The sequence below is a fragment of the Billgrantia aerodenitrificans genome, from assembly GCF_021404405.1.
Classification (GTDB): Bacteria; Pseudomonadota; Gammaproteobacteria; order Pseudomonadales; family Halomonadaceae; genus Halomonas; species Halomonas aerodenitrificans.
The window spans coordinates 1-165,253 of record NZ_JABFTV010000013.1 but is presented as its reverse complement, the minus strand read 5'-3'; the positions used below and the strand labels follow the sequence as shown (position 1 = coordinate 165,253).

Annotated in this window: 156 protein-coding genes and 1 pseudogene; 90 read left to right on the top strand and 67 right to left on the bottom strand. The window is 63.9% G+C overall.

What is annotated here, in order from left to right; genetic code table 11:
• The first annotated feature begins 257 nt into the window (after window positions 1–257).
• Complete coding sequence (locus HOP59_RS23625) at window positions 258–506, top strand: ATP-binding cassette domain-containing protein (RefSeq protein ID WP_338073356.1); 249 nt, start codon at window positions 258–260, stop codon at window positions 504–506.
• A gap of 76 nt (window positions 507–582) precedes the next feature.
• Here HOP59_RS23625 and HOP59_RS21205 read toward each other — a convergent pair whose 3' ends face one another.
• Together HOP59_RS21205 and HOP59_RS21200 are read right to left on the bottom strand one after the other, a co-directional pair.
• Window positions 583–1,461 (bottom strand): ABC transporter substrate-binding protein, encoded by an 879-nt coding sequence (locus HOP59_RS21205; protein ID WP_234255509.1) that lies wholly within the window; start codon window positions 1,459–1,461, stop codon window positions 583–585.
• A gap of 34 nt (window positions 1,462–1,495) precedes the next feature.
• Window positions 1,496–1,621, bottom strand: a pseudogene (locus HOP59_RS21200) (Fe3+-hydroxamate ABC transporter ATP-binding protein FhuC); the annotation flags it as partial.
• A 491-nt stretch (window positions 1,622–2,112) separates the two neighbouring features.
• On the opposite strand from HOP59_RS21200, the gene HOP59_RS21195 reads away from it, so the two are divergent.
• Window positions 2,113–3,753, top strand: a complete 1,641-nt coding sequence (locus tag HOP59_RS21195; protein ID WP_234255508.1) for a cyclic peptide export ABC transporter — start codon at window positions 2,113–2,115, stop codon at window positions 3,751–3,753.
• Window positions 3,754–3,826: 73 nt separating this feature from the next.
• On the opposite strand, the gene HOP59_RS21190 is transcribed toward HOP59_RS21195, so the two are convergent.
• Both HOP59_RS21190 and HOP59_RS21185 read right to left on the bottom strand, forming a co-directional pair.
• Window positions 3,827–4,594 carry an ABC transporter ATP-binding protein gene (locus HOP59_RS21190; protein WP_010627995.1) on the bottom strand — a complete coding sequence of 256 codons (768 nt, stop codon included), beginning with the start codon at window positions 4,592–4,594 and terminating at the stop codon, window positions 3,827–3,829.
• A 55-nt stretch (window positions 4,595–4,649) separates the two neighbouring features.
• A complete protein-coding gene (locus tag HOP59_RS21185) occupies window positions 4,650–5,537 on the bottom strand; it encodes a helix-turn-helix domain-containing protein (protein ID WP_234255507.1) in 888 nt (295 codons plus the stop codon).
• 116 nt (window positions 5,538–5,653) lie between these two features.
• Between HOP59_RS21185 and HOP59_RS21180 the strand changes: the two genes are divergently transcribed.
• The 3 genes from HOP59_RS21180 to HOP59_RS21170 are packed head-to-tail and all read left to right on the top strand — an operon-like array spanning window position 5,654 to window position 9,920.
• Window positions 5,654–7,642, top strand: a complete 1,989-nt coding sequence (locus HOP59_RS21180; RefSeq protein ID WP_234255506.1) for a TonB-dependent receptor — start codon at window positions 5,654–5,656, stop codon at window positions 7,640–7,642.
• 8 nt (window positions 7,643–7,650) lie between these two features.
• Window positions 7,651–8,670, top strand: a complete 1,020-nt coding sequence (locus HOP59_RS21175) for a class I SAM-dependent methyltransferase (RefSeq protein WP_234255505.1) — start codon at window positions 7,651–7,653, stop codon at window positions 8,668–8,670.
• Window positions 8,670–9,920: an MFS transporter gene (locus HOP59_RS21170; protein WP_234255504.1), complete on the top strand. Its 1,251-nt coding sequence runs from the start codon at window positions 8,670–8,672 to the stop codon at window positions 9,918–9,920. Before HOP59_RS21175 ends, HOP59_RS21170 begins: the two co-directional genes overlap by 1 nt.
• Here the strand turns inward: HOP59_RS21170 and HOP59_RS21165 are convergent.
• Both HOP59_RS21165 and HOP59_RS21160 read right to left on the bottom strand, forming a co-directional pair.
• Window positions 9,897–10,175 (bottom strand): hypothetical protein, encoded by a 279-nt coding sequence (locus HOP59_RS21165; protein WP_234255503.1) that lies wholly within the window; start codon window positions 10,173–10,175, stop codon window positions 9,897–9,899. The two genes, HOP59_RS21170 and HOP59_RS21165, sit on opposite strands and share 24 nt — an antisense overlap.
• Before the next feature lie 349 nt (window positions 10,176–10,524).
• A complete protein-coding gene (locus HOP59_RS21160; RefSeq protein ID WP_234255502.1) occupies window positions 10,525–12,621 on the bottom strand; it encodes a TonB-dependent receptor in 2,097 nt (698 codons plus the stop codon).
• 182 nt (window positions 12,622–12,803) lie between these two features.
• Here HOP59_RS21160 and fhuB point away from each other — a divergent pair, with 182 nt between their 5' ends.
• From fhuB to HOP59_RS21140, 4 genes are all read left to right on the top strand, one after another.
• Window positions 12,804–14,789, top strand: coding sequence for a Fe(3+)-hydroxamate ABC transporter permease FhuB (gene fhuB, locus HOP59_RS21155; RefSeq protein WP_234255501.1), 1,986 nt, complete (start codon window positions 12,804–12,806; stop codon window positions 14,787–14,789).
• Window positions 14,790–14,836: 47 nt separating this feature from the next.
• Complete coding sequence (fhuF, locus tag HOP59_RS21150; protein ID WP_234255500.1) at window positions 14,837–15,616, top strand: siderophore-iron reductase FhuF; 780 nt, start codon at window positions 14,837–14,839, stop codon at window positions 15,614–15,616.
• Between the two features lie 79 nt (window positions 15,617–15,695).
• Window positions 15,696–17,366, top strand: a complete 1,671-nt coding sequence (locus tag HOP59_RS21145; protein WP_234255499.1) for a multidrug ABC transporter permease/ATP-binding protein — start codon at window positions 15,696–15,698, stop codon at window positions 17,364–17,366.
• A gap of 81 nt (window positions 17,367–17,447) precedes the next feature.
• On the top strand, window positions 17,448–17,720 hold the full coding sequence (locus HOP59_RS21140; protein ID WP_234255498.1) for a type B 50S ribosomal protein L31: 273 nt from the start codon (window positions 17,448–17,450) through the stop codon (window positions 17,718–17,720).
• A 111-nt stretch (window positions 17,721–17,831) separates the two neighbouring features.
• Here HOP59_RS21140 and HOP59_RS21135 read toward each other — a convergent pair whose 3' ends face one another.
• The gene (locus HOP59_RS21135) at window positions 17,832–19,961 is read right to left on the bottom strand and encodes a TonB-dependent receptor domain-containing protein (protein ID WP_234255497.1); all 2,130 of its coding nucleotides are present in this window, start codon (window positions 19,959–19,961) and stop codon (window positions 17,832–17,834) included.
• A gap of 211 nt (window positions 19,962–20,172) precedes the next feature.
• Window positions 20,173–21,036, bottom strand: coding sequence for an ABC transporter substrate-binding protein (locus tag HOP59_RS21130; RefSeq protein WP_234255496.1), 864 nt, complete (start codon window positions 21,034–21,036; stop codon window positions 20,173–20,175).
• A 292-nt stretch (window positions 21,037–21,328) separates the two neighbouring features.
• Between HOP59_RS21130 and HOP59_RS21125 the strand changes: the two genes are divergently transcribed.
• A complete protein-coding gene (locus HOP59_RS21125) occupies window positions 21,329–23,419 on the top strand; it encodes a TonB-dependent siderophore receptor (protein WP_234255495.1) in 2,091 nt (696 codons plus the stop codon).
• Window positions 23,420–23,492: 73 nt separating this feature from the next.
• On the opposite strand, the gene HOP59_RS21120 is transcribed toward HOP59_RS21125, so the two are convergent.
• Entirely contained in the window at window positions 23,493–25,595 is a 2,103-nt protein-coding gene (locus HOP59_RS21120; RefSeq protein WP_276574329.1) for a TonB-dependent siderophore receptor, read from the bottom strand.
• Window positions 25,596–25,698: 103 nt separating this feature from the next.
• Window positions 25,699–26,634 (bottom strand): helix-turn-helix transcriptional regulator, encoded by a 936-nt coding sequence (locus tag HOP59_RS21115; RefSeq protein WP_234255494.1) that lies wholly within the window; start codon window positions 26,632–26,634, stop codon window positions 25,699–25,701.
• Window positions 26,635–26,939: 305 nt separating this feature from the next.
• Between HOP59_RS21115 and HOP59_RS21110 the strand changes: the two genes are divergently transcribed.
• Genes HOP59_RS21110 through HOP59_RS21085 form a run of 6 tightly spaced genes read left to right on the top strand, consistent with a single transcriptional unit; the run spans window position 26,940 to window position 31,872 of the window.
• A complete protein-coding gene (locus HOP59_RS21110; protein ID WP_234255493.1) occupies window positions 26,940–27,713 on the top strand; it encodes a DUF3450 domain-containing protein in 774 nt (257 codons plus the stop codon).
• Window positions 27,710–29,089, top strand: coding sequence for a MotA/TolQ/ExbB proton channel family protein (locus tag HOP59_RS21105; protein WP_234255492.1), 1,380 nt, complete (start codon window positions 27,710–27,712; stop codon window positions 29,087–29,089). Before HOP59_RS21110 ends, HOP59_RS21105 begins: the two co-directional genes overlap by 4 nt.
• Window positions 29,073–29,621 carry a MotA/TolQ/ExbB proton channel family protein gene (locus tag HOP59_RS21100; RefSeq protein WP_035590926.1) on the top strand — a complete coding sequence of 183 codons (549 nt, stop codon included), beginning with the start codon at window positions 29,073–29,075 and terminating at the stop codon, window positions 29,619–29,621. The genes HOP59_RS21105 and HOP59_RS21100 overlap by 17 nt, the downstream gene beginning before the upstream one ends.
• On the top strand, window positions 29,614–30,021 hold the full coding sequence (locus tag HOP59_RS21095) for an ExbD/TolR family protein (protein WP_010628018.1): 408 nt from the start codon (window positions 29,614–29,616) through the stop codon (window positions 30,019–30,021). Before HOP59_RS21100 ends, HOP59_RS21095 begins: the two co-directional genes overlap by 8 nt.
• Window positions 30,018–30,788 (top strand): energy transducer TonB, encoded by a 771-nt coding sequence (locus tag HOP59_RS21090; RefSeq protein WP_234255491.1) that lies wholly within the window; start codon window positions 30,018–30,020, stop codon window positions 30,786–30,788. Before HOP59_RS21095 ends, HOP59_RS21090 begins: the two co-directional genes overlap by 4 nt.
• Window positions 30,789–30,798: 10 nt before the next feature.
• Window positions 30,799–31,872 carry a tetratricopeptide repeat protein gene (locus tag HOP59_RS21085; protein WP_234255490.1) on the top strand — a complete coding sequence of 358 codons (1,074 nt, stop codon included), beginning with the start codon at window positions 30,799–30,801 and terminating at the stop codon, window positions 31,870–31,872.
• Between the two features lie 30 nt (window positions 31,873–31,902).
• On the opposite strand, the gene xthA is transcribed toward HOP59_RS21085, so the two are convergent.
• Together xthA and HOP59_RS21075 are read right to left on the bottom strand one after the other, a co-directional pair.
• Window positions 31,903–32,736 carry an exodeoxyribonuclease III gene (xthA, locus tag HOP59_RS21080; RefSeq protein WP_234255489.1) on the bottom strand — a complete coding sequence of 278 codons (834 nt, stop codon included), beginning with the start codon at window positions 32,734–32,736 and terminating at the stop codon, window positions 31,903–31,905.
• On the bottom strand, window positions 32,733–32,993 hold the full coding sequence (locus tag HOP59_RS21075) for a hypothetical protein (protein ID WP_234255488.1): 261 nt from the start codon (window positions 32,991–32,993) through the stop codon (window positions 32,733–32,735). The genes xthA and HOP59_RS21075 overlap by 4 nt, the downstream gene beginning before the upstream one ends.
• Window positions 32,994–33,136: 143 nt before the next feature.
• Between HOP59_RS21075 and rhlB the strand changes: the two genes are divergently transcribed.
• Complete coding sequence (gene rhlB / locus HOP59_RS21070) at window positions 33,137–34,411, top strand: ATP-dependent RNA helicase RhlB (protein WP_234255487.1); 1,275 nt, start codon at window positions 33,137–33,139, stop codon at window positions 34,409–34,411.
• 291 nt (window positions 34,412–34,702) lie between these two features.
• A complete protein-coding gene (gene dinG, locus HOP59_RS21065; protein WP_010628024.1) occupies window positions 34,703–36,835 on the top strand; it encodes an ATP-dependent DNA helicase DinG in 2,133 nt (710 codons plus the stop codon).
• Between the two features lie 63 nt (window positions 36,836–36,898).
• Here the strand turns inward: dinG and HOP59_RS21060 are convergent, their stop codons facing one another.
• Complete coding sequence (locus HOP59_RS21060) at window positions 36,899–37,975, bottom strand: 3-deoxy-7-phosphoheptulonate synthase (RefSeq protein ID WP_234255486.1); 1,077 nt, start codon at window positions 37,973–37,975, stop codon at window positions 36,899–36,901.
• A gap of 298 nt (window positions 37,976–38,273) precedes the next feature.
• Between HOP59_RS21060 and rpoE the strand changes: the two genes are divergently transcribed.
• The 10 genes from rpoE to pdxJ all read left to right on the top strand — a co-directional run bounded on the left by rpoE (window position 38,274) and on the right by pdxJ (window position 48,282).
• A complete protein-coding gene (rpoE, locus tag HOP59_RS21055) occupies window positions 38,274–38,879 on the top strand; it encodes an RNA polymerase sigma factor RpoE (RefSeq protein ID WP_010628026.1) in 606 nt (201 codons plus the stop codon).
• Window positions 38,880–39,061: 182 nt separating this feature from the next.
• Window positions 39,062–39,772, top strand: coding sequence for a sigma-E factor negative regulatory protein (locus tag HOP59_RS21050; protein WP_234255485.1), 711 nt, complete (start codon window positions 39,062–39,064; stop codon window positions 39,770–39,772).
• Window positions 39,772–40,779, top strand: coding sequence for a MucB/RseB C-terminal domain-containing protein (locus HOP59_RS21045; RefSeq protein WP_234255484.1), 1,008 nt, complete (start codon window positions 39,772–39,774; stop codon window positions 40,777–40,779). The genes HOP59_RS21050 and HOP59_RS21045 overlap by 1 nt, the downstream gene beginning before the upstream one ends.
• A 43-nt stretch (window positions 40,780–40,822) precedes the next feature.
• Entirely contained in the window at window positions 40,823–42,256 is a 1,434-nt protein-coding gene (locus HOP59_RS21040; protein ID WP_010628029.1) for a DegQ family serine endoprotease, read from the top strand.
• 198 nt (window positions 42,257–42,454) lie between these two features.
• Window positions 42,455–44,272, top strand: a complete 1,818-nt coding sequence (lepA, locus tag HOP59_RS21035; protein ID WP_010628030.1) for a translation elongation factor 4 — start codon at window positions 42,455–42,457, stop codon at window positions 44,270–44,272.
• A gap of 13 nt (window positions 44,273–44,285) precedes the next feature.
• Window positions 44,286–45,089: a signal peptidase I gene (gene lepB, locus HOP59_RS21030; RefSeq protein WP_010628031.1), complete on the top strand. Its 804-nt coding sequence runs from the start codon at window positions 44,286–44,288 to the stop codon at window positions 45,087–45,089.
• 24 nt (window positions 45,090–45,113) lie between these two features.
• The gene (gene rnc, locus HOP59_RS21025) at window positions 45,114–45,806 is read left to right on the top strand and encodes a ribonuclease III (RefSeq protein WP_010628032.1); all 693 of its coding nucleotides are present in this window, start codon (window positions 45,114–45,116) and stop codon (window positions 45,804–45,806) included.
• Entirely contained in the window at window positions 45,803–46,702 is a 900-nt protein-coding gene (gene era / locus HOP59_RS21020) for a GTPase Era (RefSeq protein ID WP_234255483.1), read from the top strand. Before rnc ends, era begins: the two co-directional genes overlap by 4 nt.
• 51 nt (window positions 46,703–46,753) lie before the next feature.
• On the top strand, window positions 46,754–47,455 hold the full coding sequence (recO, locus tag HOP59_RS21015; protein ID WP_010628034.1) for a DNA repair protein RecO: 702 nt from the start codon (window positions 46,754–46,756) through the stop codon (window positions 47,453–47,455).
• Window positions 47,456–47,487: 32 nt separating this feature from the next.
• A complete protein-coding gene (gene pdxJ, locus HOP59_RS21010) occupies window positions 47,488–48,282 on the top strand; it encodes a pyridoxine 5'-phosphate synthase (protein WP_010628035.1) in 795 nt (264 codons plus the stop codon).
• Between the two features lie 55 nt (window positions 48,283–48,337).
• Here the strand turns inward: pdxJ and HOP59_RS21005 are convergent, their stop codons facing one another.
• Complete coding sequence (locus HOP59_RS21005; protein ID WP_026038075.1) at window positions 48,338–51,052, bottom strand: ATP-binding protein; 2,715 nt, start codon at window positions 51,050–51,052, stop codon at window positions 48,338–48,340.
• Window positions 51,053–51,169: 117 nt separating this feature from the next.
• Here HOP59_RS21005 and cysM point away from each other — a divergent pair, with 117 nt between their 5' ends.
• Genes cysM through ppc form a run of 5 tightly spaced genes read left to right on the top strand, consistent with a single transcriptional unit; the run spans window position 51,170 to window position 59,317 of the window.
• Complete coding sequence (cysM, locus tag HOP59_RS21000; RefSeq protein WP_010628037.1) at window positions 51,170–52,066, top strand: cysteine synthase CysM; 897 nt, start codon at window positions 51,170–51,172, stop codon at window positions 52,064–52,066.
• 1 nt (window position 52,067) lies between these two features.
• The gene (locus tag HOP59_RS20995) at window positions 52,068–53,489 is read left to right on the top strand and encodes a TRAM domain-containing protein (RefSeq protein ID WP_234255482.1); all 1,422 of its coding nucleotides are present in this window, start codon (window positions 52,068–52,070) and stop codon (window positions 53,487–53,489) included.
• A 4-nt stretch (window positions 53,490–53,493) separates the two neighbouring features.
• A complete protein-coding gene (relA, locus tag HOP59_RS20990; protein ID WP_010628039.1) occupies window positions 53,494–55,770 on the top strand; it encodes a GTP diphosphokinase in 2,277 nt (758 codons plus the stop codon).
• Window positions 55,767–56,672, top strand: a complete 906-nt coding sequence (mazG, locus tag HOP59_RS20985; protein WP_234255481.1) for a nucleoside triphosphate pyrophosphohydrolase — start codon at window positions 55,767–55,769, stop codon at window positions 56,670–56,672. The genes relA and mazG overlap by 4 nt, the downstream gene beginning before the upstream one ends.
• Window positions 56,669–59,317, top strand: coding sequence for a phosphoenolpyruvate carboxylase (ppc, locus tag HOP59_RS20980; RefSeq protein WP_234255480.1), 2,649 nt, complete (start codon window positions 56,669–56,671; stop codon window positions 59,315–59,317). Before mazG ends, ppc begins: the two co-directional genes overlap by 4 nt.
• 146 nt (window positions 59,318–59,463) lie before the next feature.
• Here the strand turns inward: ppc and HOP59_RS20975 are convergent, their stop codons facing one another.
• From HOP59_RS20975 to HOP59_RS20960, 4 genes are all read right to left on the bottom strand, one after another.
• Entirely contained in the window at window positions 59,464–60,123 is a 660-nt protein-coding gene (locus tag HOP59_RS20975; protein WP_010628042.1) for a peroxiredoxin, read from the bottom strand.
• 173 nt (window positions 60,124–60,296) lie between these two features.
• The gene (locus HOP59_RS20970; RefSeq protein WP_234255479.1) at window positions 60,297–60,953 is read right to left on the bottom strand and encodes a hypothetical protein; all 657 of its coding nucleotides are present in this window, start codon (window positions 60,951–60,953) and stop codon (window positions 60,297–60,299) included.
• Between the two features lie 131 nt (window positions 60,954–61,084).
• Complete coding sequence (locus HOP59_RS20965; protein WP_234255478.1) at window positions 61,085–61,990, bottom strand: ketopantoate reductase family protein; 906 nt, start codon at window positions 61,988–61,990, stop codon at window positions 61,085–61,087.
• A 76-nt stretch (window positions 61,991–62,066) separates the two neighbouring features.
• Window positions 62,067–64,001, bottom strand: coding sequence for a DNA topoisomerase III (locus HOP59_RS20960; RefSeq protein ID WP_234255477.1), 1,935 nt, complete (start codon window positions 63,999–64,001; stop codon window positions 62,067–62,069).
• Between the two features lie 133 nt (window positions 64,002–64,134).
• Here HOP59_RS20960 and HOP59_RS20955 point away from each other — a divergent pair, with 133 nt between their 5' ends.
• Window positions 64,135–65,379 (top strand): ABC1 kinase family protein, encoded by a 1,245-nt coding sequence (locus HOP59_RS20955; protein WP_234255476.1) that lies wholly within the window; start codon window positions 64,135–64,137, stop codon window positions 65,377–65,379.
• 107 nt (window positions 65,380–65,486) lie between these two features.
• Window positions 65,487–67,304 carry an SEC-C domain-containing protein gene (locus HOP59_RS20950; protein ID WP_234255475.1) on the top strand — a complete coding sequence of 606 codons (1,818 nt, stop codon included), beginning with the start codon at window positions 65,487–65,489 and terminating at the stop codon, window positions 67,302–67,304.
• Between the two features lie 8 nt (window positions 67,305–67,312).
• Here the strand turns inward: HOP59_RS20950 and HOP59_RS20945 are convergent, their stop codons facing one another.
• Window positions 67,313–68,680 (bottom strand): AmpG family muropeptide MFS transporter, encoded by a 1,368-nt coding sequence (locus tag HOP59_RS20945; RefSeq protein ID WP_234255474.1) that lies wholly within the window; start codon window positions 68,678–68,680, stop codon window positions 67,313–67,315.
• Window positions 68,681–68,859: 179 nt separating this feature from the next.
• On the opposite strand from HOP59_RS20945, the gene rfaH reads away from it, so the two are divergent.
• The 7 genes from rfaH to HOP59_RS20915 all read left to right on the top strand — a co-directional run bounded on the left by rfaH (window position 68,860) and on the right by HOP59_RS20915 (window position 73,459).
• The gene (gene rfaH, locus HOP59_RS20940; protein WP_010628049.1) at window positions 68,860–69,402 is read left to right on the top strand and encodes a transcription/translation regulatory transformer protein RfaH; all 543 of its coding nucleotides are present in this window, start codon (window positions 68,860–68,862) and stop codon (window positions 69,400–69,402) included.
• 63 nt (window positions 69,403–69,465) lie between these two features.
• Window positions 69,466–69,972 carry an FKBP-type peptidyl-prolyl cis-trans isomerase gene (locus HOP59_RS20935; RefSeq protein ID WP_234255473.1) on the top strand — a complete coding sequence of 169 codons (507 nt, stop codon included), beginning with the start codon at window positions 69,466–69,468 and terminating at the stop codon, window positions 69,970–69,972.
• A 157-nt stretch (window positions 69,973–70,129) separates the two neighbouring features.
• Window positions 70,130–70,246, top strand: a complete 117-nt coding sequence (gene ccoM / locus HOP59_RS23555; protein ID WP_275949231.1) for a cytochrome c oxidase subunit CcoM — start codon at window positions 70,130–70,132, stop codon at window positions 70,244–70,246.
• 153 nt (window positions 70,247–70,399) lie between these two features.
• Window positions 70,400–70,885 carry a molybdopterin-binding protein gene (locus HOP59_RS20930; RefSeq protein ID WP_234255472.1) on the top strand — a complete coding sequence of 162 codons (486 nt, stop codon included), beginning with the start codon at window positions 70,400–70,402 and terminating at the stop codon, window positions 70,883–70,885.
• Window positions 70,879–72,009 carry a GGDEF domain-containing protein gene (locus HOP59_RS20925; RefSeq protein ID WP_234255471.1) on the top strand — a complete coding sequence of 377 codons (1,131 nt, stop codon included), beginning with the start codon at window positions 70,879–70,881 and terminating at the stop codon, window positions 72,007–72,009. Before HOP59_RS20930 ends, HOP59_RS20925 begins: the two co-directional genes overlap by 7 nt.
• Window positions 72,010–72,080: 71 nt before the next feature.
• A complete protein-coding gene (locus HOP59_RS20920) occupies window positions 72,081–73,031 on the top strand; it encodes an alpha/beta fold hydrolase (protein WP_234255470.1) in 951 nt (316 codons plus the stop codon).
• Window positions 73,028–73,459, top strand: a complete 432-nt coding sequence (locus tag HOP59_RS20915; protein ID WP_234255469.1) for a hypothetical protein — start codon at window positions 73,028–73,030, stop codon at window positions 73,457–73,459. Before HOP59_RS20920 ends, HOP59_RS20915 begins: the two co-directional genes overlap by 4 nt.
• 6 nt (window positions 73,460–73,465) lie before the next feature.
• Here the strand turns inward: HOP59_RS20915 and HOP59_RS20910 are convergent, their stop codons facing one another.
• From HOP59_RS20910 to HOP59_RS20900, 3 genes are all read right to left on the bottom strand, one after another.
• On the bottom strand, window positions 73,466–74,116 hold the full coding sequence (locus HOP59_RS20910; RefSeq protein ID WP_422676913.1) for a lytic transglycosylase domain-containing protein: 651 nt from the start codon (window positions 74,114–74,116) through the stop codon (window positions 73,466–73,468).
• A gap of 16 nt (window positions 74,117–74,132) precedes the next feature.
• A complete protein-coding gene (locus HOP59_RS20905) occupies window positions 74,133–75,854 on the bottom strand; it encodes a proline--tRNA ligase (protein WP_234255468.1) in 1,722 nt (573 codons plus the stop codon).
• A gap of 346 nt (window positions 75,855–76,200) precedes the next feature.
• Window positions 76,201–76,794: a GNAT family N-acetyltransferase gene (locus tag HOP59_RS20900; RefSeq protein ID WP_234255467.1), complete on the bottom strand. Its 594-nt coding sequence runs from the start codon at window positions 76,792–76,794 to the stop codon at window positions 76,201–76,203.
• A gap of 134 nt (window positions 76,795–76,928) precedes the next feature.
• On the opposite strand from HOP59_RS20900, the gene HOP59_RS20895 reads away from it, so the two are divergent.
• The gene (locus tag HOP59_RS20895; RefSeq protein ID WP_010628058.1) at window positions 76,929–77,366 is read left to right on the top strand and encodes a hypothetical protein; all 438 of its coding nucleotides are present in this window, start codon (window positions 76,929–76,931) and stop codon (window positions 77,364–77,366) included.
• A 40-nt stretch (window positions 77,367–77,406) separates the two neighbouring features.
• Here HOP59_RS20895 and HOP59_RS20890 read toward each other — a convergent pair whose 3' ends face one another.
• Window positions 77,407–77,904 (bottom strand): Lrp/AsnC family transcriptional regulator, encoded by a 498-nt coding sequence (locus HOP59_RS20890; RefSeq protein WP_234255466.1) that lies wholly within the window; start codon window positions 77,902–77,904, stop codon window positions 77,407–77,409.
• Between the two features lie 192 nt (window positions 77,905–78,096).
• Here HOP59_RS20890 and HOP59_RS20885 point away from each other — a divergent pair, with 192 nt between their 5' ends.
• Window positions 78,097–79,113: a 1-aminocyclopropane-1-carboxylate deaminase gene (locus tag HOP59_RS20885; protein WP_010628061.1), complete on the top strand. Its 1,017-nt coding sequence runs from the start codon at window positions 78,097–78,099 to the stop codon at window positions 79,111–79,113.
• On the opposite strand, the gene HOP59_RS20880 is transcribed toward HOP59_RS20885, so the two are convergent.
• The 7 genes from HOP59_RS20880 to HOP59_RS20850 form a co-directional block, all read right to left on the bottom strand.
• Window positions 79,110–80,048, bottom strand: a complete 939-nt coding sequence (locus HOP59_RS20880) for a peptidoglycan recognition protein family protein (RefSeq protein WP_010628062.1) — start codon at window positions 80,046–80,048, stop codon at window positions 79,110–79,112. The genes HOP59_RS20885 and HOP59_RS20880 overlap by 4 nt on opposite strands.
• 2 nt (window positions 80,049–80,050) lie before the next feature.
• Complete coding sequence (locus HOP59_RS20875) at window positions 80,051–80,809, bottom strand: DUF3307 domain-containing protein (RefSeq protein WP_010628063.1); 759 nt, start codon at window positions 80,807–80,809, stop codon at window positions 80,051–80,053.
• Window positions 80,806–81,447 carry a hypothetical protein gene (locus HOP59_RS20870; protein ID WP_010628064.1) on the bottom strand — a complete coding sequence of 214 codons (642 nt, stop codon included), beginning with the start codon at window positions 81,445–81,447 and terminating at the stop codon, window positions 80,806–80,808. Before HOP59_RS20870 ends, HOP59_RS20875 begins: the two co-directional genes overlap by 4 nt.
• 191 nt (window positions 81,448–81,638) lie before the next feature.
• Window positions 81,639–82,817 carry a vWA domain-containing protein gene (locus HOP59_RS20865; protein WP_010628065.1) on the bottom strand — a complete coding sequence of 393 codons (1,179 nt, stop codon included), beginning with the start codon at window positions 82,815–82,817 and terminating at the stop codon, window positions 81,639–81,641.
• Between the two features lie 3 nt (window positions 82,818–82,820).
• Window positions 82,821–83,675 carry an AAA family ATPase gene (locus HOP59_RS20860; RefSeq protein ID WP_010628066.1) on the bottom strand — a complete coding sequence of 285 codons (855 nt, stop codon included), beginning with the start codon at window positions 83,673–83,675 and terminating at the stop codon, window positions 82,821–82,823.
• Window positions 83,676–83,802: 127 nt separating this feature from the next.
• On the bottom strand, window positions 83,803–85,005 hold the full coding sequence (locus HOP59_RS20855; protein WP_010628067.1) for an MFS transporter: 1,203 nt from the start codon (window positions 85,003–85,005) through the stop codon (window positions 83,803–83,805).
• An 18-nt stretch (window positions 85,006–85,023) separates the two neighbouring features.
• Window positions 85,024–85,899: an NAD(P)-dependent oxidoreductase gene (locus HOP59_RS20850; RefSeq protein WP_010628068.1), complete on the bottom strand. Its 876-nt coding sequence runs from the start codon at window positions 85,897–85,899 to the stop codon at window positions 85,024–85,026.
• A 219-nt stretch (window positions 85,900–86,118) separates the two neighbouring features.
• Here HOP59_RS20850 and HOP59_RS20845 point away from each other — a divergent pair, with 219 nt between their 5' ends.
• A complete protein-coding gene (locus HOP59_RS20845; protein WP_010628069.1) occupies window positions 86,119–86,538 on the top strand; it encodes a VOC family protein in 420 nt (139 codons plus the stop codon).
• A 134-nt stretch (window positions 86,539–86,672) separates the two neighbouring features.
• Here the strand turns inward: HOP59_RS20845 and HOP59_RS20840 are convergent, their stop codons facing one another.
• Window positions 86,673–87,245 carry a hemerythrin domain-containing protein gene (locus tag HOP59_RS20840; protein WP_010628070.1) on the bottom strand — a complete coding sequence of 191 codons (573 nt, stop codon included), beginning with the start codon at window positions 87,243–87,245 and terminating at the stop codon, window positions 86,673–86,675.
• A gap of 164 nt (window positions 87,246–87,409) precedes the next feature.
• On the opposite strand from HOP59_RS20840, the gene HOP59_RS20835 reads away from it, so the two are divergent.
• The 5 genes from HOP59_RS20835 (at window position 87,410) to HOP59_RS20815 (ending at window position 91,380) form a co-directional block, all read left to right on the top strand.
• Window positions 87,410–88,171 (top strand): metallophosphoesterase, encoded by a 762-nt coding sequence (locus HOP59_RS20835; protein ID WP_010628071.1) that lies wholly within the window; start codon window positions 87,410–87,412, stop codon window positions 88,169–88,171.
• A 22-nt stretch (window positions 88,172–88,193) separates the two neighbouring features.
• Entirely contained in the window at window positions 88,194–88,805 is a 612-nt protein-coding gene (locus tag HOP59_RS20830) for a glutathione S-transferase family protein (RefSeq protein ID WP_010628072.1), read from the top strand.
• A gap of 248 nt (window positions 88,806–89,053) precedes the next feature.
• Window positions 89,054–89,476: a heme-copper oxidase family protein gene (locus HOP59_RS20825; RefSeq protein WP_010628073.1), complete on the top strand. Its 423-nt coding sequence runs from the start codon at window positions 89,054–89,056 to the stop codon at window positions 89,474–89,476.
• A gap of 110 nt (window positions 89,477–89,586) precedes the next feature.
• Complete coding sequence (locus HOP59_RS20820) at window positions 89,587–89,868, top strand: DUF503 domain-containing protein (protein ID WP_010628074.1); 282 nt, start codon at window positions 89,587–89,589, stop codon at window positions 89,866–89,868.
• A 525-nt stretch (window positions 89,869–90,393) separates the two neighbouring features.
• Window positions 90,394–91,380, top strand: a complete 987-nt coding sequence (locus HOP59_RS20815; RefSeq protein ID WP_234255465.1) for a patatin-like phospholipase family protein — start codon at window positions 90,394–90,396, stop codon at window positions 91,378–91,380.
• Window positions 91,381–91,509: 129 nt separating this feature from the next.
• On the opposite strand, the gene HOP59_RS23705 is transcribed toward HOP59_RS20815, so the two are convergent.
• Window positions 91,510–91,869, bottom strand: coding sequence for a con-10 family general stress protein (locus tag HOP59_RS23705; RefSeq protein WP_010628076.1), 360 nt, complete (start codon window positions 91,867–91,869; stop codon window positions 91,510–91,512).
• A gap of 546 nt (window positions 91,870–92,415) precedes the next feature.
• Here HOP59_RS23705 and HOP59_RS20800 point away from each other — a divergent pair.
• Window positions 92,416–93,951, top strand: a complete 1,536-nt coding sequence (locus HOP59_RS20800; protein ID WP_234255464.1) for a methyl-accepting chemotaxis protein — start codon at window positions 92,416–92,418, stop codon at window positions 93,949–93,951.
• An 81-nt stretch (window positions 93,952–94,032) separates the two neighbouring features.
• Window positions 94,033–95,001 (top strand): YbgA family protein, encoded by a 969-nt coding sequence (locus HOP59_RS20795; protein ID WP_234255463.1) that lies wholly within the window; start codon window positions 94,033–94,035, stop codon window positions 94,999–95,001.
• Window positions 95,002–95,024: 23 nt separating this feature from the next.
• On the opposite strand, the gene HOP59_RS20790 is transcribed toward HOP59_RS20795, so the two are convergent.
• Together HOP59_RS20790 and HOP59_RS20785 are read right to left on the bottom strand one after the other, a co-directional pair.
• Entirely contained in the window at window positions 95,025–96,800 is a 1,776-nt protein-coding gene (locus tag HOP59_RS20790; protein ID WP_234255462.1) for an ABC transporter transmembrane domain-containing protein, read from the bottom strand.
• Between the two features lie 116 nt (window positions 96,801–96,916).
• Complete coding sequence (locus HOP59_RS20785) at window positions 96,917–99,391, bottom strand: NAD-dependent epimerase/dehydratase family protein (RefSeq protein WP_234255461.1); 2,475 nt, start codon at window positions 99,389–99,391, stop codon at window positions 96,917–96,919.
• 178 nt (window positions 99,392–99,569) lie between these two features.
• Between HOP59_RS20785 and HOP59_RS20780 the strand changes: the two genes are divergently transcribed.
• The gene (locus tag HOP59_RS20780; RefSeq protein WP_234255460.1) at window positions 99,570–100,295 is read left to right on the top strand and encodes a glutamine amidotransferase; all 726 of its coding nucleotides are present in this window, start codon (window positions 99,570–99,572) and stop codon (window positions 100,293–100,295) included.
• Window positions 100,296–100,307: 12 nt separating this feature from the next.
• Here HOP59_RS20780 and yejK read toward each other — a convergent pair whose 3' ends face one another.
• From yejK to HOP59_RS20735, 9 genes are all read right to left on the bottom strand, one after another.
• Window positions 100,308–101,324 (bottom strand): nucleoid-associated protein YejK, encoded by a 1,017-nt coding sequence (gene yejK / locus HOP59_RS20775; protein WP_234255459.1) that lies wholly within the window; start codon window positions 101,322–101,324, stop codon window positions 100,308–100,310.
• Between the two features lie 130 nt (window positions 101,325–101,454).
• Complete coding sequence (locus HOP59_RS20770; RefSeq protein ID WP_234255458.1) at window positions 101,455–102,681, bottom strand: GGDEF domain-containing protein; 1,227 nt, start codon at window positions 102,679–102,681, stop codon at window positions 101,455–101,457.
• Between the two features lie 221 nt (window positions 102,682–102,902).
• Window positions 102,903–103,664, bottom strand: a complete 762-nt coding sequence (locus HOP59_RS20765; RefSeq protein WP_010628084.1) for an ABC transporter permease — start codon at window positions 103,662–103,664, stop codon at window positions 102,903–102,905.
• Entirely contained in the window at window positions 103,661–104,584 is a 924-nt protein-coding gene (locus HOP59_RS20760; protein ID WP_026038082.1) for an ABC transporter ATP-binding protein, read from the bottom strand. The genes HOP59_RS20765 and HOP59_RS20760 overlap by 4 nt, the downstream gene beginning before the upstream one ends.
• Window positions 104,585–104,836: 252 nt before the next feature.
• Window positions 104,837–105,115, bottom strand: a complete 279-nt coding sequence (locus HOP59_RS20755) for a peptidylprolyl isomerase (protein WP_010628086.1) — start codon at window positions 105,113–105,115, stop codon at window positions 104,837–104,839.
• Between the two features lie 74 nt (window positions 105,116–105,189).
• The gene (locus HOP59_RS20750) at window positions 105,190–105,477 is read right to left on the bottom strand and encodes a DUF1330 domain-containing protein (protein ID WP_010628087.1); all 288 of its coding nucleotides are present in this window, start codon (window positions 105,475–105,477) and stop codon (window positions 105,190–105,192) included.
• A 17-nt stretch (window positions 105,478–105,494) separates the two neighbouring features.
• Window positions 105,495–105,815, bottom strand: coding sequence for a hypothetical protein (locus HOP59_RS20745; RefSeq protein WP_234255457.1), 321 nt, complete (start codon window positions 105,813–105,815; stop codon window positions 105,495–105,497).
• Between the two features lie 2 nt (window positions 105,816–105,817).
• Window positions 105,818–106,708, bottom strand: coding sequence for an SDR family oxidoreductase (locus HOP59_RS20740; protein ID WP_234255456.1), 891 nt, complete (start codon window positions 106,706–106,708; stop codon window positions 105,818–105,820).
• The gene (locus tag HOP59_RS20735; RefSeq protein WP_234255455.1) at window positions 106,705–107,337 is read right to left on the bottom strand and encodes a glutathione S-transferase family protein; all 633 of its coding nucleotides are present in this window, start codon (window positions 107,335–107,337) and stop codon (window positions 106,705–106,707) included. Before HOP59_RS20735 ends, HOP59_RS20740 begins: the two co-directional genes overlap by 4 nt.
• 301 nt (window positions 107,338–107,638) lie before the next feature.
• Here HOP59_RS20735 and HOP59_RS20730 point away from each other — a divergent pair, with 301 nt between their 5' ends.
• The 3 genes from HOP59_RS20730 (at window position 107,639) to HOP59_RS20720 (ending at window position 111,110) form a co-directional block, all read left to right on the top strand.
• Window positions 107,639–108,169, top strand: a complete 531-nt coding sequence (locus HOP59_RS20730; protein WP_141638578.1) for a hypothetical protein — start codon at window positions 107,639–107,641, stop codon at window positions 108,167–108,169.
• Window positions 108,141–109,352: a methyltransferase gene (locus HOP59_RS20725; protein ID WP_010628092.1), complete on the top strand. Its 1,212-nt coding sequence runs from the start codon at window positions 108,141–108,143 to the stop codon at window positions 109,350–109,352. The genes HOP59_RS20730 and HOP59_RS20725 overlap by 29 nt, the downstream gene beginning before the upstream one ends.
• Before the next feature lie 126 nt (window positions 109,353–109,478).
• A complete protein-coding gene (locus HOP59_RS20720) occupies window positions 109,479–111,110 on the top strand; it encodes a sensor domain-containing diguanylate cyclase (protein WP_234255454.1) in 1,632 nt (543 codons plus the stop codon).
• Here the strand turns inward: HOP59_RS20720 and HOP59_RS20715 are convergent.
• Window positions 111,079–112,200, bottom strand: coding sequence for a site-2 protease family protein (locus tag HOP59_RS20715; protein WP_234255453.1), 1,122 nt, complete (start codon window positions 112,198–112,200; stop codon window positions 111,079–111,081). The two genes, HOP59_RS20720 and HOP59_RS20715, sit on opposite strands and share 32 nt — an antisense overlap.
• Before the next feature lie 219 nt (window positions 112,201–112,419).
• Here HOP59_RS20715 and HOP59_RS20710 point away from each other — a divergent pair, with 219 nt between their 5' ends.
• The gene (locus tag HOP59_RS20710) at window positions 112,420–113,430 is read left to right on the top strand and encodes a M28 family peptidase (RefSeq protein ID WP_010628095.1); all 1,011 of its coding nucleotides are present in this window, start codon (window positions 112,420–112,422) and stop codon (window positions 113,428–113,430) included.
• Between the two features lie 89 nt (window positions 113,431–113,519).
• Here HOP59_RS20710 and HOP59_RS20705 read toward each other — a convergent pair whose 3' ends face one another.
• Window positions 113,520–113,990, bottom strand: a complete 471-nt coding sequence (locus tag HOP59_RS20705) for an aminoacyl-tRNA deacylase (protein WP_010628096.1) — start codon at window positions 113,988–113,990, stop codon at window positions 113,520–113,522.
• Window positions 113,991–114,129: 139 nt separating this feature from the next.
• On the opposite strand from HOP59_RS20705, the gene HOP59_RS20700 reads away from it, so the two are divergent.
• Window positions 114,130–114,669 carry a PH domain-containing protein gene (locus HOP59_RS20700; protein ID WP_010628097.1) on the top strand — a complete coding sequence of 180 codons (540 nt, stop codon included), beginning with the start codon at window positions 114,130–114,132 and terminating at the stop codon, window positions 114,667–114,669.
• A complete protein-coding gene (locus HOP59_RS20695) occupies window positions 114,666–116,207 on the top strand; it encodes a PH domain-containing protein (protein ID WP_010628098.1) in 1,542 nt (513 codons plus the stop codon). Before HOP59_RS20700 ends, HOP59_RS20695 begins: the two co-directional genes overlap by 4 nt.
• Here HOP59_RS20695 and HOP59_RS20690 read toward each other — a convergent pair.
• The 6 genes from HOP59_RS20690 to glnH all read right to left on the bottom strand — a co-directional run bounded on the left by HOP59_RS20690 (window position 116,195) and on the right by glnH (window position 120,788).
• Window positions 116,195–116,599: a glutaredoxin family protein gene (locus HOP59_RS20690; RefSeq protein WP_234255452.1), complete on the bottom strand. Its 405-nt coding sequence runs from the start codon at window positions 116,597–116,599 to the stop codon at window positions 116,195–116,197. The genes HOP59_RS20695 and HOP59_RS20690 overlap by 13 nt on opposite strands.
• Window positions 116,600–116,682: 83 nt before the next feature.
• Window positions 116,683–117,609: a MurR/RpiR family transcriptional regulator gene (locus HOP59_RS20685; RefSeq protein ID WP_083861832.1), complete on the bottom strand. Its 927-nt coding sequence runs from the start codon at window positions 117,607–117,609 to the stop codon at window positions 116,683–116,685.
• On the bottom strand, window positions 117,578–118,633 hold the full coding sequence (locus HOP59_RS20680) for a C45 family autoproteolytic acyltransferase/hydrolase (RefSeq protein ID WP_010628101.1): 1,056 nt from the start codon (window positions 118,631–118,633) through the stop codon (window positions 117,578–117,580). The genes HOP59_RS20685 and HOP59_RS20680 overlap by 32 nt, the downstream gene beginning before the upstream one ends.
• The gene (gene glnQ, locus HOP59_RS20675) at window positions 118,623–119,351 is read right to left on the bottom strand and encodes a glutamine ABC transporter ATP-binding protein GlnQ (protein WP_010628102.1); all 729 of its coding nucleotides are present in this window, start codon (window positions 119,349–119,351) and stop codon (window positions 118,623–118,625) included. Before glnQ ends, HOP59_RS20680 begins: the two co-directional genes overlap by 11 nt.
• Complete coding sequence (glnP, locus tag HOP59_RS20670; protein WP_010628103.1) at window positions 119,348–120,004, bottom strand: glutamine ABC transporter permease GlnP; 657 nt, start codon at window positions 120,002–120,004, stop codon at window positions 119,348–119,350. The genes glnQ and glnP overlap by 4 nt, the downstream gene beginning before the upstream one ends.
• A gap of 46 nt (window positions 120,005–120,050) precedes the next feature.
• Window positions 120,051–120,788: a glutamine ABC transporter substrate-binding protein GlnH gene (gene glnH, locus HOP59_RS20665; protein ID WP_010628104.1), complete on the bottom strand. Its 738-nt coding sequence runs from the start codon at window positions 120,786–120,788 to the stop codon at window positions 120,051–120,053.
• Window positions 120,789–121,078: 290 nt separating this feature from the next.
• Between glnH and HOP59_RS20660 the strand changes: the two genes are divergently transcribed.
• From HOP59_RS20660 to HOP59_RS20620, 9 genes are all read left to right on the top strand, one after another.
• Window positions 121,079–121,729: a LysM peptidoglycan-binding domain-containing protein gene (locus HOP59_RS20660; RefSeq protein ID WP_234255450.1), complete on the top strand. Its 651-nt coding sequence runs from the start codon at window positions 121,079–121,081 to the stop codon at window positions 121,727–121,729.
• Between the two features lie 109 nt (window positions 121,730–121,838).
• Window positions 121,839–122,192 carry a hypothetical protein gene (locus HOP59_RS20655; protein WP_234255449.1) on the top strand — a complete coding sequence of 118 codons (354 nt, stop codon included), beginning with the start codon at window positions 121,839–121,841 and terminating at the stop codon, window positions 122,190–122,192.
• Window positions 122,193–122,245: 53 nt separating this feature from the next.
• A complete protein-coding gene (locus HOP59_RS20650; RefSeq protein ID WP_234255448.1) occupies window positions 122,246–123,352 on the top strand; it encodes an acyltransferase family protein in 1,107 nt (368 codons plus the stop codon).
• A 37-nt stretch (window positions 123,353–123,389) separates the two neighbouring features.
• On the top strand, window positions 123,390–124,484 hold the full coding sequence (locus tag HOP59_RS20645; RefSeq protein WP_086510337.1) for a serine hydrolase: 1,095 nt from the start codon (window positions 123,390–123,392) through the stop codon (window positions 124,482–124,484).
• Window positions 124,485–124,686: 202 nt separating this feature from the next.
• A complete protein-coding gene (locus HOP59_RS20640; protein ID WP_010628110.1) occupies window positions 124,687–125,757 on the top strand; it encodes a TRAP transporter substrate-binding protein in 1,071 nt (356 codons plus the stop codon).
• Window positions 125,758–125,820: 63 nt separating this feature from the next.
• Window positions 125,821–126,411, top strand: coding sequence for a TRAP transporter small permease (locus HOP59_RS20635; RefSeq protein ID WP_010628111.1), 591 nt, complete (start codon window positions 125,821–125,823; stop codon window positions 126,409–126,411).
• Between the two features lie 3 nt (window positions 126,412–126,414).
• Complete coding sequence (locus tag HOP59_RS20630) at window positions 126,415–127,698, top strand: TRAP transporter large permease (RefSeq protein ID WP_234255447.1); 1,284 nt, start codon at window positions 126,415–126,417, stop codon at window positions 127,696–127,698.
• A 45-nt stretch (window positions 127,699–127,743) separates the two neighbouring features.
• Window positions 127,744–128,232 carry a gluconokinase gene (locus HOP59_RS20625; RefSeq protein WP_234255511.1) on the top strand — a complete coding sequence of 163 codons (489 nt, stop codon included), beginning with the start codon at window positions 127,744–127,746 and terminating at the stop codon, window positions 128,230–128,232.
• Between the two features lie 116 nt (window positions 128,233–128,348).
• Window positions 128,349–129,344 (top strand): substrate-binding domain-containing protein, encoded by a 996-nt coding sequence (locus HOP59_RS20620; protein ID WP_234255510.1) that lies wholly within the window; start codon window positions 128,349–128,351, stop codon window positions 129,342–129,344.
• Between the two features lie 12 nt (window positions 129,345–129,356).
• Here the strand turns inward: HOP59_RS20620 and HOP59_RS20615 are convergent, their stop codons facing one another.
• On the bottom strand, window positions 129,357–129,758 hold the full coding sequence (locus HOP59_RS20615; RefSeq protein ID WP_010628115.1) for a RidA family protein: 402 nt from the start codon (window positions 129,756–129,758) through the stop codon (window positions 129,357–129,359).
• A gap of 151 nt (window positions 129,759–129,909) precedes the next feature.
• Here HOP59_RS20615 and HOP59_RS20610 point away from each other — a divergent pair, with 151 nt between their 5' ends.
• From HOP59_RS20610 to HOP59_RS20590, 5 genes are all read left to right on the top strand, one after another.
• The gene (locus HOP59_RS20610) at window positions 129,910–131,328 is read left to right on the top strand and encodes a bifunctional enoyl-CoA hydratase/phosphate acetyltransferase (protein WP_234255446.1); all 1,419 of its coding nucleotides are present in this window, start codon (window positions 129,910–129,912) and stop codon (window positions 131,326–131,328) included.
• Window positions 131,325–132,545 carry an acetate/propionate family kinase gene (locus tag HOP59_RS20605; RefSeq protein ID WP_234255445.1) on the top strand — a complete coding sequence of 407 codons (1,221 nt, stop codon included), beginning with the start codon at window positions 131,325–131,327 and terminating at the stop codon, window positions 132,543–132,545. Before HOP59_RS20610 ends, HOP59_RS20605 begins: the two co-directional genes overlap by 4 nt.
• Window positions 132,546–132,674: 129 nt before the next feature.
• Window positions 132,675–133,256, top strand: a complete 582-nt coding sequence (locus HOP59_RS20600; RefSeq protein WP_010628118.1) for a TetR/AcrR family transcriptional regulator — start codon at window positions 132,675–132,677, stop codon at window positions 133,254–133,256.
• A gap of 47 nt (window positions 133,257–133,303) precedes the next feature.
• The gene (locus HOP59_RS20595; protein ID WP_234255444.1) at window positions 133,304–133,951 is read left to right on the top strand and encodes a DUF1326 domain-containing protein; all 648 of its coding nucleotides are present in this window, start codon (window positions 133,304–133,306) and stop codon (window positions 133,949–133,951) included.
• Window positions 133,948–134,739: a DUF2182 domain-containing protein gene (locus HOP59_RS20590; RefSeq protein WP_234255443.1), complete on the top strand. Its 792-nt coding sequence runs from the start codon at window positions 133,948–133,950 to the stop codon at window positions 134,737–134,739. The genes HOP59_RS20595 and HOP59_RS20590 overlap by 4 nt, the downstream gene beginning before the upstream one ends.
• A 75-nt stretch (window positions 134,740–134,814) precedes the next feature.
• Here HOP59_RS20590 and HOP59_RS20585 read toward each other — a convergent pair whose 3' ends face one another.
• The gene (locus tag HOP59_RS20585; RefSeq protein ID WP_234255442.1) at window positions 134,815–136,212 is read right to left on the bottom strand and encodes an aminotransferase-like domain-containing protein; all 1,398 of its coding nucleotides are present in this window, start codon (window positions 136,210–136,212) and stop codon (window positions 134,815–134,817) included.
• Between the two features lie 99 nt (window positions 136,213–136,311).
• On the opposite strand from HOP59_RS20585, the gene HOP59_RS20580 reads away from it, so the two are divergent.
• On the top strand, window positions 136,312–136,914 hold the full coding sequence (locus HOP59_RS20580) for a LysE family translocator (RefSeq protein ID WP_010628122.1): 603 nt from the start codon (window positions 136,312–136,314) through the stop codon (window positions 136,912–136,914).
• Between the two features lie 18 nt (window positions 136,915–136,932).
• On the opposite strand, the gene HOP59_RS20575 is transcribed toward HOP59_RS20580, so the two are convergent.
• From HOP59_RS20575 to HOP59_RS20560, 4 genes are all read right to left on the bottom strand, one after another.
• The gene (locus HOP59_RS20575) at window positions 136,933–137,880 is read right to left on the bottom strand and encodes a threonine ammonia-lyase (protein WP_234255441.1); all 948 of its coding nucleotides are present in this window, start codon (window positions 137,878–137,880) and stop codon (window positions 136,933–136,935) included.
• Between the two features lie 9 nt (window positions 137,881–137,889).
• On the bottom strand, window positions 137,890–138,507 hold the full coding sequence (locus HOP59_RS20570) for an exopolysaccharide biosynthesis protein (protein WP_010628124.1): 618 nt from the start codon (window positions 138,505–138,507) through the stop codon (window positions 137,890–137,892).
• 70 nt (window positions 138,508–138,577) lie between these two features.
• The gene (locus HOP59_RS20565; protein WP_234255440.1) at window positions 138,578–139,483 is read right to left on the bottom strand and encodes a cation diffusion facilitator family transporter; all 906 of its coding nucleotides are present in this window, start codon (window positions 139,481–139,483) and stop codon (window positions 138,578–138,580) included.
• 105 nt (window positions 139,484–139,588) lie between these two features.
• Window positions 139,589–140,044, bottom strand: a complete 456-nt coding sequence (locus HOP59_RS20560; protein ID WP_010628126.1) for an Lrp/AsnC family transcriptional regulator — start codon at window positions 140,042–140,044, stop codon at window positions 139,589–139,591.
• 130 nt (window positions 140,045–140,174) lie between these two features.
• On the opposite strand from HOP59_RS20560, the gene HOP59_RS20555 reads away from it, so the two are divergent.
• The 3 genes from HOP59_RS20555 to HOP59_RS20545 all read left to right on the top strand — a co-directional run bounded on the left by HOP59_RS20555 (window position 140,175) and on the right by HOP59_RS20545 (window position 144,698).
• Entirely contained in the window at window positions 140,175–141,392 is a 1,218-nt protein-coding gene (locus tag HOP59_RS20555) for a methionine gamma-lyase (protein ID WP_234255439.1), read from the top strand.
• A 120-nt stretch (window positions 141,393–141,512) separates the two neighbouring features.
• Window positions 141,513–143,219: a methyl-accepting chemotaxis protein gene (locus HOP59_RS20550; RefSeq protein WP_234255438.1), complete on the top strand. Its 1,707-nt coding sequence runs from the start codon at window positions 141,513–141,515 to the stop codon at window positions 143,217–143,219.
• A 126-nt stretch (window positions 143,220–143,345) separates the two neighbouring features.
• The gene (locus HOP59_RS20545; RefSeq protein ID WP_234255437.1) at window positions 143,346–144,698 is read left to right on the top strand and encodes a cytochrome P450; all 1,353 of its coding nucleotides are present in this window, start codon (window positions 143,346–143,348) and stop codon (window positions 144,696–144,698) included.
• A 74-nt stretch (window positions 144,699–144,772) separates the two neighbouring features.
• Here the strand turns inward: HOP59_RS20545 and HOP59_RS20540 are convergent, their stop codons facing one another.
• The gene (locus HOP59_RS20540; protein WP_010628130.1) at window positions 144,773–146,299 is read right to left on the bottom strand and encodes a sensor domain-containing diguanylate cyclase; all 1,527 of its coding nucleotides are present in this window, start codon (window positions 146,297–146,299) and stop codon (window positions 144,773–144,775) included.
• 237 nt (window positions 146,300–146,536) lie between these two features.
• On the opposite strand from HOP59_RS20540, the gene HOP59_RS20535 reads away from it, so the two are divergent.
• Complete coding sequence (locus HOP59_RS20535) at window positions 146,537–147,370, top strand: AraC family transcriptional regulator (RefSeq protein ID WP_010628131.1); 834 nt, start codon at window positions 146,537–146,539, stop codon at window positions 147,368–147,370.
• Between the two features lie 22 nt (window positions 147,371–147,392).
• Here the strand turns inward: HOP59_RS20535 and HOP59_RS20530 are convergent, their stop codons facing one another.
• Together HOP59_RS20530 and HOP59_RS20525 are read right to left on the bottom strand one after the other, a co-directional pair.
• Entirely contained in the window at window positions 147,393–147,986 is a 594-nt protein-coding gene (locus HOP59_RS20530) for a LysE family translocator (RefSeq protein ID WP_234255436.1), read from the bottom strand.
• A 126-nt stretch (window positions 147,987–148,112) separates the two neighbouring features.
• Window positions 148,113–148,799 carry a type 1 glutamine amidotransferase domain-containing protein gene (locus HOP59_RS20525; RefSeq protein ID WP_234255435.1) on the bottom strand — a complete coding sequence of 229 codons (687 nt, stop codon included), beginning with the start codon at window positions 148,797–148,799 and terminating at the stop codon, window positions 148,113–148,115.
• Between the two features lie 107 nt (window positions 148,800–148,906).
• Here HOP59_RS20525 and HOP59_RS20520 point away from each other — a divergent pair, with 107 nt between their 5' ends.
• Window positions 148,907–149,854, top strand: a complete 948-nt coding sequence (locus HOP59_RS20520; protein WP_234255434.1) for a DUF3626 domain-containing protein — start codon at window positions 148,907–148,909, stop codon at window positions 149,852–149,854.
• A gap of 37 nt (window positions 149,855–149,891) precedes the next feature.
• A complete protein-coding gene (locus HOP59_RS20515) occupies window positions 149,892–150,365 on the top strand; it encodes a GFA family protein (protein WP_234255433.1) in 474 nt (157 codons plus the stop codon).
• 19 nt (window positions 150,366–150,384) lie between these two features.
• Here the strand turns inward: HOP59_RS20515 and HOP59_RS20510 are convergent, their stop codons facing one another.
• Both HOP59_RS20510 and HOP59_RS20505 read right to left on the bottom strand, forming a co-directional pair.
• Window positions 150,385–150,810 carry a DCC1-like thiol-disulfide oxidoreductase family protein gene (locus HOP59_RS20510; protein ID WP_010628136.1) on the bottom strand — a complete coding sequence of 142 codons (426 nt, stop codon included), beginning with the start codon at window positions 150,808–150,810 and terminating at the stop codon, window positions 150,385–150,387.
• Window positions 150,811–150,885: 75 nt separating this feature from the next.
• Window positions 150,886–151,896 carry a GlxA family transcriptional regulator gene (locus tag HOP59_RS20505; RefSeq protein WP_234255432.1) on the bottom strand — a complete coding sequence of 337 codons (1,011 nt, stop codon included), beginning with the start codon at window positions 151,894–151,896 and terminating at the stop codon, window positions 150,886–150,888.
• Window positions 151,897–151,981: 85 nt separating this feature from the next.
• Here HOP59_RS20505 and HOP59_RS20500 point away from each other — a divergent pair, with 85 nt between their 5' ends.
• The 9 genes from HOP59_RS20500 to HOP59_RS20460 all read left to right on the top strand — a co-directional run bounded on the left by HOP59_RS20500 (window position 151,982) and on the right by HOP59_RS20460 (window position 159,641).
• Window positions 151,982–153,085, top strand: a complete 1,104-nt coding sequence (locus tag HOP59_RS20500) for a DJ-1/PfpI family protein (protein WP_234255431.1) — start codon at window positions 151,982–151,984, stop codon at window positions 153,083–153,085.
• Window positions 153,086–153,132: 47 nt separating this feature from the next.
• Complete coding sequence (locus HOP59_RS20495; RefSeq protein WP_234255430.1) at window positions 153,133–153,711, top strand: hypothetical protein; 579 nt, start codon at window positions 153,133–153,135, stop codon at window positions 153,709–153,711.
• Window positions 153,712–153,801: 90 nt separating this feature from the next.
• Window positions 153,802–154,170: a glyoxalase superfamily protein gene (locus HOP59_RS20490; protein WP_234255429.1), complete on the top strand. Its 369-nt coding sequence runs from the start codon at window positions 153,802–153,804 to the stop codon at window positions 154,168–154,170.
• Between the two features lie 41 nt (window positions 154,171–154,211).
• On the top strand, window positions 154,212–154,595 hold the full coding sequence (locus HOP59_RS20485; RefSeq protein WP_234255428.1) for a nuclear transport factor 2 family protein: 384 nt from the start codon (window positions 154,212–154,214) through the stop codon (window positions 154,593–154,595).
• Window positions 154,596–154,640: 45 nt separating this feature from the next.
• A complete protein-coding gene (locus HOP59_RS20480; protein WP_234255427.1) occupies window positions 154,641–155,153 on the top strand; it encodes a GNAT family N-acetyltransferase in 513 nt (170 codons plus the stop codon).
• A 2-nt stretch (window positions 155,154–155,155) separates the two neighbouring features.
• Complete coding sequence (locus tag HOP59_RS20475; protein WP_234255426.1) at window positions 155,156–155,722, top strand: dihydrofolate reductase family protein; 567 nt, start codon at window positions 155,156–155,158, stop codon at window positions 155,720–155,722.
• Window positions 155,719–156,465 (top strand): SDR family oxidoreductase, encoded by a 747-nt coding sequence (locus HOP59_RS20470; RefSeq protein ID WP_234255425.1) that lies wholly within the window; start codon window positions 155,719–155,721, stop codon window positions 156,463–156,465. The genes HOP59_RS20475 and HOP59_RS20470 overlap by 4 nt, the downstream gene beginning before the upstream one ends.
• Window positions 156,466–156,515: 50 nt before the next feature.
• Window positions 156,516–157,127 (top strand): ASCH domain-containing protein, encoded by a 612-nt coding sequence (locus tag HOP59_RS20465; protein WP_026038093.1) that lies wholly within the window; start codon window positions 156,516–156,518, stop codon window positions 157,125–157,127.
• A gap of 315 nt (window positions 157,128–157,442) precedes the next feature.
• Window positions 157,443–159,641, top strand: a complete 2,199-nt coding sequence (locus tag HOP59_RS20460; RefSeq protein WP_234255424.1) for an OsmC domain/YcaO domain-containing protein — start codon at window positions 157,443–157,445, stop codon at window positions 159,639–159,641.
• 9 nt (window positions 159,642–159,650) lie between these two features.
• Here the strand turns inward: HOP59_RS20460 and HOP59_RS20455 are convergent, their stop codons facing one another.
• The 5 genes from HOP59_RS20455 to HOP59_RS20435 form a co-directional block, all read right to left on the bottom strand.
• Window positions 159,651–160,352 (bottom strand): aspartate/glutamate racemase family protein, encoded by a 702-nt coding sequence (locus tag HOP59_RS20455; RefSeq protein WP_234255423.1) that lies wholly within the window; start codon window positions 160,350–160,352, stop codon window positions 159,651–159,653.
• Window positions 160,353–160,355: 3 nt separating this feature from the next.
• Window positions 160,356–161,660: a TRAP transporter large permease gene (locus HOP59_RS20450; RefSeq protein WP_234255422.1), complete on the bottom strand. Its 1,305-nt coding sequence runs from the start codon at window positions 161,658–161,660 to the stop codon at window positions 160,356–160,358.
• Window positions 161,657–162,298, bottom strand: coding sequence for a TRAP transporter small permease (locus HOP59_RS20445; protein ID WP_086510376.1), 642 nt, complete (start codon window positions 162,296–162,298; stop codon window positions 161,657–161,659). Before HOP59_RS20445 ends, HOP59_RS20450 begins: the two co-directional genes overlap by 4 nt.
• A 15-nt stretch (window positions 162,299–162,313) precedes the next feature.
• A complete protein-coding gene (locus tag HOP59_RS20440) occupies window positions 162,314–163,351 on the bottom strand; it encodes a TRAP transporter substrate-binding protein (protein ID WP_010628149.1) in 1,038 nt (345 codons plus the stop codon).
• A gap of 267 nt (window positions 163,352–163,618) precedes the next feature.
• Complete coding sequence (locus tag HOP59_RS20435; RefSeq protein ID WP_234255421.1) at window positions 163,619–164,467, bottom strand: MurR/RpiR family transcriptional regulator; 849 nt, start codon at window positions 164,465–164,467, stop codon at window positions 163,619–163,621.
• A 191-nt stretch (window positions 164,468–164,658) separates the two neighbouring features.
• On the opposite strand from HOP59_RS20435, the gene HOP59_RS20430 reads away from it, so the two are divergent.
• Window positions 164,659–165,135 (top strand): LabA-like NYN domain-containing protein, encoded by a 477-nt coding sequence (locus HOP59_RS20430; RefSeq protein ID WP_234255420.1) that lies wholly within the window; start codon window positions 164,659–164,661, stop codon window positions 165,133–165,135.
• The last annotated feature ends 118 nt before the right edge of the window (window positions 165,136–165,253 follow it).

The following is a 165,253-nucleotide window of genomic DNA, read 5'->3' as shown; positions in this document are numbered from 1 at the left end:
GGGGGCGGCAATGCGTAAGCTGATCCATATCGCTTACGGGGTCCTCAAGACGCAAACCGAATATCGGCCACAAACCGCCTGATGGGGCATTTGTGGCCGGTTAGGAGAGATGGTATCTAGCATTCGAGGCATCGGGATCAGAATGAGATGCAAATACTAACGAATAATCATTCGTATTACAATCTGTGGCGTTGCTTGCCACGCATCAGCTTCTTCATCGACTGCTGTAACGGGGAAATGCCAGGCTCATCGGCCTGGTGCCGGCTTCGGCTGAGCTGGAGAGCCTGACACTGAAAGGTGTCAGGCATTGCTACTACCATGAGCAGAGCGACGAGGTCTTCGAGCTGGGGTCCATCGACATGACCTTCGGGCCCGGCGAGATCGTCTTCCTGGTGGGCGGCAACGGCAGTGGCAAGGCCACCCTGGCCAAGCTGCATTTTGCAGCACAAGGTGCAGGTCGAGAACGGCGCCTTCACGACCCAGGCGCTGTCACAAGGGCAACGTAGGCGCCTGGCGCTGGTGGTGGCCTACCTTGAGGATCGTGAAGAAGACTGCTGCTACTTGAGCGGTACCTCAAGGCAGCTATGGTGTTGTCAATGCATCGACGAGAATGTCAGCAAAATGATAGGCAGAGGGTAGGGCGCCGAAGTGGCTGAACGTCGCTGGTAGGTAAATCGCATCGCCACGCCGTATGCTCGGTAAATGCTGCCAGATGCCATTCGCAGTGAATTGCTCGCGAATGGCGCTGGTGGCATAAGGGCTTTCCAGTATCACCAGGCGGGCATCGATGTTCATCAATTCATCGATGGTGACTAAGGTCATGCCCCAATGGTTGTCTGGGCCTTGCCAAGCATTGGTTAGTCCGAGTTCTTCCAAAGCTCCGTGGAATAGGCTGTTTTGACCAAACACTCTGGCATGATGGTGGTCCATAAGGCGAACGACAAGCAATGGGGGAGTCTGTTGCCCGGAAAGCCTAGCTCTCAACGAATAAAGATGTGCTTCGGCTTCTTGGATCAGTTGCTCTGCGCGGGGATCTTCGCCGATGAGGTGTCCCAGGTTTCTTGTGAAGCGCGTCATGCGTTGCCAACTGTTGGCCTCGTCGTCGGGACTGTAGGGGGTCAAACGCTCGACCGTGGCTGCGGGGAATCGGGACGCCGCATGCATGAAACTTGGTGAGGTCAGGATCAGCTCAGGCGATGCTTGATCAAGAAGCTCCAGGTTAGGCTGCATCAGCATTCCGAGATTGATGGCTTGTGTTGCCTGGGAAGGCGCGAAATGCTGAGTCTCTGGCTCCGTGAGCGCTACTGGGGTGACTCCCATCGCAAGAAGAGTCTCGATGATGCGTGAATCGAGAGCGGCAATTGATGGGTGTGTGCGGGCAACGCCGCCCAGGCAGGGTGAAGGTATCGCCAAAGTCACTATCAGTACCGCAACTGCCAAGCATTGAATTTTATTCGTCATACGTAAGTGCAGCCAGAGAGTGGCGTGAAGAACAAGGGTAGCGGCCAAAGGCGATCAGCTCGCTCCCGACGAGATTTTCGGCTTTCGGCAGGTGCTGGGGCCGGTAGGCCACCCGTCGGGCGAATTCGCGTTGGTTCCAGTCACGCACGGGGCGGCCATCCAGCAGATCGATCCATATAGGGTAAACGAGAATCGTTGGCTTTATCTACCATGCTATACGGCTCGGGGTATAGCTGAAGAAATCCGAGAAGGCCGCGCTGACGTTGTTGGGCATATGGACAGTGACACACCACTGGGTCTCTTCGGCGACGTGACGTATTACGAGAGCGCACATAGGGGCTGCGTAGGGATGTGCCGAATGCCTGTTTGACGGCTATCGACGACCTGTTGCTTGCGCACTGGCGAGGACTTGAGGCGCCGATGCGGTACGAACGAACCCGTTGGCTGCCGCGCTTTGCGCCGTGCTCAGGGGCTTTCTTGAACGGTGGTAGACACTGCGGGTCTCCTGTCATGGGCTCGCGTAGGCAAGTGGCCTGCTCACACTGATGACGAATGAGAATGCGCCTTGTTTATATTTTGTTGTCTTGTCGAGTAACTTTTTCGGGGCGTCGCTCGTCAGCTAAATAGGTTTCCCGTTCGAGTGAGGTCGCTGTGCTCTCCTATCTGATTCGTCGTTCCCGTAGGTTGATGCTGGCCGCTACCCTGGCCAGCGTAGCGGCGGGGCTATGCAGCGTGTTGTTGATCACGCAGATCAACGCCGCCTTGACCAGCGATGCGGAAAGCCGCGCCGGTATCGCCTGGATCTTTGCCGCCGTGGCGGTGGCATTGATGCTGAGCCGCATGACGTCTGCAGTGCTGTTCGAACGCCTGGGGCAGCACGCCCTGGCGGAGTTGCGCCGCTTTATCTCCAGACGTGTCGCCGCCGCCGACTATCGTCATCTCGAGCGGGTGGGCAGTGCCCGGGTGCAGTCAGCACTGTCGGAGCACAGCACCAATGTGGCGCAGTTCTTCGTCAGCCTGCCGGTGATCCTGACCAATACGGTGGTGGTGGTAGGTTGCCTGTGTTATCTGGCGCTGCTCTCCTGGCAGATCTTCTTGATGGCCATCGCCGTGATCGGCCTGGGGTCCATCGGCTACCACCTGGCGCACCTGCGGGCGATTCGCTTGCTCGATCAGGCATCGACCGAGCAGGACCGCTTGTTCGGCCACTTCCGCGCTCTCACCGACGGCGCCAAGGAGCTACGCCTCAATCGGCCTAAGCGAGGGGCCTTCATCGGCGAGGTGCTGGAGGCCTCCATCGACGGCGTGCGGCGCCTGCGCACCCGGGGCATGTCGCTGTTCGTGATCTCGACCAGTTGGGGGCAGTTTCTGATCTATGCCTTCATCGGCTTGGTGCTGTTCGTGCTGGTGGGGGGCGGCCCGGAGCAGACCCGGGTGATGACCGGCTTCGCGCTGGTATTCGTGTTCATGGTGACGCCGCTGGAGGCGCTACTGATGAACATTCCCCGCGCCAATCTGGCGCGTGTTTCGGCCACGCGTATCGGCGAACTCACGGCAGATATGCCTGAGGCGGAGGGCACTGCCGAGGGTGCCGCACCGGCCAGGCTGGAGCGCCTGGTGCTGAAGGGTGTCACCCACGGCTATTACCATGAGCAGAGTGACGACGTCTTCGAGCTGGGGCCCATCGACTTGACCTTCGAGCCTGGCGAGATCGTCTTCCTGGTGGGCGGCAACGGCAGCGGCAAGACCACCCTGGCCAAGTTGCTGGTGGGGCTCTATCCCCCGGAAGGCGGTGAGATATGGCTCAATGATGAGCGCATCGAGGCGCATAATCGCGATGCCTACCGGCAGCTGTTCTCGGTGGTGTTCTCCGACTTTCATCTGTTCGAGCGGCTGCTGGAAGCGCCGCGTGCCGATCTCGACCAGGAGGGCAACCGCCTGTTGGCCAAGCTGCATCTGCAGCACAAGGTACGGGTCGAGCACGGCGCCTTCTCCACCCAGGCGCTGTCCCAGGGCCAGCGCAAACGTCTGGCACTGGTGGTGGCCTATCTGGAGGATCGCCCCTTCTTGGTCTTCGACGAGTGGGCGGCGGATCAGGATCCGCTGTTCAAGGAGGTGTTCTACCGCGAGGTGTTGCCCGAATTGAAACGCATGGGCAAGGCCGTGCTGGTGATCTCCCACGACGACCGCTACTTCCCCCTCGCTGACCGTCTGGTGCGGCTGGAGAGTGGCAAGCTCAGATTGACCGAACCCTCTGCGAGTGAAGCACCGGTGTCTCCGGTGGCCTCGTAGACGACGAGCTGATGGGCAGTTGATGACTCGCCTTCAGACGAAGGCGAGTTTGATTCTATGATTGCTTGCGCAATCAGCACGCCACAGCAATACGATGCTCGCCGTTGGGATGCGACATGACCTGCATGGGCAAGCCGTAGATGGCTTCCAGGGTGGCGTCGGTCATCATTTCCGCGGGGGGGCCGTGGGCCAGCACCCGGCCTGTGTGTAGCGCGAGCAGTTCGTCGCAGTAGCGTGAGGCCATGTTGATGTCGTGGAGCACGATGATCACGCACAGCTTGAGTTCGTCGCACAGCTTGCGAATCAGTGCCAGCACTTCCATCTGGTGAGAAATATCTAGCGCGGCCAGCGGTTCGTCGAGCAGCAGGAAGCGGCTCTCCTGGGCCAGCAGCATGGCTAGCCATACGCGCTGGCGCTCGCCGCCGGAGAGGGTATCCACCAGGCGGTCGGCGAAGGCCTCGGTATGGCTGAGCTCGATGGCGCGCTCGACGGCGGCTTTATCCTCGGCGGTATGGCGGCCCAGCAGCCCATGCCAAGGGTAACGCCCGAAGCTGATCAGCTCGCGCCCGATCAGATTCTCGGCGCTTGGCAGGTGCTGGGGCAGATAGGCCACCCGGCGGGCAAATTCACGCTGGCCCCAGTCACGCACGGGGCGGCCATCCAGTAGCACCTCACCCTGGCTGACGGGCTGCTGCTGGGCGAGCAGCTTGACCAAGGTCGATTTACCCGAGCCGTTGTGCCCGATCAAACCGTAGACCTTGCCTTCCGAGAAGTGGTGGGTTACCGGCTGGAGCAGGCGCTTGCCATTTACCTCGAAGGTAGCGTCCTTGACCTCGAACATGGGGGGTCCTTGCACGTAGAATCGATCTGCATAGGGTAAACGAGAATCGTTGGCTTTATCTACCATGCTTTACGGCTTTCGGGGGGTAGCCGAAAAAACCCGAGAAGGCCGCGCTGAAGTTGCTGGGATGGCGATACCCGGTGGCATAGGCGGCCTGAGCCACTTGCTGGCCGCTTTCCAGCAGACGGTGGGCGTGGCGCATACGCTGCTCGTGGAGGAAGCGGCCTGGCGTGATGTCGAACAGGTGCTGAAATCCCGCCTTGAGTTTTTGCTCCCCCAGTCCCACCCGGGCGGCCAGGTAGGCAAGGGTCAGCGGGGTGTCCAGTTCCTCCACGATGATATTCCGGGCCTGGTGGATGCGTTCGGCATCAGCCGTCGTCATGCGCCCCTTGGCAGGCGCAGCCGGCGGCGGCAGCAAGGTCTCGAGTTGCTCCCCCATCAGGCTCAGCGCATGGATGTGTAACTGGATGCGCGAACCGTTCGTCTGGAGCAGGGTTCGCAGTGCCTGGAGGTGCGCGCCACTGCTTGCGGGTGTGGGCCGGAAGGCCAGAGTGCGAATTCCGCTGGAGGTGGGCAGCGTGGCCTGGCTGCTCTTGCCCAGGTACCGGGTCAACCATTCGGCACTGGCGATCAGGCGTAGCTGGAGCACGGATTCGCCGGCCGGCATGCGGCGCTCGCCTCGGCTGTGGTCGAACGCGGTGACCGTGGTATGACCGCGGCAGAAGTCGACCCGAGGCCCGCAGTACTCCCGATACTCGGAGCTGCCCAGCAGGCCGAAGGTAAGAATTATCCCTGCTTCGGCGTGTGGGGTGTGGCTCGTCTCGATCAAGGCCCGGGGCGGGCGACAGCGCGTGAACGCCAGCGCAAGACCGTCGTCGAGCCGATGGAGCCAGGTGCCTTGCTGCAGGAAGTCGCGGCTGTTGCTTGAGGCACCATATTGCATAGGAAGCGGATCGCTTTGCATATGAATGATCATGATAATTGATCGCGTTTGTCGTTAGCCTACTCCTTCGAGAGCTCCCGTACCAGCGGGAGATACCCGGTCGAAGGAGGCGAGCGATGCAACGCAGTGGCTGGTGGGGTGGGGCGGCAATGCTGCTGGTGGGAAGCTGGGCGTACGGCGCAGCCGCTCAGGAGGACGTACTGCCGTCGGTTACGGTTACGGCCAGCAAAGTGGTTCAGAGCGAAGAGGAGGTGCCATCGAGCCTGGCCGTGGTCTGGGGGGCAACCCTGGTGGACGGTGGGGCCAGCCGGGTGGAGGATCTGGCCCGACAAGTGCCAGGGCTGAGTTTCCAGCCCTTCGGCCAATCAGGAACGGCGCTGCCGGTAATGCGTGGGCTGACCTCGGGAGCCACGGCCTTCTCTTCCTCGGTGTTGATGCTGGTCGACAGCGTACCGGTGGTGACCGGGCAGGGGTTCGATCACGACCTGCTGGGCGTGGAGCGGGTCGAGGTGCTGCGTGGTCCGCAGTCGACGCTTTACGGCCGCAATGCCGAGGCCGGCGTGATCAGCCTGCACACCCGGCCGCCCGATGAAGCTCCTTATGCAGAGCTGGGGAGTGTATTCGGCAGCCGTGACCTCCGCGCACTGCGCCTTGATGCCGCTCAGGCGCTGGTGCCCGAGCGGCTTTATCTGGGCGTCAGCGGCGAGGCGCGTCAGCAGGATGGCTATGTAGAGAACCTGGCTCAAGATGGAGCAGCAGACGATCGCCAGCGCTGGAGCGGTCGCTTGGCCCTGCACTGGCTACCTGCACAGGGAACCGAGCTGACGCTGCGCCATGGCCAGCGGCACTATCGCGATGGGGCAGCGCCCTGGGGGCCTGCCGCACGAGACTCTCGTCATGTCGACTCCGTCGATCCCGGCCGCAATCGTTCGTCCGGTCAGGACCTCTCCCTGGACATACGCCATGCTCTGGCCCCGCAGCTGACGCTGCGCGCCATTACCGCTCGGCGGGAGACTCGCGATCGTGTTGCTCAGGATACCGACCTGACACCGGCCCAGCGCTTTGGTGTGGAGCGCGATCAGACTTTCACCACGCTTTCCCAGGAGCTGCGCTTGGAGCGCCAGGGCGATGCAGGGGGCAGTTGGGTGCTGGGCCTGTATGGCGACCGTGACGACCACCGGTTGCAGTTCGCCCAGCGCAGTCCAATGGGCAGCCAGCGCAGTGAGGCAACGCTGAAGGGCGAGAACCTGGCGTTGTTCGGGCAGTGGACCTTACCGCTGGGCGAGCGCTGGCGCTTGACGCCTGGCTTGCGCCTCGAGCAAAACCGAGTGGCGTTGGTGCCAGGCGCAGCCGAGCGGCGCAGCGAGCGCTGGCGCGACGTGACCTCGCAGCTGGCGCTGCAGTACCGCTTGGGGGATGACGACTGGCTCTACGGCCGCTATGCCGAGGGCTTTCGTGCTGGCGGTTTCAATGCCTTTTCGCCCGCCAGCGACTACCCGAGCTATGCACCGGAAGAAGTGGCTTCCTACGAGCTGGGCATCAAGGGTACGGCGCTGTCTCAACGGCTGCGCTATGGGGTGGCCAGCTATTGGATGAGCATCGACGACATGCAGGTGCAGCAGGTCCTCCAGCCCGGAAGTGTGCTGATCACCAATGCCGCCGCGGCACGCTCGCAGGGTGTGGAACTGGATCTCGATTATCTGCTGGGCGGCCACTGGACGCTGCAAGCGGGTCTGGCGCTGAATCGCACGCGCTTTCGTGAGTTCGAAGATTTGAGCGGTGACCATGCCGGCAATCGCAACCCGTTTGCGCCGGACATCAGCGGTCGGCTGGGGCTGCGCTACGATTCGCCCCAGGACTGGTATGCCCAGGCCAACCTCAGCGGCATGGGCAAGACCTACCTGGATGCGTCCAACCGCAACCGTCGCTCCGGGCACGCCCTGCTGGATATGGCCGCGGGCTATCGCCACGGGCCTTGGCGGTTAGGGCTCTATGTGAACAACGCCACTGATCGTCGCTTCGATGCCGTCGGTCTGCTCAATGGCAGCGTGCGGGAGTACAGTCCCCCTCGAGAGATCGGCCTGCGTGTGGGGGTGTCTCTATGAGCCGGCCCGTGGATGCGCCCCCTCATCCCATGCAACCCTGCTGGGACCTGGCACTTGCCGCGGTGCAGGCCGAAGCTCTGCAACTGGCGTTGGCAGAGGACCTCTTCGAGACGCTGATAACGCCTTGCACGCCTGAAACCCTGGCGCGGCGACGGGGATGGCGCCCCGCAACGGCTCATCATTGGCTGACGCTGCTGTGGAGTATGCAACTGCTCGAACGGAACCGGGAAGGAGCGGGTGAGTGGCACTATGCCAGCAGCGCAGCGGCACGGCGCTACCTGGTCGCTTCGTCGGCGCATTACTGCGGCGAGGCGTGGCGCTTTCGGCTCGCATCGATGCGTGACTTCGGCGCCACACTGCCCGCGGGCCTGCATGGCGCGGACCAGCCAGCGCCGTTGGCCAGCGGTGAGCGCTGGGCAGCGGCGGCGCGTGGCCACCTGGCGCGTGAGCAGGTGGCAGTGACGGCGCCCGCCGCCTGCCAACTGGTGGCACGGCGCGTATGCCGTGATACACCCAGGCGGCTGCTGGATCTGGGTGGCGGTCCCGGGCTAGTCGCCATCGCCCTGGTTCAGGCATTTCCGCACATGACCGGGGTGGTCTTCGAGCTGCCCGAGGCCGCCAAGGTCGCCGCGCAGCAGATTGCTGAAGCCGGCCTGACCGCGCGACTCGAAGCGCGTGGCGGCGATCTGGCGACGGATACCCTCGGCACCGGATACGACGTGATCTGGTGTTCCTCGGTGCTGCACTTTGTGCCCGACCTCTCGGCCAGCCTACGCAACCTACATACCGCCCTGAATCCGGGGGGTGAGCTGATCTGTGTGCATGCCGAAATTCCCGCCGCACCCGAGGCGGCACGCCGCATGCTCTCCTACTACCTGCCGCTGTTGTGGCAGGGGCGCCGGGTAACCCATGCCGGCGAGCTGCGCGACGCGCTGCTGGCTCATGGCTTCGAGGTGTGCGAGGAGCAGTCGATCAATCTGCCCATGGCCCCTGCCACTGCCTTGGTGGCACGGCGGAGGGTGGAGTGATGCGTTCACTGACAGTCAGACAGCTGGCGTTCGGTTGGCTCCACTTCGCTCTGGCACTTCCCAGTATCTATTTGCTGTTGGGAATGCCGCTGGTACTGCGCGAGCAGGGCTGGAGCGGTACCCAGATCGGCCTGCTGCAATTGGCGGGCCTGCCGGCGGTGCTCAAGTTGCTCATGGCATTTCCCGTGGAGCGATGCCGGCCGGCGGGCGGCGGTTATCGGGCCTGGGCCGGCCTGCTCGGGGTACTGCTGTGTCTGGCGCTACTGGGGCTGGCGTACGATCTGCCGCTGACACAGCCGCTGCGCTTTGTGGCCTGGGTGTTGCTGATCAGCCTGCTGGCGACCTGGGCCGATGTACCCGTCAATGCGCTGGCGATTCGCTGCCTGCCCGCCGGGGAACGGCTGCGTGCCGGCAGCATTCGCTCGGCGGCGCTGTTCTTGGCCGCGGTGGTCGGCGGTGGCCTGCTGCTGGTGTTGCACCAGCGAGCGGGCGGGACCGCTCCCTTCGTGTTGATGGCTCTACTGCTGGCGGTCGGCGGCATCATACTGTGCGTACTCGAGACCCCCGGGCAGGGGGAAGGTGGACCGACGGGTGGTGCATCGACACACGACTTGCCGCTGGGCAGTACGGGTATCGGCGGATTCTTTCTCCAGCCATCCGCCGCCATCTGGGTGGCGCTACTGATGCTGCTATTCCCCTTCGTCGGGGCTGGCTGGGTTTATCTCAAGCCACTGCTGCTCGATCTCGGCATGCCGGCGGAGCAGGTCGCCTGGTGGGTGGGGGTTGGCGGTGGAACGGCGGGAGCACTGGCGAGCCTGGCGGGACAGCGCTTGGCGCAGGGGCTGGGCATTGGCCGTGCGCTGCCGCTTTATGCTGGCCTGGGGGCGTTAGCCTTGGCCTGCTTGGGTCTGGTGAGCCATATGGCGGCTGGGCAGACGCTATGGCTGGTGGGCGCGGGGCTGCTGGCCTGTGCCATGGGAGCGCTCTCGGGGCTGGTGTTCGGGCTGATGATGCACTTCGCACGGCCAGGGTATCGTGCGCTCGACTACGGTCTGCAGGCGAGCCTGTTCACCCTCTCTCGATTAGCGATGCCGATACTGGCCGGGGTGCTGCTGGATGGGCTGGGCTACGCGGGGATGTTCATGGTGCTGGCGCTGGGCATGGTGGCGGTGGGCGCGCTGACGCTACCCACAGCAGGCAGGCTTGAGTCGGCGCTGTCCCGAGTTCTACCACCCAAGCCAGCTGCGTAGGCGCTGGCCAGGCGACGACGCACGGCTGACAGCCGTGCGGTTGGCATTACCTGAGAGCTGGGCCGTGGCTTCCTTGAGCGGTGCTATGATGGCCTCGAGATGGTGTTGGCAGAGCTGGCGATCAAGGGCGGCAGGGCACTGGGCCATCAGCAGGCCGCAGTGATAGACCGCAGTATCCAGCGACTGCCGGACTTCCTTGAAAGGTGCTGCCTCTCTTCGGCAGCGCTGCAGTTCGCTGAGGAGCATGCGTAGCATCTGGGCATCCAGCCAGCAGGGTGTGTCATCCCGCTTCGGAGAAGTGGCTACCGAGTTATGCACGGCCTGGAAGGAGACGTGCAGGAAGACGCACGTGTAGTACAGCTGGGAGCGTTCCGTGTTCATAGGGCACCATGGAAAATCTCAATGAGATTTATTTGCATTTTGGTTGATGGGAAGTTTCCTGTCAAACTCAGGCTGCAAGTTGATCCTGTTGAGTCGCAGGTGGTGCTCGGCCATTACGTCTGGTGCTTCCTTGACCTCTAGTATCTTCCACGCATGCGAAGCGCGGGTCGGCTGCGGGGGGCGAGAATGGGCTTGAGGGGGCGAGCATCACGATGAAGGCGGGTCAGTAGTCCATCGACCAGGTCAGGCTGTAGGTGCGTCCGCGGCCTTGGTAGTCGTAGAGGTATTCCGGGCCATAGTAGGGTGAATAGAACATCGCCGCGCGTTGGCCCCACACCGTGGAGTAGCTCTCGTCCAGCAGGTTCTGCACGCCGAGGCTGAACTTGCCGAAGTCGGTCTGTCGGCTCAGCGCCAGGTCCAGGGTGGTGTTGCCGTCGATCCTGCGATCGGCGTCATCCTCCAGGTCGAAGGTGTGGTTGGCCTGCAGGCGGGCCGAATGGACGTGGTCTCGCCAGCCGACGAAGGCGGTCGCCGAGGAGAGCGAGGCATAGCGGGCATCGCGCTTTTCCCATCCGCCTTCGTCGTTCTCCTGCTCCGAGCGCACCAGATGCAGAGTGCCGCCGACTTCGAGGCCGTCCGAGAAGTAGCGGGTCAGGGCACCTTCGATACCGTAGTCGCGCTTCCTGTCGTCGATCACGTCGACGCTCAGGTCGCCGCTGTTGATTTCCAGGGCCTTGTCGGACCAGGCGTAGTAGACCGCCGCCTGGGCCACCCAGTCGCCGCCCTGGTAACGCCAGCCGAGTTCAGCCTGGTCGGTCTCGATGGCGGAGAGCGGGTTCGCGCCGACGCTAATGCCCGGACGGCCGTAATACTTGGCCGGATCGGGAAGCTCGAATCCCTGGCTGTAGCGCAGCCAGCTCTGGTGGCCGTTGCCGAAGTCGTGGAGCGCGCTGGCGTTGAGCAGGGTGGCGTCGTAGTCGTTCTCGCCGCCGGGAATGCCGTTGAAGTCGTCGACCTCGACGTCGGAGTGCTGGCGCCGAACACCGGCCGATAGCTTGAGAGCATCGGTCGCCTGCCAGTCGAGCTGGGCGAAGGCGGCGAGAGTGTCGACCCGGTAGCCGGGATAGCGTGGTGCGATGCTGGCCTGTTCCTGTACCAGCCCGCCAGTGGCGTCGGATACGGCCTTGTCGAAGGTCATCTGGCTGGCGTCGAAGCTCTCGCGATCGTAATCCAGGCCATAGATGAGGCCGATACGCTCGTTCAGTCGTGCATCGAACAGCGCCTTTAGGCCGCTGAGCTCGGTGTTCTGCTGGGAGGCACGGAACTCGGAGCCGCCGGCGACCGGGTAGGGGAAGGCCTGGAAGCTGGCTTCCTCCTCGCGATGGAAGGCCTGCAGATAGAAGTTCTGCCCCAGCAGGTCAGCGTGGTGGTACTGCAGGTTGACCATCTTGCGATCGGTGGCTGGGTCGCGGTCGGAACGATAGCCGTCACGGATCTCGGCGTCCTCCAGGCTGGGACTGGCAGCGTCCAGGTGGGGGAAGTAGACCCCACGATCCCCCTCGTAGCCCGAGCGGTAGAGCTGGGCAGCGAGTTCCAGGGTTTGAGCGTCATTCAGCTGAAAGGTGAGGTTGCCCAGCACGTCGATACTGCGATTGTCCTGCAGGTCGGTCTGCGCGAGATCGGGGAAGATCTCGTTACCGCGACCGTCGAACTGGCGGCCATTATCCTGGAAGGCGGTGCCGAGATAGGCCTGCACCCGTTCGCTGCCACCGCTGACCGACTGAGCGATCCGCCTGTCGAGATCGCTGCTGCGATTGAAGCCGGTGGTGACTCCGACCTCGGTGCGCCAATCCGGCCCACCGACACGGCCTTTACGGGTGATGACGTTGACGATGCCGCCGGTGGCGCCGCCGCCATAGAGACTACTGGCCCCGGAGAGCACCTCGACGCGTTCGATGTTGAAGGGGTCGATGGAGTCGAATTGACGGGACAGGCCCCGAGAGCTGTTCATCGACACGCCGTCGATCAATACCTGTACGGTGCGGCCGCGCAAGTTCTGGCCATAGTTGGTGCGCCCCTCGGGGGCCATGTCGAGGCTGGGCACGAGCCTGCCCAGAGCCGTCTTGAGATCGGCGCCGGCTTCGATCTGCTGCTGTAGTTCCTCCTTTTCGATTATCCACACCGCGCCGGGTATCTGGTTGATCTGGGAGGGGGTGCGCGATCCCACTACCACCATGGTGTCCTGGCGTTCTTGGGCGTGAAGGGTCATGGCGGCCGAGCTGGCAACCACGGTGAAACCGAGGGCTATGCGTTTCTTCATGGGATTCCCTTGCCTGGAAGACTCGAGTGGTGTTGCTAGGCGGGAAAGAGTATCATTCACAATTAAGATATCAATGATAATTGTTAGCGTTAGTTGATGAGCTGATGAATCGATGCGAAAGGAGCCGCATGGCTGACGAAAGGGTGCCGCCGGGTGTGGCAAGGGCTGCAGGCGAGGCAAATATGATGGGGCACACGATGCGCGGCGGTATGCCGGCGCTTACCTGCTGGCTGCTGAGTCTGCCGCTGGTGGTGCTGTTCTGGCTGGGCCTGGAGGCCCAGGGCGGTATGGCGTTGGGCTTCAAGGCGCTGTTGTCGCCCTCGTTCGAGGATATCGACCAGTTGCTGCTGCATTACGCCTGGTGGCCACGGCTCTCGGTTGCGCTGCTGGCCGGAGGTGGCCTGGCGCTGGCCGGGGTGCTGATGCAGCAAGTGCTGCGCAACCCGCTGGCGTCACCTACCACCCTGGGGGTGGCTTCGGGGGCCAACCTGGCGTTGATGACGGCGACCCTGCTGGCGCCGGGGCTGCTGTCCTTTGGCCGCGAGTGGGTGGCGCTTGCCGGTGGCGGCTTGGCGGTGGGGTTGGTGTTCATGCTGGCCTGGCGGCGGGGCTTGGCGCCTATCGTGGTGGTGCTGGCCGGGCTAGTGGTGAACCTCTACCTGGGGGCGTTGGCCACGGCGCTGCTGCTGTTCAATCACGAGGCACTTTCGGGCCTGTTGATCTGGGGCGCCGGCTCACTGGCCCAGAATGGCTGGGATGGCGTGGCGATTCTTTGGCCGCGGCTGGCCATCAGCTGCGTGCTGGCCTGGTTCCTGCTGCGCCCCCTGGCGGTGCTGGAGTTGGACGATGCCAGCGCCAAGAGTCTGGGTGTGTCGCTTACCCATCTGCGCTTTGCGGGCATGGGGCTGGCGGTATTCATCACCGGTAGCATCGTCAGCGTGGTGGGCATCATCGGCTTCATCGGCCTGGCTGCGCCCAATATCGTGCGCCTGGCGGGGGCGCGCCGCCTTAGCGAGCGGCTGCTATGGGGCACGCTGCTGGGGGCGGTACTGCTGGCCACTACCGACTTGCTACTGCAGAACTTCACTGGTCTGGTGCCGATGCTGATTCCTACCGGCGCGGTGACAGGTGCCCTTGGCGCGCCGCTGCTGCTGTGGCTGATCCCGCGCCTGAAGCTGCAAGGTAACCGGGCACCACAGCCGTCAGCCGTGCAGGCCAACCGACATCCCGCCCCCGAACGCCTGGCCACGCGCCTGGCCATTGGCCTGCTGATGGCTGCCGCCCTGGGTCTGCTACTGGGGCAGGGGGTGAATGGCTGGTACTGGCTGTCGCCGGATAACTGGAACGTGATGCAGTGGCGTATGCCCCGGGTGCTGGCGGCGGCGGCCAGCGGCTTGATGCTGGCGGTGGCCGGTACCTTGCTGCAGCGCCTCTCTGCTAACCCCATGGCCAGTCCCGAGGTACTGGGTATCAGCGGTGGTTGTGCGATCGCCCTGATCTTGGGGATCTTCCTGCTGCCCGCGCCGACCAGCGGCATGCTGGTCGCGGTCGGCACCCTGGGGGCCTTTGCCACGCTGCTGATCCTGGTGGCACTCAATCGCCGCAGCGGCTTCGTACCGGAGCGCCTGCTGCTCACCGGGGTGGCGGTCACGGCGCTGTTCGATGCGGTGCGCAGCGTGATGCTGGCAGGCGGCGATCCCCGAGGGCAGCAGGTGATCGCCTGGCTGGCGGGCTCCACCTATTACGTAGATCTCACCAGTGCTCTGGTGGTAGGGACGCTGGCCGCGTTACTCACTCTGTGTACCCTGCCGCTGACCCGCTGGCTGGATATTCTACCGCTGGGGGCGCCTACCACCCTGGCGCTGGGCATTGCTCTCAATCGTGCTCGCCTGGTGCTGCTGTTGCTGGTGGCCGTGCTCACGGCCTGCGCCACCCTGGTGGTGGGGCCGCTCTCATTCGTCGGGCTGTTGGCGCCGCACATGGCCAGGTTGCTGGGGCTGTCACGCGCCCGCCATCACCTGCTGGGTGCGGCACTCGTGGGCATGCTGCTGATGGTGCTGGCCGACTGGCTGGGTCGCCAGGTGATCTTCCCCTACGACATGCCTGCAGGGCTGGTCGCATCGTTGATCGGTGGCGCCTACTTCATGTGGGGGCTGCGCAGGCTGTGATGTCGAGTCGACGCCCAGTCGATAAGTGATGGATACAGGAGGTACGCATGACTCACGCAGCGGAGCTCATCACTCGCCAGGCGGATCCGGTCGAGTCGCTGCTCGCGCTCTATCGTCAGCCGCCCCTGGACGACCTGAAAGTTCCCGCCTTCGGTGCCCCTGATGTGGCGACACTGCCTGGCAGTGCGCTGCTCGACCGGGCAATGCTCGATGAGCTGCTGGCACGCTATACGGCCAGTTTCGGTGAGGGGGTCGATCGAATGGCGGCGGCGTCGATCTGGTCGAAGTATCTTTTCAGCCTGGTCTCGATACCGTCCCTGGTAGCCAACCTGCTGTTGGGGCGGGCGCTGCCGGTGCAGCCCGAGGTGCTGGGCGTCGAGCTGGGCGACCGGGACGAGGCGACTCGCCTGTGGCTGCGTGATGGCGGCGCTTCCCTGGCGTCACTCAACTTCGAGACCCGCTTCACCACGCTGTTCGATGATTTTTGTGCGCCCTTGATCGAGGCACTGGCCGAGTGCTCGGGGCTTTCGTCCAAGGTGTTCTGGAGCAACCTCGGCCACTACGTTGAATACGTGGGCCAGACCTGTTCGCGGCATCCACATTTTACCGCTGCCGGGGAGCCGCTGCTGCGCTATCTCGACACCAAGACGCTCGCTGACGGGCGTCGCAATCCGCTCTACCAGCCGGTGCGCTATCTCGAGTTGGGCGGTGATATCCCCACCCGTGTGCGGCGGTTGTGTTGCGTGAAATATCGTCTGCCCGATGAGCCGCTGTGTGGTGGCTGCCCGCTGAAGCCGGAGAACAAGCCGGCCAAGAAACGCCGCTAAGGCTTTGTCTGAAAGGCTTTGTCTGAAAGGCTATGAGACACGCTGCTGCGCGTTCAACTCTTTGAAGGGGCCAAGGTTGATGGAGCTGTTCAGGATCGTATGGCGGGATTACCGCTGGCCATTCGTGGCCGTGGTGGTGCTGAGTCTGGCCAGTGCTGGACTAGGCATTGGGGTCATCGCCTTTATCAATCAGCAACTGCTGGGTATCTTTCCCGACCCCTGGCGAATCCTGCCGGAGTTCCTGGGTCTGATCGCGCTGTTGTTGGTGATCACCCTCGCGTCGCAGCTGGCCTTGACTACCCTGGGCCACCACTTCGTTTTCCGGCTGCGTGGGCAGTTGATCAAGCGCATCATGGACACCGATATCGAGCGCGTCGAGCAGATCGGCAGCGCCCGTTTGCTGGCTAGTCTCTCCACAGACGTACGCTATATCACGGTGGCCTTCGTGCGCTTGCCGGAGCTGGTGCAGGGTGGGGTACTTACCGTGGGCGCCTGCCTCTACCTGGGCTGGCTATCACCCTCGATATTGGCGGTGACGGCACTTTGGACCGTGGTCACGGTGGCGGTCTGCATGCGCCTGGTCACCTGGGTCTACCAGCATATGGCCAAGCTGCGCGAAGTCGAGGATCGGCTCTACGCTGACTATCAGTCGGTGATTGGGGGGCGCAAGGAGCTGGCGCTCAACCGCGACCGGGCCAAGTGGCTCTATCGTGACGTCTATACGCCAAATGCCGATGCCTACCGGCACCATATCGTGCGCGGCGACACCTACCACCTCAGCGCGATCAACTGGTTCAATATCATGATGCTGGGCGCCATCGGCGTGGTGTTCTTTCTGGCCAATGGCCTGGGCTGGGCGTCGGTGCAGGTGGCCACCACCTTTTCGCTCACGCTGCTCTTCCTGCGCGCTCCCTTGATCCAGGCGGTGGGGGCCGTGCCGACGCTGATCAACGCCCGGGTAGCGTTCGAGAAATTGAGCTCGCTGGCTCTGGCGGATTACCGCGATAGCTTCGATAGCGATACGCGGCGTCACGACTGGCAGGAGATCGTCCTCGAGCAGGTGACCTACCGCTATCCCGAAGAGGAGGCGCGGCCAGGCTTCGCGATAGGACCTGTCGACCTGACCCTGCGTCGTGGCGAGGTGGTGTTTCTGATTGGCGGTAACGGCAGTGGCAAGTCGACCCTGGCGCGCTTGCTCACCGGGCTCTATCAGCCTCAGAGCGGAGTCGTGCGAGTCGATGGCCGGGCACTGCAGGAGTCGGACTGGGTGACCTACCGCCAGCACTTTTCGGCGATCTACACCGACTTGCACCTATTCGACCGCCTGATGGGGCCGGGAGGCGAGTCACCCGATGCGACGCTGGTGGAAGAGTGGCTGGCTGCCTTGAACATGCACAGCAAGCTCGACTTCGAAGACGATCGCGTCACCAATATCAATCTCTCTCAGGGGCAGCGCAAGCGCCTGGCGATGCTGTTGGCGGTGGCCGAGCACCGCGACCTGCTGCTGCTCGACGAGTGGGCCGCCGACCAGGATCCGCAGTTCCGGCGAGCCTTCTACCGTGAGCTGTTGCCGCGTCTGCGGGCGCTGGGCAAGACGCTGGTGGTGATCAGCCACGACGACCACTACTTCGATCAGGCGGACCGGCTGCTGGAGATGTGCGATGGCCAGCTGCATGAACTGGTCGGTGAGGAGCGTGTCGCCGCCAGCCGCGATGCGGTGGCGAGGGTAGGGCGACAGACCCCGGTGTAGGAGCAGTATGGGGGCGCCTTACAAGGAAATGAGAATCATATCTAATTGATATGTTATTTCGTTGCATTTTATGGAGGCACCATGAAGAAAGGCATTCATCCCGACTACGGCTACGTAGTGTTTCGCGATACCAGCTGCGGTGCGACCTTTCGTGTCCGCTCCACCTGCAAGTCGGACAAGACCATCGTATGGGAGGACGGGGAAACCTACCCGCTCGTCGATCTCGATGTCTCCAGTGCTTCGCATCCGTTCTATACCGGGGAGCAGCGCCGGGTTTCCGCCGAGGGGCGTGTGGCACGCTTCCAGCAGCGCTTCGGTAAGGTCTCAACTTCGCGCTCGACTGATGCCGGTTAGGGCCGATACGACGCCTAACCCGTTGCCGTCAGCTAAACGCCACGAAAAAAAGAGCCGACATGATGTCGGCTCCATAAAGATCGATACAGCTAACTCGCGAAGGGCAGTGCGTTAGAAATCGACGTTCAGTGAGACCACGAACGAACGGGGCCCATAAAGGTTGTTGTAGACATTGCTGTAGGCAATGCTGCCATTGTCTTCGCGAGTATAGGAACGATAGTCCTTGAAGTCGCGGTCGAGCAGGTTGTTGACCACGCCGTTGACCGAGACGTGCTCGCTGACCCGATAGCGTGCGCCCAGGTTGACCATGGTGGTGCTGTGGAAGTCGCCCAGTGCATCGTAAGCACCCTGCGAGCTGCCACCGTTCTGCGGTTCGTGGAAGTTGCGCGGACGGAAGGCGCTGCTGCGATATTCGGCGCCCAGGAAGGTGTTCAGCTGCGGGGTGGCCTGCCAATCGAGGCGCACGTTCAGCATGTGATCCGGAACGCTGACAAGCGGGTCGCCGATGAAGCTGGCGGCCGTTTCACCCTCTCTCACTTCACTGTCGGTATAGGTGTAGTTGCCCGACAGAGTCACCGTATCCGTCAGTCCATAGGCAGCGGCAAGTTCGATGCCCTGGATGCGCGACTCGCCGATATTGGCATTGGTGCGATCGCTGGCGCCCGTGGCAGGCTCGATCTTGTCTTTAAGGGTGTTATGGAAGGCAGTGACCTGGGCCATGAAGCCCTGGCGGTTGTCGTAGCGGGCCGAGAGTTCATAGTTGGTGCTGCGCTCCGGCTTGAGGTCGGGATCGCCGAAGAGTGGTGTGCTGCCACCGTCACCAAAGCCGACGACGCCGTCGAAGGTCTGCTCCATCATCGGTGCGCGGAAGCCTTGGCCGGCGCCACCCTTGAAGGTCCACTCGTCGGTGGCCTCGAACACTGCATAGGCGCGGGGTGTGAATTCGCCGCTGATTCCTTGGTATTTGTCGTAGCGCAGCCCACCGGTCAGCGCCAGGCGCTCGGTGGCTTGCCACTCGTTCTCTGCAAACAGGCTGTACTGATCGCGGGTCACATCCTCGGGCAGGATGCCGTCCTCGAACTTGGCATCCAAGTATTGACCGCCCAATGTCACCAGATGATCGCCGAAGACGTTGGTCAGCCGGGTATCGAGGATGTCGGTGGTCAGCCTCAGCCGACGCGGAGTACCGGCCTCAGGGTAGGTCGCAGGCGGATTTGCCAGGGCGTTGACGGTGCGACCCTCGGTTTCGACGATGTCCCGGGTCAGCGAGGTGTCGAGCTGGCCGAACAGGAAGTCGCCGCGATGGCTGAGGCGGAACTGGTCGCGTGAGAACTCGAGTTCTCTACCATAGCCGCGGGTAAAGTCCGCCGGCGTCGTGCCGGTGCCTTCCAGACGTCCCACCTGACCCTGGCGATTGTCCAGCGTCTGGCGACTGGTATCGAAGCGCAAGCTGATGTCGTGAGCATCGACCGGTGCCAATACCAGCTCGCCGCCGAAGGTCTCGACATTGGCCTTGCTCGGATTCTGACCCATGGTGCGGTTGTCGGTCAGGCTGGGTTCGGTACCCGGGATGTCGATATTGGACGCGGTGCGTTCCAGCAGGCGGCCATAGAACTGCACGCCGACATGCTGAGAGACCGGCCCACTGACATAGCCTTCGGTGATGGTCGTGCCGCCGAAGTCTGAATCGCGGAAATATTCGGTCTGCACGGAGCCGGAGGCACGCCACTCGTCACCCGGGCGGCGGGTGATGATGTTGATCACGCCGCCGATTGCATCCGAGCCGTATAAGGTCGACATGGGGCCGCGAATCACCTCGATACGCTCGATGGCGGCAATCGGCGGGATGAAAGTCGACTGTGAGTCGTTGAAGGCGTTGGGGGCTACCGTGGCCGAGACGTTTTGACGGACCCCGTCGACCAACACCAGCGTGTACTCGCTGGGCAGCCCGCGCAGACTGACGGTCTGATTGCCCGTTTTGCCGGAGCGAGCGTCCAGCGGACGGCTGTTGACACCCTCAATTCCGCGAACGGCATCGGCCAGATTCGTGACATTGCGCTCCTCGAGCTGTTCACGGGTAATGACTGAGATGCTGGCAGGTGCCAATTCGATGGTCTGTTCGAAGCCGCTGGCGGATATGACCAGCGTATCCAGCTCTTCGGCCTGTGCCGAGAGGGCCATTGCGGTCGAGAGAGCCACCGCCAGTGGCGTACGGCGCAGCAGGTAACGCGTTGCTTGCATGCTAAGTTCCCTTGTCTGTTGAGAAATTAAATCCGATGCTATTGTGATGTATTATTATTTTTATTCTTGAGAAATGTAACACGCCGCTTTACTCGGATGCAATGCAATTGCTTCTCATTACTATTTGTTTGTGCGGGCCGTCATGCCATGGGGGAGCGAAATCTCGAGAAGGTTTTCGACCTGACAGTTGGTCATGAGCGCTTAGGCTTGCTCAATCTTGCGAGGGAGCGAGCGCGCTAGTGAGCAGCTCTGCGAAGCGCTGTGCCGAGGGCAGGGCGCCAAAGCTCCAGACTGGCGGTAGCGTGATCATGCTGCCGTCACGCACGCTGGGCTGGTGCCGCCAGAGGGCGCTGGTGGCGAGTTTCTCTTCGATGCCGACGGGGTAGGGTTCCACCACAACCAAACGTACCTCCAGGTGGAGCAGGGCCTCGAGACCGACCAGCGAAAAGCCCCAGGCGTTGGTCTCGCCCCGCCAGGCGTTTTCCAGTCCCAGGCGGTCCAACACGGCCTGGAACAGGCCGTGCTCACCGAAGACCCGCACATGTCGCTCGTCCATGAACTGTACGACCAGCAAAGGCGGCATTTCCTCCGGGAGGGCCTGGCGTAGCGTCTCGAAGCGGGCTTCGGTGGCGGCAATCAACGCTTCGGCTTCATCCTGGCGACTGTAAGCTGCGCCAAGCTCACGGGTCAGAAGGAGGATCTGGCTCCAGGTATCCACCTGGGGTGTGTAGAGCTTTTTGATATCGACCGCGCCGATCCTCTCGAGTCGAGGCGCCAATCGGCTGAACATCGGGGAGATGAGGATGTTCACAGGGGCTAGGTGGGCCAGCAGTTCGACATTGGGCTGAGAGCGAAGCCCGATGTCTGAGACGTCGCTTGGCAGCCTGGGCTCGCCGACCCAGCTGTGATAGTCCTCTACCTGAGCCACCGCTTCGGGAGGTTCGCTAAGGGCGACCAGAGTTTCGGCCAGCGTCCAGTCGAGAGTGGCAACGCGTGTATTGTCGCCGGCCAGTGCCGGGGCGGCTGCCAACCAAAGGCAACCGAGTATTCCGCTCAGGCGTCGAGATTGGGTCAAGTACCGAAGTCTGGAAAGTCTTACGCACATGGGGTGGCTCAAGCAGAGTTCCTTGGTGTCGGCCACTGCCGCCACGGGGGCTGGCCGGGCATGCGTCGCATGACGACCCACTGCTTGGCCTCATGCCCACCGGAACCGTGGGGTAGGAAGAAGCTAACAGTAATGGTTTGCATTTTGTTTATCAACGCTCAAGTGTGCGTTATGCTTGTCATTACCCTTCGATAATAATTTTCATTCATTGGGTGTCCCGGCTCTGCCGACTCCTACTCGTATAGCCCACAGGTCGATCACCATGTCCCATGCTCGCCCTCCTTCTCAGCCGAACGCACTGGCTCAGGCGGTGTGTTTTTCACTTGGCCTCACGCTAGGGGGTACGCTGTTAGGCGTGGTGCCTCGGGCGTTTGCCGAGCAATCTCTCGAGGCCGAAACCCTGGTGGTGGTGGGTACGGCGCTGAAGACCGATACGCCAGCGTTGGAAACGCCACGGTCCGTTTCATTGGTGACGGAGGAGGAGCTCGAGACCCGCGCCGTCACGAAGTACGACGAAGCCTTGCGCTATCGCAGTGGGGTGCTGGCCGGCCATTACGGGCGTGATACCAAGGCCGAATGGTTCTTTCTGCGCGGTTTCAGCGGCGAGAACTCCACCTATCAGGACGGCCTGCGCCTCTTTCGTGAAGGGGGCTATTTCTGGTGGCAGACCGAGCCCTTCGGTTTGGAGCGAATCGAGGTGCTCAAGGGGCCAGCCTCGATCCTCTATGGTGAGGCGCCCCCTGGCGGGGTGATCAACGCCATCAGCAAGCGACCCACTGAGGAAGCGCGCGGCCTGCTGTCGCTGCAAGGCGGCAACAAGGGCCATCGTCAACTTGGTATCGACAGCTCCGGCCCGGTGGGTGAGCGTGACGACGTGCGCTACCGCATGGTCGGGCTGTTCCGAGAAGGGGACGGCGACATCGACGGAACCGACAACCAGCGGGTCTACCTCGCGCCCAGTCTCGAGGTCGACCTGAGCGACAGGACGTCCATCACGCTTCTCGGCAGCTACATGCGCGACCATGGCACGCCGACCAACGGTTTCTATCTGCCTTACGGAACGCTCGAAAGCACACCGTTCGGTCGCGTTCCGCGTGGCACCAACCTGGGCGAGCCGGGCTACGATCGACGTGAGGTGACCCAGCTGTCATTGGGGTACGAACTCGAGCACGAAGTCAGCGATACCTGGCGTTTCCAGCAGAACCTGCGCTACAGCGAGTTCGACATGCTGCTACGAGGGGCCTACCTGTTCTGGATGCTGGACGACAGACAGGGGGCGCGTGGTCTGACCTATCGCGACGGTAGCTACGATGCCTTTACCGTCGACAACCGGATGGTGGCCAACTGGTACACCGAGAGCACCGAAAATACGCTGCTGGTGGGTCTCGACTACCAGAAATTCGATGTCGAATACGGCAACGGCGACAACTTTGCTTTCGCTCCGATCGACATCTTTGCCCCTCGATACGGCAACTTCACGCCGGCGAACATTCACACTCGGCACGAAGAGGGCAAGGAGCAGCTTGGCTTCTACGTGCAGAATCAGTTGACGCTGCAGGATCGCTGGATCCTTCTGGCCGGACTGCGGCGCGATAGCGTCGACGTGACCAATCGAGCAGAAGGCAGTGCCGATCAGGACTTCAGTGACTCCCAGCTCTCCTTTACGGGTGGTGTCATGTACCTGGGCGATCATGGCCTGTCACCCTACCTTAGCTATAGCGAATCCTTCAGTCCTCTGGTCGGCAGCGACCCGGGTGGCAACGCCTACGTGCCCAGCGAGGGGGAGCAGTGGGAGCTGGGCGTGAAGTATGCGCCGAACTGGCTAGACGGCTACGTCAATGCCGCCGTGTTCGATCTCAAGGAGAGCAACACCCTTTATACCAGCGGGGAGGCCAGTTCCAGGCAGGGTGGCGAGCGCCGTTCCCGCGGCTTCGAACTCGAGGGTGTCGGCTATGTCACCGACCAACTGCAGCTAACCGCGGCGTATACCTATACCGACACCCGCGTCGATATCAGTCCTGAGGCGACGAATCTGCGTGCCGGCCTGATCCCTCGCCACCAAGCTTCGCTGTGGCTCGACTACGGTTTCGATTCGGGAATGCTGGCGGGTCTCAGCCTCGGCGGTGGGGTGCGCTATGTGGGCGACAGCGTTGACCTGCCGCAATACAGCGACACCGAAGTCCCGTCCTACACGCTCTATGATGCCAAGCTGAGCTACGACCTCGACGAGAGCTGGACTGCGCAGCTCAACGTCAACAATCTCACCAACGAAGAGTACGTCAGCGGCTGCGACTACTGGTGCTTCTATGGCGAATCGCGCAGCGTGATCGGCAGCCTCACCTATCGCTGGTGATGCGTCATGGTCTTGAGCAAGACACCCGGTCGCTGGGCCGGGTGTCTGCGTTTGGGTTGGACTGCATCAAGGGTCAGAACGCGTAGCTCAGCGTGCCGAGCACGCCGCGCTCGGCGCCGAAGTAGCAGAACTCGAGCGAGTTGCACGAGGCGACGTACTCTTCATCGGTGAGATTGGTGACGTTGAGGCGTGCGCTCATGCCGTCGAGGCCGAGACCACCGAGGTCGTAGCCTAGGGTCGCGTCGACCAGCGTGTATGCCGGCACCCGGGCAGTGTTGGCGCGATCAGCCTGGATATCGGCGTAATGACGTACCCCGAGTCCGGCATCGAGTCCTGCCAGCGTACCGTTCTGGAAGACGTAATGACCCCATAGGCTGGCCTGGTGACGCGGTGCATAGATGGCGCGATTGCCCTCGTTGCCGTCGTCGCTGCGCTTGTAGGTGATGTCGGTATAGCTGTAGGCCACCTGCAGCCTCAGGCTGTCGGTCAGATGGGTGTACGCCTCGAGCTCGAGCCCCTTGGATTCGATCTCGCCCACGGCGCGATAGGGATCGATGGGCTGCTCCTTGGTGGCTACGTTCTCCTGGTTGATCTGAAACAGCGCTGCGCTGTAGCGATCCCGGGTTCCCGCCGGCTGATACTTCAGGCCGGTCTCGACCTGCCTGCCCTCCATTGGCGGGAGCAGGTCGCCCTCGGCATCGACGAAGCTGGTCGGCGTGAAGGCGGTAGAGTAGCTGAGGTAGGGGGCCATGCCGTTGTCGAACAGGTAGAGCAGGCCGGCACGGCCGCTGAACTGGGTGTCGTCGAGTTCGCTGGTGTCGCTGCTGTCGAGGTTGGTATTGGTGATGTCCACCCAGTCGTAGCGTCCGCCGAGCGTCAGCCGCCAGTTGCCCAGGGCCATTTGATCCTGCAGGTAGATGCCGGTCTGGCGGAGTTCATGGTCCTCACGCATGGGGGCGTACATGGCGATCGGCCCGGCGCCGTATTGGGGGTCGAAGGCATCGACATTGGGGAACATGCCGGAGGGCCACTCAACGCGATTGTCGCGCCGTTGATAGTCGGCGCCGACCAGCACGGTATGGTCGATGAAGCCGGTGGACAGGCTGGCTTCGAGCTGGTTGTCGAGGGTCCAGGCTTCCAGGGATTCATCTGCGCCCGAGTAGTAGCGGATCAGCTCGCTGTCGCTGCCGGGCATCCAGCCGTAGGCATAGACCTGATTCAGCGTCACGTCGGCGTTGAGATAATTCAGCCGCTGACGTCCTGTCCAAGCCTCGTTGAAGCGGTGCTCGAGTTCGTAGCCCAGCAGTCGTTGGGTGCGCTGGTACTTGTCGTACTCGTCTTCTCCCTCGAAGAAATTATTGGATATGCGTCGGCCGCCGCGGTCCACCACGGTACCTTCATAGGGCAGGCCAGCATGATAGCCCCCCTCGGGATCCTGCTGTAGGTAGGCCTTGAGCGTCAGGCTGGTAGCGTCGTTGAGGTCCCAGGTCAGTGAGGGTGAGATGGCATAGCGTTCCTCTTCCACTGGGCCGAACTGGGTGTCGGCGGCCCTGGCCAGGCCGACGAGTCGGTAGGCGACGCGCTGCTGCTCGCCCAGTGGTCCCGTCAGATCGAAGGCGACGCTGCGCTGGGCGTTGTTGCCTGTGGATAGGCGCACTTCGCCACCCTGCTCGAACTGCGGGCGCTTGCTGGTGAGAGCGACGACGCCTCCCGGCGAAGCCTGACCATAGAGTACTGATGCAGGCCCGCGCACGATCTCGATGCTGTCGAGAAACCACGGGTCGATGGTCATCGAGCTATGTGAGTTGGTATCCCCCATCAGCTTGAGTCCATCGAGGAAGGTATTGCTCAGGCTGCCGTCGGAGAAGCCGCGCAGCACCAAGTAGTCGAAGCGGTTGGAGGCGCCGATCTGGTTGGTAAAAACGCCTGGAGTGTAGTCCAGAGCGCGCTGCACGGTTTGGGCGCCGCGGCTTTCCCACTCTTCGCGCTCGATGGTGGAAGTCGACTGTGGCGTTTCGACGAACGGCGTCTCGGTCTTGGTCGCAGCCTGCCCGGTAATGGTCATGGCCTCCAGGGTTTCTGTCTGTGCCTCCTCGGGCCGTTGGGCTTGGGCATGGCTGGCGACGAGGGCAGACACGAGTGCAATGCTCAGTGCCAGTGGGCGAGGTGTCGGCATGGTGGTTCCTCTGCGGAATGTCATCTCGTGGGGTAATGAGAATTATTCCTCGCCCAGGATGTTGTCGTCCTTTGTCGCATGCTCAGTTTTCTCTGCGCGGCGCTCAACCTGCACCGCGCAGAGAACTTGGTGCGTAACCGTAGCGTTGGCGGAAGGCCGTGGTGAAGTTGCTGGCATGTCGATAGCCAGCACACTGAGCGGCGCGCTCGATACCGTGGCCTTGCAGCAATAGTTCGCGGGCGAGTTCGAGACGCCGTTCGCGCAGAAAATCGAAGACGGAGCAGCCGTATACCGCCTGGAACTTGCGACGCAGAGTGGCGGGGCTCATGGCGGCCAGTTCGGCCAGCGCTGACAGGCTGTGCGAGCGTGCCGGGCAGCTTTGCAGCTGTTCGCGGACACGCTCCAGGCGCTGCCACTCCCCGGGAGAAAGCCGGGCGGAGGATGCGTCCAGCTCTGGTGGCAGGCCGTGGGCCAACAGCTGAAGCGCCAGACCTTGCCATTGTAGGCGTGCAGCTGTAGCGGAAAGTGGGGAATCCAGAGCCTGCTCCAGCTGTTGTCTCAGGCCTGGGGGTAATTGCCAGCAGTGCAGGCTCGAGCCTGGCCTAAGCGACTTGCCGCCCAGTGTTGCGGCCAGGCGCGGCGCATCCAGTGCCAGGGTCAGGGCGCGGATGCGCTGGTTGGGAAGCTGCATCGCCTGAAGGCCGTTGCGTTCGTCCAGGCGCACGCTGAGGGCCATGCCGGTGGTGAACGCAAGGCGCTGCTCACCTAGACCGATCTTCGCCCTTCCTTCCAGCATGACGATGATCGACAGCGGGGCAGGGCGGTGCGAGCAGGAGTCGTAGCGCTGCAGCACTTCGATGTCCGAGGCCACCAACTGCATGCCGGTCGCCGGGGCAAGCTCGAGGATGCGTCCGCGAAGTACGGCCTGCCCAGCCGCAGCCGGAGGTTGCGTGGGAAAACGGTAGTCGATCCCGTAGCGCTCCCCATAGGTCCGGAGGTCGCGGGAGGTGTGCTGGCAGACGGCGGTGGCCAACGTCATGCCATCGATCCGCATATGGTGCAGAGATTGGCTGGGTGGTGGTTGCCATGGCAAGCCGAGGCAGCGATAGCGGCATGAGTATGCAATGGCATGGGCGCGACAGTGCCAGTCCTGATGTGGGGGGATGGATGAGGGCAGTATAGCGTTTGTCCCCACAATCTCAATGATAAGTATTATTATTTATCTGCGATGATGAGCACGCGATGCGTCGATTCCATTGATAACGGTTATCATTTATGGCATCGTCTTGGCCTGTTCACAGGGCGGATTGCCTGTTCAACGAGTTTCTTGCCGGGAGTCAAATCGTGAGACCGTTTCGCCATCCATGCCTCTGGGGGGCAATACTCTGGCTGGGTTTGGCCGCCTCGGCGTCCGCCGACCCCGAGCTGTACCAGGAGTCGCGTGAGGCCCAGCGTAGCCAGGCCGAGCTTCAGGCGAGCATCGACGCCGCAGATGACGAAGCCCGTGCCATGCTTGAGGAGCTGCGCGAGCTCGAGCGTGCCGAGCGTCGTCTGACGCGGGAGAACGCCGAACTCGCACCGCGCAACGAGCGCTTGGCCGAGACACTGGATCGCCGTGAGGCGGCACTCGATACCTTGGCGGAAACCCGCGAGGCCTTGCCCGTGCTGCAGGAGCGCTTGATCGAGCGACTCGAGCAGTGGGTCGATGGCGACATGCCGTTCCTGCGTGAAGAGCGGCTGGCGCGGGTTGCTAGCCTGCGCTCCCAGGGCGATGAGCTATCCAGTGCCGAGCGCTGGGAGCGGATTGTCTCTGCGTGGCGTGCCGAGCTGGATTACGGCCGTGAGGTCGATGCCTGGCGCGGTTATCTCGGCGAGGGCGACTCGCGCCGCGAGGTGGATTACCTGCGTCTTGGGCGCGTGGGCTTCTATTACCTGACTCCTGACGGCCGCGCAGGCCGAGTCTGGCGTGCCGACAGCGGCAGTTGGGCACCGCTCGATGAGGCTGAGCGTCGAGAAGTGCGCAATGGTCTGCGCATCGCCCGGGATCGCCGTTCGCCTGAGCTGCTCACGCTGCCGATCACGCAGCCGGTCGAACAGAGTCGGGAGGATGACGCATGAAGGCGCTGCGCTATTCGGTTTCTCTCACGGCGGGGTTGCTTATCGCCATTTTTCTGACAGCCCCGGTCATGGCTCAGTCCGAGCCGCTGACTACCCTGCGCGCCGAGCGTGAAGCCGCCGAAGCCCGGGACCGGGCGCGACTGGCCGAGCTTCTCGAGGACCGCAGCGCCCTGCAGGCCGCCCTTGAGGAGGCGCGTGCTGCCCACGATCAGGCGGAAGCTCGCCACGCCGAGCTGCAGGCCGAGGCCCAGGTGCTGGGCGAGCGACAGGCCGAGCTCGAAGCCCGCCAGCAGGAGCAGGGCAACGATCTCGAAGCCGTGCTGGCCTCGCTTGCCCGCCACAGCGGCGAGCTGCGTGACGATCTGGCCGATAGCTGGTTGACGGTAGGGGGCGCGGCGTTGCCGCCGCGGCTCGACGATGCCGAGGTTCTCGAGCTCGAGCACCTCGAAGTGTTCGCCGACCGTCTGGTGGCGCTGACCGCCGATACCGCTCGAGTGGTCCGCTTCGAGGCGCCGGTGGCGTCGGTCAGCGGTGAGCTTGCGCCAAGAGATGTGGTGCGACTGGGGGATTTTGCTGCCTTCACCGAGGGAGAGTTGTTGCGTCGTGGCGCCGATGGCCAGACGCTGTTGGTGATCGAGCGCACGCCGCGGGAAGTGGTTACCAGCCTGGCAGCTTTTCATGGCGGAGAGTCGCGCTTGCTGGCGCTCGATCCTACCCGTGGGCAGGTCATCTCGGCGTTGGCCCAACGTCCGAGCCTGATCGAGCGTTTCCACCAGGGTGGAGCAGTCGGCTACGTGGTGGTGGGGCTCGGCGCTCTCGGCCTGCTGGTCGCGCTGCTTCAGTACGCCTACCTGTTGCGGGTGACGCTGGCCATGCGTCGCCAGCTGCGTGACCTCACCACGCTGCGCGAGGACAACCCGCTCGGCCGCGTGCTGCAGCGCTTCCGTGCGCTGCACGACGATCCCGTGCCGGAAGCGCTGGAGGCTCGCCTCGACGAAGCGGTGCTAGCCGAGCTGCCGCGCCTGGAGCGTGGCCAGCCGTTGGTCAAATTGCTGGCGGCGGTGGCGCCGCTGCTGGGATTACTTGGCACCGTCACCGGCATGATCGTCACCTTCCAGGCCATCACCGTGTTCGGCACCGGCGACCCGCAACTGATGGCGGGCGGTATCAGCCAGGCACTGGTGACGACAGTGCTGGGGCTGATCACCGCCGTGCCGCTGCTGTTTGCATACACCGCCCTTGCCGGTCGCAGCCGCCATCTGGCGGGTCTGGTCGAGGGGCAGGCCAGTGCGGCCCTGGCCGAGCAGCTCGAACATCGCCCGCAAGGGCCCGATGGCGTCACCGGGAGCGCGCGTCGCGATGCCGCCTTGGCTTGAGATAGGGGGCCTTGAGCCGTTGGAGCGCCTGGTCGAGGCCGGCGGCTCGGTGCTGGTGGTGATTGCCCTGGTAGCGATGGTGCTGTTCAGCCTGGCGTTGGAGCGGGTGTGGTATTTCCGCCTCACCTATCGCCGGGCCAGGCGTGCCCTTATCGCACGCTGGGCGGCGCGTCAGGATCACCTGAGCTGGAGTGCCCTGACCCTGCGCGAGGTCTGGGCGCGCGAGCTGATCGGACGCCTGCGCCGTCCGCTGCCGTGGCTCAAGCTGCTGGTGGCGCTGTGCCCGCTGCTCGGTTTGCTGGGCACCGTGACCGGTATGATCGCCGTGTTCGACAGCCTGGCGATGACCGATACCAGTCAGGCCCGCGCCATGGCCGATGGCGTGGCCCGCGCAACCCTGCCGACTTTGACCGGCATGGCCGTGGCGGTAGTGGGGCTGCTGTTCACCAGCCGCCTCGAGCAGATCATTCGACGCGAGGACCAGCGGCTGCACGACCGCCTGGCCCGCGCCGTGGAGGATACCGATGCGTAGACGCCGAGTTGGCGCCGATGACAGCGAGGCCAGCGAGGTCAACCTGACCCCGATGCTGGACGTTGTCTTCATCATGCTGATCTTCTTCATCGTCACCACCAGCTTCATCAAGGAGAGCGGAGTGGAGATCGAGCGACCCGAATCCAGCGCCGCCACGCCGCGACCCGATGCACAGGTGATGGTAGCCATCACACCCGAAGGGGCGGTATGGGTCGATGGTCGTGCCGTCGACCTGCACCGCGTGGGTAACGAGGTGGCTGGGTTGGTGAGCGAAGACGGCTCGGTGGTGATCCAGGCCGATCGCGACTCCACCACCGGGCTGCTGATCGAAGTGATGGACCGCATTCGCGAGGCCGGCGTGGAGCAGGTGGCCGTCGCCGCCAGCCGGAGTCGGTCGTGACGCGCATCCCTTTTTCTTCGCTGGGCGGCGTGGCGCTGGCGCTGCTGCTGTTCTGGCTGCTGGCGCTGCTGGTGACACCTCCGGAGGAGGAGTTCGACGTGGTCGACGTCAGCATGACCATGAGCATGGTCGAGGCGCCGGAGCCGGTGCAGGAGGAGACGGTCGAGTCCAGTGCCGAGCCGCCGCCCCCGCAGGTAGAGGCCACTCCACCGCCGCAGCCGGAGCCGCTGCCGCCACTGGAGAGCTCGATTGCCATGCCGGAGCCGGAGTTGCCGCCAGAGCCGCAGGAGACGGTGGAACTCGACACCACCCTGCCCGAGCTTGCCGAGGTGCAGCCTGAACCGCCGCCTGAGCCGAGGCCGGAGCCGCGACCCCAGCCCGAACCGGCGCCACAGCCGGCTCCCGAACCAGCACCTGCTCCGAGCCCGCCTGCGGCAGCGCCCAGTGCTGCGCAGGAGGGGCCGACCACCGAGCAGGCGGCGCCTGCCGAGTCGGGCCCGGTGGATGTGGGTGAAATAGCGCCGACCAGCCGCGTGCCGCCGGAATATCCATCCCGCGCCCAGCGTCGAGGGCTGGAAGGGCATGTGGAGCTGCAGTTCCTGATCCGTCCCGACGGTAGCGTCGATCGTTCGTCCATTCGTGTGGTCGAGTCGCAGCCGCGTAACGTCTTCGATTCTGCCGCCGAGCAGGCCGTGGCGCGCTGGCAGTTCGAGCCGGCTAGCGGCGTGCGTCGGGCGCGGCAACGTCTCGAGTTCCAACTGAGGTGAGGCCATGAGGATGTGCGCTGCAATTCGCCTGATCGCCTGTGCCGGCCTGCTGCTGACCGCCGTTGCCCATGCCGATGCGCCGGCACTTCCAGGCGACGTCATCGCTGACTTGGAACAGCTCCAGCGTCAGCTGCAGCAGGGTGAGCATGACAGAGTCGCCGAGCGCGCACGCTCGCAGGCCCAGCGTTTGGAAGGCGGCAATGCCGCCGACCGCTGGGCCGGTGCGCTGTACCGCCAGCTGGCGGCGGGGGCCGAAGCCGGTATGGGGCGCAGCGAATCTGCTGCCGATCAGCTGCGTCAGGCACGCCGGGTGCAGGAGGCGCCGACGCGTCAGCGTGATCGCTGGCTTCGCGAAGAGGCACGCCTGCGTCTGGCGGCAGGGCAGACCGAAGAGGCGGTGGCGCTGTGGCTCGACTGGCATGAACGCCACGACGGCAGTACCGATGACAGCTGGCGCCTGGCCCGTGCTCTGGCAGAGTTGGAGCGTTGGGAAGATGCCGCGGGTTGGGTCGAGCGTGCGCTGGCGGACGACCCCGCTCCCGATGAGCGACGTCAGATGCTGGCTGCCAGCGTGTTCCAGCACGCCGGGCGCGGCGAAGAGGCCCTGGCAAGGCTGGAGACTGCCCTGGGGGCCGAGGCTCCGCCCGAGGCCTGGCGACGGGCGACGGCACTGGCTCAGGGGTTGGGCGATACCCAGCGCGCTGCGGCCATCTGGGAAGCCGGCTGGCGCCTGGGGGTGTTGCGCAACGAGGCGGACCTGCGTCAGCGCATCGAATTGCATCTGATCGCCGGTACACCGGCCCGAGCCGCGGAGCATCTCGAAGCGGCGTTGGACGATGAGGCGCTGCCCGATACCCTGGATAACCGGCGCCTGCTGGCTCGCGCCTGGGAGCAGGCCCGCGATCGAGAACGGGCGCTCGCGGCCTGGCGCGAGGTGGCACAGCGCAGCGAGAAAGGCGATGACTGGCAGCGCCTGGCGCTGCTGGCCAATGGCTGGGGGCGGCTCGAGCTGGCGAAGGAGGCCATGCAGCAAGCCCAGCGCCGTGGGGCGGAAGTCGATCCGCACTGGCTCTCGACTCGCTAGCAAGCCGAGAGCTAGTGGGTCAGGAACGGCTCAGGGTTCGAACTCGGTCCACACCGGGGCGTGGTCGGAAGGGCGCTCCATGCCGCGCAGGTCGTAGTCGATGCCGGCATCGCGCACGCGCTCGGCCAGCGGTGCCGTGACCAGGATATAGTCGATGCGCAGGCCGCGCCTGGGCTCGCGTTCGAAACCGCGGGAGCGATAGTCGAACCAGCTGAAGCGGTCGTCCACCTCTGGATAACGTACCCGATAGCTGTCCCTGAGTCCCCATGCCTTGAGCGTGCCGAGCCACTCGCGCTCGATGGGCTGAAAGCTGGTCTTGCCCTCGCGCAGCCAGCGCTTGCGGTTGTCCTCGCCGATGCCGATGTCGATGTCCTCGGGGGAGATGTTGAAATCCCCCATCACCACCAGCCGCTCGTCGGGGCGATGCCGCTCCCGCAGCAGCGCGATCAGCTGTGCGTAGAACTCGCGCTTGTTGGGAAACTTGGTGGGGTGATCGACGTTCTCGCCCTGAGGGAAGTAGCCGTTCCATACGGTCAGCGCCTCGCCGTCGGCGGTGCGCAGGCGCACACCGATCAGGCGGCGCTGGGACTCCTCGCCGTCGCCGGGCAGGCCGAAGAAGACCTCTTCCGGCCCGTTTGGGCAGAGCGTCTTGTGGCACATGAGCGCAACGCCGTAGTGGCCCTTCTGGCCGTGGTAGTGGACGTGATAGCCCATCGCCTCGACCGCCTCGCGGGGAAACTCGTCGTCATGCACCTTGGTTTCCTGCAGGCCGATCACCAGCGGCTGGTGGGCTTCGATCAGCGCCTCGAGCTGGTGCAGCCGGGCGCGCAGGCCGTTGATGTTGAACGAGACAAGGCGTGTCACTCGTCATGCTCCTCGCGAGTCGTTGCACTCTGTTCTGAGGCGGGGGTGGGGTGGATGGCGATGCTGGCGCCCTGTTTCTGGCGGGCCAGCTTGCGTGCCGCCTGCAGCTTGCGCTGCTGGCGCTTCTTCTGGGTGAAACGGCGCGACGAGGTCACCTGGTCGGGGTTTTCGTGGCGCCACTTCTTGTAGTCCTTGCGCTTGCCGGTGCGGATGGTCACCTTGTCGGCCAGCGAGCGGGTCTTTTTGCGGCGTGTCATTGGCCGGACTCCTAATCTTCAAGAGCTGCATGAGTGGGCATTCTACCAGTCCGATGCAAGAGGCGCGCCCTCCTCGCCATAGGCTGGTACAATATGCGGCTGTACGAAGTTCACCCCATTGCTACGGACAAGACATACAGCCTATGAGCGAGTCGGAACAGACCACAGCCCCGGCCGAGAACCGCAAGCCCAAGCGTCGTCGTCGCAAGCCGCGCCGCAGCCAGTCCAACTGGGACCTGCGCCAGTTTCAGGTGCCTGCCGTGGCGGGCAAGTGGCGCTTTCACGACTTCGATCTACCGCTGCCGCTGATGCGCGCCATCCACGCCCTGGGCTTCGAGTACTGCACGCCGATCCAGGCCGAAGCGCTGGCCCATACCCTGCTGGGTGGCGATGTGGTGGGCAAGGCCCAGACCGGCACCGGCAAGACCGCCGCCTTCCTGATCTCGATCCTGGCCTACTTCCTCGAGGAAGAGGCGCCGAATGGGCAGAAGCCCGGTGCGCCGCGTGCGCTGATCGTGGCGCCGACTCGTGAGCTGGCGCTGCAGATCGAGAAGGACGCCAAAGCCCTGGCGCGTTTCACCGATCTCAACGTGGCCAGCGTAGTCGGCGGCATGGACTACCAGAAACAGCGCGAGCACCTGGGCAAGAAGCTCGACCTCCTGGTCGCCACGCCAGGTCGTCTGCTCGACTTCCACGAGAAGCGCGACGTCGATCTCACCCAGGTCGAGATCCTGGTGCTCGACGAGGCCGATCGCATGCTGTCGATGGGCTTCATTCCCGACGTCAAACGCATCATTCGCCATACGCCGAAGAAGGAAGAGCGTCAGACTTTCCTCTTCTCGGCCACCTTCTCCGAAGATATCCTTAACCTGGCCAGCCAGTGGACCCATCAGCCGACCCACGTCGAGATCGAGGTCACGGTAGACAACAAGGCCAACATCGATCAGCGCGTCTATATGGTCAGCGATGACGACAAGCAGCGCCTGCTGATCAACCTGCTCAAGCAGGAGAGCTTCGACCGGGTGATGGTGTTCGGCAACCGTCGCGACCTGGTGCGCAAGCTCGAGAGTCTGCTCAAGAAGGCCGACATCAACGTGGCCATGCTCTCCGGCGACGTGCCGCAGAATCAGCGCATCAAGACCCTGGAGCGCTTCCGCGAGGGCGAGGTGCAGGTGTTGGTGGCCACCGACGTGGCCGGCCGCGGCATCCACATCGAGGATGTCAGCCACGTGATCAACTACACCCTGCCGGAGGATCCGGAGGATTACGTCCATCGTATCGGCCGTACCGGCCGTGCCGGGGCCACCGGGGTGTCGATCAGCTTCGTCGGCGAGGAGGACGCCTTCTCGCTGCCGGAAATCGAGCGCTACATCCAGGACAAGCTGCCCTGCGAGCACCCGCCCGAGGGGCTGCTGTAACGGCATGCTGCCTTGCTGCACAGGGCCGGGGACAGGTTGAAGAGGAGGTCTTTTGCCATGGGTGAGGAGCACTGCTCCGAACGGGCTGGCCATGGATGGCCAGCACCGGCCCTGCAAGCGGAGCAGGATGCGAGAGCGCCGCAGGGCAAAAGTAGCGCCCAGGGATGGGTTCACAGCGCCTCCTCGTAAACCTGTCGACGGCCCCGGATTCGCCGCCAAGGGCTCCCTGGCAGTCGCTGAGCTCCGGTTTGCTCGAAGCTGTTCCTCCCAAGTTCTCTAGAGAGTGAGGCCATGCTCGACGAGGCCCTCAAGGGTGAGATACAGGCCGCCTACCGTCGCGTGCTGGAGGCCCAGGGGCTGACGCCACGCTACGGCCAGCGGCTGATGATCGCCGAGATCGCCCGCACGCTGGGCGGCATCGAGGCCGACGACGCCGGCCGGCGGCTTTCCGACGAGCACGTCTGCGTGCTCGAAGCGGGCACTGGCACCGGCAAGACCCTGGCCTACCTGCTGGCGGCGCTGCCGGTGGCCAAGGCCAAGGGCAAGCGCCTGGTGGTGGCCACGGCCACCATTGCCCTGCAGGAGCAGGTGCTGCTGCAGGACCTGCCTACTCTCAAGGCCCACAGCGGCCTCGACTTCGACTACGCCCTGGCCAAGGGGCGCGGTCGCTACCTCTGCCTGACGCGCCTGGAACAGGCCCTCGACGGCGTCGAGGACAACCCCACCCTGTCGCTGTTCGAGCAGAGCCTGGCCCAGGGTGCCGGCGATCATTTCCAGGCGCTGGTGCAGGAAATGGCCGATGCCTACGGCAGCGGTCGCTGGGAAGGGGATCGCGAGAGCTGGCCCGTGGCCATCGACGACGGCGACTGGCGGAGGCTGACCATTGACCATCGCCAGTGCACCAATCGCCGCTGCGGCCATTTCGCCGCCTGCGCCTTCTTCCGTGCCCGCCGCGACCTCGAGAGTGCCGACATCATCGTCGCCAACCACGATCTGGTACTGGCCGACCTGTCGCTGGGCGGCGGCGTGGTGTTGCCGCCACCCGGCGACTGCATCTACGTCTTCGACGAAGGCCACCACCTACCGGACAAGGCGTTGAACCACTTTGCCCACCGCGTAGGCATCAATGGCACGCTGCGCTGGCTGGGCAATCTGAAGAAGTCGCTGACCGAGCTCAACCAGGCGCTGGCGATACAACCGACCCTGGCGCGGTTGCTCGCCGGGCTGCCGGAAACCATCGCCGCGCTGGAGCCGCGTCTGGGTGAGGCCTATTCCCTGGGCCATCAGCTGGCCGGGCGGCAGCATGGGCTCGCGGAAGATGAGGAGAATCATCAGTTTCGCTTCGAGATGGGACGCGTTCCCGAGGCCCTGCGCGAGCATGCCGGCAGCCTGCTGGTGGGCTTCGCCGAACTCTCGCGCACGCTGGAAACCATGAGCGACATCCTGCGTGAGAGTCTCGACCCCGACAAGCACACCGGGCTCGAACGCGAGCAGGCCGAGGCGTGGCTGCCGCTGCTGGCGCTGTTGCACGGTCGCGCGCTGGAGGCCCACGGGCTGTGGGAGTCATACGCCGAAACCGACATGGAAGGCGAGGCGCCGAGAGCGCGCTGGCTGACGCTGGAGCGCTTCGGCAGCGAACCCGAGCTGGTGTTCTCGGCGAGTCCCGTGTCGGCGGCACCGACTCTGGCCAAGAGCCTGTGGGGCAGCTGCTTCGGTGCGGTGGTGACCTCGGCCACGCTGACCGCCCTGGGCCGCTTCGAGCGCCTGCAGGAGCGTGCCGGGCTGGCCAACCGCTACCGCTACCAGCGCCTGCCGAGCCCCTTCGATTACTCCCGAGCGGTGCTCAGTGTGCCGCGCCAGGCCGTGGACCCCGGCGACCGCGATGCCCACGAGCGGGCCATCGTCGATTTCGTCAGCGGGCTGGGCGACAAGGAGGCCGTGCTGATGCTGTTCTCGTCGCGAGCGCAGCTGCGCGCGGTGGAAAAGGTGCTACCGGCGAAGTGGCGCGAGCGGGTATTGGCACAGGACCGCTTGCCCAAGCGCGAGCTCATCGAGCGGCATCGGGCGCGGGTGGATGGCGGCGAGGGCAGCGTGATCTTCGGTCTGGCGAGCTTCGCCGAGGGCATCGATCTGCCCGGCGACTATCTGACCCATGTGGTGATCACGCGGCTGCCGTTCGCCGTGCCCGACGACCCGGTGGGTGCGACCTTGGCCGAATGGATCGAGAGCCGGGGTGGCAATCCCTTCATGCGCATCAGCGTGCCCGATGCCTCGATCAAACTGGTGCAGGCCTGTGGCCGTCTGATTCGCAAGGAGGCCGATCAGGGACGCATCACGCTGCTCGACCGGCGCGTGCTCACGCGGCGCTACGGACAGGCATTGCTCGATGCGCTGCCGCCGTTCAGGAGAGAGATCGACGGCTAGGGCCCCAACGAGAAGGGCCCGCAGTGCGAGCCCTTCTCTGTCGTGCTGCTTGTGTCGCGGCTGTCAGCCCTGGCGTCGCTCCGCTAGCACCGTGCTCAGCTTGCTCGCCATGCGCGTCATGGTCTCCTCGGTGGTGGCCCAGTCGATGCAGGCATCGGTGACGGAAACGCCGTACTGCATCTGGCTGTGGTCGTCTAGGATCTTCTGGCTGCCCCAGCCGATATTGGACTCCACCATCAGCCCCATGATCGAGCGGTTGCCCTCGAGGATCTGGTTGGTGACGTTGTCCAGCACCAGCGGCTGCAGCGCCGGGTCCTTGTTGGAGTTGGCGTGGGAGCAGTCGATCATGATGTTGGGCTTGATGCCGGCCTTCTTCAGCTCCTGCTCGGCCAGCGCCACGCTGACGCTGTCGTAGTTGGGCTTGCCGTTACCGCCGCGCAGCACCACGTGGGCGTAGGCATTGCCGCGGGTGCGGATGATCGCCACCTGGCCGCTCTGGTTGATGCCGAGGAAGTTGTGCGGATGCGAGACCGACTGCAGGGCATTGATGGCCACGTCGAGGCTGCCGTCGGTGCCGTTCTTGAAGCCCACCGGGCTGGAGAGGCCCGAGGACATCTCGCGGTGGGTCTGGGATTCGGTGGTGCGCGCGCCGATGGCCGACCAGCTGATGCAGTCCTGCAAGTACTGCGGCGAGATCGGGTCCAGCGCCTCGGTGGCCAGCGGCAGGCCGAGCTCGGAGAGCTCCACCAGCAGCCGGCGGGCGATGTGCAGGCCTTCCTCGATCTCGAAGGAGCCGTTGAGATGCGGGTCGTTGATCAGGCCCTTCCAGCCGACGGTGGTACGCGGCTTCTCGAAATAGACGCGCATCACGATGAACAGGCTGTCCTTCACCTCGTCGGCCAGGCGGCGCAGGCGACGCGCATAGTCCAGGGCAGCGTCGACGTCGTGGATCGAGCAGGGGCCGACCACCACGAGCAGGCGCGGGTCGCTGCCGTCGAGAATGTTCTGAATGGTCCGGCGTCCCTCGATCACCGTTCTCTCGGCGATGTCACCGAGGGGGATCTCGTTCTTGAGGGCTTCGGGAGTGATCAGTACGTCCTGGGAAAGGACGTTGAGGTTGCTGACCTGCTGATCTGACATGTTGCTACCTGTGTCGTGATGCGTTGAAGGCAAGAAGATGAACTACTATACACCCGCCGAGGGAATAATCGGCAATCGGAACGGAACCCGAAGCTGCCCGAGGGGTCTCAGCGCCGGCAGCATGGCGGCCGGCTTGATGCGCGGCCAAGAAACAGGAACACTTGTCGGGACGGACGACGACGTCCAGGGACATTCAGCGGCCAACGGGCTCCAGGTTGAAACCATGCAAGCAGATTATTCAACGACGCTTTACTCCCGCATCCCGCCTCGGGGCGCTGCCCTGTCGGGGGGGGCATGAATGGGCAACCGGGAAACCGATCAGCAGCTCGTGGAGCGTGCGCAAAATGGCGATACGCGTGCCTTCGACCTGCTGGTGAAGAAGTATCAGCACAAGATCATCGGCTTGATCGGTCGCTACGTTCAGGACCACGCCGAAGTGCAGGACGTGGCCCAGGAAGCTTTCATCAAAGCCTATCGTGCTCTTGGCAAGTTTCGCGCCGAGAGCGCGTTCTATACCTGGATGTATCGCATCGCCATCAATACGGCCAAGAACCATCTCGTCTCGAAGGGGCGCCGCCCGCCAGGCAGCGATCTCGATATCGTCGACGCCGAAATTCTCGACCATAGCGGACGGCTTTCCGATATCGAAACCCCGGAGTCGTCGCTGGCCCGGGATCAACTCGAGGCGGCTGTTTTCGAGGCCATCGAAAACCTGCCCGACGATCTGCGCACGGCCATCACCTTGCGCGAGCTCGATGGGCTCTCCTATGAGGACATCGCCAACATCATGCAGTGTCCGGTGGGAACGGTGCGCTCGAGGATCTTTCGTGCTCGTGAGGCGGTGGATCAACATATTCAACCGCTGGTGGAGACGGCTCGGACCCGGGAATCGGTGACCGAGTGAAGTTTTTCAAGAAGTTTTCGTCTCGACGCTGAACTGTCTCGCGTCGATGACGTCTGAAGCATTGACCGCAGTTTGACAGCGGCAAATCATGGGCTGTCGGCATTCCGTTTCGGTGCGTTCGGGAATGCCGGAAAACATTGGTAGCAAGGCAGGGTGCCTTGTCGATGTGGGGGTGTTGAGGAATGAGTCAGAATGCACGGGAATCGCTTTCTGCCCTGATGGACAACGAAGGTGATGATCTCGAGCTTCGCCGGATGCTCAAGTCACTAGAAGAGCAGCCGGACGCGGCGGAAGCCTGGCGGCGCTATCATCTGATGCGCAGCGTCATGCGGCGGGATCATGACATCGATGTCAGTACGGACCTCTCGGCCGGTATCATGGCGAGGCTCGAAGCCGAGCCGGTGCCTGAAATGGAAGCGCCTCGTATTCCACCGCGTCGCATCCAGCCCTTTGCTCGCAGTGCGGGCATTGCGGCGGCGGTCACGCTGATGGTGATCACCGGGGTGCAATTCTACAACGGCACCGATTTCACCCGCTCGGGCGGTGAGACCGAGCTGGCCGACAATCAAGCGCCCGCTGCTGCGGGTCAAACACAGCGCAACCTCGTGGCACAGGCCGGAGGCGGCAGCCAGGCCACCCCCGTTGGCATGCCGTTGTTCTCTCCGGCGGTGTCGGGCGGTCAGGCCGGCGGCGTGATGCCGGTTGGCGCCGGTTTCGACAACCCCCTGTTCCTGACTCCCAATCCGCGGCAATCCCGCAGCACCGACCAGGAGCAGGCGCGCTTGCTGCAGTCATACCTCGACCGTCATTCTCAGGGGGCCACCAATCTGAGCGGCGACGTCTGGATGCCACTCTTGCGGGCTTCGGGTAACGAGACGCTGGGGCAGCGCTGATGGTCAACAGGCGTAACGCCAGGTGCCTGGCTGCGTATAGCGGTGCCTTGCTCCTGGCTTACGGTGCCGTGGCGATTGCAGAAACGGCGGCGGTTGCAGAAACTGCGGATGAGCCAACCGAGACCGAACGCTTCGACTGCCGCCAACTGGCCGAGTGGGAGCGTCCCGAATCGCCATTGGAGTGGTTCGAGCGCAGCCTGTGGGCGGGGCACTGTCATGTCTTTCAGGCGCGGGCGGTACGCATCGGCATCGATGGCGTCCGTACACTGGCGCTTTCCCGCGACATCCAGGACGGCATCGAGCGCGAAGTGGCGCGTTTCCTCGACGGGCCGCCCGTCTTCTTCGAGCGCCGTGGCCATATCGGCCGCATGAGCTGGTCCAACGGCGAGCCGGAAGTGCCCGCATCGCCGGCAGGCATGGCCCGGCATATCGAGCAGTATTATCGGCTTTCCATGGGCAGCGATGAGCGTATCGCCAATCGCAGTGCGGTTCGGCTGGATATCGAGCCGTTGGACGGTTTGCGCTTCGGCCATCGCCTGTGGCTCGACGAACACACCGCATTGCCGCTCAAGCGCGAGTTGATCGACGACCGAGGGCGTGTGGTCGAGACGTTCCAACTGACCGAACTCCAGCCACCGCAACTGTACCAAGGCGGCGTGGTGCTCGATGCGAGCCCCACGCCGCCACGGCAGGCCTGGCGGGCGGCCTGGCTGCCCAATGGATTTCTCGATCAGCCTGTCGATACGCAGACCGACCGACACGATCCGGAGATCGGTCATCGCATCTACAGCGATGGCCTTTCGACCCTGAGTCTGTTCGTCGAGCCGATCGAGGAGGGGCGGGAGCGGTTGATTCCGGGGCTGCATCGTCTGGGAATCTCGCTCGCCGTGGTACGCCATGTGGTGGTGGATGGTCGGCCCATGCAGGTGGTGGCAATGGGTGAGTTGCCGCCGCGGGTGTTGGCCCAGGTGGCGGAAAGTCTCACCTGGCGCGAAGCATCCGAATAGTAAGTTCCGCTAGAGATAACGAAATGCTGATGCAGGAGCTCTCATGAAGCCATTGACGCGACAGGTCTCTCTTTGGGCGCTGCTGGTGGCCATGCTGCTGTCATGGCAGTCTGCCTTTGCCCGCGAACTGCCCGATTTCACCGTGCTGGTCGAGCAGGCGGCCCCCGGAGTGGTCAACATCTCGACGACTCGCATGATCTCGGGGCGCTCCCAGGGGTTCGAAGATTTCGGCGGACAGGACATTCCGGATATCTTCCGCCACTTCTTCGGCGACCGCTTCCCGGCGCCGCCCGGTGGCGGAGGCGGTGGGCCGGGGCGGGGACATGAACGTCAGTCCCTGGGCTCCGGTTTCATCATCAGTCAGGATGGCTACATCCTCACCAATGCCCATGTGGTCGACGGAGCCGACGAAATCCTCGTGCGTCTCAACGACCGCCGGGAGCTCGAAGCCGAGCTGATCGGTGCCGATACCCAGACCGACGTGGCGCTGCTCAAGGTCGATGCTTCCGACCTGCCGACGCTGCGCATGGGAGATTCCGACCGGCTGCGCGTAGGCGAATGGGTGGCGGCCATCGGTTCGCCGTTCGGTTTCGATCACTCGGTGACCGCGGGCATCATCAGCGCCATCAACCGCACGCTGCCGCGCGATGCCTACGTGCCTTTCATCCAGACCGACGTTGCCATCAACCCGGGCAACTCCGGTGGGCCGCTGTTCAACCTCGATGGCGAGGTGGTGGGCATCAATGCCCAGATATTCACCCGCAGCGGTGGTTTCATGGGTGTGTCGTTCGCGATTCCCATCAACGTGGCCATGGACGTTGCCAATCAGCTGCGTGACGACGGCCGCGTGCGTCGTGGCTGGCTCGGCGTGATGATCCAGCCGGTGTCGCGCGACCTGGCCGAATCGTTCGGCATGGACAGCGCCAGCGGTGCTCTCATCGCCGACCTCGACCCCGAAGGTCCGGCAGCACGTGCCGGCCTGCAGGCGGGTGACATCGTGCTCGAGGTCGACGGCGAGGAGGTCGAGCGTTCGCGCAACCTGCCGCGCCTGATCGGGCGGGTCACGCCGGGCAACGATGCCGAATTGACCATCATGCGTGACGGTGAACGCCGAGACATTGCCGTCACCATCGGCGACTGGCCGGATAGCGAGCGCTCGGAGCAGGCACGGCCCGGTGGCGATTCGGACGCTCAGGCGCGCCTGGGCATTGCCGTGGCCGAACTCGAGGATGCCGAGCGTCAGCGGCTCGGAATCGACAGCGGAGTGGTGGTGCGTGACGTCGACCCCCGTGGGGCGGCCGCCGATGCCGGCATTCGACCCGGTGACGTGATCGTCAGCCTCGACCATCATGCCGTGGAAGAGCCGGCCCAGCTGCGCGAGCTGGTCGAGAGGTTGCCTACCGATCGCGCCGTGCCGGTGCGCCTCTACCGTGAGGGTCGCTCGCTGTTCGTGGCACTGCGCCTGGGCAACGGCTGAGCGGCACAGACTGCCGACCATCGCGACGACACCTCCCGCACGTGCGGGAGGTGTCGTCGTTTTTGCCGCTGCATACGGCTGTGCTGTCCAACCCTTGGCCATGCCGGTACAATACCGGCCATTGAATTCATATGACGTGAACGGGCGCCGACCAAGATTGCCGCTGCCGCGCTCGTGTCGAATACCGGACTGGGTTAGATGAGCAACGAAGCAAGCAACGGAAAACTGAAGCACATTCGTAACTTCTCGATCATTGCCCATATCGATCACGGCAAGTCGACCCTGGCAGATCGCCTGATCCAGAGCTGCGGCGGGTTGACCGAACGCGAACTTAAGGAGCAGGTGCTCGACTCGATGGACCTCGAGCGCGAGCGCGGCATCACCATCAAGGCCCAGTCGGTCACGCTGGATTATCATGCCCAGGATGGCAACACCTACCAGCTCAACTTCATCGACACCCCGGGGCACGTCGATTTCTCCTACGAGGTATCGCGCTCGCTGTATGCCTGCGAGGGGGCACTGCTGGTGGTGGACGCCGCTCAGGGCGTCGAGGCGCAGTCGGTGGCCAACTGCTACACCGCCATCGAGCAGGGGCTCGAGGTGCTGCCTGTACTCAACAAGATGGACCTGCCCCAGGCGGACCCGGACAAGGTCTCCCACGAGATCGAGGAGATCATCGGGCTGGACGCCACCGATGCCTGCCAGGTGTCGGCCAAGAGCGGTTTGGGCATCGATGGGCTGCTCGAGCGCCTGGTGCGCGACATTCCGCCGCCCAAGGGCGATCCCGATGCGCCGCTGCAGGCGCTGATCATCGACTCCTGGTTCGACAACTACCTCGGTGTGGTGTCGCTGGTGCGCATCTTCGACGGCACCCTGAAAAAGGGTGAGAAGATCCGCATCAAGTCCACCGGTCGCGACTGGCAGGCCAACGAGGTGGGTATCTTTACCCCGATACGCAAGGAAACCAACATCCTGCGTGCCGGTGAAGTGGGCTTCGTGGTGGCCGGTATCAAGGACATCCACGGCGCCCCGGTGGGGGACACCATCACCCACGCCAAGACACCGGACGTCGAGCGCCTGCCCGGCTTCCAGAAGGTCAAGCCGCAGGTCTACGCCGGCATGTTCCCGGTCAGCGCCGACGACTACGAAGACTTCCGCGATGCGCTGGAGAAGCTGGCGCTGAACGACGCCTCGCTGGAGTACGAGCCGGAAAACTCCGATGCGCTGGGCTTCGGCTTCCGCGTCGGTTTCCTCGGCACGCTGCACATGGAGATCATCCAGGAGCGGCTCGAGCGCGAGTACGATCTCGATCTGCTCACTACCGCGCCTACGGTGGTCTACGAGCTGGCGATGAAGAACGGTGACGTCAAGTATGTCTCCAACCCTTCCAAGCTGCCCGACATGGCCGACGTGGACGAGATGCGCGAACCGATCGTGCGCGCCAGCATCCTGGTGCCGCAGGAGTTCGTCGGCAACGTGATCATGGAGTGCGAGAACCGTCGCGGTAACCAGCTCGACATGCAGTTCCTCGGCAGCCAGATCCAGCTCACCTATGAGTTGCCCATGTCCGAGGTGGTAATGGACTTCTTCGATCGGCTGAAGTCTATTTCCAAGGGCTATGCTTCGCTGGACTACAACTTCGAGCGCTTCGAGGCGGCCAGGCTGGTGCGGCTGGACGTGCTGATCAACGGCGACCGGGTCGATGCGCTGGCCGTCATCATTCACCGCGACCATGCCCACACGCGGGGGCGGGTGCTGGTGGAAAAGATGAAGGAGCTGATCCCGCGCCAGATGTTCGACGTGGCGATCCAGGCTGCCATCGGCGGTCAGGTGGTGGCTCGCTCCACGGTCAAGGCGCTGCGCAAGAACGTGACGGCCAAGTGCTACGGTGGGGACGTCACGCGCAAGAAGAAGCTGCTCGAGAAACAGAAGGCGGGCAAGAAGCGCATGAAACAGGTCGGTCGGGTGGAGATTCCCCAGGACGCTTTCCTGGCCGTACTCAAGGTGAACGACTAGGACCGGCGATAACATGGATTTCTCTTTGCTACTGGTGGTGGCAGTCGCCATCACTGGACTGATCTGGCTGCTCGATCTGGTTTGGTGGCGCCCGGCGCGTCGCCGCAAACTGGCCGCCGTAGAGGCGGGCACCACGGAAGGGCTCGACGAGGCTGCCCGCGAGCGGGCCATGAAGGAGCCCTGGCCGGTCGACTATGCGCGCTCGTTCTTTCCGGTATTGCTGGTCGTCCTGCTGCTGCGCAGCTTCCTGGTGGAGCCGTTCCAGATCCCCTCGGGCTCGATGCGTCCGACCCTGGAAGTGGGTGATTTCATCCTGGTGAACAAGTACGCCTATGGTTTGCGTCTGCCGGTGACCCACACGCGTATCGTCGAGTTGGGTGAGCCCGAGCGTGGCGACGTCATGGTGTTCCGTTTCCCCAGTGAGCCCTCGGTGAACTTCATCAAGCGAGTGGTGGGCCTGCCGGGCGATACCGTGCGCTACGAAGACAAGCAGCTGTACGTCAACGGCGAGCCCGTACCCAAGCGCGTGCTGGACGAAGCGCCGCCCACCGCGCCGGGCGAGTGGCTGCTGGAGGAGCGCCTGGGCGAGGTCAGCCATCGTATCTACAATAATCCACGTGACCCGGGCCCGCGTGTGCGCGAGATCGTGGTACCCGATGGCCACTATTTCACCATGGGCGACAACCGCGACCACTCCAACGACAGCCGCTACTGGGGCTTCGTGCCCGAGGAGAACGTCGTCGGCCGAGCCTTTGCCGTATGGATGCACTGGGACGGTGGTCTGCCCAGTTTCACCCAGGTTCGCCGCATCCATTGATGGATCAGCAATAACAGGAATTTCGTGAGCAAATCCCTTTCCGCCTTCAGCCGACGCATCGGCCACGATTTCAGCGACATCACTCTGCTGGAGCTGGCCATGACGCACCGCAGCTTTGGGGGCCAAAACAACGAGCGGCTCGAGTTTCTCGGCGACTCCATCGTCAACTTCGTGATTGCCGAGGCGCTATACGAGCGTTTTCCCCAGGCTCGCGAGGGCCAGCTGTCGCGCCTGCGGGCACGGCTGGTTCGCGGCCAGACCCTGGCCGAGCTGGCCAGGGAGATGTCGTTCGGCGAGTGCCTGCGGCTAGGCTCGGGCGAGATGAAGAGCGGCGGTCACCGGCGCGACTCGATCCTGGCCGACGCAGTGGAAGCCGTGCTTGGCGCCATCTATCTCGATGCCGGCATGGATGTGGCGCGTACCCGCGTGCTGGCGTGGTACGCCGAGCGCCTGGAGTCGATCGATCTGCAGGATACCCAGAAGGATCCCAAGACCCGGCTGCAGGAGTTCCTGCAGTCGCGTCAGTCGCCGCTGCCGCGCTACGATGTGGTGTCCGTCGAGGGCGAGGCGCACGACCAGACCTTCACGGTCGAGTGTCACGTCGAACTGCTGGCGACGCATACCCTGGGTACCGGCTCCAGCCGCCGTCATGCCGAGCAGCAGGCCGCCGAGCTTGCTCTGCTCCAGCTCGAAAACCAGAAAGGGGCGAAATCATGAGCGAGACCTGTGGCTTCGTGGCCATCGTCGGTCGTCCCAACGTCGGCAAGTCGACGCTGATGAACCGCATCCTCGGCCAGAAGATATCGATCACCTCGCGTCGCCCGCAGACCACCCGACATCAGGTCATGGGGATCAAGACCGAGGGCGAGGCGCAGTTCATCTACGTCGACACGCCGGGCATCCATATCCTGGGGCGCGATCGCAACAAGGCGATCAACCGCTTCATGAACCAGGCCGCCACTCAGGCCCTGCACGACGTCGATTGCGTGGTGTTCATCATCGACCGCACGCGCTGGACCGATGAGGATCAGGTGGTGCTGTCGCGTCTGGAGCACGTTCAGGCGCCGGTGATCCTCGCCGTCAACAAGGTCGACCGGCTCGAGGACAAGAGTACGCTGCTGCCTTGGCTGGCCGAGGTCGGCGCGCGCCGCGACTTTGCCGCCATCATTCCTGTTTCCGCCAAGCACGGTACCAACGTACCGGAGCTGGAGGCGGAGGTGGCCAAGCATCTGCCCGAGGGCATCCACCACTTCCCCGACGATCAGGTCACCGACAGAAGCCAGCGCTTCCTGGCGGCGGAGCTGGTGCGCGAGAAGATCATGCGCCAGCTCGGCGACGAGCTGCCCTATCAGGTGACGGTCGAGATCGAGGAGTTCCGTGACGAGGGCAGGGTGGTGCACATCAGCGCCCTGATCCTGGTGGAGCGCGCCGGGCAGAAGAAAATCCTCATCGGCGACAAGGGTGAGCGAATCAAGAACATCGGACGCGAGGCGCGGCTCGACATGGAGCGTGCGCTCGACGCCAAGGTCATGCTCAATCTCTGGGTCAAGGTGAAGCGCGGCTGGTCGGATGATGAGCGAGCGCTGAAGAGCCTCGGCTACGACCTGGACTGATACTGCCCAAACCTGTCTGCGCTTGCCCCTTTTTCGTTCAGGCGATTCACCATGCAGCCGCAGCCGGCCTTTCTTCTCCACAAACGTCCCTATCGCGAGACCAGCGCTCTGGTCGAGCTGCTGACCCTCGAGCACGGCCGCGTGCGGGCGGTGGCTCAGGGCGTGCAGCGACCGGGCTCGCGCTCGCGGGGCCGTCTGCAGCCCTTTGCGCCGCTGCACGTCACTTGGGTGGGAGAAGGGGAGCTCAAACGCCTGCGCCTGATGGAGAGTCGTGGCGCGGCGGCGCTGCTGGCCGGGGAAGGGCTGCTGTGCGGACTCTATGCCAATGAACTGCTGACGCGAACGCTGCCGGTGGAGCTGCCCGTGCCGGACGTGTTCGCCTTCTACACTGCTCTGCTCGGGGCGCTGCCGCGACCCGATGGGCGTGCCATGGCGCTGCGGCGCCTGGAGTTCACGCTGCTCGATGCGCTGGACGCCTTGCCGCGCTACACCACGCCTGAGGGCGAGGAGCTGGACCCCCAGGCACGCTACCGTTTCGATACCGCCTCGCGTGCCTTCGTACCCGGCTCGCCCGGAATCGATGGCCGTACCCTGCGTTTGCTGGCCGGCGGCGACTGGGCAGCCCCCGGGCTGGCCGGGCCGGCCAAGGCGGTGGCGCGGGCGGCGCTGGTGCCCTTGCTCGGCACACGTCCGCTGCGTTCCCGTGAGCTGATGCGTCAGCTTGCCGAACGGCGCCGTCCCCCCTCACACTGATTCGCTCATTCAACCAGCCGCTGGAGGCCACCATGCATCCCCCGCGCATTCTGCTTGGCGTCAACATCGACCACATTGCCACGCTGCGTCAGGCGCGCGGCACACGCTACCCCGATCCGGTTCAGGCGGCGCTACTGGCAGAGGAAGCCGGCGCCGACGGTATCACCGTGCACCCGCGGGAAGATCGTCGTCACATCCAGACACGCGACGTGCGCCTGCTGGCCGAAGTGCTCAATACGCGCATGAACCTGGAGATGGCCGTCACCGAAGAGATGCTGGCGCTGGCCGAGGAGGTGCGCCCGGCGCACGTATGCCTGGTCCCCGAGAAGCGCGAGGAGCTGACCACCGAAGGCGGGCTGGACGTGGTGGGCAATTTCGCTGCCGTGGCCGATGCCTGCCGACGTCTGGCGGCAGCGGGCTGTGAGGTCTCCCTGTTCATCGATCCCGAGCCGAGTCAGATCGAAGCGGCCAAGCGCGCCGGGGCACCGGTCGTCGAGCTGCACACCGGGGCCTATGCCGAGCGCTCCGGGCAGGCGGCGCGCGAGGAGCATGCGCGGCTGACGGCAGCGACAGAAATGGCACTCGAACTGGGGCTGACGGTAAATGCCGGGCATGGGTTGAACTACCACAACGTCGAGGCGATCGCTGCCATTCCGGGCCTGCACGAGCTCAACATCGGCCATGCCATCATTGCCCGGGCGCTGTTCGTCGGGCTCAAGGAGGCCGTGGCCGAGATGAAGCGGTTGATCATCGCCGGGCAGGAGGCGGGCTTCGTCGCTTCGCTCGAAGAGCATGACCATCACCATGAGCACGACGATGAGGATTGACCTCAGCGCCGCTGCCGATAACGCCGTCAGGTGGGGCTAGGCGACGCAGCCAGGCTCACTTGGCGGTACTGGGAGGCGCTTCCTGGCTCTGGGCATGCCACTCGTTGAGCCTGTCGATGGCTTTGAACAGGTCTTCGAGCAGCGATGAGACCTCCGACATTCCTCGCGAACGCAGCCGTGTTTCCAGGGTTTCGGCGACCAGGGCCAGCTCGGGCGCGCCGCAGTAGCGGCAGGCGCCGTTGAGGGCATGCACGGCATCCAGCAGTGCCTCGGAATCGCTGCTGGCCAGTGCCTTGTGTAGCTGTTCGAGGGTGTCGGGCAGTGAAGCCACGAGCTCGCCGATCAGTTCGTAGGCCAGACTCTCGTTGCCATTCGCCAGTCGTGTGCCCAGTTCCAGATCGACGACCGCCAGATCCGCGGCGATGTCATTTTCACGCACCGCCGGCAGGGCGGGGGTAGGAGCAGAAGCGTTAGCGGGGAGGGGTGGCACGAAGCCGAGGTGGCGCTGCAGAATGGTTTCGAGGCGATTGGAGTCCACCGGCTTGATCAGGATTTCCTGCATGCCGGCCGCCTGGAGGCGCGTTCGCTCGCTGTCGTGAGCATGAGCGGTCACCGCGATGATGGGGCAGCGCGCCCAGTGCCCACCCATGCGGCGCAATGCCTGGGTCGCTTCGATACCGTCCATTCCCGGCATGCGGATGTCCATCAGCACCAGATGAAAGGTCTCGCCTTCGGCCAGGGCCAGGGCTTCTTCGCCGCTGCCGGCCTCGGCCAGCTCCAGGCCGGGTCTTTGCAGCAGTTCGCGCAGCAGTCGCCGGTTGATCGTATTGTCATCCACCACCAGGATTCGTGCCTTGTGCTGCCGTTGCGCTTCGATGGCGGGGCGACGCTGTGCCGAGCTGCAACGGCGCAGCGCATCGGCAAGGGCCTGGCGCGAAACCGGTTTGCAGAGGATCTCGCAGCCGCGTGGCAGGTGCAGGTCGGGTAGCTCCAGCGGCGCCATGTTGACCAGCAGCAGCACCGGGCAGGGGCAGGCCTGGAGGCGTGCGCGCCACTCCTCGACCACATCGTCATTCAGCTCGGTGGGGAGCGTGGCGACGAGCAGCGCGGGGGCGGGCGGCAGCAGATCCGGTTGGTGAGTTTCTTCCACCTGCCCACCCCACAGGGTGAGCAGGTGGTTCAGTGCGTGGCGGGTCGGGGCATGGGGCTCGAAGAGGGCGACCCGGCTGCCGTCCAGGATGTCGTCACTTGTCTCGATGCCGTTGCCCACGACGTCCAGCGGCAGTGTGAAGGAGAAGGTCGAGCCGCGCGAGGGCTCGCTCTCCACGGTGATCTGCCCGCCCATCTGTTCGACCAGCTGCCGGCTGATGGCCAGACCCAGGCCGGAACCTCCGTATTGCCGGGGATGGCTGGCGGCGGCCTGGCGGAAAGCCTGGAAGAGATTGTGCTGCTCCTGGGAGGTGAGTCCGATTCCGGTATCGCTGATGCTGACACGCAGGAGGACATGCTCGACGTCGGGCTGCTCCTCGACCATGACCCGGACGATGACCTCGCCCTGCTCGGTGAACTTGAGCGCATTGTGGGTCAGGTTGGTCAGTACCTGGCGAATGCGAAGCGGGTCACCGCGCAGCGGCGAAGGCACGTCGTCGTAGACCAGGCCCAGCAGATGAAGACCCTTCTGATGGGCCAACGGAGCCTGAAGCGCGAGCGCTTCGTCAACCAGCGAGACCATGTCCAGCTCGGCGCGATCCAGCTCCAGGCGACCGGCTTCCATGCGTGAGAAGTCCAGCACGTCATTGACCAGGGCCAGCAGGTTGTCGCAGGCGACCTGCACCTGATCGAGCCACTCGCGCTGACGCGGTTCCAGGCGCGAGCGCCCCAGTAGCCGGCAGAAGCCGACGATGCCGTTGAGCGGGGTGCGGATCTCGTGACTCATGCTGGCCAGGAACTCGGACTTGATGCGGTTGGCTTCCAGCGCTCTGCGGTGTGCCAGGTCGAGCTCGATGTTCTTGATCTCGATGGTTTCCATCGACTCTTCCAGCTCGGAGGTGGTCTGCTCGATCTGGCGTTGCGTGTTTTCGCGGGATTGCTGCATCTCGTCGCCCAGGGCATTCACGTGACGAGCCAGGCGGCGTAGCTCCGGGGCGCCCTCTTCCGGCAGGCGGATGTCCAGGTCGCCGCTGCGCAGGCGCCTCAATGCTTCGGCGGCGTTGTCCAGGCTGGAGTCGAGCCGGCGGCCCAGGGCGGAAGCAATCACGAACAGCAGCAGCCCCAGGATCAATAGCCCCAGGCCAGCGGTGGCCAGGCGCCGATAGTAATCCAGCGTGAGCGCGCGGGTATCGATATCCAGTTCCAGCCATGCCTGGGGCATGGCAGTGCCCTCGTTATTGGCCACTGCCAGGGGCATCATCAGCCGCCACAGGTCGCCGCTGGTGTCGAGTTGCGTGGTGTGCGGTGGCGAGGTGGCCACCTGGGCGCGATTGCGCCCCATCTCCAGCTCGATCAGGCCTTCGTCGGTGTAGATACCGACGCCGCGTGTCTCGTCGATCTCCAGCAGGCGCCGGGCCATGCCATCGAGCCGGGACTGGGCGCCATCGAACAGAGCCTGCGCCATTTCCGGGCTCTGCTGCTCGACGGCGGTGACGATACGGTCGCGCAGGGCCGCCTTACGCCACTCGGTATCCTGCTTCAGCAGGGAGACGCTTACGAGCAACAGCACAAGTAGAGGGAGACACAGTATCCATAGTGTCAGTCGATTTCCGAGCGACATCGGTGTTCCTTGGTCACGGGCCAGCCTCCTCAGTATGCCACATTGACGGGGCATGCCTGTCCAGTCGATGACGGCGCGGATATACTACGGAAAAGACGTTAGCCTAAGGACGCTTACATGCAGTTCCCCACCATCGAGGATGTCGTAGGCCACACGCCGCTGGTGCGACTCAAGCGAATCACCGCAGGACGCAACAACACGCTGCTCGCCAAGCTCGAAGGCAACAATCCCGCAGGCTCGGTCAAGGACCGCCCGGCGCTGTCGATGCTCGAACAAGCAGAGGCGCGCGGCGACATCACGCCGGGCGATACGCTGGTCGAAGCCACTTCGGGCAACACCGGCATCGCCCTGGCCATGGCGGCTGCCATCAAGGGTTATCGCATGGTGCTGATCATGCCCGACAGCGCATCCAGCGAGCGCAAGCAGGCCATGGCCGCCTATGGTGCCAGGTTGGTCACCGTGAGCAAGGAGGGCGGCATGGAGGAAGCTCGCGACCTGGCCGAAGCCATGGTGTCGCGGGGCGAAGGCAAGCCGCTCAATCAGTTCGCCAACCCCGACAACCCGCTGGCCCACTATCGCGGTACTGGCCCCGAACTATGGGAACAGACCGACGGCACCATCACGCACTTCGTCAGCTCAATGGGTACCACCGGAACCATCATGGGCGTTTCGCGCTATCTCAAGGAACGCAATCCGGAGGTGCAGATCGTCGGTCTGCAGCCGGAGGATGGCGCCAGTATCGCCGGTATCCGCCGCTGGCCGAAGGAGTACCTGCCGAGCATCTTCGATGCCACCCGTGTCGACCGGGTGCTCGACATCGGCCAGCACGAGGCCGAAGAGCACATGCGCCGCCTGGCGCGCGAGGAAGGGATTCTGGCCGGAGTCTCCTCAGGCGGCGCCCTGGCCGGTGCGCTGCGTGTTGCCGAAGAAGTCGAGAACGCCGTGATCGTGTTCATCGTTTGTGATCGTGGCGATCGTTATCTCTCGACTGGGCTGTTCGCCCCGGAGGTTTGAGTTGGCATTGCTTGGCAAGCGGCGACCGGCACGTCAGCGTTCCGGTGTCTCAGGTCTGCACAAGCGGCACGCCGAAGCCCAGCGTCCGGCAGAGCTCGAAGCCGACGGCGAGGCAGTGAGCATCGAGCGTCTGGCCCACGATGGCCGGGGCGTAGCTCGCACCGCTGCCGGCAAGACGCTGTTCGTCGAGGGGGCGCTGCCGGGCGAGCGTGTCGAGGTGGCGGTGCATCGCACCCGCAAGCGCTTCGACGAAGCCCATGTGCGCACGCTGCTCGAGCCCGCGCCCGAGCGGGTCACGCCGCCTTGCGCTCATTACGGTCAATGCGGTGGTTGCGACATGCAGCACCTGGCGGTGGCGGCGCAGCGTCGGCACAAGGGCAACGTGCTCACCGATCTTCTCGGCCGTGAGGGCATCGAACTCGCTCACCCCGTTCGACTGCTGGCGGGACAATCGCTGGGTTACCGGCGCCGTGCGCGTCTGGGCGTCAAGGTGGACGCCCAGGGCGACGTTCACCTGGGGTTTCGTGCCCGGCATGCCAGCCGTCTGGTCGATATCCGGGCCTGCGAGGTGCTCGTTCCCGAGCTTGCGGCCCTGCTCTTGCCTCTGCGGGCTCAGTTGAGCGAGCTCGAAGCGCCGCGACTGGTGGGCCACCTGGAGCTGATCGCCGCCGACTCGACCCGCGTGGTGGTGGTTCGCCAGCTGCGCGAGAACCCCACCGACCTGCAGCGTTGGCGGGAGTTTAGCCAGGCCAATGACGTCGTCGTCGCGTACCTGCTGGGGCGTGACGAACCCACTCTCGAATGGCTGGGGCAGCCGGCCTCGCTCGGTTATCGGCTACCGCTCGACGTGGGCGAGCTGCGCTTGAACTTTGCGCCGGGAGACTTCATTCAGGTCAACGCAGAGATCAATCGCGAGATGGTGCGTAGCGTGCGGGAGTGGCTGGCTCCCGCCAGCGGTCAGCGCCTGCTGGATCTGTTTGCCGGCATCGGCAACTTCAGCCTGCCGTTGGCCGCCGACGGTGCCCGGGTCACGGCGGTGGAGGGCAATCCCGCCATGGTGGCTAGGCTCGAAGCCAACGCACGCGATAGCGCGCTCGAGCTCGAGGCACACCAGGCCAACCTGAACGATGAAGTCGCCGTAGCGAAGCTGCTGGCACACCTGGTGCCCGATATCGTGGTGCTGGACCCGCCCCGGGACGGTGCCGATGCGGTATGTCGCGCATTGGTCGAACGCCCGGTGCCGAAGCTGGTCTACATTGCCTGTGACCCTGCCACGCTGGCGCGCGATGCGGCACGGCTCGTGCATGGCGGTTATGGCATCGTTCAGGCGATGGTAGCCGACATGTTCGTGCACACTTCGCACCTGGAGACCCTGCTCCTGCTCGAACATGGTGCAGGCCAGCCGTCATCGCAAGGAGTCTAGAAAGATGGTGAAAGTCCGCGACGACCAGCCGCTGACCGACGATGGCGACGTCGATATCGGCCATTGGCTGGAGCGGTTGCAGGAAGACGTCAAGCTGCGCGATCCCGACGAGATGCGCGAGGCTTGTGAACTCACCAAGCGTCTCGCCATGGAGGCGGACCGCCCCCACAAGGCGTGGCTGCCCCGCGACACCACCTATCGCATGGGCCTGGAAATGGCCGACATTCTGGCCCTGCTGAAGCTCGATCAGGCGGCGCTGGAGGCGGCGGTGCTCTATCGCGCAGTGCGTGAGGGGCTGATCTCCATCGACGCCGTCACCCGGCAGTTCGGCAAGGAGGTGGCCGAGCTGATTGCCGGCGTACTGCAGATGGCCGCCATCAGCAACATCCAGGTTCCCAGCCAGGGCCTGGTGCAACACGACCAGCAGGACAACCTGCGCAAGATGCTGGTGACCATGATCGACGACGTGCGTGTGGCGTTGATCAAGATTGCCGAGCGTACCTGCGCCCTGCGTCAGGTCAAGGATGCCCCGCGCGAGAAGCGCCTGCAGGTGGCCCGTGAGGTGTTCGACATCTACGCGCCGCTGGCCCATCGCCTGGGCATCGGCCAGGTCAAGTGGGAGCTCGAAGACCTCTCGTTCCGCTACCTGCACGAGGACGATTACAAGGCGATTGCCCGCCAGCTGGCCGAGAAGCGCCTGGATCGCGACCGCTACATCCACGACGTGGTCGAAACCCTCAAGAGCATGCTCGAGGCCCAGGGAATCAACGAGTACGAGGTCAACGGCCGCGCCAAGCATATCTACTCGATCTGGCGCAAGATGAAGCGCAAGCGCATCGACTTCTCCCAGGTCAACGACGTACGGGCCGTTCGCATCCTGGTGCCGGAGGTGACCGACTGCTACACCGTGCTGGGGTTGGTACACTCGCGCTGGCACCACGTGCCCAACGAGTTCGACGACTACATCGCCAACCCCAAGAAGAACGGCTACCAATCGCTGCACACCGCCGTGCTGGGGCCCGAGAACAAGGTGCTGGAGATCCAGATCCGCACCTTCGCCATGCACGACGAGGCGGAGCTGGGCGTCTGCGCCCACTGGCGCTACAAAGGCCACGACACCGGCGGCAAGAGCTCCAGCTACGAGGAGAAGATTGCCTGGCTGCGCCAAGTGCTCGAGTGGCAGGACGAGGTGGGCGACTTCGGCGACCTGCGCGAAGGGCTCTCCAGCGACGTGGCGCCGGATCGCATCTACGTCTTCACCCCGGACGGCCACGTCATCGACCTGCCGCGCGTCGCCACGCCCATCGACTTCGCCTACCGGGTGCATACCGAGGTCGGCCACCGCTGCCGCGGGGCCAAGATCGACGGCCGCATCGTGCCGCTCACCTACAAGCTCAAGACCGGTCAGCAGGTCGAGATCCTCACCGCCAGCAAGGGCGGGCCCAGCCGCGACTGGCTCAACCCCAGCCTCGGCTATGTGCGCACCTCGCGGGCGCGGGCCAAGATCCAGTCGTGGTTCAAGCATCAGGCCCGCGAGCAGAACGTGGAAGAGGGCAAGGCGCTGTTCGAGCGCGAGATGCGCCGCCTCGACGTGGAGGACATGGATCTCGAGACCCTGGCCAACAAGGTCAATTACGCCTCGCCCGAGGACATGTATGCCGCCCTGGGCGCGGGCGATCTGCGCATCGGCCAGGTGCTGCATCAGGCCCAGCAGCTGTTCGGCGAGACCGACGATCAGGAGCAGCTCGACCGTCTGCTGGCCAAGCCCAAGCGCGATCAGTCCAAGGGCGGCAGCAGTGACATCACCGTGCTGGGCGTGGGCAACCTCAAGACCAGCATGGCCAACTGCTGCCACCCGGTACCCGGTGAGCCGATCGTCGGCTTCATCACCCAGGGGCGCGGCGTCACTGTGCATCGCCAGGACTGCCCCAACATCCTGCAGCTGCGCATCGACGAGCCCCAGCGGGTCATCGAGGTGGAGTGGGGCCAGCGCGCCCGCACCCAGTATCCGGTGGACATCGAAATCCAGGCCTGGGACCGCTCCGGCCTGCTGCGCGACGTGACCGGCATCCTCAGCAATGAGAAGGTCAACGTGCTGTCGGTCAACACCCTGACCGACACCAGCGACGGCATCGCCCGCATGCGCATCACCGTGGAAGTCGACGGTTTGGAGACCCTGGGGCGGCTCTTCTCGCGCATCCAGCAGCTTTCCAATGTGATCGAGGTGCAGCGTTTGCGCACTGGGGCCAAGGGGATGAAACGCAAGGGGAGTGGTTCATGAGCGAGACCCGCCATGGCATCGACGACCTGCTGACGCTGATGGCGGTGCTGCGCGACCCGGCGCAGGGCTGCCCGTGGGATCTCAAGCAGGACTGGGACAGCATCGTGCCGCATACTCTGGAAGAGGCCTATGAGGTGGCCGATGCCATCGAGCGCCGAGCCTGGGGCGAGCTGCCCGGCGAGCTCGGCGACCTGCTGTTCCAGGTGGTGTATTACAGCCAGTTCGCCAGTGAAGAAGAGCGCTTCGATTTTCACGACGTGGTGCATACCCTGACGGCGAAGATGGTGCGCCGCCATCCGCATGTGTTTCCCGACGGCACCCTGGCCTCGCGACGGCCGCCCGGTGTCAGTGCCGAACAGGTCGTGACGCGCCAGGCTGAACTTGAAAGCGTCAACAGTCGCTGGGAGTCGCTCAAGGCGGAGGAGCGCGTCGAGCGTGCCGAGGCCGACGTGTCGGTGCTCGACGACGTGCCGCGTACGCTGCCGGCGCTGTCGCGTGCCGTCAAACTCTCCAAGCGCGCAGCTCGGGTCGGCTTCGACTGGCCCAACGCCACGGGTGTGATCGCCAAGATCCGCGAGGAACTCGGCGAGGTCGAGCAGGCCCTGGCCGAGGGCAATCGGCGTCATGCGGCGGAGGAAGTAGGCGATCTGCTGTTTGCCGTGACCAACCTGGCGCGCACCTTGAAGGCCGATCCCGAGCAGTGCCTGCGCGACACCAATACCAAGTTCGAACGCCGCTTCCGTCACGTGGAGCGTGCCCTGGCCGAGCGCGGCATGACCACCCGCGATGTCGACCTGGACACCATGGAGCGGTATTGGCAGGAGGCCAAGCGGCTCGAGAGCAGCGTTTCCCCGATATCTGCCGAATTACCAGAACCGTCTTCAGGAGGAGATCGACCATGAGCGGCGATCTGCACGAATCCCTACGCGACAACGTACGCATCCTCGGTGACAGCCTGGGCCGCACCATCGCCGACGACCTAGGCAAGGGCTTCGTCGACCGCATCGAGACCATCCGCGGCCTGGCCAAGAGCGGCCGACAGGGAGACGTGCAGAGCAGCCGCGAGCTCATCGAGTACCTGCGCAAGCTGCCGGACCGCGACCTGTTGCCGGTGACCCGCGCCTTCAACCAGTTCCTCAATCTGGCCAACATCGCCGAGCAGCACTATCGGGCACGTTTTCGCCGCGTGGAGGACTACAAGCCGGGTTCTCAGCCAGTGCTCTCCGAGCTGCTGCAGCGGGCCCGCGGCGCCGGCCACACGCCGCGTAAGCTGGTCGAGAGCCTGGCCAGCATGCGCGTCGAACTGGTGCTCACCGCCCATCCCACCGAGGTCATTCGTCGTACCCTGATCCAGAAGTACGATGCCATCGACGAGTGTCTCACCGTCATCGAGTCGTCGCTCGACTACCCCGAGCGTGCCAGCCGCGCCCGCGGGCGCCTCGAGGAGCTGATCAGCCAGGCCTGGCATACCGACGAGATCCGCCACGAGCGACCCACGCCGGTGGACGAGGCGAAGTGGGGGTTCGCGGTTATCGAGAACTCGCTGTGGCAGGCGGTGCCGGCGTTCCATCGCGATCTCGACAGCCTGCTGTTGGAATCCGCTGGTGAACGCCTGCCGCTGGATGCCGCACCAATCGTGTTCGCTTCATGGATGGGTGGAGACCGAGATGGCAACCCCAACGTGACCTCCAAGGTAACCCGTGAGGTGTTGTTGCTGGGGCGCTGGATGGCGGCGGATCTCTACTTGCGTGACCTCGAACAGCTCAAGGCCGAGCTGTCCATGTGGAAGTGCAACAGCGCGCTGCGGGCCGAGGTGGGCAACGTGGCCGAGCCCTACCGCGAGCTACTCAAGCGTCTGGTGCAGCGGGTCGAGGCCACCCGCGACTGGGCCAAGGCGCAGCTCGACGGGCGCAGCTACGAGGGCGGAGCGATCATCGAGAGCAGCGACCAGCTCTATGCGCCGCTGCTCACCTGCTACCGCTCGCTCTGCGACGTGGGACTCGACACCATCGCCAACGGCGCGCTGCTCGATACTCTGCGCCGGGTGGCGGTGTTCGGCGTGACCCTGACCAAGCTCGACATTCGTCAGGAGGCGAGCCGGCACGCCATGGTCATGGAGGAGCTGACCCAGACCCTCGGCCTCGGCCACTACCGCGAGTGGAGCGAGGAGCAGCGCCAGGCCTTCCTGCTCGCCGAGCTGGAATCGCGACGCCCCTTGATTCCGCGCCGCTGGGAGTGCTCGCCGGAGACCCGCGAGGTGCTCGACACCTTCCTGGTCATCGCCAACGAGCAGTCCGAGGCGCTCGGTACCTACATCATCTCCATGGCCGGCCAGCCCTCCGACGTGCTCACGGTTGCGCTGCTGATGAAAGAGGTGGGGGGCGTCGTCTCGTTGCCCATCGCGCCGCTGTTCGAGACCCTGGACGACCTCAACCGCTCCGGCGACGTGGTCGACCGCCTGCTGGCGCTGCCGGGCTACCGGGCGCTGGTCGGCGACCGCCAGGAAGTGATGATCGGCTACTCCGATTCGGCCAAGGACGCCGGCCAGCTGGCGGCGGCCTGGGCGCAGTATCGCGCCCAGGAGCGCCTGGTGGAGGTATGCCGCAGCCATGGTGTGGCGCTGACCCTGTTCCACGGTCGCGGCGGCGCCGTCGGCCGCGGCGGCGGTCCGGCCTATGCGGCCATCCTGTCGCAGCCGCCGGGTTCGGTGAACGGCAGCCTGCGGGTCACCGAGCAGGGCGAGATGATTCGCTTCAAGTTCGGCCAGCCCGACATCGCCCTGCGCTCCATGGAGATCTACGCCTGTGCGGTGCTCGAGGCGACGCTGCTGCCGCCGCCGGCGCCGGAGGCCCACTGGCGCGAGGAGATGGATCGTCTGGCCGAACTCGCCCACCGGGCCTATGTCGGTGTGGTGCGCGAGGACCCCGACTTCGTGCCGTATTTCCGCGCGGTGACGCCGGAGGGTGTGCTGGGACACTTGCCGCTCGGGTCACGCCCGACCAAGCGCCGTCAGGATGGCGGCGTCGAGACGCTGCGGGCCATTCCGTGGATCTTCGCCTGGACCCAGATCCGCCTGATGCTGCCGGCCTGGCTGGGCAGCGGGGAGGCCTTCGGCACCCGCCTGGAAGAGGAGGGCGGGCTCGAGGTGCTGCGCGAGATGCGCGATCGCTGGCCCTTCTTCGGCACCTATCTCGACATGCTCGAGATGCTTCTGGCCAAGGCGGACGTGGGCATCGCCTCCTACTACGAGCAGCGTCTGGTCGACGAGCCTGCACTCAAGGAGCTGGGCGCCCAGTTGCGGGAGCGCTTCACCCGGCTGCAGTCGGTGCTGCTGAGCATTCTCGACCAGCCGCAGCTGCTGGAGCAGACGCCGCTGATCCGACAGGCCATCGAGGTACGCAATCCCTACATCGATCCGCTGCACGGCCTCCAGGCGGAGCTGCTACAGCGTAACCGCGATGCCGATGGTGCCATCAGCGGTGAGCTCTCCCGCGCCCTGATGGTCACCATGGCGGGGATTGCCGCGGGCCTGCGCAACACGGGCTAAAGTCACTGCGTTTGGCCATGCTTTGTCGAGGCCATGCTTTGTCGAGGCCATGCTTTGTCGAGGCCATGCTTTGTCGAAAGCGGCTTCATGACGATCGCCCCGGTTTTGCCGGGGCGATCGTGCTATGCGGTTAGCGCAAGAGAGGTTCAGCGGGGCTGCTTGACGGTGCGAAGGTAGGGCTTGATGGTGGTGAAGCCCTCGGGGTACTTCTTCCTGGCCTCCTCGTCGCTAACCGAGGGTGGGATGATCACGTCGTCGCCGGGACGCCAGTTCACCGGTGTGGCCACGGTGTGCTTGGCATTGAGCTGTACCGAGTCGAGCAGGCGCATCACTTCGTTGAAGTCGCGGCCTGAGGTCATCGGGTAGATCAGCATCGCCTTGATCTTCTTGTCCGGCCCGATGATGAATACCGCACGCACCGTGGCGTTGTCGGCCGGCGTGCGGCCTTCGGCGCTGCCCGGCTCCTCAGCGGGGAGCATGTCGTAGAGCTTGGCCACTTCAAGCTTGTCGTCGCCGATCATCGGGTAATTGGGCGCGGTGCCCTGGGTTTCCTCGATATCCTTGGCCCAAGCGGCATGATTGTCGACCGGATCCACCGAGAGGCCGATGATCTTGGTGTTGCGCTTGTCGAACTCGGGCTTGAGCTTGGCCATGAAGCCCAGCTCGGTAGTACAGACCGGGGTGAAGTCCTTGGGATGCGAGAACAGAATGCACCAGCTGTCGCCGATCCATTCATGGAATTTCAAGGTGCCCTGGGTGGTTTGCGCCGTGAAGTCGGGCGCGGTGTCGCCGATTCTGAGACTCATCGTCGTGCTCCAGGATCGTGGGTTCGGGGTAGCGTCGCATGGTCCCATGCGGACGCTGCTTGAATATAGGACACGCATGAAAGAAGCGCAGGTAATAAGCACGAGGGGCGACACTCAGGCAAAGAGCTAGCCTGAGGAGGCAGAGGCATGTGCGCTCGGAAGGCGTATGGAGGTTAGAAGGCGTAGTGCAGCGAGGCGGTAATGAGGTTCAGGTGCGCCATGCTTGGGGCGTCGATCTCCTCGAATTCGAGCCGGCTCACCAGGCGGTTGTGCTGCAGCCGGGCGCCGAAGCCCTGAATCCTGGCGGTGCCGGCGGTCGCCATGTAGAGCGACTCGCTCTGGGTCACCGGGTCGCCCTCCCATTCGGCAAAGCCCGACTTGGCATAGAGGCCCAGTTGGCCCAGCCGCACGCCCGCTACCAGGCTGCCGCCCAAGGTCGTGGTATTCACCAGCAGCGCCTGGTCAGCGTGGCGGGTCGGCACCTCGTCACTTTCGCGGTAGGTGAACTCGGCCCCCAGGTCGAGCCGCGGCAGGTTGACCGGCGAGAAGCCTGCTGTCACCCGAAAGCCCGAAGTGTAGCCATCCGGCGTCTGCAGGTCGCTGCCCTCCAGCACCAGACCGTTGTCGAGATACATCAGGTCGCTGTTCTTGCCGGCATAGGCGGGAGTGTTCAAGGGAGAGTGCGACAGGGCGGCTAGCAGGTCGAGGGAAGCGTGGGAGTATGCCAGGGGCTTATCCGCGACGGACATGCCGTCGTCCGCCATGGCCGACAGCGGCAACAGCGTCAGGCAGGCGGCCATGGCCACGGCACCTCTGAAACACGCCTTCATGTTTTCAGATCCATTTCCCTGTGCGATGAATCAGTAGTGATGCCTCAGGCTTGGTCGCAAAATTATGCGCATGCCTTTGAGGATCCCCACAAAAGCCTAGCAGCATGGCCAGAGTATCGCCAGACCGGGCTTCAACGAAGCGTAACCGAGACGCTCGCCAGGTAGCCGTAAAGCTCCTCGAGACAAGGCGTATCGAGGCCATGTTCGTGGGCGGCAGCGAGCAGAGGTCCGAGTATGGCGTCGCGTTCGGTCGGCCTGCCTGCGAGCACGTCCTGCAGCATCGAGGCGCGATTGTTGGCGGTGCCCTCGATCACCTGCCACACCAGCGCGTGCCAGCCTGTCGGGGGTGGAGGTACGCCCACGTTCGCCATGATCGCGGCCACCTCGTCGACGACACGCTCCACCATGGGACGAAACGGCCGGTCGCGCAGCTGACCGTTGCGGATACGGTAGCGCGCCACCAGGGGGTTGATCGCTGCGTTTATCGCCAGCTTGTGCCATAGCCGCGTCTCGATGTCCGTCACCGCTTCGGCGGCCAGACCCGCGCGATTCAGCGTAGCGGCGAGCTGACGGCTGCATTCGGCATGGCGGCCGGTCAGATCGCCGAGGTAGGTGATGCCGCGTCCGGCATGGGTCACGCCCTCGTCGCCCGAGAGCCAGGCACCCTCTGTGGTGGAGGCGCACAGCACGGGCCCCGGGTGGCGGCGCTGAAGTTCGGGCTGGACCTGATAGCCGTTCTGCCACAGCACAAGAATCGGGCTGCCGGTGAGCCGGGCCATGGCGCTCTCGTAGGCTGTATGGGCGTCGTAGGCCTTGGTGGTCAGGTGCAGATACGCCGGCGCCAGCGGCGGCAGCTCCGCCAGGGTGGTCGTGGCCAGCGGCACGGTGCGCCTTATGCCTTCCGGCGTGACGAGGGTCTGCGTGGTGGGCAGGCCCCGCCGTCCGGCCACCTTGACCGGTGCCACACCCGCCAGGTGCAGGGCCACGAGCCGGCCCAGGGCGCCGGGGCCGACGACCAGGTGAGTCTGCTCGTTCATGGTGCGCCTCGTTGATGGAATACGGCAGCATACCGATGGCTTGCCGAATCACGCCAGCCCGACGTGTCAGGCACGGCTAGGCCTTGGTGCGTGGCTTGCGTTGCCCTCGTGTCGACGCCGCTCGGCTACGCCGCGGCTTGCCGGACGATTTGCGTCGGGGGCTACGCGAGCCGGTCGCTACCTCGCCCTGGGCCGCGGCCATGGCCTGGCGCAGTCGCTGCGAGTCGGCCTTGCTCAGCAGGCCGCGCAGGTCGTCGACGAGAGCGCTGAAAAAGGGGGCCGGGTCGTCGTCGCGTTCGGCAATCGCCGTCAGGCGCTGCTCCCATAGCGCCGTGCGCTCGGGACGGGTCGCGGCATCGGGCAGCGAGGCGATCAGACCGCTGCCCAGGCGAGTGGCGCGCAGCGCCTTGTTCTGGCGTACCAGATAGCCGCGCTCGATCAGCGTCTCGATGATGCCGGCGCGGGTCGCTTCGGTGCCCAGGCCGTCGTGCTCACGCAGGGTGCGCTTGACCTCGGGGTCGTCGACGTAGCGGGCAATGTTCATCATCGCCTTGATCAGACTGGCATCGGTGAAGGGTTCTGGCGGGCGCGTCTCGCGATCTTCCACGGCGCTTGCCGTGACCCGACAGCCTTCCCCCTCACTGAGAGGTGGCAGCGGTGGAGCCTCGTCGCGGGTGGTGAAGAGTGGCTTCCAGCCTGGCTGCAGCAGTTCCTGTCCGCTGGCGCGGAAGCGCTCGCCCATAATGGTAAATTCCGCCTTCACCTCACGAGCGATCAGCGGCGGGTAGAACTGGGCCAACACGTTGCGGGCGATCAGTCGGAACACATCGGCTTCGGCACGCTCCAGGCGTGCAAGTTCGGCCGGTTTGCCGGTGGGCGCCAAGGCGTGGTGGGCTCCGACCTTCCTGTCGTCCCAGGCCTTGGAGCGCAGCGCGAAATCGGCGCCAGCGAGCCAGCTGCGTAGCGTCTCGTCCTGGCTGCAGGCGCCGCTCAGCGTGGCGCGCGCCTGGACCAGATGCTCCTCGGGCAGGTAGCGACAGTCTGAACGTGGGTAGGTGATCAGCTTGTGGCGTTCGTAGAGCCGCTGGCAGATATCAAGCACCATCTGGGCGGAGAGGCCGAAACGCCGTGCGGCGTCCACCTGCAGGGCAGAAAGCGAATAGGGCAGCGGAGCGGCCTGGCGTTTCTGGCGGCTCTCTAGCGACGTCAGACGCCCCTCGGCGCCTGGCAGACTTGCCGCCAGCACCTCGGCCGGGGCGCGCTCGAGCAGGTGGCCCTGCTCGTCAAGGCGGTGCTGCTCGCCGGGCTGCCACCAGGCGCGCAGGCTGCCGTTGGCGACTGCCAGATCGGCCCACAGCACGTGGAAGGGATAGGGCCTGAAGTCGCGGATCTCGGCGTCGCGGCGCACCACCAGGCCAAGCACCGGGGTCTGCACACGGCCCACCGAGAGCACCCCGTCGTGGCCGGCCTGACGGCCGGTCAGGGTCCAGGCGCGGGTCAGGTTGATGCCGTACAGCCAGTCGGCCCGGGAGCGCGACTCGGCGGCGCGATAGAGCGGCTGATATCGGGCGTTGTCCTCCAGGCGGGACAAGGCGCGCTGTACCGCAGGCCGGTTGAGGTCGTTGACCAGCAGACGCGCCACCGGCCCCTTCCAGCCCAGATATTCGATCACTTCCTGCACCAGCAGCTGGCCTTCGCGGTCCGGATCGCCGGCATGCACTACCACGCGGGCCTGCTTGAGCAGCTTGCGAATCACGGCGAGCTGGCCTCTGGCCTTGGGACGTGGCGCCAGTTGCCATCGGGTCGGCAGGATCGGCAAATGGTCCAGCCGCCACTGCTTGTAGGCGCTATCGTAGGCATCGGGAGGAGCCTGCTCCAGCAGGTGGCCCAGGCACCAGGTGACGACGGTATCGTTGCCGCGCAGGGCGCCGTCCTCACGCTTCGTGTCGCCCGGCAGGGCGTCGGCGATGGCTCGGGCGAGGCTGGGTTTCTCGGCAATGATCAGGCGCATGAAAGACTCTGACTCGGGAGTTCGTTTATGGATATTCTTACAGTAACCCGACGGTAAGACCAGATGTCGTGCGCCAAAAAGCTGTACGGTTCCTGTATCGTGGTTCGGCAGCAAAGGCTAGGAGAGCATCCACATGCGTGAGCGAGGAAGGACGAGACGGCTTTTCGGTCTCGGTGCGCGTACCGGCGGGGCGTTTCTGCGCAGTCGCTTCGGTGGCGAAGCCGATTGGCGCGCCTTGGGCGAGGCGCTGTTCGACGGCCTCTCCGAACTCAAGGGGCCGGCCATGAAACTGGCCCAGATCGTGGCCCAGTGGGACGACCTGCTGCCGCCCGATCTCGCCGAGGAGCTGGCTCGCCTGCAGCGCCAGGCCGAACCGATGCCCTGGGAGGGCATTCGCCGCACTCTGGAGGAGCAGTACGGCGACCTGGAGCGTCACTTCCGTGAGGTCGAGACACGGCCTTTCGCCAGTGCTTCGATGGGACAGGTGCATCGCGCGGTCACCCATGCCGGCGAGACTCTGGTGCTCAAGGTGCAGTACCCGGGCCTGGCCGAGATCCTGGAAGGCGATCTGGCCCAGCTGCGACGCATCATGCGGCTTGGGCGCTGGCTGAAGGTGCCCCAGGTACGCCTGGATGCGCTGTTCGAGGAGCTTGCCGCCAGTCTGCGCGGCGAGCTCGACTACCATGCCGAGGCCAACGCGCTGGCACGCTATCGCCAGCGCTATGCCCATCTCGAGGGGTTGCTCATTCCCGCGCCGCTGCCCGAGCTTTCCGGGCCGAGGGTACTGGCCATGCGTTACGTGGCCGGCACGCCGCTGCGCGAGCTGGAGCAGGCCGACGATGCGACCTGCCAGCGCGTTGCCGCAACGCTTGCCGATTGGCTCACCGAAGAGCTGTTCACACATGGTGAACTGCATGCCGACCCGCATGCCGGCAACTTTGCCGTGACCGCCGATGGCCGGCTGGTGATCTACGACCTGGGAGCGGTGATCCCAGTCCCCGAAGTTCACCTCCGCGCCATGATGCAACTGCTCGATGCCACCCTGGCCGGCGACCCCATGGCGATGGACGATGCCCTGCGTCGGCTGGGCGGACGCCAGGGGCAAGGGGCGCCGTTGGCACTGTATCGTGAATCGGCCGAGGCCGTGGCGCCGCTGTTCGAGCCCGGCCCCCAGGACTTCTCGGATGTCAGGGTGCATCGCCGCTTGCGCGATCTCACGCCCAAGGTGTGGGCGGCCATGGACCGCCTGCAGCCGCCTGCCGACGTGCTGCTGCTCTCGCGCACTTTGAACGGGCACTACTGGAACCTGGTACGCCTGGGGGCCCGCCTGGACATGCACGCCCGTACCCGGCCGCTGTTGGAATGGGCGCGCCGTTGAGTTCCGAGGGCGGAACCCGGGACGGGTGCGAACGCTCCTTGCGCACAACACCGAGTCACGCTTCCCTGTTACTATATGCGCCATTTTCGAACTGGCGGAGAGAGTGAATGCTGGCAGTATGGGTGGAGCAGCTGCTGGGTTTTGCCTCGGGTGCCTTGGCAGCCATCCGAGAGGAAGAGCGCTATCCGGCGTTCATGGCCTGGGCGCGCGAGGAGGGCGCCGAACTGATGGGCGGCGATCTGGCCATGGCCCAGGCAATGGCGCCCATCCTGTGGAGCCAGACCCCGCTGGAGCGCGCCGGCTTCACCTGTGAGCCGCTGGCACGTCCGGGCCGCAACGAACCCTGCTGGTGCGACTCCGGGCGCAAGACCAAGCACTGCTGCGGAGCCGTCGCGATGCCGGCCGAAGTGCCGGACCACCTGATGTGGATGCTCTCGCTGCGCGACTGGAAGGGGCCCACCCTCAAGGCGGCCCTGGAGAGCGGCCATGCGCCCGCTCAGGCCCTGCTGGAAGCAGGTCTTATCGCCGCCGAAACCGGCCAGCGCGGTCGCGCCCAGCAGATCCTCGAATCGCTGTTCCAGCGCGCCGACTGGTCGCGCCTTCCGGCTCAGGCCGAGCCGGCCTTCGAGCTGCTGATCGACCTCTACCAGGAGCGCGGCTTCACTCGTAAGCGGGCCGAGCTGCTCGATGAGGTGCTCGACCGCGGCCCGCTGTTCCTGCGCGGGGTGGCGCTGGAGCGCCTGTGCCTCATGCACCTCGACAGCGACGATCTGGACAGCGCCCGCGCCGCCTTCGTGCGCGCCCAGCAGGCGCTGCCCGACTCGCCGACCCTGGCCTACATCGAAGCCATGCTGCTGCTGCACGAAGGGCACGAGCAGGAAGCCGCCGAGCGGGCCCGCTTCTGGTTCCGGCGTCTGGCCCGCAAGGGCGACCTCGAGCCCGAGCAGCTGCAGTTCCTGGCCGATCTGGCGGAGAATCCGGGCGCCACCCTCGCCGATCAGTTGCTCAACGCCGAAGAGGACCTGGCGGAGCCGCTGGCTTCGCTGCAGGCACTGCTGGCGGAGCTGCCGCCGGCCCCTGGGCTGAACATTGGCGAGACCGAGAACGGCGAACTGGAATATCGTAGCAGCGCCCGTGAAGACACCCTATTCGCTGCCTGGCAGAAGCACTTCCAGGTCGACGTGGACGACGACAGTGCCCTGGGACTCAAGGGTGACCCTTGGCTGCAGGCCGGCGACTGGCTGCGTGAACTTTGCGCGCATCCGGAGTGGCTCGATTCGCCGCGGGTGGTGCAGTCGCTCACCCTGGCCCTGACCAGTCGCTTCGGCAGTCTGCCGTGGATGTCGCCCAGCCTGTTCGAACCGCTCTCCGACCGTCTCGAGCGTTGGCTCGAGCGCATTCGCGGCGAGGGCGAGGGGCCGTTTCTTTGGGACAGCGCCGACAACGCCGTGCTGCTGCGCACTGGGCTGGCGCTGGTGGTTGGCATGGAGCGGGGGGCTCGCGAGCGTTCCCGGCGGCTGGCCGAGCGGCTATTGACGCTCGACGACCAGGACAGTCTGGGCTTGCAGGAACTGGTGCTGGATCAACTGCTGCGGGAAGGGCGCGACCGTGAGGCGCTGAGCGTGACCGAGACCCAGCGCGACGATACGCCGGTGCTGGGCCTTCTCATGGGGCGAGCTCTGGCCCTGTTCCGACTGCAGCGTATCGACGAGGCCAACGAGGCGCTGCGCGACGTGCGTCGCCACAATCCCCACGCGCTGCCGATGCTGTGTGCCGAGCAGACCCGCCCGGTGCAACTGGGCCCGGACAACGTCGCCGAGCCCGGCACCCGCGCCGAGGCGTGGCAGTACCGCACGCTGATGCGCGACCAGTGGCGTGCCACGACGGGGGCGCTGGACTGGCTGCAGAGTCAGATTGACGATTGATACTCCCGTCAGGCGGCCCGTGGCGTCGGCGGCGGTACCAGATCCTTGTCGCGGCTGATCCAGATCGCCAAGGCAATGGCGGGCAATCCCAGCGCGGTGGCAATGACGAAAAAGGTGGCGTAGCCCTCTGCCGCCACTACCAGCCCGCCGAAGCCGCTCAGGAACTTGCCCGGCAGCGTCATCAGCGAAGAGAACAGTGCGTATTGGGTCGCGGTGTAGGCACGTGAGGTCAGACTCGACAGGAAGGCGATGAACACCGCACTGGCCAGGCCATTGGCCAGGTTGTCGCCGACGATGGCCATCACCAGCATCGGCAGGCTCTGGCCGGCCAGCGCCAAGGCGGCGAACAGCAGGTTGGTCAGGGTGGCCGCCGCCGCGCCCAGCACCAGGATCGGCCCGATGCCGTAGCGCGCTACCAGCAGTCCGCCGAGAATGCCGCCGCTGATGCTCATGGCAATGCCGAACACGTTGGTCACGTTGGCGATGGTCGCCAGGGAGAAGCCCAGGTCGATATAGAGCGGATTCGCCATCGATGCCATGGCCAGGTCGCTGATGCGGAACACGGCCACGAACACCAGCAGCCACAGCGCCTTGAGGCGATGACGGGAAATGAAATCGGTGAAAGGGCATATCACCGCGCCGATCAGCCACGCGCCCAGGCGGCGCAGCGCTCGCGGTTTGCCGCGGCTGGCCCGGATGAAAGCCCGAACCTTGGGTTCGTGGATCAGCTGAGTGGTGAGCGACAGCCGCTTGGGCTCCGGGCGCAGCAGCACCGTGATCACCCCCACGCCGACCAGCAGGGCCATGGCCAGGTAGGCTGCCTGCCAGGAGAGCCACGAGGCGACGTAGAGGGCGCCGGCGCCGGCGGCCAGCAGGCCGCCGCGATAGCCGATGATATAGGTGGAGGCCATGGCCGCCTGGATGTCATCCGGCGCCGACTCGATGCGAAAGGCGTCGATGGCGATGTCCTGGGTCGCCGAGCCGAAGGCGACCAGCAGGGCGAAGGCGGCCACCAGGGCCAGGTTCTGCTGTGGGTCGAGGCTCGACAGGCCGACGAGCCCACCGGCGATCATGGCCTGAGCCAGCAGCATCCAGCCGCGGCGCTGGCCGAAGGTTCGGGTCAGCACAGGCAGTGCCAGGCGGTCGACGATGGGGGCCCAGAAGAACTTGATCGAATAGAGCATGCCGATCCAGGAGAAGAAGCCGATGGCGGCCACCTGGATGCCATCGCTGCGCAGCCATGCGGAAAGGGTGGAAAAGACCAGCAGGAACGGCAGCCCGGCCGAGAAACCCAGGAACAGCATGGTGATCACGGGCGCGCGCAGGTAGATGGCCAGGGCGGCTCCCCAACTGCGCTGAGCGGTAGGGATTGTCATGCGTGGCGAAACTCCTCGATGTAACGATGGCCAGGGGGCGGCCCGGGGCTCGTAACGATGTTAGAATGACCCGCCGTTCAGCGGAGGTGGACGGTCCAGGAGGACCCATCGTCCGGCCGCTCGATTGTTGCAGAGCACCGGCATCGATGCCAGCAGGTAATTCCGATCAGGAGGCCTTCATGAGCCATAGCGAACGTCAGCCGATCGATGACACGGACGATAACTTGCCTCGGTGGTACGTCGTTCAGTGCAAGGGCGGAGAATCCTTCCGTGCCGCACAGCATCTGGCCAATCAGGGCTATGAACTGTTTCACCCCATTCTGCAGGTGCAGAAGAAACGCGGGGGCAAGCTGGTGTGGCTGGATGAGCCGTTGTTCCCTCATTACCTTTTCATTCGCCTCGATCGAATTGCCAGTAACTGGCGACCGATTCGCTCGACTCGTGGCGTGCTGCGTGTCGTCAATTTCGGCAACCATCCGCTGCCGGTCGACGACGACCTCATCGCGATGCTGCGCGAGCAGGGCTCCCAGAGCCTGGAGAATACCGTCAACGTCTATTTCCGTGCCGGCGAGAAGGTGGAGATCACCGAAGGGCCGTTCAAGGATCTGCAGGCGGTCTTTGCCAGTCACAAGGGCGATGAGCGGGCCATCGTGCTACTCAATCTGCTCAACCGGCAGCAACAGTTGGAAATGCCCGTGGCCAGCTTGCGCCCGGGCAACTGAAGCGGCTGCCGGTCTTTCCCCCGACACTACCCATCAACGCTCACAGAGCCTCAGGAGTTCACCATGAACATCGCCCCGCAGCGGGTCGTGACCCTTCACTACGTGCTGAGCGATGCGCAGGGCCAGATTCTCGACGATTCGCGGGCACGTGCCAGGCCCCTCGAGTACCTACACGGCCACGACAACATCATGGCCGGCCTCGAGCGCGAGCTCGAGGGTCACGCACCCGGCGACAGACTGAACGTGACGCTGCCGCCGCAGGACGCCTACGGTGAGCGCAATGAGAAGCTGGTGCAGTCATTCGGCCGCAGCGCCTTTCCTCAGCAGGAGCTGACGCCGGGCATGCGCTTCCAGACGCCGGGCGATGACGGCCCGCAGATCGTCACCGTGCTCGAAGTCAGCGACGACGAGGTGCTGGTCGACACCAACCACCCGCTGGCTGGCCAGACCCTGAGCTACGCGCTGGAAGTGCTGAGCGTGCGCGAGGCGAATCGCGCCGAGCTGGCCAAGGGGCACCCGCTGCCCGACGATGTTACGCCAGCCCAAGTCGAAGACCGCAAGCTTTCCTAAAGCCGAACCCGCACGAATCCCCCTCAAAAACTGACCTGCATCAATTCGTCGGGCGCCACTCGTCATGGCTGAGGCGAAATTTGATGCAGGTCAGTTTTCCTCTGCCTTCAACGGGCTAGAGTGAACTCATCGCATCGAGTGACGGGGAGAAAACGACATGTACTGGGATGACGCCGTAATTTTCGGACTGGTAACCGTCGCGATGATGATCGCATTCATGGCAGGTTGGGTCGGCTTCGTGATTCGCGACCATCGTCGCAAGCGCAAGCACTGAATCAGCCTGTAGGCAAGTCGTCAGGGGAGGGGGGAGTTTTCCCCCCAGTAGCCGGCCCAATTGGGCCGGCATTTTTTCGTGTTAGACTCCAGCGAAACGATACGCCGATGGCGTGATCGATAACAGCAAGAAAAAGCACGAGGGGTCTTGATCATGTTCCAGTCTGGACGCGACGTTTACGGCCGTGCCCTGGCGGTGCTGCTCGGAGCGCTGTTGCTGTCTCCGGCCGTACAGGCCAACCCCGATTCGCTGCTGCTGCACGACGGAGAACGGGAAATCGAGCTTTCCATCGAGTCGCTGCGGGAGCGAGCCGACGTCGAATTCCATTTCTTCGAGCCTTATCTGACCGAAGAGGTGAGCATTCGAGGCTTGGTCTTCCGCGATCTTCTCGTCGAACACTTCGGCCGGGTGCCGTCCCAGCTGCACTTCGTGGCCTGGGACGACTACGATGTGACCCTACCGGACTGGGACGACCCGAACTGGATTCTCGTCACTCACCAGGATGACGAACCTATCAGCCTTCGCCAGCGTGGCCCAGTGCGCTTGGTAGAGCGTGATTACGGCAGCCGCGATCCCGGAAATTTGCGCAATTTCAACGACTGGGTGTGGATGATCCGCAGCATCGAGGCGGTATGGTAGAACCGGAGCTACCTTGGTGGCGACATGTACGCTGGCTGTGGCTCAGCCTGATGAGCTTCGTGGCGTTGATGTTGTTGATTGCGTATCAGACGCGCTGGGTCTACCCCGAGATCCATGCCTATTTCAGCCAGTCGGGAAATCTCACCGGTCAGCAATTGGCCACGCGTGCCCGCGATTATCTGCAGCAGGGGCTCGACCTGCTTCTGTTGGAGCCTGACGATGCCGAGATCCGGCAGCAGGCCCACTTCCAGATAAAACTTGCCTACAGTCTGTTCGATATCGGTCTTTATCGACGTGAGTACGACTGCACTCTGCCAAGTCTCGACGCCATCGACGAGTTGCTCCTGCGTCTCGAGGGCGATGCGCCTGTCACGGCCACCCACCTGCGGCAGAGCGTGCTCGCGCCGATGCGTTGCCTAACCCGAATCGAGATGCACCAGTTGGACCGGCGTAGTGCCGTCACGGCGGAGTTCGTCGACGAGACGCGTCGTCACCAGGGGCAGGTGCTGGCCGGGAGCCTGGTGATATTCGTGCTGGGCCTGGGTTTCTGGCTAATGCATGAGCTGCAGCGCCGCCGTGCAGCCAAATCGGCAAAAGAAAGCCTAGAGTGGATGAGTCGAGCCCTGCGAGATCCGCTCACCGGCGTGGGCAACCGCAGTGCCTTGCATGATGACGTCGTGGCCAAGCATGGGCAGCAGATGGGGCTACTGCTCGTCGATATCGATTATTTCAAACAGTACAACGACAGCCTTGGCCATCCCGATGGCGATCGGTTGCTGCGTCGTCTGGTCGAATTGATCCAGCAGGCAATGGAACAGCGGGCGCGGCTGTATCGCCTGGGGGGCGACGAATTTGCCGTATTGTTCGAGTGCCAGGATGATCGCTCCTTGGATGCCAGCTGTCGCAATCTCGTCGAATCGCTGCGTGCTGCTGCCTTGCCCCATCCGTCGCATCCGCATGCCACGCATGTGACGTTCAGCGTTGGGGCGGCACGTTTCAAGGCGGACCATGCTGGTTACGAGAGAGGTTATGCTGCCGCTGACGTGGCGCTATACGAAGTCAAGAAGAAGGGGCGCGACGGCTGGCAAGTGGCGGCATTGGACAGTCGCGAAATGGCTGGCTAGGGTGGGTACTAGGCAAATTCTATAATACGACCTGACATTCTTCAGCGCCACGGAAGGGAAGGGGGAGTCGGATGATGACTCCGCATGAGGGCAGGGAAACGCCCGAACGGCATAGCGGTTTTCGCGCCGCCGACAATATCGGTCGTCGTCGTTTTCTGCAGTTGGTGGGAGGCGGCAGCCTGGGGCTTCTGCTCGGTGGCTGTGGCGACACCGACGATGAGCTTCTTGCGCCTGAGTTTCCCCCGTTCCATGAATGGATGGACCTCGGGCCGCTCGAGGCAAGACGAACGTCGGTACACGGCGTCTCGTTGCACGCACTGGTCGCTACCGAAGCCGCACCGCCCGACGCGCCACCGCTGGTGCTGATTCACGGCTCGGGGCTCTCGGGCCGTTACATGGTTCCCACCGCACGCCTGCTGGCGCAGGATTTTCCCGTCTACGTTCCCGACATTCCGGGGTACGGAGACAGCGAGGATCCCGGTGAAGTGCTCAATATCCCCCAGATGTCGGACTGGCTGGTGGCGTGGATGGATGCCATTGGCCTCGAGCGTGCCTCCTTTCTCGGCAACTCTTTCGGCTGTCAGGTCATCATCGATCTGGCGATGCGCTACCCCGAGCGGGTGGATCGAGTGATTCTGCAAGGGCCCACTACGCCACCCGACGAGCGCTCGACCTTCTGGCAGTTCGTTCGCTGGCGTCAGAACGAGCCCTACAACCCCGAGATGCTGGGGGAGGTGACGGCTCCCGAGTACGGCAAGGCGGGGCTGTGGCGCATGATCCGCTCCTATATATTCCAGGTCACCGATCCCGTCGAGGAGAAGGTGCGCCATGTCGAGGCGCCGGCCTTGGTGGTGCGTGGCGAGCACGATCCCATCACCCATCAGGAATTCGCCGAGATGCTGGCGAGGCGTCTGCCGCGGGGTGAACTCGAGATACTCCCGGATGTTGCCCATACCCTGGTGTTCACGGCACCGGGGCCGTTGGCCGAGGTCACCCGGCGCTTCATGGAGGAGGACGCATGACGTTGACAGCCAGGAAGCGGATCCTGTTGGCCGAAGTGGTGCTGCTGCTGGTGCCGCTCACTCTGTTGATGGCGCTGTTGGTGCCGCTCACCTACGTGGCTTACCCGATACCGGATCTCCAGGCCACGCTGCTGGCGTTCGACCTGGGCATGCTGATCAAGCTGCTTGGCATTCTGGCGGCCTGGCGACTGGCCATAGGATTCCTGCGCTTCGGTATCGGCGGCCTGCGTCGGGCGCATCTGGCCTGGTTCGTCATTCTGCTGGCCGCGGTGGCGATCGGTATCGCCAGTAGCGTGGTGGCCATCGAGCAGAACATGCTCACGTCGGTCTACCAGACCCGGGTCGGCTTCACGCTGCTGGCGCCGGCCTTGGCGTTGGCACCGCTGGCCGCTCATCTGTGGTGGGAGCGTCGGCGCGGCTCGGAGTGACGAGGGTCAGCGTGCGAGCCACCAGTTGTCGTGCCAGGCGCGCATCACCCGCTCGGGATACCAGGTCTGGCCCAGGCTGCCGTTGTAGCGGGCCAGGGCGCGGGTGAGGTCGCCGCGCTCCACGGCGAGATAGTGGGCAAGAATGGTGCAGCCGTAGCGCAGGTTCAACCATGGATCCATCAGGTCGTCGGCGGAGCGGCCCAGCTCGCGAATCCAGAATGGCATGATCTGCATCAGCCCGACGGCGCCGGCTGAGGAGACGGCTTCCGGCTGAAAGGCACTTTCCACCTGAATGACGGCAAGCACGATCTCCGGTGCCAGGCCGGCCAGGCGCGCTTCGTGATAGATACGGGTGAGCATTTCTCCACGCAGCGCCTCGTCGGGGATGAAGCGTGCGAGCTTGGGTTCCATCTGGCTCATCCAGCGACGCGCCGCCCACACCTGATCCGGCGAGGGCGGCACGGCAACCAGGGTGTCGAGAGTCTGGCGCAACGAGGGCGGAATGTCGGGCTCTACCCGCACGCGCTGGGCAGGCGGGGTCTGCAAGGCCGCGGGTAGGGCGTCGGCCAGGTTCGTTGGCTCGCTCCCACCTGGGCTGAGCCGCTCTTCACCCGTCAGTGGCGGGGCGAAAAGGCCGGCCGCGGCCAGCAGTGCCACGGCGGCCAGTCGTCGGTCAGGCGCCGATCCGCTCGCGCAGGAACTCGACGATGCCATCGGCCGGGACCATGGTCGCTTCACTGTCACGCCGCCCCTTGTACTCCAGCTCGCCATTGTCCAGCCCGCGGTCGCCGACCACCAGGCGGTGGGGAATGCCGATCAGCTCCTGGTCGGCGAACTTCACGCCGGGACGCAGGTCGCGATCATCCAGCAGCACGTCGATGCCGGCTGCCGTCAGCGCCTCATAGAGGCGCTCGGACTCTTCGCGCACGCGCTGCGACTTGTGTGCGTTCATCGGTACCAGTGCCACCTGGAAGGGGGCGATGGCATTGGGCCAGATGATGCCGGCCGCGTCGTGGTTCTGCTCGATGGCGGCGGCTACCACGCGGGTCACGCCGATGCCGTAGCAGCCCATCCAGGTATGCGCCGCCTTGCCGTTGTCGTCGAGCACCGTGGCGTTCATCGCCTCGGAGTACTTCTTGCCCAGTTGGAACACGTGGCCGACCTCGATACCGCGCTTGATCGAGAGCGTGCCCTTGCCGTCCGGTGAGGGGTCGCCCTCGACCACGTTGCGGATGTCGGCCACCTTGGGCAGCGCCACGTCGCGCTCCCAGTTGATGCCGAAGTAGTGCTTGCCGTCGACGTTGGCACCGGCGCCGAAGTCGCTCATCAGGGCCACGCTGCGGTCGACGATGACCGGCATGTTCAGCTTCACCGGACCCAGCGAGCCGGGGCCGGCGCCCACCACGGCGCGAATCTCTTCTTCCGTGGCCATGGTCAGCGGGGCGGCCACCTCGGGCAGGTTCTCGGCCTTGACCGTGTTGAGCTCATGATCACCACGCACCAGCAGGGCAATCAGGCCGCCCTCGGCGGCGCGCACCATCAGGGTCTTGATGGTCTTCTCGATGGGCAGGCCGTGCTGCTCCACCAGGGCGGCGATGGTCTTGGCGTTGGGCGTGTCGACCAGGCGCAGCGCTTCGCTCGGCGCGGCGCGTTCGGGGTTGGTGCCCAGCGGCGCGGGCAGCGCCTCGGCCTTCTCGATGTTGGCGGCGTAGTCCGATTCGGTGGAAAACGCGATGTCATCCTCGCCGGAGTCGGCCAGTACATGGAACTCGTGGGAGTTGTCGCCACCGATGGCGCCGGTGTCGGCCAGCACCGGACGGAAATCCAGGCCCAGGCGGGTGAAGATGCGCGTGTAGGCGTCATACATCGCCTGGTAGGTCTCCTTGAGGGAGTCCTGGTCCAGGTGGAAGGAATAGGCATCCTTCATGATGAACTCGCGCGAGCGCATCACGCCGAAGCGAGGGCGGATCTCGTCGCGGAACTTGGTCTGGATCTGATAGAAGTTGGCCGGTAGCTGCTTGTAGCTGGAGAGCTCGCGGCGCATCAGGTCGGTGATCACCTCTTCGTGGGTGGGGCCGACGCAGTAGTCGCGCTCATGGCGGTCCTTCAAGCGCAGCAGCTCGGGGCCGTACTGCTCCCAGCGGCCTGACTCCTGCCACAGCTCGGCGGGTTGCACCGCCGGCATCAAGACCTCCTGGGCGCCGGCGAGGTCCATTTCCCCGCGCACGATGCGTTCCACCTTGCGCAGGGTGCGCAGGCCGATCGGCAGCCAGGTGTAGAGGCCCGAGGTGAGGCGGCGGATCATACCGGCACGCAGCATCAGCTGGTGGCTGATGACCTCGGCGTCGGCAGGCGTTTCCTTGAGGGTGGCAATCAACAGTTGGGTGGCGCGCATGGGTCCGGCGTTTCCTTCAGCGTGGGCTGACATGAGTCGAGATGCCGCGGCGAGCGGCGTTCGGGGCATTGTAAGGCCAACGGGGAACGGCGGCAAAAGCGTTGCTCAACCTGGCATGGCTGCTCGGGGCTTATCCGTCGATAGGGCTCCGAGGAGGCGCTGTAAACCCATCCCTGGGCGCTACTTTTGCCATGCGGCGCTCTCGCATCCTGCTCCGCTTGCAGGACCGTTGCTGGCCATCCATGGCCAGCCCGTTCGGAGCAATGCTCCTCACCCATGGCAAAAGACCTCCTCTGCGCCCTGTCCCCGGCGCCCCTCGCTCGCGGTGGCTCAGTCTGTGTGCAGGTTACTGCAGCGACTTCAGCCAGAACACCATTGGCTTGTCGGTCTCCGTCGGCTCGCCGATGTCTTTCCAGTGGAAGGTGGTGGCGAGCTCCGGGTGGCGCTCGTAGCCCTGGGAGCGCCAGAAGCCGTGCAACGGCACATAGCCTGCCGGTTTCAGCGGGTGGTCGTCAGGGCGCTCCACGGCGCAGAAGGCGACGGTGGTAAAGCCGCGTTCGGCAGCGTGATGCTCGCGCTTGGCAAGAAAGGCCTTGCCGATGCCGCGGCCACGGTAGCTCGGCAGCAGCACCGACTCGCCGTAGTAGAACACGCTGTTCACATCGAAGCCGGCCTGCTCGAAGGGGGCGCGAAACTCCGCCACGTCCTTGGCCAGCGGCATGCCCGTGGCGGCCCCCACCAGAGCATCGCCATCCTCGGCCAGCACGAATACGCTGTCGGGACATTCGGCGTAACGGCGCAGGTAGTCGGCCTCGTAGTCGAAGCTGCCGTCATAGAGATAGGGAAAATCGCGGAACACGGTGATCCGCAAATGAGCCAGCTCCTCCAGCCGTGGCTCGATGGCGCTGCCCTGGCAGGTATGTAATCCGATCTCGCTCATTTGGGCCTCCGTGAAAAATGTAAACGCTCGTATCAGTCGTGACTGTGGTAATCTCCCGCCATTCTCCATGGCGGCGCCCAGGGCGGCAATCGCCCTCGACGCCGGTAACCCGACTTCTGCGGAGCATCCCTTCCATGAGGATCCTGATCCGTCGTGCCCTGACCGGCCTGGTGCTTGGCGTTTCCATCACCGCCCTGGTGGGCTGCGGTACCGTCTTCCACCCCGAGCGCAAAGGCCAGATGAGTGGGCGTATCGACCCGGTGGTCGCCATCGCCAACGGCGTGGGCCTGCTGTTCTTCATCGTACCTGGCGTGATCGCCTATGCCGTGGACTTCTCCAACGGCACCATCTACCTTCCCGGCACCCACGATACGGCCAGCGTCGATACGCTGATCATGGACGAAAACATGGACGTGCCGACCCTCGAGAAGCTGCTCTCCGAGAAGACCGGCAAGCGGGTCAGTCTCGACAGCGAGCTGCTGCGGGTCGAAGAGGTGGAAAGCCTCGACGAGGCCCTGGCGCTGGTGCGCATGGCCGGAGTGAATGACAAGGAGCGGTTGGCCACGCTGTAAGAGCAGAATCCACCATCGATCTACCGGGTGCCCTTAGATGCTATAGCGGCACCCGGTGGGTCGAAACCACTTCTTTCAGTCCCATGAACGAGCGGATCTGGCGCACCCCGGGCAAGTAGAGTAGTTGTTCGGCGTGCAGCTTGTTGAAGCTTTGGCTATCCCGGGTTCTGACCAGCATGAAGTAGTCGAACTCGCCGGTGACGACATGGCACTCCATACAGCCGGTGACGCGCTGCGCGGCCTCTTCGAAGGCAGCGAAGGATGCCGGCGTCGAGCGATCCAGCACCACCCCAATCAACACCACCATGCCGGCATTGAGCCGTTCGGGATCGAGGTGCGCGACGATGCCGCGGATCAGGCCTTCCCGTTTCAGCCGTTCGACGCGACGCAGGCAGGCGGGTGGGCTGAGATTGACCTCGGCCGCCAGCGCCACGTTGGAGATCGAGGCGTCCTGCTGCAGCCGCCTGAGAATACGCTTGTCGATGCGATCCAGCTCGACCGCAGTCGCGGAAGTGGGGTGAGTGGTCGTGTCGCGCAATTTTATTTCCTGCTCATGTCTATATACGGACTTATATTCGCAAGGAGCGAGAAAAAGCCTTCTTTGGTTTGAATAATCGACCCTGTTTTGCAACCAGGCAACTCTTTCTGACGAGTAGTATGAAAAAAGGTCAAGCTCCGGTGGCCGAGCGGACCGACCATTGCCATTTGCTTCGTCAGCAGGAGAAACTCCATGAACTTGCAGCGCTTTCCCCGATATCCATTGACCTTCGGACCGTCACCCATCACCCCGCTGAAGCGCCTCAGCGACCATCTTGGCGGTAAGGTCGAGCTGTACGCCAAGCGTGAAGACTGCAACAGCGGCCTTGCTTTCGGCGGCAACAAGACACGCAAGCTCGAATACCTGATTCCCGAGGCTCTGGAACAGGGCTGTGACACGCTGGTTTCCATCGGCGGCATCCAGTCCAACCAGACGCGCCAGGTCGCTGCCGTGGCGGCCCATCTCGGCATGCAATGCGTGCTGGTACAGGAAGACTGGGTCAACTACTCGGATGCCGTGTACGACAGAGTCGGCAACATCGAGATGTCGCGCATCATGGGCGCCGAGGTGCGCCTCGACGAGGCGGGCTTCGACATCGGCATTCGCCCTAGCTGGGAGCAGGCGCTGGAGGACGTGCGCGAGCGCGGCGGCAAGCCTTTCCCGATTCCCGCCGGCTGTTCCGAGCATCCCTATGGCGGCCTGGGCTTCGTCGGGTTCGCCGAAGAGGTGCGCCAGCAGGAGCGGGAGCTCGGCTTCAAGTTCGACTACATCGTGGTCTGCTCGGTGACCGGCAGCACTCAGGCCGGCATGGTGGTCGGCTTCGCCGCCGACGGCCGGGCGCGGCGGGTGATCGGCATCGACGCCTCGGCCAAGCCGGAGCGCACCCGCGAACAGATCCTGCGCATTGCCCGACACACTGCCGAACTGGTCGAGCTGGAAGGGGGGATCGCCGATGAGGACGTGGTACTGGATGCCCGCTACGGCGGCCCCGAATACGGCTTGCCCAGCGAAGGCACGCTGGAGGCGATCCGTCTCTGTGCGCGCCTCGAAGGCGTGCTGACCGATCCGGTCTACGAGGGCAAGTCGATGCAGGGCATGATCGATATGGTGCGCAACGGCGAGTTCCCCGAGGGCTCCCGCGTGCTCTACGCCCACCTGGGTGGGGTGCCGGCGTTGAACGCCTACAGCTATCTGTTTCGTAACGGCTAACTGTTGCGTAACGGTTGACTATGACGTAACGACGGGGCGAGGCCATCCAGCGCTGCTGGACGATAGCGCTCCAGCAGCGCCCACAGGATGGCGGCGGTTTCCGCATCCGGCGTGCCGCGATAGTCGCTTGGGCGGAAGCGCATCTGGAAGGCCCGCAGCACGGCCCGGGTTTCACGGTCCAGCTCGCCAGTCTCTTTCAGCGGATAGCCCCATACCCTTAGCGCCTCCTGCAAGACGCTCAGCGCTGGCGGCTGCGCTTCGAAGCGCGCCTGCCAGCTTGCTACTGCATCGTCTTCTGGCCACACCCCGATACCCGCTTCGTACAGTTCGCGCCAGGGGAAGCGCGGGCCGGGGTCGATCTTGCGGGTGGGCGAGATGTCGGAGTGGGCCACCACGTCGGCGGGGTGGATGCCGTGGCGTTCGATGATGTCCCGGGACAGCGCGATCAGCGCCTCGATCTGGGCGTCGGGATAGGGCGCCCATTGGATATCCACCGACGCTTCCGGGTTCTCTTCCAGCAGGCGTTCCACCTCGGCATAGGGGCGGTCGGGCCCGAGATTGACGATCTCGATGCCGATGGAGGTGTCGTTGATGTTGATGCGCCCCCGCCAGGCGCTGGCGCCGGCATGCCAGGCGCGGCGGTTCTCGTCGACCAGTTGATAGACTAGCGGCTGGCCGCGGTGGTCCCGCGGCGGCAGAGGCAGCACGTAATGGGCGCTGACATGAGGGCCGGTGAGCACGGCCAGCGACTCGGCTTCGTCGATATCGGTGTAATGCATCACCAGATGGCGCACTCGACTGTTGTGCGAAGGAGCTACCCAGGAGTGATCCACTACATAGCCGCTGCGCCGCTCAAGCTGTTCCGGTGCGGCGCAGCCGGCCAGCCACGCGCCGGCCAGGGCGATGCTCATGATGGCTGTCCAACGCTTCGACATGCTCAGCTCCCCTGTACCGCCAGTCGTATCAACAAACCGAGCACCATGGCAGTCGAGACGCTGAGCAGAGTGCCCATCAACACGTACTCGGTCAGCTTTCGATCCTGGGCGCCGCGCAGCTCCCCGAAGCGCAGCACCGACTTGGCCGCCAGCAGGAAGCCGATGGCGGTCAACTGGTCGAGCAGCACCAGGGTCAGCACCAGCACCCGCTCGGCCATGCCGATACGGGCGCCGGCGGCAATGAGTGTGCCCGGATTATCGATCTGGGCGCTCCAGCGCTGTATCACCAGGGCGATGACGATCGACAGCGGGCGGGTGACGAGCACGTAGGCGACGGCGGTGCCGAGCACCCGTGGCGTGAACAGCCACTGCCAGAACGCCACCAGCGGCTCCCAGTGGCCCAGCCAGCTCAGCCAGACGCCTATCAACACCAGCAGATGCAGCAGCTGGTCGAGCATGAACCAGCGCAGCCGCATGGGTGACAGATAGGCCTTGCCGAGGTCGATCACGGCATGGCTCACGGCAATCGCTGCCGCGCCACTCAGCACCATGTTCCAGGAAGCGCCAGTGGCCTGAGTCAGTGTGGCCGCACTCAGCACCGTCAGGGCCAGGGCGCCATGTAGCGCCGCGTGCAGGTAGAGCTGAGCGGAGCGCACCTTGTGCATGTAACGCGCCTCGACCCAGCGGCTGGGCTGCAGGGCGAAGTCACCGAGCAGATGGACCAGCACAAGCCCCAGCAGCAGCGAGAGATCGGCGTTCATCGTGGGTCGTCCTTGAATCGTTGGCCGAGATAGCGCAGATAGTCGTCGAGCAGTGCCCAGCGCGCGGCCCGCAGTCGCTTGTGCACGCTAGGCTGGCTGATGCCGAGCCGCTTGGCCAGCGCCTGCTGGGATTCCTCGTGCCACAGGCTGAGATAGACGGTTTCGGCGGAGTAGCGCGACCAGCCGTCGAGCAGATCGTCGACAAAGCGGGTCAGCAGTGCCAGACACTCGCTGTTGGGCTCCTCGACCAGGCTGAGCGCGAGGTGGGCCGTGCCTTCGCTCATGGTATCCAGGGTCTGGCCGGAGCGCACGAATACCTCGCCGCTGGCTTCGGTGACCCGCTGCCCGGGTTGCCAGGCATCCTGGCCGATGGCAACGGCAATGCGCGCATCCCAGCGCTGGTGCTCCTCCGAATGGCGAATCAGAGCCGCACGCAGCAGCACCGCCGCGGGCATGGCGACCGTCGGGTCGGGCAGGGCGATCTGGAACCCGTCGCCACGATAGCGCTCGCTCTGCCCGCCGTAGCGCACGGTGATCGCCTCGATGGCGGTATCGAGTACCTGAAAGAGCCGCTGGGGATCGCTGGCCTTGCGGGAGTCGACCAGGTCGCCCGTGAGAACGGCAATGCGCTGCGCCATAGGCTTGCTCTACGCGTCGGTGATGTCCTGATAATAGCCCTTAAAGGCTATTTTTCAACATAATAACCAAAAAGGGCTATAGCGAGTCCATTCGCCATTGTCGTTTGCCCGGGCTGGCCGAACAGGGTGGCCAGCCATACAAAACATGTATGAATATACAGTATATGGGTGAGCCAGGCATGGGGCAAGCATCAGCGCGCCAGATCGCGCATGGCGTTTTCGAGCCCTTCCAGGGTCATGGGGTACATGCGGTCGTCGATCAGCTGACGGATCAACTGGGTGGAGTGGGTGTACTCCCAGGCTCGCGGCGGCATGGGATTGAGCCAGGCCAGACGGGGGAACTTGTCGGCCAGGCGCTTGAGCCATACGGCACCGGCCTCCTCGTTGAAGTGCTCCACGCTGCCGCCGGGGTGTGTCACCTCGTAGGGCGACATGGCGGCATCGCCGACTATCACCACCTGGTAGTCGCGGCCGTAGGTATGCAACACGTCCATGGTGGGGATGCGCTCGCTGGTGCGGCGGTAGTTGTTGCGCCAGACACCTTCGTACAAGCAGTTGTGAAAGTAGTAGTGCTCCAGATGCTTGAACTCCGAGCGGGCGGCGGAGAACAGCTCCTCGCAGACGCGGATGTGATCGTCCATGGAGCCGCCCACGTCGAGGAACAGCAGCACCTTCACCGTGTTGTGCCGCTCCGGGCGCATGCGCACGTTGAGCAGACCGGCGTCGCGGGCGGTGTCGCGAATGGTGGCGTCGACGTCGAACTCCTCGGCCGCGCCCTGGCGGGCGAACTTGCGCAGTCGGCGCAGCGCCATCTTGATGTTGCGCGTACCGAGTTCGAGGGAGTCGTCGTAGTCGCGGAAGCGGCGTTCGTCCCACACCTTCACCGCCCGGCGGTGGCGTGAGCCCTGCTGGCCGATGCGAATACCCTCGGGGTTGTAGCCATAGGCACCGAAGGGGCTAGTGCCGCCGGTGCCGATCCACTTGTTGCCGCCGGCGTGGCGCTCCTTCTGCTCTTCCAGGCGCTTCTTGAAGGTCTCGATCAGCTGCTCCAGGCCGCCCAGGGATTCGATCTGCGCCTTCTCTTCCTCGGAGAGCTGTTTTTCGAACTCGCGGCGCAGCCAGTCGTCGGGAATCAGCGCCTCGATGGCTGCATCGAGGTTTTCCAGGCCGTCGAACCAGGCCGCGAAGGCGCGATCGAAGCGGTCGAAGTGGCGCTCGTCCTTGACCATCACGGTGCGCGCGACCTGGTAGAACGCTTCCATGTCGGCGAATACCACGCCGCGCTCGACCACCGCATGCAGGTCGAGCAGTTCGCGCAGCGATACCGGCACGCCGGCGCGTTTGAGGGTTTCGAACAGGCCGATGAACATGGCTCAGCGCCTCTGGTTGCCTTGGCGGCGCATCATGAAGGCCAGCCGTTCGAGCAGTTGGGTATCCTGCTCGTTTTTCACCAGGGCGCCGGCCAGCGGCGGGATCGCCTTCACCGGGTCGCGGTGGTAGAGCGCCTCGCGGGCCAGCTCGTCGGCCATCAGCAGCTTGAGCCAATCCACCAGCTCCGAGGTAGAGGGCTTCTTCTTCAGCCCCGGTGCCTGGCGCAGGTCGAAGAACACCTCCAGCGCCTGGCTCACCAGCTTCGGCGCGATGTCGGGGAAATGCACATCGACGATGGCCTGCATGGTCTCGCGATCGGGGAACTCGATGTAATGGAAGAAGCAGCGGCGCAGGAAGGCGTCGGGTAGCTCCTTCTCGTTGTTCGAGGTGATGACGATGATCGGCCGGTGACGGGCGCGCACGGTCTCGCCGGTCTCGTAGACATGGAACTCCATTCGATCCAACTCCTGGAGCAGATCGTTGGGGAATTCGATGTCGGCCTTGTCGATCTCGTCGATCAGCAGCACCACGCGCTCGTCAGCGGTGAAAGCCTCCCACAGCTTGCCGGGCTTGATGTAGTTCTCGACGTTCTGCACGCCCTCCACGCCGAGCTGGGAGTCGCGCAGGCGGCTCACCGCATCGTACTCGTAGAGCCCCTGGGCGGCCTTGGTGGTGGACTTGATGTGCCAGGTGATCAGCCGTGTGCCAAGCGAGCGGGCCAGCTCTTCGGCCAGCAGGGTCTTGCCGGTTCCCGGCTCGCCCTTGATCAGCAGCGGGCGTTGCAGGGTCACGGCGGCGTTCACCGCCTGCTTCAAGGCATCGGTAGCCACATAGGTAGAGGTCGAATCGAAAGCCATGGGTGCCTCGGCGTAGCATCGTGTAGGGGATAATCAAACGAGTGTACGGAAGGGCGGGGCAGGCGACAAATACAACGACGGAAACGCTCGCGTCCGCCATGACTCACAACGAGACGGGAAGAGGAGCTCAATCGACGCTGGGGCGCGAGGCGTGTCGCCTCACCACCAGCCAGGCCAATACGGACAGCGCCACCAGCAAGATCAAGGGCAGCATGGCCAGGTTGAGCGCCTCCCAGCCCAGCCGGTGGAACAGGTGGCCCGACATCAGTGAGCCGATGGCAACCAGCGAGAAGATGATCAGGTCGTTGATGCCCTGTACCTTGCCCCGCTCTGCCTCGCTATGCACGGTGGAAAGCAGCGCGCTGCCGCCGACGAAGAGGAAGTTCCAGCCGATGCCGAGCGACACCAGGGCCACCCAGAAATGGGCCATCGTCTGGCCCAGGTTGGCCAGCAGCACGGCAGCCGCAAACATGGCGGCACCGGCCAGCAGGATGCGATCGACGCCGAAGCGGGCGATGAGGCTGCCGGTGACGAACGAGGGTGCGAACATGCCGAGCACGTGCCATTGCATGATCAAGGCGACCTGGCTCATCTCGAAACCTGCCGCCCGCATGGCCAGCGGTGTGGCGGTCATGACCAGTATCATGATGGCGTAGCCCACGGCGCCGGCCAGCACAGCGACCAGAAAGCCCGGCTGGCTGCCGATCACTGCCATGGGACGGGAAATGTCGCCGGGCTTTGGCTCGCCGCTTGGCGGCACGCGTAGCTGAGTCAACAGGCCGATGGCCACCAGGGCCAGCACGGCAATCACCAGATAGGGGCCGCCCGAGGGCACCCCGGCCACCCAGCCGAGGGTGGCGCTGGCATTCCACGGCCCCAGGAAGGCGGCCACCACGCCGCCTGCCATCACCAGTGAGATGGCGCGACTGCGAAAGGCGGGGCTGGCCACATCGGCGGCGGCGAAGCGGTAGTACATGGCGAAGCCCTGGTAGAGCCCGAGCAGCAGATTGCCGGCGCAGAACAGCCAGAACGAGCCCGCCGCGATGGCCGCGAAGCTCAGCAGGCCACCGCCTACACCACCCAGAGCCGCGCCGGTGATGAAGCCCAGCCGCCGGCCCACGCTCTTCATGAACAGCGAAGCGGGCAGCGTGGAAACCACCGTGCCCACCATCATCAGCGCGATCGGTAGCGTGGCAAGCCCGGGGTCGGGACTCAGCTGATGACCCACCACGCCGCTCAGCGTCATCACGGTGATGGCGGCGATCATGAACAGAGTCTGTCCGGTGACCAGAATGGCTACGTTGGCTTTCTCGCGGGATGGGGCCGCCATGGGATGTCCTGGTTGCGCTTATCGTCGATAAGCTTTTACCAGCGTAGCCGGATCGTGCTCGGCGTGCCCGTGGCCGACGTGGGTGCGCATCAACTGTGCCGCCAGGCCTGTCATCGGTGTGCCGCTGCCGGCGCGCTGGCTCTGGGCCACGGCCATGTCGAGATCCTTGAGCAGGGTGCGCAGATGCCAGGCCGGGTTGTCGAACTCCCTTGCCGCCATGCGCGGGGTCAGAATCTGGAACGGCCTGGAGTCGGCGAAGCCGCCGGCCAGCGCCTCGGTCAAGCGCGAGGCATCCACGCCGCTGGCCTCGGCCAGGGCCACCATCTCGGCAATTACCGCCGCCTGACAGCCGACGATCATCTGGTTGCACACCTTGGTCACCTGGCCCGCGCCCACCGGGCCCATGTGCGTCACCCGCGCCGAGAGCGGAGCCAGCAGGGGACGTACCGCCTCGACGTCCACTTCCGCACCGCCGCACATGATCGCCAGGCTGCCGGCCTCGGCACCTGCCACGCCGCCGGAGACCGGTGCGTCCACCCAACGCATGCCGCACTCTTCTTCCAATCTCTCGGCAAAGAGCCGCGTTGCCGCCGGGTCGCTGCTGGAGAGGTCGACCAGGCGCTGTCCCGCGCGGCCATGCGCCGCCACGCCGCCGTCGCCGAACACTACCTCTTCCACCACGGCCGTGTTGGCCAGACACAGCATCACCACATCCACCCCTGCCATCAACTCAGCGATGGAGGTTGCCACCGTGGCTCCGGCCTCACGCAGTGGAGTGCACTTCTCCGCTGTGCGGTTCCATACCGTGACCATGTAGCCGGCATCGAGCAGGCGGCGCGTCATGGGGTCGCCCATCAGACCGATGCCGATGAAGCCGAGGCGGGGCTGTGTCATGTCGTTTCTCCAGAATGGGGGCAGGGAAGCGGAACACCTAGCATGCGCTATGGAAGTATTTTCCATCAAGCTGGTCACTGTATATCGCAGCGCAAAGTTCAGTGAACCGATCCGCATCGGGCTACGCTTCAAGGCAGCCACCGAAATGGAGCCGGTCCACTCATGGTAGGCGGCATTGACAAGCGCGGTCGCGCAAGAGGTGAGCAAGAGGGAAGTAATATGAGCGACACAAAGAACACACGTGCCAAGGTGATTCCCTGCCTACGCTATCGAGACGCGCCAGCGGCCATTGAATGGCTCTGCCATGTCTTCGGCTTCGAGCAGCAATTCGCGGCCGCCAACGATGATGGTTCCATAGCCCATGCTCAACTGACGTTCGGCAACGGAATGATCATGCTGGGGTCCGCCACGGACAGTGAGTTCGGGCGCCTGATGAAACAGCCGGATGAGATCGGTGGCGCCGAAACGCAGTGTGCCTATCTCATCGTTTCGGATGCCGACGCCGTCTACACCCGCGCCAAAGCGGCTGGTGCCGAGATCGTCATGGAGATCAAGGACGAAGATTATGGCGGCAGGGGCTTCAGCTGCCGCGACCTGGAAGGCCATCTCTGGAACTTCGGCACCTACGACCCTTGGTAAAAAGGCACTGCTTTGACTCGGCTATGGCGCCTAGCCGTTGATTGGGCAAGCAATTACGGCGTACCCCCAGACTTGAATTATGAGCGGACCATCCAGGTGCCTTGAATCAGGCACCTGGATCCGGCAAGTAATGATCAGCCGGTCATTCTTCCGCTGAGCTTGTCACGCAGGCGGTCGACCATGCCCACGCCCGCCCCCACGGTCTTGTGGAACAGTTCGGAGTGGGGCGCGCTGGGGTGAGGGCGGGTTGGCGCCAGCTGCTTGGCGTTCTCCACTTTCTTGCCCAGGTCGATTCGCTCTTCTTCGGGGAGACGCTGACGCAGTTGGGGGAACTGGTCGGCTTCCTCGTCCTTGGCATGGTGGCGCAGCAGTTCGTCCAGCTTGTGCACATGGTCCATGAAGGCCGGTTCGGCGGCGTCGGCATCTTCCAGTTGTTTCATCACCTGGACGATCTCGTCGTGCTCCTCCTTGTCGTGCTCGGCTTCCTCTTTGCCGTTGGGAATACGCTTCTCCATCACCGGATAGACGTACATTTCCTCGGCAACCGAATGACGCATCACTTCGGCAATCAGCGTATCGGTGAGCTCCCGGCGCTGCTCGGCGTCGGGGGAACGCTGGATCTGGTCCAGCAGGTCCTCCATCTCGCGATGGTCGAGGGTGAGAATATCGACGACGTCGTGTGTAGACGTGTTGGTATGCTGATTCATGAGACTCCCTCCATTGAGTCGTTGCGCCTTTTGCAACAGGCCATCTCAACATAGCCGTGAGTGGTCGTATCAGCCAAACCTGGCATAGCCGGGCACTACCGCCTTATGCTGAATCGCTCGCCAGGAGGCGGATCAACGATCCTGCGCTTCGAAAGGGAGGGGACATGCGACTCAGGGTGCTATCCGACCTTCATCTGGAACACTTCGATGAAGGGCGCGAATTGCCGGACGTCCCGGCTGATGCGGTGGTTCTCGCCGGTGACATTCACCGGCATGCCGAGGGGCTGAGCTGGGCGGCCGAGCGTTTCGCCGGGTTGCCCATTCTCTACGTGCCGGGCAATCATGAATTCTATGGCACCAGCATGCCGCTGTTGCGACAGGCCATGGCGTACGAAGCCGAGCGGCTGGGCATCGAGTTGCTCGACAATCGCTCACTGACGCTGGATGGGGTGCGCTTTCATGGCACGACGCTATGGACCGACTTCGCCCTGTACGATGGTGAGCCGGAACATGATCCTGAGCTGACCGAGCAGAAAGCCCTCTGGATGATGCCCGATTTCAGCATCATCGAACAGCCGGAAGGGCAGACCTTCAGCCCGGCGGAGAGTCGCCGGCTGCATGCCGAATCGCTGTCCTGGCTGGAGGCGGAACTGACCCGGCCCTTCGACGGGCCGCGGGTAGTGATCAGCCACCACGCTCCCTTGGCGGAGTGTATACCGCCGCGCTACCGGGGCGATGCGCTGTCGCCAGCCTTTGCCTCTCATCTGCCGAGCCTGATGGGACGTATGGAGCTGTGGATTCACGGCCACGTGCACGAGCCGGTGGATCGTGTGCTTGGCGGCACGCGGATACTGGCCAACCCAGGCGGCTACCCCGACGAGTTCGAGCCGCCGCTGTTCGTGAACGACTTGGTCGTCGAAATATGAGCGAGAAGAGGGAATGAGAATAATGTTCAAGGTCTACGGCGATCGTCGGTCCGGCAACTGCTACAAGATCCAACTGCTGATGAGCCATCTGGGCATCGAGCACGAATGGATCGATGTCGATATTTTGGCTGGCGATACTCGCAGCCCCGCGTTTCTGGCCAAGAACCGCAACGGCAAGATTCCGCTGCTCGAGCTGCCCTCTGGCGAGTATCTGGCCGAATCCAATGCCATTCTCGATTATCTAGCCCACGGTACCGCCTATCTGCCCGATGAGCCGCTGGCCATGGCGCACGTACTGAGCTGGCAGTTCTTCGAGCAGTACAGCCACGAGCCCTATATTGCGGTAGCGCGCTTCATCGCCAAATACCTTGGCCTGCCCGAGGAGCGCCGGGCGGAATACGAAGGCAAGCAAGCGAGTGGGTACAAGGCACTCGACGTCATGGAGCAGACGCTTGCCGCCTCGCCCTACCTGGTGGGGGAGACGCTCACCGTGGCGGACATCGCATTGTATGCCTATACCCACGTCGCCAAGGAAGGTGGCTTCTCGCTCGCTGGCTATCCTGCCGTGCAGGCCTGGCTCGCCAGGGTGGCTGCTCATCCACGACATGTTCCGATGGGCTCGAAGAACTCGTGACGTAGCCCATCAAAGCTAGTACCCAAGTATCCGATTTGGTGCCATAAAGAAATGGCGTACCCATGGTACGTGGTTGCGCCGTTTCAGCATTGGCAGCGCAGCCTGTCACCACCCTGACAATAACGAAATCAACCCGTCAACGGCAGGCGGTCTGCACCATCCTGTCCTCATGGAGGTTTCACATACTCCATCGGGGCCATGGCCGAGCCGACGTTGCCCGCTGAGCAAGGGTTCGTGGGAGAACGACAATGACCGGTGCAATGGCAGACAAGAAAATGGCCCTTCTGTGGCTGAAAATTGCGGTGGTGTATCTCCTGGTTGGCGTCATCTACGGCATCGTGATGGCCGCCAGTCATCAATATGTCTTTCGCAGCGTGCATGCACACATCAACCTGCTGGGTTGGGCAAGCCTGGCCCTGGCCGGTCTGATGTATCACTTGTATCCGGCTGCTGCGCGTAGCCTTCTCGGCCGACTTCACTTCTACCTGCACAACGGCGGTCTTCCGGTGCTGTTGGTATGCCTGCACTTTTACGCGGGCGGCATGCGACAGCTCGAGCCAGTGGTGGCATTGGCCTCGGTGATCGTTGGCTTGGGCATACTGGCGTTTGCGGTGAACGTCATGATGAACATGAAGGTGACCTTGCCGACGGGCAACGTCGATAGCGCCTGAGCGCGACGGCTGACGGTTGAAAGCGGTCTGCCTGGGCCTCATCTGGATGGGTGAAGCCGCATCGCTCTACTGGCCCAGGCGGGCCATCCATCGACAGGAGCCTCAGCCGCATGTTCATCGCCGTACTGACACTCGACGTTTCCCTGCCGGGCTGCGCATCGCTCAAGGAGAAGCGCCAGCGCATGGGTGGCATTCACGAGCGCTTCGGTCGTAATCCGGCTGTGGCAGTGTGCGAGAGCGGCCAGCACGATCGGCTCGAAGCAAGCGAGTGGACTTTCGTGGTGACAGGGAACGAGCGACAGAAAGTGGAGTCGCTGTGCAGTGAGATCGAAGACAAGTTGCAGCGCACGGTGGACGGCCGAGTGCTGAAGGTTTCACGCGAAATGCTGTAGATGAGTGCTTGGCATATGAAGGCACGCTGATTTTGCATTGCATCAAAATAAGTCAGCAGGCCATTTTTATGAGCATTGATGGTGCAGAAGGGAGTGAGCTGGCGGCGTATGGCACAAAGCCTGCGTACTGTTTTTCTTGCAGGTCTTTGTTTTTTCAAGAGTTCTGTAATTGTTGGCGCGGCTATCGCATTGTATTGAGCAACGAAGCAAGAAACCCAGTATTGAGTTACTAATTAGTACTGAGTAACCGATCAACGCTTCGGAAGGTCGGCAAGAACTGCCTTCTGAGCAACGTCGCCAAAGGCTGAACGACAGCGGGCGATATACCGATGTGAGCTGGCGTGCTCCACCTGACCCCCTTCGGGGGGTCTTTTTTATTTTTCCCGAGCTTGGGCGAACGTGTCGGCAAAGGCAATGCGACCTTGGTCGGTCGGTGGTGTTCTCTTTTCGTTGGCATGGTCTACCCTTGCGGAGCGGTATTCGCAATGCAGCAAGTCGCAGGGAGGTGACATGCAGGAAAGAATCATGCTCGTACTCAATGGCGGTGGCGCCCTGGGTGCTTACCAGTTCGGCGTTTATCGCACTCTGGTAAACCGCCTGGACGAACGCGCAAGGCGTGACATGGTTGTGGTGGGGGCATCGATCGGGGCGGTTAACGGGTATCTGCTGGCGGCGCACCACGCAGCTCCGGATGCGGGTGTGGAAGCCTTGGCAAGCTTCTGGCGTGAGGTGGCCCAACCCGCCTTGCCGTTCGTTCCATTCTTCGATGTCAGAAGCCAGCGCCTGAGCGCCACCCTCACCGGGCTCACTTTCGGCAATCCACCGGTATTCTCGGCCGTGCCAGGCGGTTTTATGATCGGCCTGGGTGGCTATCCTGCCACGGCGGGCTACGACAACCGCAGACTGGTCGAGACCGTGGCGCGTCATGCCGAGCACTATACGGCGTTGAGCGATGCCGGCCCTCGACTGATGATACGCGCCATCGATATCGAAGCGGCGGAACCGGTCTGGTTCGACAGCCAGGAGCAGCCCATCGTGCCCAGCATGATTGGTGCCAGCAGTGCGATTCCGCTACTGTTCAAGCCCGGGCGGCACGAGGGGCGGGCCTATTGGGATGGAGATGTCTGGCATCGCGGCTTGCTGCTGCCAGCTCTCGAACGCCTTTCGTCACCGAGGAGCGGGCAGCCGTGGCATGTCATTACAGTGGAACTGTTCAAGCAGACGCCGGGCATGCCGCAAGGGCTTGGTGAGGGCATGGATCATTTCAGGCGTCTATTCCTAGGCGCGCGCAGCGACGATGAAGCCCGCGAGGCGACCGAGCGCTACCCCGAGCTGCGCCTGACCCGCATCCGCCGTGATCCACATCCCGGTGAGAGCGCTTCGCTCTGGTTGACGGACTGGGCGCCAGATCGCCTGACATATCTGATCGAGCAGGGCGAGGCGGATGCACAGCGGGCGCTGGATTTGGCTCTTCCGAGCCGAAGCAGCCACAAGGTAAATGAGGAGCGCTGAAAATGATTGAGCTGCCAGGGTGGCCCCTGACAGCTCGTTCGATCCCGGCCGGCTACAAACCTATCTGCCTTCCTATAGCAGACTGAGCTCTACACGACTTCCCTGTCGCTTGCAGCCATCACCGGTATATCAGCGGTCTTGGTTCTTGCCGCCCTTGCGGCCTGCCTCGGAGGCCTTTTGCGGGTCATTGGCAAAATTGCCCCCGCTGTGCTGACCGCCTTTCTGGCCTGCCTCGGAGGCCCGCTGCGGATCGTTGGCGAAGTTGCCGCTGCTCTCCTTACCGCCTTTCTGGCCGGCCTCGGAGGCGCGCTGCGGGTCGTTGGCAAAATTGCCCCCGCTGTGCTGGCCGCCTTTCTGGCCGGCTTCAGAGGCGCGCTGTGGGTCGTTGGCGAAGTTGCCGCTGCTTTGCTGGCCACCTTTCTGGCCAGCTTCGGATGCCTTCTTCGGATCGTTGGCAAAATTGCCCGGATTCTGGTTGCGCTGTGCCATGTCAGAACTCCTTCTACATGCTTGTCGATTCAACAAGCGAAAACGTACTTCCATTTACCGGCTGTCCGGCGCTTCTGGCGTTTGCCAGCATGGTTAAACGTAGGAGCGCTCAACCGGCATATCAAGCCAGGTCGGGTATCCTAATGCTAAGAAAAGTTGTTGTTTCTAAAGAAAGATTGCGTCCTGAGACGGAGGCGTGATGCGCTTGTCGGCCGTCTCGATTCAACCCTTTGATTCACTGTCGAAGAGTCTCTATGACAGATTGTTCAGCGGAAACATTTTCGGGCCGGCCGCAGGGCCATCGGCTTGTAGTCTTTCGTTTCCCACAGGCTCAATGGGGGCACCTCAAGTGGCGAGGCAGGTGGGGCGAAGGGCAAGGTCAAAGAAGCGCGGCAGAAAATGGTTTGATGTAGATCAACGGAGTGTGAGGTAGCGCCACTCATTGGTATGTAGGGATCTGGCACTATTCGCTGAGCTGAGGCTTCATGACAGCCTGAAAATTTTCACAAAATACTCTGCCCACTCAACAGCGAGAATGGCCTTTCCATGAAAACGTACGCATCCAATGGGGAAGCGTTCGCCAGCCTCAAGCGGCTGCTGGCGCTCAATCTGCAAAACAAGATCCTGCTTCTGGTGCTGGTGCCGCTGATCATCTCTTCATCTTGTCTGCTGGTACTCGAGGGCCTGGAGCGCATCGATTCCAACCGTGCCCAGTTGGCTCAGCAGCGTGAACTGATGCTCGAAGCCCGGCGCCAGGGAGTGGAGAGTGTCGTCGACATGGCAGCGGCGCTGGTGGAGAGCGTCGCCGGTACCATCGACGACCCGGATGCGGCTCGCCTGGCGGCTGTCGAACTGCTGCGTGATCGGCGTTTCGAAGAGGACAATGTCAGGGTCGTGGATGCCGCCATGGCGGTAATCGAAGAGGCGGCCAGGCAAGATCTGATCCAGACCCTGGTGCGGCTCTGGGCCATTGCTTCGGTCATCAACCTGGCCATTACCTTCTTTGCCATCTGGATCACCCGCCGGACGGTGCGTCAGATTCGGCGTACCGCCAATGACATGCACGAGATCGCCCAGGGCGTGGCGGAAGGACGAGGGGATCTCACTCGTCGCCTGCGTGTCACCAGTAAGGACGAGATCGGCGAGCTGGCCCGCCAGTTCAACGGTTTCCTGTCGCGCATCCAGGCCACCCTGCGCGAAGTGAGAGCCGGGGCCAACGATGTCTATTCGGCCTCGTTGAGCATTTCTCGCAGCAGCGACGAGCTGGCTTCGCGCACCGACCAGGCGGCGGCCAGCCTGCAGCAGACCTCCTCGGCAATGGAGGAGATCACCTCGACGGTGGAGAACAATGCCGAACACACCGGGCAGGCGGACCAGTTGGTGCGAGGCAGCGCCGAAGTGGCGCGGCAGGGCAGGGAGTCGATGCAGAGGGTCGAAGAGACGATGGGGCGGATCAGCGCCTCCTCGACCAAGATCGGCGAGATCGTCTCACTCATCGACGGCATCGCTTTCCAGACCAATATCCTGGCGCTCAACGCCTCGGTCGAGGCCGCCAGGGCGGGCGAGCACGGCCGCGGCTTCGCCGTGGTGGCCCAGGAGGTTCGCTCCCTGGCCCAGCGCTCGGCGGATGCGGCTCGCGAGATCAAGGGGCTGATCGAAGCATCGATCACGCATACCCGGCAGGGCACCGACATCGTGCACCAGGCCGGCGTCACCATGCAGGAGATCTTCGACAGCATCGCCAAGGTCAATGACGTCATCGCCGAGATCAGCGCCGGCTCGCGTGAGCAGAGTATCGGTATTCACGAGGTGAATACGGCTGTCAGCCGCATGGATACGATGACCCAGCAGAACGCGGCGATGGTGGGACACAACACCGCTACGGCCGCGGCCATGCGCAGCCAGGCGGAAAAACTCACGCAGTTGATCAATACCTTCGTGCTTGGCGGGGAGCTGGAGCGGCCCGCCGTGGTGGCCCCGCCCCTGGAGCTTGTGCCGGCACCGCCCGCGCCCATGCCGGTTCGAGCAAAAGCGCCCGCGGGCGGAAAAGTGCAGGCCGAGGCGGAGTGGGAAGCTTTCTAGGTAGCGGGATGAGTTGCGATGCTTGCCCGCAAGCGGCCAAGAAGCGACGATGAGCCAAGGTAACGGGAAGGGAGCCTTGCCTTGGCTGACATCACCACGACGAATGCCATCCCGGTGGGTATCAGCGCTTGCCTGATGGGCGAGCAGGTACGCTACAACGGGGGCCACAAGCGCTCTCGCTACTGCCTGGAAGTGCTGCAGGAGTGCTTCGCCTTCGTACCGTTCTGCCCCGAGCTGGAAGCCGGCCTGGGCGTGCCGCGGGAGCCGATCCGTCTGGTTGGCGCCCCCGGCGAGCCGCCGCGGGTGAAGGGCACGGTGGATCCCGGGCTCGACGTCACCGAGCGCCTGCGTGAGGTCGGCGAGGCGTTCGTGGCGCGCCACCGCCATCTGCGTGGCTTCATTCTGATGAAAGGCTCGCCGAGCTGCGGGCTAGAGCGGGTCAAGGTCTATCACGAAAATGGCATGCCCAGCCATGCCGACTCCGGACTCTTCGTCCAGGTCATGCGCGAGCACTTCCCCGAGCTGCCGCTGGAGGAGGAGGCGCGCATGAACGACGCCGTGCTGCGCGAGAACTTCATCACTCGGGTGTTCGCCTTCGACGACTGGAAACGCCACGTCGAAGAGGCCAAGGAGTATCACGCCCTGATCCAGTTCCACAGCCGCCAGAAATATCTGCTGATGGCGCACAATGTGGAAGCCTATCGCGAACTGGGCCGCTATCTGGGCAGCGAGGCTCACGCCCTGCCGCTGGAAGAGGTCAAGCGCTCCTACCTGCAACGCTTCATGGCGGCGCTGTCGCGTCCGGCCACGCGCAAGACACATACCAATGCGCTGATGCACGTGATGGGCTATCTGAAGCAGGAGCTCGACAGCGAGGTCAAGCAGGACCTGCTACAGGCGATCGAAGAGTATCGTCTGGGCCACGTGCATCTGGCGGTGCCGGTCAGGCTGCTCAATCATTACATGAAGCGTCACGGCTCGGAGTACATTCGCCAACAGACGTACCTCGATCCGCATCCTTACGAACTCGGGCTGCGCAACGCCATTTGAACCAGCCCGGGCCTTGCGCAAGTTCATGCCTCCGTCCGATGTCGACCGAACTGCAGCTCCGCCAGGTGGCGGTAGAGCGGACTGCGTACGAGCAGTTCGCCGTGGCGGCCGGCGGCGACCAGGCGCCCATCGTCGAACACCAGCAGGCGGTCGGCGGCGGTCACCGTGGCCAGGCGGTGAGCGATCACCAGACTGGTGCGCCCGACCATCAAACGGTCCAGGGCCTGCTGTACCAGACGCTCGCTCTCGGCATCCAGCGCACTCGTCGCCTCGTCCAGCAGCAGTACGCTCGGGTCCTTGAGCAGCGCACGGGCAATCGCCAGGCGCTGGCGCTGGCCGCCGGAGAGCTGTACACCGCCGGGGCCGAGCTCGGTATCGAAGCCGTGGGGCAAGGCCTCGACGAAGCTCAGGGCATTGGCGTCGCGGGCCGCGGCGCGCAGTTCGTCCAAGGTGGCGTCGGGCTTGCCGTAGCGCAGGTTGTCGGCCACCGTGCCGGTGAACAGTACCGGTTCCTGGGCCACCAGGCCCATGCCGGCGCGCAGCGCCTTGGGGGCGAACTCGCGCAGGTCGATGCCGTCCAGCGTCACGCGACCCCGCTCGGGGTCGTGAAAGCGCAGCAGTAGCGCGAACAGCGTACTCTTGCCGGCGCCGGAGGGGCCCACCAGCGCCACGCGCTCGCCGGAGCGAATCTCCAGGTCGAGTGAATCCAGGGCCGGGTTTTCTCGCCCTGGGTAGGTGAAGCTCACGCTCTCCAGACGGATCTCGCCGCGTAGCGGCGTGGGTAGGGGCGTCGGTGCGTGCGGTGGGGAAATGGCGGGCTCGGCATCGAGCAACTCGAGCAGCCGTTCGGCGGCACCGGCGGCGCGCTGCACGTCGCCGGCCACCTCGGCCAGTGTCGCCACCGCCCCGGCTGCCAGTACCGCATAGAAGACGAAGGCGGAAAGCTCGCCCGCGCTGATCTCTCCGGCCAATACCGCCTGGCCGCCCTGCCACAGCATCAGGCCCACGGCGGCGAATACCGTCAACATGGCGGCGGCAGTGAGCCAGGCCCGCTGGCGGGTACGCACCACCGCGGTGGCGAAGGCCTGCTCGGCTCGCTCGCCGTAGTCGCGACGGTCGATCGCTTCGTGGGAGAAGGCTTGTACGGTGCGAATGCCGTCCAGAGCCTCGCTGGCGTAGCGGCCCAGCTCGGCCACCCGGTCCTGGCTATGGCGGGAAAGCCGCCGCACGCGACGGCCGAACCACAGGATCGGCAGCAGGGTGGCGGGTATGCCGATCAACACCAGTGCCGAGAGCCAGGGTTGGGTCACCAGCATCAGCGTCACCGCACCCAATAGCATCACCAGATTGCGCAATGCCAGCGAGATGGACGAGCCGAACAGGGTCTGCAGCACGCTGGTATCGGCGGTCAGGCGCGAGGCGATCTCGGCGGCGCCGCGGTCGCGCCGGGAGGCGCTCTCGAAGTAGGCCGGCTCCAGTTCGAGCAGATGATCGAAGACCTGACGCCGCAGGTCAGCGGCCAGGCGCTCGCCGATCCAGCTCACCTGGTAGTAGCGTAGCGCCGAGGCGCCGGCCAGCACGCTGACGACGGCCAGCATCACGCCCAGGGTCTGGTTGAGGCGGGTGGCGTCTGCGGCGAGAAAGCCCTGGTCGATCACCAGGCGCAGCCCCTGGCCCAGCAGCAGCACGCTGCCGGAGGCCACCAGCAGTGCCAGTGCGGCGATGATCAGGCGGCCGCGATAGGGGGTGAGCAGCGCCAGCAGGCGCAGCAGTATCCGCGGGTCCGGGCGTGGGGTCATGTCGGGTGGTCACTCATGGCAGGCATGGGGATACGATATCAGGGCTGCGGCATCGGTGCATGAGTGAGCCCGGGGCGCCCGCAGGCAACCCGGTACTCTCTTCAGATCAGCAGGCTTCAGGCCAGCAAGCGGCTCCAACTGCCATACTCGCCGCGGATCGGCCCGCGACGCAGGCAGAGCAAGATCACTGCCACCGCGCAAATCAGACTGTTGATCGTCGCGGCCGTGTCGGCGCCGTGCAGGAAGGGTGTGAACAGCAGGATGGTGGCCAGCGGTATCATCAGCCAGCGGGCCGGACGGGCCGACTCGGCCATGGCGATGACGCCCAGGGTGATGAGCAGCGCCCCAACCAGGTGCTCCCAGTTGGCCAGGGTGCCCTCGGCGCCGAAGGTGATGCGGGTCAGCATCAGCCAGGCGCCGATCAGGATGCACAGGGCCAGGTTCCAGGGCAGGTTGACCCCGGTACCCAGCGCGTCGCCGAGAATGGCGGTGGGCTTGCACTGGAAATCCTCGTCCGGCGATTCGTTGGGACCTTCGTCGGTATCGCCGGTGAAGAAGATCTTGAGCACCGGAGCGCCGGCCTTGGGCCGCCGCTTGAGGAATTCGCCGGTGGCGACGAACTCGTTGAAGGCATAGGCGATCTGCAGCAGCATCGCCCCGGCCTGGATCAGGCACAGGGTGCACCAGGTGCCGATCAGAATGGGCTGGATGATGATGAAGGTCACCGAGACCACACCGAGCGGCACGATCAGCACGCCGAACGAGGCCACTACCCAAGGCATGGTGCGCCAGCGGTTGGCCGCACCCATCAGACCGAGCATGATCTCCAGCATGTAGACCATGCCGCCCAGGCCGGCATCGGGCACCGGCCAGGCTTCGGAGGCCTCCGAGGTGATGATGTCCTCGGTGCCGTTCAGGCCCTCACGGGTGCCGCCGAAGAATGGGTCCCACACCGCGTCGATGTGCCCCAACTGATAGGCGGCGAGATAGCGTGAGATGAAGAAGCCGACGAAGGCCAGCGCGATGATCGGCATGCGTTGGCGCCAGCTCGACGGGTTGTTGTTCCACCCGGGCGGCGTGGTCGGGCCGGTCATGGCCGCTGCCGGTGAGATACCGGGCGCCGGCCGCACCACCGCAGCGAAGCCGATGGCCAGGGTGCCGACAACGGTGCCGTTGAGGTAGGCCGCGGCGCTGTCACTCCAGAACACCAGCGGGGCGAACAGCACCCAAAGGCCGATCGCCGCGCACACCCAGCGCGCCCAGATCAGCTGCAGCGACAGTGAAAGCGCACCGAACAGCGCCAGTAGCAGACCCGAAGCCATGTCGCTGTAGGCCATGGCGCCGTCGTAGCCCAGGGTGGCGGGGGATACCACCAGCCAGGCGCCCAGAGCAATATTGAAGAAGTGCGCCCACAGGAAGCGGTAATGCTCGCGCTGGGTATGTGCCTGATGATCTTCCAGCACCCGCTCAGGATTGACGCCTTTCTCCTCGGCCTCCTCGATCCAGTCCGGGGGGGTAATGCCATTGGCCTCGTACCAGCCGTGGGGGTCGCTGAGCAGGTGGTCGACCATCGCCTCCAAGGTGTCGAAGACCTCATGGCGCGGCTCCCAGCCGAGCTGTTCCCGCGCCCGGCGGATGTCCAACTCGTAATGATCGTCGGCCATGTCGATCATGAAAGGCCGGATGAAGGGCTTCTCGCCCTTGTCGAAGTCGTCCGGCACCAGCGGCTCGCTTTTCTCTTCCAGCAGCGCACCGGTCTTGGCCAGCGGCTTGGGCATGACCACGGTCTTCCATTTCTTCTTGCCGTGGATCAGCTCACCTAGACGGTTCTGCAGCGCCTCGTAGCTGACGGCATGCTCCTCACCGATGAGGATTTCGTTCTTTTCGGGCAGTTCGCGGCGCCGGTCGATGGTGCGGCGAAAGGCCTCGATCATGTCCTCCTTGTGCACGCAGGCCTGGCCGGCGTTGGTGTTGCCCGAGTAGAAATGACTCTTGAGGGTGTGCTCGTAGATGCGCGCGATCTGGTGGGAGAGTGTCGGCACGCTGGTCTTCTCGTCGTACATACCGGCCAGGCGCAGCAGGGTGTAGGGCATGCGGGCATGTTCCCTGATCACCTCCTCGGTGCGCGCCTTGGACTGCGGATAGGCCCAGGTGGGGCCGATCGGCGTCTCCTCGCTGACCCGGCGGCCCGGTACCTGAGGCTCGTGCACGAGCATGGTGCTGGAGTAGATGAAGCGCTCGACGTTCATGTCTGCCAGCGCCTCGAGCAGGTTGCGCGTACCCTGCTCGTTGACCTTCTCGTAGAGTGGCGACTCCTCGCCGGTGAAATCGAAATAGGCCGCCAGGTGCACCACGGCGGCGATGTCGTGCCCGTGCCGCTCGGCGATCTCGCTCATCGTGCGCTTGATGGAGTCGACCTCTGTGAGGTCGAATTCGTAGCTCTCGTCGGCCTCTTCGCCCGCGCTGCGGTCCAGTCCGATGATGTGATAGTCATCCTTCAGGCTGCGGGTCAGGGCGGTTCCTACGCCCCCCGAAGCCCCGGTGATGATCACCACCGGTTTATCCCGGTTTGTGACTTCCTTGCCTTGCATGACCAAGACCCCTTCTCAATCCATGAGCGCACAGAACGATGATGCTCCCTCAAGCTAGTCGGCTTTACCTCAGAACGGCAAACCCAAGTTATTACGCTTGGTGTTTCCATTGGCTATGCTGCTGATGCGGTTGGCGTGTCTGCCAAACCGTCCGGAACGGAAAAGGAGTTTCTTGCGCATGAAGAGTGTCGTTGCCATCCGCCACGTTGCTTTCGAGGATCTGGGCATCTTCGAGCCGATCCTCGAGGAGTTCGGCTACCGCATCCGCTACCTCGACCCGGGACTGCTGGGGCCGGATGCTCTGGAATCGCTGGATGTCGACAGCCCCGAGTTGATGGTGGTGCTGGGCGGGCCGGTTGGCGCCAACGACGATGCGCTCTTTCCGTTTCTCGCCGCCGAGCTGGACGCCATTCGCCACCGGCTCGATTCGGGACGTCCGCTGCTCGGTATCTGCCTCGGGGCACAGCTCATCGCCCGCGCCATGGGCGGGCGGGTCTTTCCGATGCCGGAAAAGGAGATCGGCTTTGCCGACGTCTACCTGACGCGAGACGGACAGGAGGGGCCGCTACGCCACCTGGGCAATCCCGATCACGTCCTGCACTGGCATGGCGACATGTTCGAAACGCCCCCCGGCGCCACGCGGCTGGCCTACAGCCACCCCTGTTCGCACCAGGCCTTCGCCGTGGGCGATCAGGTGCTGGGGCTGCAGTTTCATCTCGAGGTGGACCCGGCCCGAATCGAGCCCTGGCTGATTGGTCATGCCGCCGAGCTTGCCGTGGCGGAGGTGGATCCGGTCGAACTGCGTGAGCAGGCGCAGCTGCACGGTCCGGGCATTGCCCAGCGCGGCCAGCAGGTGCTGCGCGAGTGGCTGGCCAACGCCGAGATTGCGCACGGCATCGAGTAGCGCCGGGCTGCGTCACTCCTTGCGTTGCTTGAGCTGCTCCTTGAGTTGTTTGGGCACCTGCTTGATGATCAGCCGGTCCTGGCTTTCGTCATACTCGATGGACGACCCCAGCAGATGGGAGTCGAAGCTGATCGAGACACCGCCGGCGCGGCCAGTGAAGCGGCGAAACTGTCTGAGGGTGCGCTTGTCCGGCGGTATCTCGGGCGAGAGACCGTAGTCGGCGTTGCGGATGTGGTCGTAGAATGCCTTGGGCTGTTGCTCGTCGAGCAGCTCCGAGAGCTCTTCCAGGGTGATCGGCTCGCCGCGGCCGGCCTGCTCATTGGCGTAGTCGATCAGCGCTTCGGTCTTCTCCCGGCTCTGCTCCTCGGGCATGTCTTCGCGCTCGACATAGTCGCTGAAGGCCTTGAGCAGGGTGCGGGTCTCGCCGGTGGCGTCGATCCCCTCGGTGGCACCGAGTACGGTGGCCAGATCCTCCGAGAGCTTCTTGCCGCCGCGATCGTGAATCCACGACAGGTAATGACGCGAAGCGGCGCCGTCGCGCCACTGGGTCAGATTGATTCGCAGCCCCAGGCTCATGCGCGCCAGGTTGAGCTGCGCCGCGGGCACGACCCGCATGGCCGAGTCGATACCGAACCCCGTACGTTGATGCAGCAATGCCACGCCGAGATAGTGGGTTTCACCCTGACGATAGTCGATGCACAGGAGATGGCCGGAGGCGGAGAGGTGCGCGTCGACCAGCGGCAGCAGGCGATTGGCCAGAGCCTGGCTGAAAGCGGCAAAGTCGCTGCGCGCTTCCAGATAGTCGGTCAGCTCTTGGGCGAAGGGCGTTGCCGAGCCCGGTTCGCTGGCGTCCGGCTCCTGGAAGTGACCCCATGCCTTGGTCTTGGCATGGTAGGCATCGTGAAATCTTGACAGCAGGTCTTCCAGCAGCGGCGACGATGCCAGCTCGGCAGTGGCTGCCCGCAGGCTTGCCGGCTGCTCGCCGCTCTCCTTGTCGATCTCGTGGACGATGCAGTGCTGTATCGGCATGACCATCTCCGCCGTGAAGGGCGCCGTGATAGGCGTTGGGTGGGCTGTGCCAGCTACTCGGACAGAGCCTGGGCAGGAGACGAATCATACCGGGCCCGGCGTCGAGTTCAAGCCGGGGTGGTGGCAACGTTCAGGCTCTTGCCGAGAACGCGGGCGGAGCCTCGCCGGCCACCACGACGCAATTTCTGCCGCGCGACTTGCCGACATAAAGAGCGTCGTCGGCGCGTTGCAGTGCCGGTTCCAGCCTCGTTTCCCCTGGCGCGACCTGGCTGATGCCGACCGTGACGGAAAGACGCTGGCCGAGGGGCAGCATGGGGAGCTGCAGGGAGGTCACCTTGTCTCGCAGGCGTTCGGCGATTGAGTTGGCGGTCTCGAGATCGGCCTGGGGCAGGGCGATGACGAACTCCTCGCCGCCGTAGCGGCCGATGATGTCCGTCTCGCGCAGCACCGAGGCGCAGCAGGAGGCCACCGTCGTCAGCACCAGGTCGCCCACGGCATGGCCATGATGATCGTTGAGGGTCTTGAACAGATCGATATCGACCATGCAGATGGCCAGCGGCGTGTGCTCGCGATGAGCCCGGGTCAGCTCGCGCTCCGCCAGTTCGAAGAAGTGCCTGCGGTTGGCGATACCGGTCAGTGGGTCGGTACTTGCCATGTGGCGTAGCTGGGCTTCGAGCATTTGGCGCTCCTCGATCTCGCTCTGCAGCTTGCGATTGATGTCGCGCTCATCCATCAGCAGGGCGAACTGCTTGCGCTGCAGCCGGTTCAGTCGGCTGAAGGTCAGCCAGCCCATCAGATTGGCGAAGGCGATGATCATCAGGGTGCTCGCCAGCATGCCGGGGGTCAGGGGTTTCCACAGCAGCGCCAGCAGAATGAAGCCGAACGACAGATAGCCATTCCAGACGAGAATCCAGGTCAGCCGGTTGGGCACCAGCAGATAGATGGTCAGACTGGCCACCACGATGCTCGAGATGTGCAGCCCGACACTGCCCGGGTGGAGGTAGATCGTCAGCAGCAAACCGCTGATGGCGGCGAAGTAGACCAGATTGAGCGGCAGCGGCCGGTGGGCCTGGGCAGGGTCTCGGGTGATGTAACGGGCCAGCACCAGGCAGCTGAGTGTCACGCCGATACGGGTGGCGGCCAGGATGAGAAAGGTGCCGCTTGCGCCGAGCAGGAGATAGTCCGCTGCGATGAACAAGAGGAAGGTGGCAGCAATCAGCCATAGCGCATAGCGCAGCTGCTGTGCGTCCTGTAAGCGCATGGTGCGGCGATAGAGGGCTTCCAGCGGGGCGTCGTGAAACTCGACGCACCAATTGAGCGAAGCTCCCTGCCTAGCTTCGTTCTTGCCAGCAGTCATTGCAGTTCCCTTGTGATGGAGCGATGGAGTTGTCGTGGAATGGATCACTCCGCTGCTCGCTTATTCTCGTGTTCTGCTCGTGCTGTAAGTAGGCTGTGCCTCCTGTTACAAGTATGTAAACGCAATCTGTGAAAGCATGGCCAATAACGCTCGCGAGCGCCAGCGGCAACTGTGCCGTAGCGCTCAACGCTGCGCGCTAACCGCCGGCTGCATGCGTTGCCTCAAGGTTTGAGCCGATAGCCGGTGCGGAAAATCCAGTTGATCACCGCCAGGGCTACACCGAGAAACAGTGTGATGATGGCGAGGCTGGCCCAGATACTCACGTCACCGGTGCCATAGAAACTCCAGCGGAAGCCGCTGACTAGGTAAACCACCGGGTTGAGCAGTGTCACCGCCTGCCACAGAGGGGGCAGCATGTCGATGGAGTAGAAGGTGCCGCCGAGGAAGGTCAACGGCGTGACGATCAGCAGCGGTACCAACTGCAGCTTTTCGAAGCCGTCGGCCCAGATGCCGATGATGAAGCCGAGCAGGCTGAAGGTCACCGCGGTAAGGATCAGGAACAGCAGCATCATCAACGGATGCTGAATGGAAAATGGTACGAACAGCCGCGCCGTGCCGAGTACGATCAGGCCCAGGATGATCGACTTGGTGGCCGCTGCCCCGACATAGCCGAGCACGATCTCGAAATAGGAGATCGGCGCTGAGAGGATTTCGTAGATAGCCCCCGAGAAGCGCGGGAAGAAGATGCCGAACGAAGCGGTCGAGACGCTCTGAGTGAGCAGCATCAGCATAATCAGCCCCGGCACGATGAACGCGCCGTAGCTCACGCCGTCCACTTCGCTGATGCGGGTGCCAATGGCCGCGCCGAACACCACGAAGTAGAGCGACGTGGAGACCACCGGGGAGACGATGCTCTGCAGCACCGTACGCAGGCTGCGAGCCATCTCGGCCTGGTAGATGGTTTTCACCGATTGCAGGTTCATGCACTCTCCCTGACCAGGTTGACGAAGATCTCCTCCAGCGAGCTCTGTCGCGTGTGCAGGTCCTTCACCCTGATGCCGGTTGCCTCCAGGTCGGCGAGCAGCCCGGCGATGCCGGTGCCTTCGTCCTGACGGCTGACGTCGTAGGTGTAGACCAGCGCATGGCCCTCGTCGGCCAATACGAGGTCGTGGCCGCTAAGGGCTGCAGGCACGGCTTCGAGCGGTACCGCCAGGTGCAGGGTCAGCTCCTTGCGCCCGAGTTGCTGCATCAGGGCGGCTTTCTCCTCCACCAGGACCAGCTCGCCGCGACGGATGACACCGATGCGGTCAGCCATCTCCTCGGCCTCTTCGATATAGTGGGTGGTGAGAATGATGGTCACGCCCTGGTCGCGCAGCCCCCGCACCACTTCCCACATCTCCCGGCGCAGTTCCACGTCGACGCCGGCCGTGGGCTCGTCGAGGAACAGCACCTGAGGGTTGTGCGACAGTGCCTTGGCAATCAGCACCCGCCGCTTCATGCCGCCGGAGAGCTCCAGCAGGCGGTTGTCACGCTTGTCCCACAAGGTCAGGGCGCGCAGCACGTTCTCGATATGCGCCGGATCCTTGGGCTTCCCGAACAGCCCGCGGCTGAAGCTGACCGTGTCCCATACCGTGGTGAAGGCCTCGTTGGTCAGCTCCTGGGGTACCAGGCCGATGCGCTCGCGGGCTTCACGGTAGTGGGCCACGTTGTCGAAGCCATCGACCCGGACGCTGCCGCTGGTGGCATTGACCAGCCCGCAGATCACGCTGATCAGCGTGGTCTTGCCGGCTCCGTTGGGGCCGAGCAGGGCGAAGATCTCGCCGCGGCGGATGGTCAGGCTCACCTCCTTGAGCGCCTGGAAACCGCCACCATAGATCTTGGAGAGCTGTTCGACCTGAATCATCGGCGTGCCGGCCTCGCCGCCGTTGCCGGCAGCGGAGCCTGGTTCCGGCATACTGATCCGCGAAGGGTTGGCTGAGAGAGTCATGCGACGTCCCTGTTGGCGAAAGATCGATTCGACATGGCTCTATCCTAGCGCGTGAGGCCGCTCGGCACAGGGGGCCAAACGAGAAAAGCCGCCGTGCGGTTCGAGGCACGAGCGGCTTCTCCTGGAGGTGGCGTCATGCTGTCGCCAATAACCGGCTGTGGCTGGTTATCAGCTACGGCTGGTGATCTCCAGCAAGTGATAGCCGAACTGGGTCTTCACCGGACCATGGACCTTGTTCAGCTCGCCGGAAAACACCACCTCGTCGAATTCGCGCACCATCTGGCCGGGGCCGAAGCTGCCGAGGTCGCCGCCCTGGCGACTGGAAGGGCAGGTGGAGTGCTCGCGCGCAACCTCGGCAAAGTCGCGACCGCCTTCGATCTCGGCCTTGAGAGCCTCGCACTTCTCTTCGCTGTTCACCAGAATGTGTCGCGCAGTTGCCTTGGCCATGTCGTGCTCCTGTCGTGAGAGGCTGTCGTGAGATAAAGCCCGCAGCATAGCATGCGTGTACGCAGTGCCGAAGTTTATCCCTCGTAGGCGGCCAGCTCGACCTGGGCCGCCGAGTCGCGCAACGGCACCAGGGCCTGGTACTCGGGAGAAGCGTACCACTGCTCCACGGCCTGCCGGTCGGGGAAGCGCAGCATCACGATGTTGGGATGCCCCGGCTCGCCTGCCAGCATGGCCGTACGTTGACCACGCATGATCACCTCGCCGCCCCAGGGGGCGAGAGTTTCAGGTACCCGTTCGACATACTCCATCCAGCGCTCGGGGTCATGTACCGTAACTTGTCCGACCACGTAGGCACTGCTCATGGGTGTCCTCCTGTTGGTTATCCTCCCACGCCAAACCTTAGCCGCAGGTTCTGCAGGCCGTCGAGCTCCATGCGCACCTCGTCGGAAAAGATGGGGTGGCCCTCGAGACGAACGCTAACCGTGGCGTCGGCGCCGCGATAGTGGATCTCGGCAGCGATGGTGGCTCGTGTACTCAGCGGTGCCAGCGGCTCATAGGTGACCCGTCGCACCTCCACGGCCGAGAGGCCGCGCGCCTCGAGCTGCTCATCGATGGCCTGCCTGACGACATGACCGTAGTAGAGATAGAGGCCGCCATACGCTAGGGCGGCCAGGAAGATCAACGAAATGAGTCGGCCCAAGTTCAGTCTCCTTTGCGTTCGTCGCGTGTCGATGCCAGCAGTACCCGGTCCATCCCCCGGGTGGTGAGCAGGCGCTTGAGCACGCCGAACAGATGGGTGGGCAGCGTGACATGATAACGCGCTTTCGGCCTACGGCTCTCCAGCGCGTGGATCAGCTTGTCGACCACGGCGTCCGGCCCCAGTGTGAAGGCTCCACCCGAGGATGTCCCTTTCCCTGCCAGGCGAGCCTCGACGACACGGTAGGTGTCGCGATGGTAACTACGCTGGGCATCGATGTGCTCGAGAAAGGCGCGGTAGGCGTTCTCGCGGAAGCGGCTGGCGATCGGGCCAGGCTCGATCAGGCTGACGTGGATGCCGCTGCCGTAAAGCTCCTGACGCAGCGTATCGGTGAGCCCTTCCAGGGCGAACTTGGAGCACACATAGGCACCGCGATACGGCAGGGCGGCGAAACCGAGCACCGAGCTGTTCTGCACGATCCGGCCGAAGCCCTGTTCGCGCATGACGGGAACGATGCGCGTGGTCAGTTCGTGGGTGCCGAGCAGGTTGACTTCCAACTGCGTACGCAGCGCCTCGCGGGAGAGGTCCTCGACGGCTCCCGGCTGGCCGTAGGCGGCATTGTTGAACAGTGCGTCGAGCCTGCCGCCTGTGTGTGCCAGCAACTGCTCTACGCAGGCGGTAATGGAGTCGCTCGAGGCCAGCTCCAGCGGCAGTACCTCGAGCCCTTCGTCGTGCAGGCGCGTCAGGTCTTCCTCGCGCCGCGCGGTGGCAAACACGCGCCAGCCCCGCTTGGCCAAGGCATGGGCGGCGGCATGGCCGATCCCGCTGGAGCAGCCCGTTACCAGCACGCTGCGCTGAGTCGCGTCCTGCCTATTCGTCGTGGCAGCGTGGCTCATGGCAGAGGAATCTCGTTGACCTTGTGCGGTACCTGATAACCGCGTTGCACCGCCGGGCGGGCAGCGATCTCCAGGTACCAGCGCTCCACGTTGGGATAATCGTCAAGAGTGATACGCTGCCACTCGTAGCGCGATACCCAGGGCCAGCAGGCGATGTCGGCAATGGTGTACTCATCGCCGGCCAGGTAAGCGTTGTCGGCCAGGCGTGCATCCAGTACGCGGTAGAGGCGCTCGGCCTCGGCGTGGAAGCGCTCCTCGGCATAGGGGGCCTTGCCGGCGTTGAACTTCAGGAAGTGGTGGGCCTGACCCAGGATGGGGCCAAGCCCGCCCATCTGCCACATCAGCCATTCCAGGGTGCGGTAGCGTTTTTCGGGTTCGCTGGGCAGGAAGCGTCCCGTCTTCTCGGCCAGATAGATCAGGATCGCGCCCGATTCCATCAAGGCCGTGCCGGTTTCGGCGTCGCGAATGGCGGGAATCTTGTTGTTGGGGCTCACCTCGAGGAAAGCCGGCTCGAACTGCTCGCCCCGGGTAATGTCCACGGCGTGGGTACGGTAGGGCAGGCCGAGCTCTTCGAGCAGAATGGAAACCTTGCGGCCATTGGGAGTGGTCCAGGTCCAGAAATCGATCATCGTGTAGTCCTTGTCACCGGGAACGGATTGCGCAACATCAGACCCGCAGGGTTGTCGGAGACCTTACCATTCCGTCACCCATTGGCGTAACGGCCAGCCGCACTGTCGGCGCGGTCGGGTTCGTGTGGTGCCATGCAGGCTATGCTGAATGACATGCTGAGTAGCGTGGCACGGTCGGGAGTTCAGTGTGCCACACACGGGGCCTGGCGTTTTTTCACGGGGCTTGTCAGTCAGGTAAGCGCCCGGGAGAATGGCCGCGACGCGGTTGCCGATGAGTGCCGAAGCACGTCAAGGGGGAGACATGAGGGTTAGAGCGACGCTGTGGTCATGGCTGGGGCCTGTGATGCTGCTGGCCATGACAGGGGCGGCCCATGCCCAGGAGGAAGCCGAGACCGTCGGCATGATGACGGGGCTGCTGGATGGCCAGGAGCGCGAGTGGTTCATTCTTAGCCAGGGTCTGGATTCCAACGCCACCTTCACCGAACTGGGTGATCGGGTCGTGATCGATCTGGTCGGCTTCACCGCACCGGACAGCTGGCGTGTGCGTGATTCGCTCTCGCTCAGCATCACCCTGGTGGAGGGTGAAATCGCCAAGTTCGATCTGTTGCACCCCATCGGTGCCAGCGTGATGCCGCCGGTATTCACTTCCGACAACGCCGAGGTTCGCCTGGCCTTGGATACCTTCGAGGTGGAAGGCAGCAAGGCTCATGTGGTGGGTAGGGTGGAGGGCGTTCTGGCCCTGCAGCAGGCCCTGGGCGAAGAGGCGAGCCTGGAAGAGGGTATCGACATCGCGGTGGAGTTCGATGCCAGCGCATCCCGCATCGAATATTGAGCCGCAGTTTTCCCGCCTCACCGCTCTGCTGGCCGAATGGCAAGCGGTCTGGCGTCCGCTTCCGTTCACTCAGCGTCGCGCCGCCTGGTGTGACCGTTACCCGGAACTGACCGAAACGCTGCTGGGGCTCAGCGACGCCCAGCTCGCCCATCTGCAGGCCGATCCCTGGCACGACTCTCCGCTCGCGGACCGACTGCCGGTCGCTGAGCTGGCCGAGCTGGTCGAACTGTCGCCACTGTCTGCCACAGGCGAGTCGTTGCCGGAGGCCTGGAGCCAACATGTCGGCGGGCGCAAATGGCAACAGATCGAGGCCTTCGTCCGGCACCTGGACGTCGCGCCCCATGAGCGCTTGCTGGAGTGGTGCGCCGGCAAGGGGCATCTTTCCCGCGCCCTGGCCAGGTGGCATGGCCGGGAGGTCAGCGCCCTGGAGTGGCAGGCCAGCCTATGCGAGGAAGGCCAACGGTTGGCTGTGGCGCAGCAGGCGGCGGTACGGTTGTACCGGCAGGACGTGTTGGCCGACGAGGTGGTGGGTTTTCTCTCTGCCGATACGCATGTCGTCGCGCTGCACGCCTGCGGCGACCTGCATCTCGGGCTGCTCGAGCGCGCCGTGGCATCGGGCTTCGCCGTGACCCTGGCGCCATGTTGCTACCACCGCACGCAAGCGGCGGACTATCGCCCCGTATCTCAGCTCGGGCGGACATTGTGTCACAGTCACTCCCTGCATCTGGAACGTGCCGACCTGGCGCTGGCGGTTCAGGAAACCGTTACGGCGCCGCTGGGAGTGCGTCGGCATCGTGAGCGGGCCAATGCCTGGCGGCTGGGTTTCGATGAGCTGCAGCGCGAGCTGCGTGGCGTGGATACCTACCTGCCCGTGCCCAGCCTGGCCTATGGCCAGATGCCCGAGCGCTTCGACGCCTTCTGCCACTGGGCGGCGCAGTGCAAGGGGTTGGCGCTTGAGGACGGACTCGACTATCGGCGTTACGAGGCCGCGGGCTGGCAGCGGCTGGCGGAGGTGAGCCGGCTGGAGCTGGTACGTCACCTGTTTCGGCGCCCGCTGGAGATTTGGCTGGTCATGGATCGCGTCCGGCGGCTTGAAGAAGCGGGCTTCAGGGTGGAAATCGGCACATTCTGTGCGCATCGATTGACCCCGCGCAATCTATGCATTCGCGCCAGGACGTCATAATCTCAAAGTATCGGCAGGCTCATGCCTTCAGCTCAGACTGAAACTGCCGAAATAACGATATGACCATTATTATAACGACGCCTGCTCATGTTCGAGACAAGCCGTCGATACGCAAGGGGCTCACCGTTGACCAGTGACGATCACGCTTCGTTCTTTGAGCAGCTGTTCAATACCAATCCGGCCATCAAGCTGCTGATCGACCCCAGCGATGGGCGTATCGTCGATGCCAATGCTTCCGCCGTGCACTTCTATGGCTATCCCGCCGACGTGCTGAAACAGTTGAAGATCACCGACATCAACTGCCTCGATCCTGAAGCAGTGCATGCCGCCATGGCCAAGGCGGAAGCCTGCCAGCAGCTGTTCTTCGAGTTCAGGCATCGCCTCGCCAGCGGGGAGGTCCGCGACGTGCACGTCTACTCGGGGCCGGTATGCCTCGAGGGGCGCGAATACCTTCACTCGATCATCATCGACGTCACCGACGAGAAGCGCTATTACGCTATGTTGGAGACCTACAATGACCTGTTCCACAACCTTCCCGTAGGGGTCTATCGCAACTCCGCCGAGCCGGAAAGCCGCTTCACGGCAGCCAATCCCGCCATGCTGAGGATCTTCGAGGCCGAGTCGCTCGAGGCATTGCTGGGGGTGCGGCCCTCATCGCTGTATGTTTGCAGCGAGGAACTCAAGTCGTTCATCGCGGATCTGGAACGGGACGGGGTCGTGAGCCGCCGCCCGCTGCGTCTGCGTACCTTGAAGGGAGCGCTCATCCACACCGAGGTCACCGTGCTGCGCCAGGTCGCGGAAGACGGCAGTGTCGACTTCAGCGGCATCGTCGAGGACGTGACGGCTCGCCATGCCGCCGAGATGAACCGGGATCGGCTGACACACCTGCTGGACGCTTCGCCCGACATCGTCGCCATCGCCGATGGCCAGGGCCGTGTGGTCTATCTCAACAAGGCCGGGCGCGACCAGTTCGGCGTTCTGCCCGACAAGCTGGCCGATGCGTTGGTCAGCGCGCATCCGCCATGGGTGTGCCATCTCATCGAGGAGGAAGGTATTCCCTACGCCATGGAGCACGGCTACTGGTACGCGGAGACCGCCGTGCTGGGGCGTGACGGTGAGATTCCCGTTTCACAACTGATCGTGACGCGCCGCAATGAAAGCGGCGAAATCGACAGCATCGCTACCATCATGCGCGACATCAGTCAGACCAAACAGCACCAGGCGGAGCTCGAGTATCATGCCGGCCACGACCCGCTTACCGGCGCGGTCAACCGTAACCGCTTTCTCGATCTGCTGGCCCGCGAGCGTAAGAGAGCGCATCGCAGCGGCGAGCCGCTTAGCCTGATCATGTTCGATCTGGATCACTTCAAGCGCATCAACGACACCTTCGGTCACAGTGTTGGAGACATGGTGCTGAAAAAGCTGGTGCACACCTGCCATGCACTGCTGCGTGACGTGGACGTGCTGGCGCGCTGGGGCGGCGAGGAATTCATGGTGCTGCTGCCGGCCACGCCGCTGACGGGGGCGGTTAACCTTGCCGAGCGGCTGCGTCAGGCCATCGCCGACGAGCCGTTTACTCCAGTTCCGACTCTTACCAGCAGCTTCGGCGTTGCCGAGCTGGGGGAAGAGGAAGCAGAGGCACAGTGCTACAAGCGCCTCGATAAGGCGCTCTACCGTGCCAAGGCGACCGGGCGCAACCGGGTCTGCATGGCCGAGCCGGCCACACTCAACGGTTCACTTCCAGATGAATCTCGATAGTGCGAAGCAGGCGCTGCCGATCGATCCAGCCGCTTACCCGCCCATCCTGCATGACCGGGATCTGATTCAGCCCGTGCTCGTTGAGAAGCTGAAGCACTTCGTCGGCCTTGGCTCCGGGTGATACGTGATGCAGCTTCTTCATCGGTGTCATGATGTCGGCAACCTGGGTCGAGGCCCACCGTGAGTGCTCTACATGCCGCGCATCGCTGAGTGATACCAGTCCAACCACTTCGGCGACGTTGGTCCCCACCAGGAAGGCCCGACGACCGGAAGGCAATACGTCCTGATGCAGCCACGCCTCAATGGAGCGTTGCGGATCTACCAGCGGTATCTCCGCTTCGGCCAGGTCGCGGGCGCGCATGCCGGCAAGCCGCTCCCTGAGCATGTGCATGCGACCCTGTGCCTGGGTCATGTTGAGCAGGAACCAGGCGATCAGCATGATCCACAGGCCGCCCACGAGATTGCCAGCCACCAGATTCCAGATGGCCAGGCCGAACAGGCCGTAGGCGACCAGCTTGCCGCTGGCAAAGGCGGTTTCGTTGGCCTTCTTGGCGTCGCCGGTCACTTTCCAGACCAGCGCTCGCAGCACGCGACCACCGTCGAGGGGGAAGCCGGGAATGAGGTTGAATAGCGCCACCAGCAGATTGATCGTTGCCAGCCAATTCAGCGCAACGGTAAGCGGTTGGTACCAGCCCGCCGTCAGCATGGCCAGCACAGCGAAGGTGGCCGCCAGAGCAAAGCTGACGATTGGCCCGGCAATGGCGATCGAGAACTCATCGTTTGCCTTGTCGGGGTCGCGGGCCATCTGGGCTACGCCGCCGAAGATGAACAGAGTGATGGCCGTGACGGGTACGCCGCGGCGGATGGCTACCAGGCTATGCCCCAACTCATGGGCCAATATCGAGGAGAAGAAGAGCAGAGCCGTCACCAAGGCAGTGAGCACGGCGGTGGCGGTGGTCCAGTCCGGATACTGATGCCTGAACCCTGCGCTCATGGTCATCAACAGCAGGGCAAAAATGATCAGCCAGCTGATATGGACTTCCAGCCGGATGTCACGGAAACGCCCTATGACCAGCACGGACTTGAACATCGACGGCCACCTCGCTCTGTTTGGTCCCAGTTTGGCGGCATTATGAGAGGAAATCCAAGCCGTCTGGCCGTTAGGCATGTTTCCCCTTTGCAGCAACGGGTCAGGCACCTATCTTGAGCAGGGTGGGGTGTCCAGGGAGAGGGAGATGATGGCAACGGACCGCGAAGACCTCGGTAACAGGGCCGGTAGCGCTGCAGGTACCGCTGAGAGCGGCCTGAGATGAAGCGTACCCGCTCGCCGCTGGCGGCCGTGCTGGGCGGGCTGGGGCTCGTCTGCGTTCTCGTGCTGGGCGGAGGCTACTGGCTGATGTTGCATATGCCCGGTACATCCTTCCGCGGCGAGCCGCCGCCACTGAGCGCCGAAGGCGAGCGGCTGAGCGAACGGCTTCACCAGCATGTGCGAATCCTGGCGGATGAGATCGGCGAGCGCCACTACTGGCGGCCGGAGGCGCTCCAGGCCGCTGCTGATTACATCGAGCGGGCCTTCCAGGAGGCAGGACATCGGCCTCGGAGGCTGGAAGTGCCCACCGGCAGCCGGGTATTTCACAATATCGAGGTGGAGCTGCCCGGTGCCCGGCGCGCCGATGAGGTGCTGGTGGTGGGGGCGCACTACGACACGGTGCGTGGTAGTCCCGGAGCCGACGACAATGCCTCCGGCGTGGCCGTACTGCTCGAACTGGCGCGCCAGTTGCAGGGAGCAGAGCTCGATCGTTCACTGCGGCTGGTGGCGTTCGTCAATGAAGAGGCGCCGTTCTTCGGCAGCGATGCCATGGGTAGCCTGCACTACGCGCGGCAGGCCAAGGCCGAGGGGTGGACCATCGTGGGCATGATCTCGCTGGAGATGCTCGGCTACTACAGTGACGAGCCCGGCAGTCAGTTCTACCCATTCCCTCTCGATCTGTTCTATCCGGACCGGGGGAACTTCCTCGCCTTCGTCACCAAGCTGGAATCGCGCCGGCTGCTCCATAACGCTATCGGTGCGTTTCGTCGTCACGCGACGGTACCTTCGGAGGGCTTGGTGGCGCCGCCGCAGATGGGCGACATACATCGCTCGGACCACTGGGCGTTCTGGGAAATGGGCTTTCCGGCCATGATGCTCACGGATACCGCCAACTTCCGCAACCCTCACTACCATCGCCCCAGCGACACCCCCGAGCGATTGGACTACGTCACCATGGCCAGGGTGACCGAGGCCCTGGCGGCCATGCTCGAGAGCATGGCCCAACGATAGCGCAACAGCAGGCTAGGGCCCCGCGCGGGCGAGACCCGAGAGCACCCGACCGGGGCGACCGGGTGCGAAAATCACTACCACCGGCTCGTTCAGTGATGACGGCTGAACTGGCCGTGGGGGCATTCGCCCATCAGCTTCTCGAACTCCCTGCCGCTCATGTGCAGCAGCGTTTCGTGATCGCCGGCGTCGAAATAGATATCCGGCTGGTGTCGCAACATGTCGTCGACATAGACCTGCAGGCCATAGGCCTGGCCGACAGGAGTGATGGCCCCTGGGTCGCAGTCGTTGAAGCGATTCACGATCTCCTCTTCCTCGGCCAGTTCGACCGGTTCGTTGAACAGCCGCGACAGGCTCTCCAGATCGGCATCGCAAGTGCTGGGCAGCACCGCGACGCGATAGCCGGAGCGGCCGTGCAGCATGATGGCCTTGGCGAGCTGCTCACCGGTAACGTGCGACTGTTGGGCAATGCGGCTGGCACTGACTTCGTAGTCGTGCTTGACCTCCTCGTAGTCGATATCACAGGCTCTCAAGTATTCCCTTAGGGTGGCCGGGATCGCCATGACACTGTCTCCCTCGGCGCAAGGGCCGACGTTCGCTGGTGGAGCGCATCCATGCTGCAGTGTTTTCCTCATCTATCAGCATAGCGCCTGTGGGCCTGCTGAGCAGGGTGTTCGCCCAGCCGTCGAGCAAGGAGCCGATGTGACCTTCACCAATGCTTCGCTGGATCCACAGAATCTCCCTGCGCTTGCGGAGGCGCCATTGGAGCCCGTTTCTCCTCGTCTGGCGCCCTGCCAGGCAGTGCTGCGCAGCCTGCACTGGCTGCTGCTGACGGGGCTGGCCGCGTTAGTGCCCTTCATGATTGCCGATATCGCCGCCTGGCAGCCGTGGCCGGCGGTCGCTGTGGCTCTGCTGGGCGCCAGCGGCATCGTGCTCGGCTGGCTCGAGGCGCGTCGCCGGGCCTACGGCCTGCGTCAGCACGACCTGATCTATCGGCGCGGCCTGCTGGTGCAGAGCACTCAGGTGCTGCCGTTGGCTCGCCTGCAGCACATCGAGACGACGAGCAACCCGGTCGAACGTGCCTTCGGCCTGGTACGCCTGGTGTGCTTCACGGCGGGAGGAAGAGGGGCGGACATGGTACTCGAAGGCTTGACCGCCGATCGGGCCGCGGCGATTCGTCAGCATCTGCTGGCCCGCCTTGAGAGTGCGGAACCGGAGCCCACGGGGGCGGATGCGCCATGAGCGAAGCGTCGCCACTCGGCGAAAGGCAGGGCGGAGAGTTGAAGTGGCAGCGTCTTTCACCTTGGGCAGTACTCCTGCTGCTGCTCAGCGGCAGTGCGTCGCTGCTGCGCCAGCACATGCCGCTGGTACTCGGCGCCGGGGCCGGCCTGGCACTGGTGGAGCGCCTGGGCCTGCGTGAGCTGGCGCTGGGTGGGGCGGTGCTACTCATCTTGGCAGTGCTGATCAGCCTGCTCTACTACCGCCGCTTTCGCTACTGCTGCGACGGCGATGTGCTGATCGTGCAGAAGGGATTGTTGGAGCATCGCGAGTTCAAGGTGGCGGCACGCCACGTGCAGAGCATCGTCATTCGCCAGCCGGTCTACATGCGCCCCTTCGGCCTGGTGCTGTGGGAAGTGGAAACGCTGGCCGGCGAAGCCTCGCGCATCGCCTTGCCGGGCATTCGCCGCGAACGGGCGGAAGCGCTCGAAAGGGAGCTGCGGCCGCCCGAGCAGTGGCCGGGCGTAGCGTCCGAGTCCGCCCCGGCGGCGGAGAGACAGGTCGTGCCGTGCTTTGCCATCAGTGGCAAGGCCATCGTGCTTCATGGTCTGGCCAGCCGTTCGATCTATCTCATCGCGGCGATGCTGTCGCCGCTGGTGCGCCCGCTCGAGCGCTGGCTGCACGACCGGCTGCCGCAGCTAGATCTCGACACCTGGATGCCGGGTTCGCCGCTGCTGGCGGTCCTCGTGGGACTCTTGGCGGCGCTGACATTACTGGCATTGTTGGCCATTCTGGCGGCCTGGTGGCGCTTTCACGGTTTCGTGCTGCTCGACGCCGGCGAGCGACAGATCCAGCGCAGCGGCCTGTTTCATCGCCAGGAGCAGACCCTGAGCCTGGCGCGGCTGCAGGTGGTGGAGTGGGTACAGACGGGGCTCGGCCGGCTGCTCGGGCGTGGCTATCTGGTGTGTCATCAGTACGGTGCACTGGGCGGCGATGCGGGGGAGTCGCGCCGCTTCCTGGTGCCGGGGCTCAGCGAGGCGCAGGGGGCGGCGCTGACGGCCCATTTCTGGCAGACCTATTCAAGGCAGAGCGATTCAAGACAGGGTGCTGCCGGGCAACCGCTGCGGCGTGTCGACCCCAGCTATCGGCGGGTGCTGTTCCTGCGTTACCTGTTGCTGCTCGCCGGTGGGGCGGTACTGGTGCTGGGCGTGTTGATACCGCTCGAGCTCTCATGGCCTGCCTGGAGCGGCTTGGCCGCGGTGCTGCCGCTGTTGGCCGCCGTGTTGGCCCACTGGCGCTGGATCGCGACCGGCTGGGCTCAAGAGCAGGGCTTCTTGCGCGTTCGGCGCGGGGTGGTGGGCCAGCGCACCGGCATCTTTCCCATGCAGCATCTCATCTCGCTGCGGCTTCAGCAGAGCTGGCTGCAACGCCGGCGCGGCGTTGCCACCCTGCACCTGGAGCTGGCCAACGGTCGCCAGACCCTGCCCTATCTGAAGGAGGACGATGCCCGCCGCCTGGCCGATACGCTGCTGTTCACCGCCGAGAGCGCTCAGCTCGTTTGAGCATCAGCACCGAAGCGCCGGTGCAGCCAGGCGTTGATGGCGTTGGACTCGTACAGCCACTCATGGCGGCCATCGTCATGCTCGATCAGCAGGCACGGAACCTTGACCTTGCCACCGCCTTCTTCCAGCTCAAGGCGACGATCCGGGTCGAGCTGGGCATCGCGGACCTCGATCTTCAGGCCCAGCCGTGCCATCTCCTTGCGCACCTTGATGCAGAACGGGCAGGAGCGAAACTGATACAGCGCCAGCTGGCGGCACGCCTCGTCGACCTCAGCCTGCTCCTGTTCGCTGCGTTCGACGCTCTGCGGCGTGGAGAGCTTTTCGGCGATCAGCATGACCGGCGACAGCACCAGCCGTACGCCGCGAAAGAAGTAGCGCAACACGATTCTCATTGTGACCCCAGGATGAATGAATTTTTCACGGGCCACATGATGCCGTGCCAGGCATCGAGTTCCAAGCCAAGGGGCACAAGAGATCAACGCATCTCGATTTTCAGCTCGTCGATGAAGCGATCACGGCGTGACAGCGCCTCGGCAGCCGTTTCACCCGATAGCGTGGCGCACGTATTGACCAGACATTCCACAGCACTCAGGAAAGCCACCATGCTGTTCGAGATGAAGCTGGTTTCGTGAGGTACCAGCAGGGCCTGTTCGGAGTGGCGTACAAGCGGGGAGTTGGACATGTCCGTGACCACTAGGACCCGGATGCCGTGGTTGCGGGCCGCCTTGCAGACGTTCACCACTTCACGTGTGTAGGGTTTGCAGCTAGCGGCGATCAGCACGTCGTCGGTACCCATGCCGGCCAGACCCTCGGCAATGCCGTGACCGCTGTCGCTGAGCAGACTGACGTCGGAGCGCAGCATTCCCAGGCCGTAGGCCAGAAAGCTGGCGAAGGCATGGAACTGACGCACGCCGTACAAGCGAACGCGGGCTGCATTCATCACGGCGTTGGCAAAGGCTTCCAGTTCGTCGCTGCGCAGGTTGTCCAGCAAGCGCTCTATATTGCGGCACTGCTCGCCGGCAAGCTGGCGAGCCTGATTCAGCAGATCGCTCTTGTCCGCGGCCAGGGCAACGCTGGCATGCTGGCGGTAGAACGAATGGGGCGGGGTCAGCGAGTCGCTGAGAAGGATGCGCTGGAGCTCTCCGAAGCGAGTATAACCGAGCGATCTGGCCAGCCGGGAAATCGTCGAGGGATTGACTTCGAGCTTCTCGGCCAGCGCGGAGATGGAGAGCAGCGCCGGGTCGCCGCGCAGTTCGATCAGTCGCGAAAGCACCTCCTGAGCCTTGGGTCCCAGGTGTCGGTCACTTTCGCCTCGGGCGATGGCTAGGGAGAGGGCTCGGAGCGACTCGAGGTCGGATGGGGCGCGTTCGTTATCCGTCAAAGAGGGTGTGTCTGCTGCCATGAAAGGGCTCGCTATGGCCAGGTGGGTGTATCTCCCATTGAACGCCGTCATTAAGCAGGCGGAACACGCCAGTCGCAAGGGTATTCTCGTGATCGGGGTCGTCTGGCGCACGACGATAGATGGGCAACCCGTTGCCCCCGGTATCTCGCAAGATGCGTAGGGGGTCTAGCTGCGTCGATGCAATCAGTTCGTCGCCTCGCTGCTGGCGGTCGCGAGAGGAGCGGGTGATCGTCTGACCGTCCTCAGCTCGTGGATGGTGCAGCGCATGGTTGGCGTGCACATAGGCGTTGTCGATGACTTTGATGGATAATTGGCCGCTTCCTATTTCTACGCTGTAGAGCCTGCGCTCGCCCTGCTGGGCCAACGTGAAATGAAATCCCCCGCTGGCCGGTGCCTCAGCGAGCAGGCTGAGAATGGCGTCAAGTGTGGGTTCGGCCAGCATGGCGCGGCCCAGCACCATGCGGGGTATCGCGGGTACTACGCCATCGAAGCGCAGGTTGTTGACGGCCTGAACGATGCCTAACTCGGTAAGGGCGAAGGTATGACCTGGCAGTGAGCCTGGATAGCAGCAAGCCATGAAGCTCGGCTGGCCGACCGGCGACAGCTGAGCCACGAAGACGTCGCCGTCGAAGCAAGGGAGCCCATCTTCGTTGTGTGCGATGCAGGGCTCGTGGCCAGGAAGGACGACGGTAGTGCATCCGTCCGGACAGTGAGTGAGCAAGTCTCCTCGGCTGTTCCATGCGAAAACCTGCAGAAAGGGCAGTTCGAGCCCCTCGGCCAGGCCTTCGAGCTCTTCGAGCACCCAGGGGAAACGGCTCCTGCAGCATGCCAGCATGCGAGCGACCGCAGCATCGTGACGGGGATGGGTGATGTCTTGCCACAGCTCGCTGGACAGCAGCTTGTCATGCACGGCACGGTGTCCGGCCTGCCCCAGTGCATAACCCAACTGCCGGTGATTGCCGCTAGCGCGCAGGCATCCCAGCCCGGCTCGGCGCTCCGTGCCGTTCGGCGGGTCAATGTACATGTCTGAGAAAGTCCTTGAGCCTGGGGTTGGTGGGAGCCGAGATCATCTCTCGCGGGTCTCCGTCGACGGCGATCTTGCCGTGTTCCATGAATATCAGGCGTGAGCCCACCTGCCTGGCGAAGGACATCTCATGGGTCACTACCACCATGGTCATCCCCTCTTCTGCGAGTGTGCGCATCACGTTGAGCACCTCCTGTTTCAGCTCGGGGTCGAGCGCCGAAGTCGGCTCATCAAAGAGCATCACCTTGGGTTTGACGGCCAGCGCCCGGGCGATGGCAACACGCTGCTGCTGCCCACCGGAGAGTGAGTCGGGATATTGCTCGGCTTGAGCTTTCAGACCCACTTTGTCGAGCAGCGCCAACGCTTGTGCCCGTGCTTGAGTTCGGCTCATGCCGCGTACGTGCCTGGGGCCGAAAGCGACGTTCTCCACGGCGGTCAGCTGCGGAAAAAGGTTGAATTGCTGAAATACCATGCCGGCTTCCTGACGAATCTCTCTCAGCCGAGCGTTACCTGCCAGCACGCTGAGGTCATCCACCACCAAGTCTCCGCCGGTGATCATTTCCAGCCCGTTGATACAGCGCAGCAGCGTCGATTTTCCCGATCCCGAAGGACCAATCAACACGACCACTTCGCCGCGGTCGATGGTAAGGTCAACCTCATCGAGCACCTTGAGCGAACCGAAGTGCTTGGATACGTTTCTGAATTCGATGATGCTCATAGAATCTTCATCCTTCTCTCGATGAAGCGCAGCATTAGGGTCAGGCTTCCGGTCATGATGAGATACATGATGGCGATGGCGCTCCAGATCTCCACGGCACGGAAATTGGCCGCCATGATTTCCTGCCCGGTTCGTGTCAGCTCACCGACGCCGATCACGATGAACAACGAGGTGTCCTTGAGGCTGATGATGAACTGGTTGCCAAGAGGTGGAATCAACCGCCGAAAGGCGAGTGGCCCGACGATATAAAGCAACACCTTCCAGCGGGGCAGGCCGAGAGCCAGTCCGGCCTCGGCGAGGCCACGACTGATTGATTGCAGGGAACCCCTGACGATCTCGGCAATGTAGGCTCCCGCATTGATTACGATGGCGATCATGGCAGCGGTGAGCGGGTCGATGCGAATGCTCGCCAGCACCGGCAACGCAAAGTAGAGAAACATTACCTGCACCACGATGGGTGTGCCGCGAATCACCTCGATGTAGACCATCGCCGTGTAGTTGAGCAGCCAATTGCCGTAGGCGCGCATAAGGCCTGCGATGGCGCCTACCGCCATGCCGCCGCACAGCCCCACTACGGTGATGAAGATCGTCATCTGTGCACCTTTGAGCAGCTGAGGCATGAAGGTGACGATGACGGACCAATCCGTATTCATTGGGAACCTCGAGATTCGTCAGGGATGAGGGGTGCAGATACTCGACTCATTGGTTGGGGCGGGTGCCGAACCAGGTCTCGTAGATATCGTCGTAACGACCGTCCTCACGCATGGTGGCCAGAGTGGCATTCACGTCTTCCACCAAAGGGCTGCCTTTGGGGAAGCCGATGCCGTATTCATGGGCCATCATCTGCTCCCCGACGGCTTTCACCTGACCGTCTCCTGCAGTGGCGATGTAGTAAAGCACGTTGGGCGTGTCGTGCATGGCGGCATCGACGCGACCGGTGCGTAGCTCCAGATAGGCGTTGTCGATATTGGGCAGCAGCCTAAGTTCTGTCTCGGTGAAGTGTTCCTGGGCGTAATCGGCTGCCGAGGTACCCATGCGCAGCGCCAGAGTACGGCCGGCCAGATCGTCGGTATTCTCGATGTCGCTGTCCACGGGGACCATCAGGGTGAAGCCGCTATCGTAGTAGCCATCCGAAAAGTCGATCACCTCCTGACGGTCCGGGCGGATGGTGATGCCGGCCAGCGCCACGTCGACCTGATTGGTCTGAAGCGCTGGGATGATGCCGGAAAAGTCCATCGGCCTTAGCTCATACTCCCAGCCGTTTTCCTCGGCGATGGCCCTCCACATGTCAATGTCGAATCCGACGTATTCGCCGTCTTTCATGAACTCGAAGGGAACGAAGGCGGTATCGGTAGCTACGATCAGCTTGTCGGCAAAGGCAGTAGGGGCAAGGGCAAGGCTGACCCCCATGGCGGCATACAGAATCTGCGTTTTCATCATGCTTCCTCGTTGGCATTGTTGTTGAGCATTGTTGCGCTGCTTGTGGAACAAGGTTCGAGCAGAAGCAGTGCATGCGAACCTTGTCTGCAAATATATTTGTACATAAAAAATGAAAGCGCAAGAAATTTGCATATTGCGTTGCGTTGATTAGCAAGCGGGCATGAATGGCCCACTCTGGCCATACTGTTCATGTGGGCGGGCTTGCGAGCTTGCCGGGCTCCTCTTGAGTGCCGATGGCTTGACGATGGCGTCGGTCGAAATCACAAGAACAGCAGAGAGGTTGGGTCATGAAAGAAGCGAAAGAGACACGCGGGGAGGGTTCCCGGCATTGGCCGTTCGCCGGGCTGTTGCTGGTGGCCTTGCTGGTGCTGACGCTCGGCCAGACCGTTCACGCGCAGCAGGATGAAGCGGCGGAAACCGACGCGGAAGAGCAGGTCGAGGAGGCTGCCGATGAGGCAATCGCCGCCGAAACCGCGGATGACACTGCCGGGCAGGATGCTGCCGCGCTGGCCGAACAGCTGGAAGAGCGCGAGCGCCAGCTGCGTGCGGCGCAGCGGGAAATTGCCGCGCTACGCGCACGCCTGCCGGCGGAAGAGGGCGGTGAGATCGACCTCGACGGCGCCTTGCGCTCGGCCAGCGTGACCATGGGTGCGATTCGTTCGACTCGTGCTGAGCTGATGCGAGCCGGAGGGCGCGATGAAGCCCTGCTGGAGAGCATCGACGAGCTGGTCGAGGAGCTCGAGCGAGATCAGCGGCTGGTGGCGCGTGCGCTGGATGCCAACCTTTACCAAGTGCGCCGTGGCGATACCCTGATCAGCATCGCCGGGCGCTTCTACGGTAGCTCCCAGCGCTGGCAGGAGCTGCACGAGGCCAACCGGCACGTGCTCGAGAATCCCGATCTCGTGTGGCCGGGGCTGACGCTCGTCATTCCACGTTGATGGATGCTGTCGCCGACCTCCGGGCCGGCGGCGGAGCGGTATGTAGCGGACATATTTGTGCAGTACTTCTGTCTGTGCAGTGCTTTTGAAGGAGCGAAGGATCAAGGACATGAACGCGAAACGGCAGCGTCGGGGAATCGTCGCAGGGCTGATGCTGGCTGGCCTCACGGCCTGCTCGGATCCGTCGGACGAACTGCGCGAGGTCACCCTGCCGGTGTTGGTCAACCAGGCCGAGCAGCTCGATGGCGCCAGGGTGCGTACCCAAGGCGTGGTGCGGCACTTCGAGGATCCGCTGCATTACTGGATCGAGGACGAAGATCTGAACCGGGTCGAAATATTTCCTCACGAGGAGATCGCGCCTCACCTTGGGGAAACGGTGCGCGTCGTCGGCAATTTCGAGTACTCTGCCACGGAAGGGCGTCGTTTGACGCTGGAGAGCGTCGAGCCAGTCGCAGGTCAGTAGGCCATGGCGGGTGGGGCGGTGGCATCAGGGAAGCACATCATCTAGGAATCGCCATGATCAGGCTCAACCAGCCGCCGCAGCTGCCGGCCTTGTCCCCCCGGGTGGATGCCATCGACCTCGCCCGCGGCATCGCCATCGCCTTGATGATTCTCAGCCACGCAGTGAGTGGCCTGCTCGGCATTCGCCAGGTGCCCGACTGGGGCATGGTGCCGATCCACCTCATCACCAAATTCTCTTCCTCGCTGTTCATCATAGTGTTCGGCATCGCTTTGGCGGTGGCTTTCCTGCCCAAGACGGGAGCGGCCGACTGGCCGCAGCGCAGGCTCAAGCTGATGCTACGTGGGCTGGAAGTGCTGTTCTGGTACAAGGCGCTGACCATCGTCGAGATGCTGCCGATGTTCACCACCCAGGACATCGTCGATGCGCTGCTCTATCAGCGCTTCGCCATCTGGGTGGAAATCCTCGGCTTCTATGCGCTGGCGCTGCTGTGGATTCCCTGGACCCTGCCGCTGTGGTGTCGCATGCCGCTGTGGTCGCGTTTGCTGGCGCCGGTTGTTATCGGCGTGCTGTCGGTGATGCTCGAACGTCATTTTCACTTCTGGGACAGCGTGATTCTCAAGGCGCTGCTGGTGGAGGACGCCGACCACTACACCTGGGGGCAGCTGGCACGGCTGCCGCTGGTCATGCTGGGTCTGTTGATCGGCGAGGCCATTCTGCGCTGTTACGGCGAGCCCTCGACCAGACGGCGCTTGGTCGCCGCTCTGGCAGGAGTGGGAGCGGTATTCCTGCTGGGGTTCGTGGCGCTCTCTCTGCCCGAGCTCGACGAAGCGCTGCTGGCGGTGGCCTGGAACGCCGGTAAGCATCCCCCTGAGGTGCCCTTCATGCTGTTCAGCGTCGGCGGGGCCTTGATCATCCTGGCGCTGTGTCTGTTGGGTGGCCGGTCGGCAGCGCGGTGGCTCAAGCCGCTGACCGTGATCGGCACGGACGCCCTGCGGGCGTTCATTTTTCACATCGTGGCGATTTTCCTGGTGCTGCGCTTGCTGTTCGACGCCTGGCAGGTCTACAGCTATCCGCAGGTATTGGGTATCGGCCTGATGCTGATTCTCCTCGCGGCAGGCTGGATCGCCTTCATGCGCTGGTTCCGGGAGCACAGTCGATGAGGGCGGGGGAACAAGGGCGATGGAATAAGGACGATAGATGAAGGGCAGGTGGGTCACGCAAGCGCTATTGCTGCTGGCCATGGTGCTACCTTCCATGGCCATGGCCATGGCTCAGCCGAGCTGGGCGGAGCAGGTCGACGCCCGCTTGGAGCCGGTCTGGGCGGAGCGCCTGGAAGCCAGGTTGGCGCTGCTCGAGGCCGGTTATGCCGGCGAGATCGGTGTGCATGTCCGCGAGCTCGGCAGCGGCGCGCGGCTGGGCTGGCGCGACGACGAATACTGGTACCTGGCCTCGCTGGTCAAGCTGCCGGTGGCAATCGAGCTGATGGCGCGGGTAGAGGCCGGTGAAATATCGCTTCAGGATCGCCTGACGCTACAGCGCAGCGACTACGTCGACGGCGCCGGCTCCACCAACTGGGCATCGCCTGGCAGCGCCTTGCCGCTGCGGCAACTGCTAGAGTCGATGATGATCGTCAGCGACAACACCGCCAGCGACATGCTGATTCGCCACCTGGGCCTGGAGAGCGTCAATTATCGTGCCCGGCACCTGTCGCCGGGCGGTGGGCTGGGGCCGATTACCACGCTGGTCGACGTGCGGCGCCATGCCTATGCCAACCTGCACCCCAGCGCCTTCACCCTCGGCGGCATGGATTTCATCGAACTGCGCAAGCGGCAAAGCGACGCCGCCCGTCTGACATGGCTGCGTCAGCGCCTCGGTCTGACGCCGCAGCAGTTGCAGGTGCCGAGCATCGATCAAGCCTTCCAGCTCTACTACGCCACCGACCTCAACGCCGGACGGCTGGATGCCTTCGCCGACATGCTCGAGGCGCTTGCCGAAGGCCGCGCCCTGGGCATGCAAGCGACCGCCGAGCTGCTGGCCATCATGGCGCGCACCACCAGCGGTGAACGGCGGCTCAAGGCCGGTCTGGGGCGCGACATTCGTCTGGCCCACAAGACCGGCACCCAGCACCGCCGCGGTTGCGATGCCGGCATCGCCACCCACGGCTATGGCGACGACGCCCGTCGCGTGGTGATCGTTGCCTGCGTGCGGGGTGAGCTGGACCTGGCTCGCAATGAGCAGATCCTCGCGGCGGTGGGGCGGGCCATTCGCGAGGCGGGTGCGTTTGAATATTGAACCGCCTGCGACCAAAGTCTATTTCGTGCCGACCTGTTCGTGATTGACACCTCCCCCGTGCCTCGCTAGCCTTCCTTACATCGAATGTTACCGGTAACAATGGCTGCATTTAACAAGAGCCGCATTCGACGCTCGAGGCCACACGCCATCGGGGAGATGCCAAGACGTGCCAATACACAACGACAATCGACTGGAGTCCGCCATGACCATTTTCTGGCGCAATACCCTCACGCTAGCCGGTGCGGCTACGCTCTCGCTGGGCATTGCTTACGCACAAGCCCCTGACCTCTCCGATCCGCCCGCCATCGAGGGTGAAGCGGTGGGCGATCACGGCAGCCACACGCTGCGCATGGGGCTCGGCCTGTCCGATACCTCGCCGCAGTACCTCTCAAGCCGCTATTTTGCCGATATCCTCGAACAGCGCACCGAAGGCCGCATTACCGTCAACATCTTCCCCAACAGCCAGTTGGGCGACGACGTGCAGATGATGGAAATGCTGCAGACCGGCTCGCTGGACATGAGCTATCCCTCTTCGTCTCCGGCCACTACTTACGTTCAGGAACTGGCCGTCTTCGACCTGCCGTTCCTGCTGCCGAGCCGTGAAGCGGCCATCGCCGTAATGCAGAGCGATACCGCCCAGCGCATGCTCGATGCCTTCGAAGGTACCGGCATCAAGGCGTTGACCTTCTCCGAGAACGGCTACCGTCAGCTCACCAACAGCGCGCGTGCGGTGGAGTCGCCGGAGGATGTGGCAGGGCTCGACGTGCGCGGTCTCAGCGTCCGCACCATGGAGAACCCGGTGCATCTGTCGATCTGGGAAACCCTGGGCGCCAACCCCACACCGATGGCCTTCGGTGAGCTGTTCTCCGCCATGGAGCAGGGCGTCGTCGATGGCCAGGAGAACCCCTGGAGCACCATCCTGACCTCCAACTTCTACGAGGTGCAGGACTACGGTTCCGAGACCCGTCACGTCTATACGCCCTTCATCATGATGATGTCCCAGCGCACCTGGGATCGTTTGGCGCCGGAGTATCAGGAGCTGGTGCAGGAAGCGGCGCGTCTTTCGGCCGAGTACGAGATTCAGCTGTCGACCGAGTACGACGACTGGGCACGTGACCAGCTCGAGGAGCGCGGCATGCAGATCACGCGGCTCGATGACGACCAGGTCGCCGCCTTCCAGGAAGCCGTGCAGCCGGTCTACGACCGTTGGGCACCGCGTATCGGTGAGGACCTGATCGCCGAAATCCAGTCCATCGTCGACGCAACCCAGTAATTCACCCATCCGTCTGAACTTGCAGGGCAGGGGGCTTCCCCCTGCTCCTGTACGGAGCGCCGCATGACTTCGCCCAATCCCCTGCCCGACGAGGCGAGTGCCTACTTGGCAGACCCTCGGCGCGAGCCGCTCGAACTCGATATCGAAGGTGGCCGTGGTCCGGCTCCGTTTCGCTGGCTCACCCGCCTAATGGAGCACCTTATTGCCACGATTCTGGTGGCGCTGATCGTCTCGGTGTCGGCCAACGTCATCGGGCGCTCGCTGCTCAATCGCTCGCTGCCCTGGGCCGATGAGCTGGCCCGCATGCTGTTCATCTGGCTGATCTTCATCGGCGCGGCGGCGGCGTTCGCCCGCTACGAACATATTGCCGTCGATTTTCTCGTCCGCCGGCTGCAACCGCGGGCTGCTTACGCGCTCTATCTGCTGCAGCACCTGATCATCGCCACATTGATGAGCATCATGGTGTGGGGCGGTTATCTGGTGATGTCCCGCTCCACCGGGCGCACCGCCATCCTCGGCGTTCCATGGAACCTGATCAACGTCTCGCTGGTGCTCTGTTCGCTGTTCATCGTCGCCGTTGCGCTGTGGCGCGCGTGGCAGTGCCTGCGCTTGATTCGCGACCCGAATCTCGACCAACCTCAGGCGGGAGACTGAACCATGCTGTGGATTTTTCTGGGCATCCTGTTCGCCTCCATCGCCATGGGGCTGCCGATTGCCTTCGGCCTCGGCGTGGCCGCCGTGGTCCTGGCTATACTCTCCGATATTCCGCTGTCGATCCTGATCGAGCAATCGATCCGCGGGGTCAACAATTTCCCGCTGCTGGCCATTCCTTTCTTCATTCTGGTGGGTGAGGTGATGAGCCATGGCGGTATCGCCCGTCGCCTGATGGAGCTGGCAGGTGCGCTGGTAGGCTTCGTGCGCGGTGGCCTGGGCCAGGTCGCCATCACCGGGTCGATGTTCTTCGGTGGCATCAGCGGCTCGGCCGTGGCCGACACCGCCGCCACCGGCTCGATGATGATTCCGTCGATGAAACAGCAGGGCTATTCCGCGCCCCATGCCACGGCAATCAATACCGTCTCCTCGGTGATCGGCATCATCATCCCGCCGTCGATTCCGCTGATTCTGTTCGGCATCGTCACCGAGACCTCGATCAGCCGGCTCTTCATTGCCGGGATCGTGCCGGGCTTGATGATCGGCTTCGCGCTGATGGTGACCACCTTCATCATGGCCAGCATCGAGCATGCCGGGCAGACCCGCCGCTTCGAGCTGGGCCGTCTGTGGCGTGCGTTCAAGGCAGCCTGGCTGGCGCTGGTACTGCCGGTGATCGTGATCGGCGGCATCATCGGCGGCGTCTTCACCGCTACTGAAGCGGCGGTGGTGGCACTGCTCTATTCGCTATTCATCTCACTGGTGTTCTATCGCGAGTTCCACCCCCGCGAGCTGTGGGGCATGTTGATCCGCACCGCGCGGCTGACGGGTATGGTGTTGCTGCTGCTTGCCTTCGCCACCGTCATCGCCTGGTTCCTGACCATCAACATGGTGCCGCAGACCCTGGTGCGCCAAGTGCAGGCGATCACCGAAGAGCCGTTCCTGCTGTTGCTGATCGTGGCGGCCCTGCTGCTGCTGGTGGGCTTCGTCATGGACCTGACCCCGGCCATGGTGATCATGGCGCCGATGCTCACGCCCATCGTCACCTCGGTGGGGGTCGACCCGGTCTACTTCGGCGTGTTGATGGCCTTCATCCTCGGCATCGGTCTGTTGACCCCACCGGTGGGTACCTGCCTCTACGTGGGTTGCGGCGTCGGCCGTGTCAGCATGGAGCAACTGGTGCAAGCCATGTTGCCCTACTACGCGGCGTTGCTGGTGGTGCTGGTGGTGCTGATCGCCTTCCCCGGCATCGTGACCTGGCTGCCCGATCTGGCTGCCGTGCGCGGCAACTGAGCACAGGGAGATCTCGTGAAGGATGCTACGTACCGCATCGTGGTGATGGGGGTGTCGGGGTCGGGCAAGTCGTGCGTTGGCGCGCTGCTTGCCCGCCGTCTCGGCGTCGCCTTCATCGACGGCGATGACTACCACTCGCCGACCAGCGTCGCCAAGATGGCGAGCGGCATTCCGCTCGACGACGAGGATCGCCGCGAATGGCTCGAGACTTTGGCGCAATTGATCGACGATCATCGCCGCCGCGATGAGACCCTGGTGCTGGCCTGCTCGGCGCTCAAGGAGCGCTATCGTGAGCTGCTGCGGCAAGGCGACCCGGAGCTCGTGTTCCTGTTCCTCCAAGGTGAGCGCGCCCAGCTGCGCGAGCGCCTGGCGAGCAGAGAAGAGCACTTCTTTCGTGGCGATGCGATGCTCGACAGCCAGCTGCGCGATCTCGAGGCGCCCGCTGTGCACGAGGCCGTGACCTGCGGCATTGCCGAAGCGCCGGAGGTCATCGTCGACACCTTTCTCGAGGCCTTGCCACACTGCCGAGGCTGACGGCCCGGAGCGGTTGGGCTGGGCAGCGTGGCCTGAGGAACTCCGGTATCATGCGTTGCTTTGCCGATATCGGGCAACGGGATGCCGGCAGGCCCAACTACCGTCAGCGGGGAATCGTGAAAAAGAAGCGACCGACACTTCAGGACATCGCCGACCGGGTCGGGGCGACCAAGATGACGGTCAGTCGTTGTCTGCGCGATCCGGCGACGGTCTCCGAGGGCCTGCGTGAGCGCATCTTCAGCGTGGCGGAGCAGGTCGGCTACATCCCCAATCGGGCGCCCGACCTGCTTTCGCGTGCCACCAGCCACTCCATCGGCCTGCTGGTGCCGTCGCTCTCCAACCAGGTATTTGCCGACGTGCTGGTGGGTATCGAGGAGGTGACCGAGCCGCTGGGCTACCACCTGATGCTGGCGCACTACGGTTACAGCCCGGAGTTGGAAGAGCGCAGCCTGGCATCGCTACTCTCCTACAACGTCGACGGGCTGATCCTCTCCGATAGCCACCACACCGCGCGCACCTGCCGCATGCTGGAAACCGCGGGCATTCCCACGGTCGAGATCATGGACTCGCTGAGCAAGCCGCTGCATCAGGCGGTGGGCTACGACAACGTACGTGCTGCCTACGACATGATCAGCGAGATGATTCGCCAAGGTCGTCGGCGCATCGTCTATCTCGCCGTGCGCCTCGACCAGCGTACGCGCCAGCGGGAAGAGGGGTATCGACGGGCCATGGCAGAGCACAGGCTCGAACCGCTCACGTTGCATCGCAGCCAGCGCTCCTCCTACAGCGTGGGGGCGGCGCTGCTCAACGAGATTCTCGTCGAGCACCCGGAAACCGACGGTATCTTCTGCACCAACGACGACGTGGCGGTGGGGGCCTACTTCGAGTGTCTGCGTCAGGGGGTGGCGGTACCCGAGCGAATGGCCATTGCCGGTTTCCACGGCCACGACGTGGGTCAGGTGATGTCGCCGCGGCTGGCCAGCGTGATCACGCCGCGGCGGGACATCGGCAGGCGAGCCGCCACCGAGCTGATGGCCAGAATCCAGGGCAAGGCGCTGGAGGAGCCCGTGATCGATCTGGGGTATAGGATCGAGCCCGGCATGACGCTGTAGCCCCGCTTCCCGTTAGGCTGTGTCGTTTTGCTCGGGTTGGCGCGCCATCAGCGTGATCTCGACGTTGGAGCCGCCGCTCAGGCGTGGCGATTCGGTGCAGGTGCGGGCGGGGTAGCGCTTGTTCTCGAAGAATTCGGCGTAGGCCGCGTCCATGGTGTGGATGGTATCCAGGTTGGTCAGGTGAACGTCTACCCGTACCACGTCGGCCATCGAGGCGCCGGCATATTCCAGCATGCGTGAGAGGCGGCGCATCACCCAGCGGGTCTCCTCGGCGATATCACCCAACACGGCTTCGCCGCCCTGGATGTCGGTCACCGTCAGGCCGGAAAGGAAGATGTAGTGGCCGTCCAGCACGATATGGCTGCCGGGAAAGATCGGAATGGCGAGCGTCGGGTCGTTGCGGAAACGGTGCATGGCGCTGCCCCTGGCTGCGATGGCGTTCCCTCATTGTGGTTGCATCTGTCAGAGGTGCAAGGCGCTTGCCTTCGCTGCATGCCTGGCCGATGCTATCGACTGAAGTATGCTGCGACGCAGTATTTTCCTTCATTCGATCAGGGCGACGCGCATGGACGGTCAGGAACCACAGGCAGGCAACGGCTACATCGAGAACCGGACCTTCGACGAGATCGAGGTAGGCGATACGGCTGCACTGGAGAAACGCCTGACGCTGGACGACATCAAGCTCTTTGCGATCATGTCCGGCGACATCAACCCGGCCCACCTGGACGATGATTTCGCCAAGAGTACCCGCTTTCAGGAAGTCATCGCTCATGGCATGTGGGGCGGGGCGCTGATCTCCACCGTGCTCGGCACCGAACTGCCTGGGCCTGGTACTCTTTACCTGGGCCAGACCCTGCGCTTTCGCAAGCCGGTGAGGCTCGGCGACGTGCTGCGAGTGAGCGTGCGCGCCCAGGCCAAGGACGAAGCGCAAAAGCGCATCACCTTCGACTGTCTGTGCACCAACCAGAACGGTGAAACCGTGATCGAAGGACAGGCGGAAGTGCAGGCGCCGACAGAAAAGATACGCCGGCCGCGCACCGTGCTGCCGCGGGTACGGCTGGCCGAGCGGGCGCACCTGCACGAGATGCTCAGTGCCGCCGAGCATCCCGCGCCAGTGAGCATGGCCGTGGTGCATCCGGTGGATGAGGTCTCGATCATGGGCGCCTACGAATCGGCACGCCAGGGGCTCATTCGCCCGGTGCTGGTGGGGCCCAAGGCCAAAGTGCATGCCGCCGCCGAGACCGCCGGTGTCGATATCGCCGAGTTCGAACTGGTCGACGTGCCCCACAGCCATGCCGCCGCGGCCGAGGCAGTGGCCATGACTCGGGCGGGCCGGGTGGAGGCGCTGATGAAAGGGGCGCTGCACACCGACGAGCTGTTGCACGAAGTGGTCAAGCGTGACACCGGCCTGCGCACCGAGCGCTGCCTGAGCCACGTGATGGCCTTCGACGTGCCGACCTACCCGCGCCCGCTGTTTATCACCGATGCGGCGATCAACATCTATCCGACCCTGGCGCACAAGAAGGACATCGTGCAGAACGCCATCGATCTGGCACATGCGGTCGGGCTCACTTCGCCCAGAGTGGCGATTTTGTCGGCGGTGGAGACGGTCAACCCAAAAATTGCCTCGACCGTGGAAGCCGCGGCCCTGTGCAAGATGGCGGAGCGTGGGCAGATCCGCGGCGGGGTGCTCGACGGTCCGCTGGCCTTCGACAACGCGGTTTCCGAGGCGGCCGCGGCGGCCAAGGGGATCGACTCGCCGGTGGCGGGGCGCGCCGACATCCTGGTGGCACCCGATCTCGAGTCGGCCAACATGCTGATGAAGCAGCTCACCTACCTGGCCGACGCCACCGGCGCCGGGCTGGTAGTCGGCGCGCGGGTACCGATCGTGCTCACCAGCCGCGCCGATGACGCCATCACGCGCATGGCCTCCTGTGCCCTGGCGCTGCTGGTTTCCGAGCAGCAGAAAAGGGCGCGGGCATGAGCGGCGAGATCCTGGCCGTGAACAGCGGCTCCTCGAGCCTCAAGTTTGCCCTGTTCGATGCCGCCAGCACTGCCAGCCCCATGGCCATGCAAGTGCGCTACCGCGGCCAGTTCTCGGGCCTCGGTAGTCGGGTTCGGACTGAGCTGCAGGCTGGGTTCGGTACCGAGCTGAATGAAGAGCAAGACGCCGCGCTTTACGACGTACCGGCAGCGCTGGATCACGCGGGGGCGTTGGAACGCCTGCTGCAATGGGTCGAGGACAACCCGGCATTGGGCGACATTCGCGCCGTGGGCCACCGCATCGTGCATGGCGGCGCCCGCTACCGCGAACCGCTGCGCCTGGATGCCGAATCCTTTGCCGCTCTGGAGGCGCTGAACGAGCTGGCGCCGCTGCATCAGCCGCATGGTCTGGCGCCGGTTCGCTCGTTGACCGGCCTGCGTCCGGGGCTGCCCCAGTACGCCTGCTTCGACACCGCCTTCCATGCCACGCAGCCGGCGGTGGCGCAGACCTTTCCGCTGCCGCGTCGTTTTCGCGAGCAGGGCGTGATCCGCTACGGCTTTCATGGGCTCTCCTTCGACTACGTCAGTCGTGCACTGAGCGCTGAGCGGCAGCATGGTCAGGCGCTACCGGGCGGGCGTGTGGTCATTGCCCACTTGGGTAACGGGGCCAGTCTGTGTGCGCTGCGCGACGGCAAGAGCGTGGCCGCCACCACCGGGTTCACCGCCGTGGAAGGGCTGATGATGGGCACCCGCAGCGGCAGCCTCGACCCTGGCCTGGTGCTGCATCTGATTCTGCATGAGGGCATGAGCGCCGAGGCCGTGCAGCGGCTTCTCTACAAGGAGTCGGGTTTGCTTGGGGTGTCCGGTATCAGCGGCGACATGCGTGAACTGCTGGCCAGCGAGGCGCCTGAAGCCGCCGAGGCCATTGCGCTGTTCGTCTATCGCATCGTGCGCGAGATCGGCAGCCTGGCGGCGGCCCTGGGTGGGCTCGACCATCTCGTCTTCACCGCCGGCATCGGCGAGCGCGCCGCTCCGATCCGCGCTGCCGTGGCGCAGGGCTGCGAATGGCTCGGCGCGCGCCTCGACGACGCGGCCAATGCCGCGAATGCCCTCGATATCGCCGGACCGGACAGCCGGCTCGGGCTGTGGGTCATACCCACCGACGAAGAGCGTATGATCGCCTGGTACACCGCCACCGAGCTGGCGCGGCGGACCTGATCCGCACTATCGACCGCACCTCTATATATCGCTTCATCGGCTTCTCAGCCAAGGGCCGGCTTTCAAGCCGGCCTTGACGCCGCTTGCGTACGTCCTATTCTGAATAGACCGGTCGGTCTAGGAGAGAGAATGGCACTCAACACCAAGGAGCAACTGCTCGAAGTCGGGCTATCGATGCTGCTCAAGCACGGTTACAACGATTTGGGCATTCAGGCACTGCTGGAGGCAACGGGCGTACCCAAGGGGTCCTTCTATCATCACTTCGGCAGCAAGGAGGACTTCGCCCTGCAGGTCGTCGATCGGTACATGCAGGAGGTGCATCAGGGGCTGGAAGCCGCCTTGCAGGACCAGACGCTGCAACCGTTGGATCGGGCACGACGCTTCTTCGAGCTATCGCGGGAGAAGTACCGTCAAGACGGTCACCTGGGCTGCATGCTCGGAGCTTTGGGGCAGGAACTTTCCGGCGTGAATCCGACCTTCGCGCGCAAGATCGAGAACTGTTTCTCCGTGGTGACACGACATATTGCGGAGTGCCTGGAAGAGGCAAGACAGCAGGGCCAGCTGGCGCCCGATGCCGACCCGGTAGAGCTGGCCAACCTGTTGTTGAACTGCTGGGAGGGGGCTGCCTTGCGCAGCCGTTTACTCAGAGATCCGGCACCACTCGATCGAATGTTGGATTTCTATTTTGCAGCGGCGACTCGTGACGCTTGAACGTGCCGGGTTGCCGGTGCTCACACTCAAGCTGATGGAGGTGGATCATGACAACAACTATGACGACGCCGACAACGACAAAGGCAGGCTATCGACTCGAGGGCACGATGCTGGAGATCTGCTCGTGCTCCGCGCCCTGTCCATGCTTTCTCGGTGAAGACCCCGACGGTAACGAATGCCATGGCGTGATCGCCTTCAAGCTGGAAAAGGGGCAGGCCAGGGGCGTCGATGTATCCGGTTTGACCCTCATGAACGTGGCGTACATACCGGGCAATGCGTTGGCCGGCGGCTGGCGGTCGGTCATCCTGATCGACAGCGCCGCTGACGACGCGCAGTATGAAGCGCTGCTGGATGCCTTCGGTGGCAAGTTGGGTGGGCCGCTGGCTGACCTTGCAGGCCTGGTAGGTGAGATCGTGGCCGTGGAGCGTGTGCCGATCGTGCATGAGGCACAGCAGGTGGAAGGGCGCTTGATCGCACAGGGCAGGGTCGAGGCGGAGCTTGCCCCGATCCAATCCTCACCGGACGGAACCACGGCCACGATGCATGACAGTGCCTTCACCACGGTCAAGGGTGCCCCGGCCTATCTCGGCAAGTCGCGGCGTTATCGGGTCAGCATGCCGCAACATGGCATGAGCTGGACTCACGACGGGCAGAATGCCATTCAGACCGCCTGGAAGATGGAGTTCGAGCCGTGAGTGCCGCGCTCGACCGGCAGGCAAACCGGATTACCGCTGACAACCTTCTGCTGCTGGGCATCATTGGCCTGGCGTGGCTGTTGGCCATCGTGGCCGAGCTGACCGGCAGGGTGCAGTGGGTCCATCATCACCAGCTGGTCGTCGACGACATGGCACTCTGGAGCAGCCTGGTCCTGTTCCTGCTCGCCTGGCAGCTACACATCGCGGCCATGATGCTGCCGTCCACCCTGCCCATGGTCGGCCTGTTCCGTCAGGCGGCAACCGGCCAGCCCCATCCGGGGGTAGCGCGGGTCTGCTTCCTGGGTGGCTATCTGCTCGTGTGGACCATGTTCGGTGTGTTGGCCCTGCTGGGTGACACGCTGCTGGGGATGGCTCTTTCGGACTGGCACTGGTTGATGCATCGACCTGAATGGCTGATGGGAGCCGTGCTGGTGCTGGCCGGAGCCTTCCAGTTCACCTCACTCAAGTCGCGGTGTCTGGATAAGTGCCGCCAGCCACGCTCCTTCCTGCTGGCGCATTACCGTCGAGGGTGGGGCGGGGCCATGACGCTCGGCGTCCGGCATGGGCTGTTCTGCCTGGGCAGTTGCTGGGCGCTCATGCTGGTGATGTTCGTGGTCGGCATTGCCAACCTGGCGTGGATGGCGCCCCTGGCTGCGCTCATGATTTACGAGAAGATCGGCCGCCATGGAGACAGGCTGGTGCGACCGGCCGGCACGGCCCTGATCCTGCTGGGTGCACTGGTGTTCATCGGCCCGGCGTGGATGCCGACCCTGGTGCACATGCATTGATGAACCTGCACTGAAGAACATGGATTGAAAGGAAGTTCGCGGTGGCTCCTGCCGTGCAGGAGCCGCCGTGCCATGCTACAGCGTCTGCCAGGGAGCGGCTGGGGGCTCGGCGAGCAGTTCGACTAGTGTGTCCAGCGCCTGGGTCAGTGCCTCCCGCGACACGGCGGCGCTGAGGCACAGCCGCAGTGCCTGGGGCGCCGGTTCGCTGCCTACGCAGAAGGGCTCTGCGCTGCTGACCAGCACGTTACGCTGCGCCAGGGCCGCCGTCAGGATGGCGCTGCGCTGTCCTTCGGGCAGCGGCAGCCACAGATTGTTGCCGTGTGCCCGTCCACCTAGGGAGTATCCGACAAGTCGTTCTCGTGCCAGCCGCTGGCGTGCTCCCAGCTCTTCGATCAGCCAGTCGAGCAGCACGCGGCTGTCGTCGCTGGCGACCCAGCGGCACACCGCCTCGACCATCAAGGGCGGCACCATCCAGCTCTGAGCGCGCAGCGCCGTCCCCAAGCGTTCACGCAGCATGGCGGGCGCCAGCAGGGTACCGATGCGCAGCCCCCCGGCCAGTACCTTGGAGGTGCTGAAGATGAACAGCGTGCGTTCCGGTGCCAGGCGATAGAGCGGGGTGCCACGCTCGACAGCGGGCAGGTACTGCACGCCATCCTCGACGATCCAGAAGTCATGGCGGTAGGCCAGTGCCGCCAGCCGTTCGCGGCGGCTCTCGCTCAGCGGCGTACCGGTCGGGTTGTTCTGATCGGGCGTGACATAGACCAGCCTCGGTGGCTGCTGCTGGGCGCAGAGCCGGGCGAGGGCATCGACGTCCATGCCGTGCTCGTCCATCGGCACGCCAAGCAGCTTGAGGTGCGCCTGGCTGGCGGCGCTGATCAACCCGGGGTAGGTCAACACGTCCGCGGCGATGCGCTCGCCCGGGCGTGTCAGCGCCTGCAGGGCTAGGCTGATACCGTGCTGCCCGCCCTGGGTGACCAGCAGCGACTCGGCCTCGGCAGGCATGCCGAGTTCGGTCATCCAGGCCGCCAGCCGTTCGCGGTGCTCCGGCACGCCGCGATCCGACTGGTACTCCACGGCGCGCTGCAACAGCGGCTCCTCGACGGCGATCTCCTGCAGCACGCGCCCCAGCGAGGCGGCACGCAGCGGATGCGGTGGCGGCAGGCTCAGGCTGAGGTCGATGATGCCGTCCTCGGCGGGACGACTGGCGAGAAAGTACTGGCCCGACGGCGCTTCGTTGCCGCGCACGTAGGTGCCGCTGCCCACCCGGGCCACGACCCGGCCCTGGCGCTCCGCCTCGGCATAGGCACGGGTCACGGTACCCACCGTGACGCCCAGCCGATCGGCCAGCTGACGCTGTGGCGGCAGCTTCTGCCCCGCAGCGAGTTCGCCGGTCTGGATCGCCAGGGCGATGGCATCGGCAATCACGCGGTAGCGCACGCCCTCGGAAGGGAGCTGAGGAACCCATATTGTCATGGTGACAATAAAACCTTTGACGCCAATATTGGCAGGATTATGCTGGAAATTGTGCGCACAATCCAAGCGAAAATCAAAAATTGTATGGGTGCAAATGCAATGGAAGCTTTGGCGTTACTCGGGCCGGCGGCCCTCTATATGATCTCGATGACCATCACTCCCGGGCCCAACAACGTGATGCTCACGGCCTCGGGAGCCAACTACGGCTTCATGCGCACCTTGCCGCACATCTTCGGCATTCTGGGCGGCTGCTTCCTGCTGTTCGCCGGCATTGCCCTGGGGTTGGGGCTGATCTTCGAGCGCTACCCGGCGGTGCAGACGGTGCTACGGGTGATCGGCAGTGCCTACCTGCTCTATCTGGCGTGGAAGATTGCCACCGCGCCGCCGCCCGATTTTCGCCTGGAGGGCGAAGGACGACCCTTGAGCTTCTGGCAGGCGGCGGCGTTCCAGTTCGCCAATCCCAAGGCCTGGGTCATGGGGCTGGCGCTGATGGCGGGGTTTCTGCCTGAAGGCGGTAACTTGGTGATCAACGCACTGATGCTGGCGGCCTTCGCCGAGCTGGTCGGTCTGCCCTGCATCGCCCTGTGGGCCGGGTTCGGCGTGGCCATCGGGCGCTGGCTCGACACGCCCCGCGCCTGGCGAATCTTCAACTGGACCATGGGGGGGCTGACCGCCGCCTGCGTCTACTTCATCCTGGCCTGATCGAGGGGGTAACCGTGGTTACAGGAAATCGGTCAGCTCCTCCGGGCTCATGTTACCGCCAGTGATCACCACCACCACATCGCCTTCGAAGGGTAACGCGACCGCCCCTTCGAGCAGGGCGGCCACACCCACGGCCGCGCCCGGTTCTGCCAGCAGCTTGGCCTGGTAGAGCAGATGGCGCATGGCGCGGCCGATGGCATCGTCGTCCACTTGCAGCAGTGTCTGGGTCGTTTTACGGCATACGGGGTAGGTGTGCTCACCGACGATGGCGGCGCCCAGGCTCTTGGCGCAGGTAGCGACCCGTGCCAGGCGCTCAGGCGCGCCGGCCGACCAGGCCGCGGCCATGCTGGCGGCCCCGCTGGGTTCCACGCCGATCAAGGCAAGCTCGGGCTTCAGTGCTGCGGCGGCCGAACCGATACCGGCGATCAAGCCGCCGCCACCCACCGGGCACAGGATGGCGGTAGCCTCGGGTGCCTGTTCGAGAATCTCCAGCCCCACCGTGCCCTGGCCGGCGATGATGCGCTCGTCGTCGTAGGGGTGCACCAGGGTCAGGCCGCGCTCCGCTACCAGCTTGCGCATCAGCTCCCAGGCTTGGTTGATGTCGCCGTGCAGAATCACCTCGGCGCCGAGCTTGCGGCTGCCTTCCACCTTGAACACGCTGGCGTTCTCGGGCATCACGATTGTCACCGGCACACCAGCCTCGCCGGCCGCCCAGGCGAGCCCCAAGGCGTGATTGCCCGCCGAGACCGCTCCCAGCCCGCCGGCCAACTCCGCATCGCCGGCGCTGCGCAACCAGTTGAGCCCACCGCGAGGCTTGAACGAGCCGGTGCGCTGAAACAGCTCCCCCTTGAGCCAGATGCGCCGCCCGAACTGCTCGGACAGCACATGGTCGAGCAGCAGCGGCGTGGGCGGCAGGCTGTCGGCGATACGGCGCTGGGCTTCCAGAATACGTTCAAGCGGTAGCATGGAAGACTCCTACAGCAGGTTGTAGAGCATGGTGAAAAGACTGATGCCGGTAATGATGAAAGCGATGATGGAGAGCAGGCCGTCCCGGGCCATGATGGCTAGCCCGAACAGGGTCAGCGCCACGCCGGCAATGTTGACCGTCAGCGGTACGAGTTCCATGGGGGGCATGGCGATGGAGAGCACGAAACAGGTTACGGCGATCACACGTATGGCGAAGTCGCCGGTCATGAACGAGATGCGATGGTAGACCAGGCGGTCGATCATTCGAGATGGCTTGCGCATCCAGCCCAGACCCTTGTGAACCTTGTCGCTTGAAAGCTGGCGATTTCGCAGCCAAGCCGGTAGCCAAAAGGTGCGTCGGCCGACCAGTAACTGAGCGCATACCAGAAAGGTAAACATGCCCATCAGTGAAGGCACCCCGGGAATCCCGCTGATGACCGGTGCCAAGGTCACCAGGCCGGCCAGCAACAGCAGGGGGCCGAAGGAGCGACGTCCGATCGCCTCCAGTACGGCATCGAAACGCAGCTTGCCCGAAGGGGTTTCGATCGCTTCGATGGTCTCGATCAGTTCGATCAGATTGTGCGGCTCTCTGGGCTCATCCTCGGTGTCCCCCTTGGATACTGCCATAGTCTCCTCGCTGCCTGGGTCCAGGGCCGCCTCAGGGGCGGCGCCACATTCAGCATAGCTTCACTATCGCTCAGGCCCAGCGCGGGTCGGCAGTGAAGGCCACCGTGAACCAGCGTCGCTCCGGCGGCGGGCTCAGCTTCGCGGCGATCTCCTCGCGTATCTCGTCCAGCGCGGCGATGCCCCGGTCAGCGGCAAACTCCGGCGTGGTGACGATATGGATCTCGATATAATGCCCGCGCCCGGCCTTGGCCACGTGGCTGAAGTATTCGAGCAGTCCTTCACGCTGCATCACCGGTTCCATGGCGGCGTGCACTTCGCGGTCGATATTGCTGGGAGCGATCAGCAGGATCTCGCGCAGCGCACGGCGCACGATACCGATGGGCACCGGCATGAAGCAGACCGTGAGTATTACCAGCAGCAGCGAATCGATGTAGCGGGTCAGGTGCTCCCACTCGGTGCCCTGCAGCAGCAGGCCGATGCTGAAAGCCACCAGCAGCGAGGTGGTGATGAGCGCGGCCATCAGCCAGCCCTGCATGTCGATCCGCACGAACTCCGACTGCGCCCGGCGGTTGATGCGGCGCTGGTAGAAGACCATGGCGTAGCACATGGTGGCGACTACCACGGCGTAGCCGATGGCCACGTCGAAGGCCAGCGGCTGGCCGCCCTCCATCAGCCCCTGGAGCGCATTGAGGAAGGCGTAGAAGCACAGCAGCATCAGAATGCTGCCGTTGAGTGCCGCCACCAGCGGCTCCAGGTGCCAATAGCCGTGCTGAAAGCGCTGGCTGGCTTCGCGCACCGCCAGCCTTGCCACCAGCAGGGCGAGCGCCGACATGGCGGCGTCGATGGTAGAGAACACCCCGTCGAACAGGATCGACTGTGAGCCGGCCAGCAGCCCGAACGTCACCCCCAGGCTGGAGACCACGAGGGTGACGACGATGGAGATCTTGAGCGCCCGCTGCTCGAGAGAGGCTTGCATGATGGTTCCTCGAAACGCAAAACCTCTCATGCTAACCGAGCCGGGAGAAAGAGGGGAGAGGGAGGGCAACTAGGCGTGTGAAAGAGGCTAAAGGTGAGGAAGCGGCTAAAGGTGTGGAAGCGACGGCGCCTGCTTCACCACCCCAAACGCAAAGCTGGTATCGATGGAGCCGATGCCGGGGATGGTGTGCAGGGTGTCGCGCATGAAGCGCTCGTAGTCCTCGAGGCTGGCTGCCACTACCCGCAGTTGGTAGTCGCGCTGCCCCGTCAGCACGAAGCAGTCGATGATCTCGTCGATCTCCCGCACCCTGCGCTCGAACTTGGCCACCGTCTCGGTGTCGTGGCGGGCCAGCGAGATGCGGGTGAAGACGGTCAAAGGGTAGCCGTAGCGTTTCTGATCGATGATTGCCGTATAGCCGCGTATCACACCCTGCTCCTCGAGCCGCCGGACCCGCCGCAGGCAGGGGGAGGGAGAGAGATTGACCCGCTGGGCCAGGTCCTGATTGCTCAGACGCCCATCGAGCTGGAGCTCATGCAGGATCTTGCGGTCGATCTTGTCCATGACTGAGCCTGTTCTTGGAATATTATTGCCAAAAACTAGCCAAACGAGGCAGAGAACGAAAGCAAATTCTCTTGATGCGGGCATAGCATGACAAGACAACAAGCGACATTCCTCACCGTGGAGTCGAGTCATGCAACAGCGCCACTCTCAGCAGGGCCACTCTCAGCAAGAACAAGGCTTCGCCACGCGAGCCATCCACGCCGCCTACGACAGCCGGGACGAGCAGGGGGCGCTGACACCGCCCATTCATCTGACCTCCACCTTCACCTTCGAGAGTGTCGAGCAGGGCGCCGAACGCTTTGCCGGCGAAGCTCCCGGCCACTTCTACTCACGGATTTCCAATCCCACGGTGGCCACTCTGGAACAGCGCATGGCCAACCTGGAGGGTGCCGAGGCCGGCCTGGCCACCGCCTCGGGCATGGGCGCCATCACCGCGCTGATGTGGAGCCTGCTGCGCCCCGGGGATGAGCTGATTACGGACAGCCATCTATATGGCTGTACGCACGCCTTCTTTCACCACGGCCTGACCGAGTTCGGCATCCGAGTCAGGCACGTGGACCTCTCCCAACCGGCGGCGCTGGAAGCGGCAATCGGCGAGCGCACCAAGCTCGTCTATTTCGAGACCCCGGCCAATCCCACCATGCGCCTGGTGAACATCGAGGCAGTGAGTCGTATCGCGCACCGGCACGGGGCGCGTGTGGTAGTGGACAACACCTACGCCACCCCGGTCATCACCCGGCCCCTCGAGTGGGGCGCGGATTTCGTGGTGCACTCCGCCACCAAGTACCTTGGCGGCCATGGCGATCTGATCGCCGGCATGCTGGTGGGCGGTGAGGAGGAAATGCACAGGGTGCGTCTCACCGGGCTGAAGGACTTCACCGGCGCGGTGATGTCGCCTTTCACCGCGTTTCTGATCATGCGCGGCCTGAAGACGCTCGAAATCCGTATGCAGCGGCAATCCGCCTCGGCGCTCGAGGTGGCCCACTGGCTGGAGCGGCACCCGGCGGTCGAGCGCGTCCATTACCCCGGGCTGGCCAGTTTTCCGCAGCATGAGCTGGCGCGGCGGCAGATGAGCGATTTCGGCGGCATCATCGCCTTCGAGCTCGCCGACGGCCTGGAGGTCGGGCGCCGCTTCATGAACCGCCTCGAGCTGATTCAGCGCGCCGTATCGCTGGGCGACGCGGAAAGCCTGATCCAGCATCCGGCCAGCATGACCCACTCGGTGCTGAGCCCTGAAGAGCGTGCCGAGCATGGGATTTCCGAGACGCTGATCCGCCTTTCCGTGGGACTTGAAACGCCGTCGGACATACAAGCGGATCTGGCCCAGGCGCTGGAGGCCAGGACGTAATCCGGCTAGACAAAAGTCGTAATTTTGAACTTTTGGCTAAAATCTACCGGCCGGCTGCCGATGAAAACCATGTACCTGGAAGTTTGACACCAAAGTTTTACGACCCATGGGAGCGGTACGATGAGGCATCTTTCCATCAAGTGGAGCCTGACGGCAGCCCTGGCCGCGCTGGTGCTGATGATCGGACTGATCAGTGGGTTGGGGTTCTATTCCAACAGCACCAGCGAAGCCGCCCTGCACGAGCTGGCGGAAACCAACGCTCAGCTCTCCAACCTGGCCAACCGCGCCCAGGTCAACGTGCTGCGTGCGCAAACCTTCCTCGATCGCTATGCCGCGCACAGCGCCCAGGGCAACCCCGATCTCGGTCGCGAGAATCAGGAGATGGCCGTGGCGGCGGTAGAGACTGCGCAGGAGCGTTTCGCCGAGTTCCGGCAGATTGCCATCGCGCCTGACGATACCCGCGCGCCATACGTGGCAGCCATTGCCGAGGCATACGATGCCTACGTCAACGAAGGGCTGGTGCCGCTGCTGGATGCCGCGCCCTTCCTGGTACAGCGCCGGCAGGACCAGTTGGCCGAGCTGGGGGCCGGCCTGGACGATGCCATGGAGGCCTTCATTGCCTACAGCGATCAGCGTGGCGCCGTTGCCATCGCACAGGTGAAAACCCTGAGCAATCGCATCGGGGCGACTGCCCTCGGCCTGTTGATCGTGGCCCTGGCCGCCGCCTTCTTCATTCGCCTTGCCATGATGCGTATGGTCGTGACGCCCCTGCGGGGAGCCATTGCCCACTTCGAGCGTATCGCCGATGGCGACCTGACGGCACGCATCGAGGACCGGGGCCGCAACGAGATCGGTCAGCTCTACGGTGCCTTGGGGCGCATGCAGGAGAAGCTCAAGACGCTGGTGGTATCGCTGCGGCAAAGCAGTGAATTCGTCTTCACCGGCGCCGGAGAGATCGCCTCGGGCAGCCAGGACCTATCGTCGCGTACCGAGGAGCAGGCTGCTGCCCTGCAGCAGACGGCCTCCAGCATGGAGGAAATGGCCTCCACGGTGAGCAAGAATACCGACACCGCCGTCGAGGCCGACCGGCTTGCCGCTTCGGCTTCGAAAACCGCCGAGGCGGGGGGCGAAGAGGTGGAGCGCACCGTCAAGCTGATGCGCGAGATTTCCGAGAGTGCCAAACGTATCAACGAGATCATCGGCGTGATCGATTCCATTGCCTTCCAGACCAACATCCTGGCGCTCAATGCCTCGGTCGAGGCGGCGCGGGCGGGCGAGCAGGGTCGCGGCTTCGCCGTGGTGGCAAGCGAGGTCCGCTCCCTGGCCAGCCGCAGTGCGGAGTCGGCCAGAGAGATTCGCACCCTGATCGAAGCCACTACCAGCCAGATTGGCACCGGTGCCGAGCAGGCCGAGCGCAGCGGTGAAACCATCAATGCCACCGTCGACTCGATTCGGCAGGTCACCGCGCTGATGGCCGAGATTTCCACCGCGACACGAGAGCAGAACAGCGGCATCGAGCAGATCAATGCTGCGCTCACCGAGATGGATTCCGTCACCCAGCAGAATGCCTCTCTGGTCCAGCAGACGAGTGCCGCCGCTGCCTCGTTGGAGCAGCAGGCCAGCAGTCTGGCGGGATTGATTGCCACCTTCCGCGTCGACGAACATGCCGTCTCGGCCACTGCCGCGGCTCAGCCGCGTGAGCGTCACCCGGAGCAGGGCGAAACGACGCAAGGGCCTGCCGAGAAGCGTCAGTCCGTCAAACTGGTCGATCCCAAGCCAGGGGCACGTCGGCGCTCCACCGTAGAGGAGGACTGGAGCGAGTTCTAACCGCTTCTCGCCGTTGGTGAGTCGGAAGCTTCGAGTTAACTGCTGTAAATTTTTGTGAGAACAAAGGCTTGTCATAAGTTGCGCGACTAGACTGCGAACCAGGATGGATAGCAGAAGGAGTGCAACATGACGAAGGATTCGACATCCAACAGCCTGCCTCAAGCCACCACAGGCGAAACGTTGGCGGTGATGGGCGATGTCTTCGTACCCAACATCGCCAAAGGGGTGATCATTCGCCGGCCCAAGGTGGTGGGAGTGGCGGAAAAACTTGGCCTCGATGCGAGAGCCATTAGCCGCCTGAAATCGCTCAACGAGAAGTACGGCCCGGGCCCGCTGATGCTGAACACGCCCGAGGGCAAGCCGATGGCGTTGATTCTCGACCCCGACCACGCCAATCGGGTGCTCAACGAAACTCCCGAGCCGTTCGCTACTGCCGAATGGGCCAAGCGCAAGGCGCTCGAGCACTTCGAGCCCGATATGGCGTTGGTTTCTCACGGTCCCGAACGGGCCGAGCGCCGTCGTTTCAACGAAAAGGTGCTGCACAGCGAGTGCCCGGTGCACGGCCTGGGGGCTCGTTTCGTGCAAGTGGTCGAGCAAGAGGCCGGCGAGCTGCTCACCCAGGTCGAACGGCATGAGAACAAGCTCGACTGGGACATGTTCGAAGCGACCTGGAATCGCGTAGTGCGCCGTGTGGTACTGGGCGATACCGCCCGCGACGACCATGCCCTGACGGAGATGTTGGAGAAGCTGCGTTCCGCTGCCAACTGGGCCTTCTTCCACCCGGGCCACGACCGCGTGAAGGACGACTTTCTCGAGCGAATCCGCACCTACCTGAAGCGTGGGGAAGAGGGCAGCCTGGCAGGGGAGATCGCCCGCACGCCGACCAACGAGACCACTCAGCCCGAACATCAGGTGCCACAGTACCTGTTCGCCTTCGACCCCGCGGGTATGGCTACTTTCCGCGCCCTGGCGCTGCTTGCCGCTCACCCCAATCAGGCCGAGCGGGCTCAGGCCGAGATAGCCGAGAATGCCGGTAACCCCGCCCCCAAACTCGACTTTCTGCGAGCCTGTCTGCTCGAGTCGCTGCGGCTATGGCCCACCACGCCCATGGTGCTGCGCCAGACTACCGAGGAGACCGAGTGGGAGAACGGCTCCATGCCGGCCGAAACGTCGATACTCATCCTGGCGCCCTATTTCCATCGCGATGATCGCCACCTGGATGAAGCCGATCGCTTCAACCCCGACCTCTGGCTGAAGCCTGATGCCGTTGGCGACTGGCCGCTGATCCCCTTCAGCGGCGGTACCGGCATCTGCCCGGGGCGCCGCGTGGTGCTGACGGTGACCAGCCACATGCTGGCCAAGCTGTTGCAAGGCCGGGAGTTCCAGTTGAACCCACCGACGCGCCTGCTCAGCAGCAAACCGATGCCGCCGCTGCTCAACAACTACGACCTGGAGTTCAAGGTCGGCGGCAGACAGTGAATAGCTAGATAGAGAATATGGGTACCACTCAGCAGTGACACCGTGCTACCTCAGCATGAGGGGTGCGGTGTCGCTCAACTGAGGGCTCGCTGCTTGCGCCGCTCGCTCTTGTCGTCGTACATGCGCTCGTCGGCCAGGGCAAGCACTTCCTGGGCAGGCACCTCGGTGGAGCTGGCACTACCGAGGCTCAAGCGTAGCTCCAGCGTCAGTTGCTTGCCGTCGGCCGTGGTGATGCTGCAGCGTTGGCCTTCGATATGCGTTCTGATCAGGCTGGCCAGGCGATTCGCGGCCGTGAGGTCCGCAGAAGGAAACAGGACGACGAATTCGTCACCGCCGTATCGCGCCAGGATGTCACTGGCGCGGCAGTGGACTTGCAGGCGCTCGGCCACCGTGGTGATGAGCTGATCGCCCGCTACATGACCATAGCGGTCGTTCACCGCCTTGAGTCCGTCGACATCCATCATCAACACGGCAAAATTCAGGCTTGGCGTCTGCCCCTTACCCTGGATGCTCAACTGCAAGGCCGATTCGAAGAAGCCACGGTTGTAGAGCCCTGTCAGCCCGTCGCGCTCCGCCGTTTTCTTCAGCGCGAGGTGCAGCAGCTTGTTCTCGGTGGCGGCCGCCAACTGGTCGACGAAAAGGGGCAGCATGCGCTCCAGCCGGTCATCCAGCATGGGGGCACGCACGATCAACCAGCCATCGTACAGGCTTAGCCGGCCCGCCATCGAGGTAGCATAAAGCTGTTCGCCGACACTCTGCTCGCGTAGCTTGACCACACTTTCCTGCCGATCATGGAGCGTTGCCAGCAGGCCGCCCAGCCGTCGCTCATCCTCGACGCCGAGCTGCAGACCGGCCACGGCGGCGTAGCGTGTCACTTCGGGCCGACTGCGCTCCTGCAGGAACACGGCGAATCCGTACTCGGGGAAATCGGCATGCAGGTGTTTCAGGGAGTCGTCCAGCAGCATATGAATGTTCGAGGCGCTGTTGGCAACGCCGCCCAGTTCGAGCAGGGCGTGGAAGACCCGGTTCTGGAACTTGGTCTCGCGCATGCTGCGACCGAGCTGACGATTTTGCCCGTACATCACGTAGGCAATGGCCAGAAAATAGACCACGGCGCCGGCTCCCTGATAGATGTCCAGCCCGGTGCTGACGTAAGGCCGAATCTCGAAGCCGGACAACGCGCTCCAGCCCAGGGCGCCGCCGGCGAACAGTGACATGGAGACCAGCATGCGGCGCGGGCCGGCTACCACCATGTTGTTCATGAAGCAGGCGAGTGCGATGGACAGTGTGGCCAGCACGTAAAAATCCAGCACGCTGCACCACACACCAAACAGCAGGCTGTCGCACAGCAGATTCTTGAACTCGGCTCGCTTCGAATCCTGGGCTTGGGCCGCGTGCAGGTAGGCCATCGCCGGCCATAGCAGCAGGAGCAGCCCCGGTAGAATCAGCGACCAGCCGCGGCCTTCCGCGAGCGCGATCCATACTGTAAGGCCGAAGGTGTGGAGAAAGGCAAAGGCACGGGGAGGCAGCGTTGCCAGGGCGAGTCGATGAGGACGCCTGGCACCGAGCAACTTGTGAGAGTAGGCCTTGGATGTCAGCAAGATCTCAGTCTATTTTGAAGGCCGAACGGATGAGACGGCGCTAGCACATTGAGCCCGGGCGTCTCGTACGAATTTCCATTAGCCTAGCATTAGTGAAAGCAGTAGACAGTACCCATCAATGGGATCGTTCGTATTCAGGCCAACTCCCTTTATCGTGTGAGTGTGAAGATGTGGCTGTGGCGCATCGAGTGTGGCAAGGCGCTACACTGTGGTGAGCTGCCAGTAAGGAAACTCATCATGACGACTCCCACCAAGCCGCTGTTCTGGCGCGATGCGCGCATGCCCCACGTGGAGCTGCGCAAGGTAGAGGATGGGCGCAAGGTCTGTTACGCGCCACACAGTCATACCCAATGGTCGCTGGGGGCGATCACCGCGGGGGAGAGTACCTTCCGCTACCGGGACGACCGCCATCACGTGCGGGCCGGCACCCTGGTCATGATGAACCCCGGCTGGATGCACGCCTGCAGCGCCATCGAGGACCGACCCTGGGGCTACCTGATGCTCTACGTGGATGCCGAGTGGCTGACCGCGTTGCGTTACCAGGCAGGGTTGCTGGAGGCACAGCACTGGCAGGACATCGCTACCGCGGTGATCGACGAGAACGAGTGGTACATGGGGTACTGCCGCATGGCGGCCTGCCTGCTGGATACGAACCGCGACCTGCTCGACAAGCAGACCGAAGTGGTGGAATACCTCTCAGCGTTGATGCACCGACTAGCCGGCCAACCGGCGCGACCGATAGCCCGGGCGCCGGCCACGCTGAAGGCTTTGGCCGCTTATCTGGACGAGCACGCAAGCGAGGACATATCGCTGGACGACTTGTGCGAGCGCAGCGGCTACAGCGCCGGCCATCTGATACGCGCCTTCAAGCGTCATTTTGGGTTCACGCCTCACGCCTATCTGGTCAATCGGCGCATCCAGCTCGGCCAGCATGCCTTGAAGAACGGCACTCCCATTGCCGAAGCGGCACTGAATGCGGGCTTTGCCGACCAGCCGCACTTTCAGCGCACCTTCAAGCGCATGGTCGCCGCCACGCCGCAGCAGTATCGGCAGTCCTCACTCGAGCAATAGGTTCTCACTCGATGAATAGCCCTCACTCAAGCAAAAGATAGAGGCAACTGGCAGCAAGCAGCAGCGCGAGGGTACGGTTGATCGTCACCAGTACCGTCGGGCGATGCACGTAGCGGCGCAGAAAGGCGCCGGCATAGACCCAACTGCCCAGCGACAGCCAGCAGATCGGCAGATAGAGGGCGGCGAACAGCAACACCTGGTTCAGATCGCTGCCGCTGGTGTAGGCGCCGATGCCCGACGCCGACGCCAGCCACGCCTTGGGGTTGAGCCACTGCATCAGGGCTCCCGTCATGAATCCCGGTGCCCGCTGGGCCTCGTTCTCGGGCAGGCGGCCATCGTCGCGAAACAGCCGCCAGCTCAGGTAGAGCAGAAACGCCACGCCGGCCCAACGCAGCGCCTGGGTGAGACCCGGCACCAGTGCCAGTGCCGAATAGAGGCCCAGGCCCACGGCAACGAAGAGCACAATGAAGCCCACGGTGGCGCCAGTGACGAACACCAACCCCTGGGAAAGCGGATAGCGCGTACCGCTGCTCAGGCATACCAGGTTTACCGGCCCGGGCGAGATCGAAGCCGCAAGGGCAAACGCCGACATCGGCAGAATCATGGCAAGGCTCATCGTCATCCTCCTGGGTGGCAATGGCCTGAGTCTGCCGCTGCGGCGCGGTGCGGTATTGAAGGAAATTGATACGGGATCAAGTCAGCGGCTACCGGTCAGAGCGGCCGGTAGCCTGAAGAGTGGTGACTACTTGCCCAGCGCCTCCAGCAGCAGCTTGGCCGTAGGCTCCGACGAGGGCGGGTTCTGCCCGGTGATCAACTTGCCGTCCTGGCGAGCATAAGGGGTGAACACATCCGCCTTGGAGTAGTGGGCGCCACCCTCCTGAAGGGCGTCCTCCACCAGATGGGGTACGACGTCGGTAAGGCCGACCGCCGCCTCCTCGTCGTTGCTGAAGCCGGTGACCTGACGGCCACGGATGATCGGGTTGCCATCGGGATCGCGGGCATGGATCAGCACGATGGGCGCGTGGCAAACGGCAGCCACCGGCTTCTGCTGCGCCCAGAAGGTCTCGACCAGGCGGATCGAGTCCGCATCGTCGACCAGATCCCAGAGCGGGCCGTGGCCGCCGGGGTAAAAGATGGCGTCGAAGTCATCGGCGCTGACCTCGCTCAGCTTGTGCGTATTGGCCAGGGCCTGCTGGGCCTTGTCGTCCTGCTGGAAACGACGGGTCGCTTCGGTCTGGCTCTCCTCGGCGTCGCTCTTCGGGTCCAGCGGCGGCTTGCCGCCCTTGGGCGATGCCAGTACTACCTCGGCGCCGGCATCCACGCAGACATAGTAGGGGGCTGCCAGCTCCTCCAGCCAGAAGCCGGTGGGCTCGCCGGTATCGCCGAGGCGGTCGTGGGAGGTCAGGACCATCAGAATGCGTGGGCTCATGAGGCTCTCCTTTACTTGATGCCGGTGGGCAACCGGGTCCATGGTGGTTTAAAAGGCTATACAGGAGCGTAGCGTGTCTATCGTCGCGAGCCTAATAGCATGCGGTAATGACCAAAGAGGCGTTGCCCTCGCTCCGCACGGCTGTCAATGGTGTCGCAGGCTGTCGGATTCAAGGTTCCCTAATGGCTGATGAAATGGATACCAACAACACCCTTGGTGCTCTGAGCGAGCCCCAATCAAAGTGTATTGATTTCTTTAGGAAAAACGGCTGCGGAAGAGTCGTGGCTGATACCTTGGAAGTGACGATCAACTTCCATCCTGATCGTTTGACGTCAACAGGCATGCCTTTGCTGGCAGCGATTAACCTTGATGGTGTGCTGAAATCTCAGTTCGAAACACGCACCAGTAATGGAGGTCTCACTGCTTTTCCTGGTGGTGCGCGGTGGATATGGGAAAGCTGTGCATTCAAAGGCGCTTACGATAGCTGTGAGCCTTCCGCTCGTCCGAAATATGGCGCTTTGAACTACAAGAAGCTTGCTTCTGGAGGCTCTCCTCGCTTCGGCTCCTCGTATTTCAAGCTCAGACCGACATTACTGGATAGGGTGACATTCTGTTACCCGGAAAGCTTTTTTGGCCCCAGAGGCTACGGGGCGGGACGCCATGTAGGACACTTGATTGAAATGGCGGATTCTGATGAAAGAGATCCTCTCGATCACTATATCGAAGCGCATGTTCATGGAGTGATTGATATCCATGAAGATGTCCAGGCGGTGGTCTTGGACCCGAGTTACAAGAATACCGAGGTGCAGAAGTTGGCCAATGAGTTGCCGTTTGCAACCTCGTGGCACGCAGGATTTCGATTGTCGACTGACGCCATGAGCCAGCATCCTGGCTTTCGAGGGCATGAGATAGTCAAGGCGGGCCAGGAAATCGCAGTCGATGGCTGGCTGACACCAGAAATCATAGGAAGGGCGGTTAACGAGGAAGTCATGGATGCTCAGAAGTTGAAAAAAGTCTGGCACTATCTGGCTCGCTTCGGAGACCAGAACCTGTAAACGCCAGTGGACCCGACATGCAGCCAAGGAGGAAAACATGTTGCTCGAAGGTTCCTGCCACTGTGGTGCGGTTCGTTTCAGCGTCGAATCGCCGCATCCGTATCCTTATCAGCGCTGTTACTGCTCCATCTGTCGCAAGACCGCTGGCGGGGGCGGCTACGCCATCAACCTGAGCGGGCTCGCCGACACGTTGCAGGTCGAGGGGACAGAGCATCAGGGCGTTTATCATGCCGTGATCGAGGGTCATGAGAGCTCCGGCGAGCGCCACTTCTGCAAGAAGTGCGCCTCGGCGCTATGGGTTTTCGATCCCGACTGGCCCGAGCTGGTACATCCGTTCGCGTCGGCCATCGACACCGAGCTGCCGGTGCCGCCGGAGCGGGTCCATCTGCTGTTGGACAGCAAGGCCGCCTGGGTGGAAGTCGAGACGAAGCAAGGCGACCAGTGCTTTGCCGGCTATCCCGAGGAGAGCATCGCCGAGTGGCATCAGCGCCGAGGGTTGGAAATGCCTTGAGCGTTTCGGTCAGGCAGGCTCACTTTCGCCCCAGGTTGTCGATGCGGCCTTTTCTCAGCACCTTCAGCAGGCCGGTGCGGCACGCTCTGAACAGAGGATAGAGCCGTGCCGTGCGCTCGGGGCTGGCAAACAGCCGGTACATCAGGCGATTGAAAAGGCCGCTGCGGGTCCCGAGCAGCGTAAGGCGGTGCAGAGCTTCGCTGCCGTGATACCAGCGTTCGCCTATCTGCAGGGCAAAACCTTCGTCCAGGTCGAAGCCCATGGCGGTGAGTTCGCGGCGCGCCTCACTGTCTTGCCTGGCATCGATCAGTTCGAGTTCGCCGACGTCATGGCGAATGCGCTGCCAGCGTACGTAACGCCGGCACATCGGGCACTCGCCGTCGTACACCAGGCGCAGGCGGCGGTTCGAGGGAGCCGGCACATTCGAATCATCCGCTGACGGCATCTTGCTATTCCTTTCTTAGGATTAAGGCGCTGCGTGCCAATACGCAGCTTGCCTCGTAGTACGGCTTAGTAGACCTCACTTGTCATCGGACTCGTTGGTGCGTACTCCAAAGTAGCTACGATACGCTGCCGGCGTCACTCCGACCTGCTTGAGGAAGGTGCGATGCAGGGCATCCAGGCCGGAAAATCCCGACCGGTCGGCAATGCGAGCCAAGGGCCAGCGGGTCGTCTCGAGCAGCGTCTTGGCACGCTCCACACGCACCTGCTTGACGAATTGAGCGGGGGTTTCCCCGAGCTCGGCACGAAATCTGCGCACGAAGGTACGTTCGCTCATGCCGACCCGTGCCGACATGGCGGGCACGCTGAGGTCGCCTCTAGGATCGTCGATGATCTGTGCAACGAGTGGAGCCAGGCGTGAGCTGGCGGCGCCCTGTGCTCGCAATGCCACGCTGAACTGGGCCTGCGTACCCGGGCGGCGCATGAACAGTACGAGATCGCGCGCCACGTTCAGTGCTACCTGGGCGCCGCAATCATCCTCGACCAGGGCCAGGCAGAGGTCCAGCCCCGTGGTCACGCCGGCAGAGGTATAGAAGGGCGGTTCGGCTGTGTAGATGGCGTCTCGGTCCACTTCGATATCTGGCCACATCGCTTGCAGCGTATCGCATGCCGACCAATGCGTTGCCGCCCGCCGGCCCTTCAGCAATCCGGCCGCTGCAAGGACGAAAGCGCCGGTACAAACGCTGGCCAGCCGGCGAAACGAATCGGCTCGCTGCTGCAGCCAGTCGAGCAGTTCACCCTCTGCTGCAACCTTGCGCAGTCCCGCCTCGTCACCGCCGGCAACGATCAGCGTATCCACAGAGTTCGGCAGTGCCGACAAGGGCTCGGTTCCGGCGATGCGCAATCCTGCGTTGGAAACGATATCTCCGCCTCGCGGTGATGCCAGCAGCACCCGGTAGGCGGGCGATCCGGCAGGGCAATAGGTGTTGGCCTTGGAAAAAACTTCCATGGGGCCAACGAGATCGAGGGCCTGAATGCCGTCGAAGCCCAGGATGACGATGGTGCGAAGCGTCGGGGATGGAGTCTGCATTGGCTGATTTTGCGATATCTTTGTCATTTACGCCAGTTGCCGGCATGGCAGAGCATGAGCGGAGTTCTTCATTGGAGACACGAACATGCGTAATTCAGCCGCTTCTCGGTCGCTGGGCACAGCCTTGCTGGTGCTGGCGACAGTCTTCGCAGGCGGGTGTAGCGCAGAGCGCACCTCGCCACTCACCTCACCGCATCATGAAGCGCTCGAACTGGCTCCGCCCAAGAACGGGCGCGAGCGGCATGTCGTGGCGGTCATGGCAGCCAACGAAGGTACCGAGACGACAGACTTCATCGTTCCCTTCGGTGTGCTCAGGGAGTCAGGCCACATGGAGGTGGTCACGGTCTCCACCCGGCCGGGTGCCGTAGAACTCCATCCCGCTCTCAAAGTATGGGCGGATCAAACGATGGCGGAATTCGACGCCCAGCGGCCCGAAGGAGCCGACATCGTCATCGTGCCGGCGCTGCATCATCACGATGACCCGAGGGCGGTTCGATGGCTGCAGCAGCAGGCGCAATCCGGGGCTCTGTTAGTGGGAATCTGCGATGGGGTGCTGACGCTGGCCCACGCCGGCCTCTTGCAGGACAAGGTAGCGACCGGACACTGGTTTTCACTGGGCAAGCTCGACCGCCGCTATCGGAATACGACCTGGGTACGTGACCGTCGTTATGTGGTCGATGGCCAGAGGGTCACCACCACAGGTGTGTCGGCTTCCTTGCCCGTTTCTCTGGCGCTGGTCGAAGCGGTGGCGGGAACGCCCGAGGCCGAACGTCTTGCCCTGACGCTGGGCGTGTCCGATACAGGTGCGAGTCATGATTCTTCCGCTTTCGGTATGAGCGCGGGACTGCTCCTGAACATGGCGTACAACTGGGTGGCTTTCTGGAATCGTGAGCGTCTGGAGCTCCCGGTCGATGACGGAATCGATGAAATCGCTCTGGCGCTGACGGCCGACGCCTGGTCGCGCACCCTTCGCGCCTCTTTCGCAGCAACCCATGACAACGAGACGCTCATACGCACCAAGCGAGGTCTGCTTGTCGAGGCGGTGCCCGGCCATGCCGGTGCCGAGTTGTTGGAACCGCTCACTGAACCGCCGGCCGCTGCGCTCGAACAGGCCCTGGCGGACATCCAGCGGCGCTATGGTATGCGCACGGCCACCACGGTGGCTGCACAGCTCGAGTATGTCTGGTAAGCCTGTCGCTTGAGGCGTTCTACGCTTTTATTCAGGAGGAGAGCGGCATGAGCCAAGGCTACAAAACACCCCCGGACCAGATCGACATGCAGCGTGCCGAACGCAAGATCCGTTCTGCGGGCACGCTCGGCTTCGTGCTTTTCGGCATGGCGGTGGGCGCAGCCTACTGGCTCTTGCCTGCGTTCATCGCTTTTCCCGTCGAGCTCGGGGAGCGTCTGGCCTTTGCCGCGCGTGCCGGCGCCGTGGTGCTGTTCTGCGTACTGGTAGCCGTCGGCCTGGTTTCCACTACCCGCAGGTTCTCGCCTGAGGACATCGGCGGCTCGGCCTCCGGGCCACCGAGCGAGAAACTAACCATCTATGTGGCGTTTCTGCAGAACACCCTGGAGCAAGCGATATTGGCGGTGGGGTTCTATGTTGCCTACGCCAGCCTGGTGGCAGGGGCGTGGCTCTCGCTCATTCCCGTCAGCGTGACGTTCTTCGTTGTCGGCCGCGTGCTGTTTCTGCGTGGCTACCGGCGAGGCGTGGAAGGGCGCGCGCTGGGCATGGTGCTCACCATGACCCCTGCCATCGTGGGCTATCCGGTCGTGTTTATCCTGATGGTGCTGGGGTGGCTATTAGGTAGCTGACAGTCTGCTGAAGCCTTAGCGGTAAACCTCGATTCGCGGTATATCGTACAACCTTGCGAGCTACTTTCGACCCAAAAGGAGATTCACAGCATGAGCTTCGGCAAGACGACGCCAATACTGCGCATTTTCGACGAAGCCAAGGCCAAGGAGTTCTACATTGAATTTCTCGGCTTCACGGTGGATTGGGAGCACCGCTTCGCGGAAGGCATGCCGCTGTACATGCAGATTTCCAAGGATGGCTGCGTGCTGCATCTCTCCGAGCATCACGGCGATTGCAGCCCGGGCGCTGCACTACGGATCGAGACCGATGAGCTCGAGGCGTTCCATCAGCAGCTCAATGCCGCTGGCTATGGGTTTGCCAAGCCGAACATAGAAGCGATGCCTTGGGGCAGTCAGGACATGACGCTGGCCGATCCGTTCGGCAACCGGCTAATCTTCACTAATGCAATCAGCACCTGAACTGAGAATTTTCCCCGCCAGGACCTGACAGGAGAGCTTTCATGGACGAAGCGAAGCAACGCGAGCTGATCGAGCAGTACGTCGCTGCCTACAATGACTTCGATATCGAAGGTATGCTGGCCGTCCTGTCACCGAACGTCGAGTTCGAAAACTACTCGGGCGGGGAGCTGACCGCCTCGGCAAGCGGCATCGAGGAGTTTCGTCTGCTCGCGCAGCGGGCCAAGGGGCTCTTCACCGAGCGCTTTCAGCGTGTGACCTCTCTGGTGTTCAGTCAGGACGTCGCCACGGCTGAGATCGATTACCACGGCCGCCTGGCGCAGGACATTCCCGGCGGGCCGAAGGCGGGTAGCCTGCTCGAACTGAATGGCACCACCGAGTTCACGTTCGGCGGGGAGCGGATCGTCAGAATCGTCGACCGTAGCTAAATTGGCCATCGGCCGCCATGGGACACCTAGCCATGAGACAACTAAATGGAAGCAAACATCGCCATACGTGAAGAAACCGCTGCCGATATCGATGCCATACACGACGTAACCGTCGCGGCTTTTCGAGAAATGGAACACAGTAGCTATACCGAGCAGTTCATCGTCGCCGAATTGCGCGCCGCTGGCGCCTTGGCAGTATCGCTAGTGGCGGAGAGGGAAGGTCGGGTGGTGGGCCATATCGCTTTCTCGCCGGTAAGCGTTTCGGATGACACCACGGGCTGGTATGGCTTGGGGCCGGTTTCCGTACTGCCGGAATACCAGCGGCAGGGTATCGGCAAGGCGCTGATCGAAGAGGGCTTGGCTCGGTTGCAAGCCATGGGCGCCCAAGGCTGCTGTCTCGTCGGCCACCCTGAGTATTACGTCAAGTTCGGGTTTCGTAATGTACCTGGACTCATCTACGAGGGAGTGCCACCGGAGTATTTCTTCGCTTTGCCCTTCGGCGATCATGTTCCGCAGGGTAGCGTTACCTTCCATGAAGCTTTTCTTGCAGATGGATAATCATGAAAACCCAGTACTACACCGCAGCCAGTCTCGATGGCTTCATTGCCACGGAAGACGATTCCCTGGAGTGGTTGTTCACTCTGGGCGACCTGAGCGACTCCAGCTATCCGGCATTCATTGCCGAAGTAGGCGCGCTGGCCATGGGGGCTTCCACCTATGAGTGGATCCTGCGCAATGCCGATACCGTGGCGGCCGAAACCGGCTCGCCATGGCCCTACACCCAGCCGACCTGGGTGTTCACCCATCGTAACCTGGCGATTCCCGAAGGAGCGGACGTCCGTTTCGTGCAGGGGGAGGTGGGGCCTATCCATGAAGAGATGCGTGCAGCCGCGGGAGGAAAAAATCTCTGGATCGTCGGTGGTGGCGACTTGGCGGGGCAGTTTCACGATGCCGGTCTGCTCGATGAGCTCATCGTCCAGATTGGTTCCGTTACCCTGGGCAAGGGTAAGCCGCTCTTTCCACGTCGCGTGCTGAGCCCAACCCTGCGCCTCGAATCGGTACGCCAGATGGGTGCCGGTATGGTCGAGTTGCGGTATGGGGTGGTGGCAAAGGAGGAGTCGCATTGAAAAAGGTCCTGGTGGTTACCGGCGGCAGCCGGGGCATCGGTGCGGCCACCGCCCGCCTGGCTGCTGCTGGCGGCTACGCCGTGTGCATCAACTACCGTCACAACGAGGCGGCGGCGCTGGCCGTGGTCGAGGAGATTGCCCAAGCCGGCGGCGAGGCAATTGCCATAGCGGGCGATGTCGGCCACGAGCCCGACGTGATGCGCCTGTTTGCCGAAGTCGACGAGAAGCTCGGCCCGGTCACGGCGCTGGTCAACAACGCCGGCATTCTGGAAAGGCAGATGCGGGTCGAGGAGATGGACGCCGCGCGCCTGAGCCGGGTACTGACTACCAACGTGGTCGGCAGCTTTCTCTGCGCCCGGGAGGCCGTACGGCGCATGTCGACCCGGCACGGCGGGCAGGGTGGGGCGATCGTCAATGTTTCCTCCATCGCCTCGCGGCTCGGCGCGCCGGATGAGTACGTCGACTACGCCGCTGCCAAAGGCGCCATCGACAGCTTTACCATCGGCCTGGCCAAGGAGGTGGCGGGTGAGGGCATTCGGGTCAACGCCGTGCGCCCTGGGGTGATCTACACCGAGATCCATGCCAGCGGCGGCGAGCCCGGCAGGGTCGAGCGGGTAAAGGCGGGCGTGCCCATGCAGCGCGGCGGGCAGCCGGAAGAAGTGGCCCGCGCCATCCTATGGTTGCTCTCCGATGAAGCCTCGTACTCCACCGGCACGCTGTTGGACGTAACCGGCGGAAGATAGCGGCGCAAGATAGCGGTGCGGAGTCTCAGGCCGGAAAGGGGGCAATAGCCGTGTTGTTCAAGAAGGCGTTTCTCGAAAAGATCCGTGATGGCCGTGTGACGCTGGCCTTCCGACGCTGGCGACGGCCCACCGTAAAGTCAGGAGGTACGCTACTCACCGCTGTGGGCGAGCTGCCCATCGTGTCGGTGACCCAGGTCGCGCTCGAGGAGATCTCTGAGCAGGATGCGGTGCAGGCTGGCTATGAATCCCGCGAGTCGCTGCTGCGCGAACTCTCCCGGCGTAGTGAAGGCGAGCTCTACAAAATCGAGCTGGGCGAGTTACGCCCCGATCCTCGGATAGCCCTTCGCGAATCGACGGAGCTGACGGGTGAGGAAATCCGGGGCTTGCACGAGCGTTTGCGGCGGCTGGATGAGCGAGCCGCACATGGGCCGTGGACCCGAAAGACGCTGGAAGTGATAGGGAACCGTCCCGGCGTCCGCGCAGGGGAGCTGTGCGAGATGATGGATCTGGAGAAGGAAGCCTTCAAGCTCAACGTGCGCAAGCTCAAGAATCTGGGCCTGACAGAGAGCCTGGGCACGGGCTATCGGCTCTCTCCGCGGGGCCGGAGAGTGCTCGAAGCACTGCAACATGAAGGAGTGCACCATAGTGAGAGCGCCAAGTAAGACGGCCTGAGAGCGGCCATGCTTTAGCCTAATGTCAATGTTGCTTTTAGCGTTACTCAACGTTAATTTGCGTAAACAAAGCCGCAGAGACGGCTCTGACGAAAAAACACAAGTATGCAGGGAACTACCCGGTAACCAGTTTGCCGGGTAGATTCTTGTTTGTCCTACTGCCAGACTCCCACGACTTCCTCTTCCGACTCGCGGCGTATCGCTGAGCCTTTTACCCTTGCCGTCGGTTACCGAAAGCGCCCGGGTGGTGTGATAGACTGCGCGCCTCGGCCTGCGCCAGCAACACTTCCCCATCGGTAGCCCGTCATGGAAATCAAAGTCAATTTTCTTGAAAATCTCAGGCTTGAAGCCAAGTTTGACGATTTCACCGTCATTACCGACCAGCCCATCCGCTACAAGGGCGACGGCTCGGCACCAAGTCCGTTCGACTACTTCCTGGCGTCTTCCGCGCTGTGTGCGGCCTACTTCGTGCGGGTGTACTGCCTGGCGCGCAACATCCCCACCGAGAACATCCGCCTCTCGCAGAACAACATCGTCGACCCGGAGAACCGCTACAACCAGATCTTCAAGATCCAGGTCGAGCTGCCGGAAGACATTTCCGAGAAGGACCGCGAGGGCATCCTGCGCTCCATCGATCGCTGCACCGTCAAGAAGGTGGTGCAGACCGGCCCCGAGTTCCAGATCGAGACGGTAGAGAACCTCGACGAGGACGCCCAGGCGCTGTTGATAGCCAAGCCCGACGAGGACGCCTACACCTGGATCGAGGGCAAGGACCTGCCGCTGGAGCAGACCATTGCCAACATGTCCGGCATGCTGGCCGAGCTGGGCATGAAGATCGAGATCGCCTCCTGGCGCAACATCGTGCCCCACGTGTGGTCGCTGCATATCCGTGATGCCGCCTCGCCGATGTGCTTCACCAACGGCAAGGGTGCCACCAAGGAGAGCGCGCTGTGCTCGGCGCTGGGCGAGTTCATCGAGCGCCTGAGCTGCAACTTCTTCTACAACGACCAGTTCTTCGGCGAAGAGATCGCGAACAGCGCCTTCGTGCACTATCCCAACGAGGAGTGGTTCAAGCCCGGGCCCAACGACGAGCTGCCCGAAGGCATCCTCGACGACTACACTCGCGAGATCTACGACCCGGAGGGCGAGCTGCGCGGCTCGCACCTGATCGACACCAACTCCGGCAAGCGGGAACGGGGCATCGTCGCCTTGCCCTTCATGCGCCAGTCGGACGGCGAGACGGTCTACTTCCCCTCCAACCTGATCGAGAACCTCTACCTCAGCAACGGCATGAGTGCCGGCAATACGCTGCCTGAAGCGCAGGTACAGTGCCTCTCGGAGATCTTCGAGCGGGCGGTGAAGCGTGAGATTCTCGAACAGGAACTGGCACTGCCGGACGTGCCCATGGAAGTGCTCGAGCGCTACCCGGGCATTCTCGAAGGCATCCAGGCCCTGGAAGCCCAGGGCTACCCGGTACTGGTCAAGGACGCCTCACTCGGTGGCCAGTTCCCGGTCATGTGCGTGACCCTGATGAACCCGCGCACCGGCGGCGTATTCGCCTCCTTCGGCGCCCACCCCAGCTTCGAGGTGGCGCTGGAGCGCAGCCTCACCGAGCTGCTGCAGGGCCGCAGCTTCGAGGGCCTGAACGACTTCCTGCCGCCGACCTTCAATTCCCAGGCCGTCTCCGAGCCCAACAACTTCGTCGAGCACTTCATCGACTCTTCGGGGCTGGTCTCCTGGCGCTTCTTCAGTGCCAAGAGCGAGTTCGAGTTCGCCGACTGGGACTTCTCCGGCGCGAACGAGGAGGAAGCGGCCACGCTGTTCGGCATCCTGGAAGAGCTGGGTCTCGAGGCCTACATGGCCGTGCACGAAGACCTTGGCGCGCCGGTGTGCCGCATCCTGGTGCCGGGCTACTCCGAGGTGTACCCGGTGGACGACCTGATCTGGGACAACACCAACATGGCGCTGGACTACCGCGAGGACATTCTCAACCTCCACGCCCTGAGCGACGAGCAGCTCGCCGGGCTGCTTGAGCGCCTGGAGGAGAGCCAGCTCGACGAGCACATGGACATCATCACCCTGATCGGTATCGAGTTCGATGAGAACACCGTGTGGGGCCAGCTCACCATCCTCGAGCTGAAGCTGCTGATCCACCTGGCGCTGGGGCAGCACGAAGAGGCCCTGGAGCGGGTCGAGCTGTTCCAGCAGTACAACGACAACACCGTGGAGCGCGGGCTGTTCTACCAGGCCGTGGCGGCGGTGCTGGAGATCGTGCTCGACGACGAGCTGGAACTCGACGACTACCTGCACAACCTCACCCGCATGTTCGGCGAGCAGACCATGGCCGCGGTGGTCGGTTCGGTGAACGGCGAGGTGCGCTTCCATGGCCTGACGCCCACCAACATGCAGCTCGAAGGCCTGGAGAAGCACCAGCGCCTGGTCGAGAGCTACAAGAAACTGCACGCCCACCGTGCCAGGCGCGCGGGGGCGTGTACTCCTTCCTGAGCGAAAGCGCTAGGTGCCTCGGGCTCTCATGGGCTCCGCCTGGCGCAGCACGAAGGCCAGCGCCTCGGCGAAGCCGTCCATCACTGGAAGGCCGTGGCGCCTGGTAAGCTGCGCGCCGCGTCCGGCGAAGGCGCCGGAGCCCAGCACGATGGCTCGCGCCCCCTCCGCACGGGCTCCCTCGCAGAGGCTCGCCAGCCGCGTCTCGGCCAGGGTGGTGCGCGCCGCGGTCTCGCTCACGCCGATGCCGGTGGCAACGACGCGGCAGCGCTCCTTCACGTCGTAGCTCTCGCAGAGCGACTCAATGGTGGCCACGGCGCCCTCGAAGGTGGTGATCACCGTGAAGGGACCACCGGTGGCGTCCGCGCGGCGAATGCCGGCCTCCGCCAGGCTGACCACCGGGGCGCCGGTCAGAGCGCGGGCCTCAGCGACGGCGATGTCATCGAAGCAGGCGAGGATATAGCCGGCGTAGCCCTGTGCCATGCGGCTTTCGATCAGCGCCATCACGTGGCTGGCGGCGCGGGTCTTGTCCTGCCCGCTTTCCACCGCCCGGGGCCCTTGGTGCGGGCTCTCCGCTTCGATGATCACGCCGGGCGGCGCCTGGGCCTGCAGCACCTCCCGCACTCGCTGGGTGACGGTCGGGTTGGTGTTGGGATTGATGGCCAGCACGCGAACGGGGGCCGGCTGAGTGGCGTCTCCAGGGTAATGGGTCATGGATCAGCGCCCCGCTAGCAAGTCGGGGAGCCACATCACGATCTGCGGCCAGACCATGATGGTCAGCGTGAACAGCGCCATGATCGCCACGAAGGGCAGCGAGCCCCAAATCACATCGTTGAAGCTGCCGCCATCCTTGCGCACCCCCTGCACCACGAAGAGGTTCATGCCCACCGGCGGCGTGATCAGGGCGATCTCGCACATCAGCACGATGAAGATGCCGAACCAGATGGGGTCCACGCCCACGGCCATCACCATTGGCACGGTGATCGGCACCGTCAGCACCAGCATCGACATGGCATCCATGAAAGTGCCGAGCACCACGTAGAAAAGCAGCAGCACCAGCAGCAGGCCCACCTGGGTGAGGCCGAAGCTCGCCACCCACTGGGTCAGCGCCTGGGTTACCCCCAGCATCGAGAGGGTCACGTTGAGCAGCAGCGCGCACATCAGCACGATGATCACCATGCCGGTGGTCTTGGCGGCGTGCAGCGAGCAGTGGATCAAGAGGTCGAGGCTCAGCTTGCCCCCGCCCACGATGAAGGCCAGGGCGATCATCACCCCGATGGCTGCGGATTCGGTAGGCGTGGCGACCCCGCCGTAGATGCTGCCCATCACCACCCCGAAGATGACGAAAGGCGGCACCAGGTGGCGCGAGAGGGCAAGCTTCTCTCGCAGCGGCAGGTTGACCTCCACCATGGCGCTGCTGCCCGCCTTGCCGTGGGCGATGAAAAGGTACACGGAGAAGAGCAGAGCCAGGGTAAGGCCCGGGATCAGCCCGGCGGCGAACAGCTGACTGACCGAGGTATTGGCCAGTTGGCCGTAGACCAGCAGGTTGATACTGGGGGGAATCAGGATGCCCAGGGTGCCGCCGGCAGCCAGGGAGCCAAGCGAGGGGCGCACCGGATAGCGGTATTTCTGCAGCGCCGGCAGCGAGATGGTGCCCACGGTGGCGGCGGTAGCCACCGACGAGCCCGAGGTGGCGGAGAAGAGCGTGCAGGTGGCGATGTTGGTGTGCAGCAGCCCGCCCGGCAGGCGGTTGAACCACACCGAGAGCGCTGCGTACATCCGGTCGGCAATGCCGCCGCGCAGCAGTAGTTCGCCGAGCAGCATGAACAGCGGAATCGCCAGCATGGAGGGACTGTTCAGGCTGCTCCATACCACGCCGCCCATCATGTCCACCAGGGGGAAGCCGTGCATCAGGTAGCCGCCGATCACGCCGACGAAGAGGATGGCCACGGCCACCGGGATGCTCAGCAGCATCAGGCCGAGCATGATGAAGAACGCCGTGGCGATCAGGGGAATGCTCATGACTGGCCTCCTTTGCGCGCCGGGTCGCCGGTAGGGGATTCATCCGCCTGCGGCTCGTCGAGCAGCGGCTCGTCCGATTGCTGTTCGCGCTGCTTGAGGTCCTCGAGCTCCGCTGCCAGCTCGTCCTGGGTCGAACTCGGCCCGAAGCGGCGGTTGAGCGCCTTCCAGTCGCCCTTCGCCAGCAGCCCCATGGCCTGGGCGGTGAGCACTGCGGCGGCCAGGGTGAAGGCGACCATGGCGATCAGCCACACGGTCTGCGGGTAGATCAACGGCGTGGCCCGCGGCGTCTGGGCGATGGAGCCGTAGAGCCGGGTGTCCTGGACGGTCTGGATGGTGAAATAGAGCAGAAAGGCTGCCAGCAGCCCGAGGGTCAGGGCGGCCAGGGCGTTGAGCACCGCCTGCACCCTGAAGGGCAGGCGCATGTGCACCAGGTTGATGCGGATATGGGACTGCTCGACCATGGCCACGCAGAAAGCCAGAGGGGCGGCGATGGCGATGGCATAGCCTCCCAGCTCGTCGACCCCGCCGAGCGACATCGAGAAGGCCTTACGGATCACGGTTTCCACCGTGATCAGCAGGGCGAGCAGCAGCATCATGGCGCCAAACAGCATGCCGAGAATGCGAGCGTAGATCGTCATCGTCGCCTCCCGGGCTCAGAGGCCGAGCTTCTGGCCGACGGTATCGCGCCACACGTCCTCGCAGTCCGCGGCGGCGGCATTGCATTGGCGCGCCCAGATCGGCAGGGAGACCTCTTCCACTGCGGCGGCCACCTTGGCCAGATCCTCCTCTGTCACCGGCACCTCGGTGAGGGAGTAAGGGGTACCGTACTCACAGGGTGTTTCGCCGGCATTGCAGCGCATGGCGTCTTCATAGAGCTCCTCGGAGTAGGCCCAGATCTCGTCGCTCAGCTCGGCGATGGCCGATTCGAGCTGGGTCTGCTGCTCCTCGGTCATGCTGTTCCAGGTATCGAGGTTGATGGCGTAGCCGTTGATGGCCAGCTGCAAGGCGATGGGCAGTACCGTGGTCGTAGCTTCCGGCCAGCCGCCGGAGTTGGCCGAGGCAGGGCCGGTGATGGCACAGTCGATCACGCCGCGGGAGAGCGACTGCTGGACGTCGCCGAAGGGCATCGAGATGCCGGTGGCGCCGAGCTGACCGACGAAGTTGGCCGCGCTCTGGTCGCCCACACGCACGCGCTTGCCGCGCAGGTCATCCAGACCGCCGATCTCGCCGCGGCAGAAGATTACCTGGGGGCCGGCGGGCCAGGTGCCCAAGAGTTTGGCGTTGAAGCGCTCCTGCAGGCGGCTATCCACGTAATCGTAGAAGGCGGCGACGTGCTCACGGCCGGCTTCGAAGCTGGTGTTGAGCCCGATCAGGTCGAGCCCGAGGATGGAGGGCTCATCGCGGCTCACCTGGGGGCCACGCAGAGAGACGATATCGAAGAGGCCGGAGCGTAGTACGCGCAGGCCGTCGGTGTCGGGAACCCCCGCCACGTCCACCGGCAGGTACTGCACGGTGATATCGAGGCCGGTGTTGTCCGCCAGGTTGGTGAAGAAGGGCTGCTCCTTCTGCTGGGCGATCAGGCCGGAGCCGGCGGGCTGGCCGAGCACCTGGATCGACAGTGCGCTGGCCTGAGCGGCAGAGGCCATCAGGGCGGCGGAGACGGCGGTTACCAGAGCGGTACGTTTCAGCATGGTCTTGGTCCTGTCATCGGCGGCACCTTGGGAGGGAGTACGGCTCCGCTGGGCGCCAGGTGGCGGTATCGGCCCACCGCGTTCAGGCGGCGGCAGTCGCCTTGAGTGATCCAAGTTTCATGCCATCGGATTCAGGAAACTGTAGTTTCATAGCGAAAACAGCCGATTACTTCAGAATCGCCTGTTGGTACGCCGCGCGAGTGTTTCTTTTTTTGCCCGGAAAGTGTGCAGATTGGTAGCGCCATGCGCCAGGATGGTGCCGTCTTCCTACAGTTCTTCGAGCTTATCGTTCAGTGTCTCGATGCGGCGCAGGCGGCGGCGCGAGTCGTCACCGGCAAGCTCGATGGTGCGCATGGCCAGCAGGTGGCAGAGCGCCATGACGGCGGTGTGGTTGAACAGCGGCCCCGCGGCCAGGGTGCAGCAGCGGAAGTGCCAGGTGACGCTGGGGTCCGGGGCTAGCCCCTCGTCGGTGATATAGAGCACCCGAGCGCCGCTCTCGCGGGCCTCGGCCAGCACCTGCTCGGTGATTGCCACCCGGCGACGCAGGCCGATGACGACCACGCAGTCCTCCGCACGCACGCTGACCAAGTGCTCGCCCAGGGTCTCGCCGCCGCCGGGCAGGCTGACCACCTGCTCCACCACCTGGGTGAGCTGCCAGCGCAGATAGTCGGCGAAAGGGTGGCTGGCGCGAAAGCCGATTACCCAGGTCTTGCGGGCGTCGAGGATGGCCTGGGCCACGGCGTCCACCTGCGCCTGGGTGATCGCCGAGAAGGTCCGATCAAGGTTGTCCTTGCCCTGGTCCAGGTTGAGCGCCAGGGAGCGCTCGCCCGGCTCCAGGGCCGCGCTCTGCAGGAAGAGGCGTGAGCCGGTGGCCTGCTCCTCGCGGGCGTGCTTGCGCGCCGCCTCGTAGCTCTCGTAGCCGAGCCGGCGTACGAAGCGCGACACCGTCGCCTTGGAGACCCCGGCAAACTTTGCCAACTCCTGGGCATCGTAGCTGGCGATTTCACCGGGGAAATCGCACACGAACTCGCCCAGCCGGCGCTCGGCCGGGTGCAGGGAGGGCAGGGCGCTGCGCACTCGGGAAAGGAAGGAACGCGTCTGCGAGGATCTGGCCATGCCGACTCCTGAAACTGTGGTTTCAGATATCATGTCCGGTGAGGAACGGTGCCGCAACCATCGAACCGCGGGTCTGGCGATTAAGTCAGCGAAAGCAGCAACCGGAGCACACAAGCGCCCTGAGTCAGTTCATACTGGCTCGGGGCGCTGCGTTTGGTGTCACTGGAGCGATACAACAATGGGGCCATCCGATGGACAAAGTGGCGATCTTCGTGGACGTCCAGAACGTCTACTACACGGTGCGACAAGCGTATAAGCGCAATTTCGATTACAACGAGTTCTGGGCCGAAGCCACCGCGGGGCGAGAGGTCGTCAAGGCCATCGCCTACGCCATCGACAGGGGCGACCGGAAGCAGCAGGAGTTTCAGAACATCCTTCGCGCCATCGGCTTCGAGGTGAAGCTGAAGCCCTACATTCAAAGATCGGACGGTTCTGCAAAAGGGGACTGGGACGTCGGTATTACCCTCGATGCCATCGAGTACGCCGAGCAGGTGGACGTCATCGTGCTGGTTTCGGGCGATGGGGATTTCGCCCTGCTGGTAGACAAGATCCGGCAAGTCCATGGGAAGGTGGCGGAGGTCTATGGCGTACCGCAGTTGACGGCTAATTCTCTGATGAGCGCCGCCAACGAGTTCAAGCCCATCGATGAGAGGCTCCTGTTGTCTTAGGCTTTGTCCGAAAACTCGAATTTGCTAATGTCACCTATGCCGCAGCAGCATAGGTGACCTATGGCAGGACGCTACGAGATCTCCGACAACGGCTGGGCCCTCATTGAGGACATCGTAT

Bases quoted from the DNA above. Each gene is read 5' to 3' on its own strand.
- HOP59_RS20500 (WP_234255431.1), top strand. From the start codon at position 151,982: ATGCGTAATTCAGCCGCTTCTCGGTCGCTGGGCACAGCCTTGCTGGTG.
- HOP59_RS20595 (WP_234255444.1), top strand. From the start codon at position 133,304: ATGACAACAACTATGACGACGCCGACAACGACAAAGGCAGGCTATCGA.
- glnP (WP_010628103.1), bottom strand. From the start codon at position 120,004: ATGAATACGGATTGGTCCGTCATCGTCACCTTCATGCCTCAGCTGCTC.
- HOP59_RS20600 (WP_010628118.1), top strand. From the start codon at position 132,675: ATGGCACTCAACACCAAGGAGCAACTGCTCGAAGTCGGGCTATCGATG.
- HOP59_RS20690 (WP_234255452.1), bottom strand. From the start codon at position 116,599: ATGAGAATCGTGTTGCGCTACTTCTTTCGCGGCGTACGGCTGGTGCTG.
- HOP59_RS21185 (WP_234255507.1), bottom strand. From the start codon at position 5,537: ATGCAATATGGTGCCTCAAGCAACAGCCGCGACTTCCTGCAGCAAGGC.
- HOP59_RS20695 (WP_010628098.1), top strand. From the start codon at position 114,666: ATGAGCGAAGCGTCGCCACTCGGCGAAAGGCAGGGCGGAGAGTTGAAG.
- HOP59_RS23705 (WP_010628076.1), bottom strand. From the start codon at position 91,869: ATGGCACAGCGCAACCAGAATCCGGGCAATTTTGCCAACGATCCGAAG.
- HOP59_RS21085 (WP_234255490.1), top strand. From the start codon at position 30,799: ATGTGCGCTGCAATTCGCCTGATCGCCTGTGCCGGCCTGCTGCTGACC.
- HOP59_RS21060 (WP_234255486.1), bottom strand. From the start codon at position 37,975: ATGTCAGATCAGCAGGTCAGCAACCTCAACGTCCTTTCCCAGGACGTA.
- HOP59_RS20575 (WP_234255441.1), bottom strand. From the start codon at position 137,880: ATGCTACCGCTTGAACGTATTCTGGAAGCCCAGCGCCGTATCGCCGAC.
- HOP59_RS20475 (WP_234255426.1), top strand. From the start codon at position 155,156: ATGAAAACCCAGTACTACACCGCAGCCAGTCTCGATGGCTTCATTGCC.
- HOP59_RS21120 (WP_276574329.1), bottom strand. From the start codon at position 25,595: ATGCCGACACCTCGCCCACTGGCACTGAGCATTGCACTCGTGTCTGCC.
- HOP59_RS20485 (WP_234255428.1), top strand. From the start codon at position 154,212: ATGGACGAAGCGAAGCAACGCGAGCTGATCGAGCAGTACGTCGCTGCC.
- mazG (WP_234255481.1), top strand. From the start codon at position 55,767: ATGAGCGAGACCCGCCATGGCATCGACGACCTGCTGACGCTGATGGCG.
- lepB (WP_010628031.1), top strand. From the start codon at position 44,286: ATGGATTTCTCTTTGCTACTGGTGGTGGCAGTCGCCATCACTGGACTG.
- HOP59_RS20520 (WP_234255434.1), top strand. From the start codon at position 148,907: ATGACCAAAGAGGCGTTGCCCTCGCTCCGCACGGCTGTCAATGGTGTC.
- HOP59_RS20895 (WP_010628058.1), top strand. From the start codon at position 76,929: ATGAGGATCCTGATCCGTCGTGCCCTGACCGGCCTGGTGCTTGGCGTT.
- HOP59_RS20505 (WP_234255432.1), bottom strand. From the start codon at position 151,896: ATGCAGACTCCATCCCCGACGCTTCGCACCATCGTCATCCTGGGCTTC.
- ccoM (WP_275949231.1), top strand. From the start codon at position 70,130: ATGTACTGGGATGACGCCGTAATTTTCGGACTGGTAACCGTCGCGATG.
- glnH (WP_010628104.1), bottom strand. From the start codon at position 120,788: ATGAAAACGCAGATTCTGTATGCCGCCATGGGGGTCAGCCTTGCCCTT.
- HOP59_RS20800 (WP_234255464.1), top strand. From the start codon at position 92,416: ATGAAAACGTACGCATCCAATGGGGAAGCGTTCGCCAGCCTCAAGCGG.
- HOP59_RS21145 (WP_234255499.1), top strand. From the start codon at position 15,696: ATGGAGCTGTTCAGGATCGTATGGCGGGATTACCGCTGGCCATTCGTG.
- HOP59_RS20605 (WP_234255445.1), top strand. From the start codon at position 131,325: ATGAGCGGCGAGATCCTGGCCGTGAACAGCGGCTCCTCGAGCCTCAAG.
- HOP59_RS20565 (WP_234255440.1), bottom strand. From the start codon at position 139,483: ATGCAAGCCTCTCTCGAGCAGCGGGCGCTCAAGATCTCCATCGTCGTC.
- HOP59_RS20935 (WP_234255473.1), top strand. From the start codon at position 69,466: ATGAACATCGCCCCGCAGCGGGTCGTGACCCTTCACTACGTGCTGAGC.
- HOP59_RS20785 (WP_234255461.1), bottom strand. From the start codon at position 99,391: ATGCAAGGCAAGGAAGTCACAAACCGGGATAAACCGGTGGTGATCATC.
- HOP59_RS20610 (WP_234255446.1), top strand. From the start codon at position 129,910: ATGGACGGTCAGGAACCACAGGCAGGCAACGGCTACATCGAGAACCGG.
- HOP59_RS20515 (WP_234255433.1), top strand. From the start codon at position 149,892: ATGTTGCTCGAAGGTTCCTGCCACTGTGGTGCGGTTCGTTTCAGCGTC.
- HOP59_RS21005 (WP_026038075.1), bottom strand. From the start codon at position 51,052: ATGTCGCTCGGAAATCGACTGACACTATGGATACTGTGTCTCCCTCTA.
- HOP59_RS20615 (WP_010628115.1), bottom strand. From the start codon at position 129,758: ATGCACCGTTTCCGCAACGACCCGACGCTCGCCATTCCGATCTTTCCC.
- HOP59_RS21045 (WP_234255484.1), top strand. From the start codon at position 39,772: ATGGTCAACAGGCGTAACGCCAGGTGCCTGGCTGCGTATAGCGGTGCC.
- HOP59_RS20685 (WP_083861832.1), bottom strand. From the start codon at position 117,609: ATGGCAGCAGACACACCCTCTTTGACGGATAACGAACGCGCCCCATCC.
- HOP59_RS20900 (WP_234255467.1), bottom strand. From the start codon at position 76,794: ATGAGCGAGATCGGATTACATACCTGCCAGGGCAGCGCCATCGAGCCA.
- HOP59_RS20790 (WP_234255462.1), bottom strand. From the start codon at position 96,800: ATGACCCCACGCCCGGACCCGCGGATACTGCTGCGCCTGCTGGCGCTG.
- HOP59_RS21125 (WP_234255495.1), top strand. From the start codon at position 21,329: ATGTCCCATGCTCGCCCTCCTTCTCAGCCGAACGCACTGGCTCAGGCG.
- lepA (WP_010628030.1), top strand. From the start codon at position 42,455: ATGAGCAACGAAGCAAGCAACGGAAAACTGAAGCACATTCGTAACTTC.
- HOP59_RS20970 (WP_234255479.1), bottom strand. From the start codon at position 60,953: ATGAAGGCGTGTTTCAGAGGTGCCGTGGCCATGGCCGCCTGCCTGACG.
- HOP59_RS21190 (WP_010627995.1), bottom strand. From the start codon at position 4,594: ATGTTCGAGGTCAAGGACGCTACCTTCGAGGTAAATGGCAAGCGCCTG.
- HOP59_RS20510 (WP_010628136.1), bottom strand. From the start codon at position 150,810: ATGCCGTCAGCGGATGATTCGAATGTGCCGGCTCCCTCGAACCGCCGC.
- glnQ (WP_010628102.1), bottom strand. From the start codon at position 119,351: ATGAGCATCATCGAATTCAGAAACGTATCCAAGCACTTCGGTTCGCTC.
- HOP59_RS20925 (WP_234255471.1), top strand. From the start codon at position 70,879: ATGGTAGAACCGGAGCTACCTTGGTGGCGACATGTACGCTGGCTGTGG.
- HOP59_RS21040 (WP_010628029.1), top strand. From the start codon at position 40,823: ATGAAGCCATTGACGCGACAGGTCTCTCTTTGGGCGCTGCTGGTGGCC.
- HOP59_RS20430 (WP_234255420.1), top strand. From the start codon at position 164,659: ATGGACAAAGTGGCGATCTTCGTGGACGTCCAGAACGTCTACTACACG.
- HOP59_RS20525 (WP_234255435.1), bottom strand. From the start codon at position 148,799: ATGAGCCCACGCATTCTGATGGTCCTGACCTCCCACGACCGCCTCGGC.
- era (WP_234255483.1), top strand. From the start codon at position 45,803: ATGAGCGAGACCTGTGGCTTCGTGGCCATCGTCGGTCGTCCCAACGTC.
- HOP59_RS20450 (WP_234255422.1), bottom strand. From the start codon at position 161,660: ATGAGCATTCCCCTGATCGCCACGGCGTTCTTCATCATGCTCGGCCTG.
- HOP59_RS20580 (WP_010628122.1), top strand. From the start codon at position 136,312: ATGGAAGCTTTGGCGTTACTCGGGCCGGCGGCCCTCTATATGATCTCG.
- pdxJ (WP_010628035.1), top strand. From the start codon at position 47,488: ATGCATCCCCCGCGCATTCTGCTTGGCGTCAACATCGACCACATTGCC.
- HOP59_RS20555 (WP_234255439.1), top strand. From the start codon at position 140,175: ATGCAACAGCGCCACTCTCAGCAGGGCCACTCTCAGCAAGAACAAGGC.
- HOP59_RS20830 (WP_010628072.1), top strand. From the start codon at position 88,194: ATGTTCAAGGTCTACGGCGATCGTCGGTCCGGCAACTGCTACAAGATC.
- HOP59_RS21205 (WP_234255509.1), bottom strand. From the start codon at position 1,461: ATGACGAATAAAATTCAATGCTTGGCAGTTGCGGTACTGATAGTGACT.
- HOP59_RS20560 (WP_010628126.1), bottom strand. From the start codon at position 140,044: ATGGACAAGATCGACCGCAAGATCCTGCATGAGCTCCAGCTCGATGGG.
- HOP59_RS21115 (WP_234255494.1), bottom strand. From the start codon at position 26,634: ATGACGTTGGCCACCGCCGTCTGCCAGCACACCTCCCGCGACCTCCGG.
- ppc (WP_234255480.1), top strand. From the start codon at position 56,669: ATGAGCGGCGATCTGCACGAATCCCTACGCGACAACGTACGCATCCTC.
- rpoE (WP_010628026.1), top strand. From the start codon at position 38,274: ATGGGCAACCGGGAAACCGATCAGCAGCTCGTGGAGCGTGCGCAAAAT.
- HOP59_RS20755 (WP_010628086.1), bottom strand. From the start codon at position 105,115: ATGGCCAAGGCAACTGCGCGACACATTCTGGTGAACAGCGAAGAGAAG.
- HOP59_RS20815 (WP_234255465.1), top strand. From the start codon at position 90,394: ATGCTCGTACTCAATGGCGGTGGCGCCCTGGGTGCTTACCAGTTCGGC.
- HOP59_RS20650 (WP_234255448.1), top strand. From the start codon at position 122,246: ATGATCAGGCTCAACCAGCCGCCGCAGCTGCCGGCCTTGTCCCCCCGG.
- HOP59_RS20750 (WP_010628087.1), bottom strand. From the start codon at position 105,477: ATGAGCAGTGCCTACGTGGTCGGACAAGTTACGGTACATGACCCCGAG.
- HOP59_RS20960 (WP_234255477.1), bottom strand. From the start codon at position 64,001: ATGCGCCTGATCATTGCCGAGAAACCCAGCCTCGCCCGAGCCATCGCC.
- HOP59_RS20770 (WP_234255458.1), bottom strand. From the start codon at position 102,681: ATGACTGCTGGCAAGAACGAAGCTAGGCAGGGAGCTTCGCTCAATTGG.
- HOP59_RS21170 (WP_234255504.1), top strand. From the start codon at position 8,670: ATGCGTTCACTGACAGTCAGACAGCTGGCGTTCGGTTGGCTCCACTTC.
- HOP59_RS20705 (WP_010628096.1), bottom strand. From the start codon at position 113,990: ATGGCGATCCCGGCCACCCTAAGGGAATACTTGAGAGCCTGTGATATC.
- rhlB (WP_234255487.1), top strand. From the start codon at position 33,137: ATGAGCGAGTCGGAACAGACCACAGCCCCGGCCGAGAACCGCAAGCCC.
- HOP59_RS20635 (WP_010628111.1), top strand. From the start codon at position 125,821: ATGACTTCGCCCAATCCCCTGCCCGACGAGGCGAGTGCCTACTTGGCA.
- HOP59_RS20730 (WP_141638578.1), top strand. From the start codon at position 107,639: ATGAGGGTTAGAGCGACGCTGTGGTCATGGCTGGGGCCTGTGATGCTG.
- HOP59_RS20955 (WP_234255476.1), top strand. From the start codon at position 64,135: ATGCGTGAGCGAGGAAGGACGAGACGGCTTTTCGGTCTCGGTGCGCGT.
- HOP59_RS20975 (WP_010628042.1), bottom strand. From the start codon at position 60,123: ATGAGTCTCAGAATCGGCGACACCGCGCCCGACTTCACGGCGCAAACC.
- HOP59_RS21140 (WP_234255498.1), top strand. From the start codon at position 17,448: ATGAAGAAAGGCATTCATCCCGACTACGGCTACGTAGTGTTTCGCGAT.
- HOP59_RS20435 (WP_234255421.1), bottom strand. From the start codon at position 164,467: ATGGCCAGATCCTCGCAGACGCGTTCCTTCCTTTCCCGAGTGCGCAGC.
- HOP59_RS20780 (WP_234255460.1), top strand. From the start codon at position 99,570: ATGAAGAGTGTCGTTGCCATCCGCCACGTTGCTTTCGAGGATCTGGGC.
- HOP59_RS20625 (WP_234255511.1), top strand. From the start codon at position 127,744: ATGGGGGTGTCGGGGTCGGGCAAGTCGTGCGTTGGCGCGCTGCTTGCC.
- relA (WP_010628039.1), top strand. From the start codon at position 53,494: ATGGTGAAAGTCCGCGACGACCAGCCGCTGACCGACGATGGCGACGTC.
- HOP59_RS20850 (WP_010628068.1), bottom strand. From the start codon at position 85,899: ATGACACAGCCCCGCCTCGGCTTCATCGGCATCGGTCTGATGGGCGAC.
- HOP59_RS20870 (WP_010628064.1), bottom strand. From the start codon at position 81,447: ATGGCGCAGCGCATTGCCGTTCTCACGGGCGACCTGGTCGACTCCCGC.
- HOP59_RS20875 (WP_010628063.1), bottom strand. From the start codon at position 80,809: ATGAACGCCGATCTCTCGCTGCTGCTGGGGCTTGTGCTGGTCCATCTG.
- fhuF (WP_234255500.1), top strand. From the start codon at position 14,837: ATGACTCACGCAGCGGAGCTCATCACTCGCCAGGCGGATCCGGTCGAG.
- HOP59_RS21160 (WP_234255502.1), bottom strand. From the start codon at position 12,621: ATGAAGAAACGCATAGCCCTCGGTTTCACCGTGGTTGCCAGCTCGGCC.
- HOP59_RS20495 (WP_234255430.1), top strand. From the start codon at position 153,133: ATGAGCCAAGGCTACAAAACACCCCCGGACCAGATCGACATGCAGCGT.
- HOP59_RS20645 (WP_086510337.1), top strand. From the start codon at position 123,390: ATGAAGGGCAGGTGGGTCACGCAAGCGCTATTGCTGCTGGCCATGGTG.
- HOP59_RS20860 (WP_010628066.1), bottom strand. From the start codon at position 83,675: ATGGCTTTCGATTCGACCTCTACCTATGTGGCTACCGATGCCTTGAAG.
- HOP59_RS21075 (WP_234255488.1), bottom strand. From the start codon at position 32,993: ATGACACGCCGCAAAAAGACCCGCTCGCTGGCCGACAAGGTGACCATC.
- HOP59_RS21100 (WP_035590926.1), top strand. From the start codon at position 29,073: ATGCCGCCTTGGCTTGAGATAGGGGGCCTTGAGCCGTTGGAGCGCCTG.
- HOP59_RS20825 (WP_010628073.1), top strand. From the start codon at position 89,054: ATGACCGGTGCAATGGCAGACAAGAAAATGGCCCTTCTGTGGCTGAAA.
- HOP59_RS20820 (WP_010628074.1), top strand. From the start codon at position 89,587: ATGTTCATCGCCGTACTGACACTCGACGTTTCCCTGCCGGGCTGCGCA.
- HOP59_RS21180 (WP_234255506.1), top strand. From the start codon at position 5,654: ATGCAACGCAGTGGCTGGTGGGGTGGGGCGGCAATGCTGCTGGTGGGA.
- HOP59_RS20905 (WP_234255468.1), bottom strand. From the start codon at position 75,854: ATGCGCGCCACCCAACTGTTGATTGCCACCCTCAAGGAAACGCCTGCC.
- HOP59_RS21105 (WP_234255492.1), top strand. From the start codon at position 27,710: ATGAAGGCGCTGCGCTATTCGGTTTCTCTCACGGCGGGGTTGCTTATC.
- HOP59_RS20760 (WP_026038082.1), bottom strand. From the start codon at position 104,584: ATGATTCAGGTCGAACAGCTCTCCAAGATCTATGGTGGCGGTTTCCAG.
- HOP59_RS20570 (WP_010628124.1), bottom strand. From the start codon at position 138,507: ATGGCAGTATCCAAGGGGGACACCGAGGATGAGCCCAGAGAGCCGCAC.
- HOP59_RS20545 (WP_234255437.1), top strand. From the start codon at position 143,346: ATGACGAAGGATTCGACATCCAACAGCCTGCCTCAAGCCACCACAGGC.
- HOP59_RS20460 (WP_234255424.1), top strand. From the start codon at position 157,443: ATGGAAATCAAAGTCAATTTTCTTGAAAATCTCAGGCTTGAAGCCAAG.
- HOP59_RS20735 (WP_234255455.1), bottom strand. From the start codon at position 107,337: ATGATCGATTTCTGGACCTGGACCACTCCCAATGGCCGCAAGGTTTCC.
- HOP59_RS20585 (WP_234255442.1), bottom strand. From the start codon at position 136,212: ATGACAATATGGGTTCCTCAGCTCCCTTCCGAGGGCGTGCGCTACCGC.
- HOP59_RS20885 (WP_010628061.1), top strand. From the start codon at position 78,097: ATGAACTTGCAGCGCTTTCCCCGATATCCATTGACCTTCGGACCGTCA.
- HOP59_RS20710 (WP_010628095.1), top strand. From the start codon at position 112,420: ATGAAGCGTACCCGCTCGCCGCTGGCGGCCGTGCTGGGCGGGCTGGGG.
- HOP59_RS20845 (WP_010628069.1), top strand. From the start codon at position 86,119: ATGAGCGACACAAAGAACACACGTGCCAAGGTGATTCCCTGCCTACGC.
- HOP59_RS20455 (WP_234255423.1), bottom strand. From the start codon at position 160,352: ATGACCCATTACCCTGGAGACGCCACTCAGCCGGCCCCCGTTCGCGTG.
- HOP59_RS20920 (WP_234255470.1), top strand. From the start codon at position 72,081: ATGATGACTCCGCATGAGGGCAGGGAAACGCCCGAACGGCATAGCGGT.
- dinG (WP_010628024.1), top strand. From the start codon at position 34,703: ATGCTCGACGAGGCCCTCAAGGGTGAGATACAGGCCGCCTACCGTCGC.
- HOP59_RS20835 (WP_010628071.1), top strand. From the start codon at position 87,410: ATGCGACTCAGGGTGCTATCCGACCTTCATCTGGAACACTTCGATGAA.
- HOP59_RS20490 (WP_234255429.1), top strand. From the start codon at position 153,802: ATGAGCTTCGGCAAGACGACGCCAATACTGCGCATTTTCGACGAAGCC.
- HOP59_RS20840 (WP_010628070.1), bottom strand. From the start codon at position 87,245: ATGAATCAGCATACCAACACGTCTACACACGACGTCGTCGATATTCTC.
- HOP59_RS20725 (WP_010628092.1), top strand. From the start codon at position 108,141: ATGCCAGCGCATCCCGCATCGAATATTGAGCCGCAGTTTTCCCGCCTC.
- HOP59_RS21165 (WP_234255503.1), bottom strand. From the start codon at position 10,175: ATGCTACGCATGCTCCTCAGCGAACTGCAGCGCTGCCGAAGAGAGGCA.
- HOP59_RS21050 (WP_234255485.1), top strand. From the start codon at position 39,062: ATGAGTCAGAATGCACGGGAATCGCTTTCTGCCCTGATGGACAACGAA.
- HOP59_RS20765 (WP_010628084.1), bottom strand. From the start codon at position 103,664: ATGAACCTGCAATCGGTGAAAACCATCTACCAGGCCGAGATGGCTCGC.
- HOP59_RS20915 (WP_234255469.1), top strand. From the start codon at position 73,028: ATGACGTTGACAGCCAGGAAGCGGATCCTGTTGGCCGAAGTGGTGCTG.
- HOP59_RS21135 (WP_234255497.1), bottom strand. From the start codon at position 19,961: ATGCAAGCAACGCGTTACCTGCTGCGCCGTACGCCACTGGCGGTGGCT.
- yejK (WP_234255459.1), bottom strand. From the start codon at position 101,324: ATGCCGATACAGCACTGCATCGTCCACGAGATCGACAAGGAGAGCGGC.
- HOP59_RS21095 (WP_010628018.1), top strand. From the start codon at position 29,614: ATGCGTAGACGCCGAGTTGGCGCCGATGACAGCGAGGCCAGCGAGGTC.
- HOP59_RS20655 (WP_234255449.1), top strand. From the start codon at position 121,839: ATGAACGCGAAACGGCAGCGTCGGGGAATCGTCGCAGGGCTGATGCTG.
- HOP59_RS20535 (WP_010628131.1), top strand. From the start codon at position 146,537: ATGACGACTCCCACCAAGCCGCTGTTCTGGCGCGATGCGCGCATGCCC.
- HOP59_RS20440 (WP_010628149.1), bottom strand. From the start codon at position 163,351: ATGCTGAAACGTACCGCTCTGGTAACCGCCGTCTCCGCCGCCCTGATG.
- HOP59_RS20740 (WP_234255456.1), bottom strand. From the start codon at position 106,708: ATGAGCCACGCTGCCACGACGAATAGGCAGGACGCGACTCAGCGCAGC.
- recO (WP_010628034.1), top strand. From the start codon at position 46,754: ATGCAGCCGCAGCCGGCCTTTCTTCTCCACAAACGTCCCTATCGCGAG.
- HOP59_RS20880 (WP_010628062.1), bottom strand. From the start codon at position 80,048: ATGTCGAAGCGTTGGACAGCCATCATGAGCATCGCCCTGGCCGGCGCG.
- HOP59_RS20865 (WP_010628065.1), bottom strand. From the start codon at position 82,817: ATGTTCATCGGCCTGTTCGAAACCCTCAAACGCGCCGGCGTGCCGGTA.
- HOP59_RS20965 (WP_234255478.1), bottom strand. From the start codon at position 61,990: ATGAACGAGCAGACTCACCTGGTCGTCGGCCCCGGCGCCCTGGGCCGG.
- HOP59_RS20480 (WP_234255427.1), top strand. From the start codon at position 154,641: ATGGAAGCAAACATCGCCATACGTGAAGAAACCGCTGCCGATATCGAT.
- cysM (WP_010628037.1), top strand. From the start codon at position 51,170: ATGCAGTTCCCCACCATCGAGGATGTCGTAGGCCACACGCCGCTGGTG.
- rfaH (WP_010628049.1), top strand. From the start codon at position 68,860: ATGAGCCATAGCGAACGTCAGCCGATCGATGACACGGACGATAACTTG.
- HOP59_RS20715 (WP_234255453.1), bottom strand. From the start codon at position 112,200: ATGTTCAAGTCCGTGCTGGTCATAGGGCGTTTCCGTGACATCCGGCTG.
- HOP59_RS20680 (WP_010628101.1), bottom strand. From the start codon at position 118,633: ATGTACATTGACCCGCCGAACGGCACGGAGCGCCGAGCCGGGCTGGGA.
- HOP59_RS20930 (WP_234255472.1), top strand. From the start codon at position 70,400: ATGTTCCAGTCTGGACGCGACGTTTACGGCCGTGCCCTGGCGGTGCTG.
- HOP59_RS20630 (WP_234255447.1), top strand. From the start codon at position 126,415: ATGCTGTGGATTTTTCTGGGCATCCTGTTCGCCTCCATCGCCATGGGG.
- HOP59_RS20445 (WP_086510376.1), bottom strand. From the start codon at position 162,298: ATGACGATCTACGCTCGCATTCTCGGCATGCTGTTTGGCGCCATGATG.
- HOP59_RS20530 (WP_234255436.1), bottom strand. From the start codon at position 147,986: ATGAGCCTTGCCATGATTCTGCCGATGTCGGCGTTTGCCCTTGCGGCT.
- HOP59_RS20855 (WP_010628067.1), bottom strand. From the start codon at position 85,005: ATGGCGGCCCCATCCCGCGAGAAAGCCAACGTAGCCATTCTGGTCACC.
- fhuB (WP_234255501.1), top strand. From the start codon at position 12,804: ATGATGGGGCACACGATGCGCGGCGGTATGCCGGCGCTTACCTGCTGG.
- HOP59_RS20660 (WP_234255450.1), top strand. From the start codon at position 121,079: ATGAAAGAAGCGAAAGAGACACGCGGGGAGGGTTCCCGGCATTGGCCG.
- HOP59_RS20640 (WP_010628110.1), top strand. From the start codon at position 124,687: ATGACCATTTTCTGGCGCAATACCCTCACGCTAGCCGGTGCGGCTACG.
- HOP59_RS20550 (WP_234255438.1), top strand. From the start codon at position 141,513: ATGAGGCATCTTTCCATCAAGTGGAGCCTGACGGCAGCCCTGGCCGCG.
- HOP59_RS20945 (WP_234255474.1), bottom strand. From the start codon at position 68,680: ATGACAATCCCTACCGCTCAGCGCAGTTGGGGAGCCGCCCTGGCCATC.
- HOP59_RS20950 (WP_234255475.1), top strand. From the start codon at position 65,487: ATGCTGGCAGTATGGGTGGAGCAGCTGCTGGGTTTTGCCTCGGGTGCC.